The 226,791-nt window shown below is 70.9% G+C and carries 206 protein-coding genes and 3 pseudogenes (2 of these 209 only partly in view); 105 read left to right on the forward strand and 104 right to left on the reverse strand.

Annotated elements, in window-relative coordinates:
• Both ACIBI9_RS16320 and ACIBI9_RS16325 read right to left on the reverse strand, forming a co-directional pair.
• Positions 1-280 carry the 5' portion of a glutamate ABC transporter substrate-binding protein gene (locus tag ACIBI9_RS16320; protein ID WP_397222879.1) on the reverse strand. It extends 557 nt beyond the left edge of the window, so the window shows 280 of its 837 coding nt (coding positions 1-280); it begins with the start codon at positions 278-280; its stop codon lies off the left edge, out of view.
• A 42-nt stretch (positions 281-322) separates the two neighbouring features.
• Positions 323-1,078, reverse strand: coding sequence for an amino acid ABC transporter ATP-binding protein (locus tag ACIBI9_RS16325; RefSeq protein ID WP_397222880.1), 756 nt, complete (start codon positions 1,076-1,078; stop codon positions 323-325).
• Positions 1,079-1,215: 137 nt separating this feature from the next.
• On the opposite strand from ACIBI9_RS16325, the gene miaB reads away from it, so the two are divergent.
• The 4 genes from miaB to ACIBI9_RS16345 all read left to right on the forward strand — a co-directional run bounded on the left by miaB (position 1,216) and on the right by ACIBI9_RS16345 (position 5,527).
• Positions 1,216-2,712, forward strand: coding sequence for a tRNA (N6-isopentenyl adenosine(37)-C2)-methylthiotransferase MiaB (gene miaB, locus ACIBI9_RS16330; protein ID WP_397222881.1), 1,497 nt, complete (start codon positions 1,216-1,218; stop codon positions 2,710-2,712).
• Positions 2,713-3,500: 788 nt separating this feature from the next.
• Positions 3,501-4,034, forward strand: a complete 534-nt coding sequence (locus ACIBI9_RS16335; protein ID WP_397222882.1) for a hypothetical protein — start codon at positions 3,501-3,503, stop codon at positions 4,032-4,034.
• An 82-nt stretch (positions 4,035-4,116) separates the two neighbouring features.
• A complete protein-coding gene (locus ACIBI9_RS16340; RefSeq protein WP_397222883.1) occupies positions 4,117-4,851 on the forward strand; it encodes an isocitrate lyase/phosphoenolpyruvate mutase family protein in 735 nt (244 codons plus the stop codon).
• Positions 4,852-4,876: 25 nt separating this feature from the next.
• Positions 4,877-5,527: a hypothetical protein gene (locus ACIBI9_RS16345; RefSeq protein ID WP_397222884.1), complete on the forward strand. Its 651-nt coding sequence runs from the start codon at positions 4,877-4,879 to the stop codon at positions 5,525-5,527.
• On the opposite strand, the gene ACIBI9_RS16350 is transcribed toward ACIBI9_RS16345, so the two are convergent.
• Complete coding sequence (locus ACIBI9_RS16350) at positions 5,503-6,417, reverse strand: ribonuclease Z (protein WP_397222886.1); 915 nt, start codon at positions 6,415-6,417, stop codon at positions 5,503-5,505. The two genes, ACIBI9_RS16345 and ACIBI9_RS16350, sit on opposite strands and share 25 nt — an antisense overlap.
• On the opposite strand from ACIBI9_RS16350, the gene ACIBI9_RS16355 reads away from it, so the two are divergent.
• The 6 genes from ACIBI9_RS16355 (at position 6,416) to ACIBI9_RS16380 (ending at position 12,688) form a co-directional block, all read left to right on the forward strand.
• A complete protein-coding gene (locus ACIBI9_RS16355) occupies positions 6,416-6,928 on the forward strand; it encodes a methylated-DNA--[protein]-cysteine S-methyltransferase (protein WP_397222887.1) in 513 nt (170 codons plus the stop codon). The two genes, ACIBI9_RS16350 and ACIBI9_RS16355, sit on opposite strands and share 2 nt — an antisense overlap.
• Before the next feature lie 13 nt (positions 6,929-6,941).
• On the forward strand, positions 6,942-7,847 hold the full coding sequence (gene miaA / locus ACIBI9_RS16360) for a tRNA (adenosine(37)-N6)-dimethylallyltransferase MiaA (protein ID WP_397222888.1): 906 nt from the start codon (positions 6,942-6,944) through the stop codon (positions 7,845-7,847).
• A 9-nt stretch (positions 7,848-7,856) separates the two neighbouring features.
• Positions 7,857-8,669, forward strand: a complete 813-nt coding sequence (dapF, locus tag ACIBI9_RS16365) for a diaminopimelate epimerase (RefSeq protein WP_397222890.1) — start codon at positions 7,857-7,859, stop codon at positions 8,667-8,669.
• A 49-nt stretch (positions 8,670-8,718) separates the two neighbouring features.
• Positions 8,719-9,474: a hypothetical protein gene (locus tag ACIBI9_RS16370; protein ID WP_397222891.1), complete on the forward strand. Its 756-nt coding sequence runs from the start codon at positions 8,719-8,721 to the stop codon at positions 9,472-9,474.
• A 19-nt stretch (positions 9,475-9,493) separates the two neighbouring features.
• A complete protein-coding gene (locus ACIBI9_RS16375; RefSeq protein ID WP_397222892.1) occupies positions 9,494-11,770 on the forward strand; it encodes a tetratricopeptide repeat protein in 2,277 nt (758 codons plus the stop codon).
• Between the two features lie 102 nt (positions 11,771-11,872).
• Positions 11,873-12,688 carry an SDR family NAD(P)-dependent oxidoreductase gene (locus tag ACIBI9_RS16380; RefSeq protein WP_397222893.1) on the forward strand — a complete coding sequence of 272 codons (816 nt, stop codon included), beginning with the start codon at positions 11,873-11,875 and terminating at the stop codon, positions 12,686-12,688.
• 9 nt (positions 12,689-12,697) lie between these two features.
• On the opposite strand, the gene ACIBI9_RS16385 is transcribed toward ACIBI9_RS16380, so the two are convergent.
• Positions 12,698-13,129 (reverse strand): hypothetical protein, encoded by a 432-nt coding sequence (locus tag ACIBI9_RS16385; RefSeq protein ID WP_397222895.1) that lies wholly within the window; start codon positions 13,127-13,129, stop codon positions 12,698-12,700.
• A gap of 94 nt (positions 13,130-13,223) precedes the next feature.
• On the opposite strand from ACIBI9_RS16385, the gene ACIBI9_RS16390 reads away from it, so the two are divergent.
• From ACIBI9_RS16390 to ACIBI9_RS16400, 3 genes are all read left to right on the forward strand, one after another.
• Positions 13,224-13,904: a response regulator transcription factor gene (locus ACIBI9_RS16390; RefSeq protein ID WP_397222896.1), complete on the forward strand. Its 681-nt coding sequence runs from the start codon at positions 13,224-13,226 to the stop codon at positions 13,902-13,904.
• Positions 13,905-13,989: 85 nt separating this feature from the next.
• Positions 13,990-15,228: an ATP-binding protein gene (locus tag ACIBI9_RS16395; RefSeq protein ID WP_397222897.1), complete on the forward strand. Its 1,239-nt coding sequence runs from the start codon at positions 13,990-13,992 to the stop codon at positions 15,226-15,228.
• 35 nt (positions 15,229-15,263) lie between these two features.
• A complete protein-coding gene (locus ACIBI9_RS16400; RefSeq protein ID WP_397222898.1) occupies positions 15,264-15,593 on the forward strand; it encodes a PepSY domain-containing protein in 330 nt (109 codons plus the stop codon).
• 53 nt (positions 15,594-15,646) lie between these two features.
• Here the strand turns inward: ACIBI9_RS16400 and ACIBI9_RS16405 are convergent, their stop codons facing one another.
• From ACIBI9_RS16405 to ACIBI9_RS16415, 3 genes are all read right to left on the reverse strand, one after another.
• On the reverse strand, positions 15,647-16,435 hold the full coding sequence (locus tag ACIBI9_RS16405; RefSeq protein WP_397222899.1) for an endonuclease/exonuclease/phosphatase family protein: 789 nt from the start codon (positions 16,433-16,435) through the stop codon (positions 15,647-15,649).
• 42 nt (positions 16,436-16,477) lie between these two features.
• Positions 16,478-17,158, reverse strand: coding sequence for an HNH endonuclease family protein (locus ACIBI9_RS16410; RefSeq protein WP_397222900.1), 681 nt, complete (start codon positions 17,156-17,158; stop codon positions 16,478-16,480).
• Between the two features lie 86 nt (positions 17,159-17,244).
• Positions 17,245-19,689: an FAD-dependent oxidoreductase gene (locus ACIBI9_RS16415; protein ID WP_397222901.1), complete on the reverse strand. Its 2,445-nt coding sequence runs from the start codon at positions 19,687-19,689 to the stop codon at positions 17,245-17,247.
• 127 nt (positions 19,690-19,816) lie between these two features.
• On the opposite strand from ACIBI9_RS16415, the gene ACIBI9_RS16420 reads away from it, so the two are divergent.
• Complete coding sequence (locus ACIBI9_RS16420; protein ID WP_350724860.1) at positions 19,817-20,803, forward strand: helix-turn-helix domain-containing protein; 987 nt, start codon at positions 19,817-19,819, stop codon at positions 20,801-20,803.
• 1 nt (position 20,804) lies between these two features.
• Here ACIBI9_RS16420 and ACIBI9_RS16425 read toward each other — a convergent pair whose 3' ends face one another.
• Genes ACIBI9_RS16425 through aceB form a run of 7 tightly spaced genes read right to left on the reverse strand, consistent with a single transcriptional unit; the run spans position 20,805 to position 29,182 of the window.
• Positions 20,805-22,718, reverse strand: coding sequence for a hypothetical protein (locus tag ACIBI9_RS16425; protein ID WP_397222902.1), 1,914 nt, complete (start codon positions 22,716-22,718; stop codon positions 20,805-20,807).
• A 58-nt stretch (positions 22,719-22,776) separates the two neighbouring features.
• Complete coding sequence (locus tag ACIBI9_RS16430; RefSeq protein ID WP_397222903.1) at positions 22,777-22,989, reverse strand: DUF2277 domain-containing protein; 213 nt, start codon at positions 22,987-22,989, stop codon at positions 22,777-22,779.
• A gap of 19 nt (positions 22,990-23,008) precedes the next feature.
• Positions 23,009-23,761 carry an IclR family transcriptional regulator gene (locus ACIBI9_RS16435; protein ID WP_397222904.1) on the reverse strand — a complete coding sequence of 251 codons (753 nt, stop codon included), beginning with the start codon at positions 23,759-23,761 and terminating at the stop codon, positions 23,009-23,011.
• Positions 23,758-24,960 carry a (Fe-S)-binding protein gene (locus tag ACIBI9_RS16440; protein ID WP_397222906.1) on the reverse strand — a complete coding sequence of 401 codons (1,203 nt, stop codon included), beginning with the start codon at positions 24,958-24,960 and terminating at the stop codon, positions 23,758-23,760. The genes ACIBI9_RS16435 and ACIBI9_RS16440 overlap by 4 nt, the downstream gene beginning before the upstream one ends.
• A 5-nt stretch (positions 24,961-24,965) precedes the next feature.
• Positions 24,966-26,141 carry an FAD-binding oxidoreductase gene (locus ACIBI9_RS16445; RefSeq protein ID WP_397222907.1) on the reverse strand — a complete coding sequence of 392 codons (1,176 nt, stop codon included), beginning with the start codon at positions 26,139-26,141 and terminating at the stop codon, positions 24,966-24,968.
• On the reverse strand, positions 26,141-27,577 hold the full coding sequence (locus ACIBI9_RS16450) for an FAD-linked oxidase C-terminal domain-containing protein (RefSeq protein ID WP_397223311.1): 1,437 nt from the start codon (positions 27,575-27,577) through the stop codon (positions 26,141-26,143). Before ACIBI9_RS16450 ends, ACIBI9_RS16445 begins: the two co-directional genes overlap by 1 nt.
• A gap of 27 nt (positions 27,578-27,604) precedes the next feature.
• On the reverse strand, positions 27,605-29,182 hold the full coding sequence (gene aceB / locus ACIBI9_RS16455) for a malate synthase A (RefSeq protein WP_397222908.1): 1,578 nt from the start codon (positions 29,180-29,182) through the stop codon (positions 27,605-27,607).
• A gap of 153 nt (positions 29,183-29,335) precedes the next feature.
• Here aceB and ACIBI9_RS16460 point away from each other — a divergent pair, with 153 nt between their 5' ends.
• The 5 genes and pseudogenes from ACIBI9_RS16460 to ACIBI9_RS16480 all read left to right on the forward strand — a co-directional run bounded on the left by ACIBI9_RS16460 (position 29,336) and on the right by ACIBI9_RS16480 (position 36,194).
• The gene (locus tag ACIBI9_RS16460; protein ID WP_397222909.1) at positions 29,336-30,028 is read left to right on the forward strand and encodes a DUF4097 family beta strand repeat-containing protein; all 693 of its coding nucleotides are present in this window, start codon (positions 29,336-29,338) and stop codon (positions 30,026-30,028) included.
• 84 nt (positions 30,029-30,112) lie between these two features.
• Complete coding sequence (gene hflX, locus ACIBI9_RS16465; protein ID WP_397222910.1) at positions 30,113-31,531, forward strand: GTPase HflX; 1,419 nt, start codon at positions 30,113-30,115, stop codon at positions 31,529-31,531.
• A 627-nt stretch (positions 31,532-32,158) separates the two neighbouring features.
• Positions 32,159-33,366, forward strand: a pseudogene (hutI, locus tag ACIBI9_RS16470) (imidazolonepropionase).
• Between the two features lie 14 nt (positions 33,367-33,380).
• The gene (locus ACIBI9_RS16475; RefSeq protein ID WP_397222911.1) at positions 33,381-34,193 is read left to right on the forward strand and encodes a DegV family protein; all 813 of its coding nucleotides are present in this window, start codon (positions 33,381-33,383) and stop codon (positions 34,191-34,193) included.
• A 1,584-nt stretch (positions 34,194-35,777) separates the two neighbouring features.
• Complete coding sequence (locus ACIBI9_RS16480) at positions 35,778-36,194, forward strand: helix-hairpin-helix domain-containing protein (RefSeq protein ID WP_397222912.1); 417 nt, start codon at positions 35,778-35,780, stop codon at positions 36,192-36,194.
• Between the two features lie 457 nt (positions 36,195-36,651).
• Here ACIBI9_RS16480 and ACIBI9_RS16485 read toward each other — a convergent pair whose 3' ends face one another.
• Complete coding sequence (locus tag ACIBI9_RS16485; protein ID WP_397222913.1) at positions 36,652-36,876, reverse strand: hypothetical protein; 225 nt, start codon at positions 36,874-36,876, stop codon at positions 36,652-36,654.
• Positions 36,877-37,374: 498 nt separating this feature from the next.
• Between ACIBI9_RS16485 and ACIBI9_RS16490 the strand changes: the two genes are divergently transcribed.
• From ACIBI9_RS16490 to ACIBI9_RS16500, 3 genes are all read left to right on the forward strand, one after another.
• Entirely contained in the window at positions 37,375-39,789 is a 2,415-nt protein-coding gene (locus tag ACIBI9_RS16490; RefSeq protein WP_397222914.1) for a ComEC/Rec2 family competence protein, read from the forward strand.
• Between the two features lie 672 nt (positions 39,790-40,461).
• The gene (gene holA / locus ACIBI9_RS16495) at positions 40,462-41,433 is read left to right on the forward strand and encodes a DNA polymerase III subunit delta (RefSeq protein WP_397222915.1); all 972 of its coding nucleotides are present in this window, start codon (positions 40,462-40,464) and stop codon (positions 41,431-41,433) included.
• A gap of 687 nt (positions 41,434-42,120) precedes the next feature.
• Positions 42,121-42,723: a hypothetical protein gene (locus tag ACIBI9_RS16500; RefSeq protein WP_397222916.1), complete on the forward strand. Its 603-nt coding sequence runs from the start codon at positions 42,121-42,123 to the stop codon at positions 42,721-42,723.
• A 105-nt stretch (positions 42,724-42,828) separates the two neighbouring features.
• Here the strand turns inward: ACIBI9_RS16500 and ACIBI9_RS16505 are convergent, their stop codons facing one another.
• The 7 genes from ACIBI9_RS16505 to ACIBI9_RS16535 all read right to left on the reverse strand — a co-directional run bounded on the left by ACIBI9_RS16505 (position 42,829) and on the right by ACIBI9_RS16535 (position 52,926).
• Positions 42,829-43,959, reverse strand: a complete 1,131-nt coding sequence (locus ACIBI9_RS16505) for an epoxide hydrolase family protein (protein WP_397222917.1) — start codon at positions 43,957-43,959, stop codon at positions 42,829-42,831.
• Between the two features lie 137 nt (positions 43,960-44,096).
• Positions 44,097-44,789, reverse strand: coding sequence for an ABC transporter ATP-binding protein (locus ACIBI9_RS16510; RefSeq protein WP_397222918.1), 693 nt, complete (start codon positions 44,787-44,789; stop codon positions 44,097-44,099).
• Positions 44,782-45,699 (reverse strand): ABC transporter ATP-binding protein, encoded by a 918-nt coding sequence (locus ACIBI9_RS16515; RefSeq protein ID WP_397222919.1) that lies wholly within the window; start codon positions 45,697-45,699, stop codon positions 44,782-44,784. The genes ACIBI9_RS16510 and ACIBI9_RS16515 overlap by 8 nt, the downstream gene beginning before the upstream one ends.
• Entirely contained in the window at positions 45,696-48,260 is a 2,565-nt protein-coding gene (locus tag ACIBI9_RS16520; protein WP_397222921.1) for a hypothetical protein, read from the reverse strand. Before ACIBI9_RS16520 ends, ACIBI9_RS16515 begins: the two co-directional genes overlap by 4 nt.
• Positions 48,257-51,310 (reverse strand): FtsX-like permease family protein, encoded by a 3,054-nt coding sequence (locus tag ACIBI9_RS16525; RefSeq protein WP_397222922.1) that lies wholly within the window; start codon positions 51,308-51,310, stop codon positions 48,257-48,259. The genes ACIBI9_RS16520 and ACIBI9_RS16525 overlap by 4 nt, the downstream gene beginning before the upstream one ends.
• Positions 51,311-51,489: 179 nt before the next feature.
• The gene (gene rpsT, locus ACIBI9_RS16530) at positions 51,490-51,759 is read right to left on the reverse strand and encodes a 30S ribosomal protein S20 (RefSeq protein WP_397222923.1); all 270 of its coding nucleotides are present in this window, start codon (positions 51,757-51,759) and stop codon (positions 51,490-51,492) included.
• 174 nt (positions 51,760-51,933) lie between these two features.
• Positions 51,934-52,926 carry a hypothetical protein gene (locus ACIBI9_RS16535; protein WP_397222924.1) on the reverse strand — a complete coding sequence of 331 codons (993 nt, stop codon included), beginning with the start codon at positions 52,924-52,926 and terminating at the stop codon, positions 51,934-51,936.
• Positions 52,927-52,982: 56 nt separating this feature from the next.
• On the opposite strand from ACIBI9_RS16535, the gene lepA reads away from it, so the two are divergent.
• Positions 52,983-54,809 carry a translation elongation factor 4 gene (gene lepA, locus ACIBI9_RS16540; RefSeq protein ID WP_397222925.1) on the forward strand — a complete coding sequence of 609 codons (1,827 nt, stop codon included), beginning with the start codon at positions 52,983-52,985 and terminating at the stop codon, positions 54,807-54,809.
• A 32-nt stretch (positions 54,810-54,841) separates the two neighbouring features.
• Entirely contained in the window at positions 54,842-55,333 is a 492-nt protein-coding gene (locus ACIBI9_RS16545) for a GNAT family N-acetyltransferase (protein WP_397222926.1), read from the forward strand.
• 6 nt (positions 55,334-55,339) lie between these two features.
• Here ACIBI9_RS16545 and ACIBI9_RS16550 read toward each other — a convergent pair whose 3' ends face one another.
• Both ACIBI9_RS16550 and ccmA read right to left on the reverse strand, forming a co-directional pair.
• Positions 55,340-56,821, reverse strand: a complete 1,482-nt coding sequence (locus tag ACIBI9_RS16550) for a DUF6297 family protein (protein WP_397222927.1) — start codon at positions 56,819-56,821, stop codon at positions 55,340-55,342.
• On the reverse strand, positions 56,818-57,441 hold the full coding sequence (gene ccmA / locus ACIBI9_RS16555; protein ID WP_397222928.1) for a heme ABC exporter ATP-binding protein CcmA: 624 nt from the start codon (positions 57,439-57,441) through the stop codon (positions 56,818-56,820). The genes ACIBI9_RS16550 and ccmA overlap by 4 nt, the downstream gene beginning before the upstream one ends.
• 151 nt (positions 57,442-57,592) lie before the next feature.
• Here ccmA and ACIBI9_RS16560 point away from each other — a divergent pair, with 151 nt between their 5' ends.
• Positions 57,593-57,835 carry a hypothetical protein gene (locus ACIBI9_RS16560; RefSeq protein WP_397222930.1) on the forward strand — a complete coding sequence of 81 codons (243 nt, stop codon included), beginning with the start codon at positions 57,593-57,595 and terminating at the stop codon, positions 57,833-57,835.
• An 8-nt stretch (positions 57,836-57,843) separates the two neighbouring features.
• Here the strand turns inward: ACIBI9_RS16560 and ACIBI9_RS16565 are convergent, their stop codons facing one another.
• The 3 genes from ACIBI9_RS16565 to ACIBI9_RS16575 form a co-directional block, all read right to left on the reverse strand.
• Positions 57,844-58,551, reverse strand: a complete 708-nt coding sequence (locus ACIBI9_RS16565; protein ID WP_397222931.1) for a response regulator — start codon at positions 58,549-58,551, stop codon at positions 57,844-57,846.
• Positions 58,548-59,441, reverse strand: a complete 894-nt coding sequence (locus ACIBI9_RS16570; protein WP_397222932.1) for a sensor histidine kinase — start codon at positions 59,439-59,441, stop codon at positions 58,548-58,550. Before ACIBI9_RS16570 ends, ACIBI9_RS16565 begins: the two co-directional genes overlap by 4 nt.
• Positions 59,442-60,199: 758 nt before the next feature.
• Positions 60,200-60,688: a hypothetical protein gene (locus ACIBI9_RS16575; RefSeq protein WP_397222933.1), complete on the reverse strand. Its 489-nt coding sequence runs from the start codon at positions 60,686-60,688 to the stop codon at positions 60,200-60,202.
• A gap of 137 nt (positions 60,689-60,825) precedes the next feature.
• Here ACIBI9_RS16575 and ACIBI9_RS16580 point away from each other — a divergent pair, with 137 nt between their 5' ends.
• A complete protein-coding gene (locus ACIBI9_RS16580) occupies positions 60,826-61,461 on the forward strand; it encodes an MOSC domain-containing protein (protein ID WP_397222934.1) in 636 nt (211 codons plus the stop codon).
• Between the two features lie 725 nt (positions 61,462-62,186).
• On the opposite strand, the gene ACIBI9_RS16585 is transcribed toward ACIBI9_RS16580, so the two are convergent.
• Both ACIBI9_RS16585 and ACIBI9_RS16590 read right to left on the reverse strand, forming a co-directional pair.
• A complete protein-coding gene (locus ACIBI9_RS16585) occupies positions 62,187-63,434 on the reverse strand; it encodes a glycoside hydrolase family 18 protein (protein WP_397222935.1) in 1,248 nt (415 codons plus the stop codon).
• Positions 63,435-63,485: 51 nt separating this feature from the next.
• Positions 63,486-64,691: a styrene monooxygenase/indole monooxygenase family protein gene (locus tag ACIBI9_RS16590; RefSeq protein ID WP_397222937.1), complete on the reverse strand. Its 1,206-nt coding sequence runs from the start codon at positions 64,689-64,691 to the stop codon at positions 63,486-63,488.
• A 92-nt stretch (positions 64,692-64,783) separates the two neighbouring features.
• Between ACIBI9_RS16590 and hemW the strand changes: the two genes are divergently transcribed.
• On the forward strand, positions 64,784-66,004 hold the full coding sequence (gene hemW / locus ACIBI9_RS16595) for a radical SAM family heme chaperone HemW (RefSeq protein ID WP_397222938.1): 1,221 nt from the start codon (positions 64,784-64,786) through the stop codon (positions 66,002-66,004).
• On the opposite strand, the gene ACIBI9_RS16600 is transcribed toward hemW, so the two are convergent.
• The 3 genes from ACIBI9_RS16600 to ACIBI9_RS16610 are packed head-to-tail and all read right to left on the reverse strand — an operon-like array spanning position 66,001 to position 68,113.
• Complete coding sequence (locus ACIBI9_RS16600; RefSeq protein ID WP_397222939.1) at positions 66,001-66,786, reverse strand: DUF4870 domain-containing protein; 786 nt, start codon at positions 66,784-66,786, stop codon at positions 66,001-66,003. The two genes, hemW and ACIBI9_RS16600, sit on opposite strands and share 4 nt — an antisense overlap.
• The gene (locus ACIBI9_RS16605; protein ID WP_397222941.1) at positions 66,783-67,589 is read right to left on the reverse strand and encodes a DUF3097 domain-containing protein; all 807 of its coding nucleotides are present in this window, start codon (positions 67,587-67,589) and stop codon (positions 66,783-66,785) included. The genes ACIBI9_RS16600 and ACIBI9_RS16605 overlap by 4 nt, the downstream gene beginning before the upstream one ends.
• Positions 67,590-67,606: 17 nt before the next feature.
• Positions 67,607-68,113, reverse strand: a complete 507-nt coding sequence (locus tag ACIBI9_RS16610) for a hypothetical protein (RefSeq protein WP_397222942.1) — start codon at positions 68,111-68,113, stop codon at positions 67,607-67,609.
• 467 nt (positions 68,114-68,580) lie between these two features.
• Here ACIBI9_RS16610 and hrcA point away from each other — a divergent pair, with 467 nt between their 5' ends.
• From hrcA to ACIBI9_RS16625, 3 genes are read left to right on the forward strand one after another with little or no spacing between them, the layout of a single operon-like run.
• On the forward strand, positions 68,581-69,594 hold the full coding sequence (gene hrcA / locus ACIBI9_RS16615; RefSeq protein WP_394489432.1) for a heat-inducible transcriptional repressor HrcA: 1,014 nt from the start codon (positions 68,581-68,583) through the stop codon (positions 69,592-69,594).
• Positions 69,595-69,605: 11 nt separating this feature from the next.
• Positions 69,606-70,745: a molecular chaperone DnaJ gene (gene dnaJ, locus ACIBI9_RS16620; RefSeq protein ID WP_397222943.1), complete on the forward strand. Its 1,140-nt coding sequence runs from the start codon at positions 69,606-69,608 to the stop codon at positions 70,743-70,745.
• Position 70,746: 1 nt separating this feature from the next.
• On the forward strand, positions 70,747-71,472 hold the full coding sequence (locus tag ACIBI9_RS16625; RefSeq protein WP_397222944.1) for a 16S rRNA (uracil(1498)-N(3))-methyltransferase: 726 nt from the start codon (positions 70,747-70,749) through the stop codon (positions 71,470-71,472).
• A 7-nt stretch (positions 71,473-71,479) separates the two neighbouring features.
• Here ACIBI9_RS16625 and ACIBI9_RS16630 read toward each other — a convergent pair whose 3' ends face one another.
• Both ACIBI9_RS16630 and ACIBI9_RS16635 read right to left on the reverse strand, forming a co-directional pair.
• Positions 71,480-72,133, reverse strand: a complete 654-nt coding sequence (locus ACIBI9_RS16630; RefSeq protein WP_397222945.1) for a hypothetical protein — start codon at positions 72,131-72,133, stop codon at positions 71,480-71,482.
• The gene (locus tag ACIBI9_RS16635; RefSeq protein WP_080047132.1) at positions 72,130-72,642 is read right to left on the reverse strand and encodes a SigE family RNA polymerase sigma factor; all 513 of its coding nucleotides are present in this window, start codon (positions 72,640-72,642) and stop codon (positions 72,130-72,132) included. The genes ACIBI9_RS16630 and ACIBI9_RS16635 overlap by 4 nt, the downstream gene beginning before the upstream one ends.
• Positions 72,643-72,922: 280 nt before the next feature.
• Here ACIBI9_RS16635 and ACIBI9_RS16640 point away from each other — a divergent pair, with 280 nt between their 5' ends.
• The 8 genes from ACIBI9_RS16640 (at position 72,923) to era (ending at position 78,948) form a co-directional block, all read left to right on the forward strand.
• Entirely contained in the window at positions 72,923-73,267 is a 345-nt protein-coding gene (locus ACIBI9_RS16640; RefSeq protein WP_364747922.1) for a histidine triad nucleotide-binding protein, read from the forward strand.
• Positions 73,268-73,358: 91 nt separating this feature from the next.
• A complete protein-coding gene (locus ACIBI9_RS16645) occupies positions 73,359-74,399 on the forward strand; it encodes a PhoH family protein (RefSeq protein ID WP_192791106.1) in 1,041 nt (346 codons plus the stop codon).
• Positions 74,396-74,872, forward strand: coding sequence for an rRNA maturation RNase YbeY (ybeY, locus tag ACIBI9_RS16650; RefSeq protein ID WP_397222946.1), 477 nt, complete (start codon positions 74,396-74,398; stop codon positions 74,870-74,872). Before ACIBI9_RS16645 ends, ybeY begins: the two co-directional genes overlap by 4 nt.
• Positions 74,869-76,164: a hemolysin family protein gene (locus tag ACIBI9_RS16655; RefSeq protein ID WP_397222948.1), complete on the forward strand. Its 1,296-nt coding sequence runs from the start codon at positions 74,869-74,871 to the stop codon at positions 76,162-76,164. Before ybeY ends, ACIBI9_RS16655 begins: the two co-directional genes overlap by 4 nt.
• 328 nt (positions 76,165-76,492) lie before the next feature.
• Positions 76,493-77,122 carry a hypothetical protein gene (locus ACIBI9_RS16660; RefSeq protein ID WP_397222949.1) on the forward strand — a complete coding sequence of 210 codons (630 nt, stop codon included), beginning with the start codon at positions 76,493-76,495 and terminating at the stop codon, positions 77,120-77,122.
• A 96-nt stretch (positions 77,123-77,218) separates the two neighbouring features.
• Positions 77,219-77,536: a cytidine deaminase gene (locus ACIBI9_RS16665; protein ID WP_192791110.1), complete on the forward strand. Its 318-nt coding sequence runs from the start codon at positions 77,219-77,221 to the stop codon at positions 77,534-77,536.
• 29 nt (positions 77,537-77,565) lie between these two features.
• Complete coding sequence (locus ACIBI9_RS16670; RefSeq protein WP_397222950.1) at positions 77,566-78,021, forward strand: NUDIX domain-containing protein; 456 nt, start codon at positions 77,566-77,568, stop codon at positions 78,019-78,021.
• A gap of 18 nt (positions 78,022-78,039) precedes the next feature.
• Complete coding sequence (gene era / locus ACIBI9_RS16675) at positions 78,040-78,948, forward strand: GTPase Era (protein WP_397222951.1); 909 nt, start codon at positions 78,040-78,042, stop codon at positions 78,946-78,948.
• Positions 78,949-78,953: 5 nt separating this feature from the next.
• On the opposite strand, the gene ACIBI9_RS16680 is transcribed toward era, so the two are convergent.
• From ACIBI9_RS16680 to ACIBI9_RS16710, 7 genes are all read right to left on the reverse strand, one after another.
• Positions 78,954-79,424 carry a hypothetical protein gene (locus ACIBI9_RS16680; protein ID WP_397222952.1) on the reverse strand — a complete coding sequence of 157 codons (471 nt, stop codon included), beginning with the start codon at positions 79,422-79,424 and terminating at the stop codon, positions 78,954-78,956.
• A gap of 137 nt (positions 79,425-79,561) precedes the next feature.
• Positions 79,562-80,311 carry an urease accessory protein UreD gene (locus ACIBI9_RS16685; protein WP_397222953.1) on the reverse strand — a complete coding sequence of 250 codons (750 nt, stop codon included), beginning with the start codon at positions 80,309-80,311 and terminating at the stop codon, positions 79,562-79,564.
• Positions 80,311-80,985 (reverse strand): urease accessory protein UreG, encoded by a 675-nt coding sequence (gene ureG, locus ACIBI9_RS16690; RefSeq protein ID WP_397222954.1) that lies wholly within the window; start codon positions 80,983-80,985, stop codon positions 80,311-80,313. Before ureG ends, ACIBI9_RS16685 begins: the two co-directional genes overlap by 1 nt.
• Positions 80,986-81,001: 16 nt before the next feature.
• Positions 81,002-82,312: an urease accessory UreF family protein gene (locus ACIBI9_RS16695; RefSeq protein ID WP_397222955.1), complete on the reverse strand. Its 1,311-nt coding sequence runs from the start codon at positions 82,310-82,312 to the stop codon at positions 81,002-81,004.
• A 4-nt stretch (positions 82,313-82,316) separates the two neighbouring features.
• Positions 82,317-84,032, reverse strand: coding sequence for an urease subunit alpha (locus tag ACIBI9_RS16700; protein ID WP_397222956.1), 1,716 nt, complete (start codon positions 84,030-84,032; stop codon positions 82,317-82,319).
• Positions 84,025-84,336 carry an urease subunit beta gene (locus ACIBI9_RS16705; RefSeq protein ID WP_397222957.1) on the reverse strand — a complete coding sequence of 104 codons (312 nt, stop codon included), beginning with the start codon at positions 84,334-84,336 and terminating at the stop codon, positions 84,025-84,027. Before ACIBI9_RS16705 ends, ACIBI9_RS16700 begins: the two co-directional genes overlap by 8 nt.
• Positions 84,333-84,635 (reverse strand): urease subunit gamma, encoded by a 303-nt coding sequence (locus tag ACIBI9_RS16710; RefSeq protein ID WP_397222958.1) that lies wholly within the window; start codon positions 84,633-84,635, stop codon positions 84,333-84,335. Before ACIBI9_RS16710 ends, ACIBI9_RS16705 begins: the two co-directional genes overlap by 4 nt.
• 199 nt (positions 84,636-84,834) lie before the next feature.
• Between ACIBI9_RS16710 and urtA the strand changes: the two genes are divergently transcribed.
• Genes urtA through urtE form a run of 5 tightly spaced genes read left to right on the forward strand, consistent with a single transcriptional unit; the run spans position 84,835 to position 89,307 of the window.
• The gene (urtA, locus tag ACIBI9_RS16715) at positions 84,835-86,043 is read left to right on the forward strand and encodes an urea ABC transporter substrate-binding protein (protein ID WP_397222959.1); all 1,209 of its coding nucleotides are present in this window, start codon (positions 84,835-84,837) and stop codon (positions 86,041-86,043) included.
• Positions 86,043-86,891, forward strand: a complete 849-nt coding sequence (gene urtB / locus ACIBI9_RS16720) for an urea ABC transporter permease subunit UrtB (RefSeq protein ID WP_397222960.1) — start codon at positions 86,043-86,045, stop codon at positions 86,889-86,891. The genes urtA and urtB overlap by 1 nt, the downstream gene beginning before the upstream one ends.
• Positions 86,888-87,907 carry an urea ABC transporter permease subunit UrtC gene (gene urtC, locus ACIBI9_RS16725; protein ID WP_397222961.1) on the forward strand — a complete coding sequence of 340 codons (1,020 nt, stop codon included), beginning with the start codon at positions 86,888-86,890 and terminating at the stop codon, positions 87,905-87,907. The genes urtB and urtC overlap by 4 nt, the downstream gene beginning before the upstream one ends.
• Positions 87,891-88,640 (forward strand): urea ABC transporter ATP-binding protein UrtD, encoded by a 750-nt coding sequence (gene urtD / locus ACIBI9_RS16730; RefSeq protein ID WP_397222962.1) that lies wholly within the window; start codon positions 87,891-87,893, stop codon positions 88,638-88,640. The genes urtC and urtD overlap by 17 nt, the downstream gene beginning before the upstream one ends.
• Entirely contained in the window at positions 88,618-89,307 is a 690-nt protein-coding gene (gene urtE / locus ACIBI9_RS16735; RefSeq protein ID WP_397222963.1) for an urea ABC transporter ATP-binding subunit UrtE, read from the forward strand. Before urtD ends, urtE begins: the two co-directional genes overlap by 23 nt.
• Here the strand turns inward: urtE and ACIBI9_RS16740 are convergent.
• Together ACIBI9_RS16740 and ACIBI9_RS16745 are read right to left on the reverse strand one after the other, a co-directional pair.
• On the reverse strand, positions 89,304-91,874 hold the full coding sequence (locus tag ACIBI9_RS16740; RefSeq protein ID WP_397222964.1) for a BTAD domain-containing putative transcriptional regulator: 2,571 nt from the start codon (positions 91,872-91,874) through the stop codon (positions 89,304-89,306). The two genes, urtE and ACIBI9_RS16740, sit on opposite strands and share 4 nt — an antisense overlap.
• A 144-nt stretch (positions 91,875-92,018) precedes the next feature.
• Positions 92,019-92,771: a Mut7-C RNAse domain-containing protein gene (locus tag ACIBI9_RS16745; RefSeq protein ID WP_397222965.1), complete on the reverse strand. Its 753-nt coding sequence runs from the start codon at positions 92,769-92,771 to the stop codon at positions 92,019-92,021.
• Here ACIBI9_RS16745 and ACIBI9_RS16750 point away from each other — a divergent pair.
• Positions 92,770-93,675: a TAXI family TRAP transporter solute-binding subunit gene (locus tag ACIBI9_RS16750; protein ID WP_397222966.1), complete on the forward strand. Its 906-nt coding sequence runs from the start codon at positions 92,770-92,772 to the stop codon at positions 93,673-93,675. The two genes, ACIBI9_RS16745 and ACIBI9_RS16750, sit on opposite strands and share 2 nt — an antisense overlap.
• On the opposite strand, the gene ACIBI9_RS16755 is transcribed toward ACIBI9_RS16750, so the two are convergent.
• From ACIBI9_RS16755 to ACIBI9_RS16780, 6 genes are all read right to left on the reverse strand, one after another.
• Complete coding sequence (locus ACIBI9_RS16755; RefSeq protein ID WP_397222967.1) at positions 93,666-94,994, reverse strand: ATP-binding protein; 1,329 nt, start codon at positions 94,992-94,994, stop codon at positions 93,666-93,668. The two genes, ACIBI9_RS16750 and ACIBI9_RS16755, sit on opposite strands and share 10 nt — an antisense overlap.
• Positions 94,991-95,656 (reverse strand): response regulator transcription factor, encoded by a 666-nt coding sequence (locus tag ACIBI9_RS16760; RefSeq protein WP_192791128.1) that lies wholly within the window; start codon positions 95,654-95,656, stop codon positions 94,991-94,993. Before ACIBI9_RS16760 ends, ACIBI9_RS16755 begins: the two co-directional genes overlap by 4 nt.
• Before the next feature lie 9 nt (positions 95,657-95,665).
• Positions 95,666-96,979: an MFS transporter gene (locus tag ACIBI9_RS16765; RefSeq protein ID WP_397222968.1), complete on the reverse strand. Its 1,314-nt coding sequence runs from the start codon at positions 96,977-96,979 to the stop codon at positions 95,666-95,668.
• 137 nt (positions 96,980-97,116) lie between these two features.
• Complete coding sequence (locus tag ACIBI9_RS16770; protein WP_397222969.1) at positions 97,117-99,234, reverse strand: glycoside hydrolase family 6 protein; 2,118 nt, start codon at positions 99,232-99,234, stop codon at positions 97,117-97,119.
• Between the two features lie 34 nt (positions 99,235-99,268).
• Entirely contained in the window at positions 99,269-100,243 is a 975-nt protein-coding gene (locus tag ACIBI9_RS16775; RefSeq protein WP_397222971.1) for a GNAT family N-acetyltransferase, read from the reverse strand.
• Positions 100,244-100,285: 42 nt separating this feature from the next.
• Positions 100,286-100,531 carry a DUF2630 family protein gene (locus ACIBI9_RS16780; protein WP_397222972.1) on the reverse strand — a complete coding sequence of 82 codons (246 nt, stop codon included), beginning with the start codon at positions 100,529-100,531 and terminating at the stop codon, positions 100,286-100,288.
• Positions 100,532-101,059: 528 nt separating this feature from the next.
• Here ACIBI9_RS16780 and ddaH (ACIBI9_RS16785) point away from each other — a divergent pair.
• Together ddaH (ACIBI9_RS16785) and leuA are read left to right on the forward strand one after the other, a co-directional pair.
• Positions 101,060-101,806: a dimethylargininase gene (gene ddaH / locus ACIBI9_RS16785; RefSeq protein ID WP_397222974.1), complete on the forward strand. Its 747-nt coding sequence runs from the start codon at positions 101,060-101,062 to the stop codon at positions 101,804-101,806.
• A 191-nt stretch (positions 101,807-101,997) separates the two neighbouring features.
• Positions 101,998-103,704 (forward strand): 2-isopropylmalate synthase, encoded by a 1,707-nt coding sequence (gene leuA / locus ACIBI9_RS16790; RefSeq protein WP_397222975.1) that lies wholly within the window; start codon positions 101,998-102,000, stop codon positions 103,702-103,704.
• Positions 103,705-103,747: 43 nt separating this feature from the next.
• Here the strand turns inward: leuA and ACIBI9_RS16795 are convergent, their stop codons facing one another.
• On the reverse strand, positions 103,748-104,656 hold the full coding sequence (locus ACIBI9_RS16795) for a LysR family transcriptional regulator (protein ID WP_397222976.1): 909 nt from the start codon (positions 104,654-104,656) through the stop codon (positions 103,748-103,750).
• 140 nt (positions 104,657-104,796) lie between these two features.
• Here ACIBI9_RS16795 and ACIBI9_RS16800 point away from each other — a divergent pair, with 140 nt between their 5' ends.
• The 5 genes from ACIBI9_RS16800 to ACIBI9_RS16820 all read left to right on the forward strand — a co-directional run bounded on the left by ACIBI9_RS16800 (position 104,797) and on the right by ACIBI9_RS16820 (position 111,938).
• On the forward strand, positions 104,797-106,203 hold the full coding sequence (locus ACIBI9_RS16800) for a M20 family metallopeptidase (protein WP_397222977.1): 1,407 nt from the start codon (positions 104,797-104,799) through the stop codon (positions 106,201-106,203).
• A 33-nt stretch (positions 106,204-106,236) separates the two neighbouring features.
• Positions 106,237-107,523: an MFS transporter gene (locus ACIBI9_RS16805; protein WP_397222978.1), complete on the forward strand. Its 1,287-nt coding sequence runs from the start codon at positions 106,237-106,239 to the stop codon at positions 107,521-107,523.
• A gap of 81 nt (positions 107,524-107,604) precedes the next feature.
• Complete coding sequence (locus ACIBI9_RS16810) at positions 107,605-108,990, forward strand: MFS transporter (RefSeq protein ID WP_397222979.1); 1,386 nt, start codon at positions 107,605-107,607, stop codon at positions 108,988-108,990.
• A complete protein-coding gene (locus ACIBI9_RS16815) occupies positions 108,987-111,341 on the forward strand; it encodes a PEP/pyruvate-binding domain-containing protein (protein WP_397222980.1) in 2,355 nt (784 codons plus the stop codon). The genes ACIBI9_RS16810 and ACIBI9_RS16815 overlap by 4 nt, the downstream gene beginning before the upstream one ends.
• Before the next feature lie 6 nt (positions 111,342-111,347).
• Positions 111,348-111,938 carry a TetR/AcrR family transcriptional regulator gene (locus tag ACIBI9_RS16820; RefSeq protein ID WP_397222981.1) on the forward strand — a complete coding sequence of 197 codons (591 nt, stop codon included), beginning with the start codon at positions 111,348-111,350 and terminating at the stop codon, positions 111,936-111,938.
• Positions 111,939-111,948: 10 nt separating this feature from the next.
• On the opposite strand, the gene ACIBI9_RS16825 is transcribed toward ACIBI9_RS16820, so the two are convergent.
• Positions 111,949-112,641: a TetR/AcrR family transcriptional regulator gene (locus ACIBI9_RS16825; RefSeq protein ID WP_397222982.1), complete on the reverse strand. Its 693-nt coding sequence runs from the start codon at positions 112,639-112,641 to the stop codon at positions 111,949-111,951.
• A gap of 113 nt (positions 112,642-112,754) precedes the next feature.
• On the opposite strand from ACIBI9_RS16825, the gene ACIBI9_RS16830 reads away from it, so the two are divergent.
• From ACIBI9_RS16830 to ACIBI9_RS16840, 3 genes are read left to right on the forward strand one after another with little or no spacing between them, the layout of a single operon-like run.
• Positions 112,755-113,108, forward strand: coding sequence for a YrdB family protein (locus tag ACIBI9_RS16830; RefSeq protein ID WP_397222983.1), 354 nt, complete (start codon positions 112,755-112,757; stop codon positions 113,106-113,108).
• A gap of 2 nt (positions 113,109-113,110) precedes the next feature.
• Positions 113,111-114,022, forward strand: a complete 912-nt coding sequence (locus tag ACIBI9_RS16835) for an NAD-dependent epimerase/dehydratase family protein (RefSeq protein ID WP_397222984.1) — start codon at positions 113,111-113,113, stop codon at positions 114,020-114,022.
• The gene (locus ACIBI9_RS16840; protein ID WP_397222985.1) at positions 114,019-114,906 is read left to right on the forward strand and encodes a Gfo/Idh/MocA family protein; all 888 of its coding nucleotides are present in this window, start codon (positions 114,019-114,021) and stop codon (positions 114,904-114,906) included. Before ACIBI9_RS16835 ends, ACIBI9_RS16840 begins: the two co-directional genes overlap by 4 nt.
• Here ACIBI9_RS16840 and ACIBI9_RS16845 read toward each other — a convergent pair.
• From ACIBI9_RS16845 to ACIBI9_RS16860, 4 genes are read right to left on the reverse strand one after another with little or no spacing between them, the layout of a single operon-like run.
• Entirely contained in the window at positions 114,890-115,711 is an 822-nt protein-coding gene (locus ACIBI9_RS16845; protein ID WP_397222986.1) for a trypsin-like serine peptidase, read from the reverse strand. The two genes, ACIBI9_RS16840 and ACIBI9_RS16845, sit on opposite strands and share 17 nt — an antisense overlap.
• Positions 115,712-115,768: 57 nt before the next feature.
• Complete coding sequence (locus tag ACIBI9_RS16850) at positions 115,769-116,773, reverse strand: acetamidase/formamidase family protein (protein ID WP_397222987.1); 1,005 nt, start codon at positions 116,771-116,773, stop codon at positions 115,769-115,771.
• A complete protein-coding gene (locus ACIBI9_RS16855) occupies positions 116,770-118,137 on the reverse strand; it encodes an APC family permease (protein WP_397222988.1) in 1,368 nt (455 codons plus the stop codon). Before ACIBI9_RS16855 ends, ACIBI9_RS16850 begins: the two co-directional genes overlap by 4 nt.
• Positions 118,138-118,189: 52 nt before the next feature.
• A complete protein-coding gene (locus ACIBI9_RS16860; protein WP_397222989.1) occupies positions 118,190-119,269 on the reverse strand; it encodes a substrate-binding domain-containing protein in 1,080 nt (359 codons plus the stop codon).
• Between the two features lie 49 nt (positions 119,270-119,318).
• Between ACIBI9_RS16860 and ACIBI9_RS16865 the strand changes: the two genes are divergently transcribed.
• Entirely contained in the window at positions 119,319-119,765 is a 447-nt protein-coding gene (locus ACIBI9_RS16865) for a MarR family winged helix-turn-helix transcriptional regulator (RefSeq protein ID WP_397222990.1), read from the forward strand.
• A gap of 214 nt (positions 119,766-119,979) precedes the next feature.
• On the opposite strand, the gene ACIBI9_RS16870 is transcribed toward ACIBI9_RS16865, so the two are convergent.
• The gene (locus ACIBI9_RS16870) at positions 119,980-120,606 is read right to left on the reverse strand and encodes a TetR/AcrR family transcriptional regulator (RefSeq protein WP_397222991.1); all 627 of its coding nucleotides are present in this window, start codon (positions 120,604-120,606) and stop codon (positions 119,980-119,982) included.
• 73 nt (positions 120,607-120,679) lie between these two features.
• Between ACIBI9_RS16870 and ACIBI9_RS16875 the strand changes: the two genes are divergently transcribed.
• Positions 120,680-121,675 carry an MBL fold metallo-hydrolase gene (locus tag ACIBI9_RS16875; protein ID WP_397222992.1) on the forward strand — a complete coding sequence of 332 codons (996 nt, stop codon included), beginning with the start codon at positions 120,680-120,682 and terminating at the stop codon, positions 121,673-121,675.
• A gap of 169 nt (positions 121,676-121,844) precedes the next feature.
• Here the strand turns inward: ACIBI9_RS16875 and ACIBI9_RS16880 are convergent, their stop codons facing one another.
• Positions 121,845-123,122 carry a Glu/Leu/Phe/Val dehydrogenase gene (locus ACIBI9_RS16880; protein ID WP_397222993.1) on the reverse strand — a complete coding sequence of 426 codons (1,278 nt, stop codon included), beginning with the start codon at positions 123,120-123,122 and terminating at the stop codon, positions 121,845-121,847.
• Positions 123,123-123,328: 206 nt separating this feature from the next.
• Between ACIBI9_RS16880 and ACIBI9_RS16885 the strand changes: the two genes are divergently transcribed.
• The 4 genes from ACIBI9_RS16885 (at position 123,329) to ACIBI9_RS16900 (ending at position 127,538) form a co-directional block, all read left to right on the forward strand.
• A complete protein-coding gene (locus ACIBI9_RS16885; protein WP_397222994.1) occupies positions 123,329-124,876 on the forward strand; it encodes an alkaline phosphatase D family protein in 1,548 nt (515 codons plus the stop codon).
• A gap of 5 nt (positions 124,877-124,881) precedes the next feature.
• Positions 124,882-125,595: a class I SAM-dependent methyltransferase gene (locus tag ACIBI9_RS16890; protein WP_397222995.1), complete on the forward strand. Its 714-nt coding sequence runs from the start codon at positions 124,882-124,884 to the stop codon at positions 125,593-125,595.
• 91 nt (positions 125,596-125,686) lie between these two features.
• A complete protein-coding gene (locus tag ACIBI9_RS16895) occupies positions 125,687-126,265 on the forward strand; it encodes an RNA polymerase sigma factor (protein ID WP_364748017.1) in 579 nt (192 codons plus the stop codon).
• Entirely contained in the window at positions 126,258-127,538 is a 1,281-nt protein-coding gene (locus ACIBI9_RS16900) for a CU044_5270 family protein (RefSeq protein WP_397222996.1), read from the forward strand. Before ACIBI9_RS16895 ends, ACIBI9_RS16900 begins: the two co-directional genes overlap by 8 nt.
• A gap of 144 nt (positions 127,539-127,682) precedes the next feature.
• Here the strand turns inward: ACIBI9_RS16900 and rocD are convergent, their stop codons facing one another.
• From rocD to ACIBI9_RS16915, 3 genes are all read right to left on the reverse strand, one after another.
• Positions 127,683-128,897, reverse strand: coding sequence for an ornithine--oxo-acid transaminase (gene rocD / locus ACIBI9_RS16905; RefSeq protein ID WP_397222997.1), 1,215 nt, complete (start codon positions 128,895-128,897; stop codon positions 127,683-127,685).
• Between the two features lie 2 nt (positions 128,898-128,899).
• Positions 128,900-129,697 carry a dimethylargininase gene (gene ddaH, locus ACIBI9_RS16910; protein ID WP_397222998.1) on the reverse strand — a complete coding sequence of 266 codons (798 nt, stop codon included), beginning with the start codon at positions 129,695-129,697 and terminating at the stop codon, positions 128,900-128,902.
• A gap of 123 nt (positions 129,698-129,820) precedes the next feature.
• Positions 129,821-130,306, reverse strand: coding sequence for an Lrp/AsnC family transcriptional regulator (locus tag ACIBI9_RS16915; RefSeq protein ID WP_364837124.1), 486 nt, complete (start codon positions 130,304-130,306; stop codon positions 129,821-129,823).
• A 91-nt stretch (positions 130,307-130,397) separates the two neighbouring features.
• On the opposite strand from ACIBI9_RS16915, the gene ACIBI9_RS16920 reads away from it, so the two are divergent.
• Positions 130,398-132,743: a GH1 family beta-glucosidase gene (locus ACIBI9_RS16920; protein ID WP_397222999.1), complete on the forward strand. Its 2,346-nt coding sequence runs from the start codon at positions 130,398-130,400 to the stop codon at positions 132,741-132,743.
• 20 nt (positions 132,744-132,763) lie between these two features.
• Here the strand turns inward: ACIBI9_RS16920 and ACIBI9_RS16925 are convergent, their stop codons facing one another.
• Positions 132,764-133,936: a hypothetical protein gene (locus ACIBI9_RS16925; protein ID WP_397223000.1), complete on the reverse strand. Its 1,173-nt coding sequence runs from the start codon at positions 133,934-133,936 to the stop codon at positions 132,764-132,766.
• A 78-nt stretch (positions 133,937-134,014) separates the two neighbouring features.
• Here ACIBI9_RS16925 and ACIBI9_RS16930 point away from each other — a divergent pair, with 78 nt between their 5' ends.
• Positions 134,015-134,959: an isopenicillin N synthase family dioxygenase gene (locus ACIBI9_RS16930; RefSeq protein WP_397223001.1), complete on the forward strand. Its 945-nt coding sequence runs from the start codon at positions 134,015-134,017 to the stop codon at positions 134,957-134,959.
• A gap of 20 nt (positions 134,960-134,979) precedes the next feature.
• On the opposite strand, the gene ACIBI9_RS16935 is transcribed toward ACIBI9_RS16930, so the two are convergent.
• The 3 genes from ACIBI9_RS16935 to ACIBI9_RS16945 form a co-directional block, all read right to left on the reverse strand.
• Positions 134,980-136,365, reverse strand: a complete 1,386-nt coding sequence (locus ACIBI9_RS16935) for a glycoside hydrolase family 16 protein (protein WP_397223002.1) — start codon at positions 136,363-136,365, stop codon at positions 134,980-134,982.
• A gap of 110 nt (positions 136,366-136,475) precedes the next feature.
• Positions 136,476-137,285 carry a hypothetical protein gene (locus ACIBI9_RS16940; RefSeq protein WP_397223003.1) on the reverse strand — a complete coding sequence of 270 codons (810 nt, stop codon included), beginning with the start codon at positions 137,283-137,285 and terminating at the stop codon, positions 136,476-136,478.
• Entirely contained in the window at positions 137,282-138,133 is an 852-nt protein-coding gene (locus tag ACIBI9_RS16945; protein WP_397223004.1) for a hypothetical protein, read from the reverse strand. Before ACIBI9_RS16945 ends, ACIBI9_RS16940 begins: the two co-directional genes overlap by 4 nt.
• Positions 138,134-138,342: 209 nt before the next feature.
• Between ACIBI9_RS16945 and ACIBI9_RS16950 the strand changes: the two are divergent.
• Both ACIBI9_RS16950 and ACIBI9_RS16955 read left to right on the forward strand, forming a co-directional pair.
• Positions 138,343-139,083 (forward strand): annotated as a pseudogene (locus tag ACIBI9_RS16950) (DUF5753 domain-containing protein).
• Positions 139,070-139,285, forward strand: a complete 216-nt coding sequence (locus tag ACIBI9_RS16955; protein WP_397223005.1) for a DUF397 domain-containing protein — start codon at positions 139,070-139,072, stop codon at positions 139,283-139,285. The pseudogene ACIBI9_RS16950 and the gene ACIBI9_RS16955 overlap by 14 nt, the downstream one beginning before the upstream one ends.
• 159 nt (positions 139,286-139,444) lie before the next feature.
• Here the strand turns inward: ACIBI9_RS16955 and ACIBI9_RS16960 are convergent, their stop codons facing one another.
• From ACIBI9_RS16960 to ACIBI9_RS16975, 4 genes are all read right to left on the reverse strand, one after another.
• Positions 139,445-139,702 (reverse strand): hypothetical protein, encoded by a 258-nt coding sequence (locus ACIBI9_RS16960; RefSeq protein ID WP_397223006.1) that lies wholly within the window; start codon positions 139,700-139,702, stop codon positions 139,445-139,447.
• A 5-nt stretch (positions 139,703-139,707) separates the two neighbouring features.
• The gene (locus ACIBI9_RS16965; protein WP_397223007.1) at positions 139,708-140,163 is read right to left on the reverse strand and encodes an NUDIX hydrolase; all 456 of its coding nucleotides are present in this window, start codon (positions 140,161-140,163) and stop codon (positions 139,708-139,710) included.
• The gene (locus ACIBI9_RS16970) at positions 140,088-140,855 is read right to left on the reverse strand and encodes a glucose 1-dehydrogenase (protein WP_397223008.1); all 768 of its coding nucleotides are present in this window, start codon (positions 140,853-140,855) and stop codon (positions 140,088-140,090) included. The genes ACIBI9_RS16965 and ACIBI9_RS16970 overlap by 76 nt, the downstream gene beginning before the upstream one ends.
• 184 nt (positions 140,856-141,039) lie before the next feature.
• The gene (locus tag ACIBI9_RS16975; protein ID WP_397223009.1) at positions 141,040-141,678 is read right to left on the reverse strand and encodes an SET domain-containing protein-lysine N-methyltransferase; all 639 of its coding nucleotides are present in this window, start codon (positions 141,676-141,678) and stop codon (positions 141,040-141,042) included.
• Between the two features lie 241 nt (positions 141,679-141,919).
• Here ACIBI9_RS16975 and ACIBI9_RS16980 point away from each other — a divergent pair, with 241 nt between their 5' ends.
• Positions 141,920-143,035, forward strand: coding sequence for an alpha/beta hydrolase (locus ACIBI9_RS16980; protein ID WP_397223010.1), 1,116 nt, complete (start codon positions 141,920-141,922; stop codon positions 143,033-143,035).
• Positions 143,036-143,590: 555 nt separating this feature from the next.
• Here ACIBI9_RS16980 and ACIBI9_RS16985 read toward each other — a convergent pair.
• Both ACIBI9_RS16985 and ACIBI9_RS16990 read right to left on the reverse strand, forming a co-directional pair.
• A complete protein-coding gene (locus tag ACIBI9_RS16985) occupies positions 143,591-143,848 on the reverse strand; it encodes a hypothetical protein (RefSeq protein WP_397223011.1) in 258 nt (85 codons plus the stop codon).
• Between the two features lie 405 nt (positions 143,849-144,253).
• Complete coding sequence (locus ACIBI9_RS16990; RefSeq protein ID WP_397223012.1) at positions 144,254-144,799, reverse strand: TetR/AcrR family transcriptional regulator; 546 nt, start codon at positions 144,797-144,799, stop codon at positions 144,254-144,256.
• 190 nt (positions 144,800-144,989) lie between these two features.
• Between ACIBI9_RS16990 and ACIBI9_RS16995 the strand changes: the two genes are divergently transcribed.
• From ACIBI9_RS16995 to ACIBI9_RS17025, 7 genes and pseudogenes are all read left to right on the forward strand, one after another.
• Positions 144,990-145,829, forward strand: coding sequence for an oxidoreductase (locus tag ACIBI9_RS16995; protein WP_397223013.1), 840 nt, complete (start codon positions 144,990-144,992; stop codon positions 145,827-145,829).
• A 304-nt stretch (positions 145,830-146,133) separates the two neighbouring features.
• Positions 146,134-147,585, forward strand: coding sequence for an aldehyde dehydrogenase (locus ACIBI9_RS17000; RefSeq protein WP_397223014.1), 1,452 nt, complete (start codon positions 146,134-146,136; stop codon positions 147,583-147,585).
• 289 nt (positions 147,586-147,874) lie between these two features.
• A complete protein-coding gene (locus ACIBI9_RS17005; RefSeq protein ID WP_397223015.1) occupies positions 147,875-149,308 on the forward strand; it encodes an MFS transporter in 1,434 nt (477 codons plus the stop codon).
• A 217-nt stretch (positions 149,309-149,525) separates the two neighbouring features.
• A pseudogene (locus tag ACIBI9_RS17010) lies at positions 149,526-149,618 on the forward strand (IS5/IS1182 family transposase); the annotation flags it as partial.
• Between the two features lie 460 nt (positions 149,619-150,078).
• Positions 150,079-150,744: a class I SAM-dependent methyltransferase gene (locus ACIBI9_RS17015; RefSeq protein WP_397223017.1), complete on the forward strand. Its 666-nt coding sequence runs from the start codon at positions 150,079-150,081 to the stop codon at positions 150,742-150,744.
• A gap of 309 nt (positions 150,745-151,053) precedes the next feature.
• Positions 151,054-151,467: an SgcJ/EcaC family oxidoreductase gene (locus tag ACIBI9_RS17020; protein WP_397223018.1), complete on the forward strand. Its 414-nt coding sequence runs from the start codon at positions 151,054-151,056 to the stop codon at positions 151,465-151,467.
• A gap of 288 nt (positions 151,468-151,755) precedes the next feature.
• Positions 151,756-152,853 (forward strand): sigma-70 family RNA polymerase sigma factor, encoded by a 1,098-nt coding sequence (locus ACIBI9_RS17025; protein ID WP_397223019.1) that lies wholly within the window; start codon positions 151,756-151,758, stop codon positions 152,851-152,853.
• A 433-nt stretch (positions 152,854-153,286) separates the two neighbouring features.
• On the opposite strand, the gene ACIBI9_RS17030 is transcribed toward ACIBI9_RS17025, so the two are convergent.
• Together ACIBI9_RS17030 and ACIBI9_RS17035 are read right to left on the reverse strand one after the other, a co-directional pair.
• Positions 153,287-154,207: a zinc-binding dehydrogenase gene (locus tag ACIBI9_RS17030; protein WP_397223312.1), complete on the reverse strand. Its 921-nt coding sequence runs from the start codon at positions 154,205-154,207 to the stop codon at positions 153,287-153,289.
• Positions 154,208-154,463: 256 nt separating this feature from the next.
• Positions 154,464-155,714, reverse strand: coding sequence for an MFS transporter (locus ACIBI9_RS17035; RefSeq protein ID WP_397223020.1), 1,251 nt, complete (start codon positions 155,712-155,714; stop codon positions 154,464-154,466).
• Between the two features lie 149 nt (positions 155,715-155,863).
• On the opposite strand from ACIBI9_RS17035, the gene ACIBI9_RS17040 reads away from it, so the two are divergent.
• A complete protein-coding gene (locus tag ACIBI9_RS17040; RefSeq protein ID WP_397223022.1) occupies positions 155,864-156,766 on the forward strand; it encodes a helix-turn-helix transcriptional regulator in 903 nt (300 codons plus the stop codon).
• A 900-nt stretch (positions 156,767-157,666) separates the two neighbouring features.
• Here the strand turns inward: ACIBI9_RS17040 and ACIBI9_RS17045 are convergent.
• The 3 genes from ACIBI9_RS17045 to ACIBI9_RS17055 form a co-directional block, all read right to left on the reverse strand.
• Positions 157,667-158,650 (reverse strand): WD40 repeat domain-containing protein, encoded by a 984-nt coding sequence (locus ACIBI9_RS17045; protein ID WP_397223023.1) that lies wholly within the window; start codon positions 158,648-158,650, stop codon positions 157,667-157,669.
• Positions 158,651-159,105: 455 nt separating this feature from the next.
• Positions 159,106-159,828, reverse strand: coding sequence for a DUF5941 domain-containing protein (locus ACIBI9_RS17050; protein WP_397223024.1), 723 nt, complete (start codon positions 159,826-159,828; stop codon positions 159,106-159,108).
• Positions 159,825-161,336: a CDP-alcohol phosphatidyltransferase family protein gene (locus tag ACIBI9_RS17055; RefSeq protein ID WP_397223025.1), complete on the reverse strand. Its 1,512-nt coding sequence runs from the start codon at positions 161,334-161,336 to the stop codon at positions 159,825-159,827. The genes ACIBI9_RS17050 and ACIBI9_RS17055 overlap by 4 nt, the downstream gene beginning before the upstream one ends.
• 140 nt (positions 161,337-161,476) lie before the next feature.
• On the opposite strand from ACIBI9_RS17055, the gene recO reads away from it, so the two are divergent.
• From recO to ACIBI9_RS17075, 4 genes are all read left to right on the forward strand, one after another.
• Positions 161,477-162,211 (forward strand): DNA repair protein RecO, encoded by a 735-nt coding sequence (gene recO / locus ACIBI9_RS17060; RefSeq protein ID WP_394489297.1) that lies wholly within the window; start codon positions 161,477-161,479, stop codon positions 162,209-162,211.
• On the forward strand, positions 162,208-162,981 hold the full coding sequence (locus ACIBI9_RS17065) for an isoprenyl transferase (RefSeq protein ID WP_397223026.1): 774 nt from the start codon (positions 162,208-162,210) through the stop codon (positions 162,979-162,981). The genes recO and ACIBI9_RS17065 overlap by 4 nt, the downstream gene beginning before the upstream one ends.
• Positions 162,982-163,092: 111 nt before the next feature.
• Complete coding sequence (locus ACIBI9_RS17070) at positions 163,093-164,706, forward strand: ABC transporter permease (RefSeq protein WP_397223027.1); 1,614 nt, start codon at positions 163,093-163,095, stop codon at positions 164,704-164,706.
• A gap of 42 nt (positions 164,707-164,748) precedes the next feature.
• Positions 164,749-165,510 (forward strand): phosphotransferase, encoded by a 762-nt coding sequence (locus ACIBI9_RS17075; protein ID WP_397223028.1) that lies wholly within the window; start codon positions 164,749-164,751, stop codon positions 165,508-165,510.
• On the opposite strand, the gene ACIBI9_RS17080 is transcribed toward ACIBI9_RS17075, so the two are convergent.
• Together ACIBI9_RS17080 and ACIBI9_RS17085 are read right to left on the reverse strand one after the other, a co-directional pair.
• A complete protein-coding gene (locus ACIBI9_RS17080) occupies positions 165,413-166,201 on the reverse strand; it encodes an LLM class flavin-dependent oxidoreductase (RefSeq protein ID WP_397223029.1) in 789 nt (262 codons plus the stop codon). The genes ACIBI9_RS17075 and ACIBI9_RS17080 overlap by 98 nt on opposite strands.
• Before the next feature lie 159 nt (positions 166,202-166,360).
• Positions 166,361-166,804, reverse strand: a complete 444-nt coding sequence (locus ACIBI9_RS17085; RefSeq protein WP_397223030.1) for a winged helix-turn-helix transcriptional regulator — start codon at positions 166,802-166,804, stop codon at positions 166,361-166,363.
• A gap of 65 nt (positions 166,805-166,869) precedes the next feature.
• Between ACIBI9_RS17085 and ACIBI9_RS17090 the strand changes: the two genes are divergently transcribed.
• Together ACIBI9_RS17090 and ACIBI9_RS17095 are read left to right on the forward strand one after the other, a co-directional pair.
• Complete coding sequence (locus tag ACIBI9_RS17090) at positions 166,870-167,247, forward strand: YybH family protein (RefSeq protein ID WP_397223031.1); 378 nt, start codon at positions 166,870-166,872, stop codon at positions 167,245-167,247.
• A gap of 137 nt (positions 167,248-167,384) precedes the next feature.
• The gene (locus ACIBI9_RS17095; protein ID WP_397223032.1) at positions 167,385-168,419 is read left to right on the forward strand and encodes a serine hydrolase domain-containing protein; all 1,035 of its coding nucleotides are present in this window, start codon (positions 167,385-167,387) and stop codon (positions 168,417-168,419) included.
• 329 nt (positions 168,420-168,748) lie between these two features.
• Here the strand turns inward: ACIBI9_RS17095 and ACIBI9_RS17100 are convergent, their stop codons facing one another.
• On the reverse strand, positions 168,749-169,276 hold the full coding sequence (locus ACIBI9_RS17100) for a CGNR zinc finger domain-containing protein (RefSeq protein ID WP_397223313.1): 528 nt from the start codon (positions 169,274-169,276) through the stop codon (positions 168,749-168,751).
• 92 nt (positions 169,277-169,368) lie between these two features.
• On the opposite strand from ACIBI9_RS17100, the gene ACIBI9_RS17105 reads away from it, so the two are divergent.
• The gene (locus tag ACIBI9_RS17105; protein ID WP_397223033.1) at positions 169,369-170,295 is read left to right on the forward strand and encodes a DMT family transporter; all 927 of its coding nucleotides are present in this window, start codon (positions 169,369-169,371) and stop codon (positions 170,293-170,295) included.
• A gap of 5 nt (positions 170,296-170,300) precedes the next feature.
• Here ACIBI9_RS17105 and ACIBI9_RS17110 read toward each other — a convergent pair whose 3' ends face one another.
• The 9 genes from ACIBI9_RS17110 to ACIBI9_RS17150 form a co-directional block, all read right to left on the reverse strand.
• Positions 170,301-170,678, reverse strand: coding sequence for a Fur family transcriptional regulator (locus ACIBI9_RS17110; protein WP_397223034.1), 378 nt, complete (start codon positions 170,676-170,678; stop codon positions 170,301-170,303).
• Positions 170,675-171,547 (reverse strand): metal ABC transporter permease, encoded by an 873-nt coding sequence (locus tag ACIBI9_RS17115; RefSeq protein WP_397223314.1) that lies wholly within the window; start codon positions 171,545-171,547, stop codon positions 170,675-170,677. The genes ACIBI9_RS17110 and ACIBI9_RS17115 overlap by 4 nt, the downstream gene beginning before the upstream one ends.
• Before the next feature lie 28 nt (positions 171,548-171,575).
• A complete protein-coding gene (locus tag ACIBI9_RS17120; RefSeq protein ID WP_397223035.1) occupies positions 171,576-172,355 on the reverse strand; it encodes a metal ABC transporter ATP-binding protein in 780 nt (259 codons plus the stop codon).
• Positions 172,352-173,275, reverse strand: a complete 924-nt coding sequence (locus tag ACIBI9_RS17125; protein WP_397223036.1) for a metal ABC transporter substrate-binding protein — start codon at positions 173,273-173,275, stop codon at positions 172,352-172,354. The genes ACIBI9_RS17120 and ACIBI9_RS17125 overlap by 4 nt, the downstream gene beginning before the upstream one ends.
• A 321-nt stretch (positions 173,276-173,596) precedes the next feature.
• The gene (gene fdhD / locus ACIBI9_RS17130; protein WP_397223037.1) at positions 173,597-174,457 is read right to left on the reverse strand and encodes a formate dehydrogenase accessory sulfurtransferase FdhD; all 861 of its coding nucleotides are present in this window, start codon (positions 174,455-174,457) and stop codon (positions 173,597-173,599) included.
• A 66-nt stretch (positions 174,458-174,523) separates the two neighbouring features.
• Positions 174,524-175,366: a 2Fe-2S iron-sulfur cluster-binding protein gene (locus tag ACIBI9_RS17135; RefSeq protein WP_397223038.1), complete on the reverse strand. Its 843-nt coding sequence runs from the start codon at positions 175,364-175,366 to the stop codon at positions 174,524-174,526.
• A complete protein-coding gene (locus tag ACIBI9_RS17140; protein WP_397223039.1) occupies positions 175,363-177,156 on the reverse strand; it encodes an NAD(P)H-dependent oxidoreductase subunit E in 1,794 nt (597 codons plus the stop codon). Before ACIBI9_RS17140 ends, ACIBI9_RS17135 begins: the two co-directional genes overlap by 4 nt.
• A 4-nt stretch (positions 177,157-177,160) precedes the next feature.
• The gene (locus ACIBI9_RS17145; protein WP_397223040.1) at positions 177,161-179,062 is read right to left on the reverse strand and encodes a molybdopterin oxidoreductase family protein; all 1,902 of its coding nucleotides are present in this window, start codon (positions 179,060-179,062) and stop codon (positions 177,161-177,163) included.
• 38 nt (positions 179,063-179,100) lie between these two features.
• On the reverse strand, positions 179,101-180,078 hold the full coding sequence (locus tag ACIBI9_RS17150) for a 2-dehydropantoate 2-reductase (protein ID WP_397223041.1): 978 nt from the start codon (positions 180,076-180,078) through the stop codon (positions 179,101-179,103).
• Positions 180,079-180,145: 67 nt separating this feature from the next.
• On the opposite strand from ACIBI9_RS17150, the gene ACIBI9_RS17155 reads away from it, so the two are divergent.
• From ACIBI9_RS17155 to ACIBI9_RS17185, 7 genes are all read left to right on the forward strand, one after another.
• Entirely contained in the window at positions 180,146-181,342 is a 1,197-nt protein-coding gene (locus tag ACIBI9_RS17155; protein ID WP_397223042.1) for a molybdopterin molybdotransferase MoeA, read from the forward strand.
• Positions 181,343-181,424: 82 nt separating this feature from the next.
• A complete protein-coding gene (locus ACIBI9_RS17160; RefSeq protein WP_397223043.1) occupies positions 181,425-183,098 on the forward strand; it encodes a thiamine pyrophosphate-binding protein in 1,674 nt (557 codons plus the stop codon).
• A 13-nt stretch (positions 183,099-183,111) separates the two neighbouring features.
• Positions 183,112-184,335: a formyl-CoA transferase gene (gene frc, locus ACIBI9_RS17165; protein WP_397223045.1), complete on the forward strand. Its 1,224-nt coding sequence runs from the start codon at positions 183,112-183,114 to the stop codon at positions 184,333-184,335.
• The gene (locus ACIBI9_RS17170; RefSeq protein WP_397223046.1) at positions 184,335-186,446 is read left to right on the forward strand and encodes an acetate--CoA ligase family protein; all 2,112 of its coding nucleotides are present in this window, start codon (positions 184,335-184,337) and stop codon (positions 186,444-186,446) included. Before frc ends, ACIBI9_RS17170 begins: the two co-directional genes overlap by 1 nt.
• 78 nt (positions 186,447-186,524) lie before the next feature.
• Positions 186,525-188,015, forward strand: a complete 1,491-nt coding sequence (locus tag ACIBI9_RS17175; protein WP_397223048.1) for an Nramp family divalent metal transporter — start codon at positions 186,525-186,527, stop codon at positions 188,013-188,015.
• Complete coding sequence (locus ACIBI9_RS17180; protein WP_397223050.1) at positions 188,015-188,503, forward strand: hypothetical protein; 489 nt, start codon at positions 188,015-188,017, stop codon at positions 188,501-188,503. The genes ACIBI9_RS17175 and ACIBI9_RS17180 overlap by 1 nt, the downstream gene beginning before the upstream one ends.
• The gene (locus ACIBI9_RS17185) at positions 188,500-189,489 is read left to right on the forward strand and encodes a TerC/Alx family metal homeostasis membrane protein (RefSeq protein ID WP_397223051.1); all 990 of its coding nucleotides are present in this window, start codon (positions 188,500-188,502) and stop codon (positions 189,487-189,489) included. Before ACIBI9_RS17180 ends, ACIBI9_RS17185 begins: the two co-directional genes overlap by 4 nt.
• Positions 189,490-189,530: 41 nt before the next feature.
• Here the strand turns inward: ACIBI9_RS17185 and ACIBI9_RS17190 are convergent, their stop codons facing one another.
• From ACIBI9_RS17190 to ACIBI9_RS17200, 3 genes are all read right to left on the reverse strand, one after another.
• Positions 189,531-189,710 (reverse strand): hypothetical protein, encoded by a 180-nt coding sequence (locus ACIBI9_RS17190; RefSeq protein WP_397223052.1) that lies wholly within the window; start codon positions 189,708-189,710, stop codon positions 189,531-189,533.
• 78 nt (positions 189,711-189,788) lie between these two features.
• Entirely contained in the window at positions 189,789-190,526 is a 738-nt protein-coding gene (locus ACIBI9_RS17195; protein ID WP_397223053.1) for a GntR family transcriptional regulator, read from the reverse strand.
• A 213-nt stretch (positions 190,527-190,739) separates the two neighbouring features.
• A complete protein-coding gene (locus ACIBI9_RS17200) occupies positions 190,740-192,014 on the reverse strand; it encodes an MFS transporter (protein ID WP_397223054.1) in 1,275 nt (424 codons plus the stop codon).
• A gap of 88 nt (positions 192,015-192,102) precedes the next feature.
• Between ACIBI9_RS17200 and sucC the strand changes: the two genes are divergently transcribed.
• The 6 genes from sucC to ACIBI9_RS17230 are packed head-to-tail and all read left to right on the forward strand — an operon-like array spanning position 192,103 to position 198,996.
• Positions 192,103-193,233 (forward strand): ADP-forming succinate--CoA ligase subunit beta, encoded by a 1,131-nt coding sequence (gene sucC / locus ACIBI9_RS17205; RefSeq protein ID WP_397223056.1) that lies wholly within the window; start codon positions 192,103-192,105, stop codon positions 193,231-193,233.
• Positions 193,233-194,120 carry a succinate--CoA ligase subunit alpha gene (gene sucD, locus ACIBI9_RS17210; RefSeq protein ID WP_397223057.1) on the forward strand — a complete coding sequence of 296 codons (888 nt, stop codon included), beginning with the start codon at positions 193,233-193,235 and terminating at the stop codon, positions 194,118-194,120. Before sucC ends, sucD begins: the two co-directional genes overlap by 1 nt.
• The gene (locus tag ACIBI9_RS17215) at positions 194,117-194,881 is read left to right on the forward strand and encodes a hydroxypyruvate isomerase family protein (RefSeq protein ID WP_397223058.1); all 765 of its coding nucleotides are present in this window, start codon (positions 194,117-194,119) and stop codon (positions 194,879-194,881) included. The genes sucD and ACIBI9_RS17215 overlap by 4 nt, the downstream gene beginning before the upstream one ends.
• The gene (locus ACIBI9_RS17220) at positions 194,878-195,738 is read left to right on the forward strand and encodes an NAD(P)-dependent oxidoreductase (RefSeq protein ID WP_397223060.1); all 861 of its coding nucleotides are present in this window, start codon (positions 194,878-194,880) and stop codon (positions 195,736-195,738) included. Before ACIBI9_RS17215 ends, ACIBI9_RS17220 begins: the two co-directional genes overlap by 4 nt.
• Complete coding sequence (gene gcl, locus ACIBI9_RS17225) at positions 195,735-197,456, forward strand: glyoxylate carboligase (protein WP_397223061.1); 1,722 nt, start codon at positions 195,735-195,737, stop codon at positions 197,454-197,456. The genes ACIBI9_RS17220 and gcl overlap by 4 nt, the downstream gene beginning before the upstream one ends.
• A 10-nt stretch (positions 197,457-197,466) precedes the next feature.
• Positions 197,467-198,996, forward strand: a complete 1,530-nt coding sequence (locus tag ACIBI9_RS17230) for an aldehyde dehydrogenase family protein (RefSeq protein ID WP_397223063.1) — start codon at positions 197,467-197,469, stop codon at positions 198,994-198,996.
• On the opposite strand, the gene ACIBI9_RS17235 is transcribed toward ACIBI9_RS17230, so the two are convergent.
• On the reverse strand, positions 198,997-199,347 hold the full coding sequence (locus tag ACIBI9_RS17235; protein WP_397223064.1) for a DUF6703 family protein: 351 nt from the start codon (positions 199,345-199,347) through the stop codon (positions 198,997-198,999).
• A 76-nt stretch (positions 199,348-199,423) separates the two neighbouring features.
• Between ACIBI9_RS17235 and ACIBI9_RS17240 the strand changes: the two genes are divergently transcribed.
• From ACIBI9_RS17240 to ACIBI9_RS17285, 10 genes are all read left to right on the forward strand, one after another.
• Complete coding sequence (locus tag ACIBI9_RS17240) at positions 199,424-199,711, forward strand: antibiotic biosynthesis monooxygenase family protein (protein ID WP_397223065.1); 288 nt, start codon at positions 199,424-199,426, stop codon at positions 199,709-199,711.
• A 95-nt stretch (positions 199,712-199,806) separates the two neighbouring features.
• Positions 199,807-201,192 (forward strand): glycine--tRNA ligase, encoded by a 1,386-nt coding sequence (locus ACIBI9_RS17245; RefSeq protein WP_397223066.1) that lies wholly within the window; start codon positions 199,807-199,809, stop codon positions 201,190-201,192.
• A 341-nt stretch (positions 201,193-201,533) separates the two neighbouring features.
• Entirely contained in the window at positions 201,534-204,644 is a 3,111-nt protein-coding gene (locus ACIBI9_RS17250) for a M14 family zinc carboxypeptidase (RefSeq protein ID WP_397223068.1), read from the forward strand.
• Between the two features lie 121 nt (positions 204,645-204,765).
• Positions 204,766-204,912 (forward strand): hypothetical protein, encoded by a 147-nt coding sequence (locus tag ACIBI9_RS17255; protein WP_397223071.1) that lies wholly within the window; start codon positions 204,766-204,768, stop codon positions 204,910-204,912.
• Positions 204,909-205,892 carry an AAA family ATPase gene (locus ACIBI9_RS17260; RefSeq protein WP_397223072.1) on the forward strand — a complete coding sequence of 328 codons (984 nt, stop codon included), beginning with the start codon at positions 204,909-204,911 and terminating at the stop codon, positions 205,890-205,892. The genes ACIBI9_RS17255 and ACIBI9_RS17260 overlap by 4 nt, the downstream gene beginning before the upstream one ends.
• Positions 205,889-206,821 (forward strand): DUF58 domain-containing protein, encoded by a 933-nt coding sequence (locus ACIBI9_RS17265; protein ID WP_397223074.1) that lies wholly within the window; start codon positions 205,889-205,891, stop codon positions 206,819-206,821. The genes ACIBI9_RS17260 and ACIBI9_RS17265 overlap by 4 nt, the downstream gene beginning before the upstream one ends.
• A complete protein-coding gene (locus tag ACIBI9_RS17270; RefSeq protein ID WP_397223075.1) occupies positions 206,818-207,762 on the forward strand; it encodes a VWA domain-containing protein in 945 nt (314 codons plus the stop codon). Before ACIBI9_RS17265 ends, ACIBI9_RS17270 begins: the two co-directional genes overlap by 4 nt.
• Positions 207,759-208,610: a S1C family serine protease gene (locus tag ACIBI9_RS17275; protein ID WP_397223076.1), complete on the forward strand. Its 852-nt coding sequence runs from the start codon at positions 207,759-207,761 to the stop codon at positions 208,608-208,610. Before ACIBI9_RS17270 ends, ACIBI9_RS17275 begins: the two co-directional genes overlap by 4 nt.
• Positions 208,611-208,620: 10 nt before the next feature.
• Positions 208,621-209,286, forward strand: a complete 666-nt coding sequence (locus ACIBI9_RS17280) for a response regulator transcription factor (protein ID WP_397223077.1) — start codon at positions 208,621-208,623, stop codon at positions 209,284-209,286.
• The gene (locus tag ACIBI9_RS17285; protein WP_397223078.1) at positions 209,283-210,449 is read left to right on the forward strand and encodes an ATP-binding protein; all 1,167 of its coding nucleotides are present in this window, start codon (positions 209,283-209,285) and stop codon (positions 210,447-210,449) included. Before ACIBI9_RS17280 ends, ACIBI9_RS17285 begins: the two co-directional genes overlap by 4 nt.
• On the opposite strand, the gene ACIBI9_RS17290 is transcribed toward ACIBI9_RS17285, so the two are convergent.
• Positions 210,446-211,888, reverse strand: coding sequence for a cytochrome bc complex cytochrome b subunit (locus tag ACIBI9_RS17290; protein ID WP_397223079.1), 1,443 nt, complete (start codon positions 211,886-211,888; stop codon positions 210,446-210,448). The two genes, ACIBI9_RS17285 and ACIBI9_RS17290, sit on opposite strands and share 4 nt — an antisense overlap.
• 229 nt (positions 211,889-212,117) lie before the next feature.
• Here ACIBI9_RS17290 and ppdK point away from each other — a divergent pair, with 229 nt between their 5' ends.
• Positions 212,118-214,751, forward strand: a complete 2,634-nt coding sequence (gene ppdK / locus ACIBI9_RS17295) for a pyruvate, phosphate dikinase (RefSeq protein WP_397223080.1) — start codon at positions 212,118-212,120, stop codon at positions 214,749-214,751.
• 262 nt (positions 214,752-215,013) lie between these two features.
• Here ppdK and ACIBI9_RS17300 read toward each other — a convergent pair whose 3' ends face one another.
• From ACIBI9_RS17300 to ACIBI9_RS17315, 4 genes are all read right to left on the reverse strand, one after another.
• Entirely contained in the window at positions 215,014-215,322 is a 309-nt protein-coding gene (locus ACIBI9_RS17300) for a helix-turn-helix domain-containing protein (protein ID WP_397223081.1), read from the reverse strand.
• Between the two features lie 202 nt (positions 215,323-215,524).
• A complete protein-coding gene (locus tag ACIBI9_RS17305) occupies positions 215,525-215,866 on the reverse strand; it encodes a hypothetical protein (RefSeq protein ID WP_397223082.1) in 342 nt (113 codons plus the stop codon).
• Positions 215,867-216,043: 177 nt separating this feature from the next.
• Positions 216,044-218,521, reverse strand: coding sequence for an FtsX-like permease family protein (locus ACIBI9_RS17310; protein ID WP_397223083.1), 2,478 nt, complete (start codon positions 218,519-218,521; stop codon positions 216,044-216,046).
• Complete coding sequence (locus ACIBI9_RS17315; protein WP_397223084.1) at positions 218,515-219,243, reverse strand: ABC transporter ATP-binding protein; 729 nt, start codon at positions 219,241-219,243, stop codon at positions 218,515-218,517. Before ACIBI9_RS17315 ends, ACIBI9_RS17310 begins: the two co-directional genes overlap by 7 nt.
• Positions 219,244-219,305: 62 nt before the next feature.
• Between ACIBI9_RS17315 and ACIBI9_RS17320 the strand changes: the two genes are divergently transcribed.
• Complete coding sequence (locus ACIBI9_RS17320) at positions 219,306-222,002, forward strand: AAA family ATPase (protein WP_397223085.1); 2,697 nt, start codon at positions 219,306-219,308, stop codon at positions 222,000-222,002.
• Positions 222,003-222,008: 6 nt separating this feature from the next.
• Here ACIBI9_RS17320 and ACIBI9_RS17325 read toward each other — a convergent pair whose 3' ends face one another.
• The 8 genes from ACIBI9_RS17325 to ACIBI9_RS17360 all read right to left on the reverse strand — a co-directional run.
• Positions 222,009-222,551, reverse strand: coding sequence for an MBL fold metallo-hydrolase (locus ACIBI9_RS17325; RefSeq protein ID WP_397223086.1), 543 nt, complete (start codon positions 222,549-222,551; stop codon positions 222,009-222,011).
• An 81-nt stretch (positions 222,552-222,632) separates the two neighbouring features.
• Positions 222,633-222,962, reverse strand: coding sequence for a hypothetical protein (locus tag ACIBI9_RS17330; protein ID WP_397223087.1), 330 nt, complete (start codon positions 222,960-222,962; stop codon positions 222,633-222,635).
• 99 nt (positions 222,963-223,061) lie between these two features.
• The gene (locus tag ACIBI9_RS17335; protein WP_397223088.1) at positions 223,062-223,403 is read right to left on the reverse strand and encodes an alpha/beta fold hydrolase; all 342 of its coding nucleotides are present in this window, start codon (positions 223,401-223,403) and stop codon (positions 223,062-223,064) included.
• A gap of 54 nt (positions 223,404-223,457) precedes the next feature.
• On the reverse strand, positions 223,458-224,687 hold the full coding sequence (locus ACIBI9_RS17340; RefSeq protein WP_397223089.1) for an RNA polymerase sigma factor: 1,230 nt from the start codon (positions 224,685-224,687) through the stop codon (positions 223,458-223,460).
• Positions 224,684-225,016: a YciI family protein gene (locus tag ACIBI9_RS17345; protein ID WP_397223090.1), complete on the reverse strand. Its 333-nt coding sequence runs from the start codon at positions 225,014-225,016 to the stop codon at positions 224,684-224,686. The genes ACIBI9_RS17340 and ACIBI9_RS17345 overlap by 4 nt, the downstream gene beginning before the upstream one ends.
• A gap of 37 nt (positions 225,017-225,053) precedes the next feature.
• Complete coding sequence (locus ACIBI9_RS17350; RefSeq protein ID WP_397223091.1) at positions 225,054-225,845, reverse strand: arginase family protein; 792 nt, start codon at positions 225,843-225,845, stop codon at positions 225,054-225,056.
• 42 nt (positions 225,846-225,887) lie between these two features.
• On the reverse strand, positions 225,888-226,661 hold the full coding sequence (locus ACIBI9_RS17355; protein ID WP_397223092.1) for an FHA domain-containing protein: 774 nt from the start codon (positions 226,659-226,661) through the stop codon (positions 225,888-225,890).
• A 79-nt stretch (positions 226,662-226,740) separates the two neighbouring features.
• Positions 226,741-226,791: the 3' end of a hypothetical protein gene (locus ACIBI9_RS17360; protein ID WP_397223320.1), read on the reverse strand. 753 nt of this gene lie beyond the right edge of the window; only the last 51 of its 804 coding nucleotides appear in the window; its start codon lies beyond the right edge, outside the window — the gene reads right to left on this strand; its stop codon occupies positions 226,741-226,743.

Raw genomic sequence — 226,791 nt, forward strand, 5'->3', positions numbered from 1 at the left:
TGCCGTTCTGGAGGAACGGCTCGCGGTTGGACGAGGCCGACTCCTTCCATTCGATCTGCGGGTCCTTGCCGCCGTTGATCTCCTTCAGCACGGCCTTGGCCACGTCGACGTCGAATCCCTCGGGACCGTTGGCCGCCTTCAGGCCCAGGCTCGGCTGGTCCCACTTGGTGCCGACGACGATCGTGCCGCCGTCCTTGACCTTGTCCACCACGTTCGCATAGGTCTTGCCCCCGCCGCCGCAGGCGGTCAGACCGGCGGCGAGTGCCGCTAGCGAGAGCACTGCTCCCGTTCGACGCATGTGCATGTAAACCTGCCTCAATGATCAGTGCGTGAGGATCTTGGAAAGAAAGTCACGCGCCCGGTCGGTCTGCGCGTTGGTGAAGAACTCGTCGGGGGTGTTCTCCTCCACGATCTGGCCGTCGGCCATGAAAACCACCCTATTGGCGGCTCTCCGGGCGAAGCCCATCTCGTGGGTGACGACCATCATGGTCATCCCGTCGCGAGCCAGCCCGATCATGACATCGAGCACCTCCTGCACCATCTCGGGGTCCAGTGCGGAGGTCGGCTCGTCGAACAGGATCATCTTCGGCTCCATGGCCAGCGCCCTGGCGATGGCGACGCGCTGCTGCTGGCCACCGGAGAGCTGGGCCGGATATTTGTCCGCCTGCGCCGCGATACCCACGCGCTCGAGCAGTTCCATCGCCCGCTTGTTGGCCGCGTCCTTCGAGACGCCGCGCACCTTGAGAGGGCCGAGCGTGACGTTGTCACGGATGGTCTTGTGCGCGAACAGGTTGAACGACTGGAAGACCATGCCCACTTCGGAACGAAGCTTCGCCAGCGCCTTGCCCTCCTGGGGGAGCACCTGGCCGTCAAAGATGATCTGCCCCTCGCTGATCGTCTCCAGACGGTTGATCGTGCGGCAGAGCGTGGACTTGCCTCCGCCCGAGGGACCGATAACGACCAGAACTTCGCCGCGGGAGACGGTCAGGTTTATGTCCTTCAGGACGTGCAACGCCCCAAAGTGTTTGTTGACGTTCTCCAACCGTACGAGTGGAGCGTCGTTACCGTTCTCCGTCATGGGTCAAACCGTAGAGTGCTCCAGAGCGCTGGTCACTAACCAAGCGGTACCGATCCGATCACATCATGCCACCAAGCTGGCCTTTTAGCGCAGTCGGGACTGTCCGGAGCCAGACAGCGACTACCCTTGAACATGCCATGACTGTGACCCAGGAGGGCGCCCGCACATACGAAGTGCGCACATACGGGTGCCAGATGAACGTGCACGACTCCGAGCGGCTGTCCGGTCTGCTGGAGGACGCCGGCTACGTGCCCGCCCCCGAGGGCGAGACCGCCGATGTTGTCGTGTTCAACACGTGCGCCGTGCGGGAAAACGCCGACAACCGCCTCTACGGCAACCTCGGCCATCTCCGCCCCGCCAAGGTGAGCAACCCGCGCATGCAGATCGCGGTGGGCGGCTGCCTGGCGCAGAAGGACCAGGGCGAGATCGTCCGCAAGGCGCCGTGGGTCGACGTGGTCTTCGGCACCCACAACATCGGCTCGCTGCCGGTGCTGCTGGAGCGGGCCCGCATCGAGGGCGAGGCGCAGGTCGAGCTGAAGGAGTCGCTGGAGGTCTTTCCCTCCACGCTGCCCACCAAGCGCGAGTCCGCCTACGCCGCCTGGGTGGCCATCTCGGTCGGCTGCAACAACACGTGCACCTTCTGCATCGTGCCGTCGCTGCGCGGCAAGGAGAAGGACCGCCGCCCCGGTGACATCCTCGCCGAGGTGCAGACGCTGGTCGGCCAGGGTGTCCTCGAGGTCACGCTGCTGGGCCAGAACGTCAACACCTACGGCGTCGAGTTCGGCGACCGCCTGGCCTTCGGCAAGCTCCTGCGCTCGTGCGGCACGATCGACGGCCTGGAGCGCGTGCGCTTCACGTCTCCCCATCCGGCGGCCTTCACCGACGACGTGATCGCCGCCATGGCCGAGACCCCCAACGTCATGCACCAGCTCCACATGCCGCTGCAGTCGGGCTCCTCGCAGGTCCTGCGCGCGATGCGCCGCTCCTACCGGGCGGAGCGCTACCTCGGCATCATCGAGCGGGTGCGCGCGGCGATGCCCGACGCGGCCATCTCGACCGACATCATCGTCGGCTTCCCGGGGGAGACGGAAGAGGACTTCCAGGCCACGCTCGACGTGGTCCGCCAGAGCCGCTTCGCCAACGCCTTCACCTTCCAGTACTCCATCCGCCCCGGCACCCCGGCGGCCACCATGCCCGACCAGGTGCCCAAGGAGGTCGTGCAGGAGCGCTACGAGCGGCTCGTGGCCCTGCAGGAGGAGATCTCCTGGGAGGAGAACAAGAAGCAGGTGGGGCGCACGCTGGAGGTGCTGGTCGCCGAGGGCGAGGGCCGCAAGGACGACGCCACCCGCCGCCTGTCGGGCCGCGCGGCCGACAACCGCCTGGTCCACTTCGCGGTCGGCGCCGAGACGCCGCGGCCCGGTGACATGGTCACGGTCGAGGTCACGTACGCGGCTCCGCACCACCTGGTGGCCGACGGCCCGGTGGCGACGGTCCGGCGCACGAGGGCCGGCGACGCCTGGGAGTCCCGCCAGGGCGGCGCGCAGCCCGCGCCGGGGGTGCTGCTGGGCATGCCCACCATCGGCCGCCCTGCCCCTGCCCCCGCCGCCCCTTCCGGAGCCTGCTCGGCCCACTGAGCGCCGCCCTGGATCCCCGTCAGTGGGGGAGACGGTTGAGGTAGGCGTAGCAGGGCTGGCGGCGGAAGTCGTGGAACGTGGCGCAGGGGTCGACGCCTCCTGAGATCGCCGGCGGCGGGTCCGCGCGCCGGTCCGGCTCCGGGGCGGAGCGCACCTGGGGCGGTGCCTGGGGAGTGGGTGAGCTCGCCGGTGGAGGTACGGCCACCTCGGCCCGGGGTGGCGCCGAGCGCTGTGGGGCCGTTCTCGCGGGCGATGGCGGCGCGGCGACGGAGGCGGGAGGCCGCGTCGTGGGGGCGAGCCGGTCCGGGACGGGCGCCGGAGGGAGCGGCGGGTCGCCGTAGACCGATGCCAGTGGGCCCGGGTCGAGGGACGGTACGTCGTACGTCGACGCCCCTGGTGAGGGGACGGCCTGGATCCAGGAGAGCGGCTCCAGGGCGGCTTCTTGGAACGATCCATGCGATTGGCTCGGGCTCGGCGTCACATGAGGGGAATGCGATCTTGGGGAAAGCGGGCTTTTCTGATCGAATTCCGGCGGGCTTTGCGCCGGCCGTTCGGTGGAGTTGGTAAATGCCAGGAATATGCCCGCGATCGCGGTCGCGAGCACCCCGGCGACTCCGGCGACCGGTGCGAGGTGGGCGTGGCGACCTGGGTAAACGGATCCACGGGGGGACATGTCGTGATTCCTTTGTGATTGGTGTGCGAGCATTCATCCGTTGCGGCTAGTGTGGTCCATCACCCGCGGAAGCCGGTTAGCTTTCGCCGATACGACCGCAGGGAGCTGCACCACCATGCGAGATCCGATCGAGCCGGATCGTCACGAGATCCTGTCCGGGCCCGGGGACACCCGCCTGGCGGACAAACCCCCGAAGAGCACGAAGAAGACCATCGCCATCGCCGCTTCGGCGCTCGTCGCCGTGCTCGCGGCGGGCGGCGTCGGCTACATGCTGGCCGCGAACCCCGCCGGGACCGTCCAGCCGGGCGGCGCCCGTCCCGCGCCCGCCCAGAGCACCGCGGGGAACGAGGACCTCGGAGGCGACGACGACGCCACCATGGGCGACGCCACCACCGACGCCCCCGAGGACGACACGGCGGCCGACGCCCCCGACGACGGCAGCATGGGCGACGCCGCCCCCGACCTGGGCACGGGCGACGAGCCCACGGACAGCAAGGGCAGCGAATCCTCCAAGGGCGGCAAGCGGCCCGCCACGACGTCCCCCACCAAGTCAGCCACCGCCGGTCCGGCGCAGCCGGCGGACGGTGACAACCCCGCCGACGGTCCGGCGGGTGAGCTCAGCGGCCAGTGCTCCAAGAGCGGCTGCTGAGCCGAGTCCGGTCAAGTGGCTCGGCATTTATCGGTGGCATTGGACCTACGGCGAGAGCCGCCCCGGTCCGTAGGGTCGGGCCATGACGACTGACAGAGCCTCCACCCTGCGCGCGCTGCACGTGCCGGGAGATCCCGTGATCCTGCCGAACGCCTGGGACGCCGCCTCCGCCCTGGCCGTGCGGGAGGCCGGGTTCCCCGCCGTGGCCACTAGCAGCGCCGCCGTCGCCCGGGTCCTGGGATACGAGGACGGTGAGCGGACGCCGGTCGGCGAGATGATGGCGGCCGTCGCCCGCATCGCCAGGGTCGTGGACGCGCCCGTCACCGCCGACATCGAGCGCGGCTACGGGCTCAAGCCCGCCGAGCTGGTCGAACGCCTGCTCGCCACCGGAGCCGTGGGCTGCAACCTGGAGGACTCCAGGGCCGGCGAGCTGGTCGATCCCGGCGAGCAGGCGGACTTCCTGGCCGAGGTCCGGGCGGCGGCGGGGCAGGCGCTGGTGATCAACGCGAGGGTCGACACCTACCTGATCGGCCCGAAGACGCGCGAGGCCGCGCTGGAGCGCGGGCGGCGGTATCTGGCGGCGGGGGCCGACTGCGTGTACCCGATCGGGCTGGCCGACGAGGACGGGATCCGGGCGCTGGTGAGCGAGCTGGGCGCGCCGGTGAACGTCTACGTCCGGCCCGGCGCTCCGGAGCCGGCGCGGCTGGCCGAGCTCGGCGTGGGCCGGATCAGCTTCGGCAGCGGGCTGCACCAGGCCGTCCACGTCTACGCCCAGGGCCTGTTCGCGAAGGTCAGGGCAGGTCGTAGTCCGTACTGAGCCGGCCGCCGCGTACGCTTGCCCCGTGCTTGTCGCCGCGGCCGTCTGCCCGCCCACTCCGCTGATCACCCTCCAGCTCGACGACCTGCGCTCGGCCTGTCACGCGGCGATCGCCGCGCTGCGCGACGCCCGCCCCGACGCGTTGATCGTGGTGGGCGGCGCGGATAGGGCGGCCGCGTACGGAGGGCAGGCGGCGGGCACCCTCCGGCCGTGGGGGATGGACGTCACGGCCGGCCGCGCGGACCCTGTGCTCCCGCTGTCCCTGACCGTGGGCCGCTGGCTGCTGGGCGACCGCGCCCCGGACGGCTTCCAGTCCGTCGCGCTCGACGCGCCGAGCGAGGACTGCCTCCTATTGGGCGAAAAACTAGGAAAAATCGCCCAAAAGGTGGCATTGCTGGTCATGGCCGATGGCTCCGCCTGTCTCAGCCCGAGGGCCCCCGGCAAGTACGACGAGGCCGCGGGGCCGTACAACCGCCTGATCGCGAACGCCGTCGCCCAGGCCGACCCCGGCGCCCTCGCCGCGCTCGACTCCGCGCACGCGGACCGGCTGTGGGTCGGCGGGCGGGCCGCCCTCCAGGTGCTGGCCGGCGCGGCCGGCGCGCAGCGGTTCGAGGGCCGCCTGCTCATGGAGACGGCCCCCTACGGGGTGGGCTACTTCGCCGGCCTGTGGACCTGACGCCGCGGCACCGGGATCTTCATCAGGTCGCGGGCGAGCACGACCTCTCCGTCGAAGTGCCGTCGCACCTCGGCCACGAACGCCGGCTCGTCGGCGAACCCGTACCGCTCGGAGAAGTGCGTCAGCACCAGCCTGCGCACCCCCGCGTCCGCCGCCACCAGCCCCGCCTCGAACGCCGTCAGGTGCCCGTACTCCTTGGCCAGCGCGCTCTCCGACGACAGGAACGTGCACTCGATCACCAGCAGGTCCACCCCCGAGGCCAGCTCGAACACGGTGTCGCAGAGCCGCGTGTCCATGACGAACGCCGCGCTCTGCCCCGGCCTGGGCACGCTGCACTGGTCGAGCGTGACGCCGCGCACGGAGCCGGTGCGCTGGAGCTCGCCGACCTCCGGGCCGCGGATGCCGTACGCGGCGAGCCGGTCGGGCAGCATCGTGCGGCCGGACGGCTCCTGGACGCGGTAGCCGTACGACTCGACGGGGTGAGACAGGCGGCGCGCGGTCAGCGCGCCGACGGTGGCCAGGTCGCCGGAGAGCGGGTGCTCGGAGATCACCGAGGTGTCGGCGAAGGCGGCGGCGTGGCGGAGCCTGCGCCAGTATTCGGTGCCGGAGCCGGGGAAGACCGCGCGCACCGGGTGCCTGACCTTGTCGCGCGCGATGCGCTGCACGATCCCGGGCACGCCCAGGCAGTGGTCGCCGTGGAAGTGCGTGACGCAGATCCAGTGCACGTCGTTGGCGCTGACCCCGGCGTGCAGCATCTGCCGCTGCGTGCCCTCGCCGGGGTCGAAAAGGAAGCCTTGTCCATCCCAGCGCAGAAGGTACCCGTTGTGGTTACGGTGTCGGGTAGGAACCGCGCTGGAAGTGCCCAGCACCACCAACTCACGTGAGGACATGATGACCACAGTCGCGTTCGCCGAGGTGCCGACGCCGGTTGGGCCGTTCGTGCTGGCCGTCACCGAGGTCGGGCTCGTCGCGTCGGGCTGGAGGTCCCGTCCGCGGCTGGACGAGCGGCTCGCCCTGGCTGAAGTCCATGATTCGGATCGTACGGCCTTCGTGGTCGCCGAGTTGAACGCTTATTTCGCCGGCGAACTGAAGGCCTTCGAGACGCCGGTGGACTGGCGGCTGATGTCCGGCTCGCGGCTGCGGGTGCTCCAGACGCTGCACAAGGTCCCGTACGGCACCGCCGTCACGTACGGCGAACTGGCCACACGCAGCGGCTCCAGCGTGCCCGCCCGCGGCATCGGCTCGATCATGGGCTCCAACCCCATCCCCATCATCGTGCCCTGCCACCGCGTGATCGCGGGCAACGGCCTGGGCGGGTTCAGCGGCGGCGAGGGCGTGGAGACCAAGCGCTGGCTGCTCACCCACGAGGGATACCTGCAACCGACACTCCTCGACCTCTAGCAGACTTGTTCTTGTGCGCCAGCAGCCAGTCATCGCCGTCGTGGGCCCCACGGCGGCCGGGAAGTCCGACCTCGCCGTGGACATCGCGCTCCGCCTCGGGGGCGAGTGCGTCAACGCCGACTCCATGCAGCTCTATCGCGGCATGGACATCGGCACGGCCAAGCTCACCCCCGCCGAGCAGCGCGGGGTCCCGCACCACCTGCTGGACGTCTGGGACGTCACGGTCACGGCCAGCGTGGCCGAATACCAGAAGCTGGCCAGGCAGGTCATCGACTCCGTCGAGGCGCCCGTGCTGGTCGGCGGCAGCGGCCTGTACGTGCGGGCGGCCATCGACGAGCTGGAGTTCCCCGGCACCGACCCGGAGATCAGGGCCAGGCTGGAGGGCGAGCTGGCCGAGCGCGGCCCCGCCCCGCTCTACGAGCGCCTGCGCGACCTCGACCCGGTGGCCGCGGCGGCGATCCTGCCGAGCAACGGCCGCCGCATCGTCCGCGCGCTGGAGGTGATCGAGCACTCCGGGCGCCCGTTCTCGGCCACCATGCCCGGCTACGACGCCGTCTACCCGAGCGTGCAGATCGGCCTCGACGTGCCCAGGCCGGAGCTGGACGAGCGGATCGCGCTCAGGGTCGAGCGCATGTGGCAGGCGGGCCTGGTCGAGGAGGTGCGGGGGCTGCTCGGGCAGGGCCTGGCCGAGGGCCGCACGGCGAGCCGCGCCCTCGGATACGCCCAGGTCATCCGCTTCCTGGAGGGCGAGTGGAGCGAGGAGCAGGCGATCGCGGAGACCGTCAGGACCACCAGGCGCTTCGCCCGCCGCCAGGAGTCGTGGTTCCGCCGCGATCCCAGGGTGTGCTGGCTGCCGTACGACGCGCCGGATCTTCTCGATCGGTCCCTGGCGCTAATCTCCGCAAACCCGTTCGCATAAGCTTGTAAAATGCGGTTTCTTAAGGGGCACGGCACCGAGAACGACTTCGTCATCCTTCCCGACCCTGGCGGAGAGGCGGGCGTGACCGCCTCGCTCGTCGCCAAGATCTGCGACAGGAGAGCCGGCATAGGGGCTGACGGCGTGCTGGTGGTGACGCGCACCAAGGAGAGCCCTGAGGTGGCCGAGCACGCCGCCGTGGCCGAGTGGTTCATGGACTACCGCAACGCCGACGGCAGCGTGGCCGAGATGTGCGGCAACGGCGTGCGCGTGTTCGCCCGCTACCTGCTCGACGAGGGGCTGGAGAAGTCCGGCGAGTTCATGCTGGCCACCAGGGGCGGCGTACGCAGGGTCCGCGTCGAGCCCAACGGCGACATCACCGTCGACATGGGCAAGCCCGTCGTCCGTGGCGAGAGCGTGGCGACCGTCGGCGGCCAGGAATACCCGGGGCTCCACGTCGACATGGGCAACCCCCACCTGGCCTGCGCCATCGGCGACCCCGTCGCCCAGCTCGACCTCCACTACCAGCCGGGCTTCGACACCGGCGTCTTTCCCGGCGGGGTCAACATCGAGCTGTTCAACCCCGTCGGCACCAGCCGCGCGGTCATGCGCGTCCACGAGCGCGGCTGCGGGGAGACCCGCTCGTGCGGCACCGGCACGGTGGCCACGGCCGTCGCCGCCGCGGCCCTGACGGGTGAGACCACCGGCACCTGGACGGTCGAGGTGCTCGGCGGCACGCTGACCGTCGTCCTGGACGAGGAGACGAGCTATCTTTCGGGTCCCGCGGTCATCGTGGCCCGCGGCGAGCTGATGCTTGCAGAATAATGTTCTCTTGAGGGATGCTGGGTCCACTTCGCGAACTGAGAGGTGGACCATGGCTGACCCACGCACCACCGCGACGCAGGTAAAAGCGGCGATCGGCCAGTACGGCGGCGGGTTCATGATCTCCAGAGAGGCCAAGGCCGTCTGCGAGGAGCACGGACTCGGCGCCCGCGAGCTCTACTTCCGGGGTCGCTGCGGCGTGCTCGGCGAGTGCGACGCCGACGTCGTCAATTCGGTCGTCGTCTTCTTCCCGCCCGAGCACGTCGAGCAGAGCTGGAACGGCGGCCGCAAGCTCCCCGTCGAGCAGGCCGTCGAGCTGTACGCCGAGGTCTGCAGGGCCTGGGGCCGGCGCAAGCTGGGCGGCTACGACGGCTGCGCGAGGCTCGCGGAGCTGCTCCAGAGGGTCGCCGAAGGCGCCCAGTGCGCGGGCGTCCCGCTGTTCGCGGGCTGGCGGGCCGTGCCGCTGCCCGACGACCCGCCCGCGCGGGCCGTGCAGCTCATGCACGTCGTACGCGAGCTGCGCGGCGGACTGCACGCCAACGCCGTGATCGCGGCCGGCCTGCACCCGCTGGAGGCCACGCTCGCGAGCGGCCACGACGCGACACCGTTCGGGGCCACCACGGGAGAGATGATCGCCAAGTTCTTCCAGTGGCCCGAGCCGTACGCCACGCCGGGCCCGGAGGTCGTGGCGCGCCGCGCGGCGGTGGAGGAGACGACGGACGACCTGATGGCATCGGCATTTTCGGTCCTTGACAGCAGCGAAACGGACGAGCTGATCGGCCTTCTGCGTTTTGGGGACGCTCGTTGACCTGGCAGACTGGCTGCCCATGGACGTGGACATCTGGGCCTGGGTCGGCGAAACCCAGCAGCAGCTTTCCGAGGCGGGCAACGTTGGCCTCGCCATGGCGCTGGGAGACCTCCCCGCACAGGCCTACGAGGGCCGATATCCGCAGCTCGACGTCATGGCCCCGGCCATCGCGCAGCAGGCCGAGGCCCTTGAGCTGCCCTGGCTCGAGTTCTACGCCCGCTACTGGCACCTGATCGGCCGCATCGGCGACCGGGCGCAGGGCGCGGTCGCCCTCGACGACGCGCAGCAGCTGCTGACGTTCGCCCAGCGCGAAGACGTACGCGAATGCCCGGCCGCCCCGGCGGCGGTCGAGGCCCTCGCCATCGCCTGGGCCAACACCGATGGCCCCGGCTACGCGAGCGAGCGCCTGGAGGCGCTGGGAGCGCACATCGAGGGCATGAGCCCGGAGAAGTCCGCCTTCACCGGCCTCGTCACCCAGTACGTCGCCGCGCTCATCGACGCCGGCAAGCCGGGCGAGGCCGTGACCTACGCCGAGTCCGCCGTCGAGCGGCTGCGGGTCGCGGGCCGCGAGGCGAGCTGGGAGCTCGGCGCCGAGAGCGCCCGCGCGCTGCTCGCCGCGGGCCGCGCCGAGGACGCGCTCACCGCGCTGCAGGCCGCGGCCGAGTTCCAGGCCGACGACCCGGTGGCCAAGGAGCACCGCGACGGCGTGCGCCGGGCCCTGATCCTCGCCACCCTCGGCCGCACCGCCGAGGCCGTTGACGCGCTGCCCGACCTCGACGTGGTCGGCGAGCACCCGCGCGTGTTCGTGGAGTGGTCGCAGGCGGTCAGCAAGCTGGCCGGCTCGTCCCAGATCACCAACACCTGGCAGCTCGGCCGCGTGCTGCGCCAGTGGGTCGACTACTTCGGCATGATGGGCGGCTACCGCGCCCGCGTCGAGCTCGCGCTGGTCGCGGGCGACCTGGCCGTCGCCAGGCAGGGCGTGTGGCAGGCCAGGCTGCTGGCCGACCTGACCGAGTCCGCCGCCGCCGAGCTGCGCGAGACCGAGGGCATCGCCGAGCGGGTCGCGGCCCTGCGGGCCGCCGCCGACGCCGCCTCCGAGCCCGAGGCCCCGGGCCCGCTCAGCGAGCGGGTCGGCCTCTTCGACGCCGCCGACGGCTTCAACGCCGACCCGGAGCGGTGGGTCGGCTGGCTGGCGCCGCTGTCCGGGGAGGACCTGGAGGCCACTCGCCGCCACACCACCACGCTCGGCTTCCTCGGCTACCCGGCCACCGGCGCCGACATCTACTGGAAGATGCTGGTCGACACCGGCGCCATCGCCACCGCCGACTCCGACGACGTGGCCTACCTGACCACGCTGCTCGTCGAGGCCCGCCAGGACGAGCGGCTCGAGCAGATGGCCGCGATGCTGCCGCACGCCGCCCAGCACCTCACGCTGGCCCGACTGCACAGCGCGCGCGAGCGCTGGGAGGAGACGGTCGAGGCCGCCGAGCACGCCGTCGCGGCCGGCGCCGGGCTCGACGCCCGCCGCCTGCTGTCCGGCGCCGCCCAGCAGCTCGACGCCAACTCCAGGGCGGCGGAGGTGCTGCTGGAGGTGATCGACGAGCTCGCCGACGAGGACGTCTGGCGCATGATCGTCGTGGCCACCTCGGCGGAGGACTGGGAGACCGTACGCAAGGGCGCGGCCAAGATCGGCATGCCGATCAAGTCCAAGGAGGGCCCGATCGAGGAGGAGATGGGCCTCATCAGGCTCATCCTCCCCGCGCCCGACGGCGGCCAGCGCCAGGTGCTGTCCATCCGCACCGGCCCCGCCACGGCCCGGCTCGCCCTGCCGCAGCCGCGCGGCATGGACTACAACGCCGGCGACCTGGTCGTCTTCGACCCGCAGCTGCTGGAGCCGGTGCCCGACGACCCGCAGGAGCAGCAGAACTTCGTGCCGCCGTTCGCCGCGGTGCGGATCCTGCGGCCCGGCGGCTACACCAGCTACTTCTTCGACGGCGCCGCGCCGAGCGAGGAGGACTGGGCGGAGTTCACCGAGGTCATGGCCGAGCGTGGCTGGCCCATGTGGGTCTACAGCGACGAAAACTACACCATCACCCACCCTTCCACGGGGGAGCCGCTGCCCGGGGTGTTCGGCTGGGTCGCGGTCCCGCCGAACGTGTCGGCGTCGGAGGTCGACGCGCTGCTCGACGACGCCACGGAGCGGTGGGTGCACCCGCTGGCCTGGCTCGACCTGGCGCGCGAGATCGACGTCGAGGTCGAGCGGCACGAGCGGATCGTCAAGGAATACGGCCTCTGACGGCGACCGCCCCGACTTCGGGAGGGCGTCTGAGGACGGCGCCCCGGTCTCGGGACTGCGTCTGAGGACGGCGGCCCGGCCTCGGGAGGGCGTCACCCGAGCGTGGCGCCCTTCCCCGGGAAGCGGCGCGTGCAGGTGAGCGGGAAGGCGGGATGTGACGTGCTGGAGCGGTTCGCGCTCGACGGCAAGGTGGCCGTCGTCACCGGCGCGTCCTCGGGGCTGGGCGTCGCGTTCGCCCGTGGCCTCGCGGAGGCCGGCGCCGACGTCGTGATCGGCGCCCGGCGCGCCGACCGCCTGGAGGAGACGCGGCGGCTGGTCGAGGAGACCGGCCGCCGGTGCCTGGCCGTGCAGACGGACGTGGCGCGTCCGGAGGACTGCGACGCGCTGGCGGCCGCCGCCGTCGAGGCCATGGGTGCCGTCGACGTGCTGGTCAACAACGCCGGCATCGGCACCGCCGTGCCCGCGCTGCGGGAGACGCCCGAGGAGTTCCGGCAGGTCATCGACGTCAACCTGCTCGGCACGTACTGGATGGCCCAGGCGTGCGCGCGGGTGATGCGGCCCGGCTCGTCGATCGTGAACATCGGCAGCATCCTCGGCGAGACCACGGCCGGGCTGCCCCAGGCCGCCTACAGCGCCTCGAAGGCGGCGATCATCGGCCTCACCCGGGATCTCGCGCAGCAGTGGACCGGCCGGCGCGGCATCCGGGTCAACTGCCTGGAGCCGGGGTTCTTCCACTCGGAGATGACCGAGCAGTTCAAGCCCGGCTACGTGGAGGCGGTCGTCGAGTCCAGGGTGGTGATGAAGCGGCCGGGCGATCCGGCGGAGCTGGTGGCCGCGGCCGTCTTCCTGGCCAGTGACGCGGCCTCGTACATCACCGGGGTGACGCTTCCCGTGGACGGCGGAGTCCTGCTCACCTGACGCGGGCGGCTACGAGCCGAAGCGGGTCACCGGCCGGCCGGCCGAGCACTCGATCTCGAGCTCGACCTCCGTGCCCTCCTCCGGCTCGAACTCGACCTTGGCCGTGCGAGCGGGCCCCGGCTCGACCTGGTCCACCGAGTAGTTCTGGGCCGGGCTCCACGAGCGCAAGGTGACCAGGTCGCCCTCGCACGAGGCGATCACGGTGCCGCCCGCGGTGCGGATCAGCTTGCCCTGGGTTGTCTGCGGCGGCGTCCCCGTCGCCGCGGATGGCGTGCCGGTGGCGCGCTGGGTGGCGGTGTTCAGGGCGGCGCGGACCTCGGCCGGGCTGAGCACGTGGCCGGAGTCGCCGGTGAGGCCGGTGCCGAGCAGGGTGAGCACCGCCACGGCCGCGCTGGTGGCGGCGACGGCGGTGGCGGCCCAGGCCAGCACGAGTCTCTTCATGGTCGACAACCATCCCCCATGTACGGCTAACGCCAGGTTAAGGCGGTGCTAAGGCTGCTCGGGGCATCGTCATCGACCGTCTACGTTCTTGTACATGGCTGACATCCTGCTCATCGAGGACGACGTGGCGATCCGTACGGCGCTCAGCCGCGGGCTGCGCGATCTCGGTCACGCCGTTTCCTCGTCCCCGACAGCGCTGGACGGGCTGCGGCTGGCCGTGCAGGACCGTCCCGACCTGATCGTGCTCGACCTCGGCCTGCCGGATCTGGACGGGGTGGAGCTGCTGCGGATGTTGCGGGCGGTCAGCAAGGTGCCGGTCATCGTGGCGACCGCGCGTGACGGGGACGCCGAGATGGTGCCGGTGCTGGACGCGGGGGCCGACGACTACGTGGTCAAGCCGTACAGCGCGGCGCAGCTCGACGCGCGGGTGCGGGCCGTCCTGCGGCGGGCCGGAGGCTCGGCGCCGGAGCCGGCGCTGGCGGTGGGGGCGTTGCGGGTGGACCCGCGGGCGCGTACGGCCACGCTCGACGGGGCGGCGCTGGATCTGACGCCGCGCGAGTTCGACGTGCTGCACTATCTGGCCGCGCGGCCCGGCGAGGTGGTGACGAAACGGGAGCTGCTGACGGAGGTGTGGCAGCTGCCGTACGGGGGCGCGGACAAGACCGTGGACGTGCACCTGTCGTGGCTGCGCAGGAAGCTGGGCGAGACGGCCGCGGAGCCCCGCTACCTGCTCACGGTGCGCGGGGTCGGCGTCAAGCTGGTCGAGCCGTCATGACGCGCGCGACGGCAGCGGCGGGGACGCGGGATTCCTCCGGGACGGCGCCGCAGGGCGGAGGCCGGCCCGAGCGGAGGGGGCGGGCGTGAGGCGGTGGCTGGCGTTGCTGGTGGCGGCCACGACGTCCCTCGTGCTGATCGCGTTGCTGGTGCCGATGGCGCTGCTCATCCGGGCCGTGGCCGAGAACGGCGCGATGGGCAGGGCGACCGCCGCCGCCGAGTCCGTGGCGGTCGCGGTGGGCACGCCCGACCTGGAGCTGGCGATCGCGCAGGTGTCGCGTCCGGTGACGGTGTTCCTGCCGGGCGGGCGCACGGTGGGCGCGGCGGCACCCCGTACCGACGCGGTGCGCCTGGCCGCGACCGGGCGCAGCGTCACCGCCGTGGCCTCCGGCGGCAGGGAGGTGCTGGTCTCCGCGCAGTCGTCCGGGGGCACGGCGGTGATCAGGGTGTTCGTGCCGGACGCGGAGCTGATGAAGGGCGTCCGCGAGGCGTGGCTGGGGCTGCTCCTGCTGGGGATCGTGCTGGTGGTGCTGGGAATCGTCCTGGCGGACCGGCTGGCGCTGGCCGTCACGCGGCCGGTGGACGGGCTGGCACGGGTCTCGCACCGGCTGGCCGGGGGCGACCTGACGGCTCGGGCGGAGCCGGGCGGACCGCCCGAGGTGCGTTCGGTGGCGCTGGCGCTCAACCACCTGGCGGGGCGGATCGACGAGCTGCTGGTGGCGGAGCGGGAGTCGGTGGCCGACCTGTCGCACCGGCTGCGTACTCCGCTGACCGGCCTCAGGCTGGACGCCGAGTCGCTGCGGGACCCGGAGGAGGCGGCACGGCTGCGGGCCCGCGTGGACGCACTGGAACGGGCGGTGAGCGTCGTCATCACGGAGGCGCGGCGCCGCTCGGCCGGGCGCGCGTCGTGCGACGCGGCGGCGGTGGTGGGGGAGCGGGTGCGGTTCTGGTCGGTGCTGGCGGAGGACCAGTGCCGCGAGGTGTCGATCTCGCTGCCCGACGGGCCGCTGCCCGTCGCGGTGGGCGCCGAGGAGCTCGCGGCCTGCGTGGACGCCCTGCTCGGCAACGTGTTCGCGCACACCCCGGAAGGGGCCTCCATGGCGGTACGGCTCACGCCGCACGCGTCGGGGGCGGTGCTGGCGGTCGAGGACTCGGGGCCGGGCTTCGACCCGGAGCTGCTGGAACGGGGCAACAGCAGGGGCGGTTCGACCGGCCTCGGTCTCGACATCGCCCGCCGTACCGCCGAGTCCTCGGGCGGCCACCTGGCCGTCTCCACGCCAGAAGGCGGCGGCGCGCGGGTGGAGATGGTCTTAACGGCTCCTTAGCGCGCGATTATCGGCGATCGCGATTTCGTGGAGTCATGCAGATCACGAAGAAGTTCATCGTCGTCGGTGCCGGGATCGTCACGCTGGTCGCGGGCGGGGGCGTCGCCTTCGCCGCCACCGCGTCCACGGCCGCCGCCCCCAAGGTCACGGCCGAGCGGGCCATGGAGCTCGCCCACAAGGAGGTGGCGGGGGCCTGGGTCAGCGAGCTCGACTACCAGCGCAGGGGCACGCAGCCCGACGTGTGGGAGGTCGAGCTGACCAAGGGCACCGAACGGCACGAGCTGGACGTCGACGCGGCCACCGGCAAGGTCACCAAGCACCAGACGGACAAGGACGACGACGACCACGGCCACGACGACGACTGACGGAATCCCCCACGGCCACCGGCCCACCGCGCGCGGCGGTGGGCCTTGTGCCGTCAGCGGGTCATCTTCATGACGACCGGGCGGTGGTCGGACAGGGTGCTCGACAGGACGGAGCCGCTCGTGGTGGTGATGCCCCTGGTGTAGATGTAGTCGATGCGGGCGTCCCCGTGGGTCGGCGTGTTGGCGTACCTGGCGCCGGTGTCCACCCAGCCCGCGCTCACGAACTTCTTCGACAGCGCGTCCGTGGGCGGCGCGTTGAAGTCGCCGGTGAGGATCAGCGGGGACCGGGAGCCGAGGTAATTGCGCACCTTGTCCGCCTGGGCCTCGCGGCGGGCCACCGAGGTGGCCGACAGGCCGGGGGACAGGTGGGTGGTGAACACCGTGATCGTCGAGCCGCCGCCGAGGTCGAGCTTGGCCCCGGCCATGGAGCGGTTGACCGGGCAGGTCTCGAAGTCGCTGAGCGGGATCGTCACGCGCTCGAGGATCTTGAACGAGGACAGGATCGCGTTGCCCGCCTTGCCGGGCTGCGGATCGTCACAGGGGCCGGGGTTGTCGCCCGCGCCGAAGTGGGCGTTGGCCGTGATGTCCCAGCCGAGCTCGTCGGCTAACTGCTTGACCTGGTCGGCTTCCGGCTTGCGATGGATTTCCTGCACGGTCACGATGTTGGCGCCGCTGCTGCGGATCACTCCGGCGATGGCCTTCATGTCGGCGGTGTCGCCCGCGACGTTCCAGTCGAGGACCACCAGGTTCGTCGCGGCGTGCGCCGGGGCGGGCAGGGCGGTGGAGGCGAGCACCGTGACGGCTGCGGCCATCATCACTTTGATCCGTTTTGTCGCATGCATGCCGTCGGATCTTACGGACCGCGTGACTGTTCGTATAGATCTTCAGCAGCTCGACAGGATGCCCTCCATGGCGTCCTTCTCCGCCGACGTCACCCAGACGCCGTACTTCGACTTCACGTCGATCTGGCGGGCGATGTAGGTGCACCGGTACGACTTGCGCGGCGGCAGCCAGGTGGCGGCGTCGGAGTCGCTCTTCTGGCCGTTGAGGGGGCCGTCGACGGCCATGAGGTTCAGCGGGTCGTTGGCGAACTCCTTGCGCTTGTCCGCCGCCCACTGCTGCGCGCCCTTCTGCCAGGCGTCCGACAGCGGGATCACATGGTCGATCTGGACGGCGGTGCTGGTGTCCTGACCGCGCTTGAAGTTGATGGTCTTGCCGCTGTACGGGTCGTGCAGCGTGCCGCTCAGCACGATGCAGTCGTGGGTCCCGGCCTTGAACTTCTCGTCCACCAGGTCCCGCTTGAGTATGTCGTTACGGGTGTCGCAGCCGTTGTGGTCGACATCCGACCACGCCGGGCCGAACTTGTCCCGGTCGAACCCGGTCTTCGGCGCGCGGCCCTTGACCGTCAACTTGGCGAGCTTCTTGCGGGCGTCCGAGACGGACACCGAGTCAGATTTATCCGACTTATCGGTACCTGCTGAGGACTGCCCCTGCAGCCCGCCGCAGCCCGCCAGCACCGCCACCGTGGCCACACCGGCCATGAACGCCCGAACCCGCCGCCCCACGCCCACTCCCCAGACTTCGCCCTACCTCCGTAAAGTCTAGGTCAAGTGCCCATAAAAGGCCTTTCAACGCCTCCGGGGCGGCTACTTCAACATTTGATCTTTTCCATCCCGGGGTCGAACAGCGGCTCCTCGGCGACCACCGCGGGCACCCGGCGACCGAAGTAGGAAATGTCGACATGGGTCCCGGGCTCGGCGAGCTCGCTCGGCAGCCACGCGTACGCGATGGGCCGGTGGATGGTGTGCCCGTACGCCGCGCTCGTGACGTACCCGACCGTGCGCCCCGCGTGTCGCACCGGCTCCTTGCCCATGACCACCTCGGTGCTGAGCAGCGGCACCAGCCTGCGCATGACGTCGGCGGTCAGCGCGTCGCGGCCGATGAAGTCCTTGTCCGCCCTGACCGCGAAGCCCAGCCCGGCCTCGTACGGGTTGTGCTCGGTCGTCATGTCCACGCCCCAGAGCCGGTAGCCCTTCTCCAGCCGCAGGCTGCCGAACGCGGCCCGCCCGCCGGCGACCGCCATCTCGCGCGACCACAGCGTGTCCCAGAGCTTGAGCCCCAGGTCGGCGCTGGTGTAGAGCTCCCAGCCCAGCTCGCCCACATAGGAGACCCGCATCGCGAGCACCGGAACATGCCCGACATATCCGGACTTGCAGCTGAAGTAGCGGAAGCCCTGGTGCGACAGGTCCATGTCGGTGAGCGGCTGCACCAGCTCCCTCGCCTGCGGCCCCCACACGCCCACGCAGCACGTGCCCGGCGTCAGGTCGCGCACGCGCACCCCGCCGGGCGCGTGCCTGGTCAGCCAGTCGAGGTCGAGGTTGCCGTTCGCGCCCACCTGGAAGACGTCCTCCTCCAGCCGCGCCACCGTGAGGTCCGAGCGGATGCCGCCCTTGACGTCGAGCAGCAGCGTGTACGTGACCGAGCCGGGCTTCTTGTCCACGTTGTTCGTAGTCATGCGCTGCAGGAACGCCGCCGCCCCCGGCCCGCTGACCTCGATCCGCTTGAGCGGCGTCATGTCGTAGAGCGCCACCCGTTCCCTGGTGGCGTACGACTCGGCGGCGGCCACCGGCGACCAGTGGCGCGAGGCCCATTCGTCGCGTTGCGCCGCGCCCAGGAAGGGCTCGACGGCCATGCCCCGGGCCTCCTCCGGCACGTCCGGGGTCCTGCGGCGCCGTACGAGGTCCTCCAGGAGCGGCACGTTGGCCTCGAACCAGTGCGGTCGCTCCCACCCCGCCCCCTCCAGGAAGAAGGCGCCCAGCTCCCGCTGCCGCGCGTGGAACGGGCTGGTCCGCAGGGGCCGCGGCGACTCCATCGGCTGGAGCGGGTGGATGACGTCGTAGACCTCGACGAAGTTCTGCCTGCCGCGCTCCTCGACGAACGCGGGCGACAGCTGCGCCTGCTCGAACCTGCTCAGCTCACATTCGTGCAGGTCGAACCCGGAGCGCCCGTCCACCAGCACCTCGGCCAGCGCTCGCGCCACCCCGGCCGAGTGGGTCACCCAGACGGCCTCGGCCAGCCAGAACCCGTCGAGGTGCGGCGCCTCGCCGATCAGCGGGAACCCGTCGGGCGTGAAGGAGAAGATCCCATTGATGCCGTCCTCGTACTTGGACTCGGCGAGCGCGGGCAGCAGCTCGACCGCGTCCCGCCAGGCGGGGGCGAAGTCCTCCTCGGTGAACGCCCGCACCGACGGCATGACGGTGCCCTTGGGGCCGATCTCGTCCTGGGCGACCGGCATGGGCCGGTGGGAGTAGGAGCCGATGCCGATGCGGTCGCCGTGCCGGCGGAAGTACAGGTCGCGGTCCTGGTGGCGGAGGATGGGCCCCTCCGGCTGGGGAGGGAGGGGGCCCGACTTGGCGTACTGGTGGGCCAGCGGCAGCAGCGGCACCGTCAGCCCGGCCATCTTCCCGATCGAGGGCCCCCAGAAGCCCGCCGCGCACACCACCACGTCGGCGGGGATCGTCCGGTACTCGCCGGAGGTCACGACCGCGACGCCGGTGACCCGGCCGCCCTTCTGCTCGATGCCCACGACCGTGTGCCGCTCCAGGAATCTGGCGCCTCGTTCGGTGGCCCTCGCCGCCTGCGCCTGTCCGCACGCGACCGCGGCGGCCAGCCCGTCGGTCGGTACGTGGTACCCGCCGAGCACCCTGTCCCTGTCCAGCAGCGGCCACAGCTCGGCGCACCGCCCGGGGTCGATCAGGTGGCCCTCGACGCCCCACGACTCGGCCCAGCCGACCTTGCGGTGCAGGTCGGTCCAGCGTGCCGGGGTGGTGGCCACCTCCAGCCCGCCGACCTGGCGGAAGCACGACCCGCCGAGCCCGGTGTACTTCCGCACGGTGTAGGCGGCGAACTCGGTCATGGTCTTCGACGGGTTCGTCTGGAAGACCAGGCCGGGCGCGTGCGAGCTGGACCCGCCGGCGGCGAAGAGCGGCCCCTGGTCCACCACCGTGACGTCGGTCCACCCTCGCTCGGTGAGCTCGTCGGCGAGGGCGCAGCCCACGATTCCGGCTCCTACGATCACCAGACGGGGCCGACTCATGACGCCTCCGGTTTGTTCCTTAATGCGCAACACGTGCCGGATATGCAATGACGATAAAGCCCTGTGCACCTCCGAACAAGGCTGCCTTAGTCTGAACCTGGATCATGACATGTCGGAAAGAGGGGACATGGCGCAGCGGCGCTTGCTGGAGGGACTCGGCGTCACCGTCGCCGAGGAGACCGCCTACCGCGCGCTGCTCAGGCACGGACCGGCGACGCTGAGCCAGCTCGCCGCCGAGACCGGCTCGTCCGCCGCGGCCATCCGCCGCATGCTGCCCCGGCTGGAGGACCTCGGCCTCATCTCCCGGGTGGCCGGCCGGCCGCTGCGGCTGATCGCCACTCCGCCGAACGTCGCCATCGACATCCTCGTCGCGCGCCGCCAGGAGGAGATCGCGCACAGCAGGGCCGCCGCCGCGCTGCTGGCCACCGAGGTCGCCGAGCGCAACGGGCCGCACCCGGAGGAGGTGCTGGAGGTGGTGAGCGGGCGTGACGCCGTGGCCCGCCGCTATCTCCAGCTGGAACGCAACGCCACGCGGGAGATGCTCGTGCTGGTGCATCCGCCGTACGCGGTGGACGTCAGCGACGACCGGGAGAACCGCAGGCGGGCGGCCCGCCAGGGGGCGCCCATCCGCGGCATCTACGGTCCGCAGGCGTTCGAGCATCCCGGCATGCTGGCCCACACGCGCCGGGCCATCGCCGACGGCGAGCAGGCCAGGCTCGGGCAGGTGCCGGTCAAGCTGGCCATCGCCGACGCCCGCACGGCCATCCTGCCCCTGGTCTCCGACGAGGACCAGGCCGTGGAGAGCGCGCTCGTGGTGCACCCGTCCGCCCTTCTGGACGCCCTGGTGGGGCTGTTCGAGACGCTGTGGCGGGCCGCCGTGCCGCTCCGCCTGACCGCCGCGGACGGCCTGGAGCCCGAGGTGTGGCCGCGCACGCCCGACACGGAGGTGCTGGCACTGCTGGCGGCCGGGATGAAGGACGACGCCATCGCCAGGCAGCTGGGGCTCAGCCCGCGTACGGTGCAGCGCCGGGTGCAGATGCTGTGCGAGCGCCTGGACGCCAGGACCCGCTTCCACGCGGGCTTCCTCGCCGCCCAGCACCGCCTGCTCGAATGAGCTAGGCCTCGGCGCTCAGGGCGGTCTTCGTCAGCTCCGCCTGGCGCTGGATCTGCCCCAGGACGATGGGGTTCACCCCCTTGGCCTGGAACGTGGCGACCATCTGGTCCATCACCGCGTTCGCCCGGTCCAGGTCCCCCTGCCGGGCTTCGGCCCTGGCCAGGCGGCGCATCACCATGTTCAGGGTGATGTTGTCGATGCTCGCGTCGCGGGCGACCTGGCTGAGGTGCTCGATGCCCTGCTTGGGATCCGGCGGCCGGACGCGCAGCCGCTTGCCCGCCGTCACCGCCTTGAACTCGCGCTCGGCGTTCAGCCCCTTGACCAGGCGGGCGTAGACGGCCAGCGGGTGGGTGCCGTACCGGTCGATGACCTCGTCCAGGGCCTCGTTCCCCGAGCGCAGCGCGGGCGAGTCGGAGCCGAGCAGCGAGAACAGCTGCCCCTGCTCCTCGCCCAGCATCAGCTCGGCCACCTGGTGGTCGTCGCGGCCGACCGGGAAGCGCACCCTGACCAGGCACGCGGGGGAGACGATGCGGGAGCCGTCCGCGGCGATGTACTGGGCGCGCACGTGATATTCGCCGGGCTGCTGGAAATAGTGCCCGTCGCGTCCGTGCCCGATGTACGCGCTGCGGTACATGGCCGGGTTGCCCTCGTCCAGCCGGATCTCCGGCGAGGCGTCCACGCAGTGCCGCATCATCGGCCGGTACAGCACGGTCCTGCCGCCCGGCTGCGTGATCGACACCTGGGTGAACTCGGTGTCGGGGTGCAGGTGGCCGTGCGTGACGCGGGGCTCGCCGGCGCAGGACAGCTTGAACTCGACCACGACGGGCTCGCCCAGCTCGAACGACTCCTTGGCGCGCAGCTCCAGCCGCAGCCCGGAACGGTCCTCCACGGGCTGCTCGAACGGCGCGATCTCGGCGGCGCCGGTGCCGAACGCGTTCGCGCCCATGGCCACGTCGCGGTAGAAGCCGTGGCGCAGGTGGACGAGCTCCGGGTCCGTGAACTGGAACGGGAACGCGGCCCAGTAGCCCGGCTCGCCGCCGGGTCTGTAGTTCTGCACGTAGTTCATCCACGACAGGTCGCCGAAGCCGCCGTCGGGGCCCAGCGGCTGGGGCGGGCTGCCGAGGTTCTTCTGCCAGGAGTGCAGCAGGTTGAAGGCGTGCCCGAGCTCGTGCACGTACGTACGCAACTGCGCCCGCTGCGCCTGCGGCGCCGTCCCCTTGATCACGTCGTAGAACACCGCGGACCCCTGCCGCTGGTGCGCGTCGTTGTAGTCGAACATGATCCCCCGGTAGCCGCCCACGTGCTTGCTGGCCACCAGCAGCCACATGCGCCAGGCCGGCGCGTCGCCGAACGCGCCGAACTGCTGCGTCATCGCGTGATGCAGCTCGGCGTCGTCCCACGCCAGGTCCGCACCCGACCCGTCCACCGGGATCACCCCCGGCTGGGCGAGGGTCAGCTCGATGCCCGCCTCCGCGTACGCCGCCCGCACGCTCAGCTCCCTGGCCGGCGAGCCGCTCGGCCCCGGCAGCGTGCCGGTCTGGTACGACACGAACGGCACGGTCCCGATCACGGAGTCCTGCTCCAGCAGCACGCTGCGGAAGTACGGCGAGGCGAAGGCCACCTGGTAGGCGCGCCCCGCGACCTCGGCCGTGCCCGACCCGCCGGTGATCGTGACGCTCACGTCCTTCGCCGGGGTGTCGAACGTGAAGACCCCGCGCCCCTGGATCCGGGTCTCCGTACCCTCCGAGCGCGCGGTGGGGGAGTTGACCACGAACGAGCCGGCGTAGGAGGTCGTCGCGCCCGCCACGGTGAACAGGTCGCCGCTCACCCGCCCGGTGGGCCTGACCCCGTCGATGTCGACCCGGAGCGCCAGCTGCGAGTCGCCGTCCTGTCCCTGGTACAGCCCGCTGATCATGGGCGCTCCCTCGCTCGGGGCCTACACGAGGGAACACTTCACCGACCGCGGGTGCCTGTCAACGCGTTCCGCGAACTTGGAGAGCTCCGAGCAACTCCTCCGACGCCTTGGTGATCGTCTCCACCGCCCGGTCGAACGCCTCGGCGTTGTGCGCGGCGGGCGCGCGGAAGCCGGAGATCTTCCTGACGTACTGCAACGCCGCCGCCCGCACGTCCTCCTCGGTCACGCTCTCGGTGTACGGGGGCCGCAGGGTCTTGATGCTTCTACACATGCCCTAACCGTAACTTCGTTCAGCGTGCGTCGACCGCCGGACCGAGCTCGTTGCCGAAGTCGATGGCGATCTTGCGCATGCCCTCGGCCAGGTCGTCGCGGTCGATCGCGTCGATCCGCTCGGCGGGCCCGGAGACCGACATCGCGGCTACCACCCGGTCGCCGTCCCACACGGGAACGGCCAGGCAGTGCACGCCGAGCTCCTCCTCGCCCAGGTCCATGGCGTGACCCTGCGTCCTGACGAGATCGAGCTCGGCCAGCATGGCCGTCACGTCGGTGATCGTGTTGGGGGTGCGGCGGGGCATGCCGGTGCGCTCGAAGACGGCCACCGCGTCGCCCGCGGGCCGTCCGGCCAGCAGCACCTTGCCCACGGCCGTGCTGTGCGGCAGCACCCGCCGGCCCACCTCGGCGAACATCCGCAGCCTGCGCGGCGAGGGCACCTGCGCCACGTAGACGACGAAGTCGCCTTCGAGCACGGCCAGGTTGGCGGTCTCACCGGACAGCTCGACCATCTTGGTCAGGTACGGCTGCGCCCACACGCCCACCATGCTCTCGGCGATGCCGCCCAGCCGTACGAGGCCGCCGCCCAGGGCGTACCTCTTGTCGGATTCCTGCCGTACGTAGCCGCGGGCGAGCAGGGTGCGCAGCAGCCGGTGGATGGTCCCGTACGGCAGACCGGTCCTGGCGGCGATCTCCGACAGGCCCGCCTCGCCTCCGTGCTCGGCCAGCGCCTCCAGCACATCCAGCGCCCGCTCCACCGACTGGACACTCATAGGGAGACTCCACGCAGTGAAGCGTCGAGCACCTCGGCTGTGTGGGCCACCCTGATGTCCGAGCCCGCGCGCCGCATGGCCGCGGCGATCTGCATCGTGCAGCCGGGGTTGGCCGAGACCAGCAGCTCGGCGCCGGTCGTGGCGACCGCGCCGGCCTTCCTGTCGCCGAGGTCGCGGGCGGCCTGCGGCTGGAAGATGTTGTACGTGCCCGCCGACCCGCAGCAGATGGCCGACTCGGGGATCTCGCGGATCACCAGCTCGGGGATGCCGCTCAGCAGCTCGCGCGGTTGGACGCGCACGCCCTGGGCGTGGGCCAGGTGGCAGGCGTCGTGATAGGCGACGGTGAGCGGCAGCGGGTGGCGCTTGGCCACGGGCCCCAGCTCGGCGAGGTATTCCGACAGATCGACCACCCTGAACCCCGGCTCGCGCCCGAGCAGCTCGCCGTACTCCTTCATCGAAGATCCGCAGCCTGCCGCGTTGACCACGACGGTGTCGACCCCGGCCTTCTCGAACGTCCTGACCGTGCGCCGCGCCAGCCGCCTGGCCTGTTCGTCGCGCCCGGAGTGCACGCTGAGCGCCCCGCAGCAGCCCTGGCCGCCGGGGATGACCACGTCGCAGCCCTCCAGGGAGAGCACCCGCGCGGTGGCCGCGTTCACCTGGGGGAAGAACTCGCCCTGCACGCATCCGGTGAGCATGCCCACCACGGCCCGGCGCTCGCCCCTGGCCCTGACGACGCGCGGCATCCGCTGCCGGTGCTCGACGCGCGGCGCGAGCGCGGCCATGGCGCCGAGGCTCGGATGCGCCCTGGCGAGGAACGGCGCCATGCGCTCGGCCAGCCACATCCCCGGCCGCAGCAGCCGCAGCCTGCGCGGATAGGGGAACAGACTGAACACGATCCCGCGCACGGCCCGCTCCTGCGGATCCCGCACGTGCTCGTGCTCCACCTCGGCCCTGGTCTGCTCGATCAGGCGGTCGTACCGAACCCCCGACGGGCAGGCCGTGACGCACGCCATGCACCCCAGGCAGGCGTCGAAGTGCCCGGCCATCTCCGGCGTGATCGGGGTGCCCTCGACATGCTGCTTCATCAGGTGGATGCGGCCGCGCGGCGAGTCCATCTCCTCGCCCCACAGCACGTACGTCGGGCACGTGGGCAGGCAGAACCCGCAGTGCACGCAGTCGTTGATCAGCTCGGGATTCACGTTGCTCAGATCCCTCCCAAGAACCGGCCGGGAGACATCCTGCGCCCGGGATCGAACCGTTCCTTGACCCGCCGCATCAACGGCAGCCCGCTCACCTGCCCCCACCTGTCGACGCTCTCGTACGGCGTGGCCAGCACGTTCAGCCGCCCGCCCAGCGCCTCGATCAGCCCGCGCAGCCGGGTGACGGCCGCAGCCAGCTCCTCCTCCGAGACCTCGCCCCAGAGCTCCAGATACGCCCGCCCCGCCGCGGCCGAGCCGCGGAAGGCGAAACCGGCCTCCCCGGCGGCGGCCAGCGCCTCGGCCGCGCGCGCGGGCGGGAACCGGGTCTCCAGCAGCACGTCGTCCCTGAGGATCAGCCCCCACCACTCCGGCGCCTCGGCCGTGACCGTGCCTTCTCCCAGCACCTCGCGCAACGCCAGCGCGCGCTGCTCGGCCGCCGAGCCCTCCACCAGCACCGCGACCGTCGCCTCCTTGCCGTCGGGGCAGTCGATCTCCACGGCGGACGGCTCGGCCTGGGAGGCGGCCAGGCGGAGCAGCACGTCGTCCGCCGGTTCGGTGACCGCCACGAGCCAGCGCCGCTCGGCGGGCAGCGGGTGCAGCCGGAACGTGGCCTCCGCGATCACGCCGAGCGTGCCCTGGGAGCCGGTGAAGAGCTTGCCGAGGTCGTAGCCCGCGACGTTCTTGACCACCCGGCCGCCGGACTTGGCGATCGTCCCGTCGGGCAGCACGACCGTGATGCCGATGAGCAGGTCGCGGGCGGTGCCGTAGCGGAAGGCGCGCGGGCCCGCCGTCGCGGTGGCGAGCGTGCCGCCGACCGTGGTGTGCTCCCTGAACGGCGGGTCGAGTGCCAGCTCCTGGCCCTGCTCGGCGAGCGCGGCGGCCAGCGCGTCCATGGTCAGCCCGGCCTGCGCGCGCACGACGAGGTCGCCGGCGGCGTGCTCGACGAGGGAGTTCATGCAGCACATGTCGATGAGCACGTCGCAGCGCTCGGGCGGGGCACCCCAGTGCAGCTTGGTGCCGCCGCCCGCGGGCACCGCCGCCAGGTCCTTCTCGGCGCAGGCCCGCAGCACGGCCGAGATCTCCTCGACCGTCTCGGGCAGGGCGACCCAGCGGGGCCGGACGCCGTTGACGGCGTCGTCGGCGTCCGCCTGCCTGATGGTCACCCCCGTGTCGGCCAGCATCAGAACTGCTCCGCCTTCCCCGACTCCACCAGCGGGTGCACGCCCTTGCGCACTCCCGGCACCTCGCCGCACAGGCGCGGGGTGGGGAACACCTTGCCCGGGTTCGACAGGCCCCGGGGGTCGAACGCGCACCGGACGAGCTGCATGGTGTCCAGGTCGTCCGCGCTGAACATTTTCGGCATATAGCGGGATTTATCCACCCCGACTCCGTGCTCGCCCGTGATCGATCCGCCGTGCTCGATGCACAGGTCGAGGATCGCCCCGGAGACCACCTCGGCCCGCTCGCCGGCCCCCGGCTCCTCGTCGTCGAACAGCACGAGCGGGTGCAGGTTGCCGTCCCCGGCGTGGAAGACGTTCGCCACCCTGATGCCGTGCTCGTGCGAGAGCCGGTCGATGGCCGCCAGCACGCCGGGCAGGGACGTACGCGGCACCACGCCGTCCTGCACGATGTAGGCCGGGCTGATGCGCCCGACGGCGGCGAACGCCGACTTGCGGCCCTTCCAGATCGCCGCCCGCTCGGCCGGTCCGGCGGCCACCCGCAGCTCGAAGGCGCCCGAGCAGATCTCCGTCAGCCGGGCGAACTGCTCGTCCACCTCCGCCCGAGGGCCGTCCAGCTCCACGATCAGCACGGCACCCGCGCCCTCGGGGTAGCGGCAGGCAACCGCCGCCTCGGCCGCCTCGATGGCCAGCGCGTCCATCATCTCGATCGCGGCGGGCACGATGCCCGCGCCGATGATCGCCGAGACGGCCTGCCCGCCCTGCTCGATGCTCTCGAACGCGGCCAGCACCGTGGTCACGGCCTCGGGCGCGCGGCTGAGGCGTACCGTGATCTTGGTGGCGATGCCCAGCGTGCCCTCGGAGCCGACGAACGCGCCCAGCAGGTCGTAGCCGGGGTCCATGCGGTCCAGCGTGACCAGGTCGCCGTCGGGGGTGACGATCTCGCAGGCCTCGACGTGGTTGACGGTGAAGCCGTACTTGAGGCAGTGGGCGCCGCCGGAGTTCTCGGCGACGTTGCCGCCGATGGAGCAGACCTGCTGGCTGGAGGGATCGGGCGCGTAGTAGTAGCCCCGGTCGCGCACGGCCTCGGTGATGGCCAGGTTGGTGACGCCGGGCTCGACGACCGCCCGGCGGTTGTCCAGGTCGATCTCCAGGATCCTGCGCATCTTGGAGGTGACGATGAGCACGCCGTCCTCGCGGGGGAGCGCGCCCCCCGACAGGCCGGTGCCCGAGCCCCTGGCCACGAAGGGCACGCCGAAGTCGTTGCACACGCCTACCACGCGGGCGACCTGCTCGGCCGTGTCGGGCAGCACGACCACGCCGGGGGTCGCCCGGTGGTAGGTGAGGCCGTCGCACTCGTACGTGCGCAGGCGTACCGGATCGGTGATCACCGAGTCATGGGGCAGCAGCGAGCGCAGGGCCGCCGTCAGCGTTTCCAGCACCCGATCCCCCTCTTTTTCCTAGTTCTACGGCATTCGAGCATAGGCGGGAAGCGTCAGGAATTCGGCGAAGTCGTCGTCCAGCGCGACCTCCTTGAACAGCGCGGTCGCCTGACCGTACAGCTTCTCGTCATGGCCGGGCTCCTCGGCGATCCTGGCGAGCTCCTCCGCGATGATCTGCTCGACCAGTTCCTTCGTCACCTGGGCTCCCGTGTCGGCGAGCGTGATGTCGTTGTGGATCCACTGCCAGATCTGCGAGCGCGAGATCTCGGCGGTGGCGGCGTCCTCCATGAGGTTGTGGATCGCCACCGCGCCCAGGCCGCCCATCCAGGCGGCGAGGTAGCGCAGCGCCACGTCCACGTTGTTGCGCAGCCCGGTCTCGGTGATCTCGCCCGGCGTCGCGGAGACGGCCAGCAGCTCGGCGGCGGTCACGCTGACGTCCTCGCGCAGCCGGTCGAGCTGGTTGGGCCGCGACCCCAGCACGCCGTCGAACACCTCGCGGCACACCGGAACCAGGTCCGGGTGCGCCACCCACGAGCCGTCGAACCCGTCGCCCGACTCGCGCGTCTTGTCCGCCCGCACCTTCTCCAGCGCCACGGCGTTCACCTCGGGGTCGCGCCGCGAGGGGATGAAGGCCGCCATCCCGCCGATGGCGTGCGCGCCGCGCTTGTGGCAGGTGCGCACCAGCAGCTCGGTGTACGCGCGCATGAACGGGGCCGTCATCGTGACCGCGTTCCGCTCGGGCAGCAGGAACTCGCGGCCCCGGGTCCGGAACTTCTTGATCACGCTGAACAGGTAGTCCCAGCGGCCCGCGTTGAGCCCCGCCGAGTGGTCGCGGAGCTCGTACAGGATCTCCTCCATCTCGAACGCGGCCGGGTAGGTCTCGATGAGGACGGTCGCCCTGATCGTGCCGTGCGGGATGCCGAGGAGCTCCTGAGCCCTGGTGAACACGTCGTTCCAGAGCCGCGCCTCCAGGTGGGACTCCATCTTGGGCAGGTAGAAGTACGGGCCCTTGCCCTTGTCGATCTGCCGCTGGGCGCAGTGGAAGAAGTAGAGCCCGAAGTCGAACAGTGAGCCCGAGACCGGCTGCCCGTCCACCTGGGCGTGCTTCTCGTCCAGGTGCCAGCCGCGCGGGCGCACGACGACCGTGGCCAGCTCTTCGTCGGGCCTGAGCGCGTACGACTTGCCGCCGGTCTCGAAGTCGATCGTGCGGTCGAGCGCGTCGCGCAGGTTGAGGTGGCCGCTCACGCAGTTCTCCCAGAGCGGCGAGTTGGCGTCCTCGAAGTCGGCCAGCCAGACCTTGGCGCCGGAGTTGAGCGCGTTGATGGTCATCTTCTTGTCGACCGGGCCGGTGATCTCCACCCGGCGGTCCTCCAGACCGGGCGCGGGCGGCGCGACCTGCCAGTCGGCCTCCCTGACCTGCTTCGTCTCCGGCAGGAAGTCGAGCAGGCCGCCCGCGGACAGCTCCGCCTGCCGCGCCTGGCGGGCCTCCAGCAGCTCCAGCCGCCTGGCGCCGAACTCCCGCTGGAGAGTCGCCACGAAATCGAGCGCCTCAGGCGTGAGGATCTCGTCGAACCGGTCGAGCATCGGGCCGGTGATCTCCATGGGGTGCCTTTCCGCTTCGTGGAAAATGACTTCTGGATTGTGGAAGTGAAGTTACTCCCCTGGTAGTCCCGGGTCAAAGGTTGGGGTTCCTTCGGGGAGTCGTCGGGGGCATCCCCGATGCGGTCAGGGGCGTGCCCGGACAGGATTGACGGCATGAAGACCATCGCGATCGCGGGCGGGCTGCTGGCCTCCGCGCTGATGCTGACGGGATGCGGGCTCGCGAGCATCGCCGGTCCGAGCAGCGAGGAGACGGCGTCCTACGAGGTGACGGACAAGGTCGCCAGGCTGCAGGTCAAGAGCGGCGCGGGCGAGACCGTGGTGACCGAGACCGGCGGCGGCTCCGTACGCGTCACCGAGACGCTGCGCTGGCGCGGCGACGACAAGCCGAAGCCGCAGCACAGCGTCGAGGGTGACACGCTGCTCATGTCATACGACTGCCCATCGAACCTGGGCAGCTGCAGCGTCGACTACAAGATCGAGATCCCCAAGGGGCTGGCCGTCGACCTGGAAAACGGTTCGGGCGACGCCACGCTCAGGGGCCTGACCGGGGACCTCGCCGTACACGTCGGCTCCGGCGACCTGGACGCCGCGGACCTGGCGGGCAAGAAGGTCGTCGCGGAGGCGGGGTCCGGGAACGTCGAGCTCAAGTACACCGCCGCGCCCGACAGCGCCGAGCTGCAGACCGGCTCCGGGGACATCGTGCTCCGCGTGCCCGACGGGGCCTACGACGTCAAGACCCAGGTGGGGTCCGGCGACGCCGACGTCTCGGTCAAGAAGGACAGTTCCTCACCGCACAAGATCTCGCTCAAGGCCGGATCCGGCGACGTCACGGTGTCGGCCGGATAACGGGGTGATTGTGCCGGGGGTGTCGTGCCACCATCGTGGGAAGACACCGAGGTGTCCAGACGTTCCCTAATAGAGATGACACGAATGCACGATTACACCGCGCTCGACCTCGACGAGTTCGAGACCGGCGACATGGACCTCGAGGAGCGCCAGGCGCTGCGCCGCGTGGCGGGCCTCTCCACCGAACTCCAGGATGTCTCCGAGGTCGAGTACCGGCAGCTGCGGCTGGAGCGGGTCGTCCTCGTCGGCGTCTGGACGTCAGGCACGGTGGACGACGCGGAAAACTCCCTGCTGGAGCTCAAGCTCCTGGCCGAGACGGCTGGGTCCCAGGTGCTCGACGGCCTCGTCCAGCGCCGCCAGAAGCCCGATCCGGCCACCTACATCGGCTCGGGCAAGGCGCTCGAGCTGCGCGACGTGGTCGAGTCGACCGGCGCCGACACCGTGATCTGTGACGGCGAGCTGACCCCCGGCCAGCTCCGCCAGCTCGAGGAGACGGTCAAGGTCAAGGTCATCGACCGCACCGCGCTGATCCTCGACATCTTCGCCCAGCACGCCAAGAGCCGCGAGGGCAAGGCCCAGGTCGAGCTCGCGCAGCTCCAATACCTGCTGCCCCGCCTGCGCGGCTGGGGTGGCAACCTGTCCAGGCAGGTCGGCGGTCGCGCCGCGGGCGGCGTCGGCATCGGCGGCCGCGGCCCCGGTGAGACCAAGATCGAGCTGGACCGGCGCCGCATCCGCGAGCGCATGGCCAAGCTGCGCCGTCAGATCAGCGGCATGTCCACCTCGCGTGACACCATGCGCTACCAGCGTCAGCGGCGCGAGGTCCCCGCCGTGGCCATCGCCGGCTACACCAACGCGGGCAAGTCCTCGCTGCTCAACCGCATCACGGGAGCCGGGGTGCTGGTGGAGGACGCGCTGTTCGCCACCCTCGACCCGACCGTGCGCCGGGCGCGCACGCCCGAAGGCCGGCTCTTCACGATCGCCGACACCGTGGGCTTCGTGCGGCACCTGCCGCACCAGCTCGTCGAGGCGTTCCGCTCGACGCTGGAGGAGGTCGCCGAGGCCGACCTGATCCTGCACGTGGTCGATGGCTCGCACCCCGACCCCGAGGGCCAGCTGGCCGCCGTGCGCGAGGTGCTCGGCGACATCGAGGGCGCCTCGGACATCCGCGAGATCGTCGTGATCAACAAGGCCGACGCGGCCGAGCAGGACGTGATCGACCGGATCATGCGGCGCGAGCGCGACTGCGTCGTGGTGTCGGCGCGGACCGGTCGCGGCATCCCCGAGCTGATGGAGGTCATCGAGCAGGAGCTGCCCCGGCTGGACCACGAGATCCACCTGCTGGTGCCGTACAACAGGGGAGACCTGATCTCCCGGGCCCACAAGGAGGGCGAGGTGCTCTCCGTGGAGCACGTGGAGGACGGCACGATCCTGCACGCCCGGGTGCTGCCCACCCTGTGGCAGGAGCTCGAGCGGGTCGGCAAGCCCGTGGAGCGGGTCTTCTAACCCTCCGGCCACCCCCGGTTTCGGTCGTTGCGGCCGGGCGACCCCCACTCAAGCGGTACGGTGGGGTCGCCCGGCCGAGCACGTTCGGGCGGGTCTGCCGTGACGGTCGGCGAACGATGACACCGGTCGGGCGCGACGGCGGCGTGTGGCAGGCTGGAACGTCGGCGGCGAACGTTATGTTGTGGGGTGGCCCTCGCCGCAAAGCACGCATGGCTACCCAAAAGCGGCAGTGGTCCCCGAACCCTGGGATTGCTAGAATCGGCCAGACCCCTTACGCGGTCGGGTTTCTAGGTTTGGGTTCTAGGTTTCGGATGATGACTCTAGTGATCAAAGTCGTCAACGGGGGCCTTGGGGACGAGGTGGGGCTGGGTGACGGTTGGGATCAGTGGTCTTTCTTCCGAATAACCCTGTACAGCAAGCCCAGCTGTGAAATAACGTAACTGAACTGAAATCGCCGGATCATGACTCTGGCGATACGGTCACCGCACAACTCGATGCGGATGAGAGCAGGAGACCCCCCATGTCGTCCGGACCCGGAGCGGACTCAGTGGGCGCGGCACAGCCCCTGAGCTGTGCGCTGCGCCCATGCCGGTGCGCGGGCGGGGGCTCACGCAGGGCGGTGATGCGGTGACCGTTCGACTGCTGACCAACATCGGCCGCCTGTGGACCGGCAACGAGGTCCTCAGCAACGCGGCCATCCTCGTGCACAACGACCGCATCGCGTGGGTCGGGCGGGCGCCCGACCTCCCGCAGAGCGTCCCCGGAGTCGTCGACGACATCGTCGACGTCGACCACGTCGAAAACCTCGGCGGCGCTCTGTCACGCCCGGTCTGATCGACGCCCACACCCACCCCGTCTACGCCGGCAACCGCTACGCCGAGCTGGCCATCCGCACCGGCGGCTCCAGCGCCGCCTCGATCACCGCGGCGGGCGGCGGCGTGGGCTCCACGGTCACCGTGACCCGCGGCACCGACCCGTGGACCCTGTGCAACGGCGTGCGCGAGCGGCTGCGGAGCTGGCTGCTCAGCGGCACCACCACGGTCGAGGCCAAGACCGGCTACCACCTCACCCGCGACGGCGAGCTGGCCGACGTGCGGCTCCTGCGCGAGCTGGAGAAGGAGCCGATGATGCCGCGGGTGCACGTCACGTTCCTGGCGGCGCACGTCGTGCCACCCGAATACTTCGGCCGCCAGCGCGAATACGTCGAGGCCGTGGGCGCCTGGTGCGCCGACGCCGCCGCGGCGGGCGCCGACAGCGTCGACGTCTACTGCGACGAGGGCCACTTCACCACCGAGGAGTCCCGCTGGGTGCTGGCCTCGGGCCGCAACGTCGGGCTCCTGCCGCGCATCCACGCCGGCCTCTTCAGCCGCCGCGGCGCCGTCCAGCTGGCCGCCGAGCTCGGCTGCGCCTCCGCCGACGGGCTGCACCACATGTCGGACGAGGACATCGCGATCATGTCCCGCTACGGCGTGCCCGCCGTCGTCTGCCCGGCCACGGCCCTGCAGCGCGGCCACCTCCCGCCGGTCCGCCAGATGATCAAGCACGGCGTCCAGATCGCCCTCGGCAGCGACCACAACCCCGGCTTCTGCGGCATCACCTCGATGTCCCTGGTCATCGCCATGGCGGTGTCGGCGTTCGGGATGAGCGTCAACGACGCCCTGCGGGCGGCCACCCTCGGCGGCGCCACCGTCCTCGGCGCTCCCGACCGCGGCGTCCTGGCTCCGGGGCGGCTGGCGGACATCGTGCAGTGGGACGCCGACCACGAGGGCGCCTTCGCCTGGTCCTTCGGTCTCAAGCCGCGCCGCGTGTGGCGGGGTGGGACTCCGGTCCAGTAGTTACTCTCGGGGTTATGCCGCCCTCGGTCGCCGTGGTCACCGACTCGACCGCCTACCTGCCTGCCGTACCGGGTGTCACGGTCGTCCCCGTCCAGGTGATCGCCGGCGGGGTCTCGTACGACGAGCCGCTGTTCAGCGGCGACCTCACCACCGCAACCACCTCCCGCCCTTCCCCGGAGAGCTTCGCCTCCTGCTACGCCGCCCTGGCGGCCGCGGGCGCGACAGCAATCGCCTCGATCCACGTTTCCCGCGACATGTCCGGCATCACCGATTCCGCCCTGACAGCCGCGGCCCACGCGCCCGTACCCGTCGAGGTGATCGACAGCCGCTCGATCGCCATGGGCCTCGGCTACCCGGTCCTGTCCGCCGCCCACGCCGCCGCTCGCGGCGCCGCCCTGGAGACGGTGACAGCGGCGGCCCGCCGGTGCATGGAGACCACCCGGACGTTCTTCTACGTGGACACCCTCGACGCCTTACGACGCAGCGGCCGCATCGGCACCGCCGCCTCCCTCGTCGGCTCGGCCCTCCTGATCAAGCCGCTGCTCCACATCGTGGACGGCCGCATCTCGCTCCTGGAGAAGGTCCGCACATCCTCCCGCGCCATCGCCCGCCTGGAGGACCTCGCCGTCCGCGCGGCAGGCGAGGGGCCCGTGGAGGTGGCCGTACAGCACCTCGGGGCAAGCGACCGCGCCGAGGCCCTGGCAGAACGCCTGCCGAAGCGGCTGGGCGGCTTGGGGGAGGTGCGGGTGGTGGAGGTGGGAGCGGTGATCGGCGTCCACGTGGGCCCCGGCATGCTGGGCCTCACAGTCACCTCACATACCCCCTGACCGACCTTTCACGAAGCGGCACGCTGAGGGACGGGCCTCCAATCGCCAACCCGCGCCCCTTCCTCCAGACCGACCGGGCCATCCACGGACCTCCGCCCCTCGCACACCCCTCACCCCTCCGACGCCCAGCAGGCCCCTCAGTCCTCCTAGGACCCAACACGACCGTCAGCCCTGCCACCCCAGCAGGCCCCTCAGCCCTGTCCGTCCCGTCAGTACCAGCCCAGGCCCTCAGTTCGACGCCCGGCGGCGACCCTTAGCCCTGCGACGGTCCAGCAGGACTCTCAGCCCTGCGACGGTCCAGCGGCGACCCTCAGCCCGTGAGTTCCACCAGGAATCCTTAACCTTCCGCCGCCAGCATGGCCCTCAGCGCGGGACATCCGGCATCCCCAGCCTGAGATGCCCTGCAGAGCCTTTCTGCCCTGTGGCGTCTAGCAGGCCCCTCCAGCCCAGCGACGGCCAGCACGACGATCCCGAGCCTGAGATGCCCTGCAGAGCCTTTCTGCCCTGTGGCGTCTAGCAGGCCCCTCCAGCCCAGTGACGCCCAGCACAACGATCCCCAGCCCTGCGATGCCCCGCGGCGCCTTTCAGCCCAGGGGCGCCCAGCGTGCTCCCCACCCAAGCGACGCCCCGCACAACACCCCAAGCCCCGGCGAGGCCCAGCAACAGCCCCAGCCCGGGCGACGCCCAGCACAGCCCTTTAGCCTCCTGCGCGCAGTCCTTCAGCCCTCCGACGCCTTGCCCGCGTGCTCCTGGGCGCGATCCTCAGCCTGCCCGCCTGCCCGCCTGCCCGCATGACGTCTGCCGCCTGCCCGACCGCCGGACTGCCTGCATGCGTGCACGATCCACCTCGATCACGCCGGTGTCGTTGTCCACAGCCCCTTCGCTCATCTCGCACCCCATCCCCAGAACGCGGTTCGGGACCTCCCCGAAGACGGCCAAGGATCTACGTTCTCAGCCGTGCGAACCCCCGACCCCACGGCAGAGCGGACCATAGCCGAGTCCCGGCTACGGTCGATCACCGCGCCCTCCCGCCGCTCCCGCCGCTCTCTCGGTCGGCTCACTGGCACCATGACCGAGCCGGCCGCAGCTCAGGCACGGAGCCACGCCTCAGCACACCAAGCCGGACACCCTTCAATCGAGCCCCGTGAGAGAGAAGCTTGGGAAGACGCCGCCCTCACCACCCTGCGCCAGGAAAGCCGCTGGCAGGACACTGCACCCACTGCAGCATCAGATGAGGAAAGCCGAACACCTCCTGAGCGACATGACCATGATGATGCCGTCACCTCACACCCACCCCGCCAAATCCCCAACCAACGCTCAGACGCACCACCATCACCCGACCAAAAGCACGGACCCGCCCCCGTACCCCCCACCTTCCAAGCATTCCGCGCAGCCCTCACCTCCCAAGCCCCAACCCTCGACCCAGGCAAGCCCGGCCTCCGAGTCCTGCTGGCCGTGGGAGCCCTCGCCGCAGCCGTAGCAGCGTTCTTCCTCTGGCGCTCCCAGCCCTCACCAGAGCCCTTGCCGCCTCCGGCCCCGATCTCACAGCCCCCAAGGTCGCCGTCCCCGACCGCCGTCGCCAAGGTGACCGTCCACGTCACCGGCAAGATCCGCAAACCGGGCGTCTACCTACTCCCCGCAGGCGCCCGAGTCACGGACGCGGTCGCAGCAGCCGGAGGAGTGTCCCGCGGCGCCTCCACAGGCCCACTCAACCTCGCCAGACGCCTGATCGACGGCGAACAGATAGTCGTGGGCACTACCGGCCAGGCAACCCAAGCCCACGCCTCACCCATCGCAGACCCGGCCACCACCGTGCTCGACCTCAACTCCGCCACCACCGACCAACTCGAACAACTCCCAGGAGTGGGCGAGGTCCTGGCAGCCCGCATCGCCGAGTTCCGAGACACCCACGGCGGCTTCACCACCGTCGAACAACTACGCGAGGTGACCGGCATAGGCCCACGAAAGTACGACGAGCTCAAGCCAAAGGTCCGCGTCTGACATGACTCCCCTGCGTCCCGCCAACACCCACCCAGCACCTCCAAACCAAGACAACGCCAACCCCAGCGCCTGGACTGCAGACGGAGCCAGTAAGAACACCGCAGCCACTCACCCAGATCCCGACACTGCCCAGCGCGAACACACCTGGCCCCTCATCCTCCCCGCCCTGGCCGCCTGGGCAAGCGCCTTGGCCCTACTCGGCTGCTCCGCCCGCACAGCCCTAATCGTCGCCATATCCACAGCCCTAGCCGCCTCAGCCATAGCCTGGCCCACCCGATCCACACTGCGCCGCATCCGCTTCCCAGCCCAGCAAGCACGCTCCAACGCCTTGGCCATCCAGCACGAGGCCCCAACCACCCAACACGGCGGCTCGGCCACTCTGCACGGGGGCAACTCGCCCGTCCGGCACGGGGATCCGGCCGCCCAGCGCAAGGGCTCAGCCACCCAGTACGGCGGCTCATCCACCCTGCACGGGGATCCGGCCGCCCTGCACGGGGATCCGGCCGCCCTGGACGGGGATCCGGCCGCCCTGGACGGGGATCCGGCCGCCCTGGACGGGGATCCGGCCGCCCTGGACGGGGATCCGGCCGCCCTGGACGGGGGCTCGGCCGCTCGGCGCGAGGGGTGGGCTTTCCGGGACGGGGGCCGGGCCACCCAGTACGAGGGCTCGGCCGCTCAGCACGGCGGCTCAGCCGTCCTGCACGGGGATCCGGCCACCCTGCACAGGGATCCGGCGAGCCGGTGCGAGGACTGGCCCACCAGATCCGGCAGTATGGCGGCCCCGCCTCCAAGCTGGCGTATCTGGACCTGGCCTACTCGCTCTCTGATCTGGGCCGCCAACTGCGGGAGCATGGCCGCCCGGCGCCTGGCCAGCCGCACCTGCATCTGGCCCACCTACTCCCGGATCTTGCTGACGAGCCTGGCGAGCCGGCTGACCAGGCTTACGGATCGGCATCCGTGCTCCACAAGTGGACGTTCACAGTCACCCACCGACACCGATCAACGTGCGTGGGACCCACCATCCCCACCCTTGCGGATGCGGCGAGGACCTTGCCTCCCTTCCGACCAGGCCGAGCAACATCACAGCCCGTACCCCCAACGGAATGCACGGCGACCACCCCACCCGACCCCCTGGCGCAACATCACCATTGCCACCCTCATCTGCGCGGCCGCTGCCTCAATGTCGATCGCCATCCGCGTTCACGCCCTGACCACCGGCCCAGCAGCCGACTTGGCCAAGAAGAACACCTCCATCAAGGCCCAGATCGCCCTAACAGACGACCCCAAGCGCAGACAAAGCAGAAGCGGTCACTTCAACCAAGAGAGCTACGTAACCCCAGCCATCCTCAAGATCATCCAAACAGCCGGCAACCGGCAGGCCGTCAACGTCCCCATCACCGTCTTCGCCAACGGACACGACTGGAGCACCCTGCTCCCCAGCCAGCACATCGAAGTGACCGGTCGCCTGGCCAAGCCAACCCCAGGCGACCTGGTCGCCGCCATCCTCCTGGTGCAAGGCCCACCACGAGTCCTGACACCCCCGTCCCTGCTCCAAACAGCAGCCGGCAGCCTCAGAGCGGGCCTACGGACGGCCGCCGCCACCCTCCCTGCCGACCAGCAAGGCCTCCTGCCGGGCCTGGTCGTTGGTGACGTCTCACGCATGGATCCCCAGGTGTCGTCCGACCTCAAGGAGGCCGGCCTGAGCCACTTGAACGCGGTAAGTGGGGCAAACCTCGCCATTGTGGCAGGCGCCGCCCTCGCCCTCTCCCGCCTCATCGGGCTTTCCCTCCCGGCGAGGGCCGTCTTCGCTGCCCTCGCGATGCTCGCGTTCGCCGTGGTCGCCCGCCCCTCCCCAAGCGTTCTACGCGCCCTCCTCATGGGCCTTGCCGCCGCCATCGCACTGGGCACAGGCCGAGCAAAGGACGGCCTCGCGGCCCTGTCGGCAACGGTCCTCCTCTTGGTGCTGTTCGCCCCGGAACTAGCCCGTTCATACGGCTTCGCCCTCTCGGTCGCAGCCACCGCCGGCATCCTCATCCTCGCCCCACGCTGGCGAGACCGCCTGTCATCCCCAAAAGCCGAGGACGACCCCGACGAGCAGAACGACACAAGACACGCTAAGCACGCTGATCGTGACCCACAGGGCGAACCAGCTCTACGGGAACGACACGCCCCACAACCGGACCACAGCCTGCACTCTGACCGAAGCGTGCATCCTGATCACAGCCTGCCCCGCGACCACAGCGTGCACCCCGACCACAAGCTGCACCGCGACTACAGCCTGCAGCGCGACCACAACCTGCACCCGGATCCTGCTCTCCAGCCGGAGCGTGCTCTGCGGTCGGCTGGCGGCGGATCCAGGGTGCCGTATCGGTTGCCGCGTTGGATGGCGGAGGCCGTTGCTGTGCCGGTGGCCGCGCAGGTGGCGGTGACGCCCATTTTGGTGCTGATGTCGGGGCAGTTGACGCCCGTCGCCGTGATCGCCAACCTGCTCGTCGCTCCAGCAGTCGCGCCTGCGACGTTGCTCGGTTTCGGTGCCGCCCTGGTGGCGCCCGTATGGCCCGGCGGCGCGGAGCTCCTCGTCGTCCCGGCCGGTTATGCAGTCGGGTGGATCATCATTGTGGCCCGCTGGGCAGTGAACCTGCCTTTCGCCACCGTGCCGTGGCCCGGCGGGCTCCCGGGGTTGGGGTTGCTGCTGCTTGCGGTGGCGATCGCCGTGCCGATCCTGCGGCGCAGGGCGTGGAGGGCCGTGGCGGTGACCGTGGCCGGGGCGGCTTTGGTCGCCGTACTGGTGATCCGGCCCATCGTCGGCTCCTGGCCGCCCAAAGGGTGGTTGATGGTGATGTGCGACGTTGGCCAGGGGGACGGGCTCGTCGTGGCGGCAGGACCGGGAAGAGGGATCGTGGTCGACACCGGGCCCGATCCGATCGTCATGGATCGGTGTCTGCGCAGGGTCGGCGTCGACGACGTACCCCTACTGATCCTCACCCACCCGCACGCCGACCACGTGAACGGCCTCCCCGGCGTCCTCCGCAACCGGCGCGTCGGCGCGGTGGTCGTCAGCCCGCAGCGCACGAGCGCGCGAGCCGTCGCGCATCTCTCGGCCACGCTGGCACGCCGTGGGATACCGGAATGGACGGCCGCACCCGGGACTCGGTGGAGCTTCGGCCCGTCAGAGCTGACCGTGCTCGGTCCCGACCCCATCTTGGGCGAGATGAGTGGGCAGGGGGAGGGCAGCGCGATCAACAACTCCAGCGTGGTCGTCCACGTACGCTGGCGGTCCGGATCCATTCTGCTCAGCGGTGATCTGGAAACGGAGGCGCAGGACGAACTGCTGCGCCGGACGGCTGTGCGGGCCGACATCCTCAAGACCCCACACCATGGGTCCAACCGGCAATCCCCGGCCTTCTTGTCGGCTGTAGGTGCACGAGCTGCCTTGATCAGCGTGGGCGCCGACAACGACTACGGCCATCCCGCGCTGTCAACGCTCGCCATCCTGCGTCGGCTCGGAGCCAGCATCTATCGGACCGACCAGTCCGGCGACCTCGCCATTGTGGAGCGGGAGGGGCGGATGGCAGTGGTTCCGCGCGGCCCGTAGGTCACCACCCGCCATGGCGCCCGAGCAGGAGGCTCTCGCCCTTGGACTGCGACGGCGCCTCGGGGCCGGGGCAGGACGACACGCCCCGGGGGGCGGGGCAGGACGATACGCCCTGGCGCACGCCGGCCGCGCCGGTGGCGTCCTAGTCCCTCAGGTGAGTGCGTCCAGAGGTGCCTGGCCTGTCTAGGGGCACCGGGCGGCGTCCCTCAACTGCGCGGGTGGGCGCCGGGGGGCCTATGGCCGTGAGGGCTGGTGTTACGCGCGGTTGTTTCCGTGGTGTCCGCAAGAGCGCATGCTGCGGGCCGGCCCTGAGGGGCTGCGGTGTGGGTCGGGCCGCAGGGTTGCGGTGTGGGCCGGCCCTGAGGGGCTGCGGTGTGGGTCGGCCCTGAAGGGCTGCGGTGTGGATCGGGCATGAGGACTACGGTGTGGGCCGGCCGCAGGGTTGCGGTGTGGGTCGGCCCTGAGAATGTGGTGTGGGTCCGCCTTGAGAATTGTGGTGTGGGTCGGGCTTGTGGGCTGTGGTGTGGGTCGGGCCGCAGGGTTGCGGTGGGGGGGGCCGGGCCGCAGGGTTGCGGTGGGGGCCGGAGCTGCTAAGGGTGTCAGGGGCCGGCGGCGGGTACGGGGTGCGCTTTGAGTACCAGGTTGTCGGCGACGCATGGCATGCTGCCTGACATGGCGGGAACCGATCCAGCACCTGTGACCCTGGTCCTCGGCGATGAGGAGCTGCTGGCCGAGCGGGCCGTGAGCAATGTCGTCGCGGCTGCGCGGGCCAGCGACCCGCAAGCCGAGGTGCATGACCTGATGGGCGGGAAGGTCGCGGTCGGTGAGCTGACGCAGCTGACCTCTCCGTCGCTCTTCGGCGATCGTTCCGTGGTGGTGATCCGGTCGGCCCAGGATCTTTCCAAGGACGTCATCGCCGAGGTCCTCACCTATGCCAAGCAGCCCTCCGACGACACCGTGCTCGTTCTGTCGCACCCGGGCGGGGTGAAGGGGAAGGCGCTGGTCGACGGGGCGAAGAAGGCCGGGGCCAAGGTGGTCACGATCAACAAGGTCACCAAGGCGGGGGAGCGGCTGGACTTCATCAAGGGGGAGTTCAAGCGGGCCGGGCGGGGCATCTCCGGGGACGCGGCGCAGGCGTTGCTCGACGCCGTGGGCAACGACCTGCGGGAGCTGGCGGCGGCATGCAGCCAGCTGGCGCTCGACACGGAGGACAAGACGATCAGCGCGGCCGCCGTGGCCCGCTATCACAAGGGCCGGGCCGAGGTCACCGGGTTCAACGTGGCCGACTCCGCTGTCGAGGGGCGGTTGGCGGACGCGCTGGAGCAACTGCGGTGGGCTCTCGGCGCCGGGGTCGCTCCCGTGCTGCTGGTGAGTGCGCTGGCCGGTGGTTTGCGGTCGCTGGCCAAGGTCGGCAGCGCACCGCGCAACCTCCGAGGCGGGCAGTTGGCCAGCCATGTCGGCATGCCGCCGTGGAAGGTCGATCGGGTGAAGCGGCAGCTGAACGGGTGGGGGCCTGAGGGGCTGTCCAGGGCGATCCAGGCTGTGGCGAGTGCGGATGAGCAGGTCAAGGGCGGGGGCGCGGACCCGGCGTACGCGTTGGAGCACGCGGTGCAGGTGATTGTGGCCAGCCGAACGGGGCGGTAGGCGGCGGCTGATGCCCCACCCTGGTCCCGGTAGGCGCCAGACAGGGGAGGTCCAAACGGGCTGGCTGTACCGGGTCGGCGGGCTTGACCTTGGGCGTCGGCTCGGCGTATCGGGTGGTTCGGTGAACGGTGCTGGCTGGGCGTGTGGTCGGCAGTGCACGCAAGGAGATGCTTGGGTCGTTGGCTGAGCGTGGGCTGGGGGAGGGAGCGAGGCTGAGTCGTCGCTGGAGCGGCGGATGTCGAGCTGGGCGGACGCGATTGGCGACCAGTCCGTGTGACAGGTACTTGGGTGCTGGTGCCGGTGCCGGTGCCGGTGCCGGTGCCGGTGCGGCCACCGGTGCGGGTGCTGGTGCCGCTGCGGCTGCGGTGCCGGTGCCGCTGCCGGTACTGTTGCGGGTGCCGGTGTCGCTGAGGTTGGCGTTGGTTCCGGTCAGCATCAGGCCCAGCTGGTGCCCTGTCTTTGCGGCCACGGCTACCTCGGTCTGGCCAAGGCTCGTCACGCGCTCGGGCCACACCGCTCTGGCCCCGCGGTCGCGCCCAGGCGGCGCTCCTCCTGTTCGAAGGACTCGGCAATCCCGCCGCCGACGCCGCCAGAGCCTACCTGTGACCATGCCTCCTGTCGCTGAAGCCAAGTACGGCCCTGGGGAGATCGGTACAGCCGTTCGTGCGCGTGGTGTTGGATGAAGCGGTGAACCGTGGACCGCTGGAGCTGCTACACCAGGCCGTCGAACGCACCAGGGCACTGACCCGCAGTCGCCCCGCCACCGGCCGCACCCACGATGACGCCGATCCCGTCGCCGGCAGCCTCGCGACCGACAGCGCGCAGCGCTTCGACCCCTTCCCGCTGCTGCGGGCTCTGGACGCGGCCGGAGCGCGAGCTGTGGTGATCGGCCAGGTCGCCGGGATCCTGCACGGGTCAACAGAGCTGACCGGGGACCTCGACCTGCTGTGGGACGGAGTGCCGGAGCAGGCCGACGCCCTGGCGCGCGCCTTCGCCGCCGCCGGCTGCACGTTGCTGGACGACGAACAGCGCACCATCCCGCTCAGGCCGCAGGCGTTCCTGTGTCCCAAGGTGCAGTTCGACTCCCCCTGGGTGAGCGGCGACTGCTGCACGCCCGCCCTGCCATGGGGATCACTGCCGGTGAGTCCTTTGCTCGACAGGGCGCTGACCGCCGTCGACACGGACGGACTGCGGGTGCTCTACCTGCGCCGGGACGACCTCATTCTGATGCGCCGAGCCTTGGGACGCCCCAAGGACCTGCGTCGCGCCGAAGAACTCGAACGCCTTTGACGAACAAAGGACCCCGACGGTGACCGCAGGCCCAAGCGGCAGCGTGGGGCGCCACAACCATTGATCGGCGACCGGACCTTCGCGACAGCTGGGGTGCGTGGGTAGTCAGAGCGTTGGGCGGAGGGGGCGGAAGAACGTTGTCAGCTCCTTGTGCATCAGCGCAGGCTCCTCCAGGGCCAGGAAATGGCCGCCGCGGCCGGGCTCGCTCCAGTGGCGGAGGTCGGTGCAGGAGCGTTCGGCGATAGAGCGAGGGATGCCGGACATGGACGGTTCGTGGCTGAGGGTGATGGCTGTCGGGACCGTGATGGGTGGGCGGGGAGTGTTGTGCTCCCAGTCGTAGTACTGCCTGAACGACGTGCCGATCGAGCCGGTCGCCCAGTAGAGCGTCAGGATCGTCAGCAGGGTGTCGCGGTCGAAGCGGGACTCCAGGTCGCCGTGGCAGTCGCTCCAATCCCGATATTTGTCGACTATCCAGGCGGCGAGGCCGGCCGGTGAATCGATCAGGGCGGCGGCGATGGTGTCGGGCCGGGTCCCCATGATGGCGCTGTAGCCGCCGTCGAGCTCGTCGTACACCTCCTCTGCCGCCACGAACGCCTGCTCGTCCGCTGACATCGGCGGTTCGTCGAACGACGCGGGGAACGGGGGATGGATCAGGTGGATGCCGATCACCTCCTCCGGGTGAAGCGCGGCCAGCCATTGGGTGGCCGCCCCGCCGATGTCGCCGCCGAAGGCGGCGTACCGGTCGTACCCCAGGGTGTCGGTCATCAGCGTGTGCAGCATTCGCGCCATCGCGGCCCGCGTGAGCGGCTCCGGCGGCAGATCGGAGTAGAGGAAGCCCGGCATGGACGGGATGACGACGTCGAACGCGTCGGCCGGGTCCCCGCCGTGGCCGGCGGGATCGGCGAGGCGGGCCGCCAGGGGGAGCATCTCCAGGAAGCTGCTCGGCCATCCGTGGCAGAGGAGGATGGGCATGGGCGCGGGGCCGACTCCGGCGATCCGGACGAAATGCAGGCCCCCTTCGCGGTGGTGCGGCAGCGCGTTGAGCTCCGCCTCCTGGGCGCGGTAGTCGAACTCCTCCGCCCAGTACGTCACCAGTTCCCGCAGGTACGTGGGGTCGGCTCCGGCCTGCCAGGCATTGGCGCCGGTGCGGCCCGTGAACCTGGTCGCGCGCAGCCGAGCCCGCAGGTCGTCCAGCACGTCGTCGGGCACCTCGATGCGGAACGACGAAAGAGTCACGCATATCTCCGATCAGCTGAAATGTCCCACTGGCCTACCATCGGCCGGCGATCCGGATCAAACGGATTATCGGCTCAGTGAGGGAGAGGCAGATGGGAGGGGAGGGAGAGGCAGATGGGAGGGTATGGGCGGGGGAGTCAGGTGAGGGCGGGTTCGTGGATCACGCCGTCGCTGATCTCCAGGACTCGGTCGGCCAGCGTGATCAAGCTGGGGTCGTGCGTGGCGACCAGGGCCGTGACGCCCTCACTCCGTACGAGTGCCCGCAGCAGCTCCATGATCTGCCGCCCGGTCTGCGAGTCCAGCTGCCCCGTGGGCTCGTCGGCCACCAGCAGCCGGGGCCGGTTCGCCAGCGACCTGGCGATGGCCACCCGCTGCCGCTGCCCCCCGGACAGCTCGTACGGCCGCTGGTTGGCATGCTGCTCCAACCCCACCAGCGCCAGCAGAAGACGTACGCGGGCCTCCCGCTCCTCCGACGGCGTCCGCAGCAGCCGCATCGGCACCCCCACGTTCTCCGCCGCGGACAGCACCGGGATCAGCCCGAACGACTGGAACACGAATCCCACCACGTCGCGGCGCAGGGCCAGCAGGTCGTCCTCGGACATGCCGGTGACCTCGTGCCCGGCGACGACCACCCGCCCGGCGTCCGGTTTGTCCAGGCCGCCGATCTGGTTGAGCAGGGTCGTCTTCCCGGACCCCGACCGCCCGCGGACCGCGACGAGCTCGCCCGGGAACACCGAGAACGACACGTCCCGCAGTGCCACGACCTCCTTGGGCCCGGTCCGGTAGACCTTGCGCAGCCCTTCCACCACGACCAGGGGCGAGTCAGTCATCAGAGGGCTCCTCCCGGGCGGGCCACACGCCGATGTGGTCGGATTCGAGCTCGAGGCGCACCCGCCGCTCCATCTCGAGCGCGTTCATGAAGTCGCGCGGCAGCTGCAGCCGCCCGACCCGGTCCAGCACGGCGTACTCCTCGGCGACGATCTGCCCCTCGGCGCCCTCGCGCCGCAGCGTCTCGCTGCTGGTACGCCCGTCGCGAATGCCCACCGTACGGTCCACCTGCTCCGACACCAGCGGGTCGTGCGTCACGACGACCACGGTCACCCCCAGCTCCCTGTTGGCCTTGCGCAGCGCGTCGAACACCTGCTCCGACGTCTCGCTGTCCAGCTCGCCGGTGGGTTCGTCGGCGAGGATGAGCTGCGGGGAGTTGGCGAGCGCGACGGCGATGGCGACCCGCTGCTGCTCTCCGCCCGACATTTCGGGAATCTTGCGGTCTGCGCAGTACCCGACCCCCAGCAGCTCCAGCAACTCCACCGCGCGCCCCCCGCGACGGCCGGCCAGCTTCATCGGCAGCTCGACGTTCTCCCTGGCGGAGAGGTACGGCAGCAGGTTCCGCGCGGTCTGCTGCCAGATGAAGCCCACCACGGACCGCCGGTACCGCAGCCGGTCGCGGGCGTTCATCGACAGCAGGTCCATCCCCGCCACCCTGGCCACCCCGGCAGTCGGCACGTCCAGCCCGGACAGCACGTTGAGCAGGGTCGACTTGCCCGACCCCGAGGCGCCCACGATGGCCACCAGCTCGCCCTTGTCGATCACCAGGTCGAGCCCCTGCAGCGCGACGACCTCCACGCCCTCGGTCTTGTAGATGCGTACGAGGTTGTCGCACACGATGTGCGCGTCGCCGCCGAACGCGGCCTTCTCCCGTGTCGCCCTGGCTTCCAGCTCGGACAGGGTCGGGTTCATGCGAGATCCCCCACTCGAAGGACGGCGCCGAGGTTGCGGCGGCGGCTGATGGCGGTGTGCGCGTACGCGCCGAGCACGGCGACGGCGGTGAGCCCGCCCGCCAGCAGCAGAGGCACGAACAGGTCGAGCGAGTAGCCGCCGACCGGCAGGTCGCCGGCGTACGACGACAGGTCCACGCCGGCCCCGAGCGCGAACGGCAGGCCGAGACCCAGGCCGAGCCCGACCAGGGCGGTGACGAGGATCATGGGCAGGATCTCCAGCACGGTCAGCCGCTGCGCCTGCCGGTCCGACAGCCCGAGCGTCCGCAGGAACGACACCGCGCTGGCACGCTCGGCGGCGCCGATCACCAGCGCCAGCACGACGGCGACGAGCGCGTACGAGCCGAGCGCCACCGTCACCACGACCAGCGTCCAGCGCACGGTGCTGGTGAGCGGGTCGTCCTGGATGGCGCTCAGCGCCCGCTCCTGCGACTCCACGGTCGCGGACGGGACCAGCCGCGCCAGCACGTCGGGGGAGACGTCGCCCTTGATCAGCAGGGTGTTCGGGGCGGGCCGGGTCAGCACGCCCAGCGGCACCACCATGAACTTCCCTTCGGTGAAGAAGCTGGGCACCGACTCGACCACGCCCCGCGTGGCGAGCTTCACCCGCGACTGCCACCCGATCTCGAACGTCCCCCGTCCCCGCAGCTCCGGGGAGACCAGCGCGCCGTCGGACAGCGGGGGCACGCTGATCGGGGCGCCGTCCAGGATCCGGCGCCACTGCGTCACGTCCACCGCGAGCGCCTCGGCCCGCTCCGCGCCGTACCCGACCTGCACCCGCCCGGTCTGCGCGATCGCCACCTGCTCGACCCCGGGAGTCGCCCGCACCCGGTCGATCGAGTCGGGGGGAATCTCGATGTTCGACGTCACCTTGATCGGCGCGCCCACCTGCTGCCAGGACGCCAGCCGCTGCGTGTCCGCGATCCCGCCGGAGATCACTGCGGCGAACACCGACACGCCCAGCGCGGGCAGCAGGATCAGCACAGGTAGCACGCTGGCGGAGCGCGCCCTGGACGCCCTGGTCAGCCCCAGGAACGGCACGGCCGCCCGCCCGCGCGCGGCCAGCCGTACGAAGAGCCGCAAGGGGTACGGATAGCAGCGCAAGGTGATCAACGCCGCCGCCAGCGTCAGCACGACGGGCACCAGGAGCAGGAACGGGTCCTGCGAGGCGCCACGGGCCCGCAGCAGGTACGCGCCGACCAGCGCGAGCACCACGACCAGCACCTCAAGCGTGACCCTCCGGGCGGAGGGCCGGGCGGCGGACACGTCGTCGCGGCGCTCGTGCAGCGGCGTCCGATGGGCCAGGGCCAGCCGCGCCCCGGCGAACCCGACGGCCGCCACGACCATGACCAAGGGCCCCAGGTGCACGATCGGCAGCACCGGACCGGGCACCAGGTACGACAACCCGTACCCGGCCAGCGCGGCGGGCAGCACCGCGACGCCGGTCAGCAGCGCCCCCGTGCCGGCCACCTGCCGCAGCGACCCGCCCCGCGCCCGTGCCAGGGACAGCGTGTGATCGAGCCGGTTGCCCAGCAGCAGCACGACCAGGGCGATCACACCGAGCGCCACCGCCAGCAGCCCGCCGAGCACCAGGTACATCACGGTCTGCGCGGTGGCCACGGCGGCGAGGAAGTCGCCGAGCAGCTTGGAGAGCCCGGTGTCCAGGTGGTACGGGCTGCCCGTCGACTGGAGCGCGGCCACCCGCCCGAACTCGGCGACCGCCGCCTGGAGGTCGGGCGCGGCCAGCGCGCTCGCGCCACGGGCGTCGATCGGCAGGACCCAGTGGTAGGACAGGTTGCGCCCCTCGCCGCTGAGCGCGGTCAGCCCCTCGTCGGGGATCAGCGTCGTGATGTGCTTCTCGAGCTCCTCGCTGCCCGGCGTCTGCGCCTTGACGACCTGCAGGATGTCGACGTTGTGGGACCAGTAGCGGTCACGAGGGTCCTTGGCCTTGAAGGCGCCGACGATCTTCAGGGCGGCGTAGTCGTTCTCGCCGACCATCTTCGTCTGGCCCACCCTGAAGCCCAGCTCGGGCAGGGCGTCCGCGACGATCCCCACCTCGAAGACCGGGATCGTCGCGCCCTCGTACCGCATGGTCGAGGGCCTGCCGGGCGCGCGCCCCTGGACCCAGTCCACGCGCCGGTCCGCGTCGGAGAGCCAGCCCAGGTTCATGTGGGTGTGGCCGGCGGTCCCGGTGACGGGCGTGGAGGTGGTCTTGGCGCTCATGTGGCCCGGGCCGACCGCCAGCGGGCGCAGCGCCGGTGGCAGGATCTGCCGCCAGCGGCGGTCGCGGGCGTCGAACTGGCCGCGTTCGTGCAGGTCCTCCTGGGACGAACGCGACTCCACGGACACCGTCAGGTCGGCCTGCACCGCGGGGGCGCTGACCAGCGAGCGGCGCAGCGCCTCGTCGAACGACGCCTGCATCGCCCTGGGCAGCCCCGCGACCAGCAGGCAGGCGCTCAGCGCCAGCACGAAGAGCACCGCCATCGTGCCCAGGTGCACGCGGGCGAGCAGGGCGATCCTCACCGTTCCTCCACGAGTTGCCCGTGTTGCCCGCGCAGGCGGCGGGCCAGCCCGGCCACGATGGCGAGCAGCACCACGGCCACCAGCGCCAGCATCGCCGCGGTGGCCGCCCACGGAATGTCGAGCACCACGCCGGGAGTGACGGCCGAAGCCTGCCCGGTCAGGACGATGTGCGGCACGACCAGCACGCCGACGACCACGGCGAGCCCGGTGCCGGCGACGAGCGACAGCCCGATGACGAACGCCTGCTCGACCGCCAGCACCCCGAACACCTGCCTGGAGCTCACCCCGAGCGCCCGCAGGATCGCGAACTCGCCCATGCGCTCCCGGGCCGCGACGGTCGCGTTCACCAGGAACCCGAGCGCCGCGAACACCAGCGCCGCCGCGAACCCGAGCATCAGCGCCCCCTGCAACCCGCTGGCCAGGGGGTCGTCCCGCAGCTCGGCCGCCAGCTTGCGCTGGTCGAGCGCGGTCACGTCCCACTCGGGCCGCGTCTGGAGCGCCTTCACCGCGGGCGCGGTGTCACCGGCCGCGAGCCACCATTCGGTGGCGGGCCTGGGCAGCTGCGCCGCGGCCAGCTCGTACGTCTGCAGCGTCCCCCAGTCGGCGAGCACGGCCTTCTGCCCCGCCGGGGTGGTCGGCATGCTGTCCACGACCCCCACCACCTTGACCTGGAGCACCCTGCGGTCGATGCTGGCCGGCCCGACCTGGCCGACGGCCAGCTTGAGCGAGGCGGCCAGGTCGGCGGTGAGCACCACCGGCAGCGGATCGGGCTTCGGCAGCGGCGCGAGGCCGGCGACCGCGGGCCGTGTCACCTTCATGGACACCGGCGGCGTCGCCACCTCCCGGCCGTCGGCGCTGAGGCCGGTCAGGGTCAGGTTCGCGGGGCTCTGGGGGGCGCCCGCGACGAGGCCGCGCAGCGACAGCGGGTACGTGATCTTCCCGGTACGCCCGGCGAGCGCCCGGAGATCGACGTCGATCCTGTTCTCACCCTTGCGCAGCACGCCGAGCGACACGTCGCGCCACACGCCGAGCGCGTCGGAGAGCACCAGCCGCAGCGGCAGGTCGCCGTCCGCCTCCGCCCGCAGCGTGAGCGCCGACGGCTGCCCGGGAAGGTCCAGCTTGCCCGCCTGGTCGCCCACCAGCGCCCGTGACATCTCCCCGACCGGCTGCGCGGACAGGTCGGCACGCAGGTGGAAGAGCTCGCCGAGCTTGCCCGCGTCCAGGCCGAGCAGCAACGCGCTCTCGCCGCTCACCTCGGTCTGCCCGCGAAATCCCGGCGAGTACGCCGTGACGCCGGGCAGTGCGGTGAACGCCGTCCCGCGCCCGAGCGCCCCCAGCTCAGGCCCGTCAGGGGGACCGGACAGCCGCAGGTCGGCCCCGGCCTGATGGCGGGCCTGGTCGACCTGCGAGGCCCGCCAGGTGGACGCGGTGGCCATGGACACGATGCCGATCGCGATGGCCATGGTCAGCAGCAGCGCCGGGCCCGCGTACTTGAGCGGCCGCCTGCTCACCTGCCAGGCCCCCAGCGCGGGGGCGAGCGCCGGCCGCCTGGACGTCACCCGCTCGGCCAGCTTCGAGACGCGCGGCACCAGCCGCAGACCCAGCATGCCGCCCGTGAGCAGGGCCAGGGCCGGTCCGGAGATGATCAGCGGGTCGATGCCGAGCCCACCCGAGGCCGTCGCGGTCACGGGCGCGCCGTAGCGCTGGAGCTGCCAGATCGCCAGCCCGGCCACGACCAGCAGCGCCAGGTCGGCGCCGGCTCGCTCGATCAGGCCGCGCCCGCCGCCGCGGCCGCGCGCCGCCTGCTCCTCCACGTACGTGCGCCGCGTGCCCGCCAGCGCCGGCAGCACCAGCAGGACGGCCGCGGCCAGGGCCACGCCGAACGACACGAGGAACGTGCCCAGGTCGGCCGAGGGCGCCAGCCGTACCCCTGAGGCCCTGATCCAGGGCAGCAGGTTGACCAGCGCGAGCAGCGGCGGGCCCAGGAACGGCGCGACCACCGCGCACGGCACCGCCACCAGCAGCGCCTCGCCGCCCGCCAGCGCGGCCAGCCGCACCGTGCCCGCGCCGCGCGAGCGCAGCAGCGCCACCTCCATGCGGCGGTGGTCGGCGAGCAGGCGGGCGGTGAGCATCAGCGCGTACGCGGCCAGCAACAGCAGCTGCAGCACCGGAATCAGCATCGTGGAGCGCGCCACCAGGGACGCCGTGTCGAGCTGGGTCAGCATCTCGGGCAGCCGGCTGGCGGCCACGCAGCTGCCGCAGCCGTCCGCCTTCAGCCGCGCGCCCAGCCGGTCGATCGCTCCGGCCAGCGGGCGCAGCTGGGCGGGCGTGAGCGCCCGCAGATCGGGTACGGCGGTCCAGGTGGCGTTCACGCTCGTGGCGAAGCGGGCGACGAACGTCTCGCGCGGCACCATCAGCGGCCCGTACGTGGTGAACTCGCCGCGCTCCACACCCCGGCTGAGCAGCTGCTCGCCCGCCCACCGCTCGCCGAACGGGTCGTTGAGCTGGAACACGCCCACGATGCGGACCGTGACCGGGCGCGGGTCGAGGCGGCCCTTCGTGCTGAACTCCTGCCCTGCCTTGAGCCCGGTCGCCGAGGCCGCCGAGAGCGAGATCGCGGCCTCCACCCCGTCCCCGCCGGCGCGCGGCCAGGAGCCGGAGACGAGCCTGGCGTGCTGGTCGAGCCCGTCGTAACTGCCGAACCTGAGCAGTTCGGGCCGCTCCTGGGCGTCCTTACCCGGCATGACGTAGGAGTCGGAGCGGAAGCTGGTGGTGACGGCGGGCGGCCGCGTGTAGGCCTTGGCGAACTCGGCGCGTACCGAGCGGTCGAACTTGGGGAACGTCTCGGCCGTCACGGGGGCGCTGACGGTGGCGGCGGTCTGGCGGTACGAGGCCGTCTCCATCGTCCGGCGGACACCGGCGTCCGCGATGGAGGAGGCGTACATGGTCAGCGCGACCAGCGTGGTCGTGGCCAGGAGGATCGAGCCGAAGGCGGCCAGGAGGAGCAGCGGCTCGCTGAGCGCCCGTTTGACGACCAACGGCCCCCGCATGTGTCCCCCTTCGCCCGTTTTAGTGCACCTTCGAGCAGGTCTGGGCGGCGGGGCAAGGCGATCTTTGGAACGGTGACGCACCCGATACGGCCGTGTGATATCGAAACTGTGACAAAAGGGTGCGAAAACGAGAACGCCGCACCCCCGGAGGGAGTGCGGCGTTTCCTATGCCAGGCGTTTTACTTGGCGGCCAGCGTCGCGGCCTGCTTGGCGATCGCGGACTTGCGGTTGGCGGCCTGGTTCTTGTGGATGACGCCCTTGCTGACGGCCTTGTCGAGCTGGCGGGCAGCGGCCCGCTGCAGCACGGCGGCCTGCTCGACGTCGCCCTGCTCGGCGGCCTCGCGGAACTTGCGGACGGCCGTCTTCAGAGAGGACTTGACCGCCTTGTTGCGCAGGCGAGCCTTCTCGTTCTGCTTGTTGCGCTTGATCTGGGACTTGATGTTCGCCACGAAGAAGCCTCGGTGAAAGTCTGAGTGATGGATGGGGCGCGCGGGCTCGAGAGAGGGCGCGCCACACGCAGTTGAACAGGTTACCAATAACTCAGGGTGGCTCTCAAATCAACGCGTACTTGAGCATCGGCGTTTCCGATGCTCGGCGCTCGCTCGGCGCTGGAAAGTCCCATGTTAGCCGATCATCCATCGCGTGGCGTACTCGTGCCAGTCCTCCTCCGTGGCGGCGAAGTCCACGTAGAGGGCCAGGCCGAAGCGGTCGCGGCGGCCGTGTTCCGACAGCGCGAGCCGGGCGCCCTCGGCGGCCATGGCGACGCTCTCGGCGTTGTCGAGCCAGGGCACGCCGTGGTCGTGGTAGGCCGGGGCGCCGATGTAGAGGGCCTTGGCGGCGGGCACCAGGTCCAGGGCCAGCTCGGCCTGGCGGGCGACGTAGCCGCCGTAGAGGGACTGCAGCGGGGTGAAGGAGTCGTACGTCATGACGGCGACCTGGTCCACGCGGTCCACGACCTGCTTGAAGTAGCCCTGCGACCAGTACTTGTCGTGCGACAGCAGGGCCCTGGCGGTCAGGCGCAGGCCGGGGTACGGCTCGATCTGCGGGGTGGAGGTGGACAGCAGGCTCGTGTGCCGGCGGGTGCGTTCCAGCAGGTCGAGGAACTCGGTGTCGCCGTCGCCGATCGGCTCGAAGTTGTAGTGGATGCCGTCGTAGCCCTGCCTCATGATGGCGGCGACGCCGGACAGGACGTTCTCGCGGGACTTGGGGTCGTCGAGGTCGAGACCGTTCTTGACGGACTGGCCGAGCCAGGCGGAGATGCGGACCGCGGGGAGGCGCTCGCGTAACCACTTCACGAAATTTCCGGCGTTGGGGTATTTGTCTGGGCTTAAGGTGCCGTCCCAGTTGAAAGGGCCGGAGTGGACGTACACGTCCTTGATCCCCGTGGCGCGCAGCCGTACCGCCAGCTGCTCGACGTCGCGCTCCGTGCGGCGGCCGTCCACCCACGCGTGGCCCAGCCAGAGCGCGTCGTTGCCCGTGCTCTTCGCCCAGGCCGCCGGTGCACCGGTAAACTGGAGCCGGAGCGCGGCGGCGAGGAGGCCGACCAGCGCGACCACGATGGCCAAGGCAAGCGCGAGCAGGCGCAGGCCGCGGCGGATGACGGTTCGGGCAGTCACCCGGGCATGTCACCATGAAAGACTGCCTTACCTCAACCCTGTCGAAACGGACTTCGGTGCGCACTCAGCCTGGCCAGACCGACCCCGCGTTGATCCGCAACTTCTGCATCATCGCGCACATCGACCATGGCAAGTCGACCCTTGCCGACCGGATGCTGCAGATCACCGGCGTGGTCGACGACCGCTCCATGCGTGCCCAATACCTCGACAGGATGGACATCGAGCGCGAACGGGGCATCACGATCAAGTCGCAGGCCGTGCGACTGCCGTGGGACGGCCACGTGCTCAACATGATCGACACGCCCGGCCACGTCGACTTCACCTACGAGGTGTCCAGGTCGCTGCAGGCGTGCGAGGGCGCGATCCTGCTGGTCGACGCGGCCCAGGGCATCGAGGCGCAGACGCTGGCCAACCTCTACCTGGCGATGAACGCCGACCTGCACATCATCCCCGTCCTCAACAAGATCGACCTGCCGGCGGCGCAGCCGGAGAAGTTCGCCGAGGAGCTGGCGGGGCTGATCGGCTGTGACCCGTCCGACGTGCTCAGGGTGTCCGGCAAGACCGGCGAGGGCGTGCGCGAGCTGCTCGATCACGTGGTCCGGGAGATCCCCGCCCCCGTGGGCGACGCCGACGCGGCGGCCCGGGCGCTGATCTTCGACTCCGTCTACGACACCTACCGCGGCGTCGTCACGTACGTCCGGGTCGTGGACGGCCACCTGAGCAAGCGCGAGCGCATCCTCATGATGTCGACCGCCGCCACCCACGAGACGCTCGAGATCGGCGTCATCTCGCCCGAGCCCAAGGTCTCCGAGCGGGGGCTGGGTGTCGGCGAGGTGGGCTACCTGATCACCGGCGTCAAGGACGTGCGCCAGTCGCGCGTGGGTGACACGGTCACCTCGGCGGCCAAGCCGGCCAAGGAGATGCTGGCGGGCTACGAGCACCCGAAGCCGATGGTGTTCTCCGGGCTCTATCCGATCGACGGCGACGAATACCCCGAGCTGCGCGAGGCCCTCGACAAGCTGCAGCTCAACGACGCGGCGCTGATCTACGAGCCGGAGACGTCGGCGGCGCTCGGGTTCGGGTTCCGGGTCGGGTTCCTGGGGCTGCTGCACATGGAGATCGTGCGGGAGCGGCTGGAGCGCGAGTTCGGCCTGTCGCTGATCTCCACGGCGCCCAACGTGGTCTACCGCGTGGTCATGGAGGACGGCAAGGAGCTCACCGTCACCAACCCCTCGGAGTTCCCCACGGGCGGGAAGATCGCGCAGGTCTTCGAGCCGGTCACCAAGTCGACGATCCTGGCGCCGTCCGAGTTCATCGGGGCGATCATGGAGATCTGCCAGGGGCGGCGCGGCCAGCTCCTCGGCATGGACTACCTGTCGGAGGACCGGGTCGAGATCCGCTACACGCTGCCGCTGGGCGAGATCATCTTCGACTTCTTCGACCAGCTCAAGTCGCGCACCCGCGGCTACGCCTCGCTCGACTACGAGCCCGCCGGCGAGCAGGAGGCCGAGCTGGTCAAGGTGGACATCCTGCTGCAGGGCGAGCCGGTCGACGCGTTCAGCGCCATCGTCCACAAGGACAAGGCCTACACCTACGGCGTCGACATGGCGAAGAAGCTGCGCGAGCTGATCCCCAGGCAGCAGTTCGAGGTGCCGATCCAGGCCGCCATCGGGGCCCGGGTCATCGCCCGCGAGAACATCCGCGCCATCCGCAAGGACGTCCTGGCCAAGTGCTACGGCGGTGACATCTCCCGTAAGCGGAAGCTGCTGGAGAAGCAGAAGGAAGGCAAGAAGCGGATGAAGATGGTCGGGCGCGTGGAGGTGCCCCAGGAGGCCTTCGTCGCCGCGCTGTCCACCGAGTCGTCCACCGACAAGAAGAAGTAGGGCTTTCGGGGTAGGCGACCTACCCTGAAAGCATGGAAGTGGTGCAAACCGCGCGCATGGTCCTTTCTCGGGTCACGCTCGACGATCTGACCGCTGTCCATGAGCTTCATTCCGACCCCCGTACGAATCTGTACAACCCCGGGGGCCCCAGCGTTGACCTGGTGTCCAGCCGCGCCATGCTGGACCTGTGGCTCGCCGACTGGGCCGAGCGCGGCATCGGCTACTGGGCCGCGCGGGAGATCGGCGGGTCGGAGGTGCTCGGGTTCGGGGGGCTGCGCCGCGCGATCGTCGGCGGGGACGAGGTGCTGAACCTTTACTACCGGTTCCGGCCGTCCGCCTGGGGTCAGGGGTACGCGGGGGAGCTCGTGGAGGCGGCGCTGCGGGTCGGCAAGGAGCTCGGGACGGTCGTCGCGGTCATCCGGCCCGACAACCTGGCGTCGCTGAAGGTGGCGGAGCGGGCGGGCATGCGCAGGGACCGGACGATCCCGTACGGGGGCGTCCAGAGCATCGTGTACGTGGCCTGACGCCCCCTACTCGCGACTCCGGACCACGTACCCCACCAGCACCAGAGCGCTCGCGGCGGCCTGAGCCGCCAGGAAACCGTCCAGCGGGCCCGGCGGGGACAGCAGCGCGGCCCCGGCGGGCAGGCACCCGAGCACGGCCAGGTCCATCCCGGTGAGCGCCCAGCGCAGCGGCCCGGTCGGGATCGCGCCGCCCGGGGTGTCGATGATCGGCATGGAGTGGTCGACCGGACTCCTCCTGGCCATCCGCAGCGCGGCGGCGGCCAGCGCGGGGGCTGTCAGCGGCCCGAACAGCCACCACGCCCCCGGCAGCGCGCCGCCCGCGCCCAGGGCGGCCAGCCCCAGGGTCGCCCACGCGCCGCTCAGCAGCATGGGCAGCACAGCGCGGGCCGCGAGCGCCTGGCGGCGGTCCACGCCGAGCAGCCTGGACAGGACCGGGTTGTCGCTGTCCCTGCGCGCCCCCGACACGCTCACCGCCGCCACGGCCAGCGAACCCGCCAGCACGGCCGCTCCGAGCGTCACCGGAGCGCCGCCCGCCTGCGCCAGCACGGCAGGCAACGCGGACATCGCGAACATGGCCCCCAGGCGCCCCGGCCTGCGCCCCACCCGGCGCCAGTCGTGCCACGCCAGCGCGAGGGGCGCGGGCAGCGACGGCCACCGCCGCGAGCTGAGCTTCCTGGCCCGCCAGTGGTTGTCCTCGGCGATCCAGGTGAGCGCATCGGGGTCGAGGCCGATGGCCGCGTTCGCGACGCGTCCCGCACGGGTCGAGGCTGTGACGAGGGTACGGGTGGGGATCCGGTCGAGCGACGTCCACGCGTGGCGTACCAGCAGGGCGGAGGCCGCCGTCGCGGCGGCAGCGGCGACGGCCACCGCGGACAGGGGAGCGCTCGCGGCGACGGCGAGCACCGTGCGCAGCTGGCCGGTGACGGTCACGACGGCGGCCACCAGCAGCGCGACCGTCGCGGCCGTCAGCCAGACCTGCCACGACTGGGACGCCTGACCGAGCACCGCCAGGGCCATCCCGCCCGCGGTCGCCGAGACGCCCAGCACCAGCGCGCCGAGCAGGCGCCACACGAGCTGGTCGGGGGCGCCCAGCACGGCGACCAGCCCCAATCCGAGCAGCAGCCCGGCCGCCGCCGCCACCATGAACAGCACCCGGGCGGTGCGTCCGAGCAGGTGCCGCCGGTCCAGCGGCGAGGGCAGCAGCCAGGAGGCGTCGGCGGCAGGCAGCATCACGGGTCCCGCCGCGCGGGCCGCGGCCAGGAAACCGGCCAGTGCCAGGGCGAGCAGGGCCGCTCCTGCGCTCACGCGAGCGGGATCGGCCGCTCCGGCCAGCCCTTGGAGCACGGTGGAGAGCGGCCGGCCGAGCACGGCGGCGAGCATCGCCAGCCCGAACCCGGCGACGTACCGATCGAGCAGGCCACCCCGGGCCGGGCCACGCGAGCGAAGATACGCCCGCACCACCCGCACACTCCCCGCGGCCCCGCTCACGCGTCCACCCCCGACGGCGAGACCTGGCGGGCGCGGCCGGCCAGGTCGTGATCGTGCGTGGCCATGACCACGGTGCCTCCCTCGCCCGCGTATTCATCGAGCAGATCGCCCAGCCGGGCCCGGAAACCGGCGTCCAGGCCGCGCTCCGGCTCGTCGAGCAGCAGCAACGTGCTCGGCCTGAGCAGTGCGGAGGCCAGGGAGAGGCGTTGGCGCTGCCCGGTGGACAGGTTCAGCGGCGGCGCGTCCGCCCGCTCCACCAGCGCGAACACCTCCAGCGCCGCCTCGACGCCCATGCGAGCCTCGGCGTGCACCGCTCCCATGAGCTCCAGATGCTCGCGGGCGGTGAGCCCCGGATACCAGGCGGGCTCGTCGCCGAGCATCGCCACCCGGCGCCAGAAGGCGGCGTCGTCGGCCGGCGGCTCCCCGAACACCCGGATCTGGCCGGAGGTGACCGGCTGGAGCCCGGCCAGGCAGCGCAGGAGGGTCGACTTGCCGCTCCCGTTCGGGCCGACGACCGCCACGATCTCGCCCGGTGACACGGTCAGCTCCATGTCTCGAAGCACGGGATTGCCGCCGAGTTCGACTGTGAGCCCGTGAACGCTGATGATCGAGTCGTACACGGACTCGAGCCTAGCCAGCCGAGCGCGCGGATGATCGCGGCGATTTTCTGTCGGTGCCATCGCCTACCTTCTATTCCGAACACCAGTGCGACTGGAGGGTGACGTGATTGCTTCTGAGCGATTCGAGCGTGCCGCCGTGTTGGGGGTGGCTGTGGCTGAGGAGACTCGGCGGCTGCTGAGGCTCCACCTGGTTTCGGGGGAGGAGGGCGGCGACGGCACGGTGCTCGTCGACGTGCCCTATCCCGATGCGGTCGTGGTGGCGGCGCTGCTCGACGTGGCGGCGGAGTGTTTCGGCGAACGGGGTGGCTCGGTCGAGGAGACCAGGCAGGCGGCGTTGGAGACCTTGTTACAGCTGGCCGGGTTCGACGGCGAGTCCCAGCTCAGGCAGCCCTGATCGCCGGTTCACTGCGGGCGCGCCACTCCGTGCCGGAAGGCGTAGGAGACCGCCTGGGCTCGGTCCCGCAGGCCCGCCTTGGCGAAGAGGTTGTTGATGTGGGTCTTGACGGTGGCCTCCGAGATGTAGAGGCGGGCGGCGATCTCGGTGTTCGAGAGGCCGTCGGCGATGAGAGCCAGCACCTCGCCCTCGCGTGGGGTCAGCCCGTCGGGGAGCCCGTCACGGACGATTACAGGAGGAGGAGGGGTGTTTCCGGTTGTGGCCGGGGGTTGTCTCGTGGGCGCCGACATGGTGTCCAGGAGGCGGCGTTGGACGGTGGGGTCGAGTTGGGCATCGCCGCGCTTCACCGTGGCGACGGCCCTGGCGATGTCGTCGGCGTCCGCGTCCTTGGTGAGGAAGCCGCGCGCGCCCGCTCTCAGCGCCGCGAAGACGGACTCGTCGTCTGAGTACGTGGTGAGCACCACGACCTGGGTCTCCGGAAACTCGGCGCGGATGCGGCCGGTGGCCTCCACGCCGTCCATGCGGGGCATGCGCAGGTCCATGAGCACCACGTCGGGCCGCCGTTCGTCGACCAGCCGCAGCGCCGCCTCGCCGTCGCCGGCCGAGCCGACCACCTCGATGTCCGGCAGCAGGCCGAGCAGCAGCACCAGGCCCTCGCGCACCACGGCCTGGTCGTCCACCACGATGACCCTGGTCATCCGGGCGCCACCGGTCATGCCGGCACCTTCAGGTGCACCTGGAAGCCGCCGTCGCGTTCGCCTGCCGACAGCGTCCCGCCGAGCAGCTCGGCCCGTTCACGCATGCCCAGGAGGCCGTAGCCGCCTCCGGGCGAGCCTTTCTCCGCGGAGGCCGGATTGGTGATGCGCAGCTCGCACCCGAGCCGGCCGAACTCGAGCTCGACCGTGGCCGGGCTCCCGGGGGCGTGGCGGCGTACGTTCGTGAGGGCCTCCTGGGCGGTGCGCACCAGGGCGAGCTCCGTCTCCGGCGACAGGCGGTGCTCGGGGCCGGAGACGCGCAGCGTGCAGGCCTGGTGGGCGGTGCTCTCGAAGTCGTCCGCCAGCGTGCGCAGCGCCACGGGGAGCGCGGGCGGGTCCTCGCGCAGCGCCTGCACCGCGCGCCTGGCCTCGTCGAGCCCCGACTTGGCCAGGTCGCGGGCCTGGGTGACCCGATCGAGCGCTTCGGCCGTGCGCTCCGCGCGCAGCAGCAGCTTGGCTCCCTCCAGGTGGACGAGCTGGGCCGAGAGGGAGTGGGCGAGGATGTCGTGGATCTCCCTGGCGATCCTCGCCCGTTCCGCGAGCACGGCCTCTCGCGCCTCGGCGGCCCTGGTGGCCTTGCGCTGTCTGGCCGCGTACGAGATCAGGACGATCAGGCAGGTGCTGAGGATGAGAGGGAGGTCGCGAGCCGGGTTGCCGGCGATCGCACCCGCCACGACCAGGCCCCCGACGGCCAGCAGACCGATGGGCAGCGCCTGGCGCAGGGTGAAGCGCGTCACGGCCAGGCTGACGCAGATGAGGAGGGCTCCGATCGCGGCGCCGCCGTCGGTGAGGGTGCTGAGGGCGATGGAGAGGACCACGGCCAGGGCGAGGGCGATCAGCGCGACAGGCACCCCAAAGACCCGCAGCACCCGCAAGCCCTCCGCCCCCGCCTCCGCCGGCCCACCACCCGGCGTCCACACGCTGCTCGGCGCTGGCGGACCCGCCGGCATCGGGCCGCCGAGCTCCGGTGGCTTTGAGGGCTCCGGCTTGCTTGGCGGCGGGGGCTCCGACTGCGGTCGGTCGCCTGGCGCCGATGGCTCTTGCGGCGTCGGACTGCTTGACGCCGCGGCCTCCGGCTGTGGTCGGTCACCTGGCACCGGTGACACCGCCTGCGGCAGACCACTTGCCGCCGACACTTCCCCTTGCGGCCGGCTCCCCGTCGCCGCTGCCCGTGCTGGTACTCCTGGGTCCGTCGGGCTGCCTGGCGCCGACGGCTGCGGTGGCGGCCCTGCTGCCCATCGGGTCTCCCACTGGATCTCCCGCTGGATCTCCGGCCGGTTCGCTCGGTCGGCCCGTGGGACATCCCGTGGAGCCTCCCGTTGTGCCTCCGGTGCGACCTCCCGTTGGGCATTCGGCGGGACCTCGTGTCGGGTCTCCGGTGGGACCTCCTGTCGGGACTCCCGGCGAGTGGGACGGGGTTGCGCGTGTCGGTCGCGTAGTGAGAGGTACAGGGTGGTGAGCAGGGTGAGGCCCAGTCCGGCGGTCAGGAGGGTGACCGCCAGTCCGGTGCCGGTCAGGCCCGGCGCGGGGGTCGCTCCCATCTGGGCCACGATCAGCAGCGCGATCATCCCGAGTTGCAGCGTGAGGGCGATTCCGTACGGCGCACGCATCACCCCACGACGGTATCCGGTCGCCTGTCCGTGCTCGAAAGCGCACGACCCCTTTGGGCGACGACGTACGACTGGGCGCCGATGGTGAGGCCGATGAACAGCAGGATCCCGCCGGTGGAGAGTTCGAGGCCGAGGGCGCCTCCGGCGAAGTACAGGCCGACGCGGATGGCGACCGAGGCCAGCCACACCAGCATGGTCCAGCCCGTGGCCCTCGACCAGGAGACGCCGGCGTCGTCCAGCCACACCCGTACGGTCGTCGCCCGCCACACGCCCAAGGCGACGGCGATGACGGCCTCCACCAGGGCCAGGCCGAGGCTCAGCGCGAGGTGCCGGGGATCGATGACCCCGCCGGATGCGATGCCGACGACGATCATGGCGGACGCGGTGTAGAGGATGCCCCGTTTGGCGGTGGGTCGGGTCTGCATCTGGCGGTAGACGACGAACACCACGGCGAGGGGGACGAGGAGAGAGATCAGTATGGGTTCCACGGGTTTGACCGTAGGGATCGGCGGGGCGTACCGGATCGGCCCGTGGGTTGAGTGCGTGGATCTCCACCCTGGGGTGGAGATCGAGGTGAGAGGTTATCGGGTCGCTGGGGGAGCGGGCTCTCGGTTACCGTCCAAGCATGGGCGTCATCTCCGTAAATGTGGGCAAATCGGTCGAGGCTGGGTGGGCGGGGAAGCTGGGGCGTACGGCGATCGACAAGCGGGCGGTCACGCACCGGATGGCCGTACTGGCCAACGGGCTCGCGGGTGACGAGCGGGCTGACCGGAAGCACCATGGATCGCCCGACCAAGCCGTCTACTCGTACGCCAGGGAGGATTACGACTGGTGGGAAGGGGAGCTCGGGCGGGAGCTGCGTAACGGGCAGTTCGGCGAGAACCTCACCACGTCCGGCGTCGATGTCACGGGCGCTGTGATCGGCGAGCGGTGGCGGGTGGGCAGCGCCCTGCTGGAGGTGAGCGGGCCCCGGATACCGTGCGTGGTGTTCCGCAACTGGATGGACGAGCCGGGGTGGCTCAAGCGATTCACGGCGGCGGGGCGGCCTGGGGCATACCTGCGTGTGGTCTCACTTGGGGAGCTCGGGGTCGGCGACGAGGTGGTGGTCGTCTCGCGGCCCGAGATCGGGGTGACGGTGGGGGACTGGTTCCGGGCCCGGCACGGGGACGAGGAGGCGCTGCGCCGCATCCTGGCCGTTCCCGGGCACGACGCCGAGTGGGATCGCATGGCCGAGCGCCTTTTCAGCGGCCAACCCTCGTAGGCCCGCCCGGCCCTCCTGCTGGGTGGCTGAGGGGTTGAGTGGCATGGAGGTGCTAGAGGGGTGGGTGACCTAAGGGCTGTAGGGGCCTGATGGCTAGAGGGGGGCGGGTGGCGTAAAGGGCGCAGGGGGCATGGTGGCTGGGGGGTGACGGCCGTCGGGCGTCGGCTGCTGGGCGCCCGTGCGAGTTGCGCCGAGCCCCGCCGCACCCCCCGTCCCGCCGCACCCGTCCCGCCGCACCCCGTCTCGCCGACCCGGCGCTTGGAAGGCGCGGCAGGGAGGCGCTGGAAGGGCAGTGGGCGTGCGTTCGGCCGAATGCGTGCTGGCCCGGCGCTCGGAATGTGCGGCAGGGAGGTGCTGGAGGGGACGGGCATCGGCTGCTGGGCGCCCGCACGAGTTGCGCCGAGCCCCGCCGCACCCCCGTCTCGCCGACCCGGCGCTCGGGATGCGCGGCGGCGAGGTGCTGGAGGGGACGGGCGTTGGCTGTTTGGCGCTCGCACGGGGTGCGCCGAGCCTGCCGCACCCCGTCTCGCCGCACGCCGTCTCGCCGCACCCGTCCCTCCGCACCCCGTCCCGTCGTACCTCGTCTCGCTGACCCGGCGCTCGGGTATGCGCGGCAGGGAGGGGGTCGGGGTGCGGAGGGGAACGTTGGGAGGGGCCGGGTGGCATGGTGTGCGCCCGGCCCCGGGTTGGGGTGTGTGGTCAGCTCGGGGGCGAGCCGGTTGGGGTCAGTGGAGGATTGAGTACAGGGCTGAGGTCAGGGAGGCGTGGGTGTCGTCCTGGTCGATGGACCACATCATCGAGCCGCCCAGCCCCTTGAGGCGGATGTATGCCGCCTTCTGCAGCAGCACCGCCGGATCGTCGTACGACCAGAACTCGTTCCCGTCATACAGCCACATGGCCCCGGTGCGCAGGTCCCGGTAGCGCTTGCCGGGTTTGGCGGCCAGGTCCTTGTAGTCCTCCGTCCCGGGGCCCCACTTCCCGGCGGCGGGGCCGGTGGCCGGTTTGTAGAGGCCGTCGCCGCCGCCGGTGACTCCCGTCCAGCCCTGGCCGTACGCGGGTACGCCGACCACGATCTTGCGGCCGGGTGCCCCGCGGGACAGGTAGTCGCGTACGGTCTGGTCCACGCTGTACCGCACCGGGTTCGGATCCCGCCGATCGGTGAAGAGGTTGCCGTTGTGCCCGGTCTGCGCCTCCCACGTCCCGTGCAGGTCGTACCCCTGGACGGTGGCGAAGTCGAGCGCCCTGAACACCCGCCGCACCTCGAACCCGGCGTCGATCTTGGCCGCCGCGGCCGGGAGGAAGGCCGTGAGCTGGGCACTCGGGGAGAAGGCGGTGAGCTGCGCCCGCAGTTCCTCCGCGAACAGCGTGAAGTTCCGCCTGTCCTCCGGCCGGACGACGTTCCCCTCGGCGCCGGAGGAGCCCGGCCACTCCCAGTCCAGGTCGATCCCGTCGAACACCCCGGCTCCGGCGCCCGCGGGCAGGTCCGGCAGGTTGCCGCGCAGCCACAGGTCGATGCACGAGCGGGCCAGCGCGGAGCGGGACTCGGCGGTGAGGACCGCGTCGGAGAAGTACTTGGACCCGGTCCAGCCGCCCAGCGAGATCATCGTCTTGAGCCCCGGGTGCTTGGCCTTGAGCTTGCGGAGCTGGTTGAGGTTGCCGTTCAGGGCCTGACCGGGCGCGTCGGCCACGCCGTCCACGCTCTGCTCCGCGGGCACGGGTCGCTGCCAGTCCGCCCACGGGTCGGCCGAGTAGCAGGCGCCCTCGGCGTTCACGAACCCGAACGCGTAGTTCAGGTGCGTGAGCTTGGCCGCGGCCCCCGTGGCGTCCACGTCCTTGACGTGGTAGTTGCGCCCGTAGACGCCCCACTGGATGAAGTACGCGACCCGTTTGAAGCCGGTTCGGGCCTCGGCGGGCGCGGAGATCGCCGTGCAGCCGAGTAAGAGCGAGAGCGCGAGGAGGATCGTTTTCTTCACGGGGCGACTCCCGGGAGGGGGTACTTATAGGAAACTTTCCTAAAAGTAGAGCTATGGCCCGCCGCCGTCAACGATCCGCGCCACCTCCTCGGGGCTCGAGATCACCGCCCACGCGTACGCCGGGTTCGCGAACAGGCCGAGGACCAGGTCCGCCACGTCCTGCCTGGTCGTGGCCGCCAGCAGCAGGGTCACGACGTGCGCGGCCGGCGGGCGCAGGAACGCGTTGGTCCAGTCGGTGACCGGCGCCGCCGCCTCCCACATCCGCTCCGCCGTGGCGCGGCCGAAGGCGGCGTCGTACGGGCCGCCCGCCGCGATGGCGTCGGCCGCGATCCAGGCGCAGGCCGAACCCAGGTTCGCGCCCTGGCCGGTCAGCGGGTCGTTGGTGATCCAGGCGTCGCCGACGGCCAGCGCGATCCGCCCGCTGGGCAGCTCGGCCACCGCCTCGCGTACGACCGGCGTGATCGCCCCCTGCAGCAGATCGTCCTCGCCCAGCAGCTCGAAGCCCCCGTCCACGCGCTCGGCCAGCCGCGGCGCGTGCTCGGCGAGCAGCCCGGCCAGCTCGCCGGCGACCTCGGCGGCGGGCAGGCGCGAGAGCGGCTCCAGCGGCCCGCCGGGAACCGCCTCGACCAGCACGCTGGAGACCACGCCGTGCCTGGTCATCATCGGCATGCGCAGGATCTCCCCGCACCCGGGCGAGACGTTGTAACTGAACATGGGGCCGAGGTCGAGACCGCCGTACAACCCGGCCGTCAGGACGCGCTGCGGCCGGTCGAACGGCGAGCGCGCCAGGTCGCGCCGGAACAGCTCCGCCACCGACCGCCGCCCGGCCGTGACCACCATCAGCTCGTGCTCCCGGGACCAGCGATCCACCTGCGCCGCGTCCGGCGGCGCGCCGGTGACGACGACCTCGCCGCCCCGGCCGGTGAAGTCGTCCAGGTACGCGGGCAGCAGCAGCCGGAAGTCGACCGCGTGGAACGGTTCGGAGATCCCGGCCAGGAACTCCAGCGGCGGATCCCCCTTGATCGAGAGCTTGGCGGACCTCATCAGGCATCCGGGATCCCGGAAGTGCTCGCTGCCCAGCTCCAGCTCCCGCGCCTGGGTGTGCCCCATCCTGGCCACCGTGTTGGGCAGGCGCCCCGAGCGCATGGAGGCGGCGTCCTGCTCGCTGTAGAGCCTGGCCTCGACGCCGAGCTGCTGCAGGCGCAGGGCGAGGGTCAGCCCCGAGATTCCCGCGCCCACGATGCCGATGCCGGCCATGTGATCAACCCCCTTCGGGCTGGTACGGCCTCAGTGAACCTCTGGGGGGTTGCAGTTCGATAGCACCCTCGAACACCCGGCAAACTGAAGGGGTGCCATCCACCCTGCCTGACGGCGATCCCGTGCCCACCTCGGGCGAGCTGCCCGACAGCGCCCTGAGGGGCCTCGGCGAGCGCCCGTTCGGCTTCTACGTGCACGTGCCGTTCTGCGTGACCCGCTGCGGCTACTGCGACTTCAACACCTACACCGCCGCCGAGCTTGGCCCCGGCGCCTCGCACCGGGACTACGCGGACACGGTCGTCGAGGAGATCCGCCTCGCGCGCCGCGTCCTGGGCCAGGCCGAGCTGCCGGTGGAGACAGTGTTCTTCGGCGGTGGCACGCCCACGCTGCTCCCCCCGGAAGACCTGGCCAGGATCCTGGCCGCGATCGGCTCGGAGTTCGGGCTGAGCGCGGGGGCCGAGGTGACCACGGAGGCCAACCCCGAGTCCGTCGACCCGGCCTACCTGGACAAGCTCCGCCAGGGCGGCTTCAACCGGGTCAGCTTCGGCATGCAGAGCGTGCGCGAGCACGTGCTCCAGGTGCTCGACCGCCGGCACACCCCCGGCAGGGCGGCGGCGGCCGTCAAGGAGGCGAGGCAGGCCGGGTTCGAGCACGTCAACCTCGACCTGATCTACAGCACGCCCGGCGAGTCCGACGACGACTGGCGGGCCTCGCTGGCCGCCGCGATCGAGGCCGGGCCCGACCACGTGTCGGCGTACTCGCTGATCGTCGAGGAGGGCACCAGGCTGGCGGCCAGGATCAGGCGCGGCGAGCTGCCCATGCCCGAAGACGACGTGGCCGCCGACCGCTACCTGATCGCCGACGAGCTGCTGTCCCAGGCCGGGTTCGACTGGTACGAGGTGTCCAACTGGGCCACCTCCGACCGGGCCCGCTGCCGCCACAACCTGCTCTACTGGACCGGCGGCGACTGGTGGGCCGCCGGGCCCGGCGCCCACAGCCACGTCGGCGGCACCCGCTGGTGGAACGTCAAGCACCCGGCCGCCTACGCCCAGCGGCTGGCCGCGGGCACTTCGCCCGCCCACGCGCGCGAGGTGCTCGGCGACGACGACCGGGCGGCCGAGCGGCTGATGCTGGAGCTGCGGCTGTCGTCCGGCTACCCGCTGGCCGAGGTGGCCCCGGACGCGCGCCCGGCCGTGGCGAGCGCGCTGGCGCGCGGCCTGCTGGAGCCCGGACCGTTCAGGTCGGGCCTCATGGTGCTCACGCTCCAGGGGCGGCTGCTGGCCGACGCCCTGATCAGGGACCTGCTGGTCTAGGTGATCAGGCGGACGGCGAACGGGTAGCGGTATCGCTCGCCCTTGTTGGTGGCCATGGCGGCCTGGATGTGGAAGATCAGGGACAGGATCCAGACGACCGGCAGCAGGAGCACGCCGATGAAGATGATCATCAGGAAGCCCGAGATCACGTAGCCGATGAACATCGTGATCTGGAAGTTGAGCGCCTCCGCCGCCTGATCCCTGACGTAGGGGGACTCGTCCTTCTTCATCAGGTAGATGATCAGCGGGCCGACCCAGGAGACCAGCAGGCCGAGCAGGTGCGAGAGCATCGCCATGGTGGTGTCGTCGGTGCCCGGGCGGGGGCCGAACCTGCCGGGGATGTACGGCTCGCCAGGCGCGCCGTACGGGTAGCCGGGCGGCTGCGGCGCGGAGCCGTAACCGTGCTGTCCATAGCCAGGCTGTCCGTAACCGGGCTGTCCGTAACCGGGCTGTCCGTAGCCAGGCTGTCCGTAGCCAGGCTGCCCGTAACCAGGCTGCCCATAGCCGGGCTGGCCGTATCCAGGCTGTCCGTACGCCGGTTGGCCGTAGCCGGGCTGGGATCCTGGCTGCTGGCCGTACCCCGGCTGGCCGTAATCGGGCGCGGAGCCGGGCTGCTGCCCGTAAACCCCGGGCTCGGAGCCGGGTTGCTGGCCGTAGGAGCCGGGTTGCTGGCCGTATCCCGGCTGCTGGGGGCCGGAGCCCTGGCTGGGCGGGATGCTCGACGGGGGGACGAAGCGGGTGGCGTCGTCGTCCGGCGGCGGTTGCGGTGGGTCCTGGCTCATGATGCCTCCGTAACGAAGTCGATCAGTTCCTCGACCCGGCCGAGCAGTTCCGGCTCCAGGTCTGTGTACGTGGAGACGGCCCCGAGGATCCGCCGCCACGCCTCCGCGGGCTCCATACGCCAGCCCAGGGCGGCGATGACGCCCTCTTTCCACGGCACCCCGCGCGGCACCGCGGGCCAGGCGGGGATGCGCAGCACGGACGGCTTGACCGCCTGCCAGATGTCGATGAACGGATGCCCCACGACGAGCACGTCCGGCGAGGTGATCTCGGCGGCGATCCTGCTCTCCTTGGAGCCGGGCACGAGGTGGTCGACCAGCACCCCCAGCCGGCGCCCCTGCTCGGGGCCGAACTCCGCCACGATGGCCGGCAGATGGTCCACGCCCTCCAGATATTCGACCACGACCCCCTCGACCCGCAGGTCATGGCCCCAGATCTTCTCCACCAGGGCGGCGTCGTGCACGCCCTCCACGTAGATGCGACTCTCCCGGGCGACCCTCGCCCGCAGGCCCTCCACGGCGATCGAGCCCGACGCGCTGCGCCTGGGCCCCGCCGGGGCCGCCGACGGGCGTACCAGCGTCACGGGCTTGCCCTCCAGCAGGAACGCGGCGGGCGCGAGCGGGAACAGCCGGCGCCTGCCGAACCTGTCTTCGAGCGTGACGGCCTCCTTGTCGCAGGCCACCACCGCGCCGCAGAAGCCGCTGTCGGCGTCCTCCACGACGAGGTCCGGTTCGGCCGGCACCTTCGGGATCTTGCCCTTGCCCGGCCGCCGCCAATTCCCCGCCAGCACATCGCCCTCGTACACACGGGGACCGTAGCAAATCACCCGCCGACCGCAAGGCGCTTGCGCGCGCCGCTGCGGCGGACCAGCACGGTGATGGTGCCGGCGATGGCGATGAGCAGTCCCGCGCCGGGGATCAGGATGAGCGCCATCACCCCGCCGGCGATGCCGCCCGCGGCCGAGGTCAGCTCGCGGCCCACGCCGTAACGCACGTCGGCCTGCTCCTGCGTGGTGCAGGAGAGCTGGTAGTCGCCCCTGGAGGGGGCGTTGATCACGAGGATCTGCTCCCACTTGACCGACCCGGACGTGACCGTCTGCGTGCCCGTGGTCTTGGCGAGCTTGGCCCCGTTCGTGATCTGGCACTCGTAGTGGACGGCGGTGTCGCTGGAGAGGTAGACGGCGGGCTTGTTCGCCGGGTCGATCGGCACCGTCACGGTTTCGCCGGACGCGAACGTCCTGGTGGGGGCTATGTTGCCGACGCTGCTGACGATGCCGTTGGTGAATATGACGACGCCCACGATCGTGCAGACCACGGCGATGCCCCACACGAGTGCGATCCACCAAAGTCGCGGTTTGATGGCTTTCGAGTCGATTCGTGGGGGGAATTGGGGTTGTTGGCCGTACTGTCCGTACTGAGGAGGTGGGCCGTATTGGGGCGGCGGGCCGTACTGCGGTGGCGGGCCGTACTGAGGCGGAGGCCCGTACTGCGGCGGCTGGCCATAGCCGGGCTGCGACCCGGGCTGAGGACCGTAGCCGGGCTGCGACCCGGGCTGGGGCCCGTAACCCGGCTGCGACCCGGGCTGAGGCCCGTAACCCGGCTGGGGCCCGTACGGCGGAGGCGGGGAGTTGTCGCTCATGTCGGCAAGTGTGGTACTTGCCCCTTGTAAGAAGCTAGGAGCCTGGTTGCGACCTTGTGTTATCGCACCTTGTGAGTGAGAGCCGTACACTTGGCACTCAGGAACACAGAGTGCTAGATGGTTGCGTTCCTTGGATGTCAGAGGCAGGAGGTGAGCACGTGCTCGACGATCGGAAGCTGGCGGTGCTCCGCGCCATTGTCGAAGACTACGTGTCCACCAACGAACCGGTGGGCTCCAAGGCGCTCGCCGAGCGCCACAACCTGAAAGTCTCCCCGGCGACGGTCAGGAACGACATGGCCGCGCTGGAGGAGGAGGGCTACATCACCCAACCCCACACCAGCGCGGGCCGCGTGCCGACCGACAAGGGCTATCGGCTGTTCGTCGATCGGCTCTCGCAGGTCAAGCCCCTGTCCGGGGCCGAGCGCAGGGCCATCGAGACGTTCCTGGCCGGCGCGGTCGACCTCGACGACGTGGTCACCCGCACGGTCCGGCTGCTCGCGCAGCTGACCAGGCAGGTGGCGGTGGTGCAGTACCCGACGCTGACGCGTTCGACGGTCAGGCACGTCGAGCTGGTGCCGCTGAACGACCGGCGGGTCATGCTCGTGCTGATCACCAACACCGGCCGCGTCGAGCAGCGCGTCATCGAGCTGCCCGAGGTGATCGAGGACACCCGCATCGCCCACCTGCGCGCGGTGCTCAACGCCTGCCTCGACGGCTGCGGCCTGAGCAACGTGCCCGAGCTGGTCGCCGACCTGCCCGAGCGGCTCCCTCTCGAAGACCGGCCCGCCGCGGCGACGATCCTGTCGGTGCTGCTCGAGACACTGGTCGAGCGGCACGACGAGAAGATCGTGTTCGCCGGAGCGGCCAACCTCGCGGGCGCCGACTTCGCGACCGGCCTGCGCGACGTGCTCGAGGCGCTGGAGGAGCAGGTCGTGCTCATGAGACTGCTCGGCGAGACATCCGCAGACACACCGTCCGCGCTCACCGTGCGCATCGGCTCCGAAAACCCCTATCTGCGGGGGACATCCATAGTCGCGACCGGATACGGTTCAGGCGACAACCAACTGGCCCGGCTCGGGGTGTTGGGGCCCACGAGGATGGACTACCCAGTGACGATGGGCGCCGTGCGCGCGGTGGCACGCTACGTCAGCCAGATCCTGGCTGCATCATAAGAGGTCGATAAGTGGCAAACAGCGACTATTACGCCACCCTCGGGGTGCGCCGTGACGCCAGTCAGGACGAGATCAAGAAGGCCTACCGCCGACTTGCCCGCGAGCTGCATCCCGACGTGAACCCCGATCCTGAGACCCAGGAGCGGTTCAAGGAGATCACGCAGGCCTACGAGGTGCTGTCCGACCCGAACAAGCGCCAGATGTACGACCTGGGTGGCGACCCCTTCGGCGGCGCCGGAGCAGGCGCGGGCGCCGGCGGCTTCGGAGCGGGCTTCCCCTTCAGCGACATCATGGACGCCTTCTTCGGCACCGCGGCCGGCGCCAGGGGGCCGCGCTCGCGTGCCCGCAGGGGACGCAACGCCACCATCCGGGTCGAGCTCGACCTGCGCGAGACGGCGTTCGGCACCACGCGTGAGCTGGTCGTCGACACGGCCGTGCTCTGCGAGGTCTGCCACGGGGCCGGCGCGGCGCCCGGCACCCACCCCGACACCTGCGACATGTGCAACGGGCGCGGCGAGATCTCCCAGGTCACCCGCTCGTTCCTGGGCCAGGTCATGACCTCGCGGCCGTGCCCGCAGTGCGGCGGCTTCGGCACCATCATCCGCCACCCCTGCCAGGAGTGCTCCGGCGACGGCCGGGTGCGCACCCGCCGTACGATCAAGGTCCGCATCCCCGCGGGCGTCGAGGACGGCACCCACATCCAGCTCGCCGGCGAGGGCGAGGTCGGTCCCGGCGGCGGCCCGCCCGGAGACCTGTTCCTCGAGATTGTCGAGCGCGCCCACGAGATCTTCGAGCGGCGCGGCGACGACCTCCACTGCACCGTGCAGATCCCGATGACGGCCGCCGCGCTCGGCACCATCCTGGCGGTCGAGACGCTCGACGGCTCCGAGGAGGTCGACGTCCGCCCCGGCACGCAGTCGGGCCAGGTCATCACCATGTTCGGGCGGGGCGTGCAGCGGCTCAACGAGTCCGGCCGCGGCGACCTGCTGATCCACGTCAACGTCGAGACCCCGACCCGCCTCGACCCCGCGCAGGAGGAGCTGCTGCGCGAGCTGGCCAAGCAGCGGGGCGAGGAGCGGCCGCCGGGCAAGTTCGCCCCCGGCCAGCAGGGCTTCTTCTCGCGGCTGCGCGACGCCTTCAACGGCAGGTGACGTGACCGTCCCGGTTTTCCTGTCGCAGGAGCTGGACGGGCCCGAGCTGACGCTCGGTGGCCCGGAAGGGCGCCACGCGGCCTCCGTGCGGCGCCTGAGGGCCGGCGAGCGGATCGATCTGACGGACGGCGCCGGCGCGGTCGCCGAGTGCGTCGTACGCGAGGTCCTCAAGGACGCGCTGAGGCTCGACGTGCTGCGCCGCTACGAGGTCGAGCCGCCGCGGCCGCGGCTGGTCGTCGTCCAGGGGCTGCCCAAGGGCGACCGGGGCGAGCTGGCCGTCGAGATGATGACCGAGGCGGGCGTGGACGTCATCGTGCCCTGGGCGGCCTCGCGCAGCATCACCCAGTGGAAGGGCGACAAGGTCGCCAAGGGGCTGCACAAGTGGCGCTCGACGGCTCGTGAGGCGGGCAAGCAGGCCCGCAGGTTCCACCTTCCCGAGGTGACGGAGCCCGCCACCACCGCGCAGGTCGAGAAACTGCTGGCGGACGCGGCGCTGGGGCTGGTGCTGCACGAGGAGGCGGCCGAGCCGCTGTCCGGCGTGGCGCTGCCCGCGTCGGGCGACATCGTGATGGTCGTGGGGCCCGAGGGGGGCGTCTCGGAGGACGAGCTGGCCGGGTTCCGGGCGGCCGGGGCGGTGCCCGTGCTGCTGGGGCCCACGGTGCTGCGTACGTCCACGGCGGGGGTGGCGGCGGCCTCCGTGCTGCTCACGCGTACCGGACGCTGGTAGGAGCCTTTCAGGGCGTCGTGTGAGAGGCGTCCAACAACGGGCTGGTCATGTCGGTCGGACCGTCGGTGATGTCGTCGACCGGGCACTCGTCGACCGGGCACGCCGTGGGCTGCAGGGTCTCCTCCACCGACGGCGACGGCGACGGGGTCGGCGAGACCGTGGGGCAGTCGGTCGGCGGTTCGGCCTGCTCGGCCAGGGGCGACGGGCACTCGGTCGTCGCCGTGGGAGTGGGGGTCGGCGAGGGCCTGCTGGTCGATTCGGCCCTCTTCGTGGGCCGCGGCGTCGGGCTCTTGGAGGGGATCTCCGGGATCACCACCGGGTGCTGGTCGTGGCTGGTCGGCTCCCTGGGCGGCGGCTCCTGGGAGCGGGTGGTGGAGGAGTTGGACGGGACCTTGGAGGTCGTCTCGCTGTCCACCCACTTGGCGGGCTGGTCGATGATCTGCGAGCGCAGGCTGGGAACGGCCATCACGATCGTTCCCGCCACCAGAAGGGCGCTGGCGGCGGCCGCGCCCGCTCGCCACCAGAACAGATTGCGGACGCCGCGCCGCTCGATGCGGGCGCGGATGATCTCCAGTCCGTCCGGCGAGGGCACGACCGCGTCCGCCTCCGCGCGGAGCGCACGGCGAAGGAGGTCTCCGTGCTCGTCGGGGGGCTGGGTCATGACATTTTCTCCAGAACGGATCGCAAGGCGGCCATGCCACGTGCGGTGTGGCTCTTGACCGCGCCCTTGCTGATGCCCATCGCGTGGGCTATCTCAGCTTCGGACAGATCACCGTAGTACCGCAGAACCAGTGCTTCTCTCTGTCGGGTCGGCAGGGCCCGTAACGCCTCGATGACGGCGGAGCGTTCCAGCTCGCCGATCGCGCCGTTCTCGGCGCTCGGGGCGTCCGGCAGGCCCTTGGGGGCGTACTTCTCGACGACCGCGCGGTGACGCAGCACGGAACGGGACCGGTTGACGACGGATTGACGGAGGTAGGCGAGTGCCTTGTCGGGGTCACGAAGTCTGCGCCAGGCACCGTGGATGGCGACGAACGCATCCTGCACGACTTCCTCAGCTGTTGCTATGTCTCTCACCAGCAACACAGCAAGACGCACCAACGACCGAAAATGCGCGCTATAGAGCGCGGTCACGGCCATGTCGGCATCCCACCCGACCGGCACCGCCCCCATCGACCTGTCGGCCAGAAGGGTTTCGGTGGTCACATCAGTGGGACGCGCGGCCTTCCCAGAGGGTTTACGCTCTTCCGGTTCTTGAGGTTTCCCCGGTTCCTTAGGGTGCATTACCCAGTCGTGTCCTCGCCAGGTGGCGCTCGCCCGACCCTGAATCGTCTCTTTTTTTGCTGAAGTGTCGCACACTTACCCTAACCGTGTGGATCTTCCTGCGCACGACACAGCTGATTACCGATTCGCAACGGGTTCCGAACGTCGGGGGTCTCGATAGGGTGGCCGGGTGAGCGATTGCCTCTTCTGTCAAATCGTCGCCAAGGAGATTCCCGCCGAGATCGTTTACGAAACCGGCAGGACGCTGGCGTTCCGCGATGTCAACCCGCAGGCCCCGACCCACGTGCTGGTCATCCCGAAGCAGCACCACCGCGACGCCGCGGAGCTCGCCCGGGCCGACGACGGGCTGGCCGACGACGTGCTCAAGACCGCCCACGCCGTGGCCGTGCAGGAGGGCGTGGCCGAGGGCGGCTACCGCGTGGTCTTCAACACCGGGCCCGGCGCCGGGCAGACGGTCTTCCATGTGCACGCCCACGTCCTGGGCGGCCGTGGCCTCACCTGGCCGCCCGGCTGATATTGGGGAGAGCAATCGGCCTGGTCCCGGATACGATGGGCTCAGACGAACAACGCAAGAGACCTGGAGGCATCAGGCCGCGGGCCTGCCCATGTCCGAACTACACGAATCCCGACGTACGGCACCTCCCTCGCGCACTCAAGCCAAGGTGCTGATTCCGGACGAATACTCGATGGTCAGCCTCCTGGGCTCCCGCGACGAGCTGCTACGCGTCATCGAGGGTGCCTTCAGGGCCGACATCCACGTACGGGGTAACGAGATCACCGTCACCGGCAGCCCCGACGAGAGCGGCACCGTGGTGCGGCTCTTCGAGGAGCTGGTCGAGGTCCTGCGCAGCGGCGGCGAGCTCACCCCCGACGCGGTCGAGCGGAGCATCGCCATGCTCCGCATGACCTCCGACCGTCCCGCCGAGGTGCTGTCGCTCGACATCCTCTCCTCGCGCGGGCGCACCATCAGGCCGAAGACGGTCAACCAGAAGCGCTATGTGGACGCGATCGACAAGCACACGGTCGTGTTCGGCATCGGCCCGGCGGGCACCGGCAAGACCTATCTCGCGATGGCCAAGGCCGTGCGGGCGCTGCAGGAGAAGCGGGTCAACCGGATCATCCTGACCCGCCCGGCCGTCGAGGCCGGCGAGCGGCTGGGCTTCCTGCCGGGCACGCTGTACGAGAAGATCGACCCCTACCTGCGACCGCTCTACGACGCCCTGCACGACATGGTCGACCCCGACTCGATCCCCAAGCTGATGGCCGCGGGCACGATCGAGGTCGCGCCGCTGGCGTACATGCGCGGCCGCACGCTCAACGACGCGTTCATCATCCTCGACGAGGCGCAAAACTCCTCGGCCGAGCAGATGAAGATGTTCCTCACCCGGCTCGGGTTCAACTCCAAGATCGTGGTGACCGGTGACGTGACGCAGGTCGACCTGCCCGCCGGCACGGTGAGCGGGCTGCGGGTCGTCCAGGAGATCCTCGACGGCATCCCCGACATCCACTTCGCGCGCCTGTCCAGCGCCGACGTGGTCCGTCACAAGCTGGTGAGCGAGATCGTGGACGCGTACGGGCGCTATGACGCCACGCAGGCCGCTCAGGAGCCCAAGAGCATCCAGCACCGGGGGAAGCGGCGACCATGAGCATCGAGATCAACAACGAGTCCGGCGTGGAGGTCGACGAGGAGAAGCTCGTCGCCCTGGCCGCTCACGTGCTCGGCGAGATGGGCATCAACCCGCTCGCCGAGCTGTCCATCGTCGTGGTCGACGAGGACGCCATGGCCGAGCTCCACGAGAAGTGGATGGGCGAGCCGGGCCCGACCGACGTGCTGGCGTTCCCCATGGACGAGCTGCGCCCCGGCGGCGGGGCGCGTGGCGACTCGGAGAGCCCCCCCGACCCGGCGCTCCTCGGCGACGTCGTGCTCTGCCCGCACGTGGCCGCCCGGCAGGCCAAGGAGGCGGGCCACAGCACGGCCGACGAGCTGGAGCTGCTGTGCACCCACGGCATCCTCCACCTGCTCGGCTACGACCACGCCGAGCCCGAGGAGCACAAGGAGATGTTCGGCCTGCAGGCCCGGCTCCTGGAGTCGTGGCAGGAGGTGCGCAACCCGCGGTGAACGCCTGGTTGCTGTCGGCCATCGCGCTCGTGATCATCGGTGGCCTGATCGCCAGCGCGGAGACGGCACTGACGCGCATCTCCAGGGTGCGCACCGAAGAATACGTGCGTGAGGGCCGGCGGGGCGCGGTGCGCCTGCAGGCCATCGTCGACGACCCGCCCCGCTACCTCAACCTGCTCCTGCTGCTCAGGCTGAGCTGCGAGCTGGTGGCCACGGTCATCGCGACCCTGCTGTTCATCGACCTCATGCACGACCAGGGCTGGGCGTACGTCTGGGCCGCGGTCGTGATGATCGTGGTCAGCTACGTCGTGGTCGGCGTCATGCCGCGTACGCTGGGCCGCCAGCACGCCGAGCCGGTCGCGCTGGCCAGCGCCCCCATCGTCTACGGCCTGACCCGCATCTTCGGCCCGCTGCCCAAGCTGCTCATCCTGCTCGGCAACGCCCTGACCCCCGGCAAGGGGTTCCGCGACGGGCCGTTCACCTCGGAGGCCGAGCTGCGCGAGCTGGTCGACCTGGCCGAGGAGCGCCGGGTGATCGAGCCGGACGAGCGCGAGATGATCCACTCGGTCTTCGAGCTGGGCGACACGCTGGTGCGCGAGGTCATGGTGCCCCGCACCGACATGGTCTACATCGAACGCGGCAAGACGATCAGTCAGGCCCTGTCGCTGGCGCTGCGCAGCGGGTTCTCCCGCATCCCCGTCGTGGGCGAGAACGAGGACGACGTCATCGGCATCGCCTACCTCAAGGACATCGCCCGCATGATCCACGAGTCCGGCGAGGGCGGGGGCAAGGAGACGGTCGAGTCGATCATGCGGTCGGCCGCGTACGTGCCCGAGAGTAAGCCCATCGACCAGCTCATGCGGGAGATGCAGGCGCGCCAGATCCACATCGCCATCGTCATCGACGAGTACGGCGGCACCGCTGGGCTGGTCACGATCGAGGACGTGCTGGAGGAGATCGTCGGCGAGATCACCGACGAGTACGACCAGGAGGCGCCCCGCGTCGAGCCCATGTCCGACGGCGGGGTGCGGGTGACGGCCCGGATGCCGGTCGACGAGCTGGGCGAGCTGTTCGACACGGAGATCGAGGTCGACGACGTGGAGACCGTGGGCGGCCTGCTCGCCCACGCTCTGGGCCGGGTGCCCATCGCCGGGTCGCAGGCCGAGGTGGCCGGGCTCGCGCTCACCGCCGAGAGCCTGGCGGGCCGCCGTAACCGCATCAGCACGGTGGTGGTCCGCCGCGCCGACCCCCCGGAGAACGACCCCGAACCGGCCGGCGCCGAGCACGACTGACCTGTCCCAGGGCGGGTGGGACGAAGCTGGACGAAGGTCGCAAGCGTTCTACAAGTCTTCTGCAAGCCGGGCCGGGCACTCTCTAACCACGACATCCAGTGCGGTGGGTGTCAGAGGGGGAAAGCATCCGAACGCCGGGTGGGGTTCGCGGCGAGAGGATGTCCCTGGGGGGAACGACAGTGTCCCGGCCGGCTGGCCGGGACGCAGGTCGGCGTAAAGGGTGTTCTCGTCCGGAAAACCGGGTGAGGGCACCCTTTTTGCGCATTGGTGGAAGCTCCGGTGGATTGCCGCATTCGTCGGTGGGGGAGGCTGCGATCCAGGGGGAATCATGAAACGCGAGATCATCGCCTGTGCCCTGCTGGCCGGCGTTCTGGGGGGTTGCGTCGGCGGGGAGACGGGGAGCGCTCTCGACGCGCAGGCCACCGCGCGCCTGCGCGAGGTGCTCAGCAAGGAGCCGCCGTTGCCCGACGGCTTCACGGCCCGGCCCGAGCAGGCGTGGCGGATGCCGTTCGCGCAGGCCGACACGAACTGCAAGGCCGTGCTCGAGCCCGTCGGGGGGCTGGCGCCGAGGCAGGCGCTGACGGCCGAGGCGGCGGTCAGCTACCGCGGCGACGGGCTGGGGGAGCAGGCCGGGGTGGGGCTGGCCCGGTACGCCGACGGGGAGGCCGAGGAGCACCTCGACGCGCTGGCCGAGGCCCTGGAGTCGTGCCGGGAGGTACGTACGTCCTCCGGCACCGATCTGCGCTCGCAGGAGCTCCCGGTCGAGAACTCGGCCGACGAGACCGTGGGCGCGCGGCTGAGCGGGCGCCTGAACGGCTACCCGTACGCGATGGACGTGGTGCTGTCGCGGGTGGGCGACACGCTGGTGTCGGTCGTGCACACGGGCATGAACGAGGTGGACGCCGCCCGCACCAGCGATGTGGTCGACGCGGTCATCTCCATGGCCGGGACCAGCTGACGAGAAACCTGCTCATCGGTTTGCCGCTCTACTGCCGTGCCTGGTCGACGTCGCAGCGGCGATCCGCTTGGCGGATTTCTCGTTAGCCTTGTTCCCGTGACACTCGATCCTGAAGACAGCAAGATCATTACTCTGGCCCGGGCCGCGAGGGCGCGTAACGAGTCCGCGGAAGGGGCCGCCGTACGCGACGAGACCGGCCGTACGTACTCGGCGACCGACGTGGCCCTGGACGCGCTCACGCTGTCGGCGGTGCAGGTGGCCGTGGCCATGGCGGTCTCCAGCGGCGCGCGGTCCCTGGAGGCCGTGGCGCTGGTGAGCGAGGGCGCGCCGAGCGCCGCCGACGAGGCCGTGGCCGCGGAGCTGGGCGTCAAGGCGCTGCTCGTGGCCGGTCCCGACGGCAAGCTGCGGGGCTGACCATGCCGATGTCGCCATTTTTGGCGAAATTGCGGGAAAAGGTTGGCTCTGAGCTGCTCATGCTGCCGTCGGCGGCGGGGTTCGTGTTCGACGACGCCGGGAGGCTGCTGGTCGCCCGCCACGGCGACGTGGGCCTCTGGGCGGCGCCCGGCGGCGGCATAGACCCTGACGAGCGGCCCGAGGACGCCATCGTCAGGGAGCTGCGCGAGGAGCTCGGCGTCGACATCGAGGTACGCGGCCTGATCGGCGTGTTCGGCGGCCCCGAGTTCCGCACCGTCTACCCGAACGGCCACGAGGTCGGCTACGTCATCGCCGCCTACGCCTGCGTGATCGCCCCCGGCTCCGCCGGTCCGGAGCCCGACGGCGTCGAGATCAACGACTACCGGTGGGTGACCGAGCAGGAGCTTGCGGAGCTGCCGACGACGCGCTGGACCCCGATTGCCGCGCCCCAGGCGTTCACCTGGTGGCGTGCCCATGCCCGCTGATAGGCCACAATGCAGAATGTGACTTCGCCAGACAACCATCGCGCCGGATTCGCCTGCTTCGTGGGGAGGCCGAACGTCGGCAAGTCCACGCTCATGAACGCCCTGGTCGGCAGCAAGGTGGCGATCACCTCGTCCAAGCCGCAGACGACCAGGCGCACCATCAGGGGCATCGTGCACCGGCCCGACGCCCAGCTCGTCATCGTCGACACTCCGGGCCTGCACCGGCCGCGCACGCTGCTCGGCGAGCGGCTCGACAGCCTGGTGCTGTCCACGCTGACCGAGGTCGACGTGATCGGCTTCTGCGTGCCCGCCAACGAGCCGATCGGCAAGGGCGACCGGTTCATCGCCGACAAGCTCGCGGCGGTGAAGAAGACGCCGGTCGTGGCGGTCGTGACCAAGTGCGACCTGGCGTCCAAGGAGCAGATCGCGGAGCAGCTGCTGGCGGTGTCGCAGGTGGGAGAGTTCGCCGCGATCGTGCCGGTGTCGGCGCAGTCGGGCGAGCAGCTCGACGTGCTGGCCGAGGTGCTGATCGAGCACATGCCCGAGTCGCCGCCGCTCTACGAGGACGGCCAGCTCACCGACGAGCCCGAGCAGGTGCTGGTGGGCGAGCTGATCAGGGAGGCGGCGCTGGAAGGCGTACGCGACGAGCTGCCCCACTCGATCGCCGTGGTCGTCGACGAGATGATGCCCCGGGAGGGGCGCGACGACCTGCTGGACATCTACGCGCACCTGTTCGTGGAACGGCCCTCGCAGAAGGCGATCGTCATCGGGCACAAGGGTGAGCGGCTGCGCGAGGTGGGCACCAAGGCCCGCAAGCAGATCGAGGCCCTGCTCGGCACCCGCGTCTACCTGGACCTGCGGATCAGCGTGGCCAAGGACTGGCAGCGCGACCCCAAGCAGCTGCGCCGGCTGGGCTTCTACGACTGATCGGCTCAGGGGCGGCGGACCAGCGCCAGGACGGACAGCACGACGACCGCCACCGCGCAGCCCATGGCCGCGAACCAGCCGAACTTGATCACCGGCGCGACCGACAGCACCTCACCCAGGTCGAAGGAGACCCGGTCGCGGACGCTGCTGCCGTCGGTCATGAAGAGCACCAGCACCGCCACCGCCGCCGCCCCCGGGACGGCGGCCAGGGCGGCGACCCTGGGGCGGGTGAGCAGCCCGGCGATGCCGCAGCCCAGCGCCGCCAGGCCCGCGATCAGCGTGTAGACGCCGAACGTGTCGTCGATGCCCCGGATGTCGTTGGCCAGCCCGCCGCCGATCAGCTCGCTGCGTACCTCGAGACCGGCCCACGGGAGGACGGCACAGAACACCAGCAACGCTCCGGCCACCACCACGGCCAGGGCGTAGCCGCGGCGGGTCGCCGGCTTGGCGGGGGCGGGCTGGAGGTAATCGGCCACACGATCACTGTAAGCCGGACACGCGCCTCCCACCACCGTACGCAACGGGGTCGTCACCATCACCACCGCCCACCGGACCCGGGCGCCGTCCCCGCCCGCCACCGACGGCCACCGATCGCCGCCGCCACCCTTGAGGGCTAGGGCTCGGGGGTGAGGGTGGTGCGTTCGCCCCATTCGAGGCGGGAGCGGAGCTGGACGGCGTCCGCAGCCAGGGCGGACACGAGCGTCCCCGAACCGGCCAGGGGCAGGACGGCGACGCCCTCGGCCACGACCGGCTCCTTGGCGGACGTCGTGAGGAACGTGGTGCCGACGCAGCGGGCAGAGCCGTAGACGGCCGGGGACGCGTCCACGGCCGGATCGCCGCCCACGGTGAACTCCTGCCGAAGCATTGGGCGCCCGTCGCACGTCGCGTCGAAGCGGGCGTGACACCGCCCCGAGACCTCGCCATGGCGACCGAAGACGATCTCCTCGCGCCACAGCACCTCGGCGTCCGCCGCCAGCTCGAGGCGTACCAGGAGCCGGTGCTCGCACCCGGCGGCGAGCACCGTGGGCTCCGGGGTGAAGCGGAGTGTGGCGCCCGCCCCCACCCGGGCCGTGACCAGCATCTCGGACGTGCCGTCCCCCGGCAGGACCAGGGTGCTGGCGACCGAGCCCAGCTCCAGGGTGGTGCGCGGGGCGACGTCCAGGTCAAGGGAGAGCCGGTCGCCGCCGAGCGGGCCCGCCGCCGTGGAAATGAGATGCACGGTGTACGGGCCCGTCTGGCGCAGCGTCAGCGGCGGCGCCGAGGCCAGCCGGCGGAGGAGAGTCCGGCCGTCCGGGGACGAGGCCGTCGCGACGGCGGCGCTCGCCCGCATCCCGCGGCGGCCGGACCGGACGCTGGCGGGCATCAGGAGACGGGGGCCGCGTGGGTGTGGGACCAGGCCATCACCTGGTCGGACACCCAGGCGGCGACCGCGGCGGCGGTGGGGTCCTGCCTGATCGAGGTGAACAGCACCGGCCTGTCACCCCGTACGGCCGCCGCGTCGCGGTCCATCACGCCCAGGTCGGCGCCCACCATGGGGGCCAGGTCCGTCTTGTTGACCACCAGCAGGTCCGCCGTCGTCACCCCCGGGCCACCCTTGCGCGGCACCTTGTCGCCGCCCGACACGTCCAGGACGAAGATCTGCTTGTCCGCCAGCCCCCGGCTGAACGTGGCCGTCAGGTTGTCGCCGCCGCTCTCCACGATCACCAGGTCCAGCGGGCCGAAGCGGTGTTCCAGGGTCTCCACGGCGTCGAGGTTCGCGGCGATGTCGTCGCGGATGGCGGTGTGGGGGCAGCAACCGGTCTCGACGGCGAGGATGCGCTCGGGGTCGAGCACGCCCGCCCGGCGCAGGAAGTCGGCGTCCTCGGTGGTGTAGATGTCGTTCGTCACCACCCCCAGGGACAGCGACGGGCCCAGCGTCCTGCACAGCGCGGCCACCAGGGCCGTCTTGCCGCTCCCCACCGGCCCGCCCACCCCGAGCCGCAGCGCCCGGCCGCGACCGTCGGGGGCGTGGTGGTGGTCGTCGTGATTGGCACCCATGTCTGGGGATCCTTCCTTAGGAGACGAACAACCTGACCTCGGCGCGCGCGTGCTGCTCGGCCAGGAGGTCAAGGGCTGGGGACGAGTACGCGGGCAGCGCCCCCAACCAGGGGCGCGGGTCCGCGGGGTCCGGGGTCTGGCTCGTGACGCCGGAGTGGCCGGTCGAGTCGGCGTCCGCCACGTCGGGGCGGGTGGTTGAGTCGGCGTCCGCCACGTTGGGGTGGCCGGTTGAGTCGGTGTCCGCCATTGCGGTGGCGCGGGCGTTCGTGACGGCGAGGTGGGCTTGGGTGGCGATGGCCGTGAGGTCGGGGGTGAGGTCTGCCAGGAGGCCGTGCACAGCCACCGGGTCAAGACCCAGGAGCCGCACCGCCGCCGTGGCCGGGCCGCTGATCGCGTGGTACGCCGCCGCCATGGCCGCCTCCTCGGCCGTGGCGCCCGCCGCGTGCGCCACCGCCCCGAGGGCGATCGGGTGATGGGGGCTCGGTACGGCTCGCGCCAGCTCCTCCAGCACAGGGGACGGCCACACCCGGCGGGCGACCCTGAGGAGGAGCCTGCCCTGGGTCCTGGACGCGTCCCGCTGGGCGGGGGAGGCGGTCCTGGCATCGACCTCGGCGTCGAGCAGCACCCACGGCGACTCGGGCACGGCCTGACCGACTTCGGCGACGGCTCTCGGTCCGGATGGCGGCTCGGCGACGGCTCTCGGTCCGGATGGCGGCTCGGCGCCGGGCTTTCCGGTTCCCCACGGTGACGCGACCAGGCCGCCGCCACTTCCCGTTCCTGGGGGCACGATGCCGGGTGCCGGCTCGGTGATGGCGGTGCTCGCGCTGGAGGGTGGCTGAGGTGGGGTGGTGGGCCGCGTGCCGGCGGTGGCGGGGTCGGCTGAGCTCGCGCCTGGGACCGGAGGGCCGGGCAGGGCGGCGGTCTGGACGCGGGCCGTCAGCGCAGCTGCCACGACGGGCAGCGAGCCGCCGACCGCTGGCGACGCGCCGACCGCTCGCGGGGCGGCCGACGCTGGCGGGGTGGGCTGTGAGGTGGCCCCCGGTGGTGGTGTGGTGGCATGTGGCCGGGTGGTGGGCGGTGGAACGTCTGGTGGTGAGGTGGGCGGCGTTGGTGGGGTGGTGGTCGGTGTGGTGGCGTGGGTGTGGGCGGCGGCCGTGAGGGTGGCGGCGAGGGCGCCGGTTGTGTGGAGGCGGCCTCGTAGGAAGCGGGCCAGCGACGGCACGTCGAAGACCGCTCCCGACGCGATGGCCCGTTCGGTGCCGCCCGAGTGGGCGTGGCCGCCGGCCGGGAGGCGGGAGTCGGCGAGGAGGAGCAGCGCGGGGTTCATCGCGTCAGAAGAGGAAGTAGCGCTGGGCCATGGGAAGGCGGGCGGCGGGGGCCGGTTCGACGAGGTCGCCGTCGATGCGGACCTCGAACGTGTCGGGCGCCACCTCGATCCGGGGCATGGCGTCGTTGAGCGGCATCGAGGACTTGCCGCGCCGCCGTACGTCCGCCACCGGAGCCAGGCGGCGGCGTACGGACAGCCGGTCGGCGAGGCCGGACTCCAGGGCCGGCGGTGCGACGAAGTGGAGCGAGGTGGCGGCGGCGGTCACCGGTGAGGCGCCGAACATGGGACGGGGCAGCACCGGCTGCGGCGTCGGGATGGAGGCGTTGGCGTCGCCCATCTGCGCCCAGGCCACCACGCCGCCCTTGAGCACGAGGTCGGGCTTGACCCCGAAGAACGCCGGGTCCCAGAGGACGAGGTCGGCGAGCTTGCCGCGTTCGACGGAGCCGATCTCGCCGTCCAGGCCGTGGGCGATAGCCGGACAAATCGTATATTTCGCGATGTAGCGGCGGGCGCGCAGGTTGTCCGCGGGGCCACCGAGCGACCCCCGGCGGCCCTTCATGACGTGAGCCGTCTGCCACGTACGGATGATCGTCTCCCCGATTCGCCCCATCGCCTGCGAGTCCGAGCCGATCATCGAGATCGCCCCCATATCGTGCAGCACGTCCTCGGCGGCCATCGTCGTCGGCCTGATGCGCGACTCGGCGAACGCCAGGTCCTCCGGGATCGACGGGTTGAGGTGGTGGCACACCATGAGCATGTCGAGGTGCTCGTCCAGCGTGTTGACGGTGTGCGGCCGGGTGGGGTTGGTGGAGGAGGGCAGGATGTTGGGGTAGGCGGCGACGCGGATGATGTCGGGAGCGTGCCCGCCGCCGGCCCCTTCGGTGTGGTACGCGTGGATCATCCGATCCCCGATGGCCTTCAGCGTCGACTCCACGAACCCCGCCTCGTTCAGCGTGTCCGTGTGCAGCGTCACCTGCACCCCCGACGCGTCCGCCACGCTCAGGCAGGCGTCGATGGCGGCCGGCGTCGAGCCCCAGTCCTCGTGCAGCTTGAAGCCGGAGGCCCCGGCCTCGAGCTGTTCCATCAGGCCGTCGGTGGAGACGGTGTTGCCCTTGCCGAGCAGCGCGAAGTTCAGCGGGTACGCGTCCAGCGACTCCAGCATCCGGCCCAGGTACCAGGCGCCGGTGACGGTCGTCGCCTTGGTGCCCTCGACGGGTCCGGTGCCGCCCCCGACGATCGTGGTCACACCGGAGGCGATCGCCTCGTCGAGGACCTGCGGGCAGATCAGGTGGACGTGCGAGTCGACGCCCCCGGCGGTGAGGATCTTGCCGTTGCCCGCGAGCACCTCCGTGGACGGCCCGATGACCAGGTCGACGCCGTCCATCGTGTCGGGGTTGCCGGCCTTGCCGATGGCGTAGATGCGGCCGTCGCGGATGCCGACGTCGGCCTTGACCACGCCCCAGTGGTCGAGGATCACGGCGCCCGTGATGACCAGGTCGGCCGCGCCCTGCGCCCGGGTGGTCCGCGCCTGCCCCATGGACTCGCGGATGACCTTGCCGCCGCCGAACACCGCCTCGTCGCCCGGCCCGGCGGGCCCGATCGACAGGTCCTCGGTGACCTCGATGAACAGGTCGGTGTCGGCCAGCCGGATCTGGTCGCCGACCGTGGGACCGTAGAGCGCCGCGTACCGGGCGCGCGAGATCCGAGCTCCGTCAGCCATCGAGCGGCCCCGCCCACTCCGGCCGCAGCCCGGGCACGACCCGGTTGCCCGCCAGCGGCACGAGCGTCACGTCGCGCTCGACGCCCGGCTCGAACCTGATCGCCGTCCCCGCCGGCACGTCCAGCCGCATGCCCCAGGCCGCCTTCCTGTCGAACTCCAGCCCCGGGTTGGCGGCCGCGAAATGGTAGTGCGAGCCCACCTGCACCGGCCGGTCCGCCGTGTTCACGACCCGCAGCGTGCGGCGCTCGCGCCCCGGGTTGAGCTGGTGAGCCCCCTCGGGGTGCACGTACTCGCCCGGGATCACGGGATGGGCCTGTGTACGGTGACCAGCTTCGTGCCGTCGGGGAACGTCGCCTCGATCTGCACGCTCTCCAGCATCTCCGGCACGCCCTCCATGACGTCGGCCCGGTCGAGCACCGACCGTCCGGCCTCCATCAGGTCGGCCACGGAGCGCCCGTCCCTGGCCCCCTCCATGAGGAACGACGCGATGATGGCGGTAGCCTCGGGATGGTTCAGGCGCAGGCCCCTGGCCTGCCGCTCGCGCGCCACCCCGGCGGCGACGTGGATGAGCAGCCGTTCTTGCTCGTGTGAGGTAAGCCGCATGGCCGGACCATAGGAACCGGCGGTTTCGTGGCTGTTGCCGGGGCATGTCGTGTTGGTTTCGCGCTGCGACTCAATCCTCATATTTCGGATTTAGTGCATTTGTGAACATTCGGCAAACGCGTCTTAACAATCGTGATCTACTCGGGAAATCTCGCGGAGTCACCTTTCTCGCAGTATCGGTCGGCAGGAAGGAACGGCTGTGCGCATCTCCCGTCCGATTGTCTCCACCGCCTTGGTGTTAGCCCTCGCGGCCTGCGGATCTGACGCGAAACCCGCCACCGAGTCGAAAGAGATCAAGGTAGGGCTCCTCCACTCCCTCAGCGGCACGATGGCGATCAGCGAGGTCACCGTCCGCGACGCCGAACTGCTGGCCATCGAAGAGATCAACAAGGCCGGCGGCGTGCTCGGCAAGCAGCTCGTCCCCGTGGTGGAGGACGGCGCCTCCGACTGGCCCACGTTCGCGGAGAAGGCCACCAAGCTGATCAGGCAGGACAAGGTCGCCACCGTCTTCGGCGGCTGGACCTCGGCCAGCAGGAAGGCCATGCTGCCGGTCTTCGAGCGCTACAAGGCCCTGCTCTGGTATCCGGTGCAGTACGAGGGGCTGGAGAGCTCGCCGTACATCTTCTACACGGGCGCCACCACCAACCAGCAGATCATCCCCGGCCTCGACTACCTCAAGGAGCAGGGCAAGAAGAAGCTGTTCCTGGTGGGCAGCGACTATGTCTTCCCGCGGACCGCGAACAAGATCATCAAGGCGTACGCGGCGGCGAACGGGATGGAGATCCTCGGCGAGGAGTACACGCCGCTCGGCCACACCGAATACTCCACGCTGGTCAACAAGGTCATGCAGGCCAAGCCGGACGCCGTCTTCAACACCCTGAACGGCGACAGCAACGTGGCCTTCTTCAAGCAGCTCAAGAGCGCGGGCTCGTCCGCCGACAGCATGCCGGTGCTGTCGGTGAGCATCGCCGAGGAGGAGGTCACCGGCATCGGCGTGGACAACATCGTGGGCCAGCCGGTCGCCTGGAACTACTACCAGACCACCGACACCCCGGCCAACGACGCGTTCGTCAAGGCGTACAAGGCCAAGTACGGGCAGAACAAGGTCACCTCCGACCCCATGGAAGCCGGCTACAACGCGGTCTACCTGTGGGCCGAGGCCGTCAAGAAGGCCGGCAGCACCGAGGTCGAGGCGGTCAAGAAGGCCGCGCCCGGCATCGCGCTCGAACGCCCCGAGGGCCTGGTCACCATCGACGGCGAGAACCAGCACATGTACAAGACCGCCCGCATCGGCATCATCCAGCCCGATGGCCTGATCAAGCAGGTGTGGGACTCCGGCAAGCCGATCAAGCCGGACCCGTACCTCAAGGGCTACTCCTGGGCCTCCGGCCTGGCGGCGGGACAGTGATGCCGGCCTTCCTCAACCAGCTCCCCATCGGCCTGTCCATCGGGGCGGTGCTGCTGCTCATCGCGCTCGGGCTGACGTTCACGTTCGGGCAGATGGGCGTGATCAACATGGCGCACGGCGAGTTCATCATGGCGGGCGCGTACACCGCGTTCCTGCTGCAGGACCTCGTGCTCGCGCTGCCCGCGGCGTTCCTGGTGGCGGGCCTCATGGGGCTGATCCTGGAACGGGCCGCCGTCAGGCACTTCTACGGCCGCCCGCTGGACACGCTGCTGCTCACCTGGGGCGTCAGCCTGGTGCTGCAGCAGCTCGCCCGCGACCTGTTCGGCGCGCCGAACGTGCAGGTGCCCGCCCCCTCCTGGCTCGCGGGCGGGGTGGGCATCCTGCCCTACAACCGGCTGTTCATCATGGGGCTCGCGATCGCCGGCGTGGTGGCGGTCTGGCTCTACCTCAACCGCACCGGGCTCGGCCGCCGGACCCAGGCCGTCGTGCAGAACCGGCAGCTCGCCGCGACCAGCGGCATCGACACCGGCCGGGTGGACATGCTGACGTTCTTCATCGGGTCCGGGCTGGCGGGCGTGGCCGGGGTGGCGCTGACGCTGATCGGGCCCGTCGGGCCGGCGCTCGGCACGTACTACATCGTGGACGCGTTCCTCGTCGTCGTGGCGGGCGGGCTCGGGCAGCTGCGCGGCGCCGTGCTGGCCGCCATCGGGCTGGGGCTGCTGAACTCCTACGCCGAGTTCTGGTCGGACGCCTCCCTGGCGAAGGTCATCGTGTTCGCCGTGATCATCGCGTTCCTGCAGGTGCGCCCGCAGGGCATGTTCGTGCTGCGGTCGAGGGTCCTCACATGATCAGGAGAAATCTGCCGTTCGCGACCGTGGCCGTGATCGCCCTGGTGGCGGCCCCGCTGCTGCTGGAGCCGTTCCGGCTGGGGCTGCTGGCGAAATACCTGTGCTACGCGATCGTCGCGCTCGGGATCGGGCTGGCCTGGGGGCAGGGCGGCATGCTCACCCTCGGCCAGGGCGTCTTCTTCGGGCTCGGCGGCTACGCCATGGCGATGTACCTCAAGCTCACCGAGGCCGGCGGCGGGCTGCCCGACTTCATGGTGTGGAGCGGGGTGGAGCGGCTGCCCGCGCTGTGGGCGCCGTTCGCCAACCCGATATTCGCCCTCGCCATGGCCTTGCTCGGACCCGTGGCGATCGCGCTGCTCCTGGGCGCGCTGGTGTTCAGGCAGCGGGTACGGGGCGCGTACTTCGCGATCCTCACCCAGGCGCTGGCCGCCGCCCTGGTCATCCTGCTCGTCGGCCAGCAGGGCCTGACCGGCGGCACCAACGGCATGACGAACTTCTTCGAGCTGTTCGGCCAGGACCTGGCCGAGGACTCCACGCAGCGGACGCTCTACATCGTGGTGGCGGTCGTACTCGGGATCCTCTACCTCGCCACCCGGCAGCTCGTGAACAGCCGCTACGGCCGGCTCCTCGTCGCGGTCAGGGACGGCGAGGACCGGGTGCGCTTCCTCGGCTACGACCCGGCCCTGGTCAAGACCGTCACCTTCGCCGCCTCGGCGGGCATGGCGGGGCTGGCGGGCGCGCTGTTCGTGCCGGTGGTCGGCATCATCTCGCCCGCGCTGCTCGGCGTCGTGCCCTCGCTGGAGCTGGTCGTCGCGGTCGCGGTCGGCGGGCGGCACGCGCTGGCCGGGGCGGTGCTCGGCGCGGTCGTCATGGGCTACGCCAAGACGGCGTTCAGCGAGCAGTTCGCCGACGGCTGGCTCTACCTGCAGGGCGCGCTGTTCATCCTGGTCATGACGCTCGCCCCGAAGGGGATCGTGGGGCTGCTGGGGAGGTGGCGGCGTGCTCGAACTACGTGACGTCCAGGTCGTGTTCGACGGCTTCCGGGCGCTCGACGGCGTGGACCTGACCGTGCCCGAGGGCGAGCTGCGCTTCCTGATCGGGCCCAACGGCGCGGGCAAGACCACGCTGATCGACGTGATCACCGGGCTCACCAGGCCGGCGGCGGGCAGTGTGCGGTTCGGCGAGCACGACCTGGTCGGCAGGAAGGAGCACCAGATCGTCCGGCTGGGGGTCGGCCGTACGTTCCAGACGTCGGTCGTGTTCGAGGCGCTGACCGTGGTCGAGAACCTCGATCTCGCGGCCAGCTTCCGCAGGCCGCTCTGGTCGCTGGCCAGGCGGCGCAAGGGCGTGTCGGAGGCCGTCGAGGAGGCGCTGGCCAGGACCGGACTCGAAGATCTCGCCGAACGTTCGGCCGGAGTTCTCTCGCACGGCCAGCGCCAGTGGCTGGAGATCGGCATGCTGCTGGCGCAGCGACCCCGGCTGCTGCTCCTGGACGAGCCGGTGGCGGGCATGTCCAGCGACGAACGGGAGCGCACAGGGGAGCTGCTCACCCAGATCGCCGACGACCACACGGTGATCGTGGTGGAGCACGACATGGAGTTCCTGCGGCGGCACGCGTCGACGGTGACCGTGCTGCACGAGGGCAGGGTGCTCGTGGAGGGGTCGGTCGACGAGGTCAGCGCCGACCCCCGCGTCCAGGAGGTCTACCTGGGGAGGAGGGCCAGCGATGCTGTCGGTGACCGGCCTTGAGTCGGGGTACGGGAGGGCACGCGTACTGTTCGGGGTCTCGCTGGAGGTCGGGCCGGGGCAGCTCGTGTGCGTCATGGGTCGCAACGGCGTCGGCAAGACCACGCTGCTCAACACCGTCATGGGCGTGCTCCCGGCGACGGCCGGCACGGTCACGTTCGACGGCCGTGACGTCACCAGGCTGAAACCGCACGAGCGGGTCAGGCTCGGCATGGGGTACGTCCCCCAGGGCCACCAGTGCTTCCCCCAGCTCTCGGTCCTGGGCAACCTGCTGGTCACCATGGAGGCCGCCAAGGTGACCAGGGAGGCCATAGACGAGGCCCTGGACGTGTTCCCCGCGCTCAGGCCGCTGCTCAAACGGAGCGCCGGCCACCTGTCGGGCGGCCAGCAGCAGCAGCTCGCCATGGCCCGCGCCCTGGTCACCAGGCCCAGGATGCTCATACTCGACGAGCCGACCGAGGGCATCCAGCCCTCGATCATCCTCGAGATCGAGGCGGCCATCGAGCGGCTGCACGCCTCCGGGCTGGCCGTGCTGCTCGTGGAGCAGTATCTGGACATCGCGCTGCGGCTGGCCGACACGTTCGTCATCCTCGACGGCGGGCACGTCGTGCGCACCGGGGCCGCCGAGGAGCTGCACCGGGAGGACGTCCGCCGCCTGCTCGCGGTCTAACCCTGGGCCAGCAGGGCGCGGGCGTTGGCGGCGCCCTGGCGGTCGCCGGTTTCCTCGAACACCTCCAGCGCCGCCCCGGCCAGCTCCCGCGCCCGCCCCGCCGCGCCCTCGGCCCGGTTCACCCTGGCCAGGGCCAGCAGGGCGTGCGCGTCCAGCAGCCGGTCGCCGAGGCGTACGGCGATGCCCCTCGCCTGCTCGGCGGCGGCCCTGGCGTCCGCCTTGGCGGCCTGCGCCAGGTGCGCCGCGGACAGGTCGAGCAGCGTGTCGGCCTGCCGGTGCCGGTCGCCCAGCTCCTCCAGGTGCTCGACGGCGGCTCGCAAGTGCTCGGCGGCCTCGTCGAGCCGCCCCGCGCGGCGCAGCACGACGCCGAGCACGTGCTCGGCGTCGGCGGCGTCCCGCTGGTTGTCCGCGCCCTCCAGGCAGGTGCGCAGGGCCCGCTCGGCGTCCTCCAGGCGCGCCTGCCCCAGGTGCACGCGGCCGAGCCGGCGCCTGGTGTGGTTCACCTCGCGGGCCCGGCCCTGCCGCAGGAACATGGCCAGCGCCAGCCGCAGCCGCTCGTGCGCGAGCTCCCACTCCCGCTCGGCCAGGTGCAGGTCGCCCTGGTCCAGCAGGATCAGCGCCTCGCCCCGGTCGTCGCCCGAGCGCCGCGCCGACTCCAGCGCCCACGTGGCCACCGCCCGCCAGTCGTCCAGGAACCGGTGGCGCTCCAGGTAAGGAGCCAGCAGGTGCGCCAGCCGCCAGCACCCCTCGTCGAGCCCCGCCGCGTGCAGGTCGGCGACCAGGCTCACCAGGAACGCCCGCTCGGCCGCCAGCCACTCGACCGACTCCTTGATGTCCCTGGTGGCCACGGCCGTGGCCGGATCGCCCGACACCAGCGAAAACCGCGAGGCCCGCACCCTGGCCAGCACCACCTCCGACAGCCGCCCCAGCACGCCCGGCACGGGCTGCTCGCGGGCGAAGAGCCTGGTCAGGTCGTGCAGCCGGTAGCGGACCTGGCCCGCCACGTCCACGCCGTGCGTCTCCAGCAGGCCCGCGTCCACCAGCGCCTCGGCCTGCCCGCCGAGCTGCTCGGTCACCCAGTCGGCGAAGTCGGGGGCCGACAGCGCGCCGAGCCCCCGCAGCGTCAACCGGGCGGACTCGGGCAACCCGTCGAAGCCGATCGCGAACACACTACGCACCGCCTGGTCGCCCGCGTGCAGCCGGTCGAGCCGCTCGTGCTCGTCCTCCAGGAGGCCCACCAGGTAATCGACGGTCCACTCCGGCCGGGCGGCCAGCCGGGAGCCGGCGATGCGCAGCGCGAGCGGCAGGCCGCCGCAGAAGCGGGCCAGCCGGCGCATGGCGTCGTCGGCCGACCGGCCCGAGCTGCTCACCAGCAGGTCGATCGCCTCGCCGTCGCCCAGCACGCCCACCGACAGCCGCCGCGCGCCCGTCAGGCCGCCGAGCGAGGACCGGCTGGTCACGATCGTCGGGCACGAGGTCAGCAGCGGCCGCACCTGCGCCTCGCCCGAGGCGTTGTCGAGCAGCACCAGCAGCCTGCGGTTGGCAGTGTAGGTGCGGAAGAGCCTTTCCCGCTGCTCGGGCGAGGCCGGGATGGCCTGGGCCGGGCAGCCCAGCCAGCGCAGGAAGTCCTCCAGCACGGCCGACGGGGCCGTCGTCTCGCGCAGGTCGGCGTACAGGATGCCGTCGGGGAAGCTCTCCCGCTCCCGCCAGGCCGCGTGCACGGCCAGCGCCGACTTGCCCGCGCCCGCCTGCCCGTGCACCACGACGTGGCCGCCCACCACCTCGTCGAGCAGCTCGCCCCGGCCGGTGAAGCCGGTCACGTCGGGCGGCAGCAGCACCGGCGGGCCCGCCGAGACGTGCAGCGACACGTCGTCGTACAGCATGCGGTGGTAGAGCAGCTGCAGCTCGGAGTCGGGCTCGATCGCGTGCCCGCCGTCGAGCTGGTCACGCAGCACCGCGTACGCCGCCAGCGCGTCCACGCGGCGGCCGCTGCGGTAGAGGGCCAGCATGTACTGGCCGCGGAAGCGCTGCCACGTCGGATGCTGCCTGGTCAGCCGGCGCAGCTCGGCGAGCAATTCGCGGTGCTTGCCGGCGTCAAGGTCGGCCTGCACCCTGCGCTCCAGCGCCAGTAGTCGCAGCTCCTCCAGCTCCTCGCGCAGCCGGCGCGTCTCGACCCACCGCTCGCCCTCGGGGTCGACGTCCTCCAGGACCTCGCCCCGCCACAGGCCCAGGGCCTCCTCGTAGGCCCCCTTGCCCACCAGCAGCCGGAACCGGTCGACGTCGAGCTGCCCGTCGCCCAGGGTCAGCACGTACGAGCCCGCCACGGTCGTGATCACGTCTTTCCCGACGAGCTGGCGGAGCTGCCCGACGTAGCCGCGCACCAGCGAGTCGGAGCGGTCGCCGTCCTCGCGCGGCCACAGCAGCCTGCGCAGCCGCTCGACCTTGAGCGGGCGCCCGGCGTTCAGCAGGAACATCGCCAGCAGGTCGCGGTGCTTCGGCACGGTGGGAGTGCGGTCCTGCCCGTCGCCGTCGAGCACCTCGAGCGGCCCCATGATGCGAAAATCCACGCGACCTTCCTTGGGGGAGGAGACGTTGATCAGGATGGCACAACTGATGGCTGCTCTCACTCCCTCACGTCGTCCAGGTGCCCTCGACGGCCTCCAGCGGCTCGAGCCGGGTGGGAGCGGCCGGCCGGCGTTCGCCCTCTGCCCTTAGGCGGTCCAGGCGCGGGCCGACCTGACGATCTCCTCCAGGTGGTCGCTGTGCGCGCCGCGCCAGTAGACCTGGCCGCACTCGCCGCACCGCCCGTACGCGTCGTAGTTGCGCTCCGTGCCCGCCTCCAGCAGCGGTGCGATCTCCTGCTTGGCGACCGGCTGGAGCTCGCCGTTGCACGCCGTGCAGCGCGTCCAGGGGCGCAGCGGCGGGGTGAAGCGTTCGAGCAGGTCGCGGAGCTGGTCGGCGGGGCGGGAGCCGCGTACGTACGCGCCCAGCCACAGCGCGCGACGGCGCAGCAGGCCGCGGTCCTGCGTGAGCAGCACCCGGCGCTCCTCGTTGGCCTGCACCACCAGCGAGGGGTCGTCCATGTCGTTGTGGTAGGCCGCGTCAATGCCGAGCAGCCGCAGCCGCCGCGCCAGCGTGCCCAGGTGCACGTCCAGCAGGAACCGCGGCTCCTCCGGCAGCGGCTGCGGGCGGGGGACCGGGTGGACCTCCACCACGTCTCCGGCCGCGAGCTGGTACGACGGCGGCACCCCGCGGCCGCCGGCGACCATCGGCCCCACCTCTGTCAGCGGGATGCCGAGCGACTCGACGTGGTGGCCCAGCGTCGAGGTGCCGTCCAGCGTCACCCGCTGCCGCTCCTGGCGCCGGCTCACCGGCAGGAACATCGTCAGCTCTGAGGCGATGAGTAGGCGTGCGTCCCGTTCGCTCACATGTCCATTCTGGTGGACCGGATAACGTAATTTCATGCCGATATCTCGCCGCGCCTTCCTCGGGCTCGCCGCGCTGGCGGCCGGGTGCTCGGCAGCCGACGGCGAGCGGGCCGAGTTGCGGCTGGCGACCGGCGTGACAGGCGGGATCTACGAGCAACTGGGCGACGGGCTCGCGCGGGAGCTGCGGCAGGACGGGCTCACGGTGCGGGTGATGAAGACCGCGGCCAGTGTGCAGAACCTGACGATGATGACCGACGGGCGGGCCGACGTGGCGTTCGCGCTGGCCGACAGCGCCGACGACGCCGTCAGGGTGCGGCACCAGCCGGTGTCCGCGCTGGCCAGGGTGTACATGAACTACGTCCACCTGGTGGTGCGGCGGGGCTCCGGCATCGCGGCGGTCAAGGACCTGGCGGGGCGGGCGGTCTCCATCGGGCTGGAGGGCTCGGGCACCGCCGTGACCGCGACCCGCGTGCTGGCCGTGGCCGAGCTGGCCAAGCCCGCCGAGGTCAGCAGGCTGGGCCTGGACGAGTCGGTCAAGGCGTTGCGCTACGGGGAGATCGAGGCGTTCTTCTGGTCGGGCGGGGTGCCCACGCCGGTCCTGACCGAGCTGGGGGACATCGAGCTCGTGCCGCTGGAGCCGCTGGTGACGGTTCTGCGCCGCCGGTTCGGCCCGCTCTACGAGCACGGGCTGGTGCCCGCCGGCGTGTACGGCAGCGGCCGGCCGGTGCCGACCATCGGCACCCCCAGCTACCTGATGTGCCGGGCCACGCTCCCGGACGATCTGGCGTACTCGATCACCGAGACCCTCTTCGGCGCCCGCGACCGCCTCCAGGCCCCGTCGGCGCCGGGCGGGCGGCTCGACATGCGCTACGCCATCGGCACCGGCGTCGTCCCGCTCCACCCGGGCGCCGCCCGCTATTACCGCTCCGCCTACGGCTGAGCCCTCAGGCGCAGCTCCACGACCAGACCGTGCGGTACGGCGGGCAGGAGCGCCAGCGTGGCCCCGCACGCCCTGGCCAGCTCGGAGGCGATGGCCAGGCCCAGGCCGCTGCCAGGCACGTTCGCGTGGGCCCCGGACCGCCAGAACCGCCCCAGAGCCTCCGCGCGCTCCTCCTCGCCGAGCCCGGGCCCGTCGTCCGCGATCCGCAGCACCCCGTCCTCCAGGGTGACCGTGACGGTGCCGCCCTCGGGCACGAACTTCTGGGCGTTGTCGAGCGCGATGTCCGCGACCCTGGCCGCCGCCTCGGGCACGACCGACATTTCCGAAATTTCGGTTACGAGGTGGACGCCCTTGGCCGCGTACACCTCCCGCCACGTCCCCAGCCGGGGCGCCAGCGGGATCTCCTTGCCCTCGACGCCCGCGCCCGCCTCCACCTTCGCCAGCGCCAGCAGGTCCTCCACCAGCAGCGCCAGCCGGTCCAGCTCCGCCATCGCCTCCTCGAACTCGGCCGTGCCCTCGCCCCGCAGATGCGGCTCCAGGTTCTCCAGCCGCAACCCGAGCACCGTGAGCGGGGTGCGCAGCTCGTGGGAGGCGTCCGCCACGAACGCCCGCTGCCGTTCCATCGCGCTGGAGACCGCGTCGGCCATGGCGTTGAAGCGCTCCTCCAGCCGCCGCAGCTCGGAGGGCCCGGCACCGGGATGCGCCCGCGCGTCGAGCCTGCCCTGCGCGATGGCCCGCGTGGTGCGGTCGAGCTCGGTGACGGGCCGCAGGATCCAGCGGGCCAGCCGCCTGGCCGCCAGCGCCGAGTAACCCAGGGCCACCAGCGCGCCGACCAGCAGCGCGCCCCACACCAGCGACACGTCCTGCCTGGCCCGGTCGGTGGGGGCCTCCAGCAGCACCACGCCGGACAGCTGCGCGTCCCGGCCCGCGGGCTCGGCCAGCAGCACCGTGGCCGGTCCGAACGGGCTGATCGTGGGAAGCTCCTCCGTCGTGCGGCCGGACAGCGCCAGGCGGGTGGCCTCCCGGTCGTCGGCGTCGAAGCGGCCCGCGGTGGCCAGGACGGAGCCGTCGCGGTCGCGTACGCGCACCGCCGCCCCGTAGAGGTCGGCGTAGCGGTCGATCTCGGCGATCAGCCCCGAGCGGTCGTCCTCCCTGGCCGCCTGGTCGGCCAGCTCCGCGAAGCGGGTGGCGTCGGCGCGGCGGTCGAGGAGCAGGCGGTTCGTACGGTGGGAGGCGTAGGCGAGGCCCAGCGGCACGGCCAGCGCCGCGATCAGGAAGACGATCAGCGTGGTGAACGTGACCACCAGCCGGGAGTTCACGCCGTCGAGCCCAGCCGGTAGCCGGTGCCGCGCAGCGTCTCCACCAGCCCCGGGCGGCCGGTCTTGGAGCGCAGGTTGGCCACGTGCACGTCGAGCGAGCGGGACGCCGACAGCAGCGGGTCGCCCCAGACCTCGTCGAGGATCTCCTCCCGGCCGCGCACCACGCCGGGCTCGCGCGCCAGCATCGCCAGCACGTCGAACTCCCGCCTCGTCAGCGTCACCGGCTCGCCGGCCACCGTGACCTGCCTGGACTCCAGGTCGATGCGGACGTCGCCGACGCTCACCACGTCGTCGCGGGCCGGCATGGGCCTGGTGCCGCGCCGCACCACCGCCTCCATGCGGGCCATCAGCTCCACCGTGCGGAACGGCTTGACCAGGTAGTCGTCGGCCCCGGACCGCAGCCCGCGCAGCACCTCGCGCTCCTCCGTGCGGGCCGTGACCACGATGAGCGGCACCGCCGACACCCGGCGCAGGCGGCGCAGCACGTCGAGGCCGTCCATGTCGGGCAGGCCCAGGTCGAGCAGGACGAAATCGACGCCCCCCGCCAGGCGGAGGGCGTCGACGGCCAGCCCGGCACGGGTGACCTGATGGCCGTGCCGGGCGAGGGCCGTGGTGAGCGCGGACGCGAGCCGATCGTCGTCCTCGACCAGGAGAACTCGCATGTGCCCAGGTTAGATGCGGGCCGGGACCGCATCCTCCGATGCCTGCTCGGCGCGGGAGAGGGCGGCGTCCCTGGTCTCGCGCATGGTGAGGTAGACCACGAGCGACACGGCGGCGCAGGCGGAGACGTACCAGAAGAAGCCGGACTCGATCTTGTTGTTCTTGAACCACAGTGCCACGTACTCGGCGGTGCCGCCGAACAGGGCGTTCGCGATGGCGTAGGGGAGGGCGACGCCGAGCGCGCGCACGTTCGTCGGGAACAGCTCGGCCTTCACGACCGCGTTGATCGAGGTGTAGCCGGTGATGATGATCAGGCCGATCAAGGAGAGCACGAGCCCGCCGGCGAACCCGGTGACCCCGCCGAGCGCCGTCATCAGCGGCACCGTGCCCAGCATCGACCCGATCCCGAACGTGATCAGCAGCGGCCGCCGCCCGATCCGGTCCGACAGCCCACCGGCCAGCGGCTGCAGGCACATGAAGATGAACAGCGCGCAGAAGCTCACCAGCGTGGCCGTCTCCTTGGGCAGGCCGGCGGTGATGGAAAGGTATTTGGTGAGGTACGTGGTGTAGGTGTAGTACGCGACCGTGCCGCCCATGGTCAGGGCGATGACCAGCAGCGCTTCCTTCTTGTGGGTGAGCAGCTGCTTGATCGTGCCGCGGCTCTGGTGCTCGACGTCGCGCTCCTCCTCGTCGTACGCCTCCGTCTCCAGGAGGTTGCGGCGCAGGTAGAACACGACCGCGGCGCCCAGGGCGCCGATCACGAACGGGATGCGCCAGCCGTAGGAGTTGAGGGCCTCCGTGGACATCGTGTTCTGCAGGATGATCTGCAGGCCGAGGCCGATGAGCTGGCCGGCGGTCATGGAGACGTACTGGAAGCTCGAGGCGAAGCCGCGCCGGCCGCGCGGGGTGGCCTCGGTGAGGTACGTGGCGCTGGCCGCGTACTCGCCGCCGACCGACAGGCCCTGCAGGAGGCGAGCCACCACCAGCACCACGGCGCCGAAGTAGCCGACCGTCTCGTACGTCGGGGCGATGGCGATCAGCAGGGCGCTGGCCGACATGAGGGTGACGGTGAGCGTGAGCGCCGCCTTGCGGCCCTTCCTGTCGGCGTAGCGGCCGAGCAGCCAGCCGCCGAGCGGGCGCATGAAGAAGCCGACGGCGAAGATGGCCGCCGTGTTGAGCAACTTGGCCGTGCTGTCGCCCTCGGGGAAGAAGGACGCGGCGAAATAGAGGGCGAAGCTGGTGTAGACGAACCAGTCGTACCACTCGACCAGATTGCCGACGGAGCCGCCGATCACTGCCTTCCAGGGCACGCGTGCCTTGCTCACGGAGACCTCCTGTGTGGAGCCTGGGGGGAGTAGGTGCAGGTCAGAGCCTCTCCGCAGAAGGATGTTCGGACAAGGGCAGGTGGCCGAGATCTAACGTCCGCTTAACATGGGCGCAATCTCGGGCTCGCCTCGGCCCATCACAATGGCGGGTTGGCCTTCTCGGCCCTCTCCAGCGCCAGATCCGGCCACCACAGGCCGGCCTCCGGGGACACGACGCCGCGCTCGGGGTCCTTCTCCCCGCCCTCCCCGCGCCTGCACCGGCCGCTGGACGAGCCCGCCCGCGCGATCCACAGGTAGGCGTCCACCAGCTCCTCACCCGTGTCGGTCGTGGGCCTGGAGCCGGCTCCCCGGCCCGGCGGGTTGCACCACGTCTGCGGGTCGGGGTACTTCTTCGTCGGGCGCCACGAGCCCTGGCCGTTCCTGGCGGTGTCGACGATGAAGTGGGGCATGGTCGCCGGGTCCGCCTTCCCGTCCAACGGGCAGTCCTTGGCGCCCGTGGCCCGCTGGACGCTGATGCAGGCCGAGAGCGCCTTGCCGTACGCGACGCTCTTCTCCGTGGGCTGGAAGGCCGCCGTGTTGAGGAAGAAGCCGTCCGCCCGGTCGATGCCCGCCCTGATCAGCCGCTCGGCCATGAGCGCGGTGCCCGGGTAGAGGTCCTGGCTGCCGTCGAGATAGACGGCCGTGTTCGGGTTGGACTTGAGGGTCTGGACGGCCTGGCGGAGGTCCTTGTAGCGCTGCTCCACCGAGCCCTGCGGGTCGCAGTCCTTGACGCCGGGGACCTTGACCGTGGCGCCCGGTTCGAGGATCACCGCCGCCTTGGCCTGGCCTATCGTGCTCGCTATGCCCTTGATCCACTCCTGGTACGTCGCCAGTTCGGCGGCGGTCGCCGGGCGGCACTCGCTGCCCGGCAGGTAGTTGATCAGGAACACCGGGACCCCTCCTTCCTGCTGGGCCCCTGTGACGGTGTCGTCGACCTTCTGTCTGACCTCGGGCTCGTTGAGCCGGACGGCGTGGGGGACGGCGGCCAGCTTGCTCATGAGCTCGGCGTCCCGGGGGCGGTCCTTCTTCCACTCCTCGGCCTGGCGGGTGGCGGCCGGCTCCGGTGGGGAGTAGAACGTGATCTTTCCTGGGGCTCTGAGCGGGTTCTGGGGCTTGGCCTGGGTGTTCGGGTGGGCGGCTTGGGCGGTGGTGGACACGGCGGGGGTGCGGGCGCTCGACGAGGTGCCCAGGGTGCGCCAGGCGACGGCCACGGACGCGCCCGCAACGGCCACGACGACGGCCGCGGCTGCGGCGAGCACCTTCCTCCGGTTGCCCGGCACGGTCGCGTCCGTTCCGCCCGTCGGCGCTGCTGGGGCGCCTGGGCCTGTGCCCGTGCTGCCGGTGGGCGCGGGAGTCCCGCCTACGTCCGTTCCCGCGCCGGGCCTCGGGAGCGGAGTGCCGCCTGGAGCCACGCCAAGGTTCGCCGCGCTCAGGCGGTCCATCAGGTCCTGGGCCGTCGGGCGTTCGCGCGGGCTCTTCGTCAGCGAGGCGAGCACCAGGTCGCGCAGCGGGCCCGAGAGGCCGTGCAGCTCCGGGGCTTCGTTGATGATGCGCAGGAGGATCGTGGGGACCGAGCCCGAGCCGAACGGCGGTTTGCCGCTCGCGGCGTAGGCGACCGTACAGCCCCACGAGAAGATGTCCGAGGCCGGGCCGATGGTGGCGCCCGACACCTGCTCGGGCGACATGTACGACGGCGTCCCCACGATCGCGCTGCTCATCTCCGCGTCCATGAGCTGCGCGATGCCGAAGTCGATGACCTTGGGCCCCACCTGGGAGAGCAGCACGTTCGACGGCTTGAGATCGCGGTGCACGACCCCCGCCCCGTGGATGGCGCGCAGGGCCATGGCCATCGCGGCGGCCAGGCCGTCCAGCGCCGAGCCCTTCAACGGTCCCGACTCGCGGACGGCGTCCCCCAGGCTGGGGCCCTCGACGTACTCGGTGACCAGATACGCCACGTCCCCCTCGACGTCGGCGTCCAGGACGGGAGCGGTGCAGAAGCGGGCCACCCGCTTGGCGGCGGCCACCTCGCGGGCGAAGCGGCGCCTGAAGTCCGCGTGCGCGTCCATCCTGGCGCGGATGAGCTTGACCGCCACTTGCGTGCCGTCCGCTGCCTGGCCCAGGTAGACGACGCCCATGCCGCCCTCGCCCAGCCGAACCAGGAGCGTGTACGGCCCCACCTGGCGCGGATCCCCGTCCCTCAACGCCTCCAAGGTCATAAAGGATCAGGTTAGCCTTCCGCCTCCGAACGGCCTACAGCTCGAGCCGCCACTCGTTCCATTCGTCGAGGAGCTCGAAGCCCATGGCCTCGTTGATGGCCAGCATGTGGGCGTTGGAGGTGGCGTTCCAGGTGATGATCCGCTCCAGGTGGGGCTCGTGCTCGCGGAGCCAGAGCAGGTTGGTGAGTTTGAGCAGCAGCCCGAGGCGGTGGCCCCGGTGCCCGGCCAGCACGGTCGTGTCCGCCTGGTGTCCCCAGCCGTTGGAGCGGTCGGCGACGAGGTAGACACGCGTGTATCCGGCCGGGGCCCCGTCGGAGTCGCGGCGGGCGATCATCGAGTAGCTGGTGAGGCCGCGGTCCTCGATGCCGTCCTCGCGGTCGCGGATGCGGTCGGTGCTGAAGTCGAAGTCCTCGATGCCGGCGTCGCGTGGGGCGTCGTTCATGCCGTTCATCAGGGTCGCGAGGTCGGGGATCAGGGCGGGGTCCGCGGCGCCGGTCCAGCGTTCGAGATGGTAGCCCTCGACGGCGGGGAGCATGCGTTCCAGGGCGTCCCAGTCGGCCTTGCGGAGATCCAGCACGCGGCGGGCCTCGGCGACCGCGACGGTCATGCCGTGGGCGAGCGCGAAGCGGGCGCCCACGCCGGTGGTGGGCGTCTCCGTGAGGAGCAGGCTTCTGCCGTGGTGGCGCAGCCTCTCCAGCGCATGCTCGAACAACGCCGAGCCCAGCCCCCGGCCGCGCCGCTCCGGGCGCACGACGAGGGGGAAGAGCCAGCCCATGTGCCTGTTGTCGAGCTGGGAGAGCGACAGGCCGTAGCCGCCGACGACCTCACCGCCCTCGACGACGGCCCACAGCTCGGCCCGGTCGCCGGGCGAGTGCCTGGCGATGTCGTGGCGGAAGTGGGCGAGCGACATCAGAGGGCCCGGGTCGTCGGAGTAGGCCGCCGTGTACACCTCGTGCAGACCCGTGACCAGGTCGCCCGGCCGGTCGAGGTCGATGGGCTGGATCCACATGTGCCCAGCAAATCGCACGGACGACGGCCGGGGCGAGCGAATTTACTGGCGGTAGTTCTCCACCTCGTTGGTCGGGCGGGCGGCGGCGTTGTCGGGGTCCTCGCCCGCGCTCCGCCTGGCCCGGCGCTGCCTGAGCAGGTCCCAGCACTGGTCGAGCGCCGTCTCCAACTGCTTGATGCGCTCCTGCTCCTCGTCCGTGGTCACCTCGCCTTGGGTCAGCCTGTTGCGCAGCTCGTGCTCCTCGTCGACCAGAGCACTGATCCTGGTGAGAATTTCGTCGTCCCGCATGCCTGAACTCTAGTCACCGCTCCGGACTGGCCTCCCGCCCCGGGCCCGTTCCCGCCGCGCTCCGGCTGAGGTCCTTGGGGGAGGGGAGGAGGCACGCCTCCGATGGGGGAGGCCCGGCGGCGAGGGAGCCGGTGGTGGGAGGTCCGGCGGCGGTGAGGGGTGGGCGGCAGGCAGGCCCGACAGCGCAGGTTCGGCGGCGCGGTCCGGTGGCGGAGGCGCGGTAGCGGGAGTCCGTTGGTCGGAGCGCGGGGTGGGGACCCGTTGGCGGAGGCGCGGTGGCGAGAGGCCCGGTGGCGAGTGCCTGGTGCAGAGGGCCCGGTGGCGGAGGTCGGTGGCGGGGGTGCTGGGTGCGGTGGCTTGGTGCGGGCGGCGCGGTGGGGTGTCGGGCGGCGCGCTGGGGTCCTGGGCAGTGCGGTGGGTTGCTGGGCGGTGCGGGGTGTTGGGGGCGGGGTGAGTAGTTGGGCGGGGTTTGGGGTGGAGGGTGGGGGGTTGGGTGGAGTGGGTGGGGGTGCGTGATAGAACACGGCCATGCCCGGCCTAGCGCTCGTCAGGAAACCCGGCCCCCGGATCGCCGAGGGCATCGTCACTCACATCCAGCGTGAGCCGGTGGACCCGGAACGGGCGCGTCACCAGCACGACGCCTACGTGGGCGCGCTGGCCGCCGCAGGGTGGCGGGTCACGTACGCGCCCGACGCCGATGAGCTGCCCGATGCGCCGTTCGTGGAGGACGCGGTGGTGGTGTCGGGGCGGCTCGCCGTACTGACCAGGCCGGGGGCGCCGGAGCGGCGGCCCGAGGTGGAGTCGGTGGCCGCGGCCGTGCGGGAGCTGGGGCTCAAGGCGGTCAGGATCGTGCCGCCCGGCACGCTCGACGGGGGTGACGTGCTGCAGGTCGGGCCCACCGTGTACGTCGGGAGGTCGGCGCGCACCAACGACGAGGGGATCGCGCAGCTCGCGGGCCTGCTGCCGGAGCGCGAGGTGGTGCCCGTGGGCATGACCGGCGTGCTGCACTTGAAGTCGGCGGTGACCGCCCTGCCCGACGGGACGCTCATCGGCGACCCGCGCCACGTGGACCTGCCGGGGGTGCTCGCGCCGCAGGAGGAGTCGGGCGCGCACGTGGTGCTGCTGGGCGGGGACCATGTGCTGATGGCCGCCTCGGCGCCCCAGACCGCCGCAATGCTCGAAAAACGCGGATTTATCGTGACGAAGGTAGATATTTCGGAGTTCGAGCGGCTGGAAGGATGCGTGACCTGCCTCAGCGTCCTCGTCCCGGACTGACGGCGACTCGCCGCCTTCTCAGGATCTGAGATCCGGGGCAGTGCATCGCGAGACGTCTGGTAACGTGCATGGCATGCTGCGCGGACTGCTTCTTAGCTGCCGCGGCGGGGGCCTCTGAGGCCGGCTCCCTCGCCGCGGAGCCCGTCATGCGCGTCGGCCGCTTTCTTTCGACCGACGAGGAGCCAGCAGACATGACCGCTCAGCAGCCCAGCCCCATGCCGATCCAGCGCTATCAGGCGTACGAACCCATCCGCCTGACCGACCGCACCTGGCCCGACAAGGTCATCACCAAGGCGCCCCGCTGGTGCGCGGTGGACCTGCGGGACGGCAACCAGGCCCTGATCGACCCGATGGACTCCCATCGCAAGCTGCAGATGTTCGAGCTGCTCGTACGCATGGGCTACAAGGAGATCGAGGTCGGCTTCCCGGCCGCCTCGCAGACCGACTTCGACTTCATCCGCCAGATCATCGAAGAGGACCGCATCCCCGAGGACGTGGTCATCCAGGTGCTGACCCAGGCCAGGCCGGAGCTGATCGAGCGCACCTTCGAGGCGATCGAGGGCGCCAAGCAGGCCATCGTCCACCTGTACAACTCGACCTCCACCCTCCAGCGCCGCGTCGTGTTCGGCCTGGACAAGGACGGCATCACCGCCATCGCCGTCGAGGGCGCCAAGCTGGTCAAGAAGCTCGCCGACGCGACCGACGTCGACGTCTACTTCCAGTACTCTCCCGAGTCGTTCACCGGCACCGAGCTCGAATACGCCGTCGAGGTGTGCGACGCGGTCAACGACGTGTGGCAGCCCACCCCCGACCGCAAGGTCATCGTCAACCTGCCGGCCACGGTCGAGATGGCCACCCCCAACATCTATGCCGACCAGATCGAGTGGATGCACCGCAACCTCAAGCACCGCGACTCGATCATCCTGTCGCTGCACCCGCACAACGACCGCGGCAGCGCCGTGGCCGCCGCCGAGCTGGGCTACATGGCGGGCGCCGACCGCATCGAGGGCTGCCTGTTCGGCAACGGCGAGCGCACCGGCAACGTCTGCCTGGTCACCCTGGGCATGAACCTGTTCTCCCAGGGCGTCGACCCCGAGATCGACTTCAGTGACATCGACGAGATCCGCCGGATCACCGAATACTGCAACCAGCTGCCCGTGCACCCGCGCCACCCGTGGGGCGGCGAGCTGGTCTACACCGCCTTCTCCGGCTCCCACCAGGACGCCATCAAGAAGGGCTTCGAGCACCTCGAGCGGGACGCGGCCACGGCGGGCGTGCCGGTCGACGAGTTCACCTGGGCGGTGCCGTACCTGCCGATCGACCCGAAGGACATCGGCCGCACCTACGAGGCCGTCATCCGCGTCAACAGCCAGTCGGGCAAGGGCGGCGTCGCGTACATCATGAAGGCCGACCACCAGCTCGACCTGCCGCGCCGGCTGCAGATCGAGTTCTCCAAGGTGGTGCAGGCCCGCACCGACAGCGAGGGCGGCGAGATCAGCCCCACCGCGATGTACGAGATCTTCCGCGACGAATACCTGCCCAACCCGGCCAACCGCTGGGGCCGCCTCAGCCTGATGGCCCACCGCCACGAGTCCACGGTGGACGACAAGGACCGCATCGGCGCCGACGTCCGGATCGACGGGGAGATCCGCGAGATCGCGGGCGCGGGCAACGGCCCGATCTCGGCCTTCATCGACGCCCTGGCGGGGGTCGGCATCCAGGTGCGCGTGCTCGACTACGTGGAGCACGCGATGAGCGCCGGCACCGACGCCAAGGCCGCCTCCTACCTGGAGTGCGAGGTCGACGGCCAGGTGCTGTGGGGCGTCGGCGTCGACGCCAACACCACGACGGCCTCGCTCAAGGCCATCATCTCCGCGGTCAACCGCGCCGCGCGCTGACCGCACCCGATTCACTCGGCACGGCCGTCCAAGGGGCTGCTCGTCACTTGGGCGGCGGGCTGAGCAGTGAGACCAGCAGCCCGGTGAACTGCGTCACCGACCAGGGCAGCCGGCGGCCCAGGGCGGTCTGCACCTGGGCCTCCCGCTGGCGGAACACCGGGTGGTCCAGCCGTACGTAGGCGACCCCTTCGGCCGAGGCCTCCCGGTGCAGGTCGCCGAGATCTCCCACGAGCGCGATGCCACCCCCGCAGCGGACGAACTCGTGCAGCGGGCCGAGCCCGTCACAGACCAGCACCGGGCGGACCGTCAGCCCCTCGATCTGCGTGCCGATGTCGAAGAGCTCGCGCTGGCTGGTCCCGGAGGAGGCGAGGGCCAGCGGGTGCTCGCACAGCTCCGCCAGCCCGACCTGATCGCGTCCGGCGAGCTCGTGCCCGAGCGGGACGATCGCGACCACCGGGATCACGACGGCGCACTCCACCCGCACATCGTGCTGCGGCCCCATCGCATAGGTGACGGCGACGTCGGCGATCCCCTCGATCACCCGGCGGGTGGCCTCCTGCCGGGGTACGACGTCGAGCTGGAACGTCACGTCGGGGTGGTCGCGCCGGAAGGCCGCCATGGCCCGCGGGACCATCCGCCGTCCGAACCCCTCCGAACAGGCCACCGTGACGTTGCGGACATCGGCTCCACGTCCGGTCCGCAACTCGTTCACCAGGGCGGACGCCTCGGCTTCGCTGCGGCGGACATGGGCGAGGAGCCGGGACCCGGCCTCGGTCAGCGCCATCCCCCGCGGATGCCGGACGAACAGGGGCACCCCGCACCCGGACTCCAGCTTGGCGATCTGCCTGCTGATCGCCGAGGGCGCGACGGTCAGCGTACGGGCCGCCTCGGTCACCGACCCCGTCCGGGCGACCTCGAGGAAGTACGAGAGGCCCACCGGCAGGAGTTGCATCGGGGACCTCCAGGTCATGCTTCGGGCACGGGTTTGCCAATAGTAGAACGCTCGTTGCGGCAAACGGCAATGGTCCCAGCCCATGAACCGTCCTACGCTGCTGACCAGCACGGCACCCGCGATCCCCGGAGGAACCTCTCGTGATCCCAGCAGACCTCATCGAACAGGCGGAGGAGTACGTCGATTCCGGCGCGTTCTTCACCGACCTCGCCGCGATGGTCTCCTATCCCACCGAGAGCACCAAGCCGGGAAGCCGCGTTGCCGTCAAGGCATACCTCGATGAGGTTCTGGCACCCGCGCTGACCGGCCTGGGGTGCTCAGTGACCGAGTACCCCAACCCCGTCCCGGATGGGGGTCCGTTCCTGGTCGGCACTCGAATCGAGTCCCCCTCGCTGCCGACGCTCCTCTGCTACGGCCACGCCGACGTGGTGGACGGCCACGCCGGCCGGTGGAGCGACGGCCGTGACCCCTGGACGCTGACCGCCGACGGCGACCGCTGGTACGGCCGCGGATCGGCAGACAACAAGGGGCAGCACCTGACCAACCTCGCGGCGCTGCGCCTGCTGCTCGCCCGGCAGGGGAGGCTCGGGTTCAACCTGATCTTCCTGTTCGAGTCCGGCGAGGAGATCGGCTCGCCGGGGCTGGCCGAGTTCGCCGCGGCGCACCGCGAGGAGCTGCGGGCGGACGTCCTGATCGCCTCGGACGGCCCGCGCCTGGACGCGGCGACGCCCACGCTGTTCCTCGGGTCGCGCGGAGGCGTCGACATCCAGCTCGAGGTCGATCTGCGGCCCAACACCTACCACTCCGGCAACTGGGGCGGCGTCCTGCGCAACCCCGCCACCACCCTCGCCGGCGCGATCGCGAGCTGCGTCGACGGGCACGGGCGCATCCAGGTGCCCGCCCTGCTGCCGCCGGAGCTCCCGGACGCGGTCCGCGAGGCGCTGGCCGGCGTCACCGTCGCGAACAGCCCCGGCGACCCGGCTCCCGACGAGGGCTGGGGTGACACCGGCCTGACCGCCGCCGAGCGGCTGTACGGCTGGAACACGCTGGAGGTCCTGGCGCTCGGGTCGGCCGACATCGACAACCCCGTCAACGCGATCCCCGGCCGGGCCCGCGCGATCCTGCAGCTGCGGTACGTGGCCGGGACCGATGTGAGCGGCGTGGAGCGGGCCGTCGCCGAGCATCTCGCCGCCCACGGCTACCCGATGGTCGGCGTCAGCGTCCTGGGCCACTTCCCGGCCAGCCGTACGGCACTCGACGACCCGTGGGTGCGATGGGCGAGGGGATCGCTGGAGCAGGTCACCGGCAGGCCCGTCGCCCTGCTGCCGAACATCGGCGGCTCCCTGCCCAACTTCGTCTTCACCGACGTCCTCGGCCTGCCGACCCTGTGGCTGCCGCACTCGTACCCGGGCTGTCTCCAGCACGCGCCCGACGAGCACCTGCTCGCCGGGATCGCCCGTGAGGGCGTCGTGCTGGCCGCCGCGCTGTTCCACGCCCTCGGCAACCCTTCGGCCGACCACCCTCATCCCGCCCCCCGCCCGGTCTGACGGACGTCAGCCCCCCCACCGGAAGGACCTTCGATGGCCGTCGCCTCCACAGATTCGACCCAGCCCGCGACGCGTGGCTCCGCCGGCCGCGCGATCGCGGCGGCGACCATCGGCAACGCGCTCGAGTGGTTCGACCTCGCCGTGTACGCGCTGATGGCGGCCTACATCGGACAGGTGTTCTTCCCCGCCGGCGCCCCTGGCGTCCAGCTGGTGCAGGCGTACGCGGTGTTCGGCGTGACGTACCTGATCCGTCCGCTCGGAGGGCTGGTCATCGGCGCGTACGCCGACCGGCACGGGCGCAAGAAGGCACTGGTGCTGACGATCTGGCTGATGGCCCTCGGGACCCTGCTGATCGTGGTCATGCCCGGCTACGCGACGCTCGGGCTCCTCGCGCCGGTGGGGATCGTGGTCGCGCGGCTGATCCAGGGATTCGCGGCCGGCGGCGAGTTCGGGGCCGCCACCTCGTTCCTGGTCGAGCAGGACGAAAGCCGCAAGGGCTTCCTCGGCAGCTTCCAGTTCGCCAGCCAGGGGCTCGCGACCCTGATGTCCTCCGGGTTCGCCGCGGGCCTGACCGCCGTGCTGTCCAAGGAGCAGATGGCGGCCTGGGGCTGGCGGGTGCCGTTCGTGTTCGGCCTGCTGGTTCTTCCGGTCGGCCTCTACATCCGCCGGTACGTGCTGGAGTCGCCGGCGGTCACGCCGGAGGCGACGGGGAAGCGTCCCTCGCCGATCCGGTCGGTCTTCCGCGACCACTGGGGCGGCCTGCTGATCGCCGGTGGCGCGCTGGTCATCTCGACCGCGCTCAACTTCATCCTGCAGTACATGCCGACCTTCGGGATCGAAGAGCTGGGCCTGAACGATTCGCTGTCGTTCGTCGCGCTGCTCATCACCGGGGTCACCCTGACCGTCGCGACGCCTTTCGTCGGCCTGCTGGCCGACCGGTTCGGCCGGCTGAAGATCATGATCCCGGCCGCGGTGCTGATCGGCGCGAGCGTCGTCCCGCTGTTCCTCTGGCTCACCGCGTCGCCGTCGTTCCTGACCCTGACGCTCTGCATGACGATCCTCGGCCTGCTGAAGGCCGCCTACTTCGGCGCGCTGCCGTCGGTGATGGCCGACGCGTTCCCGGTGCAGGCGCGCGCGACCGGCCTGTCGTTCAGCTACAACGCGGCGGTCGCGGCCTTCGGCGGGTTCACCCCCGCCATCGCCGCGGCGCTCGTCTCGGGAACCGGCTCGCAGGTGTCGCCGGCGTACTACCTGCTGGCCGTCTCCTTCCTGAGCGTCGCCGCCCTGGCCTGCGCGCTCCGGACCCGCGGCATCCGCTGAGGCCCAATTAGTGAACGTTGCGTTTCCTTGAAATGAATCCTATGCTCCTTAGAGAACGACTCGTTCTCTAAGGAGGGCGTCATGGGCGCCGTGCTGTCCGGGTTGATGCTGGCGATGTTGCTGGGCGCGCTCGATCAGACGATCATGGCGCCGGCGCTGCCGGCCGTGGCGGGCAGCCTCGGCGGGCTGGACCAGATGCCCGCCGTCGTCAGCGCCTACCTCGCCGCCGCCACCGTGGTCATGCCCGTCTACGGCAAGCTCGGCGACCGGTACGGCCGCAAGCCCACCATGCAGGTCGCCATCGTCGTGTTCGTGACCGGGGCCGTGCTGTGCGCGGTGGCCACGTCGATGCCGCAGTTCATCGCCTTCCGCGCCGTGCAGGGCCTGGGCGGCGGCGGGCTGATGATCGGGGCGCAGGCGATCATCGGTGAGGTGGTGAGCCCGCGCGAGCGGGGCCGCTACCTCGGGCTCATCGGGGCCATGTACGTGGTGGCCGCCGTGGGCGGACCGCTGATCGGCGGGTTCTTCGTCGACCGGCTGAGCTGGCGGTGGATCTTCGCGATCTACCCGCCGCTGGGAGTGCTGGCGCTGGTCGTGCTGAGCGCCACCCTGCGGCTGCCGCGGCCGCCCAGGGAAGCGGGCCGCGCGCCGCTCGACGTCGCCGGGGCCGCCACGCTGGCCGTCACCGTGGTCGGGGTGGTCCTGCTGGGGCAGACCAGGAACCTCGCCTATCTCGGCGTGGCGGCCGCCGGGGCGCTGGCGTGGCTGGTCAGCGCGCGGTTCGCCAAGGACCCGATCCTGCCGCTGCGGTTGTTCCGCGACCGGGCGTTCGCGGTGCCGGTGTCGATCAGCCTGCTCATCGGGTTCGCGTTGTTCGGGACGATCACGTACATGCCGGCCTACCTGCAGATCGCGCTGCGCTCCAGCGCGACGTGGGCGGGGCTGCTGGTGACGGCGCTGATGGCGGGCGTGCTCGCCACGACCGTCGTGTCCGGGCGGCTGATCACGCGGACCGGGAGGTACAAGCCGTACCCGATCGCGGGTACGGCCTTGGCTGCCGCCGGGCTCGGGCTGATCGGCCTGGCGGGCCGCGACCCGCTCGCGCTGGCCGGCGCGATGCTGGTGACCGGGCTGGGGGTCGGGCTCGTCATGCAGACCATGGTGCTGGCCGCCCAGAACGCCGTGGAGTACGCCGACCTGGGCACCGCCACCTCGTCGGTGACCTTCCTGCGCCAGATCGGCGCGTCCGCCGGGGTCGCGCTGGTGGGTGCGCTGATCACGCTGAGGTCCGGGATCTCCGCCACGAACCCCTCCGACGTCCCCGACAGCATGCGGGACGCCTTCGCCGCGGCCGTGCCGCCGGTTTTCGCGGCCATGGCGCCGCTGCTGGCCGTGGCGTTCTTCCTCGCGCTGGCGCTGCCGGCGCGTCCGCTCCGCACCACCGCCTACGCCGAGGAGAAATCGTGAAACTCGTCGCACCACTCGACGCCTTCGGCCGTGGCGACCTGGCCATGGCCGGGGGCAAGGGCGCCAACCTGGGCGAGCTCGTCAGGAACGGCTTCCCCGTACCCGGCGGCTTCGTCGTCACCACCCACGCCTACGACGTGATCGCCCAGGGGCACGGCACGCGGGCGCACTTCGAGCAGGTCGAGCTGCCCGACGAACTGCGGGAGGCCGTCGCGGGCGGGTACGCCGCCCTCGGCGGCGGGCCCGTGGCCGTGCGCTCCAGCGCCACCGCCGAGGACCTGCCGGGGGCCGCTTTCGCCGGCCAGCAGGACACGTACCTGAACGTCGTGGGCGAGCAGGCCGTGCTCGACGCCGTACGCCGCTGCTGGGGCTCGCTCTGGACCGACCGCGCCGTCGCCTACCGCGCCCGGCTCGGCATCGACGGCTCCGAGGTGCGGATCGCGGTCGTGGTGCAGAGCATGGTCGAGGCGGACCTGGCGGGCGTCATGTTCACCGCGAACCCGGTCACCGGCGACCGCGCCCAGCTCGTCGTCGACGCCAGCAGCGGGCTCGGCGAGGCCGTCGTGTCCGGCCTGGTCACGCCCGACCACTACGTGATCTCCGACGCCGGCACGGCCTTCACGCCGGGGCGTCGCGAGGTCGTCATCAGGGGCGCGGCGGACGGGGGCGTGACGCGCGAGACCGGCTCGGCCGTTCAGGAGCGCCTGCCCGACGCGGCGCTCGGAGAGCTGGCCAGGCTGGGGAAGGAGGTCGCCGCGCACTTCGGGCGGCCCCAGGACATCGAGTGGGCGTACGCGGCCGGTCGTGTCCACCTGCTGCAGGCCCGCCCCATGACCGCCCTGCCGCCGCCCCCGGTCGGGAGGCTCAACCCGATCCAGCGCCGCATCGCCACCATTCTGATGGAGTACCTCCCGGAACGGCCCTATCCGATCGACATGACGACCTGGATCCCGTACGGCCCGGTCGGGCTGATGGCCAGGGTGGCGGCCAGCTTCGGCATGGCCGGCGTGTTCGAGGGGTTCCTGCGGGAGGAGGACGGCGTCGTCTACCAGCTCGTTCCGCAGAAGCCGCGCCCCACCAGGAAGCTGCCGGCCGTCCCGTTCAGCCTGCTGGCCAGGGCCAGGAGGTTCGACCCCGCCCGCTGGACCGGGGACCCGCGCTTCCGCGCCTATCTCGCCGGGGTCAGGGAGCTGGCCGCCCGCGACCTGGCGGAGCTGCCGTGGGCGGAGCTCGTCCGCGTGCCCAGGCAGGCCCTGGACCTGGTGCGCCCGGTGGCCGACCTGCGCATGGACTACCTGCCCGGCACCGGATTCGCGCTGCTGCGGCTGCTGGTGGCGGTCAAGCTGCTCGGGCGCGGCAGGCTCTTCGGCGACCTGCTGCACGGGGCGCGTACCCGCACTACCGACGCCAACCAGGCGCTGGAACGGCTGGCCGAGCTGGCCAGGCGCACGGGCGCGCTCGATGAGAGCCCGAGGCCGGCCGAGTTCGAGGAGGCTCTGCGGGCGTTCCTGGCCGAGTACGGCCACCGCGAGACCTCGAGCCCGATCCTCGTCACCACGCCCACCTGGTCCGACGCCCCGGGGACCGTCATCGACCTGATCAAGGTGCTGGCCGCCGGGCCGCCCGCGCGGAAGGACGGCGACGACGCCCTCGACCGCCTGCTCCGCCACCCGTGGCTGAAAGCCGGAGGCCGTGCCCGGATGCGGCGGTGGGCGGAGGCCGCCCGCGCGGGCGTCGCGTTCCGCGAGGACAGCCACTTCTACTTCATGATGCCGCAGCCCGTCCTGCGCAGATCGCTCCTGGAGATCGGCCGCCGCCTGCGAGGGCAGGGCGTGCTGGACCGGCCGGAGAACGTCTTCCACCTGCGGCTGCCGGAGCTGGAGGCCATCCGCGACGTGACCGCGATGGCGGGCGCGGACCGGGAACGGCTGCGCGAGACGGTCAGGGCGCGGGCGGCCAAGCGGGAGGAGCTGTCAGGCGTGCGGCTGATCGACCCCGGGGCCGTCTTCCCGGTCCGCGAGACGGGGGACGCGCTGGTCACCGGCGCGCCGGCCAGCGGCGGCGTGACGACCGGGCCGGTGAAGGTGATCAGGGAGCCCGCCGAGTTCGCCAAGCTGGAGGGCGGCGACGTGCTCGTCTGCCCGTACACGAACCCGTCGTGGACGCCGCTGTTCCAGCTGGCCTCGGCCGTGGTCGTGGACGCCGGCGGTGCGGCCTCGCACGCCGCGATCGTGGCCAGGGAGTACGGCATCCCGGCCGTCATGGGCACCGGCAGGGCCACCTCCGTGCTGGCGGACGGCCAGTCGGTGACCGTGAACGGCGACACCGGTCGCGTCACCCGGGCTATCTAAGATGCCATGGTGACCGACCACCGCAAGCTGCCGCGACGCCGGGGCGAGGCGCTGAACGCGGCGATCTTCCAGGCGACGCTCGACGAGCTGGCCGAGGCCGGCTACGCCGGGCTGACCATGGAGCGCGTCGCCGAGCGGGCAAGGGCCAGCAAGGCGTCGCTCTACCGGCGCTGGCCCACCCGCATCGAGCTGGTGATGGACGCGGTCCGCAACTCGCTGCCCATCCCCGGGGCCGCGCCCGACACCGGCAACCTGCGCGACGACCTGGTGGCCATGCTCAGGATCACGGCAAAGGCGCTGTCGGGCCCGGCGGGCGAGGCCATGCGCGGGCTGCTCGGCGAGGCGCTGAGCAGCGGGTCCCCGCTGCGCGCCCTGCGCAAGGACTCCCAGAGCACCGCCAGGAGCCTGATGGAGGAGGTCGTCGGCCGGGCCGTCGAGCGCGGCGAGGTCGCCCCCGGGGCCGTCACCCCCCGCCGCCTCGACGCCGGTCACGCGCTGCTGCGCCACCACTTCCTGTTCGAGGGCTCGCCCGTCCCCGACGAGCTCGTCGTCGCGATCGTGGACGAGGTGCTGGTGCCGCTGTTCAAGCCGAGCTGAGCGCCACCGCTCACTGAGCAAGCCCGATCGCCGAACCCGCCAGCCGCATCGAGTGCTCGAACGCCGCGCGCCTGTTCTCGATCGTGTTGTTGAACTGGCCGAACACCTCGAAGTTGACCCAGCCGTACAGCGCGGTCCACGCGGAAAGGCCGCGCCAGATCACGTCGTCGGGCACGCCGGGCATGAGCCCCCGGATCCCCTCCGCCTCCGACGCCAGCTCGCGCGGGGCCTCGCCGGGAGGGGCCTGGATCGCGCCCGCGGCCCAGGCGTCGGAGATGATCCGGCCGAGCACGGTGACGTCGCGGATCCGGGCCGCGACCGTGTCCTGCGGCGCCTGGTAGCCGGGCACGGGGGAGCCGTAGAGCAGCGCGTACTCGTGGGGGTGCGCCACCGCCCAGTCGCGTACGGCGTGGCAGACCGTCATCCACCGGCGCGGGTAGTCGCCCTGCGGGCACTCGGCGTCGGCGCGCTCCACGGTCTCGCCGAGCGCGTTGTAGCCGTCGATGATCAACGCGGTCAGCAGGTCGTCGCGGCTCGGGAAGTAGCGGTAGATGGCCGAGGAGACCATGCCCATCTCCCGGGCGACGGCCCGCAGTGACAGGCCGCCGGCGCCCTCGGTGGCGAGCTGGCGGCGCGCGATGTCGGTGATCTCCCTGGTGAGCTCGGCCCTGACGCGTTCTCTGGCGGTACGGCTGGCTGTCATGGGAGCAGGCTATCAGAGCGGTGCCAAAAAAAGAGAGCAGTGCTCTTGACGATTAGTGCTCTCTTGAGAGAGCATTGCTCTCGTAAGCGAATGGCAGTTCACGGAGGACCGAAATGCTCGGCACAGTCAAAGGCGCCAACGCCATCCTGATGTTCTTCCTGGAGCTCGGCGTGCTGGCCTCCGTGGGCTACTGGGGCTTCACTTTGAGCGCCGCCTGGTGGATCAAGGTGCTGGCCGGGGTGGGCGCCCCGGCGCTGTTCATCGCCGCCTGGGCGCTGTTCGGGGCGGGTGGGGGCGCCAACGCCACGTTCCCCCTCACCGGCCTGGCCCGCGCCGCGCTGGAGATCCTCTGGTTCGGCGGCGGCGCCGTCGCTCTCTACGCCTCCGGCCTGGTGACCCCCGCTGTCGTCTTCTTCGCTGTGTTCGTCGTCAACGCGGTACTCCGCATCATCTGGAAGCAGGTCTGATCATGGGTAAGCACGTCGTCGTGGGCTCCGGCCAGGTCGGCACGCATGTGGCGAACAAGCTTCTCGCGCAGGGACACGAGGTCGTCGTCGTGACCCGCTCGGGCGGCGGTCCCGAAGGGGCCGTCAAGGTGGCCGCCGACATCTCCGACAAGACCAGGCTGATCGAGGCCGCCAAGGGGGCCGACGTCCTCTACAACTGCGTCAACCCCAAGTACCACCAATGGCTCACCGACTGGCCGCCGATGGCCGAGTCGTTCCTGGCCGCCGCCGAGGCGAGCGGCGCCGTGTACGTGATGCTCGGCAACCTCTACCCGTACGGGCCCGTCAACGGCCCCATGACCGAGGACCTGCCCCTCGCCTCCGCCAACCCCAAGTTCCGGGTGCGGGCGAAGATGTGGCGGGACGCGCTGGCCGCGCACGAGGCGGGCCGGATCAGGGCGACCGAGGTGCGCGGCTCCGACTTCTTCGGCCCGGGCGCAAGCGACCAGTCCTACCTGGGCGACCGGTTCCTCGTGCCGCTCAGGCAGGGCAAGGCCATCCAACTGGTCTATCCGCCCGACGTGCCGCACAGCTGGACCTACCTGCCCGACGTGGCCGACGCGCTGATCGTGGCCGGCGGCGACGAGCGGGCCTGGGGCCGGCCGTGGCACGTGCCCACCGGCGACCCGCTGAGCTTCCGCCAGATGGGGGAGCGGATGGCCGCGCTGCTCGGGCGGCCCGCGCCCAAGTTCGCGCGGCTCCCGTGGCCGCTGGTCAGGGTGGCCGGCCTGTTCTCTCCCATGATCGGAGAGCTCGGCCACGTCAGATACCAGTTCACGGACCCGTTCGTGCTCGACTCCTCGGCCTTCCAGACCACGTTCGGTGTCGCGCCTACGCCGATCGAAGTGGCGCTCAAGGCTACGCTCGACGCGTGAAGATAGCCTTGATCGGCCTGGGTGACATCGCGGAGAAGGCGTACCTTCCCGTGCTCGCCGCCCAGCCCGCCCTCGACCTGCACCTCTGCACGCGCAACCAGGCCCGCCTGGACCGGCTCGGCGACACCTACCGGATCGCCGGGCGGTCCACGAGCGTGGACGAGGTGATCAAGGCGGGGGCCGACGCGGCGTTCGTGCACGCGGCCACCGAGGCGCACCCGCAGATCGTGGAGCCCCTGCTCATGGCAGGGATCCACGTCTACGTCGACAAGCCGATCGCCTACACGCTCCAGGAGTCGGAGCGGCTCGTACGGCTCGCGGAGACCGAGGGGAGGTCGCTGATGGTCGGCTTCAACCGCCGGTACGCGCCCGGATACGCCGGGCTCGCCGCCCATCCCCGTCATCTCATCCTCATGGAGAAGAACCGCGACAACCAGCCCGACGAGCCGCGCCGGGTGATCTTCGACGACTTCATCCACGTGGTGGACACCCTCAGGTTCCTCGCCCCCGGCCCGGTGACCGGCACCAGGAGCAGGACCCGCGTGAAGGACGGCCTCCTCGAGCACGTCGTCCTGGAGCTGACGGGCGACGGCTTCACCGCCATCGGCGTCATGAACCGGGCGAGCGGGGCGAGCGAGGAGACCTGCGAGGCCATGGGCGACGGCGCCAAGCGCCGCGTGGCCAACCTCGGCGACGTCATCGACTACCGGGGCGGCGAGACGCTCGCCCGCCGCCCCGACTGGGTGCCGGTGGCCAGGCAGCGCGGCATCGAGCAGATCTGCCTCGACTTCCTCGCCGCCGTGCGCGAGGGCCGCCGGATCGCCGCCGACGACGCCCTGGTCACCCACGCGGTCTGCGAGGAGATCGTCAGCCGGGCAGCTTGAGCATCTCCTTGTCGGCCTTGGCCAGCATCCGCCCGAACACGGGCCCGCCCAGCCTGGTCAGCACGGTGTAGCCCTGGGTGTCGGTCATCGGGCTGGACGAGGACACGATGCCGGCCAGCGCGTCGCCGTACAGGGCGGGACCGCCGCTCCCGCCGGCGGCGGCGTGGCAGTTACGCGTGATCATCAGCCCGGGCCCCTCGGAGCCGCCCTCGTTAGCGTCGCCCACGCACCGGTACATCTTCGTGCCCGGATAGCCCTTGCCCGCCGGATAGCCGAGCAGTTCGAGCCCGCGCAGCTTCGTGCCCCTGGTGGTGGGCATCGGCCGCACGCCCTTGCCGGTGACGGCCTCCAGCGGGCGCTCGCGGCGCGCCACGCCGACCAGGCCGACGTCGTACGGCAGCAGACTCGCCGAGTACGGCTCGGTGCGCCACTTGGCGGGAACCCACACGCGCACGGCCGGCCAGACCCCCAGCTTCGGCTGCCCCAGGTCGTAGCCGGGCAGGAAGGTCACCTGCTGGAGCGAGCGGCCGTGCTGGTGAAGGCAGTGCGCGGCGGTGACCACCAGGCTGCGGCTGCGCGAGCCGATCACCGTGCCCCCGCACAGCACGTTCGTCCGCGTCACGGGGTCGCGGCCGAGCAGCACCCCGGTGAGGCGCCGCGCCCCCGTGTAGGGGCGCGGGACCGGCGCGTAGCCCAGGCGATCGCCGTCGGGGGTCAGGACGCGGGGCACGGGGACGTTACGTTGCGACACCTCGGCGACGGCGGTTGGGTCGAGCAGGACCAGAGACAGCACCAACCTGAGCACAGTCCCACCTTAAGGTGACGATGATCAGTGCTCTGACCTGCAACATCAATCTTTACCTCAACTTGTGTACTGAGAGCCCAGCGCGCGCAGCCGGGCGTGCGCCGACTCGTAGGCGGCCGGCCGGCCCAGATACGCCTTGGGCAGCTTCGCGACCATCGTGTAGTTGGTGTCGCACACGTTGCCGACCGGCGCCTGGCCGGCCTGGCTGACGAGCTGGTAGGCGTCCAGCGTGTCCAGCCCGGTCAGCTCCGACGTCCAGGTGACCAGGTCGTGCTGGCTGATCCGGTACGCGTCCTCCAGCGGCCTGGCCGAGCCCGTGGACATCAGGTGCAGATCGTCCTCCAGCCGCGGCCACGGCGTCGCCACCCCCTTGATCAGCTCGACCGCGACCACGGTGTTCATGGCCGACTCCACGGCGGTGCCGCAGACCTCACCGTGCCCCTGCAACCCGTGGCCGTCGCCGATCGAGAACATTCCGCCCTCGACGTTGACGCCCAGGTAGACGGTGACGCCCGCGCGCAGCTCCGGGGTGTCCATGTTGCCGCCGTGCGCGTCCGGGGTGATCGTCATGCGTGCCTCGTTCGCGGCGGGGGCCACGCCGACCGTGCCGTGCATCGGGTCGAGCGGCAGCGCCACGCTGAAGTCGCTGTTGCGGGCGTGGTAGACGGCCACGCCCGCGTCGAGGTCGATGTCGTACCGCCAGACCCGCTCCTCCAGCGGCGGCTGCAGCGTGGCCGTGGTGTGGGTGCTGGTCAGCGCGCCGAAGTGGGGGAACGTCGTCGACACCGCCCAGTCCCTGGCCGGTGTGATCTTCACGAAGTGCAGGGCCAGCGTGTCGCCGGGCTCGGCGCCCTCGACGTGGAAGGGGCCCGTCACCGGGTTCAGATAGGGGAACTCGCACACCTGCGACGGCAGGTCGTCCACCGTCCGCACGCGGCCGCCGAAGCAGTCCTCGGTGTACAGCTCCAGGATCGTGCCCGGCCGTACCTTGCCGACGGCCGAGCGTCCCCCGAAGGTGTAGCTCAGGTCCTCCGGGGAGGGACGGTAGGAGACGACATTCATTTGACCTCCGAGGGGAGTACGGGCCGGCGGCCGCGGGCGTACGAGATGCCGAGGACGAGGAGGCCGACGGCCAGCCAGATGCCGCCGGCCCACTGGGCGTAGACGCTCTGGTTGAAGACGACGGCCACCAGGACGACGATGCCGACCACGGGCACGACCAGGTGCGCGAGCCAGTTGCGGCTGCGCCGCCTGACGACGTAGTGGACGACGACGGAGACGTGCAGCAGCAGGAACGCGGCCATGGCGCCGAAGTTGACCAGCGAGCTCAGCTCGCCGATGCCGGTCGGCCGGGTGCTCATGTAGACGCCGATGATCAACGAGAGCGCGGCCACCACCAGGGTCGCGTTGACCGGCACCTTGTGCTTGGGATCCACCTTCGCGAGGAAGGAGGGGAGCTGGCGGTCGCGGCCCATCGCGAACAGCAGGCGCGAGGTGGCCGCCTGCGCGACCAGCGAGTTGGCGAACCCCCACGCGACGGCGGTGGCCACGGCGGTCAGCACCGACAACCAGTGCCCGCCGGCGAACTCCGCGGTGGTGTAGAACGCGCTGCCCGCCGGGTCGTCGTTCGCGATCAGAGCGTCGCGGCCGGGGGTGAGCAGCGCGGCGACCCAGGTCTGCGCCACGAACAGCACCGCGGCCAGTGCCAGCGCCGCCACCATGGAGCGGCCGAGCCGGCGGGCGTCCTCACGGTTCTCCTCCGCCAGCGTGGAGATGCCGTCGAAGCCGAGGAACGACAGCACGGCCACCGACGCGGCGGCCAGGACCACGCTCCAGCTGAATCCGGCGGAGTCGAAGAACGGAGTCAACGCGCCGGTCTGCGCCTTGCCCTGCGCCAGCGCGACACCGCCCACCACCAGGAAGATCGCGAGCACCGCGAGCTCGGCCACCAGCATGATCCGGGTGATCCTGGCGGTCATCTGGATGCCGAGATAGTTCACGACCGTGTTGAGTGCGACGAACGCCACCAGCCACAGCCAGACGGGCACCGCGGGCACGAACGAGTTCATGGCCACGCCGGCCACGAGGTAGAGCAGCGAGGGCACGAGCACGTAGTCGAGCAGGATCGCCCACCCGGCGATGAACCCGACGGGGGCGGCGATTCCCCGGCCCGCGTACGTGTAGACCGAGCCGGCCATGGGGAAGGCGCGGGCCATCTGCGCGTACGACAGTGCCGTGAACGCCATCGCCACCAGGCCGATGACGTACGCGAGCGCCACCATCCCGTGGGAGACGGCGAAGACGTGGCCGAAGATGCCGAACGGGGCGATCGGCACCATGAAGATCAAGCCGTAGATCATCAGGTCGGCGAAGCCCAGGGAACGTTGGAGTTCCTGGCGGTAGCCGAACTGCTCGACTGTGCTCATGTACGGCTCCTAGCTGCGTGGGGGGCGATTCGCACCCTAGAGCCAAAGCTTTCTACTGAAAAGGTTTCTCTAGAAAGAATCCCAGGCCGTCCGCCCTGCCCAGGTGCACGGGATGGCGTACCTGGCGGTCGAGCAGCGTGAGCGTGCCACGGGCGCTGGTGATCTCGGTGCCGTCGGCGACCGCGTCGAGCTCGGGCACGGCCAGCGACCCCGCCCGCGCCGCCAGCGCGGCCAGCATCGCCACGGCCTCGTAGCAGCCGTGGCCGTGGGCGTTCAGCATGGGGGCGTCCTCGCCGAACCTGGCCGCGTACCGCTCGGCGAAGTCGAGGCCGGCGTCGGTGGACAGGTCGCGGAAGTAGCCCATGGACGCGTACAGCTCGCCGGTGACGTCCCCGCCGACGCCCAGCAGGCCGTGCTCCTCCAGCGCCCCGCACAGCCGGGCCGCGCCGAGCCCGGCGGCCGCGTACGCCCGGTTGAACGCCATGAGGTCGCTGCCGATCAGCGTCAGCAGGATGGCGTCGGGCCTGGTGGCCGCCACCCGGTCGAGCCGGCTGACGGCGTCGCCGTACGCGACGAAGCTCTCGCCCACCACGCTCGCACCCCGGGCGCGCAGCCGCCTGCGGGCGCTGGCGTGCACCAGGCGCGGCCAGACGTAGTCGTTGCCCAGCAGGTACCAGCGGCGCGCTTTCCGCGTGCCGGCCAGCCACTCGATGCCCGGCGCGAGCTGCCTGCCCGGGGTCTCGCCGAGGAAGTAGACGCCCGGCGCGTGGCCGCCGCCCTCGTACGGCGGCGCGTACACGAACGGCACCCGCCCGGCGATCGCGGCCACGACCTCCACCCGCACGTCGCTCGCGTGCGCGCCCGCGACGGCCTGCACCGTCTCCGAGCCCACCAGCCCGGCCACCTCGGCCGCCACCTGGCGCGCGGGCCTGCCGCCGTCGATGAGCACCAGCTCGACCGGCCTGCCCAGCACGCCGCCCCCGGAGTTGACCTCCTCGGCGGCCAGCACCGCGCAGTTGATCGCGCACGGGCCCATCAGGCCGAGCACCCCCGACACGGGCACGACGAGGCCGATCCTGATCGACTCCGACGGTATGAGCCGCGCTTCCAACGGATCGACGGTCGCCGCCACGCCGACGAGTATCCTCCGTTCTAGCTCTCCGATGAAAGGACCTTTCTCCATGACCACCTCTGGGCTCGGGTCCTCACTCGCGTACCTCCTCAGCCGTGCGGAGCGCAGCGTCAACCGCGGGCTGGCCGCGGTGCTGGCCGGCGAGGACGTCACGGTCGAGCAGTGGCGCATCATGCGGGCGCTGGCCGACGGCCGGGGCGACTCGATGGGCGAGCTGGCGGAGGCGGTGCTGATGCCGCACCCGACGCTGACCAAGGCCATCGACCGGCTGATCGACCGGGCGCTCGTCTACCGCGGGCCGTCCAAGGGCGACCGGCGGCGGGTGGCGGTCTTCGTCTCGGACCGGGGGGCCGAGCTGCTGGCGCGGGTGGATGGGGCGGTGGCCGAGCATCACGGGCTGATCGCGGGGGCGTTCGGGCGGGAGCGCACGGAGCAGCTCATGCGGGACCTGGAGAGCCTGATGGAAGCCCTCGACTACGCCGAACTCCGCGTCTGACCCGCCCGCCCGCCGGCTTATGCCCGCTTCCTGCGCTCCTTCCCAAGGGGACCTCAGCCGCGGTCGGCGGGATCGTCTCGCCGTCGCCGAGCGCATCGCCGACGCGGGCTGGGGTCCCTTGGGGGAGAAGGGCGAGGGTTGGGCGGCGGGCCGGTCCGTCGTCGAGCGCAACGCCGACGTGGGCTGGTCCTTCGAGGGGGCGGGTGTGGTGGGGTCAGGGGGTGAGGGTTTTCGCGAAGAGGGTGGCGTGGGCCTTGATGCGGTCGCGGGCGCGCTCGCGTTGGGCCTCCGTGGCGTCCCCGTGCAGCCACAGCAGGCGGGCGTGGGCGATCGGGGCCAGGAGGGCGTAGGCGAGGTCGTCGGGAGTGCCCAGGTCCGTACGGATGCGCTCCTCCGACTGCCACCGCGCGAACACCTCGGCGAGATGGCCCAGTACGTTCTCGATGCCCGCGGAGAGGGCGTCGTCGTGGATCAGGCCGTCGCGTGAGACCAGGCTCATGACCTGCCTGGACTGCGGGGTGTCCCACGCGGCCAGCACCCGGGCCGCGAACGACTCGACGAAGGCCGCCGGATCGTCCGGGGCCTCGTCGAGCGCCACGTCGGCCGCCTGCGGGCCGGCCAGGGACATGGCCGCGTCGTAGATCGCCTGCTTGCTGGCGAAGTGCGCGTAAAGGACGCTCTCGCTCAACCCCACCTCTCTGGCGATGGCCCTGATCGAGGTGCCCGCGTACCCCTTCTGCGCGAACAGGCGCAGTGCGGCGTCCAGGAGTGCGGCCTTGGTGTCGCCTGCCTCGGCCTTGGAAGGACGGCCCGGACGGCGGCCGCTGGTGATGCTGCTCACAGGGACATCCAATCACCTTGAAAAATAATCGCTCGTTCGATTAATTTTGAGGGACAGAGAGATGGGAGCGGAAATGTCCACTTCGCGGATTCCCGAGCGTGAGATCGCCGAGCGGCCGGCCGGTTACGGCGGGCCGAACCTGTCGCCGGTGGGTCTGGAACTGGTGCCGCACGCGTTCGCCGAGGGCGTGTACGCGTTGATGGCGAGCCTCCCGCCGAAGGACAACAACGGGGTGGTGGCCGGGCGGAACGCGGCGCTGGTCGTCGACGCCGGGATCACGCCCGAAATTTCAGCAAAAATCCAGGCGATCGCCGCCGACCTGACCGACCGGCCCCTCCGCTACCTGGTCAACACCACGTACCACGGCGATCACAGCTTCGGCAACGCCGCGTTCCCCGACGAGGTCGTCGTCATCTCGTCCCGGGCGAACCGCGACAACATGGCCGACCTCGCGTACGAGAAGCAGACCAGGTCGGCGAACATGTACGGCGACGACGCCCTGCTCGACGCGGTCACCACGTGGCGCCGGCCCGACCTCGTGTTCGACGCGTACGCGGAGATCGACCTCGGCGGGCGCGTCGTCCAGCTGCACCACTTCGGCTCCGGCAACGGGCCGGGCGACACCGTCGTGTACGTCCCGGACACCCGTACCGCCTGGACCGGCAACTTCCTCTGTCATGCGGGTACGGCCCACATGCTGCTCCAGGGCGGACCTGAGCCGTACCTGGGGTCGTTGCGCGGGATGCGGGAGGCGCTGCCCGAGCTGGAGACCATCGTCCCGGGTCACGGTCCGATGGGGGACGGGCCGGCGGCGGTGGACGCCCTCATCGGGTATCTGGAGCGGCTGCACGATGAGGTGCTGGCCAGCGTGGAGGCGGGACGCAGCCTGGAGGAGACGTACGCGGCCTGCACCGACCCGTGGGCGGAGGCGCTCGATCCCGGTCTGGCGGCTGCTCTGGCCCGTTATCCGGTGCCGCGGGAACTGGCCGAGCAGGGGATGCTCGCCCTCTGCCGGGACCTCCACCGGCTGAACATCCTGGCCACCTACCGCCTCTACCAGCACCAGTAGGCGGGTGTCACGGCTCCACGCCACCGCCGACGTGGGCTCGCGTCCTTCGGGGAGAAGGGCGGGGTTTCTCGGGGTGGGGCGAGGGTGGGCTGGTGAGGTGCTGCGGGGGAGGGGTGGGCGCGCGGTGGTGGCGCGCCCACCGTGGTTCAGTCGGTGGGACTGAGGTGTGTTACGGGTAGAGGCCGCGGAGCTGGTGGGCCTCGACGACGCGGCCCACGCCGATGACGTGTGCCGCCTGCCGGAGTGTCAGGCCGCGTTCGGCCGCCACCGACTTCACCTCGGCGAAGGCCTCCAGCATGAGCTCGCGCAGCTTGAGCTCGACCTCTTCGGCGCTCCACGAGTAGGCCTGCAGGTTCTGCACCCACTCGAGGTAGGACACGATCACCCCGCCCGCGTTGGCGAGGATGTCGGGCACCACCGTGGTGCCGTTCGCCGTCAGGATCTCGTCGGCCTCGGGCGTGGTGGGGCCGTTCGCGCCCTCCACGATCAGCCGGGCGCGGATCCGGGGCGCGTTGGCCTCGGTGATCGCGCCTTCGAGGGCCGCCGGGACGAGGATGTCCACGTCCAGCTCCAGCAGCTCGTCATGGGTCAGCGCGTCGGCCTCGCGGAAGCCGTGCACGCCCCCGGCCTCGGCCGCGTACGCGACCAGGGCGGGGACGTCGAGGCCGCCGCGTGCGTACACGGCACCCGTGGCGTCGGAGACGGCCACCACCTTGCAACCCGCGTCGGCCAGGAACTGCGCGGCCGGCGCGCCCACCTTGCCGAAGCCCTGCACGGCCACGGTGCTGCCGACGGGCGAGCGGCCGAGCGCCGCCAGCGCCGCGATCTGCACGCCGCGCGAGGTGGCGGACATGCGTCCGTGCGAGCCGCCCAGCGTCTTCGGCTTGCCGGTGACGACGCCGGGCACCGGGAAGCCGGTGTGGACGCTGTAGGTGTCCATGATCCAGGCCATGGTCTGCGCGTCGGTGCCGACGTCCGGAGCCGGGATGTCCTGCTCAGGGCCGATCAGCGGCATGACCTCGTTGACGTAGCGGCGGGTCATGCGCTCCCGCTCGCGCTCGGTGAGTGTGGACGGATCCACGGCCACGCCGCCCTTGGCGCCGCCGTACGGGATGCCGACCAGTGCGCACTTCCACGTCATCCACATCGCGAGCGCGGTGACCTCGTGGATGTCGGTGTCCGGATGAAAACGGAGGCCGCCCTTGGCGGGGCCCCGCGAGACGTTGTGCTGGACGCGGAAGCCCTGCACCACGTCCAAGCGGCCGTTCTCGCGCCGGACCGGGACCGAGACGGTCAGCGACCGCCGGGGCGTGGCCAGCATCGTACGGAGCCCGTCGTCGAGTCCGAGCTGCTCGGCGGCCTGGTCGAGTTGGTGGAGTGCGGAGTCGAGGGCCTGACGGCCCGGGGTGATCAGGGCCGGCGTCTTTGACGGCACCATGATGCTCATGGAAGAGAATCCTCCTGCTATGACGCCCTTTTTAAGGGGGAAGCGCCTTTGCCTCCCGCTTTGGGCGTGCTTGTCTCGATCATCCTAGGGCGGAGGGTTTGAGCTTGCCTAGCAGTCGATGAAATCCCGAGGTGCTGTGGACCGTGTCACTCTGGCAGGCTTGCGTCCGGTCAGTGTGCCGAATCGTGAATATCTCGGGGAGTGAGATGCCCGCACTCGTGATGGGGCCGATGCTGCGATACGTGGACTCCGTCAGCGCCTCGATCTGGATGGAGACCGCCGAGCCCTGCACGGTCACCATCGAGGCGGACGGCAGGTCTTACCGGTCGCCTACCTTCACCGTGCACGGTCACCACTACGCGATCGTGGATCTCGTTGAACTCTCCCAGGATATCGGGTCGTATTCGGTGAGGCTCGACGGGGAGCAGGTATGGCCTCTGGCGGGTCGCCCGCCGAGCCGGATCCGGCTGCTGCCCGCCGATGGGGTGCGCAAGCTGGCGTTCGGCTCGTGCCGCACCAGCGTCCCGCATGATGCCGCGTACGTCCTCACCCACGGCGACGACGTCCTGCGCGCCTACGGCGAGCACCTGCCCGCGGCAGACGACGAGGAGTGGCCCGACCTGCTGGTGCTCCTCGGCGACCAGGTCTACGCCGACAACCCCTCGCCCGCGATGCTCGAACACCTCCGCTCCCGCAGGAGCACAGAGCCGCAGGGGGAGATCGCCGACTTCGAGGAGTACGCCGAGCTCTACCGCCTGGCCTGGACCGACGAGGAGATCCGCTGGCTGCTGTCCACCGTACCGACCGCGATGATCTTCGACGACCACGATCTGCGCGACGACTGGAACACCTCGCAGCCCTGGCGTGAGCAGATGGCCGCCGTGCCGTGGTGGCAGCGCCGCGTCGTCGCGGGGCTGGGGGCGTACTGGATCTATCAGCACCTCGGCAACCTCTCGCCGGCCGAGCGCGCGGAGGACCCGCTGCTGCGCAAGCTGATGGACGGCGACGGCGGCGCGGCCCTGGACGAGTTCGCGGAGAAGTCCGACGCCGAGCCGAGCAGCAACCGCTGGAGCTACGCCCGCGACCTCGGCAACGCCCGCCTGATCATGGTGGACACCAGGTGCGCCAGGCAGCTCACGCCCGGCGACCGCCGCATGCTCGACCCGGGGGAGTGGGCCTGGCTGGAGGAGCAGGTCACCGCCCCGGCCGAGCGGCTGATCATCGGCTCGTCGATCCCGTTCCTCCTCCCCGAGGGCGTCCACGGCGTGCAGAACTGGAACGAGGCCCTGTGCGACGGCAAGTGGGGCGCTCTCGCGCGGCGGTGGTCGGAGAAGTTCCGGCAGGCCATCGACCTGGAGCACTGGGCGGCGTTCCGGCGTTCGTTCGAGGACCTGGCCGGGCTGCTGGTGAAGGTCGGCAAGCCCGTGCTGATCCTCTCGGGCGACGTCCACTACTCCTACCTGGCCAAGGCCGATGCCGGGCAGATCTTCCAGATCGTCTGCTCGCCGATCCGCAACCCGCTCAGCCGCCTGCTCCGCTGGGCCAACGTGTTCACCCAGTTCTCGATCGCCACGCTGGTCGGCGGCGTGCTGGCGCGGCTGGCGGGCATCCCGCGGCCGCCGTTCAGGTGGCGGGTCACGAAGGGGCCCTGGTTCCAGAACGCGGTGGCCACGTTAACCCTGCCGGACGAGGTCACCTGGTTCGAGTCCGTCGGCGATGCGGTCAGGCCGATCGACTCCGTACGCCTACGCTGAAGCGCATGCACAAGGATGATTACGCCGCCGCCGTGCCGTTCTACGACCTCTGGCACGAGGACGGGCACGTCCCGATGGTGCGGGAGCTTCTTCCCCTGCTGCTGAAGGAAGTGCGGCGGAGCGTGCTCGAGATCGGCGCGGGCACCGGCCTGATCACCGAGCTGATCGCCAGGGAGACGCCGGCCGAGATCTACGCCCTGGAGCCGTCGCTGGGCATGCGCTCGGTCCTGGTCTCCCGCCTGGCGTCCGACCCCTCGACGCTGCGGCGGGTGACCGTGCTGCCGTACGGGGCGCTCGACGTGGAGGTGGACGAACCGGTCGAGGCGGTCGTGATGATCTCCGTCCTGCAGAGCTTCGACGCGGAGGAGCGGGCCACGCTGTGGCAGGTGCTGGCCAGGCAGCTGGAGCCGGGCGGGCGGCTGGTGTTCAACTGGCGCGAGCGGACCGCGCCGGTGCCGGGTGATCTCGAGGTCATGGGGTCGTACCAGGTCGGCAGGCACGCGTACGAGGTGGCCGGGCAGGTGCTGGAGGCCGAGGGGGAGAGCGTCACCACGCGCTTCGTCTACCGGATCAGGCAGCACGGCGTGGCCATCAGCGAGGACGAGGTGGTCCTGACGAACCACTGGCCCACCCGGGAACGGCTGGTCTCGGAGCTGGAGACCGCGGGCTTCACCCCGGAGCCGGCTCCGGAGGGGATGGAGGTGTGGCGCCTCCCGTAGCCACAAGAAAAGCGGAACCGCCCTCCGGCGTGCGGCCAACAACAGGGTGACCGCATGAGAGAGGACCGGCAGAGTGGTGGGTGTTCAGGATGTGCCTGAGACGCTGGATGACTCGACGCTGATCGGGCATTCGCTGGCCGACCCGGAGAGCTTCGCGGCGCTGTTCGACCGGCACGCCGACGAGATCCACAGGTACGCGGCCCGGCGTCTCGGGAGCGAGCTGGCCGACGACGTGACGGGGGAGGTGTTCCTCGTCGCGTTCCGCCGGCGGGCGCGTTACGACCGCTCGTGGCCCGATGCCAGGCCATGGTTATACGGCATCGCGACCAAGGTCGTCGCCCAGCACCGCAGGGCCGAACGGCGGCGCACCGCCGCCATGGCCAAGGTGAGCGTGGAGCGCCCCGGCACGTTCGACGACCGCAGCGCGGACCGGGTGACCGCCGAGCAGCTCCAGCCCAGGCTGGCCAGGGCGCTCACCCGGCTCAGCGCGGGCGAGCGCGATCTGCTGCTGCTCGTGGCATGGGCGGACCTGACGTACGAGGACGCGGCGCTCGCGCTCGGCGTGCCGGTCGGCACCGTCAGGTCCAGGCTCCACAGGCTCCGCGTCAAGGTGCGCAGGGCTCTCGGCGGCACCGATCCCTTCGCAGCAGAGGAGCCCCAGCATGGATGAGGAAGAGATCCGCATGTTCGCCGACGGCCGGCCCGCCGTGCCGCCGTACGGGGCCGAGGCGAGGGCCACTGCGCGGGAACGGCTGCTGGCGGAGGCGCGTGACGGGGGCCGTTTTCGCCTGCCCAGGTTCGGCTGGCAGGCCGCGGCCGCGTTCGGGGTCACGATCGCCCTGGTCGGCGGGGTGGCCGTGGCCATGACGAACCAGGGTCACAGGGGCACCGGCCCCGCCACGGCGGTGACCCAGTCGGCCGCCGTGTCGTCGTCCGACGAGCTGGCTCCCCGTCCCGGCCAGTTCATCCTGATCGAGTCCGACACCATGTACGGGGCGATGTCGGCCGAACAGAGCGGTGAGACCTCACGCCACCTCTACCGGACCCACAGGAAGATCTGGCAGTCGGTGGACGGGAGCGCGAACGGCCTGCTGCTGATCGAGGGCCGCGAGCCCCAGCCCTGGCCGGGCGAGCAGCTGCCGGCGGACGCCAAGGACTGGCAGGGCTCCGACTGGCACGTGCTGCCGTCCTGTCCTTCCCAGCTGGGCGAGCACCGCACCGACTACGCCTACCTGAGCACGCTGCCGACGGACGTCGCCGGGATGCGGGCGCGCCTCTACCAGATGCCCGCCGCGGCGGGCGAAGCCAAGGGCGACGAGAGCGACCGGGCCGCCTTCGACCACCTGACGGACCTGGTCAGGGAGACGTACCTGCCGAAGGCGCAGCGCGACGCGCTCTTCGAAGCGGCCAAGTCGATCGCCGGCGTTCAGGTGACCGAGGGGGTGGAGGACTCGGCGGGCCGCAAGGGGGTGGCGCTCGGGCGGGTCGACCCCCAGGGGATACTCAGGCAGGCCATCTTCGACCCGGTCACGCACATGTTCATGGGGGAGCGGCACACGGTCGTGGACGACCGGCTCGCCCGGGCCCCCAAGGGGAGCGTGCTGGCGCTGACCGCCCAGTTCAACGCGTCGGTGGTGGACGTGCTGCCGCAGGCGACGCCTTCTGCCAAGGGGGAGGCTGCCTGCGCCCCGGCCAGCGCCGAGCCCGCCACGAGCCCGGAGAGCTCGGCCGCGCCGGAGCCGAGCGACGACGTCGTCTCGGAGCCGGTGCCGACCTTGACGGTCACGCTGGAGGCGACGGAGGACCCGTCCGCGCCGGCGCCGACGATCACCGTGAAGCCGTCGGACGCGCCGCCGCGGCCGGAGCGGACGGTCACCGTGAAGCCGTCGGACGAGGCGTCGCCGGCACAGCCGACCGCGAAGGCGTCCCCGGCCGGCAAATGACCGCTCAGACGGGCAACCGGGCGCCGTGACGGCGCCCGGCCCCGTGAACCGGAGAAGCGTCTCCCTGGACAGGGCCCGGCCACGTGCGGTGGCTGGGCCCTGCCGTGCTCTGCCGTAAAAGACCTTCGAAAGCTCGAACGGCGGTCAGGCGGTGTTGAGCTCGTAGAGCGCGTCGGCGAGTTGGTTGACCGCCCACACCAGGTCCTCCTCGGAGACCACGATGGGCGGAGCGAGGCGGATCGTGGAGCCGTGGGTGTCCTTGGCGAGGACGCTCCGCGCCATCAGCGCCTTCGACACCTCGCGCCCGGTCGCGAGCTCCGGGTCGATGTCCACGCCGGCCCACAGCCCGCGCCCGCGCACCTCCACGACCCCCCTGCCGATCAGCTCGCGCAGCCGGGCGTGCAGCACCTCGCCGAGCTTGGCGGCCCGGGCCTGGAACTCGCCGGTGTTCAGCAGCTCGATGACCGCGATGCCCACCGCGCACGCCAGCGGGTTGCCGCCGAAGGTGGACCCGTGCTGGCCGGGCTGGATGATCCCGAGCACGTCCCGGTTCGCGGCGATGGCCGAGACCGGTACGACGCCGCCGCCGAGCGCCTTGCCCAGGACGTAGATGTCGGGCACGACCCCTTCGTAGTCGCACGCGAACGTCTGCCCGGTGCGTCCCAGCCCCGACTGCACCTCGTCGGCGATCATCAGGATCCCCTGCGCGGAGCAGAGCTCCCGGATCTCGCTCAGGTAGCCGTCCGGCGGCACGAGCACCCCGGCCTCGCCCTGGATCGGTTCGACCAGCACCGCGACCGTGTTCGGGTCGACGGCCTGCCTGATCGCCTCGGTGGAGCCGTACGGCACGAGCCGGAAGCCCGGCGTGTAAGGCCCGAAGTTGTCGTGTGCCTCCGGATCGGTGGAGAAGCTCACGATCGTGGTGGTGCGGCCGTGGAAGTTGCCTTCCATCACGATGATGTTTGCCTGGTCGGGCTCGACGCCCTTGACCTCGTAGCCCCATTTGCGGGCCACCTTGATGGCGGTCTCGACGGCCTCGGCGCCGGTGTTCATGGGCAGGATCAGGTCCTTGCCCGTGAGGTCGCCGAGACCGGCGCAGAACTGCGCGAACTGGTCGTGATAGAACGCGCGGCTCGTCAGGGTCAGGTTGTCGAGCTGGTTGCGGGCGGCCTCGATGATCCTCGGGTGGCCGTGGCCGAAGTTGAGCGAGGAATAGCCGGACAGGCAGTCCAGATATCGCTTTCCCTCCACGTCGGTGACCCAGGCGCCGTGCGCCTCGTGGATCACGACGGGAAGCGGATGGTAGTTGTGCGCGCTGCGGCGCTCGCTCATCTCGATGAGCTCTGCGCTGGTGGTCATGGTCAGTTCTCCCCCCTGATCTCCAGTGTGCAGCACTTGGGTCCGCCACCTGCCTTACGCAGCTCCGACAGGTCGACGGGGATGACCTCGTAGCCCCGCCGCTTGAGCTCCAGCTGGAGGTTCGACGCCTCGGCGTTGATGATGACGTTCCTGCCGTCGCTGACCGCGTTCAAACCGAGCACCTCGGCGTCCTCGGCGGCCGCGATCAGCGCGTCCGGGAACAGCTTGCGCAGCACCTTCCTGCTGCCCTCGGAGAACGCCTCCGGGTAGTACGCGACGTTGCGCCCGTCGAGCGGGAACAGCGCCGTGTCCAGGTGGTAGAAGCGCGGGTCCACCAGCGTCAGGGAGATCACCGGGCGGCCCAGGAACTCCTGCGCCTCCTGGTGCGCCACCACGTCCGTGCGGAAGCCCGTGCCGGCCAGGATGACGTCGTCGAGCGTGAGGAAGTCGCCCTCGCCCTCGTTGACGCGCGACGGCTCGCGCGCCGGGTAGCCGCGCTCGGTGAACCACCGCAGGTAGACGGGGCCCTCGGGGCCGCGTTCTGCGTGGGCGAACCGGGCGCCGTAGACGCGGCCGTCCACGACCAGCGCGCCGTTGGCGGCGAAGACCATGTCGGGCAGCCCCTCGATCGGGTCGATCAGGCTGACCTGGTGTCCGAGCTCCTCGTACGCCGCCTTCAGGCCCTCCCACTGCCGGACCGCCAGGTCGCGGTCCGCGCCGGCCTCGGGATCCATCCACGGGTTGATCGCGTACTCGACCGTGAAGTAGTCCGGACGGCACATCAGGAAGTGTTTGGGCATGCAGGTCTCCGTCGACGTTTGTGGGTGGATGTCCTTTTCGAAGGGACGGAGACAGCCTAAGAATGCATGTTTATGCAGGCCAAGTGTTTGGCATTGCGTGTTCGCGCAGGTCTGTTGCGTCTTTCAGACCTGGGCCTGCGATCCGTTGCGCGGCTCCGGTACGGCGGTGCCAGGAGGTGCGTCCACGAGCCGCGAGAGCACAATGGAGCTCTTGGTCCGCACCACGAACGACTGCGCCGCGATGCGCTCGATCACCCGCTCCACGTGGCGCACGTCCGTGGCCCTGATGTGCAGCAGCGCGTCCGCCTCGCCCGTGATCGTGGCCGCCCCGACCACCTCGGGGAACTTCGCCACGGCCAGCGCGATGTCCGACGGCTTCGTCTTGCCCTGGCAGAACAGTTCTACGTACGCCTCGGTCGTCCAGCCGAGCGCCTGCGGCGCCACCCTCGCGCTGAACCCGGTGATCGCCCCCGTCTCGCGCAACCGGTCCACCCGGCGCTTGACCGCCGACGCGCTCAGCCCCACCTGGTGTCCGATGTCCGCGAAGGTCGCGCGGGCGTCCTCAACGAGCGCCGCGATGATGTCACGATCGAGCCGGTCCAGTTCCACGCGCTCTGTATACAGCCTGGCCAGGCTGGCGCGCGACGAGCGGCACGCGGGAGACTAAGCGGGCAAACAGTCATCGGAGGGTTCCGCCAGAATGAGCACCGCAAGCTTCCCCGAGGGTTTCGTGTGGGGAGTCTCTACCTCGGCCTTTCAAATCGAGGGGGCCACTTCCGCCGACGGCCGCGGGCCGTCCATCTGGGACGTATTTTCCGCCGACCGCGCCGAGGCCTGCGACCATTACCACCGTCATCCCGAAGACGTGCGGTTGATGAAAGACCTGGGAATGGCCGCCTACCGGTTCTCGGTGAGCTGGCCGCGGGTGTTCCCCGATGGTTCGGGCAAGGTGAACGAGGCCGGGCTCGATTTTTACGACCGGCTGCTCGACGAGCTTCTCGCGGCCGGCATCACGCCTTATGCGACCCTTTATCACTGGGATCTGCCGCAGGGGGTGGAGGAGCTCGGCGGCTGGCCGTCCCGCGACACCGCCCGCCGTTTCGCGGACTACGCCGCCGCCGTGCACGGCCGGCTCGGTGACCGGGTCGACACCTGGTTCACGCTGAACGAGCCCTGGGTGGCGGCCTTCCTGGGATACGGCGACGGGAGCCACGCGCCGGGCCGCAAATCGGCCGCCGAGGCGTTCAGGAGCGCCCACCACATGATGCTCGCGCACGGGCTGGCCGCGCAGGCCCTGCGCTCCGGCGGGGCGGCCCGGGTCGGGACGGTGCTCAACATCTCGCCCGTCCTGACGCCCGCCCAGGTCAGCGACTTCGGCAGGCAGCTGTCGGAGGAGGACGCCGAGGCCGTGGCCAGGATCGACGCCCTGGCCAACCGGCAGTTCCTGGAGCCGATGCTGCGCGGCTCGTACCCCGCCGAGCTCCTGCCCATCATCGAGCGCAACGGCGGCCTCGACCACATCCGCGACGGCGACCTCGACATCATCGCCCAGCCCCTGGATCTGCTCGGCGTCAATTACTACTCGCCTTCTGTGGTGCAGGCCCAGCCCAGCGAGCCCGCCGCCCCGGCCTTTCCGGGAAGTGAGGGCGTGCTGTTCTGCACGATTCCGACGGCGGTTACCGCGATGGGCTGGCCGATCGTGCCCAATTGCCTTTCGCTGGTGTTGCGGCGCCTTTCCGTGGAATATCCGGAGCTCGATCTGATGGTCACCGAGAACGGCGCCGACTTCGTCGACGTGGTGACCGGCGACGGCATTCACGACGTCGAACGCATCAGTTTCATCGAGGAGCATCTGCGGGCCCTGCTGTCGGCCGTCGCGGACGGCGCCCGCGTTCGCGGATATCTCGTCTGGACCCTGCTCGACAACCTGGAATGGACCGAGGGCTACCAGCGGAAGTTCGGCCTCGTGCACGTCGATTTCGCCACCCAGAAACGGCGGCCGAAGGACAGCGCGCTGTGGTACCGCGACGTCATCCGGCGCAACGGCCTCGTCGAGACCCGGCCCAAGCGGCCCACGCTGGAAACCGTCGCCGCCCGCGCCGGCGTCTCCCGCGCCACCGTCTCGCGCGTGGTCAACGGCGAGGCGTCGGTCAGCCCCGAGGTCCGCACGGCGGTGATGCGGGCCGTCAAGGAACTCGGCTACGTGCCCAACGCCGCCGCCCGCAGCCTGGTCACCCGGCGGACCAACGCCATCGCCCTCGTCCTGTCCGTCCCCAGGCAGGGGGACGCGCTGACGGCCGCCGTCGTCCAGTACGTCACCAGCATGCTGGAGGGCGCGGGCAAGCAGATCACGCTCATGCTGGCCGACACGGCCGAGAGCCACCGGCGCATCGTCCAGCAGGCGGAGGCCCGGTTGGTGGACGGCGTCGTGCTGCTGCCGCCCGACCGGGGCGACACGCTGGCCGAGCGGATCTCGCGTACGGACGTGCCGATCGTGCTCCTCGGCAAGCCGGCGGTCACCTCGCTGGTGCCGTACGTGGACGTGGACAACGTCGGCGGCGCGGCCGCCGCCACCGAGCACCTCCTCGCGCGGGGGCGCCGCCGCATCGGCATGATCTGCGGCCCGATGGACCTGGTCGCCGTCCAGGACCGCCTGGCCGGGCACCGGGCGGCGCTGCAGCGGGCGGGCGCGCAGCCGCTGCTGGCCCTGGCCGACCTCAGCCGCGCCTCGGGCGCGGCGGCGGCCCGGCAGCTGCTCGGCGACGAGCCGGCGCTGGACGCCGTGTTCGCCGCCACCGACCAGCTCGCCATCGGGGCGCTGCAGGCCGCGCGGGAGCTGGGCCGGCGGGTGCCCGAGGACCTGGCGATCGTGGGCTTCGACGACGTCGACGCCGCCTCGGCCACCACGCCGGGGCTGACCACCGTGCGGGTTCCGCTGGCGGAGCAGGCGCTGGCCGTCGCGCGGCTGCTGCTGTCGCGGTTGGAGGGCCGCCACACCACCTCCGTCGTGGTGCCGACCCGGCTCGTGGTCAGGGAGTCGAGCTGAGCCTCGTACCGGGACGGGAGTCAGGAGCGGGTGCGGCGGTGGAGGACGATGCGTTCGGCCCAGCTGGCCGCCTCCGGGTCCTTGAGGCCCTCCACCACGCCCCCCAGGTACGCCGTGGCCAGGCTGTCGAAACCGCTGTCCAGCCGGCGCAGGCGGCCGGCCCTGCGCCGGTCCACCGCCTGAAGGTATTGGGCGATGCTCTCGGCGTACCCGGCGTCGCGCTGGTAGGCGGCCTGGGCGGCGGCGCAGGCCCGGGCCTCGGCGTCGCGCTTGGCCCGCAGCTCCCGTAACCGCTGGTCGTTGGGGTTGTGCATGCGCCGGCCCAGGTCGGCGGCGATCAGGGCGGTGGCGATCAGGAGGGCCAGGAGCAGGATCATGGTGGGCACCTGGCTGACCCCCTCCGAGGTGGGCCCGATGTCCTGGCCGTCCACGACCAGCGGCTTGACCAGGGCGTCCCGGCGCAGGACGGCCACGGCGACGATGAGGCCGAGCCAGACGAGCGCCACCCCGGCCAGCAGCCACCGCCCCCTGGCCGGGCTGCCGTGCTCCTGCCATGACCGGAACGCGCGACCGTACATGTGCGGCGCCACCAGCATGATCAGAGCGGCGCCGGCCGCGAACAGCGCGGTCATCGCGACGCTGTCGCCCCAGTTGAGGATGACCTGGTAGAGGATGGGCACCTCGACGATCAGCAGGAGCAGCAGGAGGAGCGCGGCGGGCAGCCAGCGGCGGACGACCGGCCAGCGGCTGCCCGAGATCGCGATGGAGCTTGGCCGCCCGTCGCCCGGCCGCCGGCTCGGCTGCTCCAGCTCGGTGACGTGGCGCTGGCTGTCGTCCAGCGCCTTGCGCGCCTCCCCGAACGCGCGCTGCGACTCGGCGAGCCTGATCTTCTGCGACTCGAACTCGGCGCGGGCCCGCTGGATCTCCTGCTCGGTACGGTCCTCGATCTCGGCCAGCTCGGCCAGCCGCTCGTCCTCCAGCTCGTGGAAGCGCGGCACGCTGCCGGTCTGGAGCGTGAGCGTGTCGATCTGGCCGTCGGCCGCGTGCCCCCTGCCGAGCTCGCGTTCCTCGTGGCGGCGCCGCGCCCAGTCGGGCAGGTGGTAGAGGTCGCCGTCGTACGCCACGGCAGGCGTGATGCGGGTGACCTGGCCAGGCTCGACGTCGTCGTCCTGCTTCCGGCGAATGAAGCGCATCAGGCCTCCTACCGCGGGGTCCTCTTATCGATTGTGCGTCACCGGGCGCCGGGAGCGGGCGGATGTCAAAATGACGGCGTGAGCGAATTGCCGGTGATCGACGTCTCGCCCCTGCTCGCCGACCCCGCCGACCCCGCCAAGCGCGCTGTGGCGGAGGCGATCGGCGAGGCGTGCCGGGACAGCGGCTTCTTCTACGTCTCCGGCCACGGCGTGCCGCCGGAGCTCCCGCGCCGGCTCGACGCCGCGAGCAGGCGCTTCTTCGCCCTGCCCGAAGAGGTGAAGGCCGAGATCTCCATGGAGCGGGGAGGCAAGGCCTGGCGCGGCTTCTTCCCAGTCGGCGACGAGCTGACCTCGGGGCGGCCCGACCTGAAGGAGGGCATCTACTTCGGCGCCGAGGAGCCGCCGGGCCCGCTGCCGCTGCACGGCCCGAACCTGTTCCCCGCCCAGGTGCCCGAGCTCCGCGACGCCGTGCTCGACTATCTCGGCACGATGACCGCGCTCGCCCAGGCCGTCATGTCGGGGATCGCCCTGAGTCTCGGCCTGGACGAGGACTACTTCCGTTCCGGCTACACGGCCCAGCCGACCGCGCTTTTCCGGATATTTCATTATCCGCCCGCCCCGCCGGACGACCCCGACACCTGGGGCGTCGGCGAGCACACCGACTACGGCCTGCTGACCCTCCTCCTCCAGGACGCCAACGGCGGCCTCCAGGTACGCACCCCGCGCGGCTGGATCGAGGCCCCGCCCCTGGAGAACACCTTCGTCTGCAACATCGGCGACATGCTCGACAAGCTCACCGGCGGCCACTATCGCTCGACCCCGCACCGGGTGCGCAACCGCAGCGGCAACGAGCGCCTGAGCTTCCCGTTCTTCTTCGACCCCGGCTGGGACAGCGAGGTACCGCCGCTGCCGTACGCCCCGGGCCACCGCTGGGACGGCCAGGTCGACTTCACCGGCACCTACGGCGAGTACCTGCTGTCCAAGGTCTCCAAGGTCTTCCCGAGCCTTTTTGAGACCCTCTGAGCGCCTCAGCTGGTCGAGCCTCAGCTGGTCGAGAACGTGAACCAGTTGACGTTGACGAAGTCGGCGGGCTGACCGCTGCTGAAGGTCAGATAGACGGTGTGCGTGCCGGTCACGCCCGAGATGTTGGCCGGCACCGTACGCCAGCTCTGCCACCCGCCCGTGTTGGCGAGGGCGAAGTCACCGATGGGAGCGGCGGTGGGGCTGTCCAGCCGGACCTGCACCAGCCCGCTCACCCCGGCCGCGGCACCGGACGCCACCCTGGCCCTGAACTGGCGGGCGGCCTCTGTCCCGAAGTTCACGCCGTCGAACCGGAGCCAGTCGCCGTTGGCGATCGCCCCGACGTTCTGACCGCCGCCGGTGTCCGTGGTGGTTTCGACGATGGTGCCCGACTGCGCCTGATACTGCTCGGCCTGGATCGTCGAACGGGCGTCCACGCCCCCGGGCGGGTTGGTCGGAGGGGTGCCGCTGCCGCTCTGCCACACCGCCACGTAGTCGACCAGCATCGGCCGCCCCGGCACGGTCGCCGCCGTGGGCGTCTGGCCGCCGAGCGCGTTGGGGAACGCCCCGCCCATCGCCACGTTGAGCAGCAGGAAGTAGCCCGCGTGCCCCGTCATGTTCGACCAGGTCGCCGCGTCGAACTGCGACTGGCTCACGCTGTGGAACTGCTGCCCGTCCACGTACCACCGCAGCTGGTTGGGGCTCACGCTGCGGTCCCACTCGAAGCGGTAGGCGTGGAAGGCCGCCTGGCACGTCGAGCTGGGGCAGGCGCGGTTGGCGCCGAGGCCGGTGGTCTCCTGGCACGGCCCGCCCGGGTTGACGCCGCAGTGGAGCACGCCCCAGACGGCGTTGATGCCGTTGACGTTCTCCATGATGTCGAACTCGCCGATCCCCGGCCAGTTCCAGTAGTTGCCCCGGTACGGCGCCCCGAGCGCCCAGAACGCCGGCCAGTAGCCCAGCGCGGCGTCGCCGGTCACGTTCGGCATCTGGATGCGTCCCTCGATGCGCAGGATCCGGCCGTCGGCGGGCTTGAAGTCGGCCCGCCTGGTCTCGATGCGCGCCGAGGTCCACTCGCCCGAGCCGCTGCGCTGCGGCGTGATGCGGAGGTTGCCCCCGCCGTCGAGGCTGAGGTTGGAGGTGCTGGAGGTGTAGTTCTGGATCTCTCCGGTGCCCCAGTTGGCCGGGCCGCCGGGGTAGGAGTGCCCCGTGTCGACGATCCAGTTGGCCGACGAGGGCAGCGTATTGGCGGCGCCGTCGAAGTCGTCCGACCAGACCAGCGACCAGCCCGACGGGGTGGGCGGGACGGCGGCCGATGCGCTGACGGCCACGTTGACGAGCAGGCCGCTGAGCGCCGCGAGCGCCACGGCCACCGCCGCCAGTCGGCGCCGGTGCCGGATGGCTGTTGTCATCGTTGCTCCATGGGGGGTGAGGGCATTGGGAGAGAGAGCGCTCTCTGAGCCGATGTCAACACAGGCTTTACCTGCTGTCAACGTCGAGCACTCCTGAGGAGCACGCTCTCCTAGAGAAGATCCACCGTGCTCGTGCCGGACGCCTCGAAGGCCTCCCTCCAGAAGCCTTCGAGCAGCGGGAACCGGTCGGGGCTCGACGTCTTCTCCCGCAGGAAGCCGTGCACGACCACCGTGTACCCGGTCAGGTCGGGCAGCAGCCGCGCGTCGCGCAGTTCCTTGATCTTCTGCTTGCGCGCGCCCTCGCTCAGGTCCAGCTTGTTGATGTTCAGGTCGCCCCGGTTGTTGATCAGGTCGCTGAAACCGATGAGCCGGTGCGGCTTGTCCGGCTGCCGTTGTGCGCCGAGCTGCTTGGCCACATACCGCAGGGCTCCCAGCACGTCGGACCCCTCGCCCTCCGCCGGGCAGTCGAACAGCTTCACCGCCCTCGGCACCACCTCCGTGATCCGGTGCGCCCTGACGCGGTCCTCGACCACGGGGTTGTCGTTGGGGTTCTCGGCCTGGGTGGCGGCGATGGACACCGGGTCCTGGCGGCAGGTGCTGCTCTCCGAGCTGCCCGTGACGGCCGCGAACCCGATCCAGTCGCAGCCCTGGGCGAAGGCGGGCAGCTTGGAGGTGACGTCGTTCCTGGAGGTGGCGGGGTCGGCGTAGCTGGTCGAGTCCACGATCACGCCGCAGACCGCCTTGGCCTCGGTCCCGCACGCCGCGACGGTGGCGACCAGGAGAAGCGCTGCCAGCACCGCCAGCACCGCCCCGCCGGCCCGGCGGACGGCCGGCCCGGGCGTAGCCTGCGCGCCAACGCCGCCGGGCTGCGACCCACTCGCCTGGGGCCCGTCGTCGCCGTCACGCTCCTCGGCCCTCATGCGCCCTCCTGTCCACGCTCCGAGGCGCGATCGTCCTCGGCGTCCGGCGCGTCGCGGTCCTCCGGGACGGCGGGATCAGCGGGCGGCGGCGGGGAGAGCGGGCGGCGCGTCCCTCCCGGCAGCTCGCGGGGCATCACCTCGGCGTGCCACACCTCGATGCGGTTCTCGACCTCCCGCAGGATCCGCGCGATCTCCTCCCGCCCGGAGATCGCCGTGGCGGTCTCACCCGTGGCCCCCATCGCTATGACCTCGCCCTTCCATAAGGACGGGATCTCCTCCCTGCGCGGATGGGCCCGCAGCACCCCGCCCTTGTACGCGGCGATGAGCTGCTCGGCCCTGGCGTGCACCGCCTCCACCTCGTGGTCGCGCTCGATCAGCGCGCTCTCCCACTCCTGGGTGAGGTGCTCGATGCGGGCCCTGGCCCGCTGCACGCCGGCGTTCGCCTCCTCCACCACGGCCCGCCGCCGCGCCTCCGCCCGCCGCGCTCTCGCCTCCGCGATCGAGATGAACGCGTCCGGCGGCTGCTCGCCGTCCTCGTCGGGGACGTGGCCGTTGGCGGGAGCCGGCTCCGGACGCGTGTCACTCCTGGCCAGCTCCCGCAGGATCACCTCGCGCGCCCCCAGCGCCCGCTCCAGGATCGCGGTACGGGTGGCCGCCAGCCGCCGATCCACCTCGGTGACCTGCTCGCGCGCCAAGGCCCGGATCTCGGTGACGTAGGAGGGCTGGAACTCCGGATCGGTGAACTCGCCCAAAGGATGCTCCCGGGCGTCCCGCATCCCCCGCCGACGCGCTTCCTCCCGCTCGGCCGGCGGATCGCGCCGCTTGAACAGCCGCGACAAGAACGCCATTCGCGTCTCCTGGCTTCAGCCGGATCCGTGTCCCTGCCCCCAGGCTAAACGGCCACTTTCCGGAATGGCGGCGATGTCACCGTCCCGCGCATCGCCTCGTGGCCCGCGGCGGATGAGAACTTCGTAACTAACAGTAAAGACTTGACTGCCTACAGTTATAGTTCGATGCCATGTAGGGCTGTAGGCGGCAGGCAGGCGAGGGGTGTGATGTGTCAGCGAACGGAAACAGCCGCCCAGATCACTTACAGCGGGAGCATGGTCGGGCACATCGAGCGGGGCGACCGACTCCTCACCAGCACTTCACCGAAGAGGTCGAACGGGTCCTCGGGTTCAAGGGCGAGCTGCTGGAACTGCTTCCGGAGACCCACGCCGACCCGGGGCCTGAGTGGTTCCGCGACTGGCCAGGCATCGAGTCGGCCGCGCACACCATCCGGGCATACCAGCTCGCGCTCATCCCAGGACTCCTCCAGACGGAGCGGTACGCCGCGAGCGTGTTCGCGGGCGCGCCAGGGGCGATCCCCTAGCAGGTGGATGTAGCCGTGCGGGCGCGGCTCAAGCGGCAGGAGATCTTCACCCGGCTGAGTCCGCCGATGTACTCCGTGCTGCTGGACGAGACGGTTCTGCTCCGTCCGGTGGGCGGCGCGGAGGTCATGAGCGAGCAGCTCGCGCATCTGCTGTCGATGGTGGCGCGGCCCCGCGTCACGGTGCGCATCGTGCCCCTCGCGGCAGGTGTCACCACCGGCCTGCTGGGGTCGTTCGTGCTCGCGCAGGTGACGCGCTCCGCCGATGCCGCGTACCTGGAGACGGCGGAGACCGGAGAGGTGACCAGGCAAGAAGAGAGGGTTCGGGCAATCAGCGAGCGATGGGACGCGCTCAGCCACGTGGCGGCGCCCACGTTCGTCAGCGAGCAGATCATTCGTGAGGTGATGGAGCGCTATGCCGAGCAGTGAAGAGCTGAAGGACGCCAAGTGGCGTAAGGCCCGCGCGTCGGGCGACAACGGTGGCGACTGCGTCGAGGTGGCCCCGCTCTCCGGAGGCCGCGTCGCCGTGCGGGACAGCAAGGACAAAGATGTGGGGCCCGTCCTCGTGTTCACCGGGTCGGAGTGGGCGGCCTTCAAGGACGGCATGAGCAAGGGCGAGTTCGACTTCTAGCCGGATCGACAATGGAGCTCGCGGGCCGCATCCTCCGCAGTCCACAGTTCGGCAGGCAGGTCGAGAGCCACGCCTCCATGATGCCTGCCCCGGGCGCCAGTAGGGCGGCGCCCGAGGAAACCCGACAAGGGCTCGTTGTGCCGCCGCACGACGACGGGATCAGCGTGCGGAGGGGAGCCATTCCGGCCGCAGGTCGGCGAGCTCGAACACGCCAGACCCGTGTTCGGCCAGTAGCTCGGCCACTTGCTCGGGCTTCAGATCGATCGACGCGATCCCCGCAGCCGAAAGCGGCACCTCCTGCACGAGGTACTCGCCTCTGGCCGGCTCGGCAAACTCCGGGCCTGTCCGCTTCGCCGGATCCCAGGACTCGATGGTGGCAAGGAAGAAGAGGTGACGTTCCTCTGCGCCGTCGATCACGTGGATCAGGGAGTGGATGCGTGCTTGCCCGCCAGTTCCTCGCGTACCTCCCGCAGCAGCGCCGCCTCCAGGCTGGCATCGCTGTCCTCCACGCCTCCTCCGGGAGAAGCGAGCAGGTTCCTGAGATCCTGCTTAGCTGATGGCTTCGAACCTAAGGTGTGAAACTTGGTGCAGAGCCATGGGGGCGTTGGGTTTGAGTTGGAGGAGCGCCTCGTTGGCTCGCTCGGGGCACGCCAGATGATCTTGCTCCTGAACGCCCAAGCTGGGCCACCGGCTGTTGGCCTGCCTGGGGAAGCGTGGCACCTGCCTGGGATTCGCCTGTGAAACACCGCTGGGCGGGTCGGCCGCGCGGGCGTCAGGGTTGGGATTCTGTGACTGGCCGGCCTTAGCGTGCGGTGTACCCGCCATCGACCGGAAGCGCGACTCCGGTGACGAAGCTCGCGCCCGGACTGCACAGCCACAAAACGGCCGAGGCGATCTCCTCGGCCTTGCCCAGCCGTGCCATCGGAGTGGCGGCGAGGGCAGCGTCGATGTCGAGTTCCCCGGCGTTGACCATGCGCTCGACCATGGGAGTGTCGATGGTGCCGGGACAGACGGCGTTGATCCGCACACCACGAGGGGCGTACTCCAGAGCCGCGCTCTTGGTCAGGCCGATGATGCCGTGCTTCGTCGCATCGTAGGAAGCGGGTCGTGGGTCCCCCACGAGCCCGGCGAGCGAGGAGCAGTTGACGATCGCCCCGGAGCCCTGGTGGCGCATCTGGGCCAGTTCTTGCTTCACGCATGCCCAGACGCCGCGCAGGTTGACGGCCATGACGCTGTCGAACGCTTCGGCCGGCTCATCGGCGGCATCGGTGTCCGGGATCATGATCCCGGCGTTGTTGAACGCCATGTCGAGCCGCCCGAACTCATCTACGTTCCTGTCCACAGCGGCGGCGACCTGCCGCTCATCGGACACATCGCAGGCAAGGGGCAGAACCTGGCAGCCTCGCTCGGAGAGCTCTTGCGCGGTCTTCTCGACGGCGTCCTGATCAATGTCGGTGAGCACGACGGATGCGCCTGCCGCGGCGAACGCTCGTGCGGTGGCCGCCCCCATACCCGCACCGGCGCCTGTCACCATGGCTACCTGACCGCTAAAGTTGTACGTCAAGGTCATCGGAACTTCCTTTCCCTCTGTGGTGTGCATTGAGGTTCCGCCCTCAGACCGGCTGTCCCCGCCGGGGATACCCCGTGGATCGAGCCGGTGAGCTGGGACAAGGGCAGGCCCGTCCCTCGGTTGGCATGGGCGATGATCTCCGTCGCGATGGACACAGCCGTCTCCATCGCTGACCTGCCCGCGCTCACTCGGCATGGTGGTAGACGATCTGCCAGTTGCCGGCAATGACCTTGAGGAGCATGGTCTGGTGCCGCCGACCACGCACAGTCTGGGCTTCGGCAGAGCACAGCGCTTCCCAGCGTCCGGTACCGACAAGCCACTCAACCTCGGACAGTGACACAAATCCGACCTCGGACACCGTGGCGACGAACGCTTCCCGGCCACGGACCGCGCGTCCTACCACCCATAAGGTGGCATCACGGTCGATCAAGGCGGTGAGGAGCTCGCCCGATCCTTCGCGGAGCGCGTACTGGTAGGCGTCAACGAAAGTGCCGAGCTCACGGGCGGTTTCCTCGTTGGCGTCGATGGTGACCGGCTCGCCCCGCGCGATGGACCGAAGCGCGATATCGCACCCTCGATCGAAGTCCTGATAACAGGACGGATCGTCAGAGTGGTTCACGAAGCGTGCTGGCGCCGGATAGAGGTAGCGGCGGCCTCCGTAGCTGTGCACGAAGAGATCCTCGCCGGCGGGCAGGGCCATGTAGGCAGCCTCGTCGAGTGGCTGGAGCTGATAAGACACAACGACCTCACCAGCGGCGAAGTCACGAGCGGCGTAAACGCCGAGACCCGCAAGGTTCCCAGAGCCAAGAGTCACATCGTCCACAGCGCCACACCCTCTCTACAAATCAGAGGATTGACACGGCGCGGGTGTCCGGGAGGTGTCGGTGTGTCATGCCTTCGACGCTACGACGCACATCCCGTGGGGTGGGGGGGTTGAGCTTGTACCCCCTATAAACGCGCTCTGCCTCGCTGGGCGCAGAAGCGGTTGCCTGGAATCGCGCCTCGGTCACGACACCACCGACCGTCGCGCCTTTTCTCCACCGATCGAATATGAGGTCCACTCTATGGAACGTCGCAAAGCGCTCGGACTGATCGCCGCCACCGCCGCCTCCTTCACGGCTCTGCCCTCCTTCGGTGCGGAGGCCGGCCGTGCCGCGGGCGCCACAGGACAGGGCAAGGCCACGGCCAAGGGCGGCTACACCTTCGCGCTGGACAAGAACGTCAAGCGGACCTCGGTGCGGTTCAAGAGCCGCTACGGCATCGAGGTCGCTGCGGACCTCTACGTGCCGAAGAACGCCAGGGGCAAGCTGCCCGCCCTGGCCGTCAGCGGCCCGTTCGGCGCGGTCAAGGAACAGTCCTCGGGGCTCTACGCCAACGAGTTCGCCCGCCGCGGCTACGTCGCCCTCGCCTTCGACCCCTCCTTCACCGGGGAGAGCGGCGGCACGGTGCGCGACGTGGGCTCGCCCGACATCTACACCGAGGACTTCAGCGCCGCCGTCGACTTCCTCGGCCTGCAGAAGATCGTCGACCGCGAGCGGATCGGCGTGCAGGCCGTCTGCGGCTTGAGCGGTATGGCGCTCACCGCGGCGGCTGCAGACAGCCGTATCAAGGCGGTCGCCACGGCCTCGATGTACGACATGTCGCGCAGCATGTCCCGCGGCCACGAGGACTACTACACGCGTGAGCAGCGCCAGAAGGTCGTGGACCACCTCAGCCGGCAGCGCTGGATCGACGCCGAGAAGGGCACCTACGCACGGCTCTCGCACGAGGTCCCCTTCGACGAGAACGGCAACGTCGCCCCCTCAAACCGCGTCCTGCCCAAGACCCTCCCGGCGGACGCCGACCCGATCACGAAGATCTTCTTCGACTACTACCGCACCGAGCGCGGCTACCACCCGCGCTCGATCAACTCCACCACCGCGTGGACCGGGACCACGCCGATGTCGTTCTTCGCCTTCCAGCAGATGACGAACATCGACATGTTGGCGCCCCGCAAGGCCCTCCTGGTGGCCGGCGCCGACGCGCACTCTCGCTACTACTCCGAGGACGTCCAGGCGACGGCCCCCGACACCGTCGACCTCGTGATCGTCCCGGGCGCGGACCACGTCGACCTGTACGACCGCAAGGACCTCATCCCCTTCGACAGGCTCGACGAGTTCTTCACCAAGCACCTCGCCTGACCGGAAGTGCCCTCGACAAGCCGGTACCGCCACCGGCCTGTCGGGGAGTCCCCACGGCGGAAGCGGCCTCTCGGGAACGGTCGGGACAGTCCCCCGCGGAGCTCCCGATGCCACCGTGGTCAGCAACGGATTGCCTGCCTCGCGCACAGATTCGGCATGGACCCAAATCGAACTACGCAAGCGCAACGAACCGAACGAGGACGAGTCGTCCGGGCCGTTCTTCACCCGCCGGCGCGAGACATGTCGTCCTTCTTGGGGTGCCGGTAAGAATCAAGGCACACGGCCCAAAGCGACGGCGCGTAACCGGGCGCTCCGGGACGACACTTGGCGAGCAACGCGACCTGCGGAAACGCTCGATCCTGCGTTATCGCGCCGCAGGGCGCCTGACTCATCCCCGAACGCCCGGATCGAAACCGGCCCTCTACGGGTGACACCCTCGTGCACCGTGACCTGCGGCGACGCCGCTCGTTTGGGCCGTGTGGCGCGATTCGGGGTGTCGGTAAGACTCGTGCAGCCAGGTACACGCGATTGAGTTCGCCCAGTTCAGCGGTGGCCCTACTGATCGGTGGGGAGATGGCTGACGGCGTCTTCGAGGTCGGCATGGGTAGGCAGGGTGTAGCGGCCCGGCGGGCCCAATGGGCGCGGCTCGGCGATCATCCCGCCGCCGACCATCGCGGTGGACGATGCGGCGCTCCTGGCCGCCAACGACGCCCGCAACGCCGCGAACGCCGCCCGTCGGGCACAGCTCGTGAACCAGGCGCGCGTCATCGCTGCCCGAGCCGCCAGCTCGGAGTCCCGCTCGGCCGCCGCCACGGTGGGCCCTCCACTCGGGTCCGTGCCACCAGCCGCAATGTAGTTGTGAGTAACCGGGATCTCCCGGATGGCTTGACATAAAGCTTAAGGCGGACGCGGCGACGCCCGCAGACAGCGCATCACAAAAACGGCAGTAAGTGCCCACGGCCCAAGACGCGGTCGCACTGGATCAACTGCTTGGCACAAACGTCCCCATGCCCGATGTAGGGCGAGGGCCGTCGGTTCGACCCCGACAGGTAGCTCGCAGATCCGGATGTGCAGACGCGCCCCGGACCGATCACGGTCCGGGGCGTTCGTACGCACCCGAGCGAGTTGTTGCATCCGCATGGCTGACGAGAGTTCGAACCGTCGATGGGCGAGTTGTCAGAGGTCGCCTTGGGCCACCGCGGCCGGGCCGGTCGGTCGTCAGGTGGCGCCGAGGCCGCTGAGGAAAGTGCTGGCGACGAGGTCGGCGGCTTGCGGGGGATCCATGGCGGGGAACTTGTGGGCGGCCGTGTCGACGAGTCCGTCGAGGACCGCCCGCGCCCAGGCCGCGTCGGTGCCGGCGCGCAGGTAGCCCTCGTCGATGGTGCGGCGGACGAAGGCGTCGAGTCGGGCGCTCTGCTCCTGGCGACGGATGCCGGCCTCGGGGTCCTTCTGCATCATGCGGCGCGTGTCGACAGGCCATTGACGGCTGACGGGGATGATCCCTTCCAGGTAGCGGTGGAGGGCGACCGGAACAGGGGCCTCGGTGAGGCGTGCCTCGTCCAGGACCTGTTCGGCGGAGTCGAGTTTGGCCTGGAAGACGGCACTGAGCAGCGCCTCGCGGCTGGCGAAGCGGCGGTGGACGGTGGTGCGGTCTACTCCCGCGGCGGCGGCGATGGCCGCCATCGAGGTGCCCGGGTCCTCGGCCAGCAAGTGGGCCCCGGCCTGGAGCACAGCGGTGAGGTTGCGTGCGGCGTCAGCTCTCATGATCTGGAGATTCTACGTCCAGTGGTCACTTTCGGCGCGACATCCAACGTGTGAGTCGTAACATCAATAGAAACTGCAACTCTCATGTTGCAGTAATGGGAGATTCCTCTACTATGAAGTGGCAAGCCCGCGCTGGAGCGCGGGGAGAACGACGAAACGACGAGACGACGCACGAGAAGAGGGATGCGCTATGTCACGGACTTGGCTGATCACCGGCGGCTCGCAGGGGCTGGGCAAGGCTCTGGTTCTCGCGGCGCTGAGCGCCGGCGACAGGGTCGTGGTGACTTCTCGAAGGCCGGAGACGCTGACCTCCTTGCGGGCCGAGCACCCTGAGCGACTGATGGCGGTGGCGCTGGACGTCACCTCCCCGTCCGACGCCCGGGACGTGGTGGCGACGGCGGTGGAGCAGTTCGGTTCGATCGATGTGCTCGTGAACAACGCCGGTTACGCCACCAGCGGCTCGATCGAGGACTTTCCAGAGGATGAGTTCCGCGCGCAGGTCGAGGCGAATCTGTACGGCGTGGTCAACCTGACCCGGGCGGTGCTGCCAGTGATGCGGGGCCGGCGGTCCGGGCACATCGTGCAGATATCGTCCATCGGCGGACGCGTGGGCGGCACGCCCGGCCTCAGTGCCTATCAGACCGCGAAATTCGCCGTCGAAGGGTTCTCCGAGGTGCTGGCGAATGAGGTGGCCCCGTTCGGCGTCAAGGTCACCATCGTCGAGCCCGGCGGCATCCGCACCGGCTGGGCCGCGGGCGCGGCGGAGCCGTCCGGTCCCGTCACCTCCGACTACGAGGAGACGGTCGGCGCGTGGCGCGCGAGGCTCGCCGAGTACGCCGGCAACGAGCCGGGTGACCCCGACCGTATGGCCCGCGCGGTCGTCGGCGCGGTGGAGGCGGCGAAGCCCCCGCGTCGGCTGCTCCTCGGCAGCGATGCCCTGGAGATCGCCATCAGCGCCGAGGAGGCGCGCCTCGCCGAGGCCCGCGAGTGGGCCGAGGTCAGCCGCTCCACGGACTACCCCACCGCCTGACCACTTCGTTCCGGTGATGCGCCCGCACGCTCGGGCACCATCGGGAGCTGCCCGACCACCGGAGGTCGGCACAACCACCGGAGCGCGGCTGCCCGACCACCGGAGGCCGACGCGACCACCGAAGGCCGGCTCAGCCGGCCTGGTCGGAGCGCCTACCTGTCCTTTCGACATGACCGCAGAGCGGCTTCGCCCAGATCCCCGCACGCGAGGTGGCACCGCCCGCACCCGTCGGCTTGCCGACGCGCCCCCACTCCCTCCTCCCCACCACCCTCTCGCCCCTTTCGCACAAAGGAACCGTGAAGACATGACTGTTCGCGACAAGCTCTACATCGGCGGCGCATGGGTCGCCCCCAGCGACCCGAATCTGCGGATCGACATCCTTTCCCCGCACGACCAGTCCCTGCTGGGCAGCGCCGCGCAGGCCGCGCCCGCCGACGTCGACGCCGCCGTCGCCGCGGCCCGCGCGGCCTTCGACGACGGGCTCTGGCCGCGCACCAGCCCCGAGGAGCGACAGGAGATCGTCCGGCGCTACGACGCCCTGCGCGCTGCCCACGCCGACGAGGTCGCTCGGGCCATCTCCGTCGAGAACGGCTCGGCCGGCTGGTTCACCAAGGCCGGCCAGCCCTTCCTGACCCGCCAGGTGAAGGCGTACCTGAAGGCGGCCGAGGAGTTCGGCTGGGAGGAGATCATCGAGCCGTCCGACCCGTCGGTGTCCTTCGACACCATCGTCCGACGGGAGGCGATCGGCGTGGTCGCCGCCGTCATCCCGTGGAACTCGCCGTTCTCCGCAGCCACCGCCAAGCTGGTCCCGGCCCTGCTGGCCGGAAACACCGTCGTCCTGAAGGTCTCCCCGGAGAACTCTCTCAGCATGATGCTGCTGGCGGACCTGTGGCACGAGGCCGGGCTTCCCGCGGGCGTGCTCAGCATCCTTCCCGCCGACCGCGAGACCAGCGAGTACCTCGTCTCTCACCCCGACGTCGACAAGATCGCCTTCACCGGCTCCACCCGCGCCGGCCGGCGCATCGCCTCCATCGCGGGCGAGCACCTCAAGCGGGTCAGCCTGGAGCTGGGCGGCAAGTCCGCCGCCCTCATCCTCGACGATGCCGACCTGGACGCCACCGTCCAGGGCCTGCGATTCGGCTCCTTGGCGAACAACGGCGAGGCCTGCATCCTCCAGACCCGCATCCTGGCCCCGCGCAGCCGCTACGAGGAGGTCGTCGCCGCGATCAAGGCCATGGTCGAATCGCTGAAGGTCGGCGACCCGTCCGCTCCGGACACCTTCATCGGCCCGATGATCCGCCCCGACCAGCAGCAGCGCGTCATCGACTACATCCACGTCGGCATAGCGGAGGGCGCCCGGCTGGTCACCGGCGGACCGCAGATCCCCGAAGGCCTGGAGAAGGGCAACTACGTCACCCCGACCGTCTTCGCCGACGTCGACAACTCCATGCGCATCGCGCAGGAGGAGATCTTCGGCCCGGTCCTGTCCGTCATCGCCTACGACGACGAGGACGACGCCGTCCGCATCGCCAACGACTCCGCCTACGGCCTGTCCGGCGGCATCTGGACCATCGACCCTGAGCGGGCCCTTGCCGTCGCCCGCCGACTGCGCACCGGCACGGTCACCCTGAACGGCTCCCCGATGAGCTTCGACGGTCCGTTCGGCGGCTACAAGGCGAGCGGCATCGGCCGTGAATACGGCAAGGTCGGCCTGACCGGCTACGTCGAGCACAAGACGATCACCCGCGACCGGTAGTCGCACACCCTGCGACACAAGCACAGCGCAGCCACAGCCCCTGCGGCCAGCGCCCCCGCGCGCCGGACGGGCCCACCAACGACACGGGCCCACCCGCGGCACGGCCCGGCCCGTCCGGTCCCCATCCGGCCGACTGCGTCGCACACCGGCGGTAGACCTTCGGTCCCGCCCATGAGATGCCGGCCCGCACGAATCCGGCCAGGCCCCTCGAGCCGTGGCCGTCCGAATCACGGCGTGCGACTGCTCCCGGCGCCCTTCGCCATCCTTCCGTTCCCCGGAGAGTCATTCCATGCCCAGCAAGTCGCCCCGCCTCACCTTCGCGGTCCTCGCCAGTGGTGCGGGCGTGTTCTCGATGCTGCAGTCGCTCATCGCGCCGGCGTTGCCGACGATCCAGCACGCCCTGCACACCTCTCAGTCCACCACCACGTGGGTGATGACGGCCTATCTGCTGTCCGCCTCGGTGTTCACCCCGATTCTCGGCCGCGTCGGCGATCTGCTCGGCAAGACGCGCACGCTCGTCGCCGTCCTGGTGGCAGTGCTCGTAGGGTGCCTGCTCGCGGCGCTGGCACCCACCATCGGCGTCCTGATCGTCGCCCGTGTCGTCCAGGGCATCGGCGGAGCGGTGTTCCCGCTCTCGTTCGGCATCATCCGCGACCAGTTCGAGGCCGGCCAGGTCAGCGGCAGCATCAGCAACCTGTCCGCCGTCATCGCCGCGGGCGGCGGCGTCGGCATCGTCGCCGCCGGGCCCATCGTGGCCGCGCTCGACTACCGCTGGCTGTTCTGGATCCCCGTCGCCATCGTCGCCGTCACCGCCCTCATAGCCGCGCGCCACATCCCCGAATCGCCTCACCGTGCGCAGGGACACGTCAACTGGCTCGGCGCGCTGCTGCTGTCCGGCTGGCTGGTGGCACTGCTCCTGCCGGTCAGCCGGGGCAGCCGGTGGGGCTGGAACTCCGCCTCCGTGATCTCGCTGTTCGCCGCGGCCGTCGTCCTCTTCGGCCTGTGGCTGCGCGCCGAGTCACGCAGTCCGAGCCCGCTGATCGATCTGCGCGTTCTGCGCACGCGGCCGGTGTGGACCACGAACACGGCCGCTCTGCTGTTCGGCGCCGGCCTCTCCTCGGTCTGGGCCTTCCTACCGGGCTTCGTGCAGACGCCGAGTTCGGCCGGATACGGCTTCGGTGCGAGCGTCACCGCATCCGGGCTGCTCATGCTGCCCATGCTGATCGCCATGTTCGTCGCCGGTGTCCTCAGCGGCCGCCTGGAGCCACGGCTCGGCGCCAAGCACCTGCTGATCGCCGGTTCGGGCCTCGCCGCACTCGCATGCGCCATCCTCGCCCTGTTGCATGACGAGCAGTGGCAGATCGCCGTCGCAGCGGGAGTCTTCGGCCTCGGCGTCGGTCTGGCTTTCGCGTCCATGGCCAACCTCATCGTCAGCAGCGTGCCCGCCGAGCAGGCCGGCGCCGCGACCGGCATGAACGCCAACCTCCGCTCCATCGGCGGTGCCATCGGAACCGCCATCATGAGCCTGCTCGTCACCAGCCACCTCGCGCACACCGGCCTGCCCTACGTCTCCGGCTACACCCATGGCTTCTCGGTGCTGACCCTGTTCCTCGTCGGCGCCGCACTCGCCGCGGCCCTCGCGCCCGCTCGACACGCCGCCCACACGCCGGGCCGAGCGACTGACAGCCCTGACCCGCAGCCGGCTGCGGTCACCCGGGCCTGATCAACGGAACAACCGAACAATCACGACAGCAACGGCAGCAACGGCACACCGCGACCGTTCAGCTCGAAGAACGCGCCGTCTAGGCACAGCAGAGCATGGCTGTGGCGGGCTAGCTAGAGGGTGTCTGAAAAGCCGGTCAGCGGGCATGTGGGCTGGTAGCAGGGTGGTTGCGCACTGTCGGGGGCTGGAGTGCGCGGGCTGCGTACCCGTTACACGACGGATCTGCGTGAACGCGCGCGCTTACTGGCTGCGGGCCCGCTGCGCATGGAGACTGCTGCCGCACGACCTACCGCCCTGGCAGACCGTGTACCACTACGGGGCGCTGCCTGACGGGCGGCGGCCGGGACCGGCCGGAGAGCCGCACGCCCGGCCGATCGATCCGCCAGGCCCTCGCGTCCGGCGCGGATCGCGCCGGGCGCTCTTGATACCTCATAAGGACAATTCGGCAATTGAGCTCTGGCCGTCGAGCGATGGACGGCCGGCCCGTTGGGGAGACGTCATGGAGGACATGAGCAAGCGGAACCGCGAAAGCGATCAGGCATCGTCGCGACGGCTGCAGTCGGTCGTTGACCGGCGAGAGCATCAGCGGCGCCATGGCCGGGGAGGCTGAGCGTTCTTTCGGCAACTTCGCGACCTGGACATGCCCGGAGCCGGTGGTGAGGAACGAGCCCGGGGCCGAGGAACCGGCGAACAGCCGTTGGCGCTGAGAAGGATCTTGATTGCAGTCAGTTGAGGCTGCTCCTCGTTGCGAAGCCTTCTTAGCCCTTGAGGTGACCGCGCTGGTGCCCGTGATCGAGCGCGACGACGGCCTGATCACCGCCAACGATGCATCGCGGTACTTCGCTGCTCCGGAGCATTGGTCGGACCTGGAGCGCTGGGGCTGGGAGCAGGCCGCGGGCCGGATCCTGGACGTGGGGTGCGGCGGCGGTCGGCACGCCGTCCCGTGGTTGGCCCTCGGCCAGGAGGTGGTCGGGTTGGAGCCGTCGCCCGAGGCGGTGCGCGTTTCGCGCGAACGAGGGGTCGAGGCGGTCATCGGCTCGGTGCCGTCTTTGCCCGAGGGACTCGGAGAGTTCGACACGATCGCCCTCTTTGGCAACAACCTTGCCCTGCTGGGCGGTCCGGCGCAGGCGCCCGAGGTCCTGGCGGCACTTGCCGCGGTGGCCCGCCCCGGCACACAGCTGATCGGTTCGGGCATGGACCCTGGCGACGGCGGCGGCGCCCATGCCGACTACCAGGCATGGAACCTCCGCCGCGGGCGGGCCCGCGGACAGCTGCGTATTCGGGTACGGGACGGCGCGACGACGACGCCATGGTTCGATTACTGGCTCGCGACGCCCGATGAACTGATGGCCGCCGTCGCCGAGTCAACGTGGACCTTGGAAGCACTGGAGCGGGACCCGGCAGGTCCCGGCTATATCGCTCGCCTGCGCTGCTGATAGCTCCGCAGACGACGGATGCCCCGCTGAGCAGCGTTCCTCAAGTCTGCCGATCGTCCAACCTCAGCCCGGATCTTTCGGCAACTCGGCGCACCCGTTCATCGCAGATGCATGGGTACATCGCGGCCGATCTTGTACGTGAATCAGCGCGCGCTTACTGACGTATCGGCCGTCGCGGCCGCGCAGCGGTCGCCTTGAAGACGTAGAGACGGATTTTCATCCGCCGCGATGAGTTCCGACCCCGCCGCCGGTATGTACTCACGAGCTCGCGGGAGCACCTCGGGCGAATCGATCACAAGGGAGAATCCAATGTCGAACAGTCGTGCGGCAGACGAGGCCGCCATCCAGGCCGTACTGGTTGACTCCTACAAGGCGTGGGAGGCAGGCGACGCCGACGGCATGGTCGCCAACTACACCGCGGACGCGACCGCCATCATGACCGGCTCGCTCCGCGACAGCCGTGAGGTGATCCGTCAGAACATGGCCCTGGCCTTCGAGGGGCCGCTCAAGGGCAGCTCGACCTACAACAAGCAGCTCAGCATCCGCTTCGTCGGCAGGGACGGCGCGATCGTCATCAGCGAATCCGCCATCCTGTTCCCCGGCGAGACCGAGGTCCCAGACGACGTGCGTAAGGTGAACGCGACCTGGGTCTTCGAGAAGCGGGACGGCCAGTGGCTGATCACCGCCTATCACAACAGCCCGGTGCTGGCGCCTGCGCAGTGAACCCTTCCTGTAACCAGCAGTGACCGTGTGTAGGGCCATGACAGGACCGAAAAGCCCTGCATCGCTCTGAGCTGTAGGAACTTCACTCCCCGAGGGCCAGATGCCCTCGCATGCGCGCCTCGGATCTTGCACCACATGCAACCCGGAGGACCCACGAGACGCATGCGAACGAAAAGTCACGCCGAGGACCTGTTCCCAGGCCCCTTGGCGTGACTTTTCGTACCGACGCCCCTACCTGCGAGCGACGTTAGGAACAGCACTATTTATCTAGAATCTGGGACGTATGCCATGGCCAGGCCGTTGATGACCGCGCGGGGTGACCTATCCGCCCATAGCGGATGCTCACTGCAGTCGCCAGATATGGTGGTTGCGGCGGCAGTGGAGATGGGGCGTGGCGTGATGACGGGGAGGGAAGGCTTCGATCGTCGGATCGAACCGTTCCGGACGGAGCTGCTGGCGTTCTGCTACCGGATGCTCGGCTCGGCTCACGACGCAGAGGACTTGGTTCAGGACACGTACCTGAGGGCGTGGCGGGCGCGGGAGCAGTACGACGATACCCGCTGCTCACTGCGCACCTGGCTCTACCGGATCGCAACCAACGCCTGCCTGACCGCCCTGGAGGTCCACGGTCGCCGGCCGCTGCCGTCGGGGCTGGTGGCAGCGTCGGATCCGCTCGGGCCGCTCGTCCAGGGAGAACACGCCGCCTGGCTCCAGCCCTTGCCGGACTCGTTGCTGGACGCGGGCGATCCGGCTGGAGCCGTGATCGACCGCAGCAGCTTGCGTTTGGCGTTCGCCGCCGCCCTGCAGCACCTGTCGGCGCGTCAGCGCGGTGCGCTGATCCTGCGTGACGTGCTCAGCTTCTCCGCGTCCGAAACGGCGGAAATCCTCGGCACCACCGTCGTGTCGGTGAACAGTTCCCTTCAGCGGGCGCGTACCCGCGTCAAGGAGGTCGGAGTCCGGCAGGAACGGGTCAGCGAGCCGTCCGAGGCCGAGCAGCGCGCCTGGGTCGAACGCTACATGAAGGCGTTCGAGCGGGCCGACGTCGAGGGCCTCAAGCGGCTGCTCACCGAGGACGTGATCATGGAGATGCCGCCGATGCTCAACTGGTTCTCCGGCCGCGGCAACTACGGCCTGTTCATGGAATGGGTCTTCGGGGCGGCCGGGAAGGACTGGCTCCTCAAGGAGGTCGCGGCCAACGGCGGCCAGCCCGGATTCGCCGCCTATCAGCGCGTCGGCGACGGGTACAACCTGCACACGCTCCAGATCTTCACCGTCACTGATGAGGGCATCACCCGGAACTCGGTCTTCCAGGACCCCAACATCTACGCGACTTTCGGCCTGGCGGCCAAGCTCGACGACCAGGGACTTGCCATCGCCGAGGCCTAGTCCGGTGACCGTTCGCTTTCGAGTGTTATGCCGCTGGAGGCGGTCGGCCCCAGCGGTGTCCGCGTTGGCTCCGGATGCGGGCGCGTTCGTGGCGTTGGGCACCCAGTACGTCGGGGGTGGCGGGCCCAGGACGGCCCCAACGCGCTCCACGAACCGGAAGCGGGCGCCCCGCCATGACCTGGGGAAAGTCCTCAAACGCCCCAGAACAAGCCAAGCCGCCGCACCATCGGCAAATAGGCCGAGCTTCCCCGCGGCTGCTGCTGAGCGCGTCGCCCGGCACACGCGCGAGACCCTTTACACCAGTTCTTCCTCGTTGTTTCGGCGTTGCTGGATCGGTGAGCCGCAAGATCAACGCCGTTTGGGGCTCATGACGCATTTCTTACTGGCACCCCTTCTTCCTTGCTGTGCTGTGCTGTATCGGTGAGGGGTGGCGTCAGGGGTTGATGAGGACCTTGAGGGCCTTGCGGTCGGCCATGTCCTGGTAGCCGGCTGGGACGCCGTCGAGGCCGGTGGTGGCGTCGAAGACCTTCCCGGGCTCGATCGTGCGGTCGAGGATGTCTGGCATCAGTTCCTCGATGTAGGCGCGCACGGGTGCGGGTCCTCCGGCGAGGCGGATGTTGTGGCGGAAGAGGCTGCCGAAGCCGACGGGGGCGTCCTCGTACTGAGGGACGCCGACCCGGCTGATGACGCCGCCGCGGCGGACGATCCCGAGGGCCTGCTGGTAGGCGGACATGGTGCCGACGGCCTCCAGGACCACGTGGGTGCCGTGCCCGCCGGTGAGTTCGCGCACCGCCTCGATGCCTTCCTCGCCGCGGGCGGAGACCACGTCGGTGGCGCCGAACTCGCGGCCGAGGTCGGTGCGGGCCTGGTGGCGTCCCATCAGGATGATCTGCTCGGCGCCCAGGCGCTTGGCCGACATGACCGCCAGCAGGCCGACGGCGCCGTCACCGATCACGGTGACGCGGGTGCGCGGGGTGACGCCGCCGGCCACGGCCGCGTGGTAGCCGGTGCCGAACACGTCCGAGAGCGTCAGCAGGGACGGTATGAGGGCCGAGTCCGCTTCGACGGGCAGCTTGACCAGGGTGCCGTCGGCGAGTGGGACGCGAACCGCCTCGGCCTGGCCGCCCTCGTCCGCTTCGCCGTCCCAGAAGCCGGCTTGCGGGTGGGTGCAGGAGGTGTGCAGGCCCTCGCGGCAGAACTGGCAGGTGTTGTCGGAGAGGGCGAACGGCGCCACGACCAGGTCGCCCCGGTTGAGGGTGGTCACCTCGGGGCCGGTGTCCTCGACGATGCCGATGAACTCGTGCCCCATCCGGGCCGGGCCGTCTTCCGGCTTCATCGAGCCGTAGGGCCACAGGTCGCTGCCTCAGATGCAGGACGCGGTGACTCGGATCAGCGCGTCGGTGGGCAGCTTGATGACCGAGTCCGGCACCTGCTCGACGCGGACGTCGCCGGCGCCGTACATCAGGGTTGCACGCATCAGAAGTTCTCCGTTTCCGATGGTTGTTTCTCTCGGGTGGTGGCGGCGCCCCGTACCGTGACCTGGGCTGGCTGGAGTGTCTCGACTCCCCCACCCCGCCCGGCTGACCTGGCCATACACCCCATGGCAGCAGTTAGTGCGCGGGTAGGGCAGAGCGGCGCTGGATGGCGGCGATGGTGATCGTGGGGATCAGGGTCAGCGCGGCGATGGCGGCTCCCACCACGGCGGGGCCGGTGGCCCCGAGCGCGGAGTCGAGGGCGCGCCCGGCGATCCAGGACCCGGCCGTGGTGCCGACGTTGAATGCCGAGACGCTCAGGGCGGAGGCCAGGGTGGGCGCGTCACCGGCGAAGCGGACCGACAGGGAGATCAGCACCGGGTTGGCGCCGAGCCCGAAGAAGCCCAGCAGCGCGACCAGGACGATCGTGGCCCCGGCGTGCGTCGACAGCAGGCAGATCGCCAGCAGCAAGACGGTGGCGCCCGCGGCGGCAGCGATCGTCGTGGTGTGCGGGCGGGCGTCCCCGAGCCGGCCCCCGGCCAGCGAGCCCGCCAGGGCTCCGACGCCGAAGCCGGCGAGCACCAGCGGCACGAGACCGGCCGCGATACCGGCCCGGCCGGTCAGCAGTGGCGCGATGTAGGAGTAGGCCGACAGCACCCCGCCGGTCGTGGTCGCGCAGGCGGCCAGCACCAGCCACAGCCGCCCCGAGCGAAGGGCCGCCACCTCCGACCGCACCGACACTGCCCGATGATCGCCGCCGTCGTGCGTGACGGTGCGGGCGATCAGGACGGCGGCCGCCACCGCCAGGACCGCCAGCGCCCAGAACGGGCCCCGCCAGCCCGCCAGTTGCCCGGCGAACGCGCCGATCGGCACCCCGACGACGTTGGCGAGCATGCCTCCGGCGCCCACCAGGCCCAGGGCGCGGGCGCTCGCGGCAGGACCCGCGGCGCGGCTGGCGGCCACGTTGGCCACCGCCCAGAACGCACCGGTCGCCAGCGCTGTCACGAACCGCGCCGCCAGCAGCAGCGCGAAGCTGGAGCCGAGCGCGACGATGAGATGCCCGGCCGCGAACACGCTCAGGGCCAGCACCAGCGTCAGCCGCCTGGGCAGCCGCAGCGTCAGCATCGCCATCACCGGCGCGCCGACGATCATCCCGGCCGCGAACACCGTGATCAGCAGGCCCGCCTGAGGCACGCTCACGCGCAGGTCGCCGGCGATGTCCGGCAGCAGGCCCGCGACCACGAACTCGGTCGTGAGCATCAAGAAGGTGCCCACCGCCAGCACATAGACCACCGGCGGCAGCCGCGCGGGCGACCGCCCGCGCCCGCCGAGCGCCTGAGCCCCGCCCGCGCCGGCGGCCCGCTCGACGACTTCTCCGCACGTACTCATGTCCATCTCCGTATCGCAGGTCGCGGTCAACGTGCCGATCCCAGGAAACCCGCCTGGTCGCGCGCGAGGCAGAGCGCGTTTATCGGGGGGACAAGCTCAACCCCCTTACCGCCGCCACCTGCGCGAACCCCGCGGCTACCGTGAAAGGCATGGACGACCACCGGCCCGACCACCGCGACCAGATCCGGGACTTCCTCGCCACCCGGCGCGCCAAGCTCACCCCGGAGCAGGTCGGGCTGCCCACTAGCGGCCGGCGCCGGGTCCCCGGGCTGCGCCGCGAGGAAGTCGCGGTGCTGGCCGGCGTGAGCACCGAGTGGTACACCCGGCTGGAGAAGGGCCACATCAGCGGCATGTCCGAAGACGTGCTCAACGCGGTCGCCCAGGCCCTGCGCCTGGACCAGGACGAACGCACCTACCTGTTCGACCTGGCCCACGCCGCCCGGCCCGCCCGCCGCGCACCCTCGCGCCGCAAGGACGTCCAGGTCCCGCCGCGAGTCCAGTGGCTGCTGGACTCCATGACGATGTCGGCGGCGTTCGTGCGCAACGGCCGCCAGGACATCGTCGCCGACAATGCGCTGGCCCGGACCTTGCACGCGCCGGTCTTCGACAGCCCCACCACCGCCCAGCATGGCCGCGCCAACATCGCCCGCTACATTTTCCTCGACCCGGGCTCCCAGCAGTTCTTCGTCGACTGGGACGCGGCCGCCGTCGCCACCGCCGCGCTGCTGCGCGCCGAAGCCGGACGCGAGCCCCACGACCGGGCCCTGCGCGACCTCGTCGGTGAGCTGTCCACGCTCAGCACCGAGTTCCGCAGCCAGTGGGCCGCTCACGACGTGCGTATCCGCCATGACGGCAGCAAGCGGCTGTGGCACCCGCAGGTCGGCGACCTGGAGCTGACCTACCAGTCTCTCGACCTGCCCATGTCCAACCGGACGGTGTACGACCTCACCATCTACACCGCCGAACCGGGCAGCACCTCCGAAGAGCGGCTCAAGCTCCTGGCCAGCCTGGCAGCCACCCAGCCGACACACCCCGCCGATCAGCCGCGCTGAAGCCCGCCGGCCTGCCCACCAGCGCAGTCGGACGGGCACGGCGAACGATTAGCCCTGCCCCGGGGGATTACACTCCCTCCTCGTCCACGCTCCGCCGTCGGGGACAGCGGGGATGCCGGGGATCTCGCCGAGCCGCCGCAGGCCCCCGGCGGGGGGCGTAGGCAACAGACGTGCCAAGGCGAACCCCGCCGCAGCCCACAACTGTCTGCCCCGATGTAGACCAGTTCCGCGGCGGTCAATGCAACCCGCGTCGGCTACGCGCGTTTCCGAAGCGGCTCCCCACCCTGTGCAGAGGACTTCGGACATCCGTGCAGGCGACTTCGGAAATCGACACTGATGCCGCCGAAGAAGTTGACCGTTTCGCTGCGGGCCGGGCTGATGTGGGCCAGCGCTTCGTCGTTGACGTAGCGGCCGCCGCCAGCCCCAGATACTCGATGGTCCGGGTCACGGCCGCGTTGGTCAGCAGGGTCAGGCACCAGGCTTGCTCGCTCTGCCCGGTCAGGTGCGGGCTGCGGAAGGCGCCGCCGTGCGTGTAGCACAAGTCACGGCAGAGTACGTGCAACGTCTCGCGAACACTCGACGTTGCCGAGTGGCGTTCCCGATCATGTGAAGTACACACGAGGCCGGGCCAGGCGGCCCTTCCCTTGCGTCCGGGCCCGCCACATCGGGCAGGCACAGGGCCGGCCGATGGGCCACCAGCTCCTGGCTCAACCGCATCGAAGCCCGGTTCACCGCCCTGCGCTACTTCACCCTCGACGGCACCGACCACGCCGGCCACAAGCAACAGGGCAGTATGATCCGCCGCTACATCATCTGGCGAAATAACCACGCGGCCGACGAACGCCTCCGCAAGATCATCGACAGGACGAACGTTGCCTGATATAGACCCCCTGACGCATATCAGGGAAGCGCGTCGAGGAACCAAGCGCTGATGCCATCGGGGCCCGATGCGATGAATACCCGACCATTCGGGGTGAACGAGGCGACGGTCTGTTCAGAGCCGGTCCAAAGAACGCGACCGTTGGTGGCGTCGAACAGCACGGCCAGGTAGTCGTCAGCGGTGAACACGGCCGGGCCGCGGCTGGTCCAGCAGGCTCGCGTCGATATGGCCGTCCAGGGCAGCGTGGCATCGATGGTGAGTGCGGGATCGACCACCATCACGTCCGTTCGATCCCCGTCCGCTGTGAACAGACAAGCGGTCGGATGGTCTCCACCAGCTGCGACAAGCCCGGCGCCATCCGGGGAAAATGCCAACGCGTGAACCGCCGGAAGGCCGGTGTCCCAGGTGGACAGGGCAGCACCGGAAATCATCTCTCGTACCGAGACCCGGCCGTCTGGCCGGGCGTACGCCAGGCGCCCGCCGGTGTGGTCCAGTGCCACAGGCCCGGTCGCATCTGGCATGGTCAGCAGGGTACGACCGGTTGCCGAGTCGGCCACGGTCACCGCATTCACCACGGAGCTGCCACCGGCAAGCAATTGCCCGTTGCCGGACTGGGCGAGTCGGTCGAAGGCGACGTCACCATCCCAGTCGTCATCCTCCTCGAACTCCTCACCGATGGCGAAGCTATGTCGGAGGACTCCGTCGAGCCCGTATGTTCCCGGACCATCGCTGCCACCGCCAACGTCCGCGTACCCGACGGTCACCCGCGCACCGTCAGGGCTGAACACCGCGTCCACCGCTGTCGACTGCTCCGCCAGAACGGCAATCTGGTTCGGCTCTTTGGCGTCGGGATCCGGCCGCAGCAACAGCACCTCACCGAGATCGTTGTTACTGGTCGCACCGGCCCCGGCCAGCACCACGCTCAAGTCATCCGGGCAGGCGACAACGCTGACGTGGAAGTATTCGTCAAGCCGACACAGCAGTCGATGCGGAGCGTCTGTCACGGCCGCTGATCCTCTCACGGACAGCAAGGCATGTCCTGCCCTGACGCAAAGAAGGCGCCCACGAGGAACGGATGATCCGCTCGCTGGGCCGCCCGAGAATCAATTTCCGCGGCAGATCCACCAGGCTGAGGCTCGACTACCGCAGCACACGCCGCCCGCATGCCGGATCCGGCCAGCGGAGGGGGCGGTGTCCTACGGCAGGTCGTCGGGTTGCCGTTCAGCGGTGTCGCGTCCTGGCCGAGGGGGGCCGGAGGCGTGTTGGTCTGGGTGGATGTCAGTCGGCCCACCGCCTCGTAGGTCAAGGGGCGGGTTCGCGATTGCGCCGGAAGGCGCCTCGATGAGAACGCCTGAGCCCCGAGCGCGAAGCGCTTCCCTCGGGAAGCCCTTTGTGCTCGGGGCTGGCGTCAGCAGGCCCACTTGGTAATGGGGCGACGGGCGGGTGGCCCTTGGCCCACCTACCCCTTGTCGGCCTCGCCGGTGGCCTGTTCGAGCTGGTCCTCGGGGGAGGCCTCGAGGTCCTGCTCGGCGTCGGCGCCCGCCTGGGCGGAGGCCTTGTCGAGGCGGACCCAGCTCGTCACGCTCTCCACGGCGAACAGCACGAAGAGGTACGCCGTCAGCACCGCCAGCACGGGCGTCAGGATGCCGAGCGCGGCGCCCAGGCCGATGACCAGCAGGCGCAGCTCCCAGCCGAGCCCCGCGTGGAACACCCAGGCGGGCGGCCAGATGCTCTGCCGGGTCCGGTAGACGGTGTCGTACGTGTGGTAACCCACGACGTAGACAAGCACGAACAGCAGCCACTTGGGCGCGTCGGCGGCCAGGCCGATCCCGATCATGGCGAGGAACTCGGCGCCGCGCAGCAGCGGCGGGGTGAGCCAGTCGAAGCGGCCCAGGTGGTCGCGCGGCGTGGTCGGCAGCACGAGCAGCAGCATGGTCGCGACGGGCAGGAGCAGGATCGGGCCGCCCTGGTCGAGCAGGCCGGTGACCAGGAAGGCGACCACGGCCAGGAGGGCCACCAGCGTGGCGGGCACGGGCGGCAGGCCCCGGCCGAGCTTGCCGGCCAGGGCGTGGGCGAGCGGACCGTCGTCACGGTAGGCGAGCAGGCGGGCGGTCTGGATGCGACGGCGTTCCTCGTCGGGGTCCGGCGTGGGGGTGGCCATGGCCTGCGGTTGAGTGATCATACGAGCGACCTCATGAGGCGTCCGGTGAGCGTGTAGGCGGCGGCGACGGAGCCCCAGATCACCAGGGTGATGAAGGTGATCCGGGCGTCGAAGAGGGCGGCGGTGATCGCGATGGCCGCGAACCGCTCGCCGATGGGGAAGACGATCATCTTGCGGGCCCAGTGGACGGCGCGGAACTTGCCGGCCTTGGTCCACATCTTGAGCACGCCACGCAGACCCTGGCTGCGCTCGACCTTGCGGCGCGTGAGGGCCTGACGCAGGGCGCGGTCGTCGGGCGCGTCCAGTGCCAGCGTGGGCAGCGGGGACGGGGGCTTGCGGCGGTTGGAGATGCCGAAGGAGAAGTCGAGCAGGTGGCGTACGGACTGCAGGCCGATCGCGGCCAGCGCCAGGATCCAGATGTCGTCGCTGTTGCCGGAGACGACCCAGCCGACGGCCAGCCCGGCGAAGACCACGTACTCCTTGAACCGGTCGAACGTGGCGTCCAGCCAGGCCCCCAGCACGCCGAACTTGCGCGCGTAGCGGGCGACCTGCCCGTCCACGCAGTCGAACACGAACGCGAAGTAGATCAGCACACCGCCCAGCACCATCCACGGCCGGTCGCCGGTGGCGAAGCAGGCCGCGGCGGCCACGCCGAGCGTGATCGAGATCAGCGTCACCTGGTTGGGCGTCAGCCCGCGCCGGGCCGCCCAGCGGGCGATGAAGCGGGAGTAGGTGGAGACGAAGTACGTGGTGAAGAAGCCGTCGGCGCCCTTGACCGCGTTGTTGAGCCTGGCCCGGTCCTCGTCCATGCCGGCCATCTCGGCGCCGGCCTCGTTGACCTCTTCCTGGGTCGTGACCCGGCGGTAGAACAGGTCGCGCCGGCCCCTGATGCCGACCGACACGCCGTTGCGCACCAGGCCGAACACGATCAGCTGCAGCAGGTCGTCGTCCTCGCCGAACGTGTCGGCCATCGCCGCCAGCTCGCGGCAGGTCTGCGCCAGCACGGGCGCGTTGCGCGCGCTCAGGTGCAGCGGGCCGAGCAGGGCGGCGTTGGGCCTGGTCACGGCGTGGCGCGCGGTGCCGACCGAGATCACGCGCGACTTGCCGACGCGCGAGCGGACGGGCAGCCCCTCGAGGCGGCTGAGGCCGATCTCGGGCTCCGCCTCGTCGATCGGGACGATGTCCTCCTGCGCCTCCTCCTCTGTCACCTCCGGCCGCGGCTCTTTGGCGACGAGCGCCAGCGCACCGCGCTTGGCCTTGGTGATCTGGTAGATCAGCTCGTCGTGGATGACGGAGTTTTCCGGGATGATGAAGAGGTTCTCCGTCGCGGCCTCCGCGACGTCGGCCAGCGCGCGAAGGGCGGCGGCCACGTCGCCTGACTCGATCGTGGCGAGCCGCGGATCCAGGGAAGTGAGCTGGCTGCGCAGGCGCTCGGCCACGGTGGGATTGCCGGGCAGCGCGGCCAGCCTCAGGCCGGTCGGAGAGGTGTCGGGGCCGGGCGAGGCGCCCAGCAGGACCACGCGGGTCATGACTCCCTTTCGAGGCGGTAGCGGGGGGTTGAACAACGGGTAATCCGGGGACAGACGTCAAAGTCTAGTGAGGGTCACGTAAAGTCGCGTCACCAGAGCATGCCCGTAACGCCGCTTCGGCGCGGCCGTAAGATGTCCGAGTGAGTCTCTACCGTGACGAAGGCGTAGTTCTACGCACACAGAAGCTCGGTGAGGCCGACCGCATCGTCACCATCCTGGCCAAGCGCACCGGCAAGATCAGGGCCGTGGCGAGAGGCGTGCGCCGCACGAAGTCCCGCTTCGGCGCCAGGCTGGAGCCGTTCACGCACGTCGACCTGCAGCTCCACACCGGCCGTACGCTCGACGTCGTCACGCAGGCGGAGACCATCAGACCCTACGGCGAGACGCTGGCCGCCGACTATCCCCGCTACACCGCGGGCAGCGCGATGCTGGAGACCGCCGACCGGCTGACGCACGGGGAGAAGGAGCCGGCGCTGCGGCAGTTCCTGCTGCTGGTGGGCGGGCTGCGCACGCTCGCCGACCGCGACCACGAGGCCCGGCTGGTCCTGGACGCGTACTTCCTGCGCTCGCTGGCCGTGGCAGGCTACGCCCCCGCGCTCGACGCGTGCGCCAAGTGCCGGGCGCCGGCGATCAGGGCGTTCGCCATCGTCGCGGGTGGCGTGGTGTGCGGGGCCTGCCGCCCGGCCGGCTCGGCCGTGCCCGCCGGTGAGACGATTGGGCTCATGACGGCGCTGCTGCGTGGCGACTGGGCCACCGCCGACGCCTCTGAGCAGCGCCACCGGAGTGAGTGCAGCGGGCTCGTCGCCGCATATCTGCAATGGCACCTCGAACACGGAATACGCTCTCTCCGACACGTCGAAAGGGAGCCTGTGTGAACGTACGACCTCCGACCCCGCATCCGTCGGGCGCGACGCCCCCGCCGATCCCGCGCGACCTGGTGCCCAAGCACGTCGCCATCATCATGGACGGCAACGGCCGCTGGGCCAAGGCTCGCGGCCTGCCCCGCATCGAGGGGCACAAAGCGGGCGAGTCCTCGCTGTTCGACGTCATCGAGGGGGCGCTCGAGCTGGGCATCCCCTATCTGAGCGCGTTCGCGTTCTCCACGGAGAACTGGAGGCGTTCGCCCGACGAGGTCCGCTTCCTCATGGGGTTCAACCGCGACGTGATCCGGCGGCGGCGCGACGAGCTCAACGCCATGGGCGTGCGCGTCCGGTGGGCGGGCAAGCCGGGGCGGTTGTGGAAGAGCGTCATCTCGGAGCTGCAGGAGGCCGAGGAGATGACGGTCGCCAACCGCAAGCTGACGCTGCAGTTCTGCGTCAACTACGGCGGGCAGGCCGAGATCGTCGAGGCGGCGGTCAGGCTGGCCGAGGACATCGCGGCCGGGCGGGTCAAGCCGTCCAAGGTCAACGAGAAGGTGTTCGCGCGTTACCTGGACGAGCCGGAGATCCCCGAGGTGGATCTGTTCGTGCGGTCGTCGGGGGAGCAGCGCTTCTCGAACTTCCTGCTGTGGCAGTCGGCCTACGCCGAGATGGTGTTCCTCGACCGGCTGTGGCCCGACTTCGACCGCAGGGATCTGTGGGAAGCCTGCGAGATCTACGCCAAGCGCGACAGGCGTTACGGCGGGGCGCTCCCCAACCCGGTCTGACCGGCCCCAACCTCCAGATCTGGGCCCCGGGCCGGCTGTCGCCTATACGCGGGTATAGCCTGCTGTTCACCGGAACAGTTGGCTGTACTCGTGAGTAGGAGCTGATGCCGGATGGCTGACGTACAAAACGCCCTGGCGGGCACCGGCCACCTCGTCCGCCTGGCGCTGCGCCGCGAACGGGGCATCGCGCCCTGGTGGATCCTCCTGATCGTGACCCTGGCCCTGGCGTTGGTGTCCTACGTCAACCGGGCCATGGGCACGTACGAACTGAAGCTCACCTACGTCGAACTCGCCGCCAGGAACGTCTTCCTGCGGGCGCTCGGCGGCGGTCTCATCGAGCCGCGGCTGGAGGTGATCGCGACGTGGCGCAGCGGCGGCTTCCTGTACGTGGCGAGCGCGTTCGCGGCCCTCATGTCGATCGTCCGCCACACGCGCAGGGAGGAGGACGAGGGGAGGGCCGAGCTGGTCCGCTCCGGCATGGTCAGCCGTTACGCGCCCCTGACCGCCGCCCTGCTGGTCGCCGGCGGGATCAGCCTGGCCGGCGGGGTGCTGACCGGGGCCGTGCTCGTCGGGATGGGGTTCGAGCCCGTCGGGACGGTCGCCTACGGGGCCGCGATCACGGTCGCGGGCTGGGTGTTCGGCGCCGTCGCCGCGGTGGCCGCGCAGATCGCGCGCAGCGCCCGCACGGCCACCGCGCTCAGCCTGGCCGCGCTCGGCGCCGCCTACGTGATGCGTTACGCCGGTGACGCGACCGGACAGTACTGGCTGAAGGCGCTGTCGCCGATCGGCTGGAGCCACCTGGTGCGCGCCTATCAGGACGAGCGGTGGTGGCTGTTCGGGGTGCCGGTGCTGGTCAGCGTGGTCCTGTACGCGGTCGCGTACCGGCTGCTCGGCCGCCGCGACCTCGGCGAGGGCCTGCTGCCCGAGCGCCTGGGCCGGCGGTCGGCGCCGGAGCTGCGCGGCCCGATCAGCCTGGCCTGGCGGCTGCACCGCGCCCTGCTGGCCAAGTGGGCGGCCGGGGTCGCGTGCTTCGCCGCGGCCGGCGCCGGGCTCAGCCCGCTCGCCCAGGACCTGATCTCGCGGCCGAGCATCGTGGTCCAGAACATCATGAGCGTCCTCGGGGTGTCCGACATGGCCACCACGCTGGGCGCTTACTCGTGGTACCTGATCCTCATCATCGCGTACGTCGTCGCGCTCTACCCGGTGCTCATGACGCTGCGGCTGCGTTCGGAGGAGACCTCGGGGCGCGCGGAGACCGTACAGTCCACCCCGATGACCCGCCTGCGCTGGGCCGCCGGCCACCTGGTCGTGACCGGGCTCGGCACGGCGGCGCTGATGGCCGTCGCCGGGCTCGTGTTCGGCACGCTGTACTCGCTGCTCGTCGGCGATCTCGCCCGCGACCTGCCCCGCTTCCTGGCCGGGGCGCTGAGCACCGTACCGGCGGCCTGGTGCGTGGGGGCGGTCTGCGTGCTCGCGTACGGGCTGCTGCCGAGGGCGAGCGTGGCGATCTCCTGGATCGTCTGGCTCCTGACCGCCGGGCTCGGCAAGATCGTCAGCCCCCTGTACGGGCTGTGGCACGGGACCCCGCTGGAGCCGTTCCACTACGTCCCCAACCCGATGCTCGGAACGCCCTTCGACGTCCGCCCTGCCCTGGCGCTGACGGCTCTCACGGCGCTGCTCGTCGGCGGCGCCCTCGCGGCTCTGCGCCGCCGCGACTTCGGGTGAGTGGTCTAGCATGTCGTCCCATTCGGCAAGATCGGAGGGCGGATGGGCGGCCATGCCATCGAGGTGCGGTCCGACGTGGTGATCAAGCGATACCGGTCGTCGGGCTATGGCGAGCCCGAACGCGAATGGCGTGCCCTGGAGCTGCTGGGCCAATACGATCCCGGTCTGGCCCCGGCGCCGGTGACCGCCGAGCTGGAGGCCGATCCGCCGACCGTGGTGATGTCCCGCCTGGACGGCACGACGGTGAGCGGGGAGATCGCGGGGAAACTCGTCGACGCCCTGGCCGAGGCCATCACCGGCGTCCAGCGCTCGATCCCGTCCCGGGTGCTCGACCGGGTGCCGGCGCGTGCCGGGCACCCGGTCTATCTCCTGCGGAAAGTACGCGAATGGGCGGCGGCTGCCACGCCCGAACCCGCGACCGCCGAAGCCCTCCGCGCGGCCACGGACTGGGTGACCGGGCCGGGCCTGGAGCGGATGTTCGCGCAGCCGGGCACACCGGTGTTCGGCACCGGTGACGGGAACCTGGCCAACTACCTGTGGGACGGCACCAGGGTCCGGGTCATCGACTTCGAGTACTCCGGGCGCAGCGACCGCGCGTTCGAGCTGGCCGAGGTCACCGAGCACATCGCGGTCTGGGAGAACGATCCGGCCGGGTTGACCGCCGTGCTCGACCGGCTCGACCTGACCGCCGAGGAGGCGGCCAGGCTCACGGAGTGCCGGCGGCTGATGGCGCTGTTCTGGCTGCTGCGCTGCCGCCAGGAGATCCGGCCCGCGCAGGCGGACCGGATGCTGGCCCTGCTGTAGGGCTCCTCAAAGGGCGCTGACCACGTCCGCCAGCCGGTCGACCTGACCCGGATCGCGGCCGTAGCAGTACAGCATGACCTCGTCCACGCCGAGCTCCGCATACTGCGCGACGTACTCGCGGATCTGCCCGGACCGTGTCGATGAGCCCGCCGGCCCACGACGGCGCGGCGGCGGCGAGGAACCCGTCGCCCCAGCGCGCGACCCGCGCCAGCGCGGCCGGCTGGAAGCCGCCGAAGAGCACCTCGGGCCCTCCCTGCCGGGCGGGGAGCGGCCCGATCATGCCGGCGCCGTCACCGTACGGCTCGCCGGACCACAGCCGCCGCATGACGGCCATCTGCTCGTCGAGCCGCCGCCCCCGGGTACGGATGTCGGTGCCCGCGACCAGGTGATCGTCCTCGCGGCCGCCCACGCCGAGCCCCAGCACCAGCCGCCCGCCGGAGATCCGGTCCAGGGTCGCGGCCTGCTTGGCCAGCAGGGCGGGCTCGCGCAGGGGCGCGAGCAGCACCTCGGTCTGCACGCGTACGCGAGTGGTGGCCCCGGCGACGAGGGCGAGGGCGATCAGTGGTTCGGGGTTGTCGTAGACGAGCCGGTCGAGGAGACCGAGGGTGGTGAAGGGGCCGGCATCAGCGCGCCGGGCCCAGTCGAGCAGGGCCGCGGGATCGCTGATGGGCAGGCCGAGACCGACGTTCATGAGGTACCTCCGTGAAGGGGCATGCGGAATCTATGCCGCCCCTCCAGGACCTCCACGACGGGGGAGGCAGGGCTCCCGTTCTGCGGCGCACTTCTGGGGAGCTCCTGATCAGAGTGATCCTCACTGTAGGGCAGCCCCGCCGCCCGAACAAAGCCGAGCTCACCCGCGACCGCTCTCAGCCGCGTCGCCCAGACCCGGCTGGACGCTGCCGCCTCCACCATGGGCGCCCGAGTCGGGGCCGTCTCCAGCTTGGGCCCCCCAGTCCCAGAGCGCCTGGAGGACGGGGCCGAGGCGGCGCCCGTGCGAGGTGAGCCGATAGTGCGTACGGGGCGGCCACCCGGACCTCCGGCGACGTTCGAGCACCCCGGCCTCGGCGAGCTGCGCCAGCCGATCGGACAGCACCTTGTCCGACAACTCCGGCAGCGCCTGGCGGAGCTCGGTGAACCCGCGCTCACCCCGCAACAACTCGCGGATCACGAGGGTCGTCCACCGCCCACGCAGCGCCGCCAGCGCGATCTCCACCGGGCACGACGAATCCGGCTCGGTGACCTCAGCCCGAGGATCGTCGGGCAGACCGGGGTGGCCAACCATTTGGTGAGTCACGAGAGCGCCTCCTAGCGTTGCCGCATCCACCCGATTTCTACCTTCCGGAAGGACGTGCATCGACGATGCGCCAACTCGCCGAACGCCCCGAGGACGTGCCCGCGGTGTTCGCCGACCGCTTCAACACCGGCGACCCGGCGGCCGTGGGAGAGGTCTACGAGAGTGGAGCGGTGTTCGTACCCGAGCCCGGCTCCCCGCTGACCGGTCCGGAGGCCGAAGCCGCCAACGCCCGCTTCGTGGCCCTCGGCGTGCCGATCACGGTCCGGCCGCGGCACGTCTACACCGCGGGCGACACGGCCCTGCTGATCGTGGACTGGGTCATCGACGGCGTGGACCGGGACGGGCAGCAGGTCCACATCGAGGGCACCGCCACCGACGTCGCCCGCCGCGGAAGGGACGGGCGCTGGCGGTACGTCATCGACAACCCTTTCGGCTTGACATGAAGGCGTCCCAGGCAGCCGGACCCTTGCCTCACCTGACAGAAGGACTGCAGTCACCCAAGATGGCGCGGTTCATCTGCCACGAACCAAGGCCGTAGTTACGCTGGCAACCGCAGCCACCCGCGCGCGAAAGGCAGATCATGACGCCTGACCCGGACCGCATCGAGCACCTGCTGCGCCGGGGCGTCCAGCAGAAGGTCTACCCCGGCGCGACATGGGCCATGGGCGACGCCGGCGGCCTCCAGCTCGCCGGCTCCTGCGGCCTGCTCGACCCGAACGAGCCGGACCACCCCATGAGCCAGGACGCCGTTTTCGACCTCGCCAGCCTCACCAAGATCATCGCTGTCTGGTCGGTCATCGGCATGCTCCGGGACCAAGAACGCCTGACCCTGGACGATCCGCTCGGCACGCTCATGCCCGCCCTGAACGGCTACCAGCTGGCCCCCGTGACCGTGCGCCAACTGCTCACCCACACCGCAGGCGTCCCGCTCCGCGCCAACCTCAAGAATCTGTACGGCACCGACCCCGTCCAGATCCGCCACGGCGTCCTCCACGAGCCCCTGCACCGCCCACCAGGTCAAGCCGTCGAATACACCGACCGCGCCGCCCTCATCCTCGGCTACCTCGCCGAACACCTCACCGGCACCCCGCTGGACCAACTAGTCCGGACCGGGATCTGGCAGCCCATCGGCATGAGCACCACCCAATTCGGTCCGCTCCCGGCAGACCTCATCCCACGCTGCGCCCCCACCGAGCACGACGACGAAACCGGCACATTCCGCAGAGGTGCCGTGCATGACTTCTCGGCACGAGTGCTCGGCGGAGTATGCGGGATCTCCGGCGTCTTCTCCACGGCGGCCGACCTGGCGAAGTTCCTGCAGCACCTGCTCGACCCCAGCCCCGGAAACGGCTTCGGCTCCGCCTGGGTCCAGGAATCTCTGCAGATCCACACCGGTGACCTACGACCGGTGCGGGGCCTGTTCTGGCATCCGGCTTCTGGCACCGATCCACTGGACGGCGTGTTCGTGCACTACGGCTTCACCGGAACGGGCATGTGGATCTCCCTCAAGCAAGGACGTTGGGCCGTTCTCCTGACCAACAAGCTCTACTACAGCCGCGATCGCCAACCGCTGCGTGAGATCCGCAACGCCTTCCGCGCCTGGGCCTTCGCGTAGGTCGCACTTGGAAGCGCAGGCCGATGCCCGCCGATGCTCCCGTTGCCGTCGTCAACGATCATCGCTCTTGACGTTCATGGTCGCATGATCGTTGGCCTTGGCTGATTGCGGGACCTCGTCTCCGTGCTTGGCCATGGGGTGTTCGGTGCGGTAATCGGGGTCGCGTCCGAGGGGTGCGGGGACCGGCAGGGCCCCGCCTGGGGTGTGGGGGCTTGCCCCCACAGGGCGCTGCCCGAGCGCTCCATCGCGCGTAGCGCGCCTCAGAGCGAGGACCGAGCCTTCCCCCTGGGCTTTACCCGAGCTTCCCTGGGCTTCCCTCGGGCTCGGGGTTAGGCGCGGCGGCGGGCGCGGTAGGCGGCTACGTGCATGCGGTTGCCGCAGGTGCGGCTGTCGCAGTAGACGCGGGACCGGTTGCGGGACTCGTCGACGAAGACGCGGTCGCAGTCGGGGGCCGAGCAGGTGCGCAGGCGTTCGACCTCGCCCTCCACCAGCAAATGGGCCAGGGCGACGCCGCAGTCGGCCGCCACGTGCTCCGCCAGGGTGGAGTCCGCGGCGAAATAGTGCACGTGCAGCGGGTGGCCGTCGTGCTCCGTCAGCCGGGGGGTGATGCGCGTCTCGGAGAGCAAAGCGTTCAGTGTGCGGACCGCCGTGGGCTGGTCCGGGGCGGTGAAGACGCGGTGGAAGGCCTCTCGCACCATCCGCACCTGGCCCAGGTCGCGGGGCGTGAGCTTGGTGACGCCGCTGATCTGGCGGGACTCCACGAACGCCTGCAATTCGGCCAGGCCGGCGAGGCCCTCGTCGCCCCCGGTGGAGGGCGAGGTGTTGACCAGCTCGACAACGGTGGCCAAAGAATGCACCATGTCATGGCCAAACGGCATGTTGACTCCTGTCCGCGCCGGGTTCTAGCGTGGTCGCACTGTATCTCCTGCATGGCCGTACGGGGGTTTCTATGAGTGCACATCGCCGTATCGTGCTGATCGCGATCGTCGGTGCACTGATCATCTCCACCTCCGCCCCCTTGGTTCGGCTCTCAGGTGTATCGCCTGCCACGTCCGCGTTGTTCCGTTGCGCGTACGCCGTGCCGCCCATGATCGTGCTGGCCTGGCTGGAGCGGCGCAGGCTGGGGCCGCTGCCGCGGAAGGGGCTGGTGCTGGCCTGGCTGGCGGGGGTGGTGTTCGCGCTCGACCTGCTGTTCTGGCATCACACGATCGACTACGTGGGTGCGGGGCTGGCCACCGTGCTGGGGAATCTGCAGGTGTTCCTGGTGGCGTTCGCGGCCTGGGCGCTCTTCAAGGAGCGGCCGTCCTTCCGGTTGATGGTCGCGACGCCGGTCGTGTTCGCGGGGGTGGTGCTCATCTCCGGGGTGTTCGACAGCGCCGCCTACGGGCGTGATCCGATCATGGGGGTGCTGGCCGGGATCGCCACGTCCATCTCGTACGCGGCGTTCCTGCTGCTCATGAAGGCCGGGCCGGAGCGGTCCGTGGGGCCGCTGGCGCACGCGACGGTGGTCGCCACCGTGGCCATCGCCCTGCTGAGCCCGCTCTTCGGCGGCGCCGACCTCGTGCCCACCTGGCCGGCGCACGGGTGGCTGCTGCTGCTCGCGCTGGGGCCGCAGGTGCTGGGGTGGTCGCTGATCACGTTCTCGCTGCCGCGTCAGCCGGCCGCGCTCACCGCGTTGCTGCTGCTCGTCCAGCCCATGACGACCGTCGCGCTGTCCGCGGTGGTGCTGGGCGAGCGGCCGTCGGCGCTGCAGCTCGCCGGGTGCGCGGTGATCGTCCTCGGAGTCCTGTACGGCTCCCGCACCCGTTCGCCGGAGCCCGGAAAGACCCGCAAGGACGAGACCCGCGAGCCCCAGGCGAAAGCCCCCACCAGCTGAGCAGGTCAGCCCTTGGAGCAGGTGGCGCAGGTGCCGAAGACCTCGACCGTGTGGGTGATCTCGGTGAAGCCGTGCTCGCTGCCCACCGCCTCGGCCCACCGCTCGACCGCGGGGCCCGCCACCTCCACCGTGTGGCCGCAGCGGCGGCAGACCAGGTGGTGGTGATGGACGTCGCTGGCGCACGCGCGGTAGACGGACTCGCCCTCGTCTGTACGCAGCACGTCGACCTGCCCGCCGTCGGCCAGCGCCTGCAGGGCGCGGTAGACGGTGGTCAGGCCGATCTTGGCCCCGTGCAGGCGCATCTCGGCATAGACGTCCTGCGCGCTCCGGAACCCCTCGCTCCTACGGAGGGTGTCGTGCACGGCATCGCGTCTCGTCGTCATGCGACCTCCTCCACGCGCATCTTCGGTCGCTCGCTCACTGTCGACTCCTGGGTACGGCCTCGGCGTACGAATTTACCGACACCGAGGGCCAGGACGAAGCCGACAAGAGCAAGAAGCACGATCGCGGCCCCGGGAGGCACCTTGGCCGAGTAGGTGGAGGCGAGCAGGCCGCCCACCGAGGCGAGCACCCCGAACAGCATGGCCAGCGCCATCGTCGTACGGAACCCCCGGGTGAGCTGCTGGCTGGTGGCCACCGGGATCACCATCAGCGCGCTGACCAGCAGCAGGCCCACCACGCGCATCGCGATCACGACAGTGAGCGCGGCGGTGACCGCGATCAGCAGGCTGAGGAAGCGGACCGGCAGGCCGCTCGCCCTGGCCATCTCCTCGTCCTGGCAGAGCACGAACAGCTCCCTGCCGAAGACCACGACCACGCCGATCACGGCCACGGCCAGCGCGGCGATGACCCAGATGTCCTGGACCGTGACGCTGGCGATGGCGCCGAACAGGTAGGAGTTCAGCTTGGCGTTGCTGCCGCCCGGCGCGATGCCCATGAGCATGACGCCGCCCGCGATCCCGCCGTAGAACAGCAGCGCCAGCGCCACGTCGCCGCTGGTGCGCCCGCGCGCCCTGACCAGCTCGATGGCCACCGCCCCGACGACGGAGACGATCACGGCGGTGAGCACGGGTGCGGTGCCGGTCAGGAAGCCGAGGGCGACGCCGGTCAGCGCCACGTGGCCGATGCCGTCGCCCAGCAGCGCCAGCCTGCGCTGCACGATGAACGTCCCCACGGCGGGCGCGCACAGGCCCACCAGCAGCGCGGCCACCAGGGCGAGCTGGAAGAGCTGCTCCTGGAGCAGATCCATGATCATCGCGGTTCCCCCCATCGGCCGCCGTTCACGGCGCCTCCCCCTGCCAGCCGGTCAACGGCCCCGCCGCCGGTGTGGCGGCGTGCGGATGCTGGTGCTCGTGACCCGGCCGGGCGCAGTCGCCCTCCGGGCGCGGCGGCCGGCCGTCGTGCGCGACGCGGCCCTCGCGGATCACCACGCCGCGCGTGATGATTGACTCCAGCGGCCCCAGCTCGTGCGCGACCAGCACCACCGTCTTGCCATCGCGCACCAGCCCGGCCAGCGTGTCGGCCAGCAACTGCTGCGTATCGGCGTCCACGCCCGCCGTCGGCTCGTCCATCACGTACGTGTCCGGCTCCCCGGCCAGCGCGCGGGCGATGAGCACCCGCTGCTGCTGGCCCCCGGACAGCGACTGGACGGGGTCGTTCGCGCGGTCGGCCAGCCGGACGGCCTCCAGCGCGTCGGCCACGGCGGCCTTGTCGGCCGGGCTGGTCCTGCGCAGGCGGCTCTGCCTGGCGATCCGGCCCGAGGCGACGACCTCGCGTACGGTGGCGGGCACGCCGCCTCCGACCTGGAGCCGCTGCGGCACGTAGCCGATGCGCCACCAGTCGCGGAACTTGCCCGGCGGAGACCCGTACATCAGCGTCGAGCCGCCGGTGAGCGGCGTGAGGCCGAGCAGTGCGCGGACCAGCGTCGACTTGCCGGAGCCGTTGGCCCCCAACAGGGCGACGACCTCCCCCGGACAGACGGTCAGGTCGATCCCCCGCAGGACGGGCTTGCCATCGAAGGAGACCCGGCCGTCGGTCATCGCGAAGGCCGTTTCGCTCATGCCGTACACCCCAGTGCTGTTTGTAGGGTTTTGAGGTTATCGCGCATGGCCGACAGGTAATCGCCGGAGGGCCGGCTCTCCAGCGGGTCGAGTACGGCGGTCTTCGCGCCCACCTCGTTCGCGAGCACCTCGGCGACCTTGGGACTGACCAGGGACTCGGTGAAGATCGTGGTCACGCCCTCGGCCTTGGCCAGCTTGGCCACCTCGGAGATGCGCGCGGGCGACGGCTCGGTCTCGGGGTCGAGCGTGATGCCGACCTGCTTGAGTTTGTAACGGTCCGCCAGGTAGCCGAACGCCTCGTGCGCCGTGACCAGCGACTTGGTCCTGCAGTTGCTCAGGCCCTTGGCGAATTCCTGATCGAGCGTTCCAAGCGCGCCCGCCGTCTTGGCGGCGCGGTCCTTGTACGCCTGCGCGTGCGCCGGGTCGGCGACGGCCAGGCGCTCGCCGAGCTTGGTGGCGACGGTGGCCAGGCGGGCGGGGTCCAGCCAGAGGTGGGGGTCGTACGAGACCTCGTGGCCGTGCTCCTCCTCGCCCTCCTCGCCCTCTTCGTGCCCGCTCGCGGGCAGGGTGGTGACGGCCGTGGCGGCGTCGAAGCTCGTCTCGGCGTCCACCGCCTCGTCCACGGCGGGCTGGACGCCCTTGATGTAGACGGTGAGCGCCGCCTTCTGGATCTCGGTCACCTGCTGGATGCCCAGCTCAAGGTCGTGCGGCTCGACGCCGGGGGCGGTCAGGCCGGTCACGTGCGCGTCGGATCCTCCCACCTGCTCGGTCAGCCATTGGAGCGGGTAGAACGCGGCGACCACCTCCGGCTTGCCCCCTGCGGCGGTCTCGGCGGAGCCGGATCCGCAGGCGGCGGTGGTGAGGAGGGTGGCCCCGGCCAGCAATCCGACAGCGTACGACCGGGAAAATCCTGACATCATGTGAGTCAGTATGCGCCAAAATGAAAATGGTTGTCAAAATCCCCCCGACTTGGGCAGGCGAGGGAGCGCCGTTGCCTGGACTGACGAGGGAAGGCAACGGCTCGGAGCGACCGAGCCCGCCTCCACGGGGTGGAGGCCATAAGCAGGTGAGGGAGCGCCGTTGCCTGGACTGAGGAGCGCAGGGAGCGTAGCGACTGGAGTGACGAGGGAAGGCAACGGCTCGGAGCGACCGAGCCCGCCTCCACGGAGTGGAGGCCATAAGCAGGGAAGGGATGCCGGACGGCGCGCTGGGGGCCAGGGGCGCCGTGCGGCATCCCGCCATCACCCCGGTGAGTGTGCGCCGGCTGAGCCATAGCCGGCGCTCGGGGTGATGCTCAGGCGGCGCTCGCCCGTATAGACGTTCATCGAGTCCCCGCGCAGGAACCCGATGAGCGTCAGCCCCTCCTCCGCGGCCAGTTCGACCGCGAGCGACGACGGCGCCGAGACCGCGGCGAGCACCGGGATGCCGCCCATGACCGCTTTCTGCACCAGTTCGAACGACGCCCGGCCCGACACCATCAGCACCGTCCCCCGCAGGGGGAGCCGGCCGTTGCGCAGGGCCCAGCCGAGCAGCTTGTCCACCGCGTTGTGCCGGCCCACGTCCTCGCGTACGCACAGCGGCTCGCCGTCGGACGTGAACAGGCCGGCCGCGTGCAGGCCCCCGGTCCGGTCGAACACCCGCTGGGCCGCGCGCAGCCGGTCCGGCAGGGTGGCGACGGTCGGCTGCGCCAGCTCGACCGGGTCGTCTCCGGCGCTCCAGCGAGCCACCGTGCGTACCGCCTCCAGCGACGCCTTGCCGCAGACGCCGCAGGAGGACGTGGTGTAGAAGTTGCGCGGCGCGGGCGCCGCCACGCCGGGCGCGAGCCGCACGTCGAGCACGTTGTACGTGTTCCCGTCGTCCACTGTCGCGCCCGCGCAGTAGCGGATCGTGGCGATGTCGTCCGCCGCGCCCACGGCCCCCTCGCTGACCAGGAACCCGGCGGCCAGGTCGAAGTCGTCGCCGGGCGTGCGCATGGTGACCGTCAGCGGCGTCCCGTCGAGGCGGATCTCCAGCGGCTCCTCGGCGGCCAGCGAGTCGATCTTGGGGATCCGGGCGGTGTCCTTGACCCGCAGGATCCGCCGCTTCACCGCGACCCTAGACATGAGCGCTCCCCTCGCCCCGGATGAGCGCCCTAGACATGAGCGCTCCCGTCGGCCCGGATGGCCGCCCTAGACATAGCCGTACCCGAAGCGGCCCTTGACGCAGAGGTTGCCCTTGGTCACCGGGTTGTCATGCGGCGAGCTCACCTTGACGATCTTGTTGTCCTGCACGTGCAGGGTCAGGTTGCAGCCGACCCCGCAGTAGCTGCAGACCGTCGTGGTCTCGCTCTGCCGCGACTCGTCCCAGGTGCCCTCGGCCCGCATGTCGAACTCGGTCTTGAACGACAGCGCGCCCGTCGGGCACACCTCCACGCAGTTGCCGCAGTAGACGCAGGCCGAGTCGGTGAGCGGCGCCTCGAACTCCGTGGAGATCGTCGCGTCGAACCCCCGGCCCGCCACGGCGATGGCGAAGGTGTTCTGCCACTGGTCGCCGCAGGCGTCCACGCACTTGTAGCACAGGATGCACTTGCTGTAGTCGCGCACGTAGAGGTCGTTGTCCACCTTGGCGGGCTGCTCGACCGTGGCCGCGTCGTCGCCGAAGCGCGCGGGGTCGGCGCCGTACTCCTCGACCCACTCGGCGGCCCGAGGGGTGGTCGACATGTCCACGGAGGAGCCGAGCAGCTCCAGCACCACCTTGCGGCTCTGCCGGGCCCGCTCGGTGTCGGTGCCGACCTTCATGCCGGCCTCGGCCTTGCGGGAGCAGGCGGGCGCCAGCGTCCTGGCGCCCTCCACCTCCACGACGCAGACGCGGCAGGCGTTCTTCGGGGTCAGCGTGTCGCCGTAGCAGAGGGTGGGGATGTCCTTGCCCGCCGCGTGGCAGGCGTCGAGGATCGTCGAGCCCTCCGGCACCCGTACGTCCTCGCCGTCGATCTGGACGTCGATGAGCCGCCGGGGCGGCTGGAGCGGGATCATTTGAACACTCCCAGACGGTCGATGGCCGATTCGACGGCGTTCCAGGCGGTCTGCCCGAGGCCGCAGATCGAGGCGTCCCGCATGGTCTGACCGACCTCGCGCAGCAGCACGAGATCATCGTCCGAGACCCGGCGCGACAGCCGGTGCAGGGCCTCCTCCTGCCGTACGGTGCCGACCCGGCAGGGCACGCACTGGCCGCAGGACTCGTCGCGGAAGAACTCCGCGATGCGCAGCAGCAGCCGTTTCAGGTCCACGGTGTCGTCGATGACGAGCACCACGCCGGAGCCGAGCGTCGCCCCCGCGTTCCTGGTGCCCTCGAAGGTGAGCGGGATGTCCAGGTCGGTGACGAACGCCCCGGCCGCGCCGCCGAGCAGCACCGCCCTGGTCGTGCCGGTGGTGCCGGTCAGGTCCAGCAGCTCGCGCAACGTCGTCCCGAACGTGAGCTCGTACACGCCGGGCCGCTCGACCGCGCCCGAGACGCAGAACAGCTTGGGCTCGGCCGCCGTGTACGCCCGGGCGCCGCGCTCCAGGATCGGCAGCACGTTGACCAGCGTCTCGACGTTGTTGACCACGGTCGGCTTGCCGAACAGCCCCTTCTCCACGGGGAACGGCGGCTTGCTGCGCGGCTCGCCCCGCTGCCCCTCGATGGAGTTGAAGATCGCGGTCTCCTCGCCGCAGATGTACGCGCCCGCGCCCCTGCGCAGCTCGATGTCGAACGACAGGCCCTTGCCGAGGATGTCGTCGCCGAGCAGGCCCCGCGAGCGGGCGGTCGAGATGGCGTGCTGGAGCCGCGCGGTCGCTCTGGGGTATTCGCCCCTGATGTAGAGGTATCCCTTGGCGCAGCCGGTGGCGTAGGCGGCGATCGTCATCGCCTCCACCAGCGCGTACGGGTCGCCCTCCATGATCACGCGATCCTTGAACGTGCCCGGCTCGCTCTCGTCGGCGTTGCAGACCAGGTAGTGCGGGTGGTCGGGCTGGCGGGCGGTGGCGTCCCACTTGCGGCCGGTCGGGAACGCGGCGCCGCCCCTGCCGACCAGGCCCGACTCCAGGACTTCCCGGATGACCCCGGCGGGCCCCAGCTCGAACGCCCTCCTGAGCGCGGTGTAGCCGCCGGCCGCCCGGTAGTCGTCCAGGCTCGCGGGGTCGGTCGTGCCGACCCTCCTGAGCAGGGTCAGCCCGTCCTGCCCGGCCTGCGGAACGGCTGCCGCAACCGGGGCGTCGCCGGCGACCTCGAGGCTGGGGGTGTGGCCGTTGGGGGTGGGCGAGTCCAGGGCCAGGGAGGCGTTCGCGGGCGCGTACACCTGGGCCTTGGGGGGTGTGCCGGCCTCCAGGGCGAGCGCGGCGGGGGCCCGCTCGCACAGGCCCAGGCAGGGGCTCTCGTGCCACGACTTGCCGGGCGGGCCGAGCCGCTCCTCCACCTGCCTGCGTACGTCCTCGCCGCCCTTGGCCTGGCAGGCCAGGTCGGTGCAGACGTGCAGCACCCGCTTCGGCCGCGGCTCCATGGAGAACAGCGAGTAGAACGTCGCCACTCCGTACGCCTCGGCGGGCGGCACGGTCAGGCGGCGGCAGATGTAGTCGAGCGCGCCCTCGCTGATCCACCCGACCCGGTCGTTGACCGCGTGCAGCGCGGGCAGCAGCATGTCGCGCTGCGACTCGGCCCGGACGGCCACCCGCAGGTCGGCCTCGGTCCTCCAGCCGCCGTCCCACGCCGACCCGGGCGGCCCGAGCAGGGCGTCGACGGCCGCGCGCTCCTCGTCGGACGGCTCTGCGCCACGGAACCTCAGATCCATCTGATCACCCGGCCTTCACGAGCTTCTCGACACGTACGGCCGCCGCCTTGAACTCGGCGGTGCCCGCGATCGGGCAGGTGGCCTCGATGGTGAGGGAGTTGGTGTCCACCTCGTCCGGGAAGTGGAACGTCATGAACACCAGCCCCGGCCGCAGGGCGGGGTCGATGAACACCGGCGCGACCACCGAACCGCGCCGCGAGGTGATCCGCACCTCCTCGCCCGCGACGACGCCGAGCCGGTCGGCGTCCTCGGGGCAGAGCTCCACCGTCTCGCCCCGGCGCAGGGGAGAGGCGAACCCGGAGGACTGCACGCCCGTGTTGTAGGAGTCGAGCCGCCGCCCGGTCGTCAGCCGCAGCGGATACTCCTCGTCCAGCAGGTCCACCGGCGGCGAGTGGCGCAGCACCGCGAACGGCGCCGGCGTGCCCCGCCTGACCGGGTCGCTCTCCCACAGCCTGCCGTGCAGGTAGGGCGGCTCCAGCGAGTCCTCCGACGGGCAGGGCCACTGGATGCCCTGCAGCTCGGCCAGCCGCTGGTAGGACATGCCGTGGTGCTGGGGCGACATGGCGCGCAGCTCGTTCCAGACCGCTTCGGCGCCGTCGTAGTGCCAGTCGTGGCCCAGCCTGCGGGCCAGCTCGCACATGATCCAGATGTCGTCGCGCGCCTCGCCCGGCGGATCCAGGGCCTTGCGCACCCGCTGGACCCGGCGCTCGCTGTTGGTGAACGTGCCGTCCGCCTCGCACCAGGCGGCGCTCGCGGGCAGCACGACGTCGGCCATCTGGGCGGTCTTGGTGAGGAAGATGTCCTGCACGACCAGGTGGTCGAGCATGGACAGGCGCTTGATGCAGGCCAGCGAGTCGGCCTCGGACTGCACGGGGTTCTCACCGATGAGATAGCAGGTGGTCACCTCGCCGTCGGCCATGGCCTCCAGCATCTGGGTGAGGTTGAGGCCGTAGCGCGGCTGGATCTCCCTGCCCCACGCGCTCTCGAAACGCGCCCGGATATTGGGATCGAGGATGTCCTGGAAGCCGGGCAGGCGGTTGGGGATGGCGCCCATGTCGCCGCCGCCCTGCACGTTGTTCTGGCCGCGCAGCGGCGACAGGCCGGAGCCGTAACGGCCGACGTGGCCGGTGAGCAGGGCCAGGTTGATCAGGGCCCGTACGTTGTCCGTCGCGTTGTGGTGCTCGGTGATGCCGAGCGTCCAGCACAGCTGGGCGCGGTCGGCGCGGGCGTAGGCATGGGCCAGCTCGCGGATGGCGTGCGCGGGCACGCCGGTGACCTGCTCGGCGGCGGTCAGCGTCCAGGGCTCGACCGACTCTTTGAACTCCTCGAACCCGATCGTGGCCCGCTCGATGAACGCCTCGTTGTGCAGCCCCGCGTGGATGATCTCCCTGGCCACCGCGTGGGCGAGGGGGATGTCCGTGCCCACGTTCAGTCCCAGCCAGAGATCGGCCCACTGGGCGGTGCCGGTGCGGCGCGGGTCCACCGCGAACATCCGCGCGCCGTTGTGGATGCCCTTCAGCACGTGCTGGAAGAAGATGGGGTGGGCGTTACGCGCCGCCGAACCCCACATCACGATCACATCGGTGTCCTCCACCTCCTGGTAGGAGGACGTGCCGCCACCGCTGCCGAACACCGCCGACAGCCCCGCCACGCTCGGCGCGTGGCAGGTGCGGTTGCAGGAGTCCACGTTGTTGGTGCCGATCACCACGCGGGTGAACTTCTGCCCGACGTAGTTCATCTCGTTGGTGGAGCGGGCGCACGACAACATGGCGAAGCAGTCGGGCCCATGCGCGGCGAGGTTGCGGCGGAAGCCCTCCGCCGCCCGCTCCAGGGCTTCCTCCCAGGTCGCCCTGCGCAGCACGCCGTTCTCACGCACCAGTGGATGGGTCAGGCGGTCATAGCTCATGATCCCTCCATTCTGTATACAGGCTACGGTATTCCCCGCTAGACCGCGCGGACAAGGTTGGCGTTGAGGAGGTCGCTCACCGCGTGGATGGCGCGCAAGGTCGGCACCTCGGCACCGGTGAGGTCGGCCAGCTCGACCACCGCCGCGAGCAGCACGTCCAGCTCCAGCGGCTTGCCCTTCTCCAGGTCCTGCAGCGTGGAGGTCTTGTGCTCGCCCGCCTTCTCCGCTCCTTTCAGGCGGCGCTCGATGGAGATTCCCGGGTCGCAGCCGACCCTCCTGGCCACTTCGACGGTCTCCCGCATCATGGCCACGACCAGCTCCCTGGTGCCGTCGTGGCGGCAGATCCCGGCCATCGTCGCCCTGGCCAGCGCGCTGATCGGGTTGAAGGCGATGTTGCCCATGAGCTTGACCCACACGTCTTTGCGCAGGTCGCGCTCCACCGGGCACTTGAGCCCGCCGGCTATCGCGGCCTGGCTGAAGGCGGCGCACCGCTCGGTCAGCTCGCCGTCCGGCTCGCCGATGGAGAAGCGGGTGCCCTCGAGGTGGCGGATCACGCCGGGTCGCTCGATCTCGGTGGCGGCGTACACGACGCAGCCGACGGCACGGTGCAGGGGCAGCGCGGTCGTGACCGCGCCGCCCGGGTCGACGCTCTCGATGCGGTAGCCCTCGTAGGGGCCCTTGAGCCCGTGGAAGTACCACCACGGGATGCCGTTCTGCGCGGCGATGATGCTCGTGGCCTCGTGCAGGAGCGGCCTGATCATGGGGCCCGCGGAGGCGTAGCTGTTCGCCTTGAGGCCCAGGAAGACGTGGTCCACCGGGCCGATCTGGGTGGGGTCGTCGGTGGCATGGGGATGGGCGGTGAAGTCGCCTCTGGGGGTGAGCACCCGCACACCGGCGCGGCGTATCGACTGCAGGTGCTCGCCTCTCGCGATGAGGTGCACCTCGACTCCCGCCCGGTGGAGGGCGGCCCCCACGTATGCGCCGATGGCGCCGGCGCCAAGAACAGCGACCTTCATGCTGCGCTCCGTTCTCGCGTCGGATTTGCATTCGGTATACAGTATGGAAAAACGCGGGTCAAGGAGCATGCCTGTGACCGTTCTTCGGCATGATCTAGTGGTGGAATCGACGACCTGGGTGACCGCGCGGGCCCTCGCGAAGGGGGCCGCGACGCCCCTCGAGCCCGCATCCGTGCCGCTCGCCGACGCTCTCGGCGGCCGCCTCGCCGTGCCTTTGACGGCGCTGGTGGCGGTGCCCGGGGTGGACGTTTCGGCGATGGACGGCTACGCGGTGGCCGGTGCCGGCCCGTGGCGGGTGGTCGGCCGGGTTCTGGCCGGTGGCGCCTGCTACGCGGACGAGCTGCGGCCGGGGGAGGCGGTCGAGATCGCCACCGGCGCTCCGACGCCCGCGGGGGCGTCGGCGGTGCTGCCGTACGAGCAGGCCGCGGTGGACGGGGCGCGGGTGAACGGCGCCGCCGAGATCGGGCGGCACATCCGGCGGCGGGGCGAGGACATCGCCGAGGGCGCCGTCGTGCTGGGCGCGGGCGCGGTGGTGACCCCGGTCGCGCTCGGGCTGGCCGCCGCGCTGGGCCACGACGAGCTGCCGGTACGGCCCCGCCCCCGCGTGGCAGTGCTGATCACCGGGGACGAGGTCGTGCACGAGGGCCTTCCCGTGCCGGGCCGGGTGCGCGACGCCATCGGCCCGTTCCTGCCGGGGCTGGTGGCGTGGGCCGGCGGCCGGGTGGCGAGCACGGACGTGCTGCCCGACGGCCGGGAAGCGCTCCGCGCCGCACTGGGCGCCGCGCCGGAGACCGGGGCGGCGGACGTGGTCGCCGTGTGCGGCGCGTCCTCCAAGGGGCCCGCCGACCACCTCAGGGCCGTGCTCGGCGACCTCGGCGCCGACGTGATCGTCGACGGCGTCGCCGTGCGGCCCGGGCACCCGCAGCTCCTGGCCCGGCTGCCGGGCGGGTCGCTGGTCGTCGGCCTGCCGGGGAACCCGTTCGCGGCCCTCGGCGCGGCCCTCACGCTGCTCGCGCCCATCCTGCGCGAACTGGCCGGAACCCCTGCCCGCACGGAGACGTCGGCGCTGGCCGGAGCGGTGCGGGCGCATCCGCGCGACACGCGGCTCGTGCCGGTCAGGAGGTCGGGCCGGGGCGCGGTGCCGGTGGGGCACGACCGGCCGGGTTCGCTGTGGGGGGCGGCGCTGGCCGACGCGCTGGCCGTCGTCCCTCCGGGGTGGGCCGGTGAGCAGGTCGAGCTGATCGAGTTGCCTTCTGGGGGCTAGACAGGCCGAACGGGAGGGAGTAACCATTGCGGTCATACGGTATGCAGTATGCGGAAGACAGCCGACGCCGTGAAAGGGTGGCATGATGTCGGAAACGATCTCTGGTGGTCATCTCGTAGCCAAGGCACTCAAGGCCGAGGGCGTGGACGTGATCTACACGCTCTGCGGCGGCCACATCATCGATATCTACGACGGCTGCGTCGATGAGGGCATCGAGGTCATCGACGTACGCCACGAACAGGTGGCGGCGCACGCGGCCGACGGGTACGCGCGCATCACCGGCAAGCCCGGCTGCGCCGTGGTCACCGCCGGGCCGGGCACGACCGACGCGGTCACCGGCGTGGCCAACGCCTTCCGCGCGGAGAGCCCCATGTTGCTCATCGGCGGCCAGGGAGCGCTGAGCCAGCACAAGATGGGCTCGCTGCAGGACCTGCCGCACGTGGACATGATGACCCCGATCACCAAGTTCGCGGCCACGGTGCCGAGCACGGAGCGGGTGGCGGACATCGTGTCGATGGCCTTCCGCGAGTGCTACAACGGCGCGCCGGGCCCGTCGTTCCTGGAGATCCCGCGCGACGTGCTCGACGCGAAGGTCCCCTTGGAGAAGGCCCGCATCCCCAAGGCGGGGCACTACCGGGCCTCGACCCGCCAGCAGGGCGACCCCGAGGCGATCGAGCGGCTGGCCGACATGCTGGCGCACGCGGAGAAGCCGTGCATCCTGCTCGGGAGCCAGGTATGGACGTGCCGGGCCACGGACGCCGCGATCGACTTCGTCCGCGCCCTGAACGTGCCGGCGTACATGAACGGCTCGGGCCGCGGCACGCTCCCGCCCGGCGACCCGCACCACTTCCAGCTCAGCCGCAGGTACGCCTTCACCAACGCCGACCTGATCATCATCGTCGGCACCCCGTTCGACTTCCGGATGGGCTACGGCAAGCGCCTGTCGCCGACCGCGGCCGTGGTCCAGATCGACCTCGACTACCGCACCGTCGGCAAGAACCGCGACATCGACCTGGGGATCGTCGGCGACGCCGGCCTCGTCCTCGCGGCGGCGGCCCAGGCCGCCAGCGGCCGGATCGAGAACGCGGTCACCAAGCGCAAGGAGTGGATGGACGAGCTGCGCGCCGTCGAGACCCAGGCGTACGAGAAGCGCCTGCCCCGCCAGCTCTCCGACGCCCAGCCCATCGACCCCTACCGGCTGGTCCACGAGATCAACGAGTTCCTGACCGAGGACACGATCTACATCGGCGACGGCGGCGACATCGTCACCTTCTCCGGCCAGGTCGTGCAGCCCAAGTCGCCCGGCCACTGGATGGACCCGGGCCCGCTCGGCACGCTCGGCGTCGGCATGGCGTTCGCGATGGCGGCCAAGCAGGCGCGGCGCGACAAGGAGGTGCTCTGCCTGTTCGGCGACGGCGCCTTCAGCCTGACCGGCTGGGACTTCGAGACCATGGTCCGCTTCGACCTGCCGTTCATCGGGGTCATCGGCAACAACTCGTCCATGAACCAGATCAGGTACGGCCAGGCCGCCAAGTACGGCGAGGACCGCGCCCGCATCGGCAACACCCTCGGCGACATCCGCTACGGCGACTTCGCCAAGCTGCTCGGCGGCTACGGCGAGGAGGTACGCGACCCGGCCGAGATCCGCCCCGCGCTGGAGCGGGCCAGGGAGTCGGGCAAGCCCTCGCTGATCAACGTGTGGGTCGATCCAGAGGTCTACGCCCCCGGCACCATGAACCAGACGATGTACAAGTAGGGGAGCGCCCAAGATGAAGGCTCTCGAAGGTGTCCGCGTCCTCGACATGACCCACGTCCAGTCGGGCCCGTCCTGCACCCAGCTGCTCGCCTGGCTGGGGGCGGACGTCGTCAAGCTGGAGGCCCCGACCGGCGACATCACCCGGCAGCAGCTCCGCGATCTCCCGGACGTCGACAGCCTCTATTTCACGATGCTCAACTGCAACAAGCGCAGCATCACCCTCAACATGAAGAGCGAGCGCGGCAAGGAGATCTTCACCGAGCTGGTGAAGAGCGCCGACATCCTGGTGGAGAACTTCGGCCCGGGCGCGGTCGACCGCATGGGCTTCACCTGGGACCGCCTCCAGGAGCTCAACCCGCGCCTGATCTACGCCTCGATCAAGGGCTTCGGCACCGGCAGGTACGCCAAGTTCAAGGCGTACGAGGTGATCGCCCAGGCCATGGGCGGCTCGATGACCACCACCGGCTTCGAGGAAGGCCCGCCGCTGGCCACCGGGGCGCAGATCGGCGACTCGGGCACCGGCATCCACGCGGTCGCCGGCATCCTGGCCGCCCTCTACCAGCGCCAGCAGACCGGCCGGGGGCAGCGCGTACAGGTGGCCATGCAGCACGCCGTGCTGAACCTGTGCCGCGTCAAGCTCCGCGACCAGCAGCGCCTGGTGCACGGCCCGCTGCGCGAGTACCCGAACAAGACCTTCGGCGACGAGGTGCCCCGCTCGGGCAACGCCAGCGGCGGCGGCCAGCCCGGCTGGGCGGTGCGCTGCGCGCCCGGCGGACCCAACGACTACATCTACGTGATCGTGCAGCCGGTCGGCTGGAAGCCGATCTCGAACATCATCGGCCGCCCCGAGCTGGCCGAGGACCCCGAGTGGGCGACGCCGGAGGCGCGGCTGCCGAAGCTGGACAAGATGTTCCAGCTCATCGAGGAGTGGACGATCCGCCACGACAAGTGGACGGTGCTCGACCGGCTCAACGCCGAGAACATCCCGTGCGGGCCGATCCTGTCCACCAAGGAGCTGGTCCAGGACGAGAGCCTGCGCGAGGAGGGCATCGTCGTCACGGTCGACCACCCGGAGCGCGGCGAGTTCGTGACCGTCGGCAGCCCGCTGCAGCTGTCGGACTCCCCGGTCGACGTCCGCACCCCGCCCCTGCTCGGCGAGCACAACCAGGAGATCTACGGCGAGCTCGGCGTCAGCGCGGACGAGCTGGCGGAACTCAAGACGAACGGAGTCATCTAGTGGTCAGGGAAGTCATCGAGAAGGCGCTCGCCGAGGGCCGCACGGCCCTGACCGCTCCGGAGGGGCGCAGGATCTGCGAGGAGTACGGCATCGCCACCCCGGGCGAGGGCCTGGCCACCTCGGCCGACGAGGCGGTCGCCATCGCCGAGCGCATCGGCCTCCCGGTCGTCCTGAAGATCGTCTCCCCGGACATCCTGCACAAGACCGACGCGGGCGGCGTGCTGGTCGGCCTGAAGAGCGCGGAGGAGGTCCGCGCGGGCTACGACACGATCCTCGCCAACGCCCGCGCCTACAACGCCGACGCCACCATCGACGGCGTCCAGGTGCAGCAGCTCGTCGGCGGCGGTCACGAGGTCATCGTCGGCGCCGTCACCGATCCCACGTTCGGCAAGGTCATCGCGTTCGGGCTGGGCGGCGTCCTGGTCGAGGTGCTCAAGGATGTGACCTTCCGGCTCGCCCCCCTCTCGGGAGAAGATGCGCTTGGGATGCTGGACGACATCAGGGCGGCAGATGTGCTCCGTGGTGCCCGGGGGGCCGAGCCGGCCAACCGCCAGGCGCTGGCGGAGCTGATCGAGCGCGTCGGCCGGCTGGTCTCCGACTTCCCCGAGATCCTCGAGGTGGACCTCAACCCCGTCTTCGCCGACGCGAACGGCGCGGTCGCCGCCGACGTGCGCATCCTCATCGGCGACAAGCCCGCCGAGGTCGCCCGCCTGTCGCGGGAGGAGATCCTCCGGCAGATGACGCGGATCTTCAAGCCGCGCTCGGTGGCCGTGATCGGCGCCTCCGCCGAGACCGGCAAGATCGGCAACTCGGTCATGCGGAACCTCATCAACGGCGGCTACCAGGGGCAGATCTTCCCGATCAACCCCAAGGCCGACGAGATCATGGGGCTGACCGCGTACAAGAGCATCTCGGACGTGCCCGGCGACGTGGACGTGGCCGTGTTCGCGATCCCCGCCAAGTTCGTGGCGTCGGCGCTGGAGGAGGCCGGGCAGAAGGGCGTGGCGGGCGCGATCATGATCCCGTCGGGGTTCGCCGAGACGGGGAACGTCGAGGGCCAGAAGGAGATCGTCGAGATCGCGCGCAGGCACGGCGTGCGCATGCTCGGGCCCAACATCTACGGCTACTACTACACGCCGGAGAACCTCTGCGCGACGTTCTGCACCCCGTACGACGTCAAGGGCAGCGTGGCGCTGACCTCGCAGAGCGGCGGCATCGGCATGGCCATCCTGGGCTTCAGCCGCACCACCAAGATGGGCGTCTCGGCCATCGTCGGCGTCGGCAACAAGGCCGACGTGGACGAGGACGACCTGCTGACCTTCTTCGAGCAGGACGACCACACCAAGGCCGTCGCCATGCACCTGGAGGACCTCAAGGACGGCCGCGGCTTCGTCGAGGCCGCGCGCCGGGTCGTCAGGCAGAAGCCGGTCATCGTGCTGAAGGCCGGCCGCACCGCGATGGGCGCGCGGGCGGCGGGCTCGCACACGGGCGCGCTGGCGGGCGACGACAAGGTCTACGACGACATCCTGCGGCAGGCCGGGGTCGTGCGCGCGCCGGGACTCAACGACATGCTCGAATACGCCCGCGCGCTGCCGATCCTGCCCGCGCCCAAGGGCGAGAACGTCGTCATCATCACCGGGGCGGGCGGCTCGGGCGTGCTGCTGTCGGACGCCATCGTGGACGCCGGGCTGACGCTCATGGACATCCCGCCCGACCTGGACACGGCCTTCCGCGCCTACATCCCGCCCTTCGGCGCGGCGGGCAACCCCATCGACATCACCGGCGGCGAACCGCCCTCGACCTACGAGAACACGGTCCGCCTCGGCCTGGCCGACGAGCGCATCCACGCCCTCGTCCTGGGCTACTGGCACACGATCGTGACGCCGCCGATGGTCTTCGCCGAGCTCATCGCCCGTGTCGTGGCCGAGGAGCGGGCGAAGGGCAACGTCAAGCCGGTCGTGGCGTCGCTCGCCGGCGACACCGAGGTAGAGGAGGCCAGCGAGTACCTGTTCGAGCACGGCGTGGTCGCGTACCCGTACACGACGGAGAAGCCCGTGGCGGTCCTTGGCGCGAAATACCGCTGGGCCAGGGCTGCCGGTCTGCTGCGCTAAGAGCCAAGCTGCAACAGACCGGGTGAGGGGGCTATTCGGGGCGCACGAAGAAGCAACAACCCCCCAGGAGGTCCGTAGGTGGACACATCGAAAACACCACCGGCGACGGCCACGCCGCCGGTCGAGGACGAACGAGTATGGAAAGCGGGCCGGCTTGAGCCGATGCCCATCAGGAAGCTGCCCGACGCGCCTCCGTCGGTGCACATTCTCGGGCCGACGGTCTTCCTCGTCGCGCTGGGCGTGGGCATGGGCGAGTCGTACATGTGGCCCCGGCTGGTGCTGCTGTTCGGGCCCGAGATCAGGTGGCTGTTCCTGATCGGCGTCACGCTGCAGGCCTTCGTGATGCTGGAGATGGCGCGGTACGCCATGGCGACGGGAGAGAGCATCTTCTCCGGCGCGGCGCGGGTGTTCAAGCCGCTGATGTGGTTCTTCTTCATCGTGGCCATCGCCGTCTACATCTGGCCGGGACACCTGTCGGCCGGAGCGGCGGCGTTCGAGGAGATCACGGGCATCCCCTGGATGGTGACCGCCATCGTCGGGCTCGTCCTGGTCGGCGTGGTGTTCAGCCTGGCCAAGGTGATCTACAACGTGCTGGAGAACGTGCTGTCGCTGCTCATCGGCACACTCGTGATCGGCACGGCGGTGGTCGCGGCCATGGTCGGCTCCTGGGGCGACGTGGCCTCCACGCTCACGGGCATGTTCTCCTTCGGCTACTTCCCGTCGGAGGCCATGTCGGCGGCCTGGTTCCCCGTCATCGTGGGGGCGTGCGCCTTCGCCGGGCCCTCCGGCATGCAGCAGATGTGGTACACGCTGCACCTGCGTGACTCCGGGGCCGGCATGGGCGCGCACATCCCGCAGATCCGCGGGCTGCGGCACGCCGGCCAGCAAGAGGAGATGCCCGCGCGCGGGTTCATGTTCGACACCGAGGACCCGGCCGAGATGGCCAAGTGGAAGGGCTGGCGGCGCTGGGTCACGTTCGACGCGCTGCTGCTGTTCTGGGGCGTCACCATGCTGGTGACGATCTCGTTCACGGTGATCGCGCAGTCCGCCGTGCGGCTGAACCCGGGCGTGCGGACCGTCATCCAGGGCGACGACCGCGAGGTGGCGCTCACCGCGATGGCCAACGCCGTCTCCCACGCGGGCAGCTCGGTGCTCGGGGCGGTCTTCCTTGGGTTCATCGCGCTGATCGGCCTGAACGCCACCCTGGGGCTGTTCGACTCGTTCTCCCGGGGCCAGGCTGACATGACGTACCACTTCGTGACCGGGGCGAAGAAGCTGGGCATGTCGCGCCTGTACGGGGTCTTCCTCTGGGGCGTGATCCTCTTCGGCATCCTGATCCTGCTGTTCGGGCCGGCCGACGGGCCGAGCGGGATCCTGGACACGCTGGCGTTCCTGTCGACGTTCGCGATGGGGGCGTACTGCGTGACCCTGCTCCTGGTGAACAACCGCATGCTGCCCAAACCGATCAGGCCCAAGTGGTGGACGAACGTCATCATCGGCTTCGGCGCGGTGTTCTACCTGGGGATGCTGTTCTACAGCCTGTTCGCCTTCGGCGTGGTCGTGGGCTGATGGACGGACGGCACAGCCTCGAACTCGCCCTGCCAGGGGCGTCGATCGGAGCCGTCGCCGGAGCCATGGCCGGTGGGCTGACCCTGTTCGCGGGGCAGCCCACCGGGATGGCCGCGCTGTCGGCCCTGTCGCTCGCCGTGCCGCTCGCCCTCTTCGGCGGCCTGTACGGCGTGCTGCTCGGCCACGGCGTGTTCCGTCCGGGGACCTTCGGGCCGGTCGGCCTGTACTGGGTGGCGGCCTTCCCCGTGTCCCGGCTCGCACAGGAGAGCCTGGTCGGGGTCGGCCTGGCCGACGGAGTGCTGCCGTTCCTGGCGTACCAGGCGATGGTGAGCCTCGGCTTCGCGATCGGCTTCGTCTGGCTGCACGAGCGGATCATGCCGCACTGGCTGATCCGCCGCGCCGCCGCCAATCCGCTGGCCAAGGATCTGCTCGGCCTCTATGTCCGGCACGCCGGGATGTTACGCGCACGAAGGGGGGCCCGCCGGTGAACCTGCCCGCCTGGATCTGGCTGGTCACGATCGCCGGCTTCGCGGTCGTGCTCGCCGTGGACTTCTGGCTCGTCGCCAGGAGGCCGCACGAGCCGTCCATGAAGGAGTGCGTGGCCTGGGTCTCGTTCTACGTCGCCCTGGCCGCGGCCTTCGGCGCCGGGCTCCTGCTGCTGTCGGGCCCCGCCCACGGTGGGGAGTTCTTCGCCGGCTGGATCACCGAGTACTCGCTCAGCGTGGACAACCTCTTCGTCTTCCTGCTGATCATGAGCCGCTTCCAGGTGCCGCGCGAGTACCGCCAGAAGGTGCTGCTCATCGGCATCATCCTGGCGCTGGCGATGCGCGGCGCGTTCATCGCGGCCGGCGCCGGCGCGGTGGCCAGGTTCGACTGGCTCTTCTACGTGTTCGGCGCCTTCCTCGTCTACACGGCGTGGAAGCTGATGGGAGGCGAGGACGACGAGGCGGAGTTCTCCGAGAACGTCGCCCTGCGCGCGGTGCGCCGGGTGCTCCCGACCACGGACACCTATCATGGCGCCCGGCTCACCGTGCACCTCGGGCGCAGGATGGTCACCCCGATGCTGATCGTCATGGTCGCCATCGGGACCACCGACCTGCTCTTCGCGCTCGACTCCATCCCGGCCATCTTCGGCCTCACCAAGGAGCCCTACCTGGTCTTCACCGCCAACGCCTTCGCCCTCATGGGGCTGCGCCAGCTCTTCTTCCTCATCGGCGGGCTGCTCGACCGGCTCGTCTACCTGAGCAAGGGGCTGTCGGTGGTGCTGGCCTTCATCGGCGTGAAGCTGATCCTCGAGGCCCTGCACCACGACGGTGTGTCGTGGGCGCCGGAGATCCCGATCCTGGTCTCCCTCGGCGTCATCGTCGGAACCCTCGCCCTCACCACGGTGCTGAGCCTCATCAAGTCGGCCCGCGACGCGAGGGCGTCCGCCGCGGCCTCGGAGGGGGTGGAGCCCGAGCCCGTGGAACGCTGACCACGCCGCGGCATCGGGGCGATCGTCCCTGCCGCGGCTTCTCAGTGACGCGGGCAGTCGTGTACGTCGTGCTCCGCGGCGGCCCATTCGCGCAGGTAGCGGTCCGCTTCGTCGGCGGAGTAGTGCTTCTTGAGAGCTGTGCTCAGGCCCAGGCCGATCGCCCGGCCGTCCGCTGCCTGGCCCGGGGGATCACCGAGGAGAAAGCGGATGAACGCCTTCATGGTTGCGCACCTCCTGTTTTCCGGCTCCATCCTCTACCCGAGGTGTTTCGGAGCATGCGGTCTCTTGTGAACGACAGATCAACCCGGCTGTCGCGTCCGGCGCCGCCGCACCGGCTTGGGCGCCGGCTCGACGGGCTCCTGCTCGCGCTGAGCCATGTACGAGGCGCGGGTGTGCTCGGTGTGCTCGCGCATGATCTTGGCCGCCCGGCGCTCGTCGCCCGCCTCGATGGCGTCGATCAGCGAGGTGTGCTCCTCCCACGAGGCCATGCCGCGCTGGCGGGCCACCGGCGTGTGATACCACCGCACCCGCCTGGCCACCTGGCTGGCCAGCTCCGAGAGGACCTTGTTGCCCGACAGGGCGGTCACCAGGGCGTGCAGCTCCGAGTTGGTCGCCACGGCGGAGTCGACGTCGTCGGCCTCCACCGCCGCGATGCCCCGCGCGCACAGGGCGCGCAGCCGCTTGACGCCGTCCTCGCCCGCGTGCTTGGCGGCGAGCCGGGCGGACTCGGTCTCCAGCAGCGTGCGCACGGCCAGCAGCTGGTCGGCCTCCTCCACCGTCGGGACGTGCACGAACGCGCCCTGGCCGGGGAACAGGTCGACCCAGCCCTCGCCGCTGAGCTGCTGCAGCGCCTCGCGGACCGGCTGCCTGGAGACGCCGAGCAGCTCGGCCAGCTCGCTCTCCACGAGATGCTGGCCCGGCTTGAGCTGCCCGGAGACGATGAGCTCCTGGATAGCCTCGATAACGCTCTCGCGGAGCGTGGCAGGGCGGGGAATCTTGGTGGCCGCCGCCTGACCGGCCTGATCCGACAGCAACATGGTCACGTCTCCAGGGCTGCGTTACGGTTTTTCGTCGACTGCCTACAGCATACCGTCCAGGGGTCTCTCCTGGCCGTGAGTCTCATCACAGGCACCCCGTCTCCCCGCGCCGCACCGTCACTCCATATGCGCGCACCGCCATGCGAGCGCCTGCGCCTCCCCGAGCACCGCCGTGAACGCGGAGCGGCACTCGAGGGACGGTGGCGGCGGGTGTCACAGGGGGATGGTGGCCGGGAGGCCGGGGATGCGCAGGCGGGGGATGGCCAGGGCCGGGAGGGCGGCGAGGGCGGCGGCGACGGCGAGCGCGGTCACGGGGGCGCTCAGGCCGAGCAGGGCCAGGGCGACGGCCCCCGCCCCGGCCAGGGCCTTGGCGCTGTAGACGACGGCGTGGATCTCGCCCGCCCGCTCGGCCCCGAAGAACTCCCGCACCAGGCTGGCGAGCAGCGGGTAGAACGCCCCGCCCCCGAGCCCGGCCGCCACGGCCCCGAGCCACAGCAGCGGCCCCCCGGCCGCCACGGGCTCGCCCGCTCCCGGAAGGCCCGCGGGCGTGGTGGCGAGGGCGGTGGCGAGGAGCACCTGGCCGGTGGCCAGTGCGGTCAGGACGGCGGCGAGCACGCGGCGGCGCCCGAACAGCTCCGAGCAGCGCATCGCCACCGACCGGCTGGCCCCGTTCAGCGCCACCAGCACGGCCAGCGCGCCCCACGACCCGGTCCCCGCGACCACGACCACGTCGAAGACCGACACCGCGCCCGCGAATGTCAGGATCAGGGCCAGCGCCGGCAGCGTACGCGTGCGCAGCGCCTGGGCCGGCCCGAACTGCCGGGCCGCCTCCGGCGTCGTGCGCAGCCGCGCCGCGTCCAGCGCGTGCGAGCGCGGGTCCACGTCATCGGGCCACCACAGCGCGGGAGGCAGCCGCAGGTGCCGGGCCGCGGTCCCGATGACCGCCAGCGCGACGACCGCCGCGACCATGAACGCCGTGGACGTGGCGGCCGGAGCGATCCCGGCCCAGACGAGCAGGGGCACTGCGCCGTACCCGAAGGCGCCGGTGATCAGCCCGACCCGGGCGGCCGGTCGCTCCGGGTACCAGGAGGAGACGACCTCGCCGCAGACCCCGTAGACCAGGCCCGCGCCCAGCCCGCCGAGGAGCGCGTACCCCACGAAGGCTCCCGGGGCGCTCAACGGGAATGCCGCCGCGGCGAGGCCGGCGAAGCTCAGGGCGGCTCCCGCGGCCAGGCTGGTGCGGACGCCGAGGCGGCCCCGCCGTACCAGGTGGAGCGCGGGGAGGGCGCCCGCGGCCTGGCAGGCGATCCAGACGGCCAGGAGGGTGAGCCCGGTGGCCTCCTTGGCGAGGAGGGCGGCGTAGCCGTACTGGAGCGGGCTGATCGCCGCCATGGCGCCCCAGGCCAGCCAGAACATGCGCGTGCGGTCGGCGGGGACGGGCCCGGGGAGGTACGAGCGCCCGCGCCAGTCTCTAACTGCATTCTCCATACTGTATGGAATATCCAGTAGACGAGAGCCTGTCGAGACCTAGACGAGGGATTTTCCATACGGTATACCGTCTACAAAGGAGGCTCGAATGGACCTGTACGAGTACCAGGCGAAGGAGCTCTTCGGGCGTCATGGGATCCCGGTCCCGGCAGGCAGGATCGCGGCCACCCCGGTGGAGGCCCGCGCGATAGCGGCCGAGCTGAACGCGCCCGTCGTCATCAAGGCCCAGGTGAAGACCGGCGGACGCGGCAAGGCGGGCGGGATCAGGACCGCGGCCGGGCCGGTCACCGCCGAGGCGGAGGCCGATCGCGTGATCGGGATGGACATCAAGGGGCACGTCGCGCGCAACGTGCTGGTCGAGACGGCGACCGTGCCGTTCGAGGAGTACTACGCGGCTTTCCTCGTCGACCGGGCTGAGGGCAGTTTCCTGGCGATGGTGTCCGGCCAGGGAGGCATGGAGATCGAGGAGCTGGCCGCCACCGACCCCGACGCCCTGGTGAAGCTGCCGGTCGACCCGGCGACGGGCGTGGACGCGGACACCGCGCGCCTGCTGGCGGCCAAGGCCGGGCTGCCCGAGCAGGCGGCCGAGGCGCTGGAGAAGCTGTGGAAGGTCCTGGTCGCCGAGGACGCCCTGCTGGTCGAGGTGAACCCGCTGATCTGCACCACCGACCAGCGGATCGTGGCCCTCGACGGCAAGGTCACCCTGGACGACAACTCCGCGTTCCGGCACGCCTGGGAGTACGGCGAGACCACCGGCAGCTTGGAGGACCGCGCCCGGGCCAAGGGACTGAACTACGTCAAGCTCGACGGCCAGGTGGGCGTGATCGGCAACGGCGCCGGGCTGGTCATGAGCACGCTCGACGTGGTCGCCGGGGCCGGGGCCGCCCCCGCGAACTTCCTGGACATCGGCGGAGGCGCCTCCGCCAAGATCATGGCCGACGGGCTGGAGATCATCCTGGCCGACCCCGACGTGCGCTCGGTGCTGGTCAACGTCTTCGGCGGCATCACCGCCTGCGACGCGGTGGCCAGCGGCATCGTCACCGCACTCGAGCTCCTCGGCGAGCGCGGCCTGGCCAGGCCCATCGTCGTACGCCTGGACGGCAACAACGCCGAGGTGGGCCGGCGCATCCTCAGCGACGCCCGGCACCCGGCGGTCCGGCAGGTCTCCACCATGGACGGCGCCGCCGAGATGGCGGCCAGACTCGCGGCAGGTGCGTGATGGCGATCTTTCTGACCAAGGACAGCCGCGTGCTCGTGCAGGGCATGACCGGCGCGGAGGGCACCAGGCACACGGCCCGCATGCTGGCCGCGGGCACCGACGTCGTGGCCGGGGTGACGCCCGGCAAGGGCGGCCGGTCCGTGGACTTCGGCGAGCGCACGGTGCCCGTGTTCGGCTCCGTGGCCGAGGCGATGGGGGAGACCGGGGCCGACGTCTCCGTGGTGTTCGTGCCGCCGCGCTTCACCGGCCCGGCCGTGGAGGAGGCGGTCGAGGCCGGGATGCCCCTGTGCGTGGTGATCACCGAGGGCGTCCCCGTGCACGACGCGGTACGCTTCCGTGCCCTCGCGCACGGCCGCACCAGGATCATCGGCCCCAACTGCCCGGGACTCATCAGCCCGGGGCAGTCCTCGGCCGGGATCATTCCCGCCGACATCACCTCCGCCGGGCGCATCGGGCTGGTGTCGAAGTCGGGCACGCTGACGTACCAGCTCATGTACGAGCTACGCGACCTCGGCTTCTCCACCGCCGTCGGCATCGGCGGCGACCCGGTCGTCGGGACCACCCACATCGACTGCCTCCAGGCGTTCCAGGATGACCCCGGCACGGACGCGATCGTCATGATCGGCGAGATCGGCGGCGACGCCGAGGAGCGGGCCGCCGCCTACATCGCCGCGAACGTCACCAAGCCCGTGGTCGCCTACGTGGCCGGGTTCACCGCGCCGGAGGGCAAGACGATGGGGCACGCGGGCGCGATCGTGTCCGGTTCGTCCGGCACCGCCCAGGCCAAGAAGGAGGCGCTGGAGGCGGCCGGGGTCCGCGTCGGCCGCACCCCGTCGGAGACCGCCCGCCTCATGCGTTCGGCCCTGAGCCAGCGGGGTGCGGCGTGAGGTTCACCGTCAACCTCTCCATCCTCTTCACGGATCTGCCGCTGCTGGAGCGGCCCGCGGCGGCGGCCAAGGCCGGGTTCGACGCGGTCGAGCTGTGGTGGCCGTTCGGCGTCCCCGACCCCGCGGGCGCCGAGCTGGCGGCGTTGCGGCAGGCCATCGAGGACGCCGGGGTACGCCTGACCGGCCTCAACTTCGACGCGGGCGACATGGCCGCCGGCGAGCGCGGCCTGCTGGCCAGGCCGGACGGCTCCGCCCGGTTCCAGGCCAACATCGACGTGGCGGTCCAGCTGGCGGGCGAGCTCGGCTGCGGCGTGCTCAACGCCCTGTACGGCAACGACCCCGGCACCGACCGGGCCCTGGGCGTGGCCAACCTGCGCAGGGCGGCCGACGCGGCGGCCTCGATCGGCGCGACCGTGGTGGTCGAAGCCCTCAACTCCCACGAGAACACGAAATATCCCATCACGTCGTCGCAGGCGGCGTTCGAGCTGATCGACGAGGTGGACCGGGAGAACGTGGCCCTCCTGGCCGACCTCTACCACCTGCACCGGATGGGCGAGGACGTGCTGGAGCTCATCGACCGGCACAGCGCCAGGTTCGGCCACGTGCAGATCGCCGACGACCCCGGCAGGGGACGCCCCGGCAGCGGGCGCATGCCGTACGACGAGATCTTCGCCCGGCTGGCGGCGGCGGGCTATCAGGGCCACGTCGGCCTGGAGTACCGGCACGAGGGGCCGGGCGCGTTCGACTGGAGGCAGGCGTGAACATCGGGTTCGTCGGTTTGGGGATCATGGGCAGCCCGATGGCGGCCAACCTCCTCAAAGCCGGACATGTCGTGACCGGTTATGACGTGAGCGCCGAGCGGGTCGAACAGCTCGTCGGCCTGGGCGGCAAGGGCGCCACCGGCGTGGTCGACGCGGTCGGCGGCGCCGACGTGGTGGTCACCATGCTGCCCGACTCTCCGCAGGTGGAGGAGGTCGCGCCGCTGATCATTGAGTACGGCCGCCCCAACCTGCTCTACATCGACATGAGCACCATCAGGCCCGAGACCTCCCGCTGGGTCGCCAGGCAGGCGGCGGCCGCCGGCGTACGGGCGGTGGACGCCCCGGTCAGCGGCGGCGAGCGCGGCGCGATCGACGGCACCCTGTCGATCATGGTGGGTGGGGTGGCCGAGGACGTCGAGGCGGCCCGGCCCGTCCTCGGCACCCTGGGCACGACCGTCGTGCACGTCGGACCGGCCGGCGCGGGACAGACCGTCAAGGCGGCCAACCAGCTCGTCGTCGGCGGCATCTACGGGCTCGTGTCCGAGGCGATCGTCTTGCTCGAAGCCTCGGGCGTGGACCCCGTGGCGGGGCTGGACGTGCTCGCGGGCGGCCTGGCGGGCTCCAGGATCCTGGAGCTCAAGCGGCACACCATGGTCAGGCGGGAGTTCAACCCCGGGTTCCGGCTCGACCTGCACCACAAGGACATGGGCATCGCCGTCGCCGCCGCCCGCGAGGCCGGGGTCAGCCTGCCGCTCACCGGGCAGGTCGCCCAGCTCGTGGCCGCGGCCAGGGCGCAGGGCCACGGCTCGCTCGACCACTCCGCCCTCCTCAAGGTCGTGGAAAGGCTCAACGGATGAAGAGGATTCCGTGCATGGAGGCCGTTGTGGCGGTGCTGGAGTCGGAGGGGGTGGACACCGTCTTCGGCATCCCGGGCGCGGCCATCCTGCCGCTCTACGCCGCGCTCCAGCACAGCTCGATCAGGCACGTCACCGTACGCCACGAGGAGGGCGGCACCCACGCGGCCGACGGCTGGTCCAGGGTGACCGGGAACGTCGGCGTCTGCATCGGCACCTCCGGCCCCGCCGGCACGAACATGATCACCGGCCTCTACACCGCCCTGGCCGACTCGATCCCCATGATCTGCGTCACCGGCCAGGCGGTCTCCTCCAAGCTGCACCAGGAGGCGTTCCAGGCGGTGGACATCGTGGAGATCGCCCGGCCGGTGACCAAGTGGGCGGTGCAGCTCAAGGAGCCGGCGCAGGCGCCGTGGGTGTTCAGGGAGGCGTTCAGGATCGCGCGGTCGGGGCGGCCCGGCCCGGTGCTCATCGACCTGCCGGTGGACGTGCAGCGCGGGACCTGCCTGTACGACCGGGAGCTGGACGCGCCGTTGCCCGTCGAGGAGCCCGCGCCGCTGCCCAAAGCCGTGCGCAAGGCAGTGGACCTGCTGTCCGGGGCCGGGCGGCCGATCATCCTGGCCGGCGGCGGCGTGATCATCGCGGACGCGTCCGACGAGCTGCGCGCGCTGGCCGAGCACCTCCAGGTGCCCGTGCAGGTGACGCTCATGGGCAAGGGCGCCTTCCCCGAGGACCACCCGCTGTTCGCGGGCATGGCGGGCATCCAGACCCAGACGCGGTGGGGCAACGCCGCGTTCCTGGAGGGCGACCTGGTGCTGGCCGTCGGAGCCCGCTTCGGCGACCGGCACACCGGCGACCTCGACGTCTATCGCCGGGGCCGCACGTTCGTCCATGTGGACATCGAACCCATGCAGATCGGCCGGGTCTTCGAGCCCGACCTCGGGATCGTCGGGCACGCCCGGCCGGTGCTGGCGGAGCTGCTGCACGAGGCGCGCCGCCGCGGCGGGCCGCGCCAGCCGGGCAAGTGGGTGCGGAAGGTCGCCGACCTGCGCAGGACGATGGCCCGCCGCGACGACTTCGACGACGTGCCGATCAAGCCGCCCAGGGTGTTCAGGGAGATCAACGAGTATTTCGGCAGGGACACCACGTTCGTCACCGCCATCGGGCTCTACCAGATCTGGTCGGGCCAGTTCCAGACGACCTACCTGCCGCGCCGCTACCTGGTGTGCGGCCAGGCCGGGCCGCTGGGCTGGGAGGTGCCCGCGGCGATGGGCGTGAAATGCGCGCATCCGGAGCGGCAGGTCGTGGCGGTGGTGGGCGACTACTCCTTCCAGTTCCTCATGGAGGAGGTGGCGGTGGCCGCCCAGTACCGGATCCCGTTCGTCATCGTCATGATCAACAACGAGTACCTGGGCCTCATCAGGCAGGCCGAGATCCCGTACGGCATGAACTACGCCGTTGACCTGCACTACGGAGAAGGCGGCATCGACCATGTCAAGGCCATGGAGGCGTTCGGCTGCCCCGCGCGCCGGGTGGAGCTGCCGGGCGACATCCGGGACGCGCTCGCCTGGGCGACGGCGGAGTCGGCGCGGGAGCGGCTGCCGGTGCTCGTGGAGGTGATGGTGGAGCGCGAGGCCAACGCCGCCATGGGTCCCTCGCTGGAGGCGATCAAGGAGTTCGAGCCGCTGCCCGAGCTCATCACCGCCGACTGGTCCGACTGAGGAGGAGCGCATGCGACTCAAGCCGGGTACGGCCTGGCGGGACGCCTACGAACGGTGCTGTTCGGCGGCCCCCGAGGCATTCCACGACGACCGGGTGCTCAACCACTGGGGCGGCATCTGGCACCGCGACGGGCGCCCCGTGCCCGGCTTCTCGCCGCTTGACGGCACCGCCATCGCGGGCCTGCCCAGGATCGACCGGGCGGGCGCGGGACGGGCGGTGGCGGGCGCGGTGGAGGAGCACCGGCGGTGGCGGCACCTGCCGCTCGCCGAGCGCAAGGCCATGGTGTCGGCCGCCGTCGAGTCGATGGCCGCCCACCGCGACCTGCTGGCCCTGCTGCTGGTCTGGGAGATCGGCAAGCCGTGGAAGACGGCCTGCGCGGACGTGGACCGCTGCCTGGACGGCGTGCGGTGGTACGTGGCCGAGATCGACCGCATGGTCGCCGGGCGGATGCCGCTGCCCGGGCCCGTCAGCAACATCGCGAGCTGGAACTACCCGATGAGCGTGCTCATGCACGCCATGCTCGTGCAGGCGCTGGCCGGCAACGCGGTGATCGCCAAGACCCCCACGGACGGCGGCCTGTGCTGCCTGACGCTCGCCTGCGCGCTGGCGGTGCGCGAGGGCCTGCCGTTCACGCTGGTGAGCGGGGGAGGGGCGGAGCTGTCGCCGGTGCTGGCCGGCGGGCGGGCGCTGGGCAGCGTGTCGTTCGTGGGCGGCCGGGACGCGGGGGCCAAGGTGGCGACCTCGCTGGCCGACCTCGGGCGCCGGCACGTGCTGGAGCAGGAGGGGCTGAACTGCTGGGGCGTGTGGGAGTACGGCGACTGGGAGCTGCTCACGAGGCAGATCCGGGCGTCGTTCGACTACGGCAAGCAGCGGTGCACGGCCTATCCGCGGTTCGTGGTGCAGCGGTCGCTGTTCCACGAGTTCCTGGGGGCGTACCTGGCGGCGGTGGGGTCGCTGCGGTTCGGCCATCCGCTCGCGGTGGCCGATCCCGACGATCCGCTGCCGGAGCTGGACTTCGGGCCGCTGATCAACGCCTCCAAGGCCAAGGAGCTGGCCGACCAGGTGGACGAGGCGGTGGCCAGGGGCGGGGTGCCGGTGCACCGGGCGTCGCTCGACGCCGGACATTTCCTGCCAGGGCAGGATATTTCGGCGTATATTGCGCCGACGGCGCTCCTCAACCCGCCCCGCTCCTCGCCCCTCTTCCACGCCGAGCCGTTCGGGCCCGTGGACACCATCGTGCTGGTGGACACGGAGGCCGAGCTGCTGGCCGCCATGAATGCCAGCAACGGCGCCCTGGTGGCCACGCTGTCGTGCGACGAGGAGGAGACGTTCCACCGGCTGGCGCCGGAGGTGCGGGCGTTCAAGGTCGGGCACAACCGGCCGCGCTCGCGCGGCGACCGCGAGGAGCTGTTCGGCGGGCTCGGGGCTTCCTGGCGCGGCGCGTTCGTCGGCGGCGAGCTGCTGGTGCGGGCCTCCACCACGGGTCCGGAGGGCGACCGCCTGCCGGGCAACTTCCCGCACTACACCCTGTTGCCCTAGCTAGGGGGTTATGAGGCCGAAGCGGGTCGCCGCCAGCAGCACCAGGAAGGTCAGCATGGCGACCCGCATCACCTTTCCGCCGATCCCCAGCGACGGCCACGACAGGTACGCCAGCCAGCCGATGAAGGCGATCGCCGGCAGCACGGCCACGCCGCCCAGCGGGTTGGCCACGGCGAACCCGGCCAGCAGCAGGACCACCAGCACCGTCGGCGCCGTCCATCGGGGCACCTGCGTGAACAGGTACGTCATCGGCACGGCGCTGCGCTGCTCGACGGCCTTGCGCAGGCCGGTCGCGCCCGGCGTGAAGAACTGCTCGCCCTTGGGAAGCGGGCGCTTGCTGTCTGGGGCCACACCCAGAGCCTACGGGAGACGGGGCGCCGAGCGGGCGGGCCGCCCGACGGCATCGCGACGCGTTTAATCTGGTCGGGTGCTCGCCGTGATCCGATACACCGTTCCAGAGTCCCAGTCCCAAGATTTCATCAAGCAGGGCCACACCATCCTTGACACGCTCGCCGCCCAGCCGGGCTACCACCGTGGCAGGCTGGCCCGTTCGGTCGATGAGCCCAACCTGTGGGCCCTGGTCACGGAGTGGGAGGGCGCCGGTTTCTACCGCAGAGCGCTCTCCGCCGCCCGGATGGCGATGTATCCGCTGATGATTCTCATGGTCAACGAACCGAGTGCGTTCGAGGACGTTTACACGCAGGAAGGCACTTAACGATTACTGGCGCGCGAGAGGGTCCGCGCGTCCCCTAAGCTGGGATCTCACCAATTTCACTCGCCGACCTCCAGCCGGAAAGAGAATCAACCAAAATGGCACGACGCACCGACGTCATGGACACCATCGTCAGCCTCGCCAAACGCCGCGGGCTCGTATACCCGTCGAGCGAGATCTACGGCGGACTGCGCGCGTCGTGGGACTACGGTCCACTGGGTGTCGAGCTCAAGAGCAACGTCAAGCGGCAGTGGTGGCTGTCGATGGTCCAGTCGCGCGACGACGTGGTGGGCCTCGACTCCAGCGTGGTGCTGGCCCCCGAGGTGTGGCGGGCCAGCGGTCACGTCGAGACCTTCACCGACCCGCTGACCGAGTGCCTCTCCTGCCACAAGCGCTTCCGCGCCGATCACCTGATCGAGGCGTACGAGGAGAAGAACGGCAAGGAGCCCGAGGGCGGCCTGGCCGGCATCACCTGCCCCAACTGCGGCAACAAGGGCACCTTCACCGAGCCCCGGCAGTTCAGCGGCCTGCTCAAGACCTACCTCGGCCCGGTCGAGGACGAGTCGGGCCTGGCCTACCTGCGCCCCGAGACCGCGCAGGGCATCTTCATCAACTACCTCAACGTGCAGCAGTCGGCACGCAAGAAGATCCCGTTCGGCATCGGCCAGATCGGCAAGTCGTTCCGCAACGAGATCACGCCGGGCAACTTCATCTTCCGCACCCGCGAGTTCGAGCAGATGGAGATGGAGTTCTTCGTCAAGCCGGGCACGGACGAGGAGTGGCACCAATACTGGATCGACGAGCGCTACCGCTGGTACTCCGACCTGGGCATCAACAAGGACAACCTGCGCCTTTACGAGCACCCGAAGGAGAAGCTGTCCCACTACTCCAAGCGCACCGTCGACATCGAGTACCGCTTCAACTTCACCGGCTCCGAGTGGGGTGAGCTCGAGGGCGTCGCCAACCGCACCGACTTCGACCTGACCGCCCACTCCAAGGCGTCGGGCACCGACCTGAGCTTCTTCGAGCAGGACACGGGGGAGCGCTACGTCCCCTACGTCATCGAGCCCGCGGCCGGCGTCGACCGCGCCACGCTGACGTTCCTGCTCGACGCCTACAGCGAGGACGAGGCCCCCAACGCCAAGGGCGTCATGGAGAAGCGCACGGTCATGCGGCTCGACCACCGGCTCGCGCCGGTCAAGGCCGCGGTGCTGCCGCTCTCGCGCAACGCCGACCTGTCGCCGAAGGCCCGTGACCTGGCCGCGCAGCTGCGCCGCCGGTGGAACGTCGAGTTCGACGACGCGGGCGCCATCGGCCGCCGCTACCGTCGCCAGGACGAGATCGGCACGCCGTTCTGCATCACGGTCGACTTCGACACGCTCGAGGACCAGGCGGTGACCATCCGCGAGCGCGACTCGATGGCCCAGGAGCGCATCTCCATCGAGGGCGTCGAGTCCTACCTCCGCCAGCACCTGAATGATTAATTTCGTTTAGCGCTCATCTCACGGGCCGCTCGCCGTTCTTACGGCGGGCGGCCCGTTGTGCGTTCACCACCACGGGTTTTTACGGCTGCGCACGGTGGGCCCCACCCGCCGCACCGGGCTGAGGGCACTCCAGGGTGACGCTCCTCCGCCTCACCGCCGCGCCGCCGTGACGACGCAAGCTTGACCGGCGGGTGGCGCCTCCCTACGAATCCGGACGCCGGCCGGATTACGTAGTTCGAAATTTGACCACATGTGGCCGTCGTGATTGACAAGCCCCCGGCATACACGGACATTGCGGGCATCCCTAGCGGCCAATCGGGGGCTGATTTCTCGGAGGCGCGATGAAGCGCGCGTTAATCATGTTCGCCAGCACGCTCCTGTTACTCGGTTCGTTCACCATCCCGCCCGCGTCGGCGGTGCCCAAGCCCGCTCCGGGCCCCGACGGCGTGTTCGTCTACACCGGCGAGCTCACCGCGGACCAGTTGGCCAAGCTCGTCGCGGCCGGCGTGGACCGCGAGGAGATGCGGATCGTCAAGCGTGCGAACGGCAAGGTCACCATCGAGGTGATCCTCGCCGCCGCGCTGGCCGGCACGCTCGCCAAGCAGGGCGTCACCCTGAAGGCCCAGACCGCGGACAAGGCGCGGCTGGCGCAGAAGGGCGACGGGGTGTTCAAGAAATACGCGGGCGCCGGAGGCATCCGCGAGGAGATCATCGCCGCGGCCGAGGCCAAGCCCGGCATCGCCAAGGTCGTCAACATCGGCAACAGCCTCAACGGCACGCCGATCACCGCGATCAAGGTGACCAAGGACGCCCGCAAGCTCGCCGACGGCAAGCGTCCGGCCATGCTGTACATGGCCGCCCAGCACGCCCGCGAGTGGATCACACCCGAGATGGTGCGGCGGCTGCTGCACCACTTCCTCAACGGCTACGGCAGCAACGCCGAGCTCACCAAGCTCGTGAACACCACCGAGCTGTGGTTCATGCCGGTGGCCAACCCCGACGGCTACGACCACACCTTCACCCCCGACAACCGGCTGTGGCGCAAGAACCTGCGCGACAACGACGGCGACGGGCAGATCACCAGCGCCGACGGCGTCGACCCCAACCGCAACTTCGCCTACAAGTGGGGCTACGACAACGAGGGCTCGTCGAACATCCTGTCCAGCCAGACCTACCGCGGCAAGTCGCCGCAGTCGGAGCCGGAGACCGTGGCGCTGGACAACCTGACCAAGCGGGTGCACTTCACGTACCTGCTGAACTACCACTCCGCCGCCATGCTGCTGCTGTACGGGATCGGCTGGCAGCAGGCCACGCCGTCGCCCGACGACCTGATCTTCGAGGCCCTGCTCGGCGACGACGCCCACCCGGCCGTGCCCGGCTACGACCCCGACATCGGCGCCGAGCTCTACACCACCAACGGTGAGACCGACGGGCACATGACCAACCTGCGGAAGGCAATGTCCATCACGCCGGAGATGTCCACCTGTGAGGACGCGGTCGAGCGTAACCCGAACGACGAGTGGACGCTCGACGACTGCGTCGGCGGGCTGGGCTTCACCTTCCCCGACAGCGAGGCGCTGATCCAGGACGAGTTCCTCAAGAACGTCCCGCTGGCGCTGGCCACGGCCAAGACCGTGCAGACGCCGGACACCCCGGTCTCCGTGGTCGGGCGCACGGTGCCCGACTTCGCGCCGGACTCCTTCAGCGTGTCGTACGGCGACCCGCAGCCGGTGGCGGTCACCGCCCGCAGGTCGCTGCTGGGCAAGGTGCTGCGCTTCCGGATCAACGGCGGCCCGGCGCAGACCAGGCCGCTGTCGGAGTGGCAGGGCGGCGAGCGGTACGGCGACGAGAACGACCTGTACCTCGCCGAGTACCGCGGCACCGTGAGCGGCGCGAAACCGGGTGACAAGGTCGAGGTCTGGTTCCAGGGCTTCAAGCAGGGAACCGGGATCGTCTCCAGCTCGCACTTCACCTACACCCTGGCCAAGGACTCCGCGGCCAAGGTCCTGATCGTCGCCAACGAGGACTACACCGGCTTCAACCCGGACTATCCGCCCTCGGTGACGGCGCCCAAGCACACCACGACGTACAAGAAGGCCCTCCAGGCCGCCGGGTACGCCTCCGAGACCTGGGACGTGGACGCGCAGGGCGTGCCGCACCACCTGGGCGTGCTGTCGCACTTCAAGGGCGTCGTGTGGGAGCTGGGTGACAACCGGCTGTCCATGGACCAGCAGGACCTGGTCACCGTGACCCCGCTCGGCAACCTGCCCGACGCGGACGTCAAGCGGTCGCAGCAGGACCTGACCGTGTCCATCCGCGACTACCTCAACGAAGGGGGCAAGCTCCTCTACACCGGCGAGACGGCCGCGTACTACGGCATTCTCGACACGATCATCGGAGGCATCTACTACGGCATCGACGGCAACCCGGACGGCGACTGCGTGGTCACCACGATCCAGGGCCTGTTCGACGAGTGCCTGCTGCTGGCCGACGACTTCACCCAGTACTACATGGGCGTCGGCGGGCGCATCGCCCGCAGCTCCCCGACCGGCTTCGCCGGCAAGGGCCCGCTGGCCGGGACGGGCGGCACGTTCGGCGGTCCGGCCACGGTGGACAACCCGCTGGACGAGGCCGGGGTGCTGCAGCCCATGGGCACGGACCTGCCGCGGTTCACGGGCACTCCTTCGGCCGACTACACGCTCGGCGCCGGCGGGCCGTTCGACCCGGTCGAGGGCCAGTGGTACGTCAGGGGGCCGCACGCGGACGACTCGTACATGCGGCTGACCAGGACGGTCAACCTGGGATCCGTGACGGCGGCGCAGCAGCCGAGGCTGGCGTTCCAGCTGTCCTTCGACACCGAGCCCGGCTATGACAACGTCATCGTCGAGGCCCACACGGTCGGCCAGGACAACTGGACCACGCTGCCCGACCTCAACGGCGGCACGGACAGCGCCGTGCCGTCGGAGTGCGAGGCCGGCTTCTTGCTGGCTGAGCACCCGTGGCTGGGGCACTACCTGACCGGCGGCAACCCCTGCACGGCCACCGGCACCAGCGGCTCCTGGAACCGGTTCACCGGTGACTCCGGCGGCTGGAAGCAGGTCGCCTTCGACCTGTCCGCGTACGCGGGCCAGCAGGTCGAGGTGTCGATCAGCTACGTGACCGACCCGAGCACGGGCGGCGTGGGCGTGTTCGTGGACGACACGCGGGTCACCACCACCGGCGGCAACCTCGACACCGAGGGTTTCGAGACCGGCCTCGGCCCCTGGGCCATCCCCGGTCCGCCGGCCGGCAGCCCCACCGGCGCCGGCGACTTCGCCCGCGCGCAGGCCGACACCACGGCCGCCGTCTCCACCAAGGACACGGTGCTGCTGGGGTTCGGGCTGGAGCAGCTCGCCAACGACAACGAGAGGAACGCGACGATCAAGAAGGTGATGAAGTACCTGATCGGCTGATCTCCGGCTGACGGACGGCCACCCCGTTGGGGGTGGCCGTCCTTTTCGATGTGGGGACCGAAAAATCATGTAAAGACGGGGGTTACGCGGGTTTTCGCGGTCGATTGATGACATGCGTCCTATGCGTACATCACGTTTCGCCCTAGTGCTGCTGGCCGCGGGCGCCGTGCTCATGACGGGAAGCGCCGCGTTCGCCGATCCCGATCCGACCGCGCTGGAGCTGCGGGTGGTCGTGGACGACTGCTACCACTCGGTGGTGCAGCCATGACTGATCCCGCGCTGCTCGAACGGGCGTTGTTCGAGGTCAAGCGGGTGATCGTGGGTCAGGACCGCATGGTCGAGCGGCTGCTCGTGGCGGTGCTCGCCAAGGGCCACTGCCTGCTGGAAGGCGTGCCCGGCATCGCCAAGACGCTGGCCGCCGAGACCTTGGCCACCGTGGTCGGCGGCACGTTCGCCCGCATCCAGTTCACGCCCGACCTGGTGCCCGCCGACATCGTCGGCACCAGGATCTACCGGCCGTCGACCGAGACCTTCGACGTCGAGCTCGGCCCGGTCATGGTCAACCTGCTGCTCGCCGACGAGATCAACCGGGCGCCCGCGAAGGTGCAGTCGGCGCTGCTGGAGATCATGGCCGATCGGCAGGTCAGCATCGGCGGGGTCTCGCACGACGTGCCGAGGCCGTTCCTGGTGCTGGCCACCCAGAACCCGATCGAGTCCGAGGGCGTCTACCACCTGCCCGAGGCGCAGCGGGACCGCTTCCTCATGAAGATCGACGTGGACTATCCCAGCGAGTCGGAGGAGCTGGCGATCGTCTACCGCATGAGCGTGGACCCGCCCGTCCCGCACGCCGTGCTGGACCCCGCCCAGGTCGTCGCGCTCCAGCGGCGGGCCGAGCAGGTCTTCGTGCACCACGCGGTGGCCGAGTACGCCGTCCGCCTCGTCTACGCCACCCGCGATCCCGACCGGTTCGGGGTGGAGGACGTGCGGCGGCTGCTAGCGTTCGGGGCGAGCCCCAGGGCCACGCTCGGCCTGCTGGCGGCCGGGCGGGCGCTGGCGCTGATGCGGGGGCGCGACTACGTGCTGCCGGAGGACGTGCGGGACCTGGCGCACGACGTCATGGCGCACCGGCTCGTGCTCTCCTTCGACGCGCTGGCCGACGGGGTGGCGCCCAGGCAGATCGTGGACCGGGTGCTGGCGGCCGTCCCGCTGCCCGTCATCGCCCCCCAGCAGCAAGAAGCCGTGGCATGAGGCCGTACCTGATGGCCGAGCCCGCGCTGCGCCGGCTCGAGCTGACGATCACCAGGAGACTGGATGGACTGCTGCAGGGGGAGCATCTGGGGCTGGTCCCGGGGCCGGGGAGCGAGCCGGCGGAGACCCGGCCGTACCAGGCGGGCGACGACGTGCGGCGGATGGACTGGAACGTCACCGCCCGCACCAACGAGCCCCACGTCCGGGACCTGGTCGCCGACCGCGAGCTGGAGATCTGGGCGCTGCTCGACGCCACCGCCAGCATGGACTTCGGCACCGCGGCCATGGAGAAGCGGGAGCTGGCCGTGTCGGCGCTGGCGGCGGTCGGCTTCCTCACCCAGCGGACCGGCAACCGGATCGGCACCCACCTGCTGCACGGCGGCGGAGTCAGGACGCTGCCCGCCAGGACGGGCCGGCCGCACCTGATGGCGCTGCTGCAGGCGGCCTTCGCGCTGCCCCGCACCCCGCCCGGGGTGGCCGAGCCGCTGCTGGGCGTGGCCGCCGACCAGCTCGGCCGGGTCGTACGGCGCCGCGGTCTGGTCGTGGTCGTGTCGGACTTCCTCGACGCGCCCGAGACCTGGGAGCTGCCGCTGCGCAAGCTCACCGCCAGGCACCAGGTGCTGGCCGTGGAGGTGCTCGACCCGCGCGAGCTGACGCTGCCCGACGTCGGGATCCTGACGCTGGTCGACCCGGAGACGGGGCGGCGGCGCGAGGTCGCCACGGGGAGCGCGCGGCTGCGCCGCCGGTATGCGGAGGCGGCGGCGGAGCAGCGGGACGCCATCGCGCAGGCGCTGCGCGGGGCCGGGGTGACCCACCTGCGGCTGCGCACGGACCGGGACTGGGTACGCGACCTGGTCCGGCACGTCATGCGGCAGCGCCGCCTGGCCGTGCTGGCCCGCCCGTCCGGGGGAGGAGGTGATGCGGCGTGACGCTGATCGCGCCCCTGTGGTTGCTGCTGCTCGTCCCCGTGGGCCTGCTGGCCCTGACGTACGTGGTCATGGCGTTGCGGAGCAGGACCGCGTACGCCGTCAGGTTCACCAACCTCGACCTGCTCGACAAGGTCGCCCCGAGGCGGCCGGGCTGGCGCAGGCACGTTCCGGCGGCGGCGCTGCTGCTGATGTTCGCGCTGCTCGTGATCGGCTTCGCCCGGCCGACGGCCGAGGTGCAGGTGCCGAGGGAGCGGGCGACGATCATGGTGGCGTTCGACGTGTCGGCGTCCATGAGCGCCACCGACGTCCAGCCCAACCGGTTCGAGGCGGCCAAGCAGGCGGCCAGGCAGTTCGTGGAGGGCCTGCCCGAGCGGTTCAACCTGGGCCTGGTGTCGTTCTCCTCGTCGGCGTCCGTCGCCGTGCCGCCGACCACGGACCGGCAGGCGGTGCTGACCGCGCTCGACCGGCTCAGCACCGCCTCGGGCACCGCCATCGGCGAGGCGGTCTACTCCTCGCTGGACGCCATCGCCGCGCTCGACGCGCAGGAGGAGACGCCGCCCGCGCACATCGTGCTGCTGTCCGACGGTTCCAACACCACGGGCCGCACGGTCGGCGACGCGGCCGCGGCGGCCTCCGGCAGAGGAGTGCCGGTCACGACCATCGCGTACGGCACCGCGGACGGCACGATCGACATCTCGGGGCGCGAGATCCCGGTGCCGGTGGACGCCCCGGCGCTGCGCGGGCTGGCCGAGGCGGCGGGCGGCGGCTTCTACGAGGCGGCCAGCGGTGACGAGCTGCAGGCGGTCTACGACGACATCGGCACGTCGGTCGGCTACCGGACCGAGCGGCAGGAGGTATGGATGTGGTTCGTGGCGGCGGGGATGGCCTTCGCGCTGATCGCGGCGGTGACGTCGATGTTGTGGTTCTCGAGGCTGCCATGAGGGGCCTGGGCAGCCCGCGCGGGCCGGAGTTCGTCACGCCGCCTGTGGTGGCCCCCGTGCCGCGGGACGTACCGCGGAAGGGGGCGCCGCCCAAGGGGGGACGCCTGCTGGTGACCGCCGCGCTCGTTGCGGCGCTCACCGGGGCGGCGGCGGGCGTGGCGGCGGGCATGGCGGGGGCGCGGCTCTCCGACGGGTCCGAGCCGGCCCCCGCCGCCGCCCTCCCCAGGGTGGCGCCCGCGCCGTCGGCCGGTCTCACCGGGCTGAGCGCGACGGCGGCGCGGGTGCTGCCCAGCGTGGTCTCGGTGGAGACGGGCAGCGGGGGCGGTTCGGGGTTTGTGGTGGACGGCCGCGGCCACATCCTCACCAACGCGCACGTGATCAGGGGCAGCGACCGGGCGACCGTCGTGCTGAACGACGGCCGCCGGATCAACGCCCGTGTGATCGGCGAGGACGACGACGAGGACCTGGCCGTGCTGGAGGTGGACTACCCGCGGGAGCTCACGCCCGCCACCCTCGGCAGGTCCGGCGACCTGGCCGTCGGCGACCAGGTGCTCGCGATCGGCTCCCCGCTGGGCCTGTCGGGCACGGTCACCGCGGGCATCGTGAGCGCTCTGGACCGGGAGGTACGGTTGGGCTCGGCACGGGCGGCGGCGCTGCGCACGGCCGTGCAGACGGACGCGTCCATCAACCCCGGCAACTCGGGCGGCCCGCTGGTCAACACCCGGGGCGAGGTCGTGGGCGTGAACACGGCGATCGCGTCCGGGCGGGGCGGCGGCAACATCGGCATCGGGTTCGCCATCCCCATCGACCGGGCGGCGCCGATCGCGGAACGAATCATCCGAAACTAGGGTGCGGGGCATGCGACTGCTTGTGGTGGAAGACGAGGAGGACCTGGTCGACGCGTTGCGCGTCGGCCTCGTCCGTGCGGGATACGCGGTGGACGTCGCCTACGACGCGCCTTCCGCGCATGAGAAGTTGCAGGTCAATTCGTACGATCTGGTGCTGCTCGACCTCAACCTGCCCGGTGGGGACGGCTTCCAGCTGTGCCGCAGCGTGCGCGCGGCCGGACAGGGCGTGCGGATCATCATGGTGACCGCCCGCGACCGGCTGGACGACCGGGTGCGCGGGCTCGACGAGGGGGCCGACGACTACCTGGTCAAGCCGTTCGCGTTCCCCGAGCTGCTGGCGCGGGTGCGGGCGCTGCTGCGCAGGGACTCCGGCGCCGGCACGTCGGTGCTGGAGGTGGGCGGGCTGCGGATCGACACCGCCAGGCTGGAGGTGTCGCTGCACGGCAGGTCGCTGGCGCTCACCCCCAAGGAGTACGGGGTGCTGCACTACCTCATGCGCCGCCCCGGGCACGTGGTCTCCTCCGAGGAACTGCTGGAGCACGTCTGGGACGAGCACGCCGACCCGTTCACCAGCACCGTGCGGGTCACGGTCGGCAACCTGCGCCGCAAGCTGCAGGAGGAGGGCCTGATCGAGACCGTGATCAGCCGGGGCTACCGTCTCAAGGAACCGGCGTGATCCACACCATCCGCTTCCGGCTCACGGTCCTGTACTCGGGCCTGCTCTTCGTGCTGGCCGCGCTCGTGCTCGGCGGCACCTACTTCGCCGTGTCCAAGACCACCGACCAGCGCCCGATCACGACGGAGTTCGCCAAGACCTACAGCGGCACCACCTACCTCGGCAAGCGCGAGGTGGTCTTCGTCGAGGAGGTCGAGAACGCGGTCAACGTCAGGACGATGGCCACGCTGCGCGACTACTCGCTGATCACGCTGGCCGGGCTCTACGTCGCCAGCCTGGGCATCGGCTGGGTGCTGGCGGGCCGCGTGCTGCGGCCGGTCAGGTCGATCACGCGTACGACGGAGGAGATCCAGGCCACCGACCTCAAGCGGCGCATCAAGCTGAACGGGCCGCGCGACGAGCTCAAGGACCTGGCCGACACCATCGACACCATGCTGGACCGGCTGGAGGAGGCGTTCAGGGCGCAGCGCCAGCTCATCGACGACGCCTCCCACGAGCTGCGCAGCCCGTTGACGATCATCCGGGCGAACGTGGACGCCGTGCTCGCCGCCCCCGAGGCCAGCGACGAGGAGCGGGTCAGGGCCGTGGCCATCGTCGACCGCGCCACCACCCGCATGACCAGGCTGGTCGAGGACCTGCTGGCCAGCGCCAGGCGGCAGGGCGGCGCGTTCGCCGACGCCGACCTCGACCTGGCCAGGGTGGCGGGCGAGGCGTGCGAGGAGTACGCGACCCCGGCCGCCGCCCGAGACCTGACGATCACCCGGCGCCTGGGATCGGGCCTGGAGGCGACCGGCGACGCCGACGCGCTGCGCCGCGCCGTGGCCAACCTGCTCTCCAACGCCGTACGCCTCTCTCCGCCCGGCGGGACGATCCGGGTCGCGGCCGGCAGGTCGGAGGGCTGGCTGTGGGTGGCGGTCCGCGACGACGGCCCCGGGATCGAGGCGGCCGACCAGGCGCGGGTGTTCGACCGGTTCTGGCGCGGCGAGTCCAGCCGCCGCGACCGCCACACGGGCCTCGGCCTGGCCATCGTCCGCCAGATCGTGGAGTCGCACGGAGGGCGGGTGGCGGTGTTCTCGCGGCTGGGGGAGGGGGCCACGTTCGTGCTCTGGCTGCCGCCGCGGGACGGCGTGCCCGGCGCGCCGCCCGATCACAACCCTCTCTAGCCGGCTCGTCTGCGGCAGACCGCCCGGGCGATCAGGAACGCCAGCACCGGCACCACGAACACGGCCACCCGCAGCCCGACCACGATCATCGTGTAGGTGTCGTGCGGCACCGTGAGCAGCGCGTTCGGGGCCGCGGGCGGCTGCGGGAAGCCGGGCGCGGAGTGCATCGGCGGCGCCGCCTCCGAGACCCACGTGCCCGCCCACAACACGGTGAAGAACGCGATGACCGCGATGCCCAGCGCCGTGCGCACCGGGGCCTGCGAGGGCCGGTCGAGCACGTGGTGGTGGTCGCCGTCGCCGGTGAAGCGCCGCTCGAGGAACGGATAGAGCAGCAGGATCCCGAAGAAGACCGTCAGGATCAGCGGCGGGATCCAGAGCCCGGGCTGCAGGACGTACCCGCCGACCGTGATCTCCCACGGCGGGACGAGCCGCTGCGCGCCGTCCAGCACCCCGAAGTACCAGAACGGCTGCGCCGACGGGACGTAGCCGCCCGCGCTGTACGCGCCGTGCTCCCACACCGGGTTGACCCGGACGAACGTGGCCAGTGCCGCGATGGCCCCCATCGTGAACAGCGCCGTCGCGCCGTTCTTGACCGCGAAGTAGGGAAAGAACGGGCCGCCGGAGACCCGGCCCTCGTTGGCTCGTCCCTCGCTCTCTCGTCGCGAGCTCCTTCGCTCGTGTTCATGGTCGCGACCGCTTCGCTCCTCGTTGGCTCGTTCCTCGCTCTCTCGTCGCGAGCTCCTTCGCTCGGTGTGCTTCTGCCGCCAGGTGAGGATCAGGGCGTGCAGCGGCACCACCGCCATCAGGATCCCCGGCACCAGCAGCACGTGGGTGACGAAGATCCGCGGAAGGACCTGCCCGGGGAACTCGCCGTCGAAGGCGAACGCCGACAGGTACGTGCCCACCAGCGGGATCGACAGCAGCAGCCCCTGCGCCTGCCGCAGCCCCGCCATCGCGAGCTGGTCGCCGGGCAGCGAGACCCCCAGGAACGACTCGAACAGCACCAGCCCGAACAGCACCACCCCGAGCATCCACGTCAGCTCGCGCGGCCGCCGGAACGCCCCGGTGAAGAAGACGCGGCACAGGTGGGCCACGATCGCCAGCACGAACACCGTCGCCGACCAGTGGTGGAGCTGCCGCATCAGCAGCCCGCCCCGCACGTCCAGGCTGATCTCCGCCGCGGACGCGAAGGCCACGTCGGGGTTGGGCTTGTAGAACAGCGTGAGGAACGTGCCGGTCAGCACCAGCAGCGCGAACGAGTAGAGCGCCAGCTCGCCCAGCAGGAACGACCAGTGGCTCGGGAACAGCTTGCGCAGCTGAGGGCGGAGCCAGCGGGCGAAGGGCAGACGATCATCGAGGTAGATCGCCGAATCGATGGCCGCTTTTGCGGATCCGGCGACGATTCGGGCGCGCCGCTTGGGCTTGGTAGGAGTGGCCATGGGGGCCTCCTGGCGGGGGTGTGATCCGATTCTGCACCCGTACGCCACCTTTCTCAAGAATTGGTGTAAACCAATTGGTCTAATCCAATTTTCCGCCTTCTAGAACTATAATTGGATTAGACCTCTCCTAGCGCTTTGACCAGCACAAACGATGACTTATCCGGGGAGTGCAGTTTCATCATCAATTTCGCCGGTAGAGTCCGGGCAGAGGCGTTGATTGGAGCGTGTGGTGGCCAAGTACGTTTACGACTTCACCGAGGGCAACAGGAATCTCAAGGATCTTCTTGGCGGCAAGGGAGCGAACCTTGCCGAAATGACCAACCTCGGGCTCCCCGTTCCCCCCGGATTCACGATCACCACCGACGCCTGCCGTCACTACCTGGCGGCGGGCGTCGTACCGGACGGCCTCGAGCAGGAGGTCGCCGAGCACCTCGACGCGCTCGAGAAGCAGATGGGCAGGCGGCTCGGGCAGGCCGACGACCCGCTGCTGGTGAGCGTGCGCTCCGGGGCGAAGTTCTCCATGCCGGGCATGATGGAGACCGTTCTCAACATCGGGCTCAACGACGAGTCGGTGCACGGCCTGGCCAAGCAGGCGGGCGGCAACGACCGCTTCGCGTGGGACTCCTACCGCCGGCTCATCCAGATGTTCGGCAAGACGGTGCTCGGGATCGACGGCGACCTGTTCGAGCACGCGCTCGACGCGCTGAAGGGCAGGCGCCAGGACACCGACCTCGACGCGGGCGAGCTGCAGGGGCTCGTGGAGACGTTCAAGGGCATCGTCCACGAGCAGACCGGCAAGGACTTCCCCACCGACCCGCGCGAGCAGATGCGCCTGGCCGTCATGGCGGTCTTCGACTCCTGGAACGCTCCCCGGGCCATCCTCTACCGTCGCCAGGAGCGCATCCCCGCCGACCTCGGCACCGCCGTGAACATCGTGGCCATGGTCTTCGGCAACGTCGGCAACGACTCCGGCACCGGCGTCGCCTTCACCCGCGACCCCGGCACCGGCAGGCAGGGCATCTACGGCGACTACCTCCAGAACGCCCAGGGCGAGGACGTGGTGGCCGGCATCCGCAACACGATCCCGCTGGAGGAGCTCGAGCGCATCGACAAGCGCTCGTACGACGAGCTGCTCGGGATCATGGAGACCCTCGAGAACCACTACCGAGACCTGTGCGACATCGAGTTCACGATCGAGCGCGGCAAGCTGTGGATGCTGCAGACGCGGGTCGGCAAGCGCACGGCGGCGGCCGCGTTCTGCATCGCCACCCAGCTCGTGGACCAGGGCCTGATCACGATTGATGAGGCCGTCACCCGGGTCACCGGCGACCAGCTGGCGCAGCTCATGTTCCCCCGCTTCGACGGCGGCGCGGACAAGAAGAAGATCGCCAAGGGCATGAACGCCTCGCCCGGCGCGGCCGTGGGCAAGGCCGTCTTCACCTCCGCGCGGGCTGTGGAGCTGTCGGAGCAGGGCGAGGACGTCATCCTCGTCCGCCGCGAGACCAACCCCGACGACCTGGCCGGCATGATCGCCGCCAAGGGCATCCTGACCAGCCGGGGCGGCAAGACCTCGCACGCCGCCGTGGTGGCCAGGGGCATGGGGAAGACGTGCGTGTGCGGGGCCGAGGAGCTGGAGGTCTCGACGCGCGAAGGCCGCTTCACCGCGCCCGGGGGAGTGGTGGTGTCGGAGGGCGACGTCATCTCGATCGACGGGACGTCCGGGGAGATCTACCTGGGCGAGGTGCCGGTCGTGGACTCGGCCGTGGTCGAGTACTTCGAGGGTGCCGAGCCGGAGGACGAGCTGGTCAAGGCCGTGGACCGGATCATGAGCCACGCGGACTCGGTCCGGCGGCTGGGCGTCCGGGCGAACGCGGACACCCCGGAGGACGCGGCGCGGGCCCGCCGGTTCGGGGGGCAGGGGATCGGGCTGTGCCGGACGGAGCACATGTTCCTGGGCGAGCGCAGGCAGCTCGTGGAGGACCTGGTGCTGGCGTCGACGGACGAGGCCCGCCAGGCGGCCCTGGACGCGCTGGAGCCGCTCCAGAAGGCCGACTTCACCGAGATATTTCGGGCTATGGACGGAAATCCCGTCACAATTCGGTTGATCGACCCGCCGCTCCACGAGTTCCTTCCCGACATCGTGGATCTGTCGGTCAAGGTCGCCACCGACGAGGCCACCGACAAGGACCGCAAGCTCCTGGCGGCGGTGAAGCGCCTCCACGAGCAGAACCCGATGCTCGGCCTCCGCGGCGTCCGCCTCGGCCTCGTGATCCCGGGCCTGTTCGCCATGCAGGTCAGGGCCATCGCCCAGGCGGCCAAGGACGTGCCGGGCGCGCGGCCGGAGATCATGATCCCGCTGGTGGCGGCCGTACAGGAGCTGGAGTCGGTACGCGAGGAGGCGGCGAAGATCCTCGCGCAGACCGGCGTGGAGGCCCTGATCGGCACCATGATCGAAGTCCCCCGGGCAGCCCTGACTGCGGCCCAGATCGCGGAGGCGGCGGAGTTCTTCTCCTTCGGCACCAACGACCTGACCCAGATGACCTGGGGCTTCTCGCGGGACGACGTGGAATCCGCGTTCTTCTCGCGCTACCTCGACCTGGGCATCTTCGGCGTCTCCCCGTTCGAAACCCTGGACCGGGAGGGCGTCGGACGCCTCATCAAGATCGCGGTCGAGGAGGGCCGCTCGACCCGCCCGGACCTCCACCTGGGCATCTGCGGCGAACACGGCGGCGACCCCGACTCCGTCCATTTCTGCCACGACGTGGGCCTCGACTACGTCTCCTGCTCCCCGTTCCGCATCCCGGTAGCCCGCCTGGAAGCAGGCCGCGCCGCCCTGACCGACTCCGACTCCGACACCCGCTAACCCCCGGGGCCGGAAAACCCCCGCTCGCTTCGCTCGCCAGCGCCCGCCCGTTGCGTGGTTACCGGGTGGGCCTGCTGGATCCCGCCCCGAGTGGTCCTCGCTGACGCTCGGGCGTGCTGATGGGGCTCGCGGCTTCGCCCCAAGCCCGGGCGAGGTGGCCTGCCGGCCCCCTCGCGCTCCCCCGGCCGTGGACCACGTTCCAGAAGGCTCAACGCTAGCCGGGTGAATGCGAGCGGCATTCTATGGCTCCGGAAAGACGATGCTAAGCAGCGTGAGCCTCGAACCGGATCGATCCAAGATCATGCCCGGAGGTGAGCCGGACATCGGCGTCCAGGGCCGCGGCCAGGCGGCGTAGCAGCGTGATGGTCGGGGCCGTCCCGCCTTCCTCGATGCACTCGACTTCGTCCTCGGTCATCCTCGCCCGATCGGCCGCCTCCTCCACGCTCAAGCCGAGCGCGACGCGACGATCGTAAAGCGCCTTGCCCAAGGCCAGTGCCTCGCGGATCGCAATGCGTTCAGGATCTTCCGCCTGCTCAGAAGCGTTAACCCAGCGAGTGTGGGAGCCGGACATCACACCTGCCTTTCAAAGGTCTGCCCGCGACCTCATCGACTCCCTTGAAGTCGCTGTCACTGAGCTTGGCGAGCCGCTCCGGCATTTTGGTTACCCATCCTTCCTTGTAAGTTACTAACAGTAACGAGCGTACATATTGCGTGGATGGGCTTCGCGGAATGCCCCGCTTGTCCTCGGGTTGTGGTGGCGGCCAGAGGATGCTTCAGAAGCCGGAAGAGGAGTCTCGACTGAGGGCTGCGTGGGCTCGGGAGGCCTGAGCGGTCCACATGGTGACGTCGGAAGCGATACGGCTCGGGTCGGTGGCGGTCTCAAGACGGTGATACCGACGAAGAGGGTCGCGGTATTCGACCTCGTAGGTGCCGTTCTCGAGGCAGGCGACTGAGGCGAACCAGATGGGGTCGCCTTCGTCGGGTTCGACGATGACGAAGGTGTTGTCGGGCAAGGCGAGCTCAATGATCATCTCGTAGAGTGCGTCCTCGGACGGCTCCACGATGAGTTCGCCGCCCTCGCTTTCCGCCTTCAGCCGGATGTGCTCGCGCCGCACTAGCGGTCACCCTTCCAGGCGTACGCCGGCGGCCCGCGTTCCCGCCACCCGGCAACAGCGGCTCCAGTATCGCCTACTGCGCGGCGGTCAAATCACCCTGACCCACACAAGGCTCATCTCGGAAGTGAAAACCCAGGTGATCCAACAACAGGCCCTGCTCGCCTCTGGACAGTGGATTCACCTGGGGATCGCCACTGCCCGGACACGGCTTGCGGGCAGTACGGCTGCCAGCACCGCGAGCACCGAACAGAGGGCGATCACGCCGATGACCGGTTGCCAGGGCACATCGACCGCCACGGGGCCGGCCAGTTGCAGCAGCGCGGCGTACAGTCCGAGCAGCCCGAGCGCGGTGGCGAGGGCGGCGAGGAGCACGCCGACCGCGACGACCAGCAGCGCCTCGGCCACGACGTATCGCAGGACCTGCGCTCTGGTCGCGCCGAGCAGGCGTAGCGCTCCGTGCTCGCCCGCCCGGTCGGGGGCCGCCATGAGCAGGGTGTTGACCTGCGCGATCACGGTGTAGCTCAGCATGATGCCGAGCACGGCCAGCAGGCCGAGACGGCTGGCCGAGGCGGCGCGGCCGGTGACGGTCCCGGCCCAGCTGGCCTTGGTCATGGAACGGGCATTGTGCCCCTCGACGGCCTGCTCCAGCGCCTGCTCGGCCTTGGCGGTGGAGGCGCCGGGGCGCAGCTTCACGTAGGCGAGCGAGGGCAGGGCGGACAACGCGTGAGCGGGGGTGACGTACGCGTCCGCGGCGGAGTCGGCGCCGAGCAGGGCGACGACCGTCAGGGACACCTGGCTGCCGTCGGCCCGCCACAGCCGTACCCGCCGGCCCAGGCTCACCTCCCAGGTGGGAGAGACCGCGATCGTGTCGTCGCGCAGCTCCGTGAGCGATCCGGCGGTCACGGGCACCGACAGGGCGGTTGGGATCGTGGCCGGGTTCACGGCTTCGGCGGGCCGCTGGATGAGCTGGGTCCCGGCGCCTTCGAGCGTGTAGAGGCTGGTCGGGGTCACGGTGGTGACGTCGGCACCGGGGACGGCGCGCAGGCGTTCGGTGAGTTGCCGGTCCAGGCCGGCCGTGCCGGACGGCAGCACCAGGTAGTCGGCGCGTACGGGGTCGATCCGCATCGCGGCCTTGGTGGCGTCGGTCATCGCCGCGGCGCCGAGCAGGGTGGCGGCGAGCGCGACGGTCATCAGGACCGGCGCGGCCGTGGCGGCGGTACGCCTCGTGGAGGCGACGGCGCCGGCGGGGACCACGAGAGCGCCCGCGCCGCGCAGCCGTCCGAGCGGGGCGGCGAGCAGGTTCGCGAGCGGGCGGACGAAGATCGGGGCGAGCAGCCCGGCGGCGGCGATGAGCAGCATGACGATGGGCATGAAGGTCTTGTTGTTGGTCGCGCCCGACGGGTCGCTGACGGCGTTGACGGCCATGCTGATGACGGCGGTGGCGAGCAGGCCGCCGCCGGCGATCCAGCGTCCGGGCGTCATGGCCCGCGGTTCCACCGCCGCCTGGCGCAGCGCCTCCGCGGGCCGCACCCGGCCCGCTCGCCAGGCGGCCACGATCACGCCGAGCACGGCGACCAGCACTCCCGTGCCGAAGGCCACGTACGAAGGCACCGGCGAGGTGGAGGGCACCAGCCAGGCGGGCGCCATGCCAAGCGAGCTCAGCAGGTCCAGGATCGGCCGGGTGGCGAGGGGGCCGGTCAGCGCGCCTAGCGCGGAGGCGGCGATCGCGATCAGGAGTGCCTCGACGTACACCATGCTCCTGACCTGGCCGGTGGTCGCGCCGACGGTGCGGAGCAGGGCGAACTCGCGCTGCCGCTGCCCGACCGCGAAGGCGAAGGTGGAGGAGACCACGAACACGGCGATGAACCCGGCGAAACCCGCGGCGATGCCGGCGATCGTGTTGGCGTTGTTGCGGGCCTGCTCGTCGGTCTCGCGGGACGGGTCGAGCAGCGCCCGCTCCTGGCCGGTCAGCACCTTGACCTGGGTCGAGATCATGGGGGTCCCGCCCTGACGCGGTGCCGTCCCGGACGCGATGGCCTGGCCCAGGGCGGCGCGGACCTCGGCGGCGGGGCGCCACACGGCCAGCGCGTCAATTCGCGGTGACAGCCGGGCGGCCCGCTCGTCGGTGAAGAACACGGTCGGCTGCGGCCCCGCCGACGCGAGCCCCACCACCCGGTACGGCCGGCTCCCCGCCGCGGTCACCACCTGGACCCGCCGGCCCACCTGGGCACCGGCGGTGACGACGATCTCGTCGTCCGCGGCGGGCGCCCGTCCCGACGACAGCCGCTGCGGCGCCGTACGGGCGGCTGACCAGGGACGGCCGACGGCGGGCGGCCCACCGGCGAGCTGCGCCGCGAAGATCCGATCCACCACGGCCCCGGGGATGCGCCCGGCCAGCTCGGGAGCCAGCCCGCGCGGTTCGGCCAGCGGCGCGCCGCTCTCGCCGAACGGGCTCCGCACGGTGAGCCGCTCGTCGGGCACCACCACGACGGGCGCGGCGGCGTACCGCTGGGACCCCCGGTCGGGCGAGGAGATGCTGGAGGCCAGCACCTGGCCGAGCGCGGCCATGAGGGCCGCGCCGAACGCCAGGGCGACGAACGTGCCGGCGAAGGACGACCACCGCACGCGCAGCGTGGACCAGGCGATCCTCAGCACGACGCCTCCAGCTGCAGCATCCGGGTCGCGATCTGCTCGGCGCCCGGGTCATGGAGCTCCCCGTAGACTCGGCCGTCGGCCAGGAACACCACGCGGTCGGCGTGGGCGGCGGCCACCGGGTCGTGGGTGACCATGATGATGGTCTGTGCCTGCCGGTCGACCAGTTCGCGTAGCAGACGGAGCACCTCGCGGCTGGTGTTGGCGTCCAGGGCGCCGGTGGGCTCGTCGGCGAACAGCACCGCCGGCCGGGTGACCAGGGCGCGGGCGATGGCGACGCGCTGCTGCTGGCCGCCGGACATCTCGGCGGGCCGGTGGTCGACGCGCCCGGCCAGGCCCACGGCGGTCAGGCTCTGGCGCACCTGCTGGGAGTCGGGCCGGCGGCCGGCCAGGCGCAGCGGGAGGGCGACGTTCTGGGCGGCGGTGAGCGACGGCAGCAGGTTGAAGGACTGGAAGACGAACCCGATCCGGTCGCGCCGCAGCAGCGTCAGCTTCCTGTCGCTGAGCGTCGCCAGGTCCCGGCCGTCCACGGTCACCCGCCCCGAACTCGGCCGGTCGAGCCCCGCGGCGCACTGCAGCAACGTCGACTTGCCCGATCCCGACGGTCCCATCACGGCGGTGAACGTGCCGGCGGCGAAGCCGATCGACACGTCGTCGAGCGCCGTGACGCCGTGTGCGTAGTGTTTGGTGACCGAGCTCAGGTCGACCGCTTGCATGGAATTCATGACGGCGACGCTATGAATGCCGACACCTGGGCGGTACCGGATGAATGACTAGGATTCGTCCCATGCTTCGGGGGCGGGAGTCTGAACAGCAGGCCATTGACGGGCTGCTCGACCAGGCCCGCGCCGGGCGCTCCGGCGTGCTGGTGCTCGGAGGCGAGCCGGGGATCGGCAAGACCGCCCTCCTCGCCCACGCCGGGGAACGCGCCCGGGACATGCGGGTGCTGCGCGGCCTGGGTGTCGAGACCGAGGCCGACATCCCGTACGCCTCGCTCCACCTGCTCCTGCGCGGCGCGCTCGGCCACCTCGAGGCGCTGCCCGAGCCCCAGGCGGCGGCGCTGGCGGGCGCCCTGGGCCTGGCGCCCGCGCGGGCCGACGACCGGTTCCATGTCGGCGTGGCCGTGCTGTCGCTGCTGGCGGAGCTGGCCGAGGACCGGCCGCTGCTGTGCCTGGTCGACGACGCGCACTGGCTCGATCAGGCTTCGGCCGGCGTGTTGCGCTTCGCCGCGCACCGGCTGCACGCGGAGGGCGTCGTGATGCTGTTCGGCGCGCGCGACGGCTTCGACCCCGGGGGCCTGCCCGAACGGCGGCTCAGCGGCCTGGATGACCGCAGCGCCGCGCAGGTGCTCGCCGACGCCGCGCCCGGCCTCACCGGTTCAACCCGCCTGAAGATCCTCAAGGAGAGCGCGGGCAACCCGCTCGCCCTGCTCGAACTGCCGCGCACCGCCGACCTGCCGTTCTACGACCACAGCCCGCTGCCACTGCCGGAACGCCTGCGGCTGGCCTATGCCGCCCGCGTCGGCCGCCTGCCCCAAGCCGCCCGGACCGCGCTCCTGGTCACCGCGCTGGCGGACGACGGCGATCTGAACGTGATCACGAAAGCCTGCGCCGCGCTCGGCATCGAACCCGCCGCCCTGGGCGCGGCCGAACGCGCGGAGCTGATCACGATCGCCGGCAGGCAGGTTCGCTTCGCGCATCCGCTCATGCGCGCGGCGGTCTTCCAGCTCAGCACGTACGATCTGCGCCTGGCGGTGCACCGGACCCTGGCCGATCTGCTGGCCGATCGGCCCGACCGGCGGGCCTGGCACCTGGCCGCCGCCGCGACGGGCCCCGACGAGACCGCCGCGCGAGCGCTGGAGGACATGGCCCGCCGAGCCGGGGACCGCGGCGCGAGCGTCAGCGCCTGCACCGCGTTCGAGCGGGCGGCCGAGCTGAGCCAGGACGAGGAGCTCAAGGGGCGGCGGCTGCTCTCGGCCGCCGTGCACGCCACCGAGGCGGGCCAGTCGCAGCGGGCCCAGCGGCTCGTCGAGGTCGCCACCGCACTCGTGTCCGCCACTTCGGCCCGCACCACGCTCCCCAAGCTGCGGGCCAGGATCGCCCTCGACCAGGGCACCCCGCACCTGGCCCACGACCTGCTGCTCAAGGGCGCCGCGGACGTGGCCGGCGACGACCGCGCCGCCGCGGGCCTGATGCTGGTCGAGGCGGCCCGCAACGCCAACCGGTTCGGCGACGCCGGCAGGCTCGTCGAGGCCGCCGACCGGCTGCGGGAGCTGGACCTGCGCCCGGAGGACGACCTCGACCTCGCCAGGCAGGCCGCCCTGGGAACGGCGCTGCTGCTGACAGAAGGCCCCGGCGCCGCTCTGCCGATCATGCGCGAGCTGGTGTCCAAGGGCAGCCGGATCATCCCGGAAATGCACTCACGCCGGATCAACGCCTCCTACTTCGCCCTCCAGACCGGTGACTTCCAGGCCGCGTGGGAGATCGCCCGCGCCGCCGCCGACGAATGCCGCGCCAACGGTGAGCTCGGCAAGCTGGCCGTCCTCCACATCACGCTCGCCACCAGCGAGATCTTCCTCGGCAGGTTCACCGACGCGACGGCCACCGCGACCGAGGGCCTGCACCTGACCGCTGAGACCGGCCGGCCGAGCCGAGCCGGCTGCATGCGGGGCATGCTCGCCTGGATCGCCGCCGCCCGGGGCGACGTGGACCGGTGCGCCGAGCTGGCCGCCGCCGCGCACGCGCACTACGACGCCAACGGCATCGTGAACGCACTGGCCTGGGCCCAGTGGGCGCAGGCCCTGCTCGACCTGGGCCGGGGCCGCCACGCCGAGGCGCTGGACCGGCTGGAGACGGTCGTGGCCGGCCCGGCGCGCCACCAGTTCCAGACCGTTCACTTCGCCCCCGACCAGATCGAGGCCGCGGCCCGGCTCGGTCTGCCCGCCGACCGGCCGCTGCGCCGCTACGAAGCCTGGGCGGAGGCGTCCGGCCAGACCTGGGCGCAGGCCGTACTGCACCGCTGCCGTGCCCTGCTCGAACCCGACGGCGAACGAGCGCACGACCATTTCCGCACCGCCGTACGGCTGCACGCCGGCGGTGGCCACACCTGGGAGTCGGCGCGCACCGCGCTGGTCTACGGCGAGCGACTGCGCAGGGACCGGCACAAGATCGCGGCCCGCGCCCAGCTGCGCGCCGCGCTCGAGACCTTCCGGCGACTGGGCGCGCGGCCCTGGGAAGAACGCGCCGGCAACGAACTGCGTGCCGCCGGCGACACCGGTCTCGTCGCCGCCGGGGCCGATGCGCTGTCGGCGCTCTCCCCACAGGAGCTGCAGATCGTCCGCCTGGCCGCGGCCGGCCGTACCAACAAGGAGATCGGCGCCCAGCTCTTCCTCAGCCCCAAGACCGTCAGCTACCACCTGTACCGGGCCTTTCCCAAGCTCAACGTGACCAGCCGGGCCCAGCTCGCCGGGCTCGACCTGGCGTGAGCGGCTCTAGAGGGTGATGTCCTCGCCCTGCTTGAGGGCGGCGACCTCGTAGGACTCGCCGGAGGTCGCGTCCAGGAACCGGGAGAGCTCGTCGGGCTGCGTGGTGTAGAAGCCGTCGATGTGGAACCCGTCGTAGTGGATCGGCACCACGACCCTCGCTCCCAGCAAGCGCGCGGCGACGGCCGCGTGCTCGGCGTCGAGCGAGGCCGGATAGGGGCTCGGGGACTGGCAGTGGGGGAAGCACACGGTGGGCCCGTTGATGGGGGTGAGCACCGCGTCGAACGGCCCGAACCGGTGGGCGGCGCGCCACCAGTAGCCGTGGAACATGCTGTCGCCCAGGTGCAGCACGCGCTTGCCGCCGGCTTCGACAGCCCAGGACACCTGCGGATCGCCCAGAGTGTCGACGGCCGGCACGGCCGCGATCGTGAAGGGGCCGATCGTGACGGACTCCCACAGATCCGTCGGGTGGCGGGACAGGTTCCGTTCGTCGAGCTCGCGGTCGGCCTTGAGCGTCCACAGGTTCTCGTGGTCGTCGCCGCCGAAGGACACGGGATGCAGCACCCGGCCGTCGGGGCGGAGCGCTTCGGCGACGCCACCGCGGCGGCACGCGCCCGGCGTCTCATGCTGGCTCTAGTCGAGGAAGGGCATGAGATGCGGGAGGAGAGCGTCCCATGAGACGTTGTGGTCCTGGCCTTGGAGGACCACGTGCCGGCAGTACGGCAACGCGTCCGCGACGGCCTGTGCGGCGGCCGGAGCCCATGGGCCGGTCTCGGAGCCGGTCAGAACCAGGGTGGGGATCTTGACGTTCGCCAGGTCTGACGGGACGCGGTTGTCGCCCATGACGGCGGCGTCGTAGGCGAGCGTCGGGGCGATCGCCTCCATCGACGCCCACATGGGCGCCTGGCGCATCTGGCCGATCATGGCGGGTGGCAGGCCGACCGAGCGCATGAAGAGCGCCATGGCGTCCCCGCGACGGCCTTCTGCCAGGCAGGCTGTCAGCTCCTTGGCGTACGCCTCGGCGCGCCCGGGTGCGTCGGCGTCGAGCTGGAACGGTGGCTCCTACAGGGCCAGTCGGGTGATGGGCAGGCCGGCGGCCGCCGCGCGCAGCGCCAGCACCGCGCCCGAGGAGTTGCCGAACACGGCCGCGGAGCCCCCCGCCTCCTCGATCACCGCGCCGAGATCCTCGATCTCGCGCTCCACCGCGTAGGGCAGGATGTCGCCGCTGTCGCCGCGCCCCCGCCGGTCGTAGTTGACGACCGTGTGGCCGGCCGCCAGCAGCCCGGCCAGCGCCGCGTGGATGCCCCGGGCGCAGGACGCGCCGCTCACCAGGACGACCGGGCTGCCCGAGCCCGTCCGGTCGAAGGCGATCGCGGTGCCGTCGGCGGAACGTGTCGTGTGCATGGTCTCAGCCCTTCTCATTGCTCCGTTCTCGCCCCACCCACGAACGGCCGGCCGTCAGACGGACAGCCCGTCCGGAGAAATTTGCCGAAGGCGCCGGGCGAGGTAGCGGCGCTCGGGCTCGGTCGGGGCCAGGGCCAGGGCTTGCCGGTAGGCGACGGCCGCCTCGGGCAGGCGTCCCTGGCGGCGCAGGAGATCGGCCCGGGCGGCGGGCAGCAGGTGATAGCCGCGCAGGTCGTACGAGAGCGCGTCCAGGAGGGCCAGCCCCCGCGCCGGATCGCACATGCCCACGGCGATGGCCCGGTTGAGGCGGACGATCGGGGACGGCATGAGCCCTTCGAGCCGGCCGTACAGGGCCGCGATCTCGATCCAGGGCGTCTCCTCGAAGGAGGGCACGCTCGCGTGGCAGGCCGCGATCGCCGCCTGGATCTGGTACGGCCCCGCCAGTCCCTGCCGTAGTGCCCCGTCGAGCAGGGCCACCCCGTCCTGGATCCGGTCGCGTTGCCACAGGGAACGGTCCTGCTCCTCGAACGGTACCAGCTCTCCCGTTTCGAGCCGGGCGGAGCGCCGGGCGTCATGGAGCACCATCAGCGCCAGCAGGCCGGTGGCCTCCGGCTCGCCGGGCATCAGCCGGACGAGCAGCCGGCCCAGCCGGATCGCCTCGTCCGAGAGCCCCCGGCGGATCAGCTCCGCGCCGCCGCTGGCCGCGTACCCCTCGTTGAACAGCAGGTAGAGGACGCCCAGCACGGCATTGAGCCGGTCGGGCAGCAGTTCGGGAGGCGGCACCCGGAAGGGGATCCCCGCCTTGCGGATCTTGTCCTTGGCCCGGGTGAGCCGCCTGGCCATCGTGTCCTCGGAGACCAGGAAGGCCCTGGCGATCTCGGCCGTGCTCAGCCCCGCCAGCGTCCGCAGCGTCAGCGCGACCCTGGCCTCGAACGCGAGCGCGGGGTGGCAGCAGGTGAACATGAGCCGCAGCCGGTCATCCTCGGGCTCCTCGTCCGGATCGGCCGCGGGCGGGACGGGGCGGGCGGCCAGCTCCTGCAGCTTGGCGGCGCCCACGGCGGCGCGGCGGAGCCGGTCGATCGCCTTGTTGCGAGCGGTCGTGGTGAGCCAGGCACCCGGCTTCGGCGGGACCCCGTCCGCCGGCCACCGCTGGAGCGCCTGCGCGAAGGCGTCCTGCGCGCATTCCTCCGCCAGGTCCCAGTCGCCGGTCATCCGGATGAGCGTCGCGATGATCTGACCCCATTCCTCCCGGAACAGGCCCTCGATCGTCGCCTGGACGGTCAAGGCTGTACGGCTCGCAGCTCGATCGTGCCGTGGCGGGCCACGGGATGCGTACGGGCGGCCTCGACGGCCTCCTCGCGTGAGGCGCACTCGATCAGGCTGAACCCGGCCACGACCTCTTTGGACTCGACGAAGGGGCCGTCGGTGAGGAGGACCTCGCCGCCGCGCACCCGGACCGTCGTGGCGTCCGCCGGAGGCTCCAGCCCACCGCTCTGGATCAGCTTGTCGCCCCTGGCCGCGCCCCAGGCCTTGCAGTCGGCCAGGAACTCGGGGTCGGCCAGCATCTCCTCGTAGGCCTTGCTGTCTCCACATATCAGCAGCAAGTACTTCACCCGACCGATCCTATTCGAGCGGGTCGGCCAGGAATCGTCAGCGTGTCAGGGCGGTGCTCAGGCGGCGGATCACCTCGGCCTCGGCGGGGTCGACGTCGTCGCCGGGTGGCGCGTGTTCGGTGATGGCCGCTCCGATGATGTCGTCCACCTGGGAGACGAGGTCGATCAGCCGCTGCGGCCGCACGCCGTTCGGCTCCGGGTAGCAGGTCGAGCCGAAGGCGGTGGGCTCCAGGACGTCGAGGTCGACGTGTACGTACACGGGGCCGCGCAGATCGTCGAGCACGCGCTTCAGGTCGTCGACGCCGTACCTGCGCAGGCCGGTCTTCGCGAGGTACTCGTGCTCGGACACGTCGCCCGCCCGCTCTCCGGCGATGACCACCTGGTGCGGCCGCAGCGGCTGTTCCGGCGTGAGGCCGGTCGGGCCGTCGCCGAGCAGCGCGCGCACCACCATCCCGTGGAAGGCGCCGGACGGCAGGGTCTGCGGGCTGTAGACGTCCGGGTGCGCATCGATCCACAGCACCGTCAGGGCGTCCCCGTAGCGGGCGTGGGCGGCGGCGATCGGCGGGATGTCGACCGCGCAGTCGCCGCCGACGGTGATCACCCGGTCGTCGATGCCGGCCAGTGCCTCGCGCGTCCGCCGCTGGTTCTCGACGAGCACGTCGTACGCGCGAACCCCGGCGGCCTTGTCGCCGCCGGTCTCGAGCACCGGCACGGTCACCACCGTGTCGGCCGGAACGAGCGCGGCGGCGCGATGGGCGCCGGCCGTCAGCCGGGGCGCGCTGCCGGACGCCGAGCCTTGCCATTGCGGTACGCAGAGGACAGTCGTCATGCGGCGACGATACGAGGCGTCAGCACCAAAGTGCTAGATCGTTCATTGAGGAGGGTCGGTCTCCAGGAGGTCCAGGTCCGGGGGGACGAGGGTGGTCGACTCCACCAGGCCCCTGAGGAGGTTGTGCAGGAGGTTGTTGTCGTACGGGCGGCCTTCCGACCGGTCGTGGCGCAGCGGGTACGGGAAGCCGGCGGCGTGCAGACGGTGCCGGACGGCCTCGATCCGGTCCTCGATGATGCCCGCCCGCCACTTCTCCCCGGGCCGCAGGTAGGCCAGCCGGGCCTCGGCCTGGTTGTACGTCAACGGGCGCGGAGCCTCCTCGTACAGCAGATAGCGCTCGCCCAGCACCACCAGGAGCAGGCGCTCCGCCTCGCTGAGGCCCCAGATCTTCGGCGGGTTGGTCGCGGCCGCGTGGAGGTCGGTCTGGGTGTCGCCGCAGGAGCCCGTGACGTAGAGCTCCACCAGGTGCTGGCGGTAGCCGGAGCCCCTGATGAACAGCGGGGTGTAGCCCGGCGCCAGCGGGATGGGGTCGGTGGACCTGTGCATCAGCTGGCCGCGCGGCAGGCGGACGAGCTGCTGGCCCAGGTTGCGGAGCCACCACCGGCTGTCCTCGTACGTCACCTCGGCGTGCAGGCGGCTCACCGACTGGTCGTCCGCGCCCACCCGCAGATCGACGTTCGGGCGTTGGTCCCGGCCGAACCGGACGTGGCGGCCCGGACGCGGCGCGACCCTGATGCCGCCCATGATGGTGCGGGCGTGCAGGGTGCCCGGGACGGCCGGGTCCACGCCGTGGGCGAGGCTGTGGGGAGCGCTCATCTGTTCGCCTCCTCGGTGCTTGTCGGACGCAGCCATATGGTGCCCCAACCTCTCCGGGACCCTCCCCGGGAGCGTGACCTCAGGTGCCGCGCAGCACGGCGGTGGCCGAGCGGGCGAGCGCGGTGGCCAT

It is taken from the genome of Nonomuraea sp. NPDC050451, assembly GCF_044458585.1.

Bases quoted from the DNA above. Each gene is read 5' to 3' on its own strand.
- ACIBI9_RS16325 (WP_397222880.1), bottom strand. From the start codon at position 1,078: ATGACGGAGAACGGTAACGACGCTCCACTCGTACGGTTGGAGAACGTC.
- miaB (WP_397222881.1), top strand. From the start codon at position 1,216: ATGACTGTGACCCAGGAGGGCGCCCGCACATACGAAGTGCGCACATAC.
- ACIBI9_RS16335 (WP_397222882.1), top strand. From the start codon at position 3,501: ATGCGAGATCCGATCGAGCCGGATCGTCACGAGATCCTGTCCGGGCCC.
- ACIBI9_RS16340 (WP_397222883.1), top strand. From the start codon at position 4,117: ATGACGACTGACAGAGCCTCCACCCTGCGCGCGCTGCACGTGCCGGGA.
- ACIBI9_RS16355 (WP_397222887.1), top strand. From the start codon at position 6,416: ATGATGACCACAGTCGCGTTCGCCGAGGTGCCGACGCCGGTTGGGCCG.
- ACIBI9_RS16350 (WP_397222886.1), bottom strand. From the start codon at position 6,417: ATGTCCTCACGTGAGTTGGTGGTGCTGGGCACTTCCAGCGCGGTTCCT.
- dapF (WP_397222890.1), top strand. From the start codon at position 7,857: ATGCGGTTTCTTAAGGGGCACGGCACCGAGAACGACTTCGTCATCCTT.
- ACIBI9_RS16370 (WP_397222891.1), top strand. From the start codon at position 8,719: ATGGCTGACCCACGCACCACCGCGACGCAGGTAAAAGCGGCGATCGGC.
- ACIBI9_RS16375 (WP_397222892.1), top strand. From the start codon at position 9,494: ATGGACGTGGACATCTGGGCCTGGGTCGGCGAAACCCAGCAGCAGCTT.
- ACIBI9_RS16385 (WP_397222895.1), bottom strand. From the start codon at position 13,129: ATGAAGAGACTCGTGCTGGCCTGGGCCGCCACCGCCGTCGCCGCCACC.
- ACIBI9_RS16390 (WP_397222896.1), top strand. From the start codon at position 13,224: ATGGCTGACATCCTGCTCATCGAGGACGACGTGGCGATCCGTACGGCG.
- ACIBI9_RS16400 (WP_397222898.1), top strand. From the start codon at position 15,264: ATGCAGATCACGAAGAAGTTCATCGTCGTCGGTGCCGGGATCGTCACG.
- ACIBI9_RS16405 (WP_397222899.1), bottom strand. From the start codon at position 16,435: ATGCATGCGACAAAACGGATCAAAGTGATGATGGCCGCAGCCGTCACG.
- ACIBI9_RS16415 (WP_397222901.1), bottom strand. From the start codon at position 19,689: ATGAGTCGGCCCCGTCTGGTGATCGTAGGAGCCGGAATCGTGGGCTGC.
- ACIBI9_RS16420 (WP_350724860.1), top strand. From the start codon at position 19,817: ATGGCGCAGCGGCGCTTGCTGGAGGGACTCGGCGTCACCGTCGCCGAG.
- ACIBI9_RS16425 (WP_397222902.1), bottom strand. From the start codon at position 22,718: ATGATCAGCGGGCTGTACCAGGGACAGGACGGCGACTCGCAGCTGGCG.
- ACIBI9_RS16430 (WP_397222903.1), bottom strand. From the start codon at position 22,989: ATGTGTAGAAGCATCAAGACCCTGCGGCCCCCGTACACCGAGAGCGTG.
- ACIBI9_RS16435 (WP_397222904.1), bottom strand. From the start codon at position 23,761: ATGAGTGTCCAGTCGGTGGAGCGGGCGCTGGATGTGCTGGAGGCGCTG.
- ACIBI9_RS16445 (WP_397222907.1), bottom strand. From the start codon at position 26,141: ATGCTGGCCGACACGGGGGTGACCATCAGGCAGGCGGACGCCGACGAC.
- aceB (WP_397222908.1), bottom strand. From the start codon at position 29,182: ATGGAGATCACCGGCCCGATGCTCGACCGGTTCGACGAGATCCTCACG.
- ACIBI9_RS16460 (WP_397222909.1), top strand. From the start codon at position 29,336: ATGAAGACCATCGCGATCGCGGGCGGGCTGCTGGCCTCCGCGCTGATG.
- hflX (WP_397222910.1), top strand. From the start codon at position 30,113: ATGCACGATTACACCGCGCTCGACCTCGACGAGTTCGAGACCGGCGAC.
- ACIBI9_RS16475 (WP_397222911.1), top strand. From the start codon at position 33,381: ATGCCGCCCTCGGTCGCCGTGGTCACCGACTCGACCGCCTACCTGCCT.
- ACIBI9_RS16490 (WP_397222914.1), top strand. From the start codon at position 37,375: ATGTCGATCGCCATCCGCGTTCACGCCCTGACCACCGGCCCAGCAGCC.
- holA (WP_397222915.1), top strand. From the start codon at position 40,462: ATGGCGGGAACCGATCCAGCACCTGTGACCCTGGTCCTCGGCGATGAG.
- ACIBI9_RS16510 (WP_397222918.1), bottom strand. From the start codon at position 44,789: ATGACTGACTCGCCCCTGGTCGTGGTGGAAGGGCTGCGCAAGGTCTAC.
- ACIBI9_RS16515 (WP_397222919.1), bottom strand. From the start codon at position 45,699: ATGAACCCGACCCTGTCCGAGCTGGAAGCCAGGGCGACACGGGAGAAG.
- ACIBI9_RS16525 (WP_397222922.1), bottom strand. From the start codon at position 51,310: ATGCGGGGGCCGTTGGTCGTCAAACGGGCGCTCAGCGAGCCGCTGCTC.
- ACIBI9_RS16545 (WP_397222926.1), top strand. From the start codon at position 54,842: ATGGAAGTGGTGCAAACCGCGCGCATGGTCCTTTCTCGGGTCACGCTC.
- ACIBI9_RS16565 (WP_397222931.1), bottom strand. From the start codon at position 58,551: ATGACCGGTGGCGCCCGGATGACCAGGGTCATCGTGGTGGACGACCAG.
- ACIBI9_RS16580 (WP_397222934.1), top strand. From the start codon at position 60,826: ATGGGCGTCATCTCCGTAAATGTGGGCAAATCGGTCGAGGCTGGGTGG.
- ACIBI9_RS16590 (WP_397222937.1), bottom strand. From the start codon at position 64,691: ATGGCCGGCATCGGCATCGTGGGCGCGGGAATCTCGGGGCTGACCCTC.
- ACIBI9_RS16600 (WP_397222939.1), bottom strand. From the start codon at position 66,786: ATGAGCCAGGACCCACCGCAACCGCCGCCGGACGACGACGCCACCCGC.
- ACIBI9_RS16630 (WP_397222945.1), bottom strand. From the start codon at position 72,133: ATGACCCAGCCCCCCGACGAGCACGGAGACCTCCTTCGCCGTGCGCTC.
- ACIBI9_RS16635 (WP_080047132.1), bottom strand. From the start codon at position 72,642: ATGGGGGCGGTGCCGGTCGGGTGGGATGCCGACATGGCCGTGACCGCG.
- ACIBI9_RS16645 (WP_192791106.1), top strand. From the start codon at position 73,359: ATGTCCGAACTACACGAATCCCGACGTACGGCACCTCCCTCGCGCACT.
- ybeY (WP_397222946.1), top strand. From the start codon at position 74,396: ATGAGCATCGAGATCAACAACGAGTCCGGCGTGGAGGTCGACGAGGAG.
- ACIBI9_RS16660 (WP_397222949.1), top strand. From the start codon at position 76,493: ATGAAACGCGAGATCATCGCCTGTGCCCTGCTGGCCGGCGTTCTGGGG.
- ACIBI9_RS16685 (WP_397222953.1), bottom strand. From the start codon at position 80,311: ATGCCCGCCAGCGTCCGGTCCGGCCGCCGCGGGATGCGGGCGAGCGCC.
- ureG (WP_397222954.1), bottom strand. From the start codon at position 80,985: ATGGGTGCCAATCACGACGACCACCACCACGCCCCCGACGGTCGCGGC.
- ACIBI9_RS16695 (WP_397222955.1), bottom strand. From the start codon at position 82,312: ATGAACCCCGCGCTGCTCCTCCTCGCCGACTCCCGCCTCCCGGCCGGC.
- ACIBI9_RS16700 (WP_397222956.1), bottom strand. From the start codon at position 84,032: ATGGCTGACGGAGCTCGGATCTCGCGCGCCCGGTACGCGGCGCTCTAC.
- ACIBI9_RS16710 (WP_397222958.1), bottom strand. From the start codon at position 84,635: ATGCGGCTTACCTCACACGAGCAAGAACGGCTGCTCATCCACGTCGCC.
- urtB (WP_397222960.1), top strand. From the start codon at position 86,043: ATGCCGGCCTTCCTCAACCAGCTCCCCATCGGCCTGTCCATCGGGGCG.
- urtC (WP_397222961.1), top strand. From the start codon at position 86,888: ATGATCAGGAGAAATCTGCCGTTCGCGACCGTGGCCGTGATCGCCCTG.
- urtE (WP_397222963.1), top strand. From the start codon at position 88,618: ATGCTGTCGGTGACCGGCCTTGAGTCGGGGTACGGGAGGGCACGCGTA.
- ACIBI9_RS16750 (WP_397222966.1), top strand. From the start codon at position 92,770: ATGCCGATATCTCGCCGCGCCTTCCTCGGGCTCGCCGCGCTGGCGGCC.
- ACIBI9_RS16745 (WP_397222965.1), bottom strand. From the start codon at position 92,771: ATGAAATTACGTTATCCGGTCCACCAGAATGGACATGTGAGCGAACGG.
- ACIBI9_RS16760 (WP_192791128.1), bottom strand. From the start codon at position 95,656: ATGCGAGTTCTCCTGGTCGAGGACGACGATCGGCTCGCGTCCGCGCTC.
- ACIBI9_RS16770 (WP_397222969.1), bottom strand. From the start codon at position 99,234: ATGACCTTGGAGGCGTTGAGGGACGGGGATCCGCGCCAGGTGGGGCCG.
- ACIBI9_RS16775 (WP_397222971.1), bottom strand. From the start codon at position 100,243: ATGTGGATCCAGCCCATCGACCTCGACCGGCCGGGCGACCTGGTCACG.
- ACIBI9_RS16780 (WP_397222972.1), bottom strand. From the start codon at position 100,531: ATGCGGGACGACGAAATTCTCACCAGGATCAGTGCTCTGGTCGACGAG.
- ddaH (WP_397222974.1), top strand. From the start codon at position 101,060: ATGCCCGGCCTAGCGCTCGTCAGGAAACCCGGCCCCCGGATCGCCGAG.
- leuA (WP_397222975.1), top strand. From the start codon at position 101,998: ATGACCGCTCAGCAGCCCAGCCCCATGCCGATCCAGCGCTATCAGGCG.
- ACIBI9_RS16795 (WP_397222976.1), bottom strand. From the start codon at position 104,656: ATGCAACTCCTGCCGGTGGGCCTCTCGTACTTCCTCGAGGTCGCCCGG.
- ACIBI9_RS16805 (WP_397222978.1), top strand. From the start codon at position 106,237: ATGGCCGTCGCCTCCACAGATTCGACCCAGCCCGCGACGCGTGGCTCC.
- ACIBI9_RS16810 (WP_397222979.1), top strand. From the start codon at position 107,605: ATGGGCGCCGTGCTGTCCGGGTTGATGCTGGCGATGTTGCTGGGCGCG.
- ACIBI9_RS16820 (WP_397222981.1), top strand. From the start codon at position 111,348: ATGGTGACCGACCACCGCAAGCTGCCGCGACGCCGGGGCGAGGCGCTG.
- ACIBI9_RS16825 (WP_397222982.1), bottom strand. From the start codon at position 112,641: ATGACAGCCAGCCGTACCGCCAGAGAACGCGTCAGGGCCGAGCTCACC.
- ACIBI9_RS16830 (WP_397222983.1), top strand. From the start codon at position 112,755: ATGCTCGGCACAGTCAAAGGCGCCAACGCCATCCTGATGTTCTTCCTG.
- ACIBI9_RS16835 (WP_397222984.1), top strand. From the start codon at position 113,111: ATGGGTAAGCACGTCGTCGTGGGCTCCGGCCAGGTCGGCACGCATGTG.
- ACIBI9_RS16850 (WP_397222987.1), bottom strand. From the start codon at position 116,773: ATGAATGTCGTCTCCTACCGTCCCTCCCCGGAGGACCTGAGCTACACC.
- ACIBI9_RS16855 (WP_397222988.1), bottom strand. From the start codon at position 118,137: ATGAGCACAGTCGAGCAGTTCGGCTACCGCCAGGAACTCCAACGTTCC.
- ACIBI9_RS16865 (WP_397222990.1), top strand. From the start codon at position 119,319: ATGACCACCTCTGGGCTCGGGTCCTCACTCGCGTACCTCCTCAGCCGT.
- ACIBI9_RS16875 (WP_397222992.1), top strand. From the start codon at position 120,680: ATGTCCACTTCGCGGATTCCCGAGCGTGAGATCGCCGAGCGGCCGGCC.
- ACIBI9_RS16880 (WP_397222993.1), bottom strand. From the start codon at position 123,122: ATGAGCATCATGGTGCCGTCAAAGACGCCGGCCCTGATCACCCCGGGC.
- ACIBI9_RS16885 (WP_397222994.1), top strand. From the start codon at position 123,329: ATGCCCGCACTCGTGATGGGGCCGATGCTGCGATACGTGGACTCCGTC.
- ACIBI9_RS16890 (WP_397222995.1), top strand. From the start codon at position 124,882: ATGCACAAGGATGATTACGCCGCCGCCGTGCCGTTCTACGACCTCTGG.
- ACIBI9_RS16900 (WP_397222996.1), top strand. From the start codon at position 126,258: ATGGATGAGGAAGAGATCCGCATGTTCGCCGACGGCCGGCCCGCCGTG.
- rocD (WP_397222997.1), bottom strand. From the start codon at position 128,897: ATGACCACCAGCGCAGAGCTCATCGAGATGAGCGAGCGCCGCAGCGCG.
- ddaH (WP_397222998.1), bottom strand. From the start codon at position 129,697: ATGCCCAAACACTTCCTGATGTGCCGTCCGGACTACTTCACGGTCGAG.
- ACIBI9_RS16920 (WP_397222999.1), top strand. From the start codon at position 130,398: ATGAGCACCGCAAGCTTCCCCGAGGGTTTCGTGTGGGGAGTCTCTACC.
- ACIBI9_RS16925 (WP_397223000.1), bottom strand. From the start codon at position 133,936: ATGCGCTTCATTCGCCGGAAGCAGGACGACGACGTCGAGCCTGGCCAG.
- ACIBI9_RS16935 (WP_397223002.1), bottom strand. From the start codon at position 136,365: ATGACAACAGCCATCCGGCACCGGCGCCGACTGGCGGCGGTGGCCGTG.
- ACIBI9_RS16940 (WP_397223003.1), bottom strand. From the start codon at position 137,285: ATGAGGGCCGAGGAGCGTGACGGCGACGACGGGCCCCAGGCGAGTGGG.
- ACIBI9_RS16945 (WP_397223004.1), bottom strand. From the start codon at position 138,133: ATGGCGTTCTTGTCGCGGCTGTTCAAGCGGCGCGATCCGCCGGCCGAG.
- ACIBI9_RS16955 (WP_397223005.1), top strand. From the start codon at position 139,070: ATGCCGAGCAGTGAAGAGCTGAAGGACGCCAAGTGGCGTAAGGCCCGC.
- ACIBI9_RS16970 (WP_397223008.1), bottom strand. From the start codon at position 140,855: ATGACCTTGACGTACAACTTTAGCGGTCAGGTAGCCATGGTGACAGGC.
- ACIBI9_RS16980 (WP_397223010.1), top strand. From the start codon at position 141,920: ATGGAACGTCGCAAAGCGCTCGGACTGATCGCCGCCACCGCCGCCTCC.
- ACIBI9_RS16990 (WP_397223012.1), bottom strand. From the start codon at position 144,799: ATGAGAGCTGACGCCGCACGCAACCTCACCGCTGTGCTCCAGGCCGGG.
- ACIBI9_RS16995 (WP_397223013.1), top strand. From the start codon at position 144,990: ATGTCACGGACTTGGCTGATCACCGGCGGCTCGCAGGGGCTGGGCAAG.
- ACIBI9_RS17000 (WP_397223014.1), top strand. From the start codon at position 146,134: ATGACTGTTCGCGACAAGCTCTACATCGGCGGCGCATGGGTCGCCCCC.
- ACIBI9_RS17005 (WP_397223015.1), top strand. From the start codon at position 147,875: ATGCCCAGCAAGTCGCCCCGCCTCACCTTCGCGGTCCTCGCCAGTGGT.
- ACIBI9_RS17020 (WP_397223018.1), top strand. From the start codon at position 151,054: ATGTCGAACAGTCGTGCGGCAGACGAGGCCGCCATCCAGGCCGTACTG.
- ACIBI9_RS17025 (WP_397223019.1), top strand. From the start codon at position 151,756: ATGGCCAGGCCGTTGATGACCGCGCGGGGTGACCTATCCGCCCATAGC.
- ACIBI9_RS17035 (WP_397223020.1), bottom strand. From the start codon at position 155,714: ATGAGTACGTGCGGAGAAGTCGTCGAGCGGGCCGCCGGCGCGGGCGGG.
- ACIBI9_RS17040 (WP_397223022.1), top strand. From the start codon at position 155,864: ATGGACGACCACCGGCCCGACCACCGCGACCAGATCCGGGACTTCCTC.
- ACIBI9_RS17050 (WP_397223024.1), bottom strand. From the start codon at position 159,828: ATGATCACTCAACCGCAGGCCATGGCCACCCCCACGCCGGACCCCGAC.
- ACIBI9_RS17055 (WP_397223025.1), bottom strand. From the start codon at position 161,336: ATGACCCGCGTGGTCCTGCTGGGCGCCTCGCCCGGCCCCGACACCTCT.
- ACIBI9_RS17070 (WP_397223027.1), top strand. From the start codon at position 163,093: ATGGCTGACGTACAAAACGCCCTGGCGGGCACCGGCCACCTCGTCCGC.
- ACIBI9_RS17075 (WP_397223028.1), top strand. From the start codon at position 164,749: ATGGGCGGCCATGCCATCGAGGTGCGGTCCGACGTGGTGATCAAGCGA.
- ACIBI9_RS17080 (WP_397223029.1), bottom strand. From the start codon at position 166,201: ATGAACGTCGGTCTCGGCCTGCCCATCAGCGATCCCGCGGCCCTGCTC.
- ACIBI9_RS17090 (WP_397223031.1), top strand. From the start codon at position 166,870: ATGCGCCAACTCGCCGAACGCCCCGAGGACGTGCCCGCGGTGTTCGCC.
- ACIBI9_RS17095 (WP_397223032.1), top strand. From the start codon at position 167,385: ATGACGCCTGACCCGGACCGCATCGAGCACCTGCTGCGCCGGGGCGTC.
- ACIBI9_RS17105 (WP_397223033.1), top strand. From the start codon at position 169,369: ATGAGTGCACATCGCCGTATCGTGCTGATCGCGATCGTCGGTGCACTG.
- ACIBI9_RS17110 (WP_397223034.1), bottom strand. From the start codon at position 170,678: ATGACGACGAGACGCGATGCCGTGCACGACACCCTCCGTAGGAGCGAG.
- ACIBI9_RS17120 (WP_397223035.1), bottom strand. From the start codon at position 172,355: ATGAGCGAAACGGCCTTCGCGATGACCGACGGCCGGGTCTCCTTCGAT.
- ACIBI9_RS17125 (WP_397223036.1), bottom strand. From the start codon at position 173,275: ATGATGTCAGGATTTTCCCGGTCGTACGCTGTCGGATTGCTGGCCGGG.
- fdhD (WP_397223037.1), bottom strand. From the start codon at position 174,457: ATGTCTAGGGTCGCGGTGAAGCGGCGGATCCTGCGGGTCAAGGACACC.
- ACIBI9_RS17135 (WP_397223038.1), bottom strand. From the start codon at position 175,366: ATGATCCCGCTCCAGCCGCCCCGGCGGCTCATCGACGTCCAGATCGAC.
- ACIBI9_RS17140 (WP_397223039.1), bottom strand. From the start codon at position 177,156: ATGGATCTGAGGTTCCGTGGCGCAGAGCCGTCCGACGAGGAGCGCGCG.
- ACIBI9_RS17145 (WP_397223040.1), bottom strand. From the start codon at position 179,062: ATGAGCTATGACCGCCTGACCCATCCACTGGTGCGTGAGAACGGCGTG.
- ACIBI9_RS17150 (WP_397223041.1), bottom strand. From the start codon at position 180,078: ATGAAGGTCGCTGTTCTTGGCGCCGGCGCCATCGGCGCATACGTGGGG.
- ACIBI9_RS17155 (WP_397223042.1), top strand. From the start codon at position 180,146: ATGCCTGTGACCGTTCTTCGGCATGATCTAGTGGTGGAATCGACGACC.
- ACIBI9_RS17160 (WP_397223043.1), top strand. From the start codon at position 181,425: ATGATGTCGGAAACGATCTCTGGTGGTCATCTCGTAGCCAAGGCACTC.
- frc (WP_397223045.1), top strand. From the start codon at position 183,112: ATGAAGGCTCTCGAAGGTGTCCGCGTCCTCGACATGACCCACGTCCAG.
- ACIBI9_RS17180 (WP_397223050.1), top strand. From the start codon at position 188,015: ATGGACGGACGGCACAGCCTCGAACTCGCCCTGCCAGGGGCGTCGATC.
- ACIBI9_RS17190 (WP_397223052.1), bottom strand. From the start codon at position 189,710: ATGAAGGCGTTCATCCGCTTTCTCCTCGGTGATCCCCCGGGCCAGGCA.
- ACIBI9_RS17195 (WP_397223053.1), bottom strand. From the start codon at position 190,526: ATGTTGCTGTCGGATCAGGCCGGTCAGGCGGCGGCCACCAAGATTCCC.
- ACIBI9_RS17200 (WP_397223054.1), bottom strand. From the start codon at position 192,014: ATGGAGAATGCAGTTAGAGACTGGCGCGGGCGCTCGTACCTCCCCGGG.
- sucC (WP_397223056.1), top strand. From the start codon at position 192,103: ATGGACCTGTACGAGTACCAGGCGAAGGAGCTCTTCGGGCGTCATGGG.
- sucD (WP_397223057.1), top strand. From the start codon at position 193,233: ATGGCGATCTTTCTGACCAAGGACAGCCGCGTGCTCGTGCAGGGCATG.
- gcl (WP_397223061.1), top strand. From the start codon at position 195,735: ATGAAGAGGATTCCGTGCATGGAGGCCGTTGTGGCGGTGCTGGAGTCG.
- ACIBI9_RS17230 (WP_397223063.1), top strand. From the start codon at position 197,467: ATGCGACTCAAGCCGGGTACGGCCTGGCGGGACGCCTACGAACGGTGC.
- ACIBI9_RS17245 (WP_397223066.1), top strand. From the start codon at position 199,807: ATGGCACGACGCACCGACGTCATGGACACCATCGTCAGCCTCGCCAAA.
- ACIBI9_RS17250 (WP_397223068.1), top strand. From the start codon at position 201,534: ATGAAGCGCGCGTTAATCATGTTCGCCAGCACGCTCCTGTTACTCGGT.
- ACIBI9_RS17255 (WP_397223071.1), top strand. From the start codon at position 204,766: ATGCGTACATCACGTTTCGCCCTAGTGCTGCTGGCCGCGGGCGCCGTG.
- ACIBI9_RS17260 (WP_397223072.1), top strand. From the start codon at position 204,909: ATGACTGATCCCGCGCTGCTCGAACGGGCGTTGTTCGAGGTCAAGCGG.
- ACIBI9_RS17265 (WP_397223074.1), top strand. From the start codon at position 205,889: ATGAGGCCGTACCTGATGGCCGAGCCCGCGCTGCGCCGGCTCGAGCTG.
- ACIBI9_RS17275 (WP_397223076.1), top strand. From the start codon at position 207,759: ATGAGGGGCCTGGGCAGCCCGCGCGGGCCGGAGTTCGTCACGCCGCCT.
- ACIBI9_RS17280 (WP_397223077.1), top strand. From the start codon at position 208,621: ATGCGACTGCTTGTGGTGGAAGACGAGGAGGACCTGGTCGACGCGTTG.
- ACIBI9_RS17290 (WP_397223079.1), bottom strand. From the start codon at position 211,888: ATGGCCACTCCTACCAAGCCCAAGCGGCGCGCCCGAATCGTCGCCGGA.
- ACIBI9_RS17300 (WP_397223081.1), bottom strand. From the start codon at position 215,322: ATGTCCGGCTCCCACACTCGCTGGGTTAACGCTTCTGAGCAGGCGGAA.
- ACIBI9_RS17315 (WP_397223084.1), bottom strand. From the start codon at position 219,243: ATGAATTCCATGCAAGCGGTCGACCTGAGCTCGGTCACCAAACACTAC.
- ACIBI9_RS17320 (WP_397223085.1), top strand. From the start codon at position 219,306: ATGCTTCGGGGGCGGGAGTCTGAACAGCAGGCCATTGACGGGCTGCTC.
- ACIBI9_RS17330 (WP_397223087.1), bottom strand. From the start codon at position 222,962: ATGGCGCTCTTCATGCGCTCGGTCGGCCTGCCACCCGCCATGATCGGC.
- ACIBI9_RS17335 (WP_397223088.1), bottom strand. From the start codon at position 223,403: ATGCACACGACACGTTCCGCCGACGGCACCGCGATCGCCTTCGACCGG.
- ACIBI9_RS17350 (WP_397223091.1), bottom strand. From the start codon at position 225,845: ATGACGACTGTCCTCTGCGTACCGCAATGGCAAGGCTCGGCGTCCGGC.
- ACIBI9_RS17355 (WP_397223092.1), bottom strand. From the start codon at position 226,661: ATGAGCGCTCCCCACAGCCTCGCCCACGGCGTGGACCCGGCCGTCCCG.